The sequence below is a fragment of the Methanolobus sediminis genome (assembly GCF_031312595.1).
In the GTDB taxonomy this organism is placed as follows: Archaea; Halobacteriota; Methanosarcinia; order Methanosarcinales; family Methanosarcinaceae; genus Methanolobus; species Methanolobus sediminis.
This window is the reverse complement of record NZ_CP133592.1, coordinates 2,422,203-2,652,888: the sequence shown is the minus strand read 5'-3', so window position 1 is coordinate 2,652,888 and position 230,686 is coordinate 2,422,203. Positions and strand designations below refer to the sequence as shown.

Below are 230,686 nucleotides of genomic sequence, written 5' to 3'. Positions count from 1 at the left end.
TTTCTACTCTCTTCTAACTATTCTGTGATTTGCAATTATTCTTGTAATCATATACAATTGCAGCTACCTGGTCTTTAAATGTTTTTCAAATATAACATTGGTTATTTGAAAAACTCCTGGAAAATGATTGAAAAATCATCAAGAAAAGAATGTGAGATAATAAGTTCAAGATAGTAGTTAGTAAAATATTAAGAAACTAAAATCAGATGACTTAAAATTAAAACCAATTAAAAGATGAATAATAAATTCATCTATTTAAGGTATCCTTTTTTCTCCAGCCATGTAATCTGTGGCCTGGTATACTTCCAGATAACATCAGCTTTTTCATCCTGGATCTCCCAGGGAGTAGCAATAACAATGTCGCCTTCACGAACCCACATTCTCTTCTTCTTTGAACCAGGGATCCTTCCCATACGGACAACACCGTCCATACACTGCAACCTTACCCTGTTCGCTCCAAGTAAACTTGAAACTGTTGCAAGAACCTCACCATTTTCTTTACGTGGAGTCCTGACTCTGACAACCTCACCGTCAGTGTTTCCCCCACTTGCGTTACTTTTCCTTTTATTACTTCTATAATTAGCCAGATTAATACCTCAGTGTGAACTGTTTTTGTTCCTGCTTTATTCAAATACAAGACATTAATGACAAATGATGTCAAGATCACACAACATCAGAAATATCCCAGTCAAATAAAACAAACATGCATTACCTGTTACTGAAAAATAATACGATATTAACAGTTTTTAACAGGTACTTAATTATCAGTATTCAATAAACAGGGTCATAGTATATAATATGAACCGTATGATATAAATGGAATATGGGAAATGTTCCCAATAATTTAATCAGTATATATAGCCCATATTATCCAATGACCCAAATATCAGAATGACTACCGAATAATTACCTGTTCTCAGCAAGCATGATCTTAACGAGACCTGCCGCAATATCCATGGTAGTACAATCTTCATCAAGCATTTTTTCCACCCAGTGGACATATTTGCCAAGATGTCCTTCATCAATGGTTTCCTTGACCCTGGTTGCAAGCATACCTGCCTTGATCTCTTCGGCATCACTTCTGGTAGGAACCTTCTTGCACTGTATCTTGGTTTTGGTGTATTTCTGGATGCTCTTGATCTTGTAGATCTCCCTTGCAGTGACAAAAGTAAATGCAATTCCCTGTCTTCCTGCACGACCAGTCCTTCCGATCCTGTGAACATATGATTCTTCATCCTGTGGCATATCAAAATTGAATACAACCTCAATATTCTCCACATCGATACCACGTGCAGCCACATCAGTAGCAACAAGTGTCTCTATCTCACCTTTCCTGAAGCTGGCCATTACTTTTTCTCTCTGGGTCTGCTTCATATCGCCGTGAAGACCATCTGCAAGATATCCTCTGGTCTTTAGAGTAGTAACAAGGTCATCAACCATCTTTTTTGTATTACAGAATACAAGACATGATTTCACATCATAGATATCTATCATTCTGCAAAGAACATCAGGCTTCATGTGATGCTTGACCTCAAAATAGGACTGTTCCATGTTTGGCGCAGTAACTACCTTGTGTATTGTCTTCACATGCATTGGGTTCTGCTGATACTGCTTTGTCAGCCTCATAATTGGCTTTGGCATTGTAGCAGAGAAAAAAATCGTCTGCCTTGTCTCAGGAACACTACTGAGTATTGTTTCAATATCTTCCCTGAAACCCATATCCAGCATTTCATCTGCTTCATCGAGCACAATCATGTCTACGCCGTTAAGCTTCAGTGTATTTCTCTCAATGTGATCCATAACCCTTCCAGGGGTACCGATAACTATCTGGACACCTTTTCTGAGAGCCTTGATCTGTCTGTCAATATTCTGTCCGCCGTAAACCGGGAGTATATGTACATTAAGATACTTGGCAAGTTTGCCCATCTCTTCTGCAACCTGATTCGCAAGTTCCCTTGTAGGACAGAGGACAAGTACCTGTGTCTTCTTGCTGTTAGGGTTTACCATTTCAAGGGCAGGAATTCCAAATGCTGCAGTTTTTCCTGTACCTGTCTGGGCCTGTCCGATGACATCCCTACCTTCAATAATAAAAGGTATTGACTGAGCCTGAATAGGCGTTGGCTCCTCAAAACCCAGTTCTTCAATTGCTTTTTCGAGATTTCGTGATAAATGAAGGTCTTTAAAACTTGATGATTCCATATTAATAATTCCTGTGATGATAGGCCTTATGCAAACACAGGATGAGATAAATCATCACGACGGTTTCCAATTTGGCCAGATTTAAAATCGAGTCTATAAACGTTCCAAATTGTTTTGGTAAAGCAAAACAAAAAAGATCAGTCCTTTGTTAATGGCAACAATGGAATTAAGCCTGTCGGTAAATTTGACTTACAATTCATTAAACTCAGGAAATTTATATATAAAGGAAAGTCAGAGATAATTACGGGAAAAGGGAGAAAGTCTGCAGTACAAGTTCTTACTTACAGACGAGTCCATTCTTTAGACTAAAAACCAGATGTGGGGTAATATCATGCCTGAGTGGGTAGCTGCTATTAAGGAAGAAGATCTGATCGAAGGAAAAATAAAAATTGTGAACACAGGTAATAAGCAAATAGCTCTTATTAAAATGAAAAATGAAATATATGCACTTGACAACGAATGCCCTCATCAGGGGTGCCCTCTTAAAAGCGGAACGCTTGAAGAATATACACTCAAGTGTGCATGTCATAATTGGGGTTTTGATATAAGGACCGGGGAAAATGTCGATACGGGAGAATATATCGACATAGATGACCCTAAAATAGAAACTTATGATGTAAAGATTGAGAACGGAATTGTCTCAGTGCTTGCCTGAACCTGAAACATTTACGCATTCAAATATCTTGATCATTTTTTGACCCTTAATAGTTCTGAAACACCTTTTACCATTGCATTTTCCATTAATGAATCAAGAAATGGTTGATAAACATCAACTGCAGTTATGTGACATGGATCACATATCTCTGCAAGGTGAATCGATTTCAGGATCGTAACTACGAATGGGTTTGAAGTTTTAGTAATTATTTAATAAGTTCAATGCGTTTTCCAGTTTTAATCGTAAGATATTACGAACAACAAGAACAATATTACAGGAAAAACGAACCTTTATATTAACGGGAGGGTTATTATTGAATAAACTATTTATATTTTTTATGATGGCACTTTTCCTTACAAGTGCCGGCTGCACTGAAGTGCAGAACAACACTAACGAAAATGCTGTTTCTGACACTGCAATCGTTGTGTATCTTTCATATGGTGCCTTCACACTACCTGAAATGGCAGTACAGGAACTTGTTGTGAACTTAACGGCAGTCAATCTTAGTTATTACAATTATCAGAATGAATTGACGGCTAGATATGTTAAATCCATTGACCAGGAAACCAGGGATAATCTCATTTCCCTTTTAAATAACAACAGTTTCATGGAAATGAATGATCAGTATGAACCACAGGAAGGACAAACTGTAGTTGCTGACACCGGAACTGTGGAAATACAGGTAATACAAAGTGATGCCAGTAAAATCATTAAGATCGATCCCTATTCTCCTGAATATATGCCGGAAAAACTAAGAGAGATAAATGCAGCACTTATCGAACTTAAACAGTATGCTATGACGCCTTCCGAGAACGAGGTCAAAGAAACTGCCAGTCAATGGATAATGAGCGCACCAACTTACAGCTTTGATGGCTCTGATCTTGCATTGGAAGACTATCAGGTAAGCACAGAAAATCCCGGCGAATATACATTAAACTATACATTCACAAGCAGTCACGGAGGCTATGGTAACAGATCTGACCAGATGGTTACTCAGGTAATCACAGAACACTCTATTGAAGTTGTGCTTTATAACAGAAATGTTATTTTTGCAACCATTGATGACGTATGGGATGAAGTTAACCAGGTAATGCTGGAAAAGACTGTTACAATGAAGTCACAAGAAATGAATTGCAGCCAGACACCATGGCAGACCTGGTATGCTGACGGTAATATCAATTTCTTCAAAGAACCAACAGAAGAAGAACTTGTAATTGCATACTTTGGCACTGTATACAACATAGAAGTTTCAGACCTGAGTCAAACAAGTCTCGATGATGGAAACTGTCAGTACACAATAAAAGTAAAAGAAAGTGCTGTGGAAACACTTACAGAAATGGGATGGCAGGAGGCTTAAAGCCTTCTGTCATAACATTAGTCATCTTTTATTTAAGGCTCATCCAAGGTAATACTTAAAGAAGCTCTCGGCTGTTAATGTTGTCACATCCGTACCGGTATTTCCGGCATTGTCCATTACAGTCAATTTTACTGTGTACACTCCGGTTTTTGTATATGTATGGAAAGCAGTTGCGCCAACTGCTGTGCTACCATCTCCGAAATCCCAGGTGTATGACATGATAGTTCCGTCAGGGTCATAGGAATCCGTACCTGTTAATTTGATCTTTTTGCCAACCCTTGTTGTATATGGACCACTTGCATCTGCTACAGGTGCTAAGTCTGAGGGAAGAACTTCAATTGTCAGAATCATCGTGTCATTCAGATAACCATCTGTTACTGCAACTTCAACTGAATGTTCACCTACCTGACTGGCATCAGGAATCCATAACAGATTACCAGTGGAACTGTTAAACGAGGCACCGTCTGTAAGTGAAGTAGCTGAAAATGTCAGTACATCATTGTCTGAATCTGCTGCCTGTAATGTTAGATCCAGCTGATCGTTCTCTTTAACCTGTACCAATCCGGGATTGGTTAATACTGGTTTTGAGTCTACAAGGATAGTTGCTGAATTAGAGACAAATCCCATTGAATGTGAGGATGAATCACTCATTATCACATTTGTAAGACCAATATCAAAGAAACCAGTTTTATCTCCTGCAACAACAGTCATTTCTGCAACTGTACCGGTTTCAGTGGCTGATAGGTTGCCAAGAACTGCTGAATATATTGTTCCTGAAGAAGTCGATGAAGGAGCATTTTTCAATTCAAATGCCACAGTAGCTCCGGATTGGGAGAACAAATCTCCTTCATTCACACTAATTACTGAAAAATCCGAAGAAGGAAGTGACAGATCAAACTGTACGCCGGATACAGGAGTTACCGGATCAATGTTGATGTCGATAGTGAACGTAGTTCCCGGTTCGACCTGATAACTGGAAGGTATGACACTTATTTCACTGGCAGAAAGCTCGGCTGAACTACTATTATCAGTCAATGCTGGCAGAATGAGGACAGCCATTAATGCAAATATAGTAAGTAAATGAAATCGTTTTGAAGAATCCATAAAGGCACCTATATGAAGGAACCTTTGTTTGTGTTTATTAGTTTAATGAACATGAAATACAGGTTCATGTACACAAAAATATTCAGGCAGAATACAAAAAAACGCTAACAAGAAAGGAAAACAGAATCATGAAGATATCAAAGGCTTTACAGAGGGAAGTATTATTAGGTACTTGCCATAAAATGAAGGTTGTGGAGTTGGAGGTAGAATTGATGGCGTTGTAACCCTTTTTCTGTAAAGCCTATGATTTTTAATTGTGGAGTTAAGTTTGAATTGATAAGTGTGATATTTTTTCGTTTTTGAAATGTAAAGATATAAAGGAAAGAAGTTTTCCTAAGAAAACTTCCAGTCCTTGTTTTAAATTTAGAGAGCGTAGTTCTCTGGCTTGAAGACTGGTACTTCTGCCTTGAAGCGCTCCATGCATTCGCTCATGAATGTCTCGGATTCTGAGGTGATTGCGTCGAGTTCTGCGGTTGCCTTTGCGAGTGCACCGAGTTCGAACTTTGTCATCTCAAGACCCTCTGAGTTGTTCAGTGTGTCACAGCATGCTATTGCAGCGTTCTTTGCACGGAGGAAGATATCTTCTCCGTCCTTTACGATTGCTTCTCCGACTGCGTATGCGTTGTCGTATGCAAGGACGTATGACTGTGGGTCTCTGAATCTGTCGGAAGCCATGAGGAGGTCTCTGAGGATCTTCTCGTTTCCTGACTTAAGAGCTGTGTTCATAAGAGCACAGTCGTAGTTGAGGGACTCGGACCAGCACTGTACTGTTGTACCACCGAATTCACCGTGGTATTCAACGGACTCGTTTGACCAGAGGTCACAGCACTGCATGATAAGGTTACCCATGACATCTGAGTGTGCACAGGTTGAAGTCTTACCTTCAAAGGACATTGGCATACCGGAGATTGCCTTTACGATGATGTTCTCGTATCCACAGTCCTTTCCTGGACCTACTGCGCCAGCCTCGTATGCTGCGAGTGATCTTGGAGCGGAGATTGCTCTTGCGAGGATTGCAAGGGTGTGTGCAAGGTTCTTGTCAAGGAGACCACCTGCAATGAACATTGCAGTGTTTGCCTGTGCACAGTCTGTGTCACCAGCGGAGACAACGCCCTTCTTCTGTGCTACGCTTGAGATTTCCTGCCAGAGGTAGTCCATGTCCATGGTACCAAGGCATCCGATTGCGTAGAGCATACCTGGAACGTCGTTCCTGAGTACTGCGTAGTCGAAGATTTCCTTTCCACCCATTGATTCGATGGAGAGAAGGTCTGCGCCGCTCTCTGCGATCTGTTCGAAGGACTCCATGACAACGCCCATTTTGTCGCCTCTGAGATCCATGAACTCTTTGTGCTCTCTGATGTCACCAGGGGTGTGTCTCAGTGCACATTTGATTCCATATTCTTCATGGTACTCTTCCATGATGGTCTTCTGTGCGTGTGCTACAGCTGCTCCCCATGATGGGTTGTTGGTCATCTGCTGAACGTGTTCTGTCTCAAGTACTACGGATGGGAAACCAACCTGAACCATTCTTGCCATGATGTCTTTTGTGATCCTCTGGTACTCGTTTACGAGTTTCTCCATGGACTCACCAGCTTCTGGCCTTGGTGCGTAGTTTACTTCTGCGGTTGTGTATCCTGCTCCGATCTCAAGGTCGAGACCTGCTTTTACAGGTTTCTTTGCGTGTCCGAAGACCATTTCGTCAGCTTCGGAATATGCCATTGTTGTGAATCTGTTAATTGCCATTTTTAATCACCTTAGTGGTTGTGGAATTTTGCTCTGAGTGCTGCTACATCTGCGCCTGCAAGGATTGCGTCTGCCATCTTTGGTGCATCTGCTGCTTCTTCACCGTATACACCGAGTGAGTAGGTGGATACGAAGTCCTGGTTGACTGCTCCGCCACCACATGCGAATGGCATTGTGATTCCGCTCTCGACGAGAAGGTCGTTGACTTCCTTGAATGCATACATGGTTGTTGTCATGAGTGCAGTTCCGGTCATCATGAGTGGCTTGTGTTCCTTTACAGCTGCAAGTGCTTCTGCGGATGGTACATCTCTTCCGAGGTCGATGACTTCATAGCCGTTTGCTCTGAGGAGTGCTGCTACGATTGACTTTCCGATGTCGTGTACGTCACCTTCTGCGACCATACAGATGACCTTACCCTTCTGGACTGGGGTCTCTGTGGACTGGCTCTTACAGAACTCGATACCTTCGAGCATTGCATCTGCGGACATCATTACGTTTGGAAGGAAAATTACACCCTGGTCGTAAAGGTCTGTTACTACCTTCATACCTACCATAAGTGCATCGTCGATGAGTGCGATTGGGTCCTTGCCTGCTGCGATAGCTGCCTCGAGACCTTCGATAACATCATCTTCTTCACCCTCAAAGATCGCTTCTGCGATTGGCTTGTATAACTCCTCTTTTGGATAGAGTTCTGCTGCCGCCTCTTCAGGGGTCATTGATTTTTCCATTTTAACGTTGTATCTGATAAGGATACCTTCTTTGTCTACTATTAACATTCTATACCTCCTTCAATTTGGATAGTCTATTTTCTTGAGCTTGGGTCAAGCTCAATCCAATCTACACAAAAAGGTTCTTCTGAACCTCAAATCATCCACTTTTTTCATGTAATATAAAGGTTTCTTTGCAAAGATACTACTATATAAACATATGTTTTTTTGATAAATAGGACAACACATATAATAATCAAATATAGAGGCTATTGATAGTGATTTTTGTGTGCCGATGTTTTTGTGTACATCCTCAGCTACAAAATATAGGAGATACTTTAAGTATAATGAGCTTAGAATCGGGTAAAGAAAACACATATAAGAAGTAATGTATACTATATCATATATGTTAGTTAAGAGTCTGAAAAATGGAGAAAAAAGAGCGTATATTGATATTGTTTTTTGTATCATATCATAATTACTTGATTTAGGATACGGTAACGAAGCAAATAGCTTATATACATGATATATTCGAACTTTATAGCTAAAAGAAATGAATTTAGCACTGTAACTGATAAAATCTCGATTTGAAAAATCAATATGAATAAAAATGAATGTTGATATTTAAATGAAGTACAAATTATATATCTATTGTTATTTATTAGTAAAAAATAGCACAAAAAAAGCGAAAACGACCAAAAGGATTATATCATACCTTTTTCACGGGAGACGCATATCGTTATTGGATCATCACCCAGTTGCCCAGTTGAACAGTGCATCTCAACAGTTACAAGTTCCCCGGAAACAGACTCAAAAGGAATTGTGCAGACCTTTGCCCTGCCTTCTAATAGAGATTTGATTTCAGTTGCAACTTCAAGGAGCACTTTCTGAGGATAGAGGTTAATAAGATTCATTCCAATTAGCTCATTTTTAGAGTATCCAAGCCGTGTAAATGTGTAAGGATTTGCATAAAGAATGCAACCATCAGCATCAAGCATGAAAACCATGTCCTCCATGACATCAAAAATAACCTGCAGATTCCTGATATTCTTCTGGACATCTGCCTGTTCCCGCATGCGCCCTATCACAGGACCAATCTGAGATGCCACAGTCTCAAGGGAATCCCTTACTTCAAAAGGAACAGAATAAACACTATGAGATGACAGCATGAGTATTGCTACAAGCTCCATACCATATCTAATTGGAATCAGGGCGGTTGCTTCCAGTCCCTCATAGCTCAGTTTCTCCCCGGGAATCATGGAAGTGAGCTCATAATATCTTGTATAAAGAGGATATTCTGTTTTCAGCAGGCGCGCATGGATAGATTTGCCGCCATAATGCCTTGCGCTTTTAACGAACTCAGCCGAAAGACCGGAGTGAGCAACTATATTCATGTCACCCGTTTCCCCGTCAACAAGATAGAGAGCACCGCAGTCCAGATTATCCATCTGAGTGGTGAATTCCACCAGTTGTGAAAACATATCACCCACATCACCAAGCGGACTGAAAAGCATTCCAACATCATTGCCAATCTGCATGAAGTTCTTCACATTCTTGCGCTCAGTAATATCGACAATAATACCCTGTATGTATTGGAGGTTACCTTCAGCATCACGTTTCAGAACTGACCTCTCATCAACCCAGCGCACCTCACCTGCTTTTGTAAGTATGCGATACTCGAATGAAAGGTTCTCCTCACCGGAAAAGATATCGTATTCCATGGTGAGCCTTTCCACATCAGAAGGATGAATGATATCGCCATAAAGGATCTTGCCTGACATCATATCCTCTGCCTGGTAACCGAACTGGGATATATTCTCGGAAACGAATTCCACTTTCCAGTCCTCATCAGGTTTCCAGAAAAATACAACAGCAGGACTGCTCTTAATTACGGTTTCAAGGACCTTCTGCACCTCGATCAGTTCAAGGAGTTCCCTTTCTTTTTCCTTCTGATCGGTTATGTCCCTGATAATTGCCATTATGGCCGGTGCACCTTCGTGATCAATGATCGAAGAGTTAATCTCAGCAGGAGTATTGTGTCCTTCCTTTGACACAAGTTCTATCTCATATTTCAGTGAAGACTTCTTTTTCTCAAGGCTTTTCCTGAATTTGGTCATAACAAGACGCTTGTATTCAATAGAAAGGAAATCTTCAAACGGCCTGCGAAGTATTTCAGTCTTGGAAAAACCAGTAATCTCGCAGAACTTCATATTGGCAAAAACAAGTACCCCATTCTGAACAATAATAATACCGTCATTACCTTCTTCTACAAGGGAAGAATATTTCTTTTCAGAGGCCTTAAGTTCAGCCTCAGCCTGTTTCCTCTCAGAGATGTCCCTGACAGTCATCATTACAGAGGGCATTTCCTCATGTAAGATATATGACAGACTGATTTCAGCCGGGAAGGTCACATCTCCTTTTGCCAGAAACTCAAGTTCATCATTTCTACGAATGCTATGTTTATCTTTCAGGACCTTTTTGATACGCTTTCCTATCATGCGCCTGTAATCTACCGGCACAAGATCTGTGAAAGTCTTATCAAGCAATTCCTCTCGTGAATAACCTGTCAGTTCAGAGAACTTGGAATTTGCGAACTTGAAGGAAAGATCATGAAGAATTATTATACCATCATTGCCTTTTTCAACAAGTGTAGAGTATTTTTCCTCAGAAGCTTTTAGCTCTGCTTCGGCATGTTTTCTCTCAGAGATATCCCTCAAAGCCACCATGACAGACGGCTGGTGCTCATGTAAGATATAGGAAAGACTTATCTCAGCAGAAAAACTTCCGCCCTCGGTTTTGATAAACTCAACCTCATCATTGCGCTTTATGCTGCGCATGTCTTTGAGGACTTTCTTGAGTCGAATACCTATCATTCGATGATATTCCTGAGGAACGAAATCCAGAAGATTCTTACCTGAAAGTTTGTTTTGTTCAAGTCCGATCATCTGGGAGAATTTGGAGTTTGCAAAACTAAGTGTTCCTTTTTGATTTACGATAAGAATACCATCGTTTCCCTTTTCAACAAGAGTGGAATACTTTTCTTCTGACGCACGGATTTTTGCTTCAGCCATTTTCTGAGGAGTTATATCTTCTATTGAAACCAGAATCAGCTTCTTTCTGTCCATACCCGTATCAAGAGGACGGGCAGTAAGCTTCATTGTACGGTTTCCAAGGCCATCTATACTACAGTCAACTTCAATAGAATCAAAGAAATACTCTTCCTGAAGGACTTTATCAAAAAAAGAACTTAGCTCATGTCTGTTTGAATTATTCAAACTTAAAAAATGCTTTCCTTCAGTATTTTCAGGTTTCAACTTGAAGAGATCATAGAAATACCGGTTAGCAGAAAAAACATGGAACGTACTGTCAAGAATTAAAAGCGGGTTCTGTATACCGTCAACTATACTTTTGCAATAGATCTTTTCTTTATCCGTATCGAACTCAAAACTCTTTTTTATAGAGATGATTCCATGGTAAAGGCATTCATCATCCAGAGATAATTCAACTGTTCTTTCACTGACCTCACAGATTTTGCCGTCAGCGGATCTTAATCTATAATCTGCAACGAAAAAAGGACTTTTATTATTAGTATACTGAACATACTTATGCCTTACAGTTTCAATGTCAGAGGGATGAATAATATCCATGAAACTAAGTTTTCCGGAAACAAAATCATCGGGAAGATAGCCTAAAAGGGATATATTTTCAGAAACTGAAATAACACGCTTTTTATCAGTCCCTTTCCAGAGAAAAGAGAGGATTGCATCAGACAACAGGCAATCAGTATTTCCATTCAGTAAAGAATACTTGTTTTCCCGTATTTTTTCAGAGCTGATAATGTTGACCCCCGCGCTGTATGATATATTCCCTTACGACATTAGATACAATAACATTTCATTTACACGTATGAACATAATATACACACATGTTATTATATTATGCAAAGGCCCCTATCCTACATTTCATTTAAATATTGAAAAAAAGGAGATATTAAATACATGAAGATGAAAAGCATAAATTGGCTCTCATCTGAATGCTATACTTCCTTCAATCCAATCTACACAAGAGGGATCTGTCTTTGGATGTGAGCCACCTCTTTCATTGCATAATTATGCCTTAATAGTTTCAATGTACATGAAACTGTTCCCTTAGCTCGTCTATACTTTTGTTCTTGAGAATAGAATCTGCAATTTTAGGTACCAATGCAGCATCTTCACAATATATGCCAAGTTCATAGTTCATCACAAAGTCCTGGGTTACAGCGCCCCCACCACATACAAGAGGGATTTTTATGTCATTTTCGAGAAGCCTGTTATTAAGTTCCATGAAAGAATACATGGTAGTTGTCATCAGGGAAGTTCCTGTGACCATTATAGGCCTGTAATTTAGCACAGCTCTGATAACTTCATCAGTAGGCACATCACTTCCAAGGTCTATTACCTCATACCCATTGGATTTCAAAAGTACTGTCAGTATCTTCTTACCGATATCATGTATGTCACCTTCCACGACATAGGAAACAACAGTACCCTTACATTCATGAGTCTTGCCAGATATCTGCTTACAGTATTCAATACCATCAGTCATTGCATGGGATGCTATCATCACATCCGGAAGAAACAGGTGCCCATCATCATATAGCTGGGATACTATGCCCATCCCCACCATAAGTGCATCATCTATGAGGGATATTGGGTCTTTGCCTTTTTTTACGGCATCTTTGAGGGTAACTATAACCTCATCCTCATCACCTTCAAAAACCGCTTCAACTATGTTCCTTAATAGAATATCTCTGGGGAATAGTTCTCTTGCTATCTCATCAGGAGTTAATTCATTTTCTAATTTAGCATTATACCTGACAAGGATACCCGTAGGGTCTATATCTAGCATTGAACCTCCTTTATGCTTTTTCGTTTTTGAGCAATACATGTCATTTACAGCCTATGGACCACTGTAATGACAGATAATGTATATACATTATTCTAATGGCTACTTTAAGTGCAAGTCTGCTATGTAAAGCTTACGTCTAAAAAATGAGAACTAAAATATCAACCTTTATTTTTCAAAAATAAAAATCACTATCCTCTGTCATTATTTGGTAAATTAACATATTATTATAGTAAGGTTGCCTGTGCACACCTGCACTTTTAAGTGTACACGAAGGGAAATTAATTTATAGGTGCCTGAAAAATCATCCCTTTTATTAAGGATGTTGTATGTAGAATCGCCTTTTCTCAACGATCTACTTATTCTCTTCAGTTGCATCCTCCCATAGTCCGAAGAGATTTCCTTCAGTGTCAAGACAGATAGCAAGAGTACCCCAACCCGGAACCGGCATTTTGTTCAGAACCTTACCACCGGTTTTTTGGATCTGAGATGCATATTTCTCGATAGAATCGACCCCGATATATGCAGCTATCTTCTGATCCGGCTCACCACGAAGCCCCATTCCTCCACGAATACCTTCCTTCCCATCAAGGTCTTTGGTACTAAATAAATAGTAATCCATTTCAGGTGATGGTTTTTCAAATGTCCATTCAAAAATATCAGAATAAAACTTTTTAGCTCTCTCTACATTATCCGTTGGTATATCTATATGTATAAATGTAGGCATTTTTTAACCCCTTTAATACCTTGTGTCCAGAATTATTAATATCTTTGCTCCGGCATCAAAATGATGCCCACCAAATGCTTTATAGCCTATCTGACTATTTCCAGTCTATGAGCCAGAGTTCTAAAAAAGCGTATTTTGAACTAATAACAGGCTCAGTTCTATTCGGACTTCTGGGAGTTTTCGTGGATTACCTGAAAGCAGTCCCCACAGGACCCATGATATTTTACAAGCAGCTATTTGGTTTGCTATCACTGCTTATCTTCATTGTCTTAACAGGAAAGCTATCCCAGATCGTACCCCGCAGGAAAAAAAAGTACCTTCTGCTTCTGGGATTTATCAATACATGCACGATATTTTCTTACTTCACATGCATCAAATATACCAGCTTTTCAGTTGCAATACTAATGCTTTATACCGCACCCATGTATGTAACCATACTTTCACCGCTGGTTTTAAAAGAAAAAATAACAAGGAAAGGTGTAGTTGCATTAATACTGTCATTAATCGGTCTTCTCTTCATTGTTGACATGGAAAATGTTGCAACCGGACTGAGCCTGGGAATCAACGGAGGTAGCGGTTACCTTTTAGGAATTGCCGCAGGAATTCTTTCCGGACTATCCTTTGGCAGTGAAATAGTTACTATAAGATACATCAAGGATGATTACTCAAGTGTTGCCCTGCTTTTCTGGTACACTTTTGTTGGAGTGATCTTGCTGATTCCTTTATCAGGGGGTACCCCGGAACATGTCATTATAGACAACATGCCAATGCTGATCTTCTTTGGTATTATCAACACAGCCCTGGCGGCAGTTCTTTATGTTAGCGGTATTTCCCAGATCGAAGCACAGAAGGGAAGCATCCTTGCATTACTTGAACCGGTGAGCGGTATATTTTTTGATTTCACAATCGTTCATACACCATTACTTATAGACACGGTTATTGGATGCGTGTTCATTCTCTTTGGAGCCTATATCGCAGTGATGGAAAAAAGCCCGAAGATATTTGGGAAATACTTTAAGATACAGGTTTAAAAGGAGAGAAACTGTTTTCTTTTTTGTACCATTCGCCAGTGATCAATAATTAAGCTTAAATATCTATTTCAACATAATTTGAAGTATCCGCCACTGAGACTAAAAGATCGATGGCGCATTAACAGTGTTAACTTCAAAAATATTGGAGATTATACCATGAGGATGCTAGAAGAGTTCTTCCCGGAATTTACCGAAAAACTTGATGAGATAGACAAGTTGTATGCCGATACCAGAACAATCGATGAAAAGACATATCAATTTATCTGCTTCGCACTTTCAATCAAAGCAAGATCAAAGCCATGCGTGCTTAAACATTTTAAGGGTGCATTGGATGCAGGTGCTACGGTCAAAGAGTTGTCTTACATATTTGCCTTGACAATGAGAGAAGCTGCAGGTGCAGATGACTGCTGGACCCATGATGTGATTGGTGACTGGAAAGAAATATTGAAGGGAAATGTCTGCTGCAGTTGTTCAGGTGACGAAGAGAAATAAACATATATAATCTCTTTCCATTTCTTTTTTGTCTGTTTTACTTTCCTGTCATTACATTTTAATGATACTGATACAGAACTGCTGAAAAACGGCGATATTTTCATTTAGACACAAACTTTTAAAAGCACTCCGGTTTTATTTGTTATATTGATTTTACAAGAGAGTGATTAAAATGCCATCACAGGTAACTGTTAATTCTGCTATATGTGGTTTCAAACACAAAATAAACGGAACGCTTGACGGAAAAACTGTAATTACAGATATAGAAACTGATTGTTCCAAGGTTGCCAAAATAGCGCATATGGAAATTCCAAAAAAGCAGACCCTGAACATTAAAGAGAACTACGTCATGGACCAGGCGGAAAATGTCTGCTGCACAACATGCATAGTGCCTGCAGGAGTACTCCATGTCTGTAAAATGGAGCTTGGTATGCTTTCAAAGACCCTTGCAAAACAATCAGAGAGAGTAAGCATAGAATTCGATGATGAATAAGGAGTATGTGCACTGTTGTTTATTGAGAAAGTAAAAAAATAAAATAGGGAAGTATGGAGGAGATGGGTGCTTTCTGCACCCATATAGACTTCATTTTTTAATGAAACCGGCAGTTCCTATTGGAGAGATGGCAAGTCGTTTTTCGCGATGATTGAACTTATACTGAGTAAGACGTTAAACTCACCGGTTTCATGTCGAAAGCAGGGATATCGGCATCTTTTTTCCAGTATGATGAAAGCTGGTAGGTCATTCTGCTCATCATACATCTTCTGAAATGGTTCATGTTTATCAAACCATACCTCAGTGTAGTTGCTATATCCATGTTTTCACCTTTTCCTTTGCCTTAATCGGCAGTCCATATCTGACTTTATTATATATAAAGATTACTTAGTACTGCAGAAAAATAACTAATCGGAAGAAAAATCAGAAAATCTAAACTCCCATATCAAGCATCCATTTTACGATAATTCCAACAAAAACAGCTATCGTGAAACTCAACAGGGTGCCAATGAGAATATATTCACTTACCTTACGGTCAGTGGTGAACCTGAAGATCGATTTTGCAGTTACAAGTAATCCAATTGCCTGATATTGTTCAAGTAACACAAATGTCAGGAGCAGGAATCTCTCAAGGCGCCCTATCCACAGACCTGCATTAAAAAGACCTTCGCCTTCTTCCCCGTCCTTATCATGATGCCAGGGTTCTGTAAATTTACCGATCAGTATCCCGCTTGGCCATATCACGATAACATAAGAAAGGAGTAAAAGCCAGATGCCTGTATTGTTCAATTGGACAAATGAAATACCTGAAACTATATTTCCGGGTCCGGATATCATTGCCCAGACAACTACTATGATAAGCAGATGTGCCAGCTGGTCGAGAATGAACCATGTAAGATTGTCCTTACGTGTGGACTTAAAACCATCTATGACAATATGGGAGATAGTGTAGGCCAGAAACAGCCAGATAAAAACATAAGCTTCTGAAAGGACGTATGCAAGTATTCCCGCAAGAATGCCGTGTATGTAAAGCCATTTTGAATGCCACTTATTCTCAAAGCGATTGCTGACCATTGTCTGATTCTGAAACACAAAGTCTGCAAGCACATGAGATAAAAGAAGTCTTGCAAGCAGTGATACATTTAGAACTGCGACATCCATCATTCATTCCCCATAAGGAATATCCCTGGATATTCAAATAAGCTTGCATAGTTGTCTAGGAATTTCTTCAGGGCATCATAACCTGCGGCTTTAAGGCTCTGGGAGATTGTGGACTGGGACTTTCCGAGTTTTAGCGCAATTTCATCCTGTGTCAGGCCACTGAGCTTCTCAAGAAGTATCTCTTTCTGGACACCTGTCCACCTGCCAGCCATGTTATCAAAAAAAGCACATTGGGATTCCAGCATCAGATTCAATGCAGGATTTGCTGTCGTTACAAGAAGTTGCTTTTCCTGCTCCTTCATGGTGTCAAGTGTCTTACCTGAAAACCTGAATGCCTGTCCGTCGGCCTCGCCCACACTACCGGAATCCGGGAAATATTCCACACTTCCAATACCTATGGACATTCTGGCTGCCAGTCTTCGCTCATTTTTACCTGTACCTAATTTCAGAAGGAGGAGGACTGATACCATCAACGCATCTTTTGGATTTCTGACTATATTCTGGAAACTGTCGCCCCTGGATATCTCAAAGGACAAGATTTCTCCACCGTCCGGATATAGACAATTTTTTACAAAAGAGAATGAATCATGCATTATCAGGAGGAGGGCTTCCCTGTCACTATAATCCATATCAGAAGAACTTATAAGGTCACCTGTGATAACTGCATACAGTTTTCTTTTATCCTGCAAATGAACCCACTTCCTGCTTTTTGTCTTCTTTAATGTAAACAAAAATATAACTTTTAAAAATTATAACCTAATTATATCGTATATATAACTTATTATTTAATTATATCGTTTTTTTAACTTATATTTGCACTACATAAGTTTTGAAACCTATAATTTATACAGAATTACAATTCTTTAAAACCGAAAATCCTGCCGTAATCTATGACTACAAGCATATTTGCAGTTAAATAAACCTGTATATAGCTGGAAAACAATCCTGTAACTAAGAATACAGGAGATGAATATAAAATGAACATCAAATTACTTATGGTTGCAGCAGTTGTCTTGCTTGTATGTATGGCTTCAGGCTGTGTATCAAACAGCAAAGATGCCGGCAGTGATACCGGTAGTAACACCAGCATTGATGACAATAGCAATGCAACACAAAACATAGAAGATCAGACAGGAACCATCGATAATTCTGGCGTTTCCATAGGAACAATGACAGCAGTTAGTCATAGTTTTTCAGAGAACGACAGCCAGAGTACAGTCTATGCCATTATTGGAGATCTAATTATAGTTGAACTTGAAGAGAATCCCACAACCGGTTACTCATGGAATATGACATACAGTGAAGGACTTGAGGTTCAAGAGGATGTATATACCCAGGCAAGTGCTAATGTAACTCTTGTTGGTGCAGGCGGTTCTCACATGTGGATTTTTGAAGTCATTGAAACAGGTGAACAAAGCATATCCGCAATTTACGTGCGCCCATGGGAAGAAATTACAGGAACCGAAGACGGCTATGAACTGACAATCCAGGTAATTCCAGAAAGCGGGCTTATAACTGATACCGGAACTGTGACATACAACAACCTTGAAGGTGGCTTTTTTGGAATTGTGGGTGCTGACGATACAAAATATGACCCCACAAACCTGCCAGAAGAATTCAGAACTGATGGAACAGAAATCAGATTCACAGCTTATCCACGTGATGATATGATGAGTTTCCACATGTGGGGACAGATAATAGAACTAAGGACAATCAGTCCGATGCTGTAATTAACTTAAAATATGGATCAATAATAAAAAACAGAGATCTGTTATACCTGTAACAGACCTTACTTATTTTTAAACTTATTTTTATTTTCAACCTTTCAGCTTATTCCAGATTGTGCATCAATGGAAGCATTGAGATATTGATCGGCTCACCGAATGCCCTGTCACCTGCATCACCCAGACCAGGAAGGATATAACCTTTGTCGTTAAGCTCCCTGTCAATCTTCGTAACATAGATCTCAACATCCGGAAGTTCCTCTTTCAGGGCAGTTATACCCTCTGGTGCTGCAAGCACACCTATGATGACAATTCTTTTCGGGATTCCGCACTTCTTTATTTCTGAAACTGTCTTCAGAAGAGTAGAACCAGTAGCTATCATCGGGTCGCAGACAATCACAGTATCATCTTCCCTCATGTGAGGGACTTTGATATAGCTCATCTCAATATTAAAATCAGGAGCTTTGCCCCTGGAAGCAGAAACAATACCCACCCTTGAATGCTCCAGTGTCTTGATGAGACCTTCCATAAGTGGAATTGCCACCCTGAGCACAGTAATAATGTACACATGGTCCCTGTCACCGGAAGCAATGCCTTCTGTGCTCTCAAGAGGAGTCTCTATCTTCACTTTTTTGAACTCCATTGTTTTGGTGAACTCATAACCCATGTACCTGCCAAGTTTCACAAGATCTTTCCTGAAACGAACATTTTCCGTTTCTTTAGAACGAAGTTCGGTTAATATCTCCATAAGGTAAGGAGAATCTTCAAAGGAATACACACCTTCCCATCGATTATCTTCTATCATATTAACACCTTGATTAGTATCTTAATATCCAATATATGTTGTATCCGTTTTTTGCCCTATTTGAGTAACTGATCCATTATTATTGCTGAAATTGCACCGACTGCCATTCCGGATTCGAGTATGCTTGCAATAATCTGTGGGAAATTTGCAAGGAATTCTGCAGGAAGCTGAGGAGCACCAAGTCCAAGAACCAGTGAACTTGCAAGGATCAGCGTGTTCCTGTCGTTAAGCTCTACTCTATCCTTAATGAGTTTCAGACCTGTAACACCTATCATTCCGTACAGCGCCGTTGTAAGTCCGCCGAGAACCGGTGCAGGAATGGATGCCAGCAGACCTGAGAATTTTGGGATAAGTGAGAACAGGATGAGAATTCCGGCACCTATCTGAACGACCTGCACACTTGAAACCCTTGTCAGAGCCACAAGACCGATGTTCTCAGAATAACTGGTTGTACCACAAGCACCGAAAATACCTGCAATGGAACAGGAAAGACCTTCTGAACCTATACCGCGGTTTATTTTCTTATTATCAATTGGCAGGTCAGCAATAGTTGATATTGCATGATAATCGCCTACACTCTCTATTATACTTACCATGAATGCGAAAAGCAGGATTATGATTGCACTGACATCAAACACCGGAGTTCCCCATGGAAACAGTTTTGGCAGGCTTACAATAGGCATGCTCTTAACGAGGCTGAAATCAACAATTCCGAATGCCATACTCAAAATATATCCTACAATTACACCTGCAATAACAGGCATTGTCTTGTAAGTTCCTTTTGCCTTGAGTGCTACGAGAATAGTCGTACTGAACGTCACTATAGCAATAATAGAAGAAGGCAGAATAGTTGTTCCGGCGGCATCGGCATAATAATTAAACGTGTACATGACAGCCACATTGGCAAGTGAGAAACCCACAAGCATTATGGTTATTCCCGTAACAAGTGGTGAGAAAAGCTTTTTGAGTCTGCCTATGAGACCTAAAGCACCGGTGAGTCCTTCAACAATACCACCGACAATAAGAGCTCCCTCAGCAGCTGCAAGGCCAAGGCCAGAACCTATTGCAATAAGACCCGGAATGAAAGCAAAACTTGATCCCTGGACAATTGGGAATTTAGAACCGATAAATGTCTGCAGCAGGGTTGCAATTCCCATTGCAAAAAGAACAGCCTGCATCATCACTGCAATTTCCGAAAGCGAAAGCCCAATGGCAGAACCAACAACCAGAGGGACTGTCACCGTGGCACCGAACATGGCCAGCACGTGCTGGAATCCTAAAACGATCCGCTTCATAACAATCTCCATTAAATGATTTATACCAAACCGGTATTCAACTTTAGCAGCCAGACTCTATTCCCATAGAGATAACTACCCTATTTTTCACCGGAACTAATAATTATCTTGTAGAAATATTCATTTTTTTATCTTAATATAATTTGGCATTGCTTTATTCACGGTAAAAACATTTTTTAAGCTTCAGTACTGATAGAATTTCAGGAAAACAAAACAGATGCTTTGAAGAAATAGCATAATTAAAACCAAAAGAGAGGGTTGAAATGGATAAAAAGGATATGAAAAAGAAAGAAATGAAAGATATAGAGATACCAAGCCTTGATGAACAGATCGATACATGGTGCACAGTGCCAGACTCAAATGACTCTATGAAAAGTGCAGCGGATCTTGAAGTTGATGCATGGTGTGATAATACTACCGTTGAGGAAGAAGAAAAGAAGAAAAAAGAGAAAATGGATTAGTTATTTTAACTTATTTTAACTTATTTTAAGATATTAAGCTGAATTCCAGAGCAAACTTTATAGATTATTAGCTGGAATTTATATTAAGGGTAATAAGTAATAGGGGAAGGTTCTGAATCTGGCCGGGCAGGGGTGCTCTAGGAAAGGTCTGCAATCTTTTTCATTTGCCCTGACTAACGTGCTATCAGGATAGTGGGAACTGTCCAGGGGGAGATAGGTAATGTATGAACCTGTCAGAAAACAAAAGGATATACTCGATAAGCTGAAAAATGTCGATGAGAACGTAGATGTCAAATGGGATGAACGTACCGGTATTCCACTTAGACTCAAAGGCTTGCTTGCAAAAACTGAACAGAAAGATCCGGGAAAAGCTGCCATAGAATTTATGGAAGTTAACAAAGACCTCTTTTTATTAAATTCTGTCAGCAAGGAAATGCTTGTTAAAAGGATCGATACTGACCGTATCGGTGCCAGACATGTGCGCATGCAGCAGGTCTACAAGGAACTGCCTGTTTTTGGCAGCGAGATAATAGTCCATATCGATGCTAACGATAATATTAAAGGAACAACCGGAAAGCTAACTCCTGAACTTGACCTGCCGGACAAGGCAAAGGTCACAGGAGAAGAAGCATTGAAAGCAGCTCTTGGAGATGACAAGAATAATTCCAGAGGAAAACTGCATGCTGAACCCACATTGATGATCCTGTCGCAGTTTGTAAAGGAACCACATCTTGTATGGCATGTTTCAGTTGAGGGAATAGACAAGGATCTTGCCGGGGAAGAAACACTTGCCAAATGGGAATATTTTGTTGATGCACTGACCGGAAAAGTAGTCTGGAAATACAATAATGAGCAGACTCACACAAGGACCACGGGTTCGGGGATCGGAACATATGCAGGTTCTGTAACCATCAACACACTACACGATCACGGCACAGCCAAATACCTGCTTGAGGACCAATGGGTACCAAGTTCTGCAAGAGTAATTACCCATGATGCAAATGGCGGCTATCCTCCAGCCCCTGTTTCTGAAGACAGCAATAATAATTGGTCTGCATCCGGACAGGGACCTGAAGTTGACTGTCACCTGTATACAAGAATGGTCTACGACTATTTCTTCGCAGTACACGGACGTGACAGCTATGATGATGCAGGAGCTGATATGCATATTTATGCCAACTGTGGAACCAACTGGAATAATGCTTCATGGAACGGCAGTTATGTTAAAATTGGAAACGGTGATGGTATCAGCAATGGTCCTCTATGTTCACTTGATGTGGTGGCACATGAATGGACACATGCTGTGACCGAGTACACCGCAGGCCTGGTGTACAGTGGGGAATCGGGCGCATTGAACGAGTCCATGTCCGATGTATTTTCCTGTCTGATAGCCGGTAACTGGATCTATGGAGAGGATCCATGGTTACTGGCATCGGCACCAGGAGCACGTAATCTGGAAGATCCTACCAATGGAGGACTCTATGATCCTACTGATCCGATCACCAGTGTCCTTGCAGGCCACCAGCCGGATCATATGACCGATAAGTACACAGGAGCACTGGACTATGGCGGAGTCCACATCAACAGTGGAATCATGAACAAGGCCGCTTACCTGATAGCTACCGGTGGAACGCACAGGGGAATCAGGATATGCGAGGGACTTGGCCGTGATGTGCTTGGACTTCTCTATTATCAGGCACTGACAACACATCTTGTTTCAAGTTCAGATTTCAGCGACATGAGGGATGCGGTACTGGATTCACTTGATGATCTCTACTCGACCAATCCGCATTATTCACGCTGGAGAGCAAGCATAATCAATGCATTTGCTGCTGTGGGAATTGGTACGGCTGTGACATGTCCGGTCATATGCTGGATAGCACCGATGATCTGTCCACCATCACCACATATACTATGTCCACCTGCACCAGGCTTTGTATGCCCACCAGCACCTTACATCTGCCCGCCTGCACCGGACTTTGTATGCCCGCCATCACCAATGATAGTTTGTCCACCGTCACCTTACATAGCCTGTCCGCCATCTCCGGGACTTTCATGTCTTCCCGGACCGGACCCGTTGCCATATGATCCGTACATACGTGTCAAAAACCCGGTTATTACACTGAAAACAGACATCATAGATATCGTAGGTATCGGACCGGAAACTGCAATCCTGTTCAAAGGAAGATCGATTTCAACACTGGGAGACTTCCTGAAGGCAACAGAGAACGCAAAGAAGGTAACTGAGCTGTCAAAGACACTGGGAATTTCAGAAAACAAGATACATGACTGGAGAAAGAAGACACTTGTGATGCTCGGGGAAATCAAGTGATAGAAGAACAGCCTGGCATATTGACAGCAGATGATTATAAAGTAGATACCGGGATGACATGTGGAAGTGTTTTTCCGGACAGATCTGCTGTCCCTTATTTTCCTTTCAGGATAAGTAAGGAAAATGGCACCTGGATCACAAAAGACCCGCTCAGTTCGGAAGTTCAGGAGCTGAATGAAGCTGCATACTGGCTCCTCAAAATGTGTGACGGGTACCGGACACTTGACGAGATTATTACTCAATTAAGTACATCTTTCCATTCTGACAGGGAAACTGTGATTGATAAAAGCATACCGGTACTTGATGGACTCACAGATCGAGGACTTTTGTGGTGGCGTAATGAAAGGATGAACTACTGGAAAGTCCCTGCTCCTGCTGGTGTGCTCTGGGATCTTACATCGAAATGTAACCTCAGATGCAGGCATTGCGTTGTGAGTGCCGGTGAGCAGTGCAGCGATGAGCTGAGCTTTGACGACTGTTGCATGCTTATCGATGAGTTTGCTGATTTTGAAGTCGGCCAGTTGATACTCAGTGGTGGCGAACCAATGATAAGAAAGGATTTTTTTGATATAGCTGAATATGCCGCTTCCAAAAATATAATGATACAGGTGGCCACCAATGGAACACTGATAGACGAAGCTGCTGCTGAAAAACTTGCAAGTATGAGAGCAAGGGCACAGGTGAGTCTTGATTCAAGTATACCTGCCATACATGATGATTTCCGCCAGTTATCTGGTTCATGGCAAAAGACAGTAGAAGGAATAAAATTGCTGGTAAAAGCAGGTGTTCCTGTCACACTTGCAGCCGCAGTAACCACAATGAATATCGATAATATCCCTGACATCTATGAACTTGGAAAAGAGCTTGGAGTACAGACATTCAGAATATTGCCTTTTGTTCCTTCCGGACGTGGAACAGGTGCTTATGATCTGGAAGTTAAACCTGCAAGAATGCGGGAACTGACAGAATTCCTGCTCAGTAAAAGAGAATCTGATGGTCCTGAAATTGCACCTATGGAATTTGAGTGTACGTTCCGACCAATTCCGGAACAGGAAATTGAAACTAATACTGATACAAGAATTGGATGTGATGGTGCTATAGGATATTGCACGGTCACTTCAAAGGGCGATGTTCTCCCATGTAACTATTTTGAGGGAGCAGATGTTGAGAATGTGAAAGACAAATCCTTCCGGTGGATATGGGATAATTCACGATTCCTCAACTATTTTAGGAGCCTGAAAGCTTCGGACATGAAAGGTGAATGCAGCAGGTGCCAGTGGCTTTCTGTTTGCAGGGGAAGCTGCATTGCGGCTAATTTTACAAGAAAGGATATTTTCCAGGCTAACTGCCACTGCTGGCTGGTTAATCCTACTTAGTGACATCAACATACAGACCAGACAGATAAGCACAATGCCTACTTTTCAGATTCAAGGGAGTTGAAATATTCTCTTGTTTCTGAGATCACTATTTTCCTGAGTGCAGCCAGTGCTATGAGATTTGGAATAGCCATGAGCCCATTGAAGATATCTGCCAGTATCCAGATAGCATCCAGTGTAAGGAAAGCGCCGATGAAAACCAGCACTACATAGATCATTCTGAATGGAAGTATCGCCTTTACTCCAAAAAGGAATTCTGTGCATTTTTCAGCATAATAGTTCCAGCCCAGAATTGTCGTGAATGCAAAGAACATCAAACCAATACCAACCACATAGCTGCCGATACTCAGCACGCTGGAAAAAGCCTGGCTGGTCATGTATGCACCGGCAAGTTCACCTTTCCATGAGTCTGTTATTATCAGGACAATTCCGGTCATTGTGCATATGATTATTGTATCAAAGAACGTACCTGTCATGGAGATTAAACCCTGTTTTGCAGGGCTTTTCACCTTTGCTGATGCCGCCGCTATTGGTGCACTGCCAAGGCCTGCTTCATTTGAAAATACTCCCCTGGCAACGCCAAATTGCATTGCCATCATTATAGAAGCTCCGAGAAATCCCCCGGTTGCTGCCGTTCTACTGAATGCTGACTGAATTACAAGAGAGAGCACAGAGGGCAGAGATCCGATGTTAAGTGCTATTATAACAACTGAACTGAGTACATAGGAGATCGCCATAAAGGGAACGATAAATTGTGCGACTCTAACGATGCTTTTTATCCCTCCTATGGTCACAAGGAATACCAGTGTCGAAATCACAATGGCGGTTTGCATGGAAGGAATTCCGAATGTGATCTTAACCGAGTCCACTATGGCGTTGACCTGTGTGAAGGTTCCGATACCCATACATCCTACGAATATTCCAAAGCATGCAAAGGCTTTTGAGAGGATACCGCTGTATGACCGGTCTGCAAGGCCGTTCTTGATATAGTACATGGGACCACCGGCAGCTTCTCCGTTCTCATCGAATATCCTGTATTTAACAGCCAGAGTACACTCTGCATATTTTGTTGCCATTCCGAAAAAGGCTGCCATCCACATCCAGAATAGTGCTCCGGGTCCACCCACTTTTATAGCTGTGGCAACACCCACTATGTTTCCAGTACCTATGGTTGCAGCCAGTGCAAGGGTGAGGGCTCCGAAACTGGATACATCACCCTTTACCCCATTTTCCAGTCTCTGCGAACCAAATACATATCGTAAAGCAAGAGGAAGGTGTTTTATTTGTATGAAACCAAGGCTGAATGTGAAAAAAACACCCGTACCTACGAGCAATATCAACAAAGGTGGGCCCCATATGAAGTTATCAACTGCTTTGAGATAGAATAAGAGTTTAGAAGAATTCACTATTGATAAAAAAATATCCACAAAGCTCATTCAATCAGTCCTGCGATGAGTCCTGTTTTCTCCAGGCAAAGCGGAATTTGTGACAGATAGTAAATGTTGTTGTTCTCAAAACAGAATTGCAATGGGAAGACCATAACACCTTTTTCTACCGCTTTTATCATCGTTTCTGTAAAATCAATGTCGATCTTCCGGTTAGGAGTAAAACACTTTGCATCAGATCTGAATACCAGTATGATGATAGCTGCATCATTTCCTTCATCCACAGCACGCATGAGTTCCTCAAGATGACGTTTTCCACGGGTTGTAGGAGCATCCGGAAAGACCGCGACATTATCCTCTGCCAGTGTGCAACCTTTAACCTCAACCCATGTCTTCTTCCTACCTTCTTCTAAAAGATAATCCAGCCTGCTGTCACCAAATCTCTGCTCAGGAATGATATTATCAATATTCCTTAACTTATCAATAATCCGGTTTTCCAGTATCCACTGAGATATCTGCCTGTGGAAAGCGGAATTGATAAGTATCCATTCCTCCCCGATCCTTCCGGCTATCATATCCCAGCCTGTTTTTCTTTTCGGATTGCTGGCTTTTCGAAGCAGCACCCTGTTTCCCGGATATAATATGTCAATGAGTCTGCCGGGGTCATGAACGTGTACCTTCTCCTGACTTTTGGTTCCGTTATCATCAATTTCTACAATGGCCAGAAAACGATTTGGTCTTTCAATTAGGATGCCTTCGGTATCTGTCGGAATTTCAAGGACTTTTTTGGGGTAATCGGTTGAAGAAGGAGGTTTTTGAGACATGGTTAATTATTCTAAGTTTTATTCAGATATAATTTAGTTAGTAATGTACCATATAAAAATGACTCTAATTGGCTCTTCGATATTTGAAGAAAAGAGAGTTAGTATAAATATTTAGGGAAATGGATAGATATTAAATCTATTCATCCCAATGCTTTTAATGTTGATAATGCTGCTTTCTTAATAAAGCCCTTGCACTCGATATTTATCAAGCCCTGATTTAGTGATGTTATGAAATATCCCAATGGATCATCACTCTTAATTATTGTACGAATGGTGTTTTCATTGCTGGTGAGAGTTACTGTAGGGTCTATTTTTTCACCTGATGAAAGCTTACTGAATTCTGTAATCAGACCGTCCTCTGTACAAACTTTGATTCTCAGTTCACTGTTATCATTCATGGCTATCTCAAGAAGAATGAGATCATTGCCCGCTATATTTTTGACAATTCCAGGAACTTCGTCAATACCACTATTGTAGTATTCAGTATATTTTTTCAGCAGAGTGAAAAGGTCTGTGTTAACTGTTCCTTTAGTGACCTGTGATGAACTTGTGTCAGAAGATGAAGCGGTGTATGTAGCATGTGACCCTGTGCTATGACCTGAATTGCTTCCTGAATTATACGTATTTGAGGATTTTATGGATGTATCCTTTTCAGAAATTGTGCTATCGAATGGACCAAGAATATCATGTTCATTGATCTCAACTTTGAGCTGATCAACGACCTCTGCCATGGACTGACTGGAAAACAGGATTAGAACGACAAAAATAGCTATAATTGGGATTAGTTTTTTTGACTTCTGTCCCTTAGTGTCCACTCTCATAATAATGTACAATATGTGTCGGGTTTAAAAGGTATATGTACATGAAATTGGCGATATATCGTCTTGGATGTACATAACTATAATAATAAATATAAAATGAATCTACTCTATACACCACAAATCAGACCACATGCCTGTTGTGGCAGAGTTTGAAAATGTACTGTAATTCAAGCAATTATTAGGTATTTATGCAATGTGCAACAACAATAATTAAATATCCAGAACCTCAAAGAAGGAGGGTGATACATATGGATTGTCTATTCTGTAAGATCGTTGCCGGTGAGATTCCCTCACATAAGGTCTATGAAGATGATTTTGTTTATGCATTTCTGGATATCTATCCCTGTGCAGAGGGACACACAATTGTGCTTCCGAAAAAGCATTTTGAAAAATTCACTGACATGAGTGATGATGAAGCTGCCAGCCTGTTTGCTTCAGTTAATAAGGTCGCAAAGACAGTTGGAAAAACGCTGGAACTTGAAGGCATGAATATCGGCATCAACAACGGAGAGCTTGCCGGGCAGACTGTGCCACATGTGCACGTTCACATAATCCCAAGGCGTGCAGGTGATGGGGAAGGTAACATGCACACCATTGTAGAGCTACACCCATCCACAGAGAACATTGCTGAACTTGCTGAAAAGCTCAGGAACTCATTTTAAGCAAACAGCTGACAACGATTCGAGATACGATAGATTATATATTGATAAAATAACGAAATCAATTGCATCAACTATTTATTTCACGATTCCCTTAATAGTAAAATAATTGTAGGAGAATAAAATATGGCAGATGATGAACAGAAAGTACTCGACGCACTTAAAGACGCAGGAAAGCCAATGAGACCAGGAGAGATTGCTGAAGCTACCGGTCTTGAAAGCAAAGAGGTCAGTAAGATTCTCAAAGCACTCAAGAGCGCAGATGCAGTCTGTACTCCAAAAAGATGCTTCTATGCACACGCTGACTACGAAAAGTCAGAATAATTAGAAATAAAAACCAATTACTTTTTTTACTTTTTAATTCAACAATATACTGGATAATCAAGTTCATGCGGCCTATTGACTACTTATCACAGTAACCGTGACCTCTCTTGTCCTTGGACCATCCATTTCTGCAAGGAAAATACTCTGCCAGGTTCCAAGCTGTAAACTGCCACCTATGACCGGAATGGTTTCACTGCTGCCAAGCAATACTGCCTTTAAATGGGCATCAGCATTGTTGTCAATTCGGTCATGGGCATAACCGGCATGTGCAGGGACGAGTTTCTCCAGCAAATCAAGTATGTCAGATACAAGGCCGGATTCATTCTCATTAACGATGATGGATGTTGTTGTGTGCTTTGTACTTATTAGACAGATGCCATTTTGTATTCCACTGGAAGCTACATATTTTCTTACATCATCCGTGATATCGATCAGTTCTATCCTTTTTCCAGTTTTTATTTGCATGCATATCCCTCTGATAAAGATGATATGGAACGATATTAATCATACCGGGCCATGAATCATATTCATAATATAAAGAATTGAAAAGTAGTATGTTCACATTATACTGATAATGGTTTTTGAAAAAATGATGCAACAATCAATACAACCTTCAATGAACATCAAAAGAGAAAAACATGAAAATAAGAAAAATGTCCCGGATATTATCCGGGAACCTGACTTTTTGTATGGAATATCACTACTTCAAGGAAACTGTAAAAGCAGCACTTGCAGTCAAATCACAGTCCTGACTGGAATCATACACATAACCATTAAGTGTGACACCACTCAATGTGAAAATGAAATTACCCAGGGGATTCTTCAACTGGGAGGACTGGAATGTAGCCTCGCCGTTTGAATTAGTCACAGCAGATACACTTCCTGATACAAGACCGCTCCAGTCACCTGAAACCGTTGCGCCGGATACAGGATTACCATCTGCGTCAACTACTGTAGCTGTTGCAGTTGCGTATGCAAATACATGTTTGTTTGCCTTTACAGTGTAAGTTGTGTCTACCGCAAGTTCACTGAAATGCATGGAAACTACATCACTAGCAGGTGTCTCGGTAGCAGGGTCTGTTACAGGTGTCTCGGTAGCAGGGTCTGTTGCAGGCTCCTCTGTTGCAGGTGCCTGGCCAAGGTTTGAAACTGCAGCATATGCATTCACAAGTCCGTATCCATAATAGTCATCCTTGCCTGTTGCACCAAGATCTGTAGCTGTGCTCTGGAGTCTTGCACGAACCTCTGCAGGGTCCCATTTTCCGTCTTTGTCAAGATCAAGGTTTGTTCCTGAAACATCTGTGTTAAGAAGGAGTGCTACTACACCGGTCACATGAGGTGTGGCCATGCTGGTACCACTCTTATAGCCATATGAGGAACCGGGCATTGTTGAGTATATTGATACACCAGGAGCTGACAGTTCTACCTGTGGACCATATGATGACCATGAAGCTCTGTTGTTGCTAGAATCTGTTGCAGCTACAGCGATAACCGAATCAAATCCTGCAGGATATATCACAGAACCACCGGTATTACCTGCTGCTGCAACTACTACAACACCACTTGCATATGCATTATCACATGCTGCTTTGAGTGTTGAGGAATATGAACCACCAAGACTCATTGTAATTACATCTGCATTGTTGTTCACTGCCCAGTTGATGGATGCGATTATGTCACTGTATGAGCAGTATCCGGTTGAATCTGCTGCCTTAAGAGCATAGAAACCTGTATTAGGAGCAACTCCAAGCACTCCTATCTCGTTGTCAATCCCAAGGATAGTACCAGCAACATGCGTTCCGTGGCTGTTATCATCCATTGGATTGTTGTCGCCGTTAACGTAGTCATATCCGCCAAGGTAATTTGCTGCAAGGTCTGGATGGGTGTAGTCTACACCTGTATCAATGATAGCAACTTTAATTCCATTGCCATCAAAACCAAGAGCCTGGGTATCAGGTGCATTTACTCTGTCAATTCCCCACGGAATCGTTTCTCCTGTGATCTGAGCGATTCCATCCTGCTCGATAAGTTCTACATTCGGGTTCTTTGAAAGGGCATCGATGGCCTTCTGAGGAAGTTCAGCAGCAATAGCAGGAACGATATCATATTCGTATTTTATGCTGCCACCGTTTGCCTTTACAAGCTGAGCATCGGGTTTGTTTTTGAATTGAATAAGGACAGGAATTTTTTCATTATCGGACGATACAGCACTTGCCGGTGCCACCAAAAAGGAAAGCGAAATAGACAAGATTAAAAATAACGTAATTGGTACTTTATTCATTAGATCACCAGTTTTTCGCCAAATGGTTCTAAATTATATAATGAAGTTGCACTTTTGCACTTGTACCTCCTAAACTCAATGGACATATATAAGTATGTTGTGATATTGTCATGAACATTCGTGTAAAAATAAGATAGTAGCGCGCTAATTCAAAAATAATTAATTATAAACCAATATTCAAAATTAAGTAGAAAAATGAATATTAAAAACAATATTCATTCAAAATCAGACAGTTTTTCAAAATCAAGGGTAGCAAAATAATCATCTATTGTTTCAGCTCTCCTTATCTGCACGAAACTACCATCAGGTCTTAGAAGGAATTCTGCGGACCTGAGCTTACCGTTGTAGTTAAAGCCCATAGCATGTCCGTGTGCTCCTGCATCGTGGATAACAAGGATGTCACCTCTCTCTATTTCAGGCAGCAGCCTGTCGATGGCGAACTTGTCATTGTTCTCACAAAGGGAACCTGTAACATCATAGAGCATCTCATGATTCTCATGTTCTTTTCCAAGAACGGTAATGTGGTGGTAAGCTCCGTAGAGTGCAGGACGCATGAGGTTTGCCATACATGCATCAAGACCAACATAATCCTTGTAAATGTGCTTCAGGTGGCGTACAGTTGTCACAAGGTAACCGTATGGTCCTGTGATGACCCTACCACATTCCAGGAAGATCTTCAATGGATGCAGACCGTTTGCCCTGATCGTCTCATCGTATGCTTCTGCAACACCCTTTGCAATAACATCGTATGGAACCTGTTCCTGTTCCGGCCTGTAAGGGATGCCAATTCCACCACCAAGGTTCACAAACTCGAACTTGATGTCAAGCTCCTTTGAAAGCTCTGCAATAAGCTCAAAGAGTATCTTTGCAGTCTCAATGAAATAAGCAGGATCAAGCTCATTGGATGCAACCATTGTATGCAGACCGAACCTTTTCACACCCTTCTCCTTCATCATGCGGTATCCGGTGAAAAGCTGCTCTCTTGTAAATCCGTACTTTGCTTCCTCAGGATTACCAATGATAGTATTTCCTTCCTTCAATGGTCCCGGATTGTAGCGGCAGCAGACTATTTCCGGTAATCCGGCTGATTCTTCCAGAAACTCAATATGGCTCAGGTCATCCAGATTAATGATAGCTCCAAGTTCCCTGGCCTTAATGAACTCCTCTGCAGGCGTGTCATTGGAACTGAACATGATGTCCTCACCTACAATTCCTGCCTTTTCGGAAAGCAGGAGTTCCGGAAGGGAACTGCAGTCAGAACCAAAACCCTCGCTCTTAAGCAACTTCATGATATATGGATTTGGAAGTGCTTTCACAGCAAAATATTCCTTGAAACCGTTGACAACGCTGAATGCCTTCTTGAGTTTCCTGGCATTTTCTATGATAGCCTTCTCATCATATACATGAAAAGGTGTCGGATACTTTTCGATTAACTCTGTAATCTCTTCCTTTGTGAATGGAACTTGTTTTGACACCATATAATTCCTCTTTAATCTCTGGTTCCTTACATCTCGGTACAAAGATAAATAGTTGATTGGAGAAATACTATGGATTTAATCTGAGAAAGAAGATTCAAAAATAGATGCAGTCTTCATATTTTTATTTTTGACCGTGAACTTAATTAGTAAATGAACACAAATAATAAGTATATAGAAAAAAGGGAGAATTAGTTTCACTTACTCTCTTTTTTCAGGCAGCCTCATTCAGAACGTAGAATATATATACAACTTGTTCGCATATTATAGAACAATCAAGGTTGCATCAAGCAGTAAAAACAGTAAATTGTTACCTTTGAATAGTCCGTAATGAACCCCGTTTCAGAAAAAGAGGATATAGGAATGTATGACAAAGATCATTACTCCGGTGATGACGAAGCGCCTGACAGAATAACAAGCATCGATGAACTGATTGAGCACATTATGAAAATGTTCTCCGGCAGCATCACAGAAGAAGACGGAAAAACTGTGATACGTGGTTTCACCATCATCGGGCAGCCAGGTAAAAAGCCTACTGTATTCGGATTCAATGGACAGCATGAATATGAGGATGATCTTGATTATGAAGATGATGATCGGGAAGACGACTTCTACATCTTCAAGCAGGAACCATTCATAGACATCTTTGAAACCGATGACAGGCTTGTCCTGCTTGCAGACCTTGGCGTTGAGGAAAAATATGTAGAATATTTCCCATATTGTTCCCATGTTGAGATAAATGTCATAACCAACGACACAGGTTATTCAAGGGTCGTCGACCTTCCATGTGGCGTAGACCCGCAAACCATGGTTGCAAGTTACAGGAACGGTGTACTTGAACTCACATTTGAACGTGCCGCTGATGAAGAATAAGCGGCTTTTTGACTATTTTTTGATAAAACATCATGAGTAAAATGGATGTTATTTAAATACCTATTAATTCTCAGTTATTTCTCTTCTTTAAAAGTAGTATCTTAAATATTGCCAAAATCAAAGGGTATAGAGCAATAAAGGAAGTTAGAAATATATTAAGAAATATCTTAGTATTATATTATTACCAATGTCGCAAACATAACTGCGGTAGTTATTAACTGTATAAGTGATGAAATCAAATCAGATGTGAAACGTATTTATAATACAATTAAATCAAAAACAAATATAGGAGGTGGTAATATGATGAAAATGAATTATCTAATAGGGAAATTTATTAAATATAGCCTTATTTGCATTGTAATCTTAACAGCCTCAACCACTTATTCTGATATTGATAGAACTTATGCAGCAAACGCTGCAGATTTACAAAAGTGATAGAGGGTTTAACTCCCTCTTTTGCGGCTTTTTTAAAAATTATGATTCTACGATAAATTACAGATCATAATTTCATTTCTCCAAAGTCTACATATCTTACTTCTACATTATAAGTTCCAAAACTGGTGATAATAATATGATAAAGGTAGTTAGAGCAGATGAAAGGCATTCCGTCGAAAACGATGCAATAAATGGTTACTGGATCTTCTCATATTCAGACTATCTGGATATGAAAAACACACACTTCGGAGACCTGAAGGTATTCAATGATGAGGTTTTAAAAGCTGGCAAGTTCTACAAACCGGAATCAGTTAACGATAAGGAAATCGTTACCATTGTCCTTGAAGGAGAGTTAAACCATGAAGACAGCACCGGAGCTAAGGAATTACTCAAAGCAGGTGACGTGCAGGTACTTTCAAGCGGAAGCGGGGTTACTTTCACAGATATGAACATGTCCGGTAAGGAGACACACCTTTTACGCATGTGGGTCGATCCTCTTATGCAGAACATGAAGCCTGCATGCAGGATGGAAAATTTTGACATTGAAAGCCGTAAGAATGAGCTTGTACCTGTGGCAGGTCAGGGATATCCCGGTGCAGTTAAACTCAGGGCAAACACAACAGTCCATATGTCAAAACTTGATTCCGGAAAAGTTATTGACCTGCTTACCGATGTTTCCAGATATGTTTTCATCTATGTACTGGATGGAGAGATCACAGCCTGTGGCGAAAAACTCGCAAAGAACGATCAGATTCGCATAAATCAGAATGATACCATAGTCATTGAAGCAGGCACAGATGCCTTTTTCATTCTGGTTGATGCAACCGGAAATTACTGATGTGAAAAATAAAAAGGGATAACAAAAGGAAAATCACAATGGGAGAACTTTCACAGCTCCCCAACATTGGCAAAAAACTTGAGGAACTCCTTGAACAGGCCGGGATAACAAACCCGGCTGAACTTCAGGAACTTGGAAGCAAAGAAGCCTTTGATAGACTTTTGCTCATCGATGAAACTGCGTGCATGAACAAACTCTATGCTCTGGAAGGTGCCATACAGGGTATTCGGTGGCATCAACTGTCAGAAAATGACAAAAAGTCCCTGAAGGAATACTATCATTCATTGAAATAAGATGACAGGTGATTGAAAAAGTCACCTAGCTCATCATATTTCAGGTATGCATATTCGTCCAGCGGTGTTGCCATATTATTAATGATAACGAGCTTTCCACCTCTTTTCAGTGAATAAAGCGGGAGGCTTGCTGCCGGCTGGACTACAAGTGATGAGCCTATTACAACGAAGAGATCTGCTTTTGAACTTGCTGCTATTGCATTTGTGATTGCAGTCTCATCCAGCATTTCGCCAAAGAATGTTATATCCGGTTTAATGAGGCCACTGCACTTAGTGCAACGGGGAACCGTCTCTTTTTCCAGAAGCTCACGAACATCATTATAGGAATAATTCTCTCCACAGGAAAGGCATTTATGAGTTGCAGGTGAGCCGTGTATCTCTATCACATTCAAAGAACCTGCTTTCTGGTGAAGCAGGTCGATATTCTGTGTAATAACAGATTTTAAGTAGCCTTTTTTCTCCATCATTGCCAGAGTCCTGTGTATAAGATTTGGCTCCCTGGTATCCAGATCATAAATGAATTCCCTGGCATGAGTATAGAAATATGCAGGATCTTTGTAGAAATATGCCAGATCAAAGATCTTATTGGCATCATATTTTGCATAGAGACCGTTGCTGCCCCTGAAATCAGGAATTCCTGAAAATGTGGAAATGCCAGCCCCACTTAAAAAGACACAATTATCAGATTCTTCCAGTAGATCAAGAAATCTCTGCATAAATGTAGTTTATCCCTTGGAAATATAACAGTTTTCTTCAATTGGTAAATATTGATCTTCTTATCGATCTTATCCATCGACAATACCAAATAAATATACAAGTGCAAATATGATGATATAAAAGCATAACGCCTGTGATAACGAATTATCTACATACCAAACAAGAATGGAAGAGAATTAATGTGAATTTCATAAAATTAAATATTTTTATCATTATAATTGAATGAATTTATATACTAAAAGGATTAAGCAGTGTTATAAAATCATTAGAATGTTGTAGCAGCAATCATATTTATGTGACAAAATAGTTGATATGGATGAAAAACAGAGCCAGAAATAAATTAGTATTGATGATCCTGTCCTTTTTAGTGCTTTTGGCAACTGCCCTGTTTCATGTTTATACCCTGGAGGGTGAACAAAAACTTATTTGGATGATATTTCTGGCAATACTCATCTGTTTTGTAATAGCTCACAATCTTAAAGTTACGACATTGAAAAAAGACCTGGAATCTGAAGTTCAAAAAAACAAAGATGCTCATGACAGGCTTATGGTAAAGTACAAAATCGAAAGTACATTATCTAAAATATCCTCTATGCTTTCCTTTGCCGATAACCTGGATGAGAAAATAGAAGAATCACTTGGAATGCTTGGCGAACTCTGCAATGCTGACCGTTCATACGTCTTCAGAGTTGTAGATGATGAAGACACTGTTAGCAATACACATGAATGGTGTGCAAAAGGTGTAAAGCCTCAAAAAGAGATGCTTCAGAACTTATCAGGTTCTGATTATCAGTGGTGGCTAAAGAAACTTACAGAAGAAGGAAACATTCACATAAAAGACATCGAAAAACTTCCTCCTGAAGCTAAAGCTGAAAAAGAACTACTCACAGGTCAGGATATAAAATCACTTATTGCACTTCCATTCTTTATAGAAAACGAGATTGCAGGTTTCATAGGATTTGACAACGTAAGAGAAACCAATGAATGGACAAAACAGGATATTGAAGTACTCACCACATATTCAAATTTGCTTGCCATGGCGTTCAGGAAAAACTCCATTGCAGAGGAACTTAATCTGGAAAGGCGGCAATTGTTATCAATATTTGACATCATTGATGAACCTGTATATGTATCAGATCCTTATACTTATGAAATATTGTATGTTAATAGATTCCTGAAGCAGATAATAGTTGAGAATCCTATTGGTAAAAAATGTTATCAAGTACTTCAGGGCTTGAATGAAACCTGTGATTTTTGTACTAATTCAATAATACTTAAAAATAGAAATCAGGCTCATAAGTGGGAATATCATAACCCGATTGCTGAAAGGGATTATCTTGTACTGGACAGGATACTAAAATGGACAGATGGCAGAGATGTACGTCTGGAAATGGCTCATGATATCACTGAAATAAAACAGGCTGAAAGGACTATTAAAGAAAACCAAGATAATTTCACGAAAATAATTGACAGTTCTCCGCTTCCCATAGCCATCATGAATTCTTTAGGAGAGTTTGAATATGCAAATCATAAATTCACTGAGATGATCGGTTACACAATTGATGACATACCAACTATCAGTAAATGGTGGGAAACTCTTTACCCTGATCCTGAATATCGCAAGAAAGTGCAGGAAAACTGGAATGAGATATCAAAAAGAAATGATAATGGAGCAAGTGCGGAAAGGGTCTTAAAATGCCTTGATGGAAGCGAAAGAGAGGTCGTTATCTATTTTGCAAGAACAAATAACAACACTGTATTCATAATTAATGACCTTACAGAGCTCAAGAAAACAGAAAAAGCTCTGATGGTTGATGAATCATGTCTTGAAACACTTCATGAATTAAGCCATATGAACGGATTTTCTATAGATAATATTCGTAATTTTGCACTGGTGGAAGGTATTAAACTTACAGGAAGCGAGGTAGGTGTTCTTGGATTCTTTGATGAAACCAAGAATCTGTCATCTGTGATCACTCAACCTGGTAACATATTGAAAATGCATGGTTTCGCTGAGAATGACCTTATTTCCGGACTTGAAAGTTGCCATCGCTGGGCAGAATTGCTGGAGAGCAAAAAGCCGCTTATAATGAATGAGCCAACTGAGATCGAACGTGCAAGATGCCCGGAAATATTCAAAAATATGAATATCATGTCATATCTGGCAGCACCAATAATCTATGAGAACAAAGTTGTAGGTCTTCTGGCAGTTGCGAACAAGAAAGATGATTACACAAAAAACGATGCAAGACAGATCTCGCTAATAACCCAGATGATGGGAGACATGATTCTGCTCAAGCATTCCGAGGATGAGCTGAAAAATTATAACCGTAAACTGGAAACCATTAACGATGAACTCAGGAAAGCTAACGATGAACTTCATTCCCTTGATGAAATGAAGAGCAATTTCCTGGCAACAATGAGTCATGAACTAAAAACTCCTCTTATCTCTATAATGGGATTTGGTGAGCTGGTTGGAGATGAGACACTTGGTCCGCTGAACAAGGAACAGAAAAGAGCCATGAAGGTTATGAACAGTAATTCCGGACAATTGAAACGTCTTATAGAATCTTTGCTTTTCATGAGTTCCCTGCAAGCCAGGAATTATGAATATGAATACTTAGAACTAAGACTTCCACAGATCATAGACAAAGCCCTTTCTGTAATTTCCATGGAAAACACAGATAAGCAACTTACAGTTGAGAACGCGATTCCTGATTCACTTCCATTTGTGAGCGGTGATTCAAATTATCTCAGTGAAGTTTTCATTCATCTGATCGACAATGCATTCAAATTCACACCATCCGGTGGCAGAATTATAATTACAGGAAAAAATGAGGAAACTGGAATACATATAATCATAGAAGATACAGGAATCGGTATACCTGAAACAAAGATTATGAAAACATTTGATAGTTTCTACCAGCTTGACGGATCATTGACACGCAGATATGGTGGTGCAGGTATTGGCCTGAACATCTGTAAAAGGATTACAGAAGACCATGGTGGTAAACTCTGGCTGGAGAGTGCGGAAGGTATCGGAACAAAGGTCCACGTAATCCTTCCTGCAATGAACAATGACGTCAATCCTTCAATATCATCATCGGATTTCCAATTCCTACAACAATGACCCTGGTCTCCAGTGGTGGATGTGACCAGTTGTCCGGTGAGATTGTTTTCTTTGAGACAGTTATTTTAGTGTCCTGTTTTAAGATACCACAACGCAGTTCATAATCAAGTACCAGGTCTTTGCCAGTATCTGTTGCAAATTCCACGGCATCCCCATAATTCTTGAAGCGTCCTCTGCCAACAGGAGAGAACACAAGGAAGTCCTCATCTGGATTCTCTAATGATGCAGGCGTAATCATGATCTCAACTCTTTTGACACCTTTGCCTGCAAGTGCTCCAACTGCATTTCCTACATCTGAAAATTCAGGAACGATAACTTCAGCATCAATCATAGAACTAAGTTCACTTTCATAAGCTCTGGAAGGACCGCCAAGCAACACAACCGGAATCTCAACCTTGAATTTTGCGGGGTATTTATCGTTAAGCAGATCAGCGATCATACCGACTGGATGATGCGGAAGAATATAGGACATAAGATCCGCTGCCATGTTCTTTGCCACAAGTTCTCTCACAAGTGTACAAAAATCATATTTTCCTTTTGTAGTATAACGTGCAAGATTAGCAGCACCAATCTCTGAAGCCTGCACATCCCATTTTGTATATATACCAAGAACATGCAATGCATCCGTAGGTGTAAAACCAATTCCCTGCACAAGCCTTTTTCGTGTTAAGGAATCCAGTACTCCGCCAGGAATATTCTTTCGAAGATCTGAAGTAATATCAGTGACAGAAACCGGCTCACTACCTATCATTGAGAGAACTTCGGTTTCATCCGCATTGAGATCTGAAGCCTCGTAGGCGGTCCTGACAAAGAATTTTGTTGGCTGGAGATTCTCATCCATACGATTTCTTGGCACAACCCTGCTCCTTTTGAGCTTGTTCAGGAAATCAGGATACATTGTTGAAGCAACACATAAAGGCAAGACTCTCCTGGGTCCCGCATGAACCTGAGTATCCTGAACCCATATGTGACTATCTCCACCTGTGGCTGAAGTTTCCATTTTCATAGCTCTTACACGGGTTTTCCAGCCGCCTACAATAGCACCGGAGCTGCTTATCTCAGGAACTCCATCACGAAGCATTGAAACATCAGTACTGGTTCCCCCTATATCGATAACAGCACATGTATCCATTTTTGACAGATATGATGCACCCAGAAGACTTGCAGCTGGGCCCGAGAATATAGTCTCAATGGGTTTTTCCAGCGCATCCTCTATATTATAGACCGAGCCATCACATTTGAGCATCAGAAGACGTGCATCAATCCCGCGTCCCCGGACATCTTTCACAACTGAATTTACAAACTGATAGGTGATGGGCATGAGTTGCGCATTAAGGACAGCAGTAACAGCCCTTTCATAGGCCCCAAGTTCCTGTGACAGTTCATGACCGCAAACTACCGGCATACCGGTCATCTTCATAATTAGCTCTTTGACCTGAACCTCATGTTCCGGGTTACGTGCACCGAAATAACCTGAAACTGCATAGGCAGATACTTTCATCCTTGTACTCTGGACAAAACTCTCAACCGCAGCCATATCTAATTCACAGGCCTCATCACCTCTTGTATCGTGTCCGCCTTTTACACAGATTATAAACTCAGCCGGAAACTCGGTCTGAGCTGGCTTTTCACCTATAATGATAAGAGCAACCGATGTACCGGTTCCTTCAAGCAATGAATTTGTGGAAAGAGTTGTGGAAACAGATACAAGATTGACGTTTTTAAGGAGCTCCTGATCCAGTGAATCAAGCACATTCTTTATACCTGCCTGAAGGTCAGGATAAGTTGTAAAAGCCTTTTTAGAATCAACTATCGCACCATCTGAGCCTCTTATGAGTACTGCATCCGTATATGTTCCACCTGCATCTATCCCAAGACCAAAATGCATCTCTTATCACCTTTTTTAAAAATAAGATTAAGTTCCAATTTATAGATTGTTGTGTGAATATTTAAGAGTATATGCTTCAAAAGATTTTTAAATACATCATCTCTTTTATAGTAGGGGATTAAAAATAAGAGTAAAAAGTATAGAGAAAGTTCTTCCATGCATTGCAGACCCATGGAAACTGAGGATCATTGCACATCTTGATGAAACACCTGATTTACCCCTGATATCCAAATATCTCGATGGGAAGTATTCGGAAGAACTTGGAATGGTAGCACTGAGAATTGGAGATAAAGAACTTAACTTTTTCAGGAATGCTCAGGTAACCATAAGAATGGTTGATTCTGAAGAAGAAGCTACTGAGCTTGTTAATAATATGCTGACTTCTGCTTACCACAAAGCAATGATATCCGGTGACTTATGAAATTGATGCTCAATGTTCTTTAGCTGGATATCTGAATTCTATAATAATCTGCGTCTGCCACTACATATTATTCAAAGATCATCTTAAATGTTCATGAAAAATCAATACTTTTTTAACTGAGCATACCGTAAGCCTAAGAACACGTTTTCGCGATAAAACCAAGAGGACAATACGATGGCTGATAAGAACATACTAGGTGGTAAAATCCGTCAGATACGTGAAATGCAGAACATGTCTGTGGAAGATCTGGCAAATAACAGTAATACAAGCGCAGAACTTATCAATAAACTTGAAGACGGGGCACTTGTTCCTTCACTTACTCCGCTCATGCAGATTGCAAGAGCACTTGGAGTTCGTCTTGGAACCTTCCTTGATGATGCACCAAATAATGAACCGGTAGTTGTCAAAAACGGTGAATCTGACAATGTTGTAAGATTTTCCGGCAACTGCGATACATGCGAGAACAGCACACTGGACTTCTTCTCACTGGCTAAAGACAAAGCTGACCGGCACATGGAACCTTTCATCATCGATGTTCACCCAGGGTCAGGTGAAGCAAATCCATCATCCCACGAAGGCGAAGAGTTCATTTACGTCCTCAGCGGCCAGATAGAGATCCTTTACGGCAAGGACCGTTTCACACTCGCAACCGGTGACAGCATTTACTATGATTCCGTTGTACCTCATCATGTGCATGCAGTCGGAACCGAAGATGCAAAGATACTGGCAGTCGTATATGCACCTTATTAATCAATACCAGAAGTAGATAAAAATGTTCAAAACAACTGTTACTCCACGATTCGGCGATATAGACGGACTTAAACACGCCAACAACATTGCCATTGCCATATGGTTCGAACAGGCCAGAAACCCGGTTTTCAGGCTGTTCACACCTGACCTTGACCTGAGCTATGAGAACTGGAAACTCATCATGGCAAGGACAGAATATGATTATGTAGGCGAGATGTTCTACGGACACGATGTTGAGATCATCAGCTACATATCAAGGATAGGGAACTCTTCATTTGTAGTTACACAGGAAGCATGGCAAAACGGGACAAAAGGAGCAATCGGCAGGTCAACAATCGTGCACTATGACTTTTTAAACAAAAAGTCTGAGCCAATCCCTGATGACATCAGGAAGAAACTTGAAGAGCACCTGCAGAATGAAGACAACAGTTGTAAATAGATCATGGAGATTTAATCATGCCTTTTACAAGTGATACGGTAGGTGACTTTTTCGAGAAACAGGTTATGAAAGACCCTGACAGGGAATTCCTCGTCTATCCCGACAGGGACCTGAGATTTACCTATAAGGAATTTGACGAACGTATCAATATGCTGGCCAAAGGCCTGCTTGAGATTGGAATCGGTAAAGGGGACCATGTAGGTATATGGGCAACAAATGTTCCTGAATGGCTGACCTTCCTGTTCGCAACAGCAAAAATTGGCGCAGTTTTCGTAACTGTGAATACGGCATACAAGATACATGAAGTAGAATACCTGATGAAACAGGCGGACCTGAAAGCCATAGCGATCATAGATGGTTTCAGGGATGTCAGTTATATCGAAACCATTTATGAGCTTGTTCCTGAACTAAAGACACAGAGCCGTAGAAATCTCAAAAGTGAGAACTTCCCTTGTCTGAAAAATGTTATTTTCATTGGTCAGGAGAAACATCGCGGAATGTACAGTACCCGTGAACTCCTGCTTCTTGGGCAGCACGGCAGTGATGAAGCCATCAGAAGCATAATGAAAACACTTGACAAGGATGAAGTCATCAACATGCAGTACACTTCAGGAACCACTGGTTTCCCTAAAGGTGTTATGCTCACTCATTATAATATCGTTAACAATGGATACTATATTGGAGAAAGGCAGAAGTTCACTGAAATAGACAGGCTTTGTCTCCCTGTCCCGCTCTTCCATTGTTTTGGAATAGTTCTTGGTGTTATGGCTATACTTACCCATGGTGGCACTCTTGTGATGCTGGAAATATTTGACCCTCTGATGGCACTTGCTGCTGTCCAGAAAGAAAAATGTACAGCCCTCTATGGTGTGCCAACTATGTTCATTGCAGAGTTCAGCCACCCGATGTTCAAGATGTTTGACCTTACATCCCTCAGAACCGGTATCATGGCAGGTTCACCATGTCCTATAGAGGCCATGAAACGTGTTATCAACGAGATGCACTGTAAGGACATCACAATAGCCTATGGACTTACTGAAGCATCGCCTGTGTTCACGCAGACAAGTACAGATGATCCAATAGAGCGTCGTGTAAGTACAGTGGGAACATCTATGCCTGAAATAGAGGTTAAGATAGTTGACCCGGAAACCGGTGAGACTGTCGGAACGAATGAGCAGGGAGAAATATGCTGTCGTGGTTACAATGTCATGAAAGGATACTACAAGATGCCTGAAATGACTGAACTTGCAATTGACAAGGACGGATGGCTCCACAGTGGTGACCTTGCAACCGTTGACGAGGATGGTTACTACAAGATCACCGGCCGTATCAAGGACATGATCATCCGTGGCGGCGAGAATATATATCCCAGAGAGATAGAAGAATTCCTTTTCACCATGCCAGGTGTCAAGAATGCCCAGGTCGTCGGTATACCGGATCAGAAATATGGTGAGATAGTCGGTGCATTCATAGTAAAGGAAGAAGGCTCTGACATTACAGAAGAGGATGTCAGGGACTTTGGTCTTGCAAGAATTGCACGCTACAAAGTTCCGAAACATGTATTCTTCGTTGAAGACTATCCACTCACTGCAAGCGGAAAAATACAGAAGTTCAAACTCAGGGATCTGGCTGTTGAGCTTCTGAAAGAGAAAAACGACCAGTGAGGAAATAATCTGAGATTTTTAAATTAAACCAGATTAAATTAAAAATTTAAAAGGAAAATGATGTGTAATTACATCATTCTTCTTTTGACCTTCTTTTTTGAATTAAGGAAATTGCTATTACTCCGACAATCCCTGCTATTGCCGACAATCCGGTGAATCCGGGAATACCACTGCTTCCACTGTCATCTTCTACAGGTGCTGCAACACTTGCATAAGCCTCGTAGTCCTCATAGACTGCTATGGATGTTCCCATGAATGCACTGTCGTCTGCATAATAGTCTTCGATGTCAGAAAGAAGACTCTGCACATCAGCATCAGTCTGGAAGTCCTTATTTACTGAAATACCTATGAGAGCTTTTCCTTCTGATACTCTTATCTCACCCATTCTGGAAGCCACGGAATCAATGATCTCTGACTTCGTATCCGGGTTTGAGTCTCCCTGTTCGTATGTCTGAAGGATTATCAGATCAGCGTTCTCAGAAACTCCTGAAAGGTCAGACAGTGTATAAAACGCAGGAATATCGACAGCAATTGCAAGTCCATTACCCGCCATTTTCCTGACATCTTCAAGCAGAAGCAGGTTCAAAGCACATGCACTATCAAGATCATCTGTACATGGATCAAGAGCTATATCCACACCATCAAATGCTGAAAGGGATTTGCTGTTGTAGTCAATCACCTCTTCAAGGACAGACTTCACATAAACGGAGTTATCCTCATTGGTATCACTGTTCGGGTCATTGAAGATCATTGCATAGACCTGCATATCATTGTCGTGTGCAGTCTTAACAAATCTCTCAAGATTCCAGATATCGTCTTCATTGGTTAGGACCATGATAGTGTTCAGTCCGCTGTCTTTCAGGTCAACAATAGCATTCTCGTCATAATCAGTTGTATTAAAAATGCGTATTGCAGTCATTATACCACTTGCAGGGGTTATGTTGATCCTGACAGGAGTCTCGACTACAGCTTCCTCATCAACGTCCTGAATTGAATTTCTCAGGGTTACAGTTGGTTCATCAGGAACATAATTTCGTACATAGGCATAATCAATAGATACATAACCCGTGTTATCTGATGTATCAGAGTACGAATTTGCAGATATGTAGACTTTCATATCAGTAATCGGAATATAGTTGTTCTCCTCTGTGGATACAATATCCATATTACTATCTTTGATACCATCCTTATACCAAGAAATTCTTCCAAGTTCATCATCCAGATACCAGGCAACACCAATAGTATACCAGTCACCTTCTGTTTCATCGATGTCTGTCAGGTCTGAAGGGTAATAGCGGACATCTGCTTTATCATTCTTAAGAGTCCAGCTAACCTTAGTCTCATTCTGAAGTTCGGATACGGACAGTATCTGGTTCTTGGTCTCTTTCTGAGGGTCAACAAATCCCTGTGTGATCACAGGACCTCTGCTGTCTTCTCCGGTAGTTGTTTTTGATCTTTTTACTACAAACATGGAGTTTATTGAAAATTCGTCTTCGGATTTTATGCTGGAAACGTCCTCCGGATGGAATTTAGGAACTATGAGTTTACAAACTCCATTAGAAACTTCCTGTTCTCCTCCACCCGTTGTGAATGAGTCCCAGTTTGCAAAAGCACTGGTTCCACTGAATGAATCAAAAAACTCAAATGTTCCGGAACCACTGGCAATATCACTTGCCTCAGGGTTACCATAATACATTGTGATAGTGGTACTGCTTCCGGCAGGAATAGAAGGTACTTTCACCCAAATTGTTGCAGTTTCCTTTTTAGCATTCCATTCTTCAATCCAATGTTTAAGCTGTGAATCACCGGATGTAAAACGTATATCCTGTCCTTCTAACTGGGCAAGAGAAAAATCAAAATTGGAGCTATTCAGAATTATTGGAACCTGATAATTTGTCAGGCTGCTATCTGAATTCTCTTTAATAATAATTTCTTCAGAATAGTTCCATTCACCGCCACCCGAATAAGTTAATGCTGCGCATGTTTGCACAAGTGCCAAACTGGTAATTAGTAACAAAATGATACAAATAAATCTCCTAAACATCATCATAACGCCTTCCTCATATGTTTTTGCTCTTTTTGACAAATGTATTCATGCTAATAATTTGTTATGAGATGCTATAAAGCTTGTGCACTAATATGAAAAAAACAATTAAAAAAGGTTTAAATTTATTCTCAGGAATGCCGATCAATAAAATATCTGATCAACTGTCCTGATATACTAGTCGTTCCGGGAGCATGAGGGATCTCATCTATCCTGTACCAGCCTGCATCTTCGATCTCAATGCCATCTATCTTAATGTCACCTTCTGCATGCTCAGCGGTAAACCCTATCATGAGTGAATCCGGGAAAGGCCATGGCTGGCTTCCAAAGTATCTGATGTTTTTAATTTGGACACCTACTTCCTCCTTTACTTCCCTGACAACAGCCTGCTCAATTGACTCTCCAGGTTCAACAAATCCTGCAATGATACTGTATCGGCCAGGTGGGAAATGAGGAGAACGTGCCAGCAGGACTTTGTCCTCTTTTTCGATCATGACGATTATTGCAGGTGATATTTTTGGGAAAGATGTGAAACCACATTCAGGACATTGTTTTGCTCTTTCTTCTTCTTTTATTGAGGTTTCACTGCCACACCTGCCACAATAAAGAGTATTTTTATCCCACTCCATAATATGGACAGCTTTTCCTGCAAGTGCGGTTAGTGTTTCTTCAAGAATGCCACTTAGTTCCCTGAGTCCGACAAAACAGGTTTTTTCACTGAGGTCACAGACATCTGCCAGAGATAGATTCTCGAAAGGGTTTCCAGATACCAATTCTCCTGTATCTTTTGAACCGTCAAGTTCCATGGAATAACATGATATATCTCTGAGTTCTCCGAGATACTGGGTTCTTATCCCTGAAAAACCAAGTTTCCCCATCTCTTTCATCAAAGGTAATCTGTAGTTTCCTTCCTCACCTATAAGTAATAACTCACGGTTCCTGAATGCAAAACAAAAGCTGTCACTCTTATCATCTTTCTGGGGTGGCCGGACCAGTGGCAGGAAATCCGCAGCCTGAATTGTGTCTTCTGAGCTCATAACTGGATGAATAGATGGCGGGCATATTTATCAACATTACCTTAAAACCTTAAACTTTTAATATGCAACCTGCAAAATACTATTAGGTAAATGGGAATAAATGGGATGATACGATGAATTATCTGATACTGGTAAGACACGGACAATCCAGATGGAACCTTGAGAACAGGTTCACCGGGTGGGTTGATGTACCACTTAGTGAAAAAGGGATCAAGGAAGCAATGGACTGTGCTGTTGAACTTGAGAACGTGGAGATAGATGTTGCATTCACCTCCAAGCTCATAAGGGCGCAGGAGACACTATTCCTTATACTGGCAAAGCAGAAGAAAAGTGGCATTTTCCTGCATGAAAGTACTAAAAGGAAGGAATGGTCACTGCATCCTGTCAGATTCGAGGATAACGAGATTCCTGTCTTTTCAAGCGATGCCCTGAATGAAAGATTCTATGGAGATCTGCAGGGACAGAACAAACAGGAAGCAAGGGAAACGTTTGGGGAGGAACAGGTTTTCATCTGGCGGAGAAGTTATGACATTAGACCTCCTGGCGGTGAAAGTCTTAAGGATACATATGAGCGCACAATTCCTTACTTCATAGAAGCAATCATCCCCCAACTTGAAAATGGAAAAAATGTAATCGTTTCAGCACATGGTAACAGCCTGCGCTCTGTGATTAAATATATTGAGAATATCAGTGACGAAGACATACCTAAACTTGAACTGGAAACAGGAAAGCCAGTATTTTACAGTTTCAACAACGGCAAATTCGTTAAAGATAAATAAATGAAAGAATAATGGTTTTGTAGAAATCTTTGCGTTTATATTAGTTCACCAAATCAGTTGACAATTAAAAAACAATGCAATCATCCGCCGAAGGCGGCACATTCCAATGCCGTAATATAAAAAAAATCAAATGAATTAGTGCAGTTATACTATCAATTCTACAGAAGTCCTGGAAGAAGTATAAGGTATTAGGAAAATTATTTTGCTTCATCTTGTCGGAAAACACCGGCTTCGCCGGACCCTTCGGGATCATTTCAGTTATTCACAATCTAAGATTTATCTATGATTTATCATAATAGCAGGATTTCTACAGAGCCAGAAGCTATTTCACTCATATGGAGACACTTCATCAGGCATCGGGGATGTATGCAGCACGCATTCATCACCATGTTTAATGAGTTCTTCGATGGATTGGCGGAGTATTGAAGGATAAACAAGACCCACCTGTTCTTTAATAGCACGTCCTTTACAGAAGAACTTAAAAGTTGGAGTTCCGCGAACACCATATTTTCTTGCAGTCAGAGGACTGTCAAGTCCGTTCATCATTACAAAGGTACATGATTTGTGAAACTCAATTGAATAATCCCTGAAATATGGCTCTATCTCCTTGCAGTGAACGCAGGTTGGCAGATAGAACATGACAACCATTGGTTTTTCCTGGTTTTTAATGAGCTCATCCCAATTAGAATCATTAGCTTCTAAAATATTATTTTCAGCCATTTTATCGCTCCCATAATAAGAGGCTACTTAAAGATATTAAAATGTTATCTTAAAATAAATTATCTTGGCATCATTTAGATAAATAAAATTTGTAAAATCGTATTGAGTTTCTCTGACAAGATATCATCTATATCATCACAAAATAGTATAGTTTAATTAAAAATTTATAATATGATTTATGATTTTTGAAGATAACTCAATATTGTATTTTGCAAATAATTTGATATGAAATTATCCAATGAGCTAAAATAATCAATTAAATCATAAAATTATAGCACTTGATTCGTAAATACTAATTATATTCGGTAATGTGGATATTATTATATACTTTTACATCCTAAATCAAAATGGGTTAATAAAATATACGCAGTATATTTAATTTAAGGAGCGAGCGGTGGGGCAATGACAACTCCTTTTGATTAGCGTGAGCTTTATTTTATGATTTGGGGGGCGATTACATGATTTTATGTGAATGTGGGGAGTTTGTAAAAAATTCAGTATTTAAAGAGTATATACCTTCTTCAGCAAGTCCTTCTACAAGAACAATAGGCCATGAAAAATGTGGTATTATATTCAATTTTATTGATGATACTACCTCTAAGAATTTTTCATCCAGAAAAGACTTGAAAGTTCTGGCTGGGCGCTTTGCAAAGAAAAACAATATGACTCTGGAAATGACTGGAAGATTTTTGCTGGAAGTTGACAGGCTAAAGTCTTGTGGGAACATGTATGATTATCTAATAATTTTAACTTCATTTAATAAAATGCAGGACAAGTGAATTATTGTGGAGTGAAAAGTAAGCTATCAAGATTCTTGTTAATGCAATGAGCTACAGTATCTTAATTGAACTGAATCCCGAAAATAAGGAAAGCACTATTCAAGTACACGGATCAGACAGTTTTGTACACAAAATGTTGTGTTCATTATTCTTTAAAAGGGTGGAGCAAGTATGGGAACTAAGCAAGGTCTAATACTATTATTAGTTACATTCTTTATTTTTTTAACCATAACAATAGGAACTACATCGGCAGTTACAATAACTGTTGATGATGACGGTGGCGCAGACTACACTTCGATACAGGATGCAGTAAACAATGCGACTAAAGGGGATACAATTCTCGTGTACCCAGGCATGTATTATGAGAATGTGGTTGTCGATAAACAATTGAATATCACCTCAACCGATGGGGCTTCGGTCACGCACGTAATTGCTGCATCGGCATTCGATCATGTTTTCTATATAACTGCCGACGGAGTGACAATCAATGGTTTTAATGTGAGTGGAGCTACAGGATCTCATGAAGCAGGTATCCAAGTGTTTGGTTCCAGTTACAACAAACTGACAAACAACAATATTTCGAACAACAGGAATGGCATCTATTTGTCGAATTCCTGCAGCAATATTCTGACAAATAACACAGCAGCAAGAAATTACAATTATGGCATCGTTTTGTCTTATGACTGCAACGACAACTTGATTTACAACAACTTGTTTAACAACGATGTCAATGCTGGCTTTAATGGTATCAATATCCATAATGAATGGAACATCGAAAAGACTGCAGGTCCTAATATCATGGGTGGCCCTTACCTGGGAGGCAACTGTTGGGAAAAACCTGATGGAACAGGATTCAGCCAGACATATTATGATGCGGACTTTGACGGCATCTGTGATGGGAGCTATGTTGTTGGTGTAGACAATATGGATTATGGTCCACTCACACCATATGGTGGTGTTGTTACTGTAGATGACAGTGGTGGTGCGGACTATACATCAATAAAAGCAGCAATCGATGCCTCCAATACAAATGCTACCATTCTTGTATATCCGGGCACGTATATTGAGAACGTGAATGTCGGTAAACAACTGAAGATTATGTCAACCGACGGGGCTTCGGTCACGCACGTAATTGCTGCATCGGCATATGATCATGTTTTCGAGATTGTTTCTGATAATGTAACAATCAGCGGTTTCAATATCAGTGGAGCTAGTGAAGATAGCGGCATCTATGGTTCTTCTCTTCATAACGTCATCTTGGCGAACAACAACGTAGCATACAATACCTACGGCATTCATCTGTATGGTTCCGCCAAAAACAAACTGTTAAACAACAATGTAGTAGAAAACAGTTACATTGGCATCGAACTGGCGGATTCCGGTAGCAATACACTGATAAACAACACAGTAGCAAAAAACAGCTGGTACGGTATCCGTCTGTGGTATTCCAACAACCACGTGCTGACAAACAACAACGCAGTAAACAATAACTTTTCCGGCATCTACCTACGTCATTCTGACAACAACAAGCTGACAAATAATATTATAGCAGAAAATATCAATGAAGGCATCTATTTGAGTTATTATTCCAACGACAACCTTATTTACAACAACTTCTTCAACAACTCTGTCAATGCCAAATTTTACGGTTACAACACCGGCAATGTCTGGAACACCACAAAGACCGAAGGCACCAATATAGCAGGTGGTCCTTACCTAGGAGGCAACTACTGGGCAACTCCCAACGGAACTGGATTCAGCCAGACCCACAATGACACGGACAGTGACGGAATATGTAATTCGTACTATACCATAGTCACAGATCCTAATTCTATTGACAAGCTTCCACTTAGAAATTCTATCTATACTGTAGATGACGGTGGTGGTGCGGACTATACTACAATACAGGCAGCGGTTAATGCTGCCATTCCCGGTGCTACCGTCCTTGTGTATCCGGGTACGTATGTTGAAAACGTGAATGTAGATAAACGACTGAATATCACGTCAACCGATGGGGCTGCGGTCACGAATGTCATTGCCGCATCGACTAATGATCATGTTTTCGAGGTCACTGCTGATGGAGTGAAGATCAATGGTTTTAATGTAAGTGGAGCTACATATTATTACAAAGCAGGCATCTGTCTGCATTACTCTGACTACAACACGTTGACAAACAACAGTGCAACCAACAATTACAACGGCATCTTTCTATGGGGTACCAGCAACAGTATGCTGGCAAACAACAACGTTTCGAAGAACAGGGATGGTATCTATCTGCATTCTTCCACAGACAACACGTTGATAAACAACAACGCATTAAACAATAGCTTTTCTGGCATCTATTTGCGTTTTTCCAGTAACAACTTCCTTACAAATAATAAAGTATCGCTCAATGCTGATGATGGTATCCTTCTGTCTGGTTCCAATAACAACATTTTGACAAACAACAGTGCAGCAGGCAATGATGTTTTTGGCATCGTTCTGGAATATTCCAATAACAACATGATATACAACAACATCTTCAATAATTCAGTTAATACTGACTTTATAGGAGACAATACCGGTAACATGTGGATAGGTGGAACTATGAAATTGCTTCTTAATGATGATGAGAAACACACTATTAGGACAGGTTCATCATTTAAGCTACCAGAAGGCTATGCTCTTAACATAAAGCAGATCACTGTCGAAGGCGACAAGGTCTGGATGGAATTCTCCAAGGACGGAGTCTCCTTGGGCGATGAAGTTATTGATGTGGGAAGCGGCGAAGCTACATGGAATTATGAAGCAGTTGTTGGTGACCATGAAGCTATAATCCTATTCAGAGTACTTGTTACAGATGTATTCCAGAATCAGGTTGACAGCCTTGTAGTAGTAGAGGGTCTGTGGCTTATTGAGAACACTCTTGAGATGGAATATAATATTGTAGGTGGACCATATCTAGGCGGTAATTACTGGGCAACGCCTGATAATAATGGGTTCAGCCAGACCAATGCAGATACAGATGAGGATGGATTTTGTGATTCACCATTGAATAAGTATGAGTTGGCAGTGAGTAATATCGATTATCTGCCACTTTCAACTACACTAACAATTACCGGCAGTTGCCCAATAGATATAGAGGTTGTGGATCCAGAAGGATTTTTAATCACAAAACAAACAAATCAGATTCTGGGGGCAACGTATAGAGAAATAGATATAAATGGGGATGGAGATCTAAATGACATTGTATCAATTCCAAATCTAAAACAAGGAAATTACCAAATAGAAATAATTCCAGAACAAGATGCTGAACCCTCTGAAACCTATACACTCGAAGTTTCATTAGGAGGTACTACTTTAATTTTGGATAAAAATGTACCTGCCAGTAATATTCCGAATCAACCATATAATGTAAAAATAACAGCCGAACGAGAAATATCTTCTTATGCGTATAATCCATCCATCAACATTGAAAAATCTACAAATGGAATGAATGCTGATAATTCAACTGGCCCTCAAATAATTGTAGGGGATACAGTTACATGGACTTACAATGTAACAAATACCGGTAACGTGAATCTGATAGATATCAATGTTACCGACAGCAAAGGGATTGAAGTAAATTGTCCCAAGACAACGCTGGAACCAGGTGAATCAATGACCTGTACAGCTATAGGAATAGCGGAACTCGGACAGTATAGTAATTATGGGAATGTCACTGCCATGCATGGAGATGTTGAGGTTCAAGACAGTGACTTAAGCCATTATTTTGGATACGGTAAGAAGAGTCCTGGATTTGGAATATTGGCAGGTCTCATTGTCATCGTCTCAATAACTCTTCTTCGCAGGCGTGGGGATTGATCATTAAATCCTCTTTTATTTCTGCTGCATTTTCCGAGAATGGCAGTTTAAGTGTCTTGTCGGGTTGCAGACCATTTTCTATAAGATTTACGACTTTCACAGTGCTTGTGAACGTCTTTCCTGAATCTGGACCTGTCAATATGAGTTAAGATTTGCTGTATAGAATATAGCTCTTAACTGACCGGGTTTAGTTTTGTTTCAACCCATCTCATCTCTCCTTTTTTAAAAAATAAATGTAGCAGGCATGGATGCATGCCTGAAATATTGATTAATTTATAATACCAATTCAGATATTCTCTTTTGCCCACACAGCTGCTGCTTCCAGAACTGCGTGGTTTAGTGGAATAAGTTTTGGTTTCTTGGCAAAGGTCTCAGCAAGAGCTGCCTTGAAATGTTTTTCATCAAGTCCTGTGATTCCAAGAGCCATGATAACTCCCAGCATTACGGTATTTGCGGCCTTCTCAGAACCTGCATCACCTGCAATCTTTACAGCCGGAACAGCTACGCCTTTAATACCTTCAGGAATGTCACATTCTCCGATAGCTGAATCATAAAGAATGTATCCACCTTCCTTTACCTCAAAAGCAAACTTTTCCAGTGAAGGACGATTCATTGCCACAAGCACATCAGGTGTGTAGACTACCGGAGAACCGATCGATTCGCCTGAAACAACAACAGAACAGTTGGAGGTTCCACCACGCTGTTCAGGACCGTATGATGGATACCATGAAACAAAGCGCTGTGCATCACACCCTGCGTGTGCCAGTGTCAGACCCATGCTCAGTACACCCTGTCCACCAAAGCCTGCTGCTTTTATCTGGACTTCAGGGAATGAAGGATCAAGTTTAGCATCAGGTGATGATTCGGTCTCAAGATTGAAGAGGTCATCAATTGAATTCTTGTCAAATACACTGTCTCCTCTGCAAAGTGGCTCAGTTTCTTCAGAAAGATCCCTGAAATTGCCAAGCGGGAATTCCTTCTCCATTTCCTCATTTACAAACGCAGTACTCTGCTCGGAATTCTGCCTGAGGTTTGTAGGACATGTGGAAAGGATCTCCACAAATGAATATCCTTTTCCATCACGCTGGATTTCAAGTGCTTTGCGGATAGCTTTGCGTGCCTTTCTGATGTGTGAAATATCGGAAACTGAAACTCTTTCAATAAAAACAGGAGCTTTCAGGTTGTTTAGAAGCTCGCACATATGCATTGGATAGCCTGCAAATCCGGGGTCTCTTCCGTCAGGACAGGTTACGGTCTTCTCCCCGATGAGAGTTGTTGGAGCCATCTGGCCGCCGGTCATACCATAAACGGTGTTGTTGACAAAGAATACTGCCATCTTCTCACCACGGTTGGCTGCCTGAATGGTTTCGTTCAGACCGATTGATGCAAGGTCACCGTCTCCCTGATAAGAAATAACCACCGAATCATCCTGTGCCCTTGAAACACCTGTTCCAACAGCAGGAGCACGTCCGTGTGCTACCTGGATGTTTCCGCAGTCAAAGTAGTAATAAGCAAACACAGCACAACCTACAGGACTTATCATAACACTGCGGTCCTGTATTTCAAGGTCATGCATTGCCTCGCCGATAAGCTTATGGATCACACCATGTCCGCATCCCGGACAGTAGTGGGTTGCAGTTGGAGCTGCACCGCCCTTTCTGGTATATTCAGAGTACAGGCCAGCGCTCTTAATCACTTTTTCTGCCATATTTACTCCTCCACAGCTGCGATATTTCTTATGCTTTCAAGAACCTGGTCCATTGTAATAAGGTTACCACCCATACGATATACAAGTGCGGTAGGCCTGCTGCATTCAATTGCCAGCTTAATGTCCTCGAGCATCTGTCCGTTGCTCATCTCTACTGAGACAAATGTGCATTCTCTTGAATCTGCAATTGCTTTCAGTTCTTCTTTTGGGAACGGGAAAAGTGTCTTTGGCCTGAAAAGACCTACCTTAATACCTTCCTTTCTTGCCTGGTCAACAGCAGATTTGCATATACGACTGCTGATTCCGTATGCTACAAGAATAATGGATGCATCCTTTGTCATATAGTCCTCGTACTCGACTTCCTGCTCCTCGATGGTTGCGTATTTTTCCTGAATTTCATAGTTGAATTCTTCAAGCTGGTTGAAGTCAAGGAAAATAGATGTCACAAGGTTCTCCCTGGTTTCTGCTGTACCGCTTACAGCCCATTCAGTGTCAATTTCGGGTTTTACTGAAACTTCCGGGAACTGAAGGGACTCAACCATCTGCCCAAGTACACCGTCAGCCAGTACAACTACCGGATTGCGGTATTTGAAAGCAAGTTCAAATCCCTTGATGACGAAATCACACATTTCCTGCACGGAGTTTGGAGCCAGTACTATATTCTTGTAGTTACCGTGTCCTCCACCCTTTACTACCTGACTGTAATCTCCCTGCTCAGGACCGATATTTCCAAGACCCGGACCTGCTCTCATGATATCTACTATGACACATGGAAGTTCAGCTCCTGCAATATAAGAAACTCCTTCCTGTTTCAGGCTGATTCCCGGACCGGATGATGCGGTCATGACCCGGTGACCTGTGGATGCTGCACCGTAGACCATATTAATTGCAGCTTCTTCAGATTCTGCCTGTACGAATTTCCTTCCAAGTTTTGGGAAATACTTAGAAGCTTCCTGCAAAATCTCACTTGCAGGAGTGATAGGATAACCGAAATAACAGTCACATCCAGCGTATAGTGCACCTATGACAGCTGCTGTGTTACCTTTTACTAATTGTGTTGCCATTTTCTCACCTTAAGTTCAATCGTCCTTAAGCGGAATGTGTATCTCTATGGCAAGTGGCTCAGGACAGGTATAATAACAGTTGGCACAACCTGTGCAGCCCTCACCTGCATATTCTATGTAATGGTATCCTCTTTCGTTGATATCGTCACTCATTTTCAGGACACCTTTGGGACATGCTACAATACAACGTCCGCAGGCTTTACACTCTATGATATTAATAACCGGGGATGGTTCTTTTTTGCCTGACATAATTCAAAGCCTCATTTTAAGTTTAAACGTTTAAAAATAATATCCCGGATGGAATACTCCATAAAGAAACTGAATATCTATCTACTTTATGGTCCGGGAAGTAAATTAAAAGCAAACAAAAGAAAGGTTACTGTGAACCTTCCTGATCGTGGTCACGAATCTCAACACGCCTTATCTTCCCACTGATAGTCTTTGGAAGTTCAGGAACAAATTCCACAACACGTGGATACTTGTAAGGTGCTGTGACTCTCTTTACATGGTCCTGGAGTTCTTTCTTAAGCTCATCGCTGGCTGTGTAGTCCTTTGTAAGAACTATGGTTGCCTTGATAACCTGTCCTCTTACTGGATCAGGAACACCTGTGATTGCACATTCAAGAACTGCAGGGTGCTCAATAAGTGCACTCTCTACTTCGAAAGGACCAACACGGTAACCGGATGTCTTTATGATATCGTCAGCCCTGCCAACGAACCAGTAGTAACCGTCCTCATCTTTCCATGCCATGTCACCTGTGTGGTAGTAACCGTCATGCCAGACCCTTGCAGTAAGTGCCTCATCTGAACGGTATCCGGTAAAGATTCCCGGCGGGTTTCCAAAACTTGTGTCAATGCAGATCTCTCCTTCTTCACCTGCTTCACATGGTTTGCCCTCACCGTTAATGAGCATGATATCATACTCAGGAGAGGGTTTTCCCATTGAACCTGGTTTTGGTTCAAGCCAGGGATAAGTTGCAACAGAGACAACTGTTTCTGTCTGTCCGAAACCCTCCATGAGTTTCATACCTGTTATCTTGTAGAACTGATCGTAAACTTCAGGGTTCAGAGGTTCTCCTGCTGTTACACAGTACTTAAGGCAGCTGAAGTCATAATTACTCAGGTCTTCCCTGATAAGGAATCTGTATATTGTTGGTGGAGCACAGTATGTTGTTACACCGTACTTGATAGCGTTCTCAAGCATCCTGTCAGCACTGAATCTCTCGTAGTCATATACAAAAACAGCACTGCCTGCTATCCACTGACCGTATATCTTACCCCATACACATTTTGCCCAGCCGGAATCAGCAACAGTATAATGGAGACCTTCATCTGTTACATTCTGCCAGTACTTTGCTGTTATAATGTGTGCAAGAGGATAGGTAAAGCTGTGCTGCACCATCTTTGGGAAACCGGTGGTTCCTGATGAGAAGTAGTTCAACAGGATATCATCGTTGCATGTTGCTTCTTCACCTGTCGGACGTTCAAAATCCTCGGATGCTTTTTCCATTTCCCCGGTAAAACCAAGCCATCCTTCTCTTTCAAGACCAATTACAAGGCGGTTCTTAAGAATACTGCTTACCTCATCATAAGCCTCGTCAACATAATCAAGAATACCTTCGTCAGGTGCACATATTACAGTATTGATAATTGCGCGCTCTACCCTGTAGACAACATCCTTCTTTGTGAGCATGTGGGTTGCAGGAACTGCAATGGCACCAATTCTATGAAGTGCAAGGATACAGAACCAGAATTCATAGCGGCTCTTGAGCATGAGCATTACGTTGTCGCCTTTTCTTACACCAAGGCTCTTGAGCATATTTGCAGTTTTATTACTATAATACTGGAGATCCTTGAAAGTGAATATTTTTTCTTCACCGTTATCATCACACCAGACAAGAGCCTTCTTATCAGGCTGTTCTGCCGCATAGACATCTACAACATCGTATGCGAAGTTGAAGTTATCAGGAATATTGATCTTGAAGTTTGCTTTGAAGTCCTCATAGGACGTAAATTCCACACGCGAAACATATTTTTCAAGTAATGAAGTCATAATACCTCCGAATAAGTATAAGTTTGAACATAAGTTTAAGCAGAAATTTAAGTCAAAATTACAATTATAAGTTTACAATATCACAGCCAGGAACTTTGCTGGTTTGCCACCAAGTGCCTGCATTCCATGTTCATAGCCAGAATCAAAGAATATGGAATCGCCTTCTTCAAGGACAATTTCGTTGTTGTGGATGACCACTTTAAGTGTTCCCTCAAGGACATAATCGAATTCCTGACCAGGATGACTGTTGGTTGAAATTGATGTGCCTTCCGGTTTAGGGTCAACCCTTACAACAAAAGGCTCAGCCTTCTTGTGAGCAAAGTTTGCAGCAATGTTCTGGTACTTGTAATCCTTGCGACGTTCTGCACTTACACCCTTATCCTTACGGGTGACTGAGAAAACACGCATCCTTGGGGCTTCTCCGGTGAGAAGTACTGACATATCTACATTCAGATTCTGGGCGATCTCAAGAAGAACGCTTGCAGGTATATCCTCCTCTCCACCCTCATACTTAGAATAAGTGTCAACGGACAATGCCAGCTTTCCGGCCATTTCCTCAATGGAAATATCGGAAATATCACGTAATTCCCTTACACGGGCTGCAATTTCTTTGATCTTTTCCTGCATAGAAACACCTTCCTAAATGGCCATATGAATACAAAAGAAAAACTTCGCAGATTGCCAGTGCAAAAAGCGGCATTTAATCTCAAAAAGGGAGTCTGCTCCCCGGTATTCTCCAGATAGGTCTGTGAGTTTAAGAGTTACTATTATTTTAATATATTTGTTTATAATGTGCCATGTAATAACATGACATGATTCTGCTGTAGTTGTTTTTCGGAAAATAACGACGACAAAAACCGAGACGAACAGGAAAATATATTAATATTATAATAATGGAATAATCATTATCAATATATAGCTTTAATATTATCTGAAATACAAAACAAATCATAAATCATTATGCAAAATACCAGCGATTAATATGGCAGGCATACCAAAGATATTTGAGAACATGGAACATGAATACAGAAGGCAGTTACTTCATGCTGCTTTCGGTTTCCTCATACTTCTGTTTCCATTTATCGGCTCTGAGATTCTGCTAATCCTCAGTTTTCTAATGATATTCGCACTGACATTCCTGCCTGAAGACTGGCCTCTTAACCGTTATCTGTATAAAAAACCACTTCCGGGCTCAAGGGAAATGCTCACGGATAAAATTAATGAGGGACTTAAAAGCGCAAAGAACCTTGCAATATCCGTATTCATCCTGATGCTGATAAGTGCATTACTGGAATTTACTCAGTATAGACTTCCATTATATGTCATAGCTGGTGCAATTGCAATATCAACTTTTGGAACAAGTTCTGCAAACTTCATACGACATCGCAAGCAACTGCAGATCCTGCATTGCAAATCCAATGCTGAGGAAAAAGAGTGCTGTCTGCTCCCTTCCAGCATTGTGCTGCTTGGTGTGGGAATACTGACAACATATTTAGCCGGACTCTGGCTCATACACTGGCAGAATATTGACATTGATCTTAATATGCTCTTTTTCCTTGCGGTAATAGGCTCCATAACAGGAGCACTCTTTGAATCTATCCCATCAAACATAGATAATAATCTCTCCGTTCCACTTGGTTCGGGCATGTCAATGTGGCTTTTCAGCTCTTTCGGATACTCCGTACCTCCACAACAGATGTTCTTCGCATTGATGTTCTCACTTGTATTGGGTTATCTTGCATACAAAACAAGAATAGCTGATCTTTCGGCCCTTTTCAGTGCTGCTCTCCTGGGAGTTTTGATAATTGTATTCAGCGAACTATTCTGGTTCGTTCTTCTGTTGACATTCTTCATACTTGGAGGAGCCTTTACTAAGTACAAGTACAGATACAAAGAATCCATAGGACTCGCACAGTCCAAAGGCGGTGTCAGAAGCTATGAGAATGTGTTCAGCAACAGCATGGCAGCTCTGATTCTGGCGATATGCTATGGAATATATCCGCAATATGCAGACCTGATAATATTTGCATACCTCGGTACCGTGGCTACTGCAACCGGTGATACTCTTGCAAGTGAAATCGGAACAACCGCGCATTCACAACCAATAATGATAACCACACTGAAACCAACGCGTGCAGGTGTTGACGGAGCGGTCACCATACTTGGTGAAGTAGCCGCACTTCTCGGTTCCATGGTAATTGGCCTGCTTCCCGTTCTTTTTGGACGGGTTGAAAATGCAACTATGGCAATAGCCATTACAACCGCTGGTGGTTTCCTTGGAACAAATATTGACAGCCTCCTAGGTGCAACACTTCAGAAGCGTGGTATGCTTTCAAACAGTGGTGTCAATTTTGTTGCGACATTTGCAGGAGCTATTGTTTCAGGAATAATCTATCTCCTGCTTAACTAAGTAAAAATCTAATATCTTTTTCTAACTTAGTGCAGAAATGGTTTTGGACTCCATATTGCTAAAAAAGTGGTCGATGCTCATAATCCCATCACAAAAATAGTGTTCTCAAAAAATTTATATGTTCTCCATGTATAGATTTAAAGATGAGTGAAGCAATAAAGGGAATTGCCAGAGATACTCTGGATTTTATTATGGAGGTCAGCAAGTCGACTTACCCTAATGAATTTGCCGGCCTTTTGGAAACAAAAGATGGAATTATTACGGATGTACTTATACTCCCCGGAACCGAATCCAGTGAAATCAATGCAGTTCTTAAACTCTTCATGATGCCAAATATCTCTGCAGTTGGTTCTGTACACAGCCATCCAAGTTCCATCATAAGACCTTCAAAGGCTGATCTCAGGCTGTTCAGTAAAACAGGGAACCATCATATAATAGTTGGCCACCCTTTTGGGCCTGATAACTGGAAATGTTTTAACGGCAGCGGGGAAGAGATCAGACTGGAAGTGCTTGATGTAGAGATAGAAGATGACGAGATTCTCTGAAAGCAGACCCAACTTACTCTGTATATCTCGTGCTGCTGTATACATCTCCAAGTACACCAAAGGTTTCTGAAGAAGGCAGTGGTAATATAACTTCAAATGTGCTTCCTTCACCAGGTTTACTCTCAAGAGAGATGGTTCCGCCATGAACTTCGACAAATTTCTTCACAATACTCAAACCAAGTCCTGAACCCTCAAATTTACGATTAAGAGACCAGTCAAGCTGTACGAAAGCATTGTACAGTATCTTTTGGTCTTCTTCCGATATACCTATGCCATCATCTTTTACAATCAGGTGAAGTTCATTATTCCTATTCTGCCTGACAATGACAAGAACAGTTCCCCCGGAAGGAGTGAATTTTATTCCATTACTGATAAGATGATGTAAAATTGTTTTTATCTTGGACTTATCAGCATATATAACTGTTACAGAAGGATCAACATCAAACTCAAGATTTACACCTTTTTTGAGTGCCTGAGAAACCAGCATCCTCTTTATATCAGACATGAGATTAGGCAATGAGAACAGATCGACATCGATCTCCATCTTCCCTTCTTCAATCTCCGCAATATATATCAACGAGTCAACCAGGTCAAGGAATCTGGAGCCTGCAAACTTGATAATCTCAGTAAAATGCCTTTGATCTTCACTCAGCGTTCCAGTCTCTTCAGCCAGAAGAAGATCTGCGTATCCAAGTATCAGATTCAGGGGTGTTCGGAGTTCGTGATTCATATTACAGAGGAACTCGCTTTTTGTGCGTGATGTATTCTCTGCCAGCATTTTGGCTTCCAGCATTGCCTGCTCTGCCTGTTTGGAGAGACTTACATCCTGGAGCGTCTCAATTGCTCCCATGATATTATTGTTATGATCCCTTAAAGGAGCAGCAGTTATAAGTAGCCATTTGCCTATTGCTTCAAAATAGTCTTCTGCCTGATAACCACCTTCTACAAAAGAAGGTTGCAACTTTTTATTGCCATATGCTTTTTCTATATCACTAAGGCAATTGTCAACTATCAGATCTGCAAGTATCGGCCTCTTATTATGATAGAAAGCCATCCACGAGTTTCTGGTTCCTATTATATCTTTGGCCTTAATACCTGTTGTATTCTCACAGGCTTTGTTCCAGTATATGATATCGTGCTCTTTGTTGATCACAAAAGCCGGTATAGGACTACCATTCACTATCTGGAATAGTTCATTCTTCTTTTCCTGTAACTCGACCTCTGTGCGTTTGCGTTCTGTTATATCACGACCGACGCCCACCACACCAATGAGTTCATGTTCCTCTGTGAATAGAGGAGCTTTAAATGTTTCAAGAAGAATTCTCATTCCATCTGCACGATCTATCCATTCCACACTTTTATATGAGTGACCGGACTCCAATACTCTCCTGTCATTGGAACGGAAAAAATCAGCTCTGTTTCTGTCAAATATATCATGGCTGGTTTTCCCTATAATCTCACCGGCAGATTTGCCCACATATCTGGAAAACATTTCATTACACGAAAGAAAAACACCATCAGCATCTTTAAAAAAAACAAGGTCAGGAACTGATCGAAGCAAGCCGGAAAGAAGAGCTGTTTTTTGAAATAATTCCCTTTTTACCGAGTCAGGTATGTCCATTGAGTCATAATTCGTAGCATCATCTAAGTTATCATTACCTAGCACACCTATTACCCCTACTCTAATTGCCACTTTAAACAAACGGATACAGACAACTCAATGCTCCACCTTTTGATATGTCTAAAAGTTACAATCTTTTTTGTTCTGTTAAATAGCAGCAATTACCCCGTGTAATATAAATATTTTGCAAAATAGATTAAAATTTGAGAAAGTTCTATTTTTACAATATTATATATATGAAATTAGACACCATTGTTTAAAAAATACGATGACGAGTGTGCAAAATAATCAAAAATACCTCAAAACTTATATAGAAGATATATTCCAACCTTTGATTGAAAGAAAAAACAAGAATAAGTTAAAGATGACAGGAAGAAATCACACGCATACGAAGGGAAAAGAGTAAATGGACCGCAGCATCCATTTACACTCTTTTCTACACTAACCCCACATAGACCCAATCCTTTGTGGTACAAATCAGACTACACCGTGGTAGCTGAGGAATGAGTAGTAGGTTATAAGAGCGATCATCATTGAAAGGAACAATGTTCCAAAACTGTATGTATTGCGATTAACGTAATATTCTGTCATGTTTTATCATGATAAACTAGTATGTATTCGTATATATAACTTACTCATATTTGTCATGATTAATCGTTCTACTTGCATAATACGAACAATTCCATGAGTAATTAACAACTAGTATAAGTATCAGGAAAACAAACTGGGTGAACACATCACTCAAACGAGGGTTTATATGGAAAACATGGATGATATCCAAAGTTATTTTTCTCAGGAATGTTTCGCATCAAATTCCGGAATGAAATTAACTGAAGTCTCAAAAGGCTATGCTAAAGCAGAGATGAAAATAGAAAAAAGACATCACAATATCCTGGGTACTGTGCACGGTGGAGCAATTTTCACACTTGCAGATATGGCGTTTGCTGCAGCATCAAATTCATATGGAACAGTTGCCGTTGCCATCAACGCCGATATATCCTTTGTTAAAGCTGCTGTAGAAGGTACTCTTTATGCAGAAGCAAAAGAAACATCTATCAACCCTAAGATATCAACCTACGTCGTTAACATAACTGATGATAAGGGAGACATCGTTGCAATATTTAACGGAATGACATACAGGAAGAAAAATAAACTTGACATTCCGGAAAAATGAAATGTCAGGTAACTAAAAAGTAATAGTATTAAAAAAGAAAGCTGGTTAATCAGACCAGTTCTTTTGGCTGTTTTGCTTCAGGCAATGAGGGAAGCTTTGCAGAACTGACAAACAGAGGTGAATCCACTTCCTTTGCCCTTTCCAGAAGCAATTCCTTTCCACGCTGTGTAAGTCCAAAAAGAGGAACTGCACTGCCAACCTGAACCAGTGGTTTTACAAGTTCACGTATATTTTTTGAAGCACAACTTGTCACAATATCAGTATTGTCAATCAGATCCTGTGCTGCCTGTCTGTTAATACCTGTAACGTGTGCACCTATGATCACAAGCTCAAGGTCAAGTTCCTTTTCAACCTCACGCAGCTCTTTTGCAGTTTCCGGGAAAACAACGGTAACAGCTATTTTTCTGTAACCAAGCTGTGCAGCTTTCCTGACTCCTGCCACCGGGTCGACCCTGGCAGTTGAAGGGTCAAGGACAATTCCACCACGTTCACTAATTCCGTTTATGGTCTCATCTATAGGTTCTGTTTCAACAAGACCCGATATACGTGCACCCATTCCCTGAACAAGATTTGGATTATTGGAAATTACAGTCCCTGCACCATCACATGCAGTGACAGTTGTATCCAGCAGACCACTGGTAAGTCCTGTCATCATTGTCTCGGATGCACCAAAACCTACGAAAATATCCATATCTAGCTGACGTTTGTTTGTGAAGAGACCGAAATCCTTTATTCGGAACTCCATATTCTTTCTGATCTCTTCCTTTGTGATCTCAGTTATGCCACGAGCCTTTTCAAATATGGGACACCAGCCGATCAAAGGTTCTCCAACTTCAGTGATCTCTCCATTTTCTACAACAACTCTGGCCTTTCCAAGAATTTCCATGATATGTGGCATATTTTCACCTTGATTTATGATATGAATAATAAAAAGTACTTAGATTGCATTTCTTCTGTCAACAACCTTCTGTGACTTTCCTGCTGTTCTTGGGATAGAACCTTTTTCTACAAGATCAACATTTGTCCTGATGTTGAGCACACTCTTGAGTTCATTCTCGACATGCCTGCGAACAGCTGCAAGGTCTTTGAGCTCGCCTGTGAAAGCATTCTCTTCGAGCTCTACCCTGACAGTGATTTCATCCAGCATCTTTGCATTTCTGTCAAGAAGCACCTGGAAATGCTCTGTGACTTCCGGAATGTCCACAATGACATCCTCTATCTGTGATGGGAACACATTGATACCCCTCACAATGAGCATATCGTCTGCTCTTCCAAGAAGCCTTGAAATACGTGGTGTAGTACGACCACATGAACATTCGCTCTCAAGAAGACGTGTAATATCACCGGTTCTGTATCTTATAATAGGAAGTGCTTCCTTTGTCAGGGATGTGAGTACAAGTTCTCCTTTCTCGCCTTCTGCAACCTGCTCACCATTCTCATCAAGAACCTCAACATAGAAGTGATCACTCCATATGTGAAGGCCGTCCTGTTCCTCACACTCAAAAGCAACACCCGGTCCCATGAGTTCTGAAAGACCGTAGGAATCGTATGCTTTAATGTTCAAAGAGTTCTCAAGCTGTTTTCTTGTATTTGCAGACCATGGTTCAGCACCAAAACATCCTACTCTAAGAGAAAGCTTGTCTACAATATCCAATTCCTTTGCGGTTTCTGCAAGATAAAGTGCATAAGAAGGAGTACAGTGAACTGCAGTTACACCGAAATCGATCATCATTTCAAGCTGCCTGGCTGTATTTCCCGTACCACTTGGCACAGTCATGGCACCCATTCTTTCAGCACCATAATGGAAACCAAGACCACCTGTAAAAAGTCCGTAGTTAACTGCATTCTGGAATACATCACTGCTGTCAAGACCAGCCATTGTGAGGTTTCTTGCCATGAGATCTGACCAGTTCTCGATATCATTCCTTGTATAGCCAACTACTGTTGGCTTTCCACTTGTACCAGAAGATGCATGGATCCTTACTATTTCCTCTCTTGGTACTGCAAAAAGACCGAATGGATAGTTATCCCTGAGATCAGTCTTCCTTGTGGTTGGTAATTTGCTGATATCATCAAGTGATTTAATATTATCAGGAGTTATGCCAAGTTGCTTGAACTTCTCCCTGTAGAAAGGAACGTTATTATAGACTGCCGCAGCCGTCTTTTTCAAGCGTTTTAGTTGCAGTTCAGAACGTTCTTCTTTTTTCATTGTCTCGTATTTTGGCTGCCAATATCTCATGGAAACATCTCCGCAAAATATCCTCTCATAGGAGTACATCTTTAAATGGTTTGCTATTATGGCACACGCTAACAGGAACCTAGCCAATAATTACCTCCAGATGCGTGCACATCTACATACATGTTACATCAAAATCTGCACATAAATTTATAATTTTGACTGAATTATTATCATACAATGTACAAATCTTCTTTTTTTATGAACATGATTTGAATTATGATGTCATAAGGGTTTAAACCGTGTCCATCCAGTCTTGCAATTAGATGGTGATGAGATCTTCTAAAAAGTGTCAGATATTTACAGGAACTATACTTATACTGGTGCTTCTGTGTACTATTAACATAAGTTCAGCAACAAGTAGTGATATTTTCACCGGCATACATTCAAGTTATGAACTTGTACCTGATGAGGGAATAGTAAAAGTATCAAAGGAGATTACATTCTACAACAACAATTCTGACACAAAATACTGGAGAGGATACTACTCCAGCTATAACTCATACCTTCCTGACGGAGCCCTCAACATCAAGGTTTTTGATGAAGAGAACAACATGGCATTCAGAGAATCAGAGGACGGATATTATATATTTTACTTCAACAACAAAGTATGGTACGAAGAAAGTTATACATTCCATGTTGACTATGAAATTGAAGTCAATCAGAACACAGCTGTATTCGCGTTAAGCGAATACGGTGACAATGTTGAAGTAACTCTGGAAGTACCGGATGATTTTGAAACACACCTGAGTAGAGATGATTACAAAGTCGAAGAGAAATTGTATTCCAGCATCTACATTTTCGAAAAGGGACAAAGCTGGGATGAGGCATGTACGGTAAACTCTGTAAGAACTTCACCACGTCTTACATTAAAAGGTACGGCTCATCTTGAAGAACGTGATGTGGACATCGAAGTCAGGTACTGGGAAGGCGAAGAGCAGTGGGCACAGGATATCATAAAGACTACCATTGAAAGCCTTGAATTGCTTGAAGAAAACTGGGGAGTTGCATATCCTCCTGAGTATAATATTACGATAACCGAGGCTAACCTGACAGAAACCGGTGGTTATGGTGGTTACAATCAGGGCAGGAGCGGAATCTGGTTGCTTTACACATCCAATCATGGAATCCTTGTACATGAGCTTTCACATTACTGGACACGTGCCTGTAACTTTGACCAGTTATGGATGGACGAAGGTTATGCGGACCTTTACACATATATTGTTCTCAGTGAAACGGAACCAAAAGATGCTGAGTCAAGACGTGACCGCTTCCTTAAGAAGTACGAAGACCTCAATGATGAATATGACTTTCCACTTTCTGACTGGGACACACCGGAAACCCTCAACAGTGACACAGAAGAGCGTGTGGACTATGGATACAAGAAAGCATTCTCCCTTACATATACATTATATGAGAAAATTGGTGTAGAGGCACTTCAGCAGGCAAATAGAGAATTTGTGGAAAGCTCTGGCGGAATTGACAATACTGATTTCCTTGAGATCATGGATTCTGTTTCATCCTCAGATACAGAATTTATAGAAGACTATCTGTATAACTAAAAATTGAGATCATTAAACTACAAGTTTTATTGTAGATCCATAATTACTAATTTTTTGTGTTTATCCTATTTTTATTATAAATTATAATAAAGTTTAAATAAAGTAGGATGTGTTTATAAAAATACATATAGTAGATATATTTATAAATAAAAGAAGCATAGAATGAATAGGATAGTGTGGAGATTGGCTGCTTTATTATGCATTAGCGAATGCACCAGCCATTTATTTGCTCATGGGGAAATGGGAAATGAATGGATACTCAAAAAAGAATGAAAATGTTATAAATAACGTTACGGATGTCTTTGGCATATTGCTAAACGAGTCATCAATAGAAAAATCCCTGAACTTACTTGCAGATAGAGCAAAACATTTTTTCGAAAGATCTGAACTTGCTTCTATAAGGATCTGCTTACTCGGAAAGGAAAGCCAATATTCAGACTGCACCAATTATGACATGACCCTTATTAACGAAATAGTCATTAATGGAAAGAAGGAAGGTTTTATAGAGCTTAACCTTAAGGGACTTCGTCCTGATGTCAAAGAGAACAAGAGCAGGATCGAAGAATATGAAAAACAACTTGATATGTTCACAAGGATCGTGACACTTGCTTTTGAAAAAAGAAACGAGATTACGAAACTGAAGACCTTTGAAAAAAAAATGAGGGAATGTTACAACAAACTTGATGATTACATATTCATTATTGATTCAAAAACTAATATAATCGATTTTAACACGAATTTCCAAGAATTTACAGGTTATCCGGCAGAAGAACTTCGTCAGATGAATATGGCCGGGCTTATGCCCCAATGTACTATAAGTAAAGAGGTTCCGCTTATAATAAAAAAGGCAATCGAGTATGGACGTTTTACCTTTGAATGTGTTCACCCGTGCAAGAACGGGGAACAAATACCCATGAGTATAACCTGCAAGCCCATGGATAACGATAAAGAAGATCTATTCATTTGTGTGGGCAAAGACATATCTGAAACAAAAAACGCTGAGCAGGAACTCCATGAATCCGAGAAGAAGTACTCTACTATTGTGGAAAAAGGGAATGATGGAATTCTTATCATACAGAATGGGATCATCAAATTTGCAAATTCAAGGATTTCCGAACTCACAGGTTATGAACATGATGAGATAATCAATGAAAACTACATGAAGTTCAGTCCTGCAAATGATGAGCGTGGAGCATCAGAATGGCTCGAATTGTGCAGCAGTAAGGTTGCTGACAGAGAGATATTCGACATTAATATTGCAACCAGGAACGATAGTAATATCCCTGTGGAGATAAATGGTTCGCTTATTGATTATGAAGGTGAGACGGCAGAACTTCTAATCATAAGGGATATCAGTGAAAGAAAAAGAACAGAAGATCTTCTTAAAATAGAAAGGGACAAACTGTACAACTATCTTGATGTTGCAGGTTCGATCATAGGAATTGTGAACACAGATCTTAATGTAATCTTTGTTAATAACAAAGGAGCTGAAGTTCTTGGATATGATAAAAAGGATATAATCGGAAAGAACTGGTTTGATTGTTTCCTGCCTGAAAGTGTCAGGGAGCTAACCAGAAATAATTTCATCAAAGTAATTAACCACGAACTTGACCCTCCTGAGTATTTTGAAAATTACATTATAACAAAGGAAGGCGAAGAAAGGCTGATATTCTGGCATGATGTGCCGGTAGAAGACGAAAATGGCAGGCGGATAGGAGTTATTAGTTCGGGTGAGGACATAACCGAGAATAGAAGAATGGAAGCTATGCTGGTTGAGTCCGAAAAGAATCTTAAGACTATATTCAACCACGTTGATGATCTCATTTATATTTACAGGCCATATGGGAATTTCATTGATGTTAACATGGCCATGATATCTTCAACCGGTTATACTAGAGAGCAGATGCTTGGAATATCTCCGGCAGATATTGTAAAACCTGAAATGAAACAATTGATGAACAGCTATACTGAGCGCATTATAGAGGAAAAAAGTGTTATTTTTGAAATTGCTTTTGTGCTTAAAGATGGAGCCCTGCTCCCAGTTGAACTCAATTCCAGGCTGATAGAGTATAAAGGTGAACAAGCGATCCTTTCTGTTGCCAGAAATATAACTGAGAGGAAAAAGGCAGAGGAGAGGCTTAAAAGATACGCAGGTGAACTAAAAAAGTCAAATGAGCTTAAAGACTTGTTCACAGACATCATACGCCATGACCTTCTTACACCTGCAAGCGTTATCAAAGGTTATACAGAGGAACTTCTTGATACAATAAATGATGAACAGGCAAGGATACTTGCGCAGAAGGTAAAAAACAATAATGACAGACTAATCGAAATGCTTGAAACTGCCACCACTCTTGCAAAACTCCAGAAGCAGGATGATATTGACTTTGAGGTCATTGACGCTGTACCTGTGTTTAAAATGGTCATCGAAAGTTTCATGGAACAGATTGAAACAAGTCAGCAAATTGTGAATATATCCGGAGAGACCTGCTGTCCTGCAATTGCAAACCCTATTATAGAAGATGTTTTTGCTAATCTTTTGTCAAATGCCATCAAATACAGCCCTGAAAACAGTTCCATTGATATAGATTTCAGTGATGAAGGTAATACATGGAAAGTATCTGTTATCGACCGTGGTGAAGGAATTCCGGATTCTGATAAAACATTGTTGTTCAATAGATTCCAGCGTGCAGATAAAAGAGGAATTAAAGGTACAGGACTTGGTCTTGCCATAGTTAAACGTATAATAGAACTGCATGGCGGAGCATATGGTGTAGAAAATAATCCCCAAGGAAAGGGAAGTGTATTCTGGATTACATTGAAAAAAGCTTTTTAATATTTTAACTCAACATCTTTTCTGCGATTTCACCATGAGTGATGCAAAACTTGCAAATCAAACCATTCATCTATAAATAATAGTGATTAAATAGGAATATTTGGGTTGGTTTGCCAATAAAAGATAAAAATTATTTTTGAAAATGTAGAAGTTTTCAAATTTATTCTGTCCTCTGGCATTTTGCCTGATCTAATATGCCGGATATCTTTGCAGATGATCCTAACTTTTGGATGGGGTAGATGATTCAATGGAAGAAAAAGTGCATCATTGGAAACAGGCAGGAGATGATCTGTCCCTCCTATGCAATGAGGAGACATTGATCGACTATTTTCTAAAAAATGGAGAAATTTACCGCGACCTTTTTCAAAATGAAAAAGCTGTCGTACTTTTAATTGATCAGAGTAACTGTAAGATACTTGATGCTAACTATGCTGCTTCTGATTTTTATGGATGGTCACTGGAAGAACTAAAAACCATTGATATTAGTAATATAGATGTATGCATTATGGAATCAAGGAAAGGAAAAGCAAATGATCTTTCCATTGACTGCAAAATCGCCGGAGATAAGAATTACTTTTTTTCAAAACACATGCTTGCAAACGGCGAAATTCGTGATGTGAAGATCTATAGAAGTGCTCCGCTTGCTGAAGAAAAATATCTGCACTATATAGTGGTCCGGGATGTAACTGAACAGAAAAAAGCTGAAAAAGGATTAAAAATAGCCTGTTTCTCACTGGAAAATTTCAGCGATACCGTTTTATGGACAAGAACAAACGGAGAATTCTTTTTTGTCAACAAATCTGCCTGTAATCTGCTTGGATATTCTAAAGAGGAACTCCTGACGATGTCAGTACCGGATATTGACCCCTCCATGACAATTGAAACATGGAATGAGCACTGGAAACAGGTTAAAGATAAAAAGAGTTTTACATTTCATTCCATGTATCTGACAAAAGAAAAAAGACTACGACATGTTGAGATAACTGTCAACTACACGCTCTACGGAGGAAAAGAATATAATTGTGCTATTGTCAAAGATGTTTCTGAACGTCTCAAATCTGAAAATGCGCTTGCTGAAGAGGTACACTGGCGTCGTCTTCTCATGGAGCAGTCAAGGGACGGAATGGTTATACTGGAGATAGATGGAAGTGTCTTTGAAACAAATCCTGCTTTTGCTGAAATGCTTGGATATTCCGTAGAGGAAATTCAGAAGATGCATGTATGGGACTGGGATACCAATTTCAATAGGGATCAACTGATCGATCTGATAAACTGTGCGGATTTCAGAGGAAGGCTGTTTGAAACAAAACAGAAATGTAAAGATGGAACTATCCTCAACGTTGAAATAAATTCGAATCTCATGGCATATAGCGGAAAAAAACTCGTTTTTTGTGTCTGCAGGGATATAACGGAGAAGAAAAGATATGCAGATGAACTACTAAAGGCAAAGATCACTGCTGAGGAAGCAAGTCAGACCAAGAATGAATTCCTGGCAACGATGAGCCATGAGCTAAGAACACCTCTCAATTCGATTATTGGCTTTTCTGAAATTCTGATGGGAGAGGACTTCGGAGAAGTAAACATGGCACAAGCCGAGTATATTGATTACATCTCAAAGAGCGGAAAGCACCTCTTGAATGTGATAAATGATATTCTGGACCTTTCAAAGACAGAAGCTGGAAAAATGGAACTTAACTACGAACAATTCTACCTTCTTGAAAGTATCAATGAAGTAAAGATGGCAGTGACACCGCTGGCCATGAAAAAGGGAGTGGGACTTGAACTTAAATTTGATTCTTTACCAGAAATGATAGTTGCTGACAGGACTAAATTCCAGGAAATAATCTATAATCTCACAAATAATGCAATAAAGTTTACTCCGGAAAATGGAAAAGTTACAATTGAAGCCAGTACATCGGACAATTCAATCTTCATAAGTATACAGGATACTGGAATTGGTATCTCTATGAATGACATGGACAAGCTTTTCCAGCCATTCAGACAAATAAAACCTTATATGAATCATGAACTTGAGGGAACCGGTCTCGGACTGGCCATTACGAAAAAATTCATAGAAATGCATGGAGGCAGGATCAGTGTTCAAAGCAAGCCTGGTGAAGGAAGCAATTTTGTTTTTACGATTCCAACTGAACCGGAATATGACAACATAAATGCTGATATATGAAATGCAAACTAAAATATATCACAGAATAATCTTACAGATGCTATTTTGATGAACTTTTCAACAAAAAATATAAATAGATAGTTCTATAAAAAAGAGTTGAATAAATGGTGCCTGTATAATGCCTGCAAAAAATAATATTATTCAAAATTTTACCTTTGATATAAAATCAATAGACATCTGGGAAGATGGGGTTATCATACTGTCACCAGATGGCAATGTATTATTTACCAACAAAGCCTGGAAACATTTTTCCGAGAAATATGAACCTGGCAGTCAATGTACAGAAGGTTCCGATTTTTTTGCATTTTGTGATGAACATGCTAATATTAACAGCAGGGAAAAAATTAAACTCATAGAAAATGGGATTAAAGAGGTTATCTCTGGTAAGAGCAGTTCGTTCAATACAGAATATTCCTACAAATACAATGGCAATCACGGATGGTTCCTGCTGAAAGTCCATCCACTTTCCAGTGAAGTACCCACAGGTGTCCTTTTGCAACATATTGACATTACAGAAACAAAGAACAAGATACAAGATAGTGAAGAACTCCTGACTGATATATGTCAAATTGCCAGGATAGGTGGATGGGAATTCGAAGTAGAGTCCGGCAAAGGCAATTGGACACCTCAAGTTGCCAGAATACATGAACTTGATCTGGATATTTCAACAAACCCTGATTTTGGAATGACATTTTACGCACCGGGCTCAAGGGAAATCATTGAAGAAGCAATTCAGAATGTAATCGAAAAAGGACGACCCTATGACCTTGAGCTTGAATTCATAACTGCAAAAGGCACTCAGAAATGGGTTCGAACTACTGGTCATCCTAAAATGAGTGAAGGTAAAGTTGTGAAAGTAACCGGCTCTCTTCAGGACATCACTGACCGCAAAAATGCTGAAAAAGCTCTTGAAATGGAATCTATGAAAAGACGGATTCTTATTGAGCAGTCTGCAGACGGAATAGTAATTATTGATCAGAACGGAAAAGTGTTTGAAGCGAACAAAAAGTTTGCAGATATGCTGGGATACACAGAAAAAGAAATGAGCTCACTACACATGTGGGACTGGGATACCCAATATACCCGTGAGCAGTTATTAGAAATGGTACGTCTTGCTGATGAGGTAGGCGTGACACATGAAACAAAGCAAAGGTGTAAGGATGGAACTCTTCTTGATGTGGAAATTAGTGGAAACGGAGCAATTTTCGGAAATGAGAAATTAATTTTCTGTGTGTGCAGAGACATCACAGACAGGAAGAATACGGAAGAAGCTCTTATCCATGCAAAACAAATGGCAGAAGAGGCCAGCGACAGCAAAAGTGAGTTTCTGGCAACCATGAGCCATGAACTAAGAACACCTCTTAATTCAATCATCGGGTTCTCTGATATCATGTCGCATCAAATAGTAGGTGAGTTAAATGATAAACAATCTGAGTACATTGACCATATTGCAAATAGTGGCAAACACCTGCTGGGACTTATCAATTCAATTCTTGATTTCTCAAAGATAGAAGCCGGCAAAATGGAGATTTGCTGCTGTCCTTTCTGTGTAGGTGACGTAGTTGAAGAAGTAAGAGCTACAACAATACCTATTGCAGAAGTTAAGAACATCAATATCAATGTAAGTGTTGAACCTGATCTTATAATGAATGCAGACAAGACAAAGTTCAAACAGATACTTTACAATCTGGTAAGCAATGCTATCAAGTTCACTGAAAAAGGAGGAACAATAAGCATTAATATCAAACGGGTTGATGACATGATCCATACAAGTGTTAAGGACAACGGAATTGGAATTTCCGGTGAGAATACAGCCCGACTTTTTGAGCCATTCAAGCAACTTAGTAAGTACAGTACCAGAGAACAGGGTGGAACGGGACTTGGACTTACAATTGTTAAGAAATATGTTGAAATGCACAAGGGAAAAATCTGGGTCCAGAGTAAACCGGGACAAGGCAGTACATTTGCGTTCGTGATACCTGCTGAGTCGAAAATGGAAGTTTTAAACCTCTAAAAGTCCCATATCAGAAGAAATGAATCTTCTTTATTTCCCTACCGGTATACTTTCTATAAACATATTCAACTACAAATGCAAGAAATACCATGACTATTAGTACATAGATATCTGCAGGAGAGTTTGTCAGTACGTACCAGACAAGTGTCAGTAAAGCTATAGCACATGCAACAATTCCTGTTATTGATATCCATTTTTTGCTTTTGGTCCTCTTATGAAGACGAACATTTGCAGCATTCACTGCTCCGAATATCAGGAGAAAACCAGCACTTCCCATAATTGATATGCTGGACAGGTCAAAGAGATTTGCCACAAACAGAGTCATAAAAGAAGTCAGCAACAAACCTTCAACAGGTCGGTTCCATATTTTCTTCTCCAGTATTTGCGGCAGTTCACCGTCTTTTGCAATAATGTAGCTCACACGTGAAGCACCATATAATGTAGCATTGATAGCAGAAGTGGTGGATAAGAGAGCAGCAACTGCAATCAGGTTGAAGCCAAAACTTCCAAGGAAAGGTTTGGCAGCAACTGCAAGAGCATAATCCTGTGCCTGAACAATGGTATCTGTTGAAACACTTGAAACAGTTACGTATGCTATCAGGAAATAAAGCAGGAACACAAAAAGGACTGCAGTGTAATAAGCACGTGGCAGAATCTTTTCAGGATCTTTTATGTCATTTGCAGTATTGGCTATGAGTTCAAATCCCTCGTACGCCAGGAAAATGATCATTCCACCTGCAACCAGTTGAAGCGGATTTGAACCTAAAGTAACCTGAACAGGTTGTGACCTTAGACTCCATATTCCACCAGCTATGAATATAGTAAGAATTGCAATTTTAAATGCTACGATCCATTCTTCCGATTTGCCCACAACTTTGGAACCAATTACATTGATCGCGGTCATCAGTACTATAATTCCACTAATGAGAATATGAAGTGAAACAGACTGCATGGAAGCAGGGAAAAATGTTGAACCATAGCTGCCAAAAGCATAGGCATAGAGTGAAAGCATGACAACATAACTCAGCCATAGAAGTACATTAAGTCCACCGGTAATCATACCGGAACCAAATGCCTGGTTAAGGAATTCAACAGTTCCACCTTCTGATGGATAGCGAACAGAGAGTTTTGCATAGGAATAAGAGGTTATCAATGCCACCAGACCTGCAAGTGCAAAAGCAACAGGCGTTCCGCCTCCGCCAAGTTTAACGGCAAGTCCGAGAACCGCAAATATTCCTCCGCCAACCATTCCACCAACTCCAATTGAAACTGCAGAAAGGTATCCTATACTTTTTGTTGACGAAACATCACTCATAATTTGTTACCGCCATTGGTTCTTGTTTTTAGTATTCTGCTCGAATAGTTTCTGTAAGCCCATTCAACTATAAAGCATAATGCAAGGATAAAAGCAAAGACTACCAGTGTTGTTATTGAATTCAATATTTCATAATACACCAGTATACCAAAAAACACTATGCTACTAATAAGAGATGACCATATAATATAGTGCTTTGCACCTGTTTCATTTACCAATCTCAGATGAGAGGCATTAACTGCAACATATATTACCAACAGAGAAGCGCTTGCAATCATACTGATACCTTCCAGATTAAGAAGATTGATGCATAGAATTACAAGACCTGACGTAATGAAAAGTCCTTCTGTACTCCTATTCCATACTTTCCTTTCAAAAAATGCAGGTAACTCACCTTCTTTTGCAATAAGATAACTAATGTTTGCACCACCATACAATGATGCATTGATAGCTGATGATGTTGAAAAGAGAGCTGCTATTGCCATAATTGTAAATCCTGAATTTCCCAGGAAAGGTTGTGCAGCAGCAGCCAAAGCATAGTCTTTAGCTGTTGATATTGTGGAAATTGACAGATTCCCGATAACAGTGATACTTACAAGAACATAGATGCAGATTACAATTATCACACTCAGATACAATGCTCGGGGAAGTGTCTTTTGAGGATCAATCATATCTTCTGCTGCATTGGTTATGAGCCCGAACCCCTGATATGCAAGAAATACTATGCCAGCTCCAAAGAGGATATTTGATGTTGATGGAAATTCTGTGACTGAAAGATTTGAAGAATCTATGAAGAAAAGACCGGAGACTGCAAAAAGCAGAAGGATACCTACTTTAATTGACACTATGAACAGTTCTGATTTTCCTACAGCCTTTGCACCGATGAAATTAATGGCTGTAAAAATGACTATTATCAATGTGGCAAAAACATTTGTCCAGAGGCTGGTCGAAGCAACTGGCACTAATGTCAGTGCATAGAGAGCAAATCCTTTTGCATATAATGCCAGTGCAAAGATGTAACCTGTCCACAACAATAGATTCAAAGCCCCGGTTAGTATTCTGTCACCAAAGCCATGAATGAGAAATTCAACCGGACCGCCTGCCGATGGATACCTAACTCCGAGCTTTGCATAAGAATAAGTGCTTAACAAAGCAATTGCTCCGGCAATTATGAAAGATATGTAGACTGCGTTACCGGATATCTGTGTTGCTGTTCCGAATATGGAGAATATTCCTGCACCTACCATGGCACCGACACCAATCGACGTGGCTGACCACAATCCCATTGATTTGCTTTCGGTCATTAGAATCCCATTGTTTTCTTGTTGGCTTGTTATAAAAGTTAGTCCCTTTATTGTCATTTAAACTAATAATACAAAGTGTAAATAAAAACAATAATATATAATAATTGCAAATATAAAATGCAGCTATCAGTTTCTACCTGAAAAAAGGAGGAAGGATTAGCTAATTTGGACAAGGATAAGGGATTGATATGGGTACACAGCACAAAAGTACAGATCATAGTACTAAAGTTACAAACAAAGGATACAGGACACTATTTGACAATGCCCATGTCATTATGTTACTTATAGATCCCCATAGTCTTGATATCGTTGATGCAAACCATGCAGCATGTAATTTTTATGGATGGAAATTAGAGGATTTTACAGACAAGAAAATTTCCCACCTTAATTCACTACCCGAAAACGAAGTTTCATCATTTGTTCAGAAAGCGATTAATGAAGTTCAGAATCACTTTTTCTTTAAACACCGGATCGCCAGCGGTGAAATACGAGATGTTGAAGTAAACACATTTCCAACAAAGAGTGGAGACAAAAATCTGCTATGTTCCATTATTCGTGATGTTACAGAAAGAAATAAAATTGAAGAAAAATATGAAAAGAAGCTTCAAAATAGTGAAGAACAGTACTGGAGCCTTTTTACAGAGATACCAATCTCTACAATGATACATGACAAAGATAGTGGAGAAATAATTGATGCTAATCCTGCAGCTTATACTTCTTTAGGATATTCTTCATTCGAGGAATTAAATGCGAATGGTGTCTGGTATGAACCACCATACTCATTAGCTGATGCACAGAAATTGATACACAAAGCTCTCTCAGAAGGTCCGCAGGAATTTGAGTGGCTTCACAAAAAGAAGGATGGAGATTTTGTTTGGCTATATATCCGATTGAGTCCTGTTATAATCAATGGTGTTCAGAGAGTAATGTCAGCAGCCATCAACATAACTGAACATAAGAACGCAGAAATAGCGCTCAAAAATAGTGACAGACAACTGCACGCGTTTATAGATACCATTCCTTATATTATATGGCTTAAAGACCTTAATGGTGTATTTATCACATGTAATACTAAAATGGAACTATTGTTTAATGCACGTATACAAGACATCATTGGAAAAACCGATTATGATTTCCATGCTAAAGAGCTTGCAGATTTTTTCAGACAAAAGGATATAGAAGCATTGGAAGCTGACAGACCATTGGTTAATGAAGAAATTGTCACCTTTGCTGCAGATGGACATACAGAATATCTGGAAACAATCAAAACCCCGATGTATGATTCGAGTGGAACCCTTGTAGGTGTATTAGGTGTTGGCAGGGATATTTCCGAAAGGAAACTGGCAGAAAAAGAACTGTCAGAAGAGCGTGAACGCCTTGAAAACATCATTGTAGGTACAAATGTTGGAACATGGGAGTGGAATGTTCAGACAGATAAAACTTCATTCAATGAACGTTGGGCAGAGATAGTAGGATATACACTGGATGAACTGGAACCTCTTGATTTTCAGACATGGAAAGAACTTGTCCATCCGGAAGATATAGAAAAGGCGGAGTTAATTCTTAAAAAGCACTTTGAAGGGGAATTGGACCACTATGAATGTGAAATACGTATGCTGCACAAAAATAGAGAATGGGTGTGGGTACATGCTCGTGGTAAAGTAATAAAATGGAATGATGATGGAAACCCACTTCTCATGTATGGAACTCATACCGATATAACCGAGAAGAAAAGGGCAGAAACCAAGTTTGCAGAAGAAGCTACCAGAAGACGTATTCTTGTGGAACAGTCAAATGATGGTATAGTCGTTATTAATGACAAAGGCAAGGTCATCGAAGCTAACCACAAATATGCAGATATGTTAGGTTACTCCATGGATGAGCTTCTCAAGTTACACGTATGGGATTGGGATGATCAATCGAAACCTGAAGAACTAAGAAAAAGAGCGAAGAATGCTAAGGGAACTGGAATTACATTCGTGACGAAACATCGTCGAAAAGATGGAAATTTACTTGATATGGAAGTCAGCTCAAACGCCGCAATCATTGGTGGTGAAAAACTCATCTTTTGTGTATGCAGAGACATTACCGAAAGAAAAAAAGCTGAAGAAAAACTGAAACAAACCGAGCAGAAATATAAACGTGCATACAAACTCATGCAGGAAGTAATAGAAAGTCCAAAAGATATCGTTATATTTGCTCTTGATAAAGAGTATCGGTATATTGCATTCAATAAGAACCATCAAATGACGATGAAAAACATATGGGGAGCTGACATTGAGATTGATGCCTGTATGCTTGATTACATTAAAGATTCTGCTGACGTTGAAAAAGCAAAACACAATTTTGACAGGGTTCTTGCAGGCGAAGCTTTCACACTTGTTGAAGAATACGGTGACTCATTACTTGAAAGAAAATGGTATGAGAATACCTATAGTCCCCTTGAGGATGACGAAGGTGCTGTCATTGGACTTACTCTCTTACTGACAGATATCACTGAGCGAAAAATGTCAGAGATGGAATTACTCAGAAAAGACATACAACTACGCACTGCACAAAATGTGGGGAATGTTGGAAGCTGGGAAATCGACTTAACTTCCCATTTGCTCGATGCATCCGAAGAAGCAAGAAAGATCTATGGAATAGAAGGTAATAAAGAATATACTAATGAATATATACGAAATTTAGCGTTACCCGAATACCATCAAATGCTATCAGATTCAATGAGCAATCTGATTACAAAGGGCATCCGTTACGATGTTGAATTTAAGATTCGGCGAGTCAATGATGGTGAAATTCGTTATATCCACTCTGCTGCTGAATATTTTGCTGAAAGAAATGTTATCATTGGAGTGATACAGGATATTACTGAAAGAAAAGAGGCCGAGAGGAGAATTGTAGAAGAAGTTATGCGAAGACGTCTCCTTATTGAAAATTCCAGTGATGGAATCGTTATTATCAATCAGAATGGAAAAATACTGGAGGCTAATAAGAAGTATGCTGAAATGACTGGATACTCCCCAGATGAAGTTTCGGCGATGTATGTATGGGAACTGGATGCCAAGTGGACACAAGAAGAAATGAGTTTGCATTTTAAGAATTTCAAAGAAAGACCACGATACATAGAGACAACTATTCGCCGAAAAGATGGGACTTTTATCGATGTGGAAATCAGTTCCAGCATGGCAACCTTAAATGGAGAAACACAAATTTTCTCCGTGTGCAGGGATATTACTGAACGTAAAGAGACAGAAGTGGCTTTACTTAGAGCTAAAGCCCTGGCTGAAGAATCAAACCAGATAAAATCCGATTTCATTGCCAATATGAGTCATGAGCTTCGTACACCACTTAATTCAGTCATTGGCTTTTCTCAGGTACTGAATGACAAGATCTTTGGGGACCTGAATGAAAAACAAAGCCACTATGTTTCCAACATATTGAAAAGTGGCAATCATCTGCTGAAACTTATCAATGACATACTCGATGTTTCAAAAATAGAGTCAGGTAACATGAAATATGAACCTGAGATAATGAATATGTCTGAAGTTCTGGAGGAGAGTATAACTTTGATGGAACCTCTGATCAAAGATAAATACATTGATTTTAAAACCGATATTAAATTAGATGATCTTAAAGTAAATGCTGACAAGACAAAAATTAAACAAATATTGTACAACCTCCTGAGTAATGCAATCAAGTTTACACCTAAATATGGTAAATTGAGGGTTGAATCTAAAGTAGTAAATGGCAAAATCCAGACTTTGGTTTCTGACAATGGTATTGGTATTGCTATGGAAGAACAAAAGACTATTTTTAGTCCATTCAAGCAAGTCAGTTCATCAGCTAACCGCACCCATGGTGGAACTGGGCTCGGACTTGCAATTGTAAAATATTATGTAGAAATGCATTCAGGGGATATTAGTGTTGAAAGTGATGTTGGCAAAGGGAGCACGTTTACGTTCACTATTCCTATTGATTCAGAAAATAACTGATTACAATTATCACATCGATATAAGAACAATAGCAGTCATCGAAGCTATTACTCCTAACCATTGACGTGGAGCAAGCTGTTCTTTTAATATAATGCAAGCCAGCAGTACGGTAACTGCAGGACTTAGTGATGACAGGATCGTGGCAACATCCAGCCTTCCTGCTACAGAAGCCAGAGCAAAGAGGACAACACCTCCTGTATTAAATATTGCTGCAAGGATGACTAAAAGAGTTCCATCGGATATGGGTTTATTGACTTTTTTTGTTGTTATCATGAATACTGCCAGCATGATAAGTGCCGTAATTCTTGAAAATGTCAGTGGCCAGTAAATTCCGGTAGAACTGAATTTATCAATAGAAATAAAGAACAGGCCAAATAATAGACCTGCAACTGCTATGTATTCTATATCTTTTACCTTTAACTGCATTCCTGTATTCATTCTGACAGTGAACCAGATACCAATAAGGGCAAAAATAAAACCCGCAATTTTAAAACTGCCTGGGAGACCTTCATTTATAGCTGAATATATTACAGGTATGATTATCGCTATTACTGCAGCCAGTGTGGCTACGATGCTCATTTTTCCCCTGGCCATGCTCATATAAAGTAGAATAAGTCCTGCTGCTCCGAAAAATCCTGCAAGGCCACCCCATATGAGATTATAAAGTGAAGGAAGGCTTTCTGAAAAGACCAATGCAAGAACAGGGAACATAATTATACCTGTGATCTGTGTAGCCATTACAGCATAATAGGCGTTTGTCCGCCTGGTGGCACAGCCACCTACAAAATCTCCTGCACCCCATGATAGTGCAGCTAAAATCCCAAAGATGTTTGCAAGATTTTCAACAGACAGCATTTTATTTCTCCGCTTTTTTCAGGTCAGCATTATTTAAAACATGCTTGTATTTTATTGCCTTTCAGAAGATATTTTGAAGTGGTGTTCATGTAAAACTATTTTGTAATTATTAGCCTGTATGTCACATAACATTATAGTTATAATTATAGTGCAGTTCTTTCCTGCTCTGCAAAGATATTCATTGCCCTTGTCCAAAGTGTGTAAAATTATTTAGAAGATATATCCAGTTAATACAGATTCCTACAGTACGTAATCTATGAAAGAACAAGTATCATAAGACATATTTAATTGTGCTGAACCCGGGAAAATACAAACTTTAACAACACTGAGAAAAAGCTAATCAAAGTGCATCGTTGTGTTCAGCATCGCAATACAAATGAGAGATAATATTATCTAGTAATAGTCAGGAATTTAATTAATACACCGCGAATTTGACGGAGAGAAAATGTGGTATATTCCCTACCCATTACTTTCATTTTTAAGTGGCGAGATCCCGGTGGCCATTATTGCATGGAAACTGGAGGAGATTTAAAATATGCCAGCTGACCCCATATGCAAAAAAACAGTAGGGCCTGATAGTCAATACAGCACAGAATATGATGGCAAAACCTATTATTTCTGTTGTCCTCTTTGTAAATCTAAGTTCGATGAAATGAAAAAGGGAACTATAAGGCTAAAAAGAAGTTTAAAGGATCATGAACGAATATCTTTTGGAAAATTAAGGAAAGAGATAATTAAACCGGGAATATGCACCCTTTGCGGAGCGTGTGCAGCAACCTGTGACTCCATATCCATTGAGGGAAATCAACCAAAACTAGTGGATAAATGTACAGCCTGCGGTGTATGTTACAATCAATGCCCAAGGACGATCACAACAGAAGAAGGACTCATAGGAAAAATAAGACACGCTTACAGTTCCAGGACACTCATAAAAGACCTGAAAGGTCAGGATGGTGCTGTGGTTACTTCCATGCTTGCCTATGCCCTGGAGGAGGGACTTATAGACTGTGCTGTAGTGACGACAAAATCAGAGGAGGAGCCATGGAAACCTGTTCCTACAGTGGCAACTACTTATGATGAACTGATACAGTCTGCAGGGAGCATCTACAGTCACAGCATGACCATGGAAGGCATGATGGATGCTATCAAACAGGGCATGAGAAGTATTGCCTTTGTTGGAACAGCGTGCAATATCGATGCTGTTACAAAAATGCAAAAAAGTCCATATGGTTTTCTGCATCTTTTCATGCGGGCCAATATATTGAAAATGGGCCTTTTCTGCATGGATACTTTCTACTACGAAGGTATCAAAGAGTTTGTTGAAAGTAAAAATATGGAGCTTAATGATATTGAAGCCATGAAGATCCGCAAGGGACAGTTTGAGTTCCAGACTCATGAAGAAGTTAAAGTATTCTCACTGGAAGAATTTGACCAGTATAGAAGCAGCTCATGCAAATTCTGTACTGATCTGACTGCCGAAAATGCCGATATTTCTTTTGGAGGAGTTGGTACACCTAATGGCTGGACTACAGTTTTAGCGCGTTCGGGAATGGGGTATGAGATCTTTAATGAGGCTGTGGATAGTGGATACATTGAATCCCGGGTGCTGGAAAAACAAGAAATGGAAAAAGTTCTTAATCTGTCAATGATGAAAAAGGTGCAGATGTACGGACTCAACAAAAGGAAATAACCTTTAATCTTTTTTTTGTTTAAGTAAATGCAAACATCAACATAACTTTGAACCATTTACTTCTTTTGAGATTATTCTTTATTTTATTTTTCATTTAACTATTGTCTACCTATGTGTAGGTAGGTATTTAATGTATGAGTTTTAATTTACCTATTATAAGAATAAGATAAAATGTGGATTTATATGACAGATCTTAACCCTACTAATCAACAGATAGTCCATTATGCAAGGCACTTTTTGCAATGTGGGGGCTATAATGGATTTAGTTACAAGGACATTTCACAGAAGCTTGGCATAAAAAACGCTTCAATACACCATTATTATCCTAAAAAAGAAGACTTAGTTGCTGCCTTACTTGAAGAAAGGAGGAACAACTTAGCTATGTCTATTGCACAAATGGTTGAATCCAAAAAGTCTGCTCGTGAGCAGCTTCAATATTATTTTGATTATGCATTGCAGGAGTTTGATGAAGGAAAATGTATCTGTCCTCCCGGCTCAGTGGTAATCGATTTTAAAGAGCTCCCGGAGAAAGTTCAAAAACAGGATCTGTTGCTATTTGACGATATACTTGGCTGGCTTACCGATATTCTCAGAACCGGCCTGGAACAAGGGGAATTTGTTTTTTCAGATTCCGTCGAATCACGTGCAGAAATGGTAGTTGAAACTTTAATGGGTGCCAGACTGTTATCCAGCATTAAAGGCAGAAAGACACTTATCAGAGCGATTTCTACAATCAAATCCTGTCTTGGATGGAGGGATTGATCTTTTATTCATCTCGAACCTACTTATATGTAGGTAGAGATGCATTGTTCATATTATATTTGCTCAAAAGAAATGACACAAAAATACGTAAAATTGGAGGAGATCGGCAATGCCCGTTATGAGCATAATTTCATGTAAGATAATGCAGGATGAAATTGTCTGGCTTTTTAGCAATGATTCTGAACTTGACAAAATCATAATCGTAGAAAACAATAACATTTCTGAATTTACAGAAAAACTCAATGAGCAGCAGGTCTTTCACGAGATTGTTCCTTTTGAAAATATACAGGATATTCTCAGGAAAACGGATGAATATGAATCAATTGTGGTAGTTAACATATTGGAACTTGGACTTCATGCAGTGCCAAAAACGCTGAAATCCGAGGTTTACCAGAGAATTGAGGAAATGATTCCTTTCTCCGATGGTATACTTCTTTTCTATGGTCTTTGTGGTAATGTCCTGGGTAAAGTAGAGGAGGATTTCTGCTTTGAAAAAGATGGTTGCATTGTCCGAATACTCCGGGATGATGAAAGAATTGTGGATGACTGTATCGGAGCTACAGTCGGCGGTGGAGCAAATTATCTGAAACTGCTTAAAACCCACAGTAAGGAACCTGCTTTTTTCTTCACACCCATGTATGCCAGTTCATGGAGAGAACTTCTAAGCATCGATAAATATAACCCTGATCCTGAAAAAGCTCTCAAGATGGCAAAAATGGTCAACGACATGGCAGGATATTCCAGGGTTGCAAAGGTCAATACCGGCCTGACATATGTAAAAGATATTGATGCAAAGATTGAGGATTATGCCAATTTATTTGGATACAGTACTTTTGAGGTTAGTGGTAGTCAGGAAATATTCGAGAAATGCTACTTCTCAATAAAGGATGAGATAAAAAGCAAAATCATGTAGAAATAATCATGCCTGTTTTAAGTATAGTTGCCTGCGAAATGCTTGAAGATGAATTAGTTTATGTTCTCTCAAGAGACAGTGAAATTAAACATTTGTTTGTAGTGGAGAACAGAAACAGTTTCAGATTTGTACAAAAACTCAAATCTGAGAGTCTCAGGCCTTTTACGTTTTCTTCTGACAGGTTATATTCTATCGTTTCAGAAAGCAATAGAAGATCACCTGATAATTTCATGAAGATATTTTCAAAGATTCCAGTCTTCAGGCAAATTTGCTATACGTTTAATCGAAAGAAACAACAGGATTTAACGGTTGTTGTAAATCTTCTGAGAAAGGATCTACATTCTGATATTGATAATTTGCAGTCAGAAGTATATCAGAATGCCAAAGAAATGTCGAAAATCTCAGATGGAATCCTTCTTTTCTATGGAAAATGTGGCTATAATTCTGAAAAAGTACAGAACGATTTGCAGAGGCTTGATTGCCCGGTTTATTTTCTGAAAGATAATGAAAGAAATATTGTTGATGACTGTGTTAGCGTAGCACTTGGAGGGAATGAAGTTTACACGAAAACGATGCTACTTGGCAACGGCAGAGGAGCCATCTATGCAACTCCGATGTGGTTATCCAGCATGAATGAAACTGATTACATATCAACTGTATCTTATCAAAACGTCAGTAAATATCTCAGCAGTCCGATGTACAGCCTTCTTTTTAAGATCAACAATCAAAACCACAAAGATAACAATTTTCATCGAAATGCTTCCGAATTTGCAAAGATCTTTGACATGGAGATAATCAACATTGATGGAACGATGGACATAGCCATCAATTCATATATGGAAGCTAAAACAAGTATTTACGAGGTATGATATACTAAAGTCAAAGCACTTGTTATCTATTTCTGAGAAATATGTATCCTATAGACATCACTTCTTTCAGGCGAATTTACTTATTGTCTAAACTAGATGATGCAGGAAAATTCCATCAACAGTTATAGGATTTTTGTCCGTTAATCCTTTGTTCAATAGAGAAGATATACAACAATTCATACGGTCAAAAATAATGGACCTTGTTAGTACCAGGATGATTCCATGACAATTAAAGTAGTTGCAAAACATTATGTTAAACCTGAAAAGGTAGAAGACTATATCGATTTGAGCAAAGAATTGGTCAAAGAGACATTGAAAGAAGAAGGCTGCATTGAATATGGTCTTTATCAGGATTCAGAGAATCCACTAATCCTGACAATGATCGAGGAATGGGAAGATAATAAATGTCTGGAAAAGCACTTTAATTCTGAACATTTCAAGAAGATAGTTCCTTTGATGGCAGATCTCTGTGAAAATGAAACCGAGATCAATGTTTACAATAAAATTGAGTGAAACTGTTGCTATTACAGGTTCGTTATCTCTGAACCTGCAGAAGCACAGATAACATACTATTTTGATTAAAAATAAAGCTTACATCAGACCAATTTGTTTCATTACGCTTATAAGGTCATAAAAGAGTTTCTCTTCGACAATTTGCCCGTCTTTCCAATGGGCAACTGTACAAAAGTCCACTTTGAAGCTCTTGTTTGTAGGTGGAATCTCAGTTCCGTCCGGGGCTTTCATGGGACCTTTCATAGTACCGGAAAATATGGCAACCGAACATGTCCAGTCTCCTTGCCCAAAGAGTGTTTTATACGGTCTGTTCTCAACATGATTATCCGGAAAGGTCTTGTAGAACTCTATGGCTTCTTCGTTATGTGCTTTCCTTCCCCTTGTTGGCTCAGGTTGTCCTGGCCAGTAAACAGCTGTGTCTTCAGCATGGCGTTTGTTGAATGTTTCCCAGTCCTGTGCATTCCAAGCATCGTCCAGTGTTATCATCAATTCCAGATTATCTTCAACTGTCATTTTACTCCCTCTTAGTTAATCTTTACAGTTCAGTAGCTCTCTGTTAAAACAAAAATCCTGCATCGGCAGAATAAATAATTAAGCTCCCCACTAATAATTAGGTATTTTTACTATATATTCCATTTGGAACAATTGAAATATTATTTTAGTCCTATCACTTTTATATCATTGTTCTAATACTTTCATTGGGACTATTGAGAATTTATCTTTAACGAACCCTGTGGGAGTAATAATAATGAGCAATGCAAATCAAGAAGAGCAGTTTCCCGCTCTCCCTATTGAAGAATGGGAAGATACAATGAACACATTTCACCTGTTCTCCCAAATAATCGGGAAGATCAGGCTTGGACTGTACCCTAAAAGGAATCACTGGTGGCATATTACATTATACGTGTCAACAAGAGGAATTACCACAGGCCCTATTCCCTATGAGGATATGATATTCGAAATAGAATTCGATCTTATTGACCATGTGCTGATCATCAATACAAGCAAAGATTCTGAGAGGATAATACCTTTAATGGGGCTTTCTGTCTCTCAATTCTATAATAAAGTATTTTCAGCTCTTTCAGAACTTGGTATAACTGTTAAGATCCGGGCAGTTCCCTATGATACGCCTTTCAGCACAGAACCATTCGAAACGGATGACCAACATTCTTCATATGATGAGAAATATATGAACACATATTGGCGTATTCTTGTACAGATAAGCTCGATCTTCCAGACCTATAGAGGAACATTTCGGGGAAAATGTTCGCCGGTCCAATATTTCTGGCATCATAAGGATCTGTCATTGATATTTTATTCAGGGAGAACTGCCCCTTTGTGGGAAGGAGCTAATATGGTGAATCGTGAAGCCTATTCACATGAATTAATCGCCTTTGGTTTCTGGGCAGGAGATGAGAATGTCAGAGAACCGGCATTCTATGCTTCCGTGTACCCTGAACCAGAAGGGCTTACCGATGAACCGCTTAGCCCGGAAAAAGCATTCTGGTCTCCAGAAGGAGGTGGCATGGCCCTTTTGATGTATAATGATGTAAGAAGATCATCCGACCCAAAACAGGCAATATTGGATTTCATGGATAGTGTCTATCAGGCCGGTGCCAAAAGAGGAAATTGGGATGTAAATTCATTGGAATTTAAAATATAACAGCTCTCACTCTTACAAGAATCAATATCATTAGAAAAGAAGAATTGTGGTGGGCCTGCTGCCATTCGCAACCCAGATGACGCTTCTGGAGTGCGGATCGAGGTGCTAAGCTCTGCTCAGCACCGCAATGATAAGAAGAAAAGCGTATTAACTCTACGAAAAGAAGATTTAAGAGAAATAGATAAGTGTGGTGGGCCCGATGAGATTCGAACTCATGACCCCCGCCGTGTAAAGGCGATGTCATAACCGGCTAGACCACGGGCCCATTGTTTTGCGAATAAAGTTGTTCGGTGGCGCTTTCGCCCTCGAGCAACCCCTAAATGTAACTAGTTGTATATAACCTTTTTTGATGGATGAGACGAAAATCCGGGCAAAACTGTGTATATCACCGAAAAATCCGACAAAATTATGAAAATCTTCCAGGATTGTGAAGTGTCCTTTAAAAGCAAAAGGACAAACTCAGTCATTTTCACTGCCGCAAGTGGATGGTTTGGGATAACCTGAGAACTTGCCCGTCATCTCAGTAATCTCAACCTTGATTATAGCAACCTTATTGAGAACTTGATCGGGATATGACTCATTAGTCTCTCCTGCATACTTATCCATAAGCAGGTTCAGAGCCTTTATTTTATCTTCAGGGTCTGTGACCATGGAAGCATTTCCCCATCCGATTATGCTGTAATACTTCATACTCCAGCCGCAGCTTGTAGGAGCAGGTGAGACTTCGGTCTTATACTCCATCTCAAAACAGACAAAGGGATTCTCAGCCATCATATCAAGCTTCTTACCTTCCCTAGCTGCATGCAGATAAAGAGCATTGTCGTGGTATGCAAAATTCATTGGCACAACGTACGGGACATTATCCTGACACATGCCAATCCTGCAGACAATAGATTCACTGAGGATCGTCTGGAACATATCCTCATCCATTATCTGTTTCTCAGGTCTTTTCATTTCAATCAAACCATATGGTTTCAGATTTATCAAAATCTTAAATTTATTAAAATCAAATCACGATTATTCCGGAATTATATTGAATAGAATTACACCAGATAATCAACAACAACCCTGTTATCGTTGATCTTACCGACAAACTCAGCAACCTTCACATGTTCAGGGTGTGCCTGATATGTCTTAAGAGCAGCCTCATCCTTAAACTCAGAGTACAGGGTTACATCATAAGCAGCAGGTGATGGTACAGCATTTATTCCAACTTCAATAAAGCCGATCTCAGGTACAACACCTTTAAGAGCCTCAAGCTTCTGCTTCATGAGTTTTGCATTCTCTTCCTTGCTGTTGCCTTCTGCGTTTTCCTTCAATTTCCACATAACTATATGTTTTAACATGGGGTTTCCTCGATTCAGGAAAGGAGAACATCGGTTTTATTCTTATCCATAGAAGAAGAAGAAACTATGAGAATAAGCTCATAGATGCCTGATACGTATAAATAATAACAAAGTAAAATAGGCCACTATAATGGCTTACGACACAAGTGATGAAGACGAAGAATACGAAATAGAGGTCGTCGAGGAATACATAGGAGATTACGGAAGTGTCCGCTCCATAGTGCGTGAGGCGTTGCCATTCGAACTCATGGCGACAATAGGCGGAGTGATCTCAGGACTCATTCTTTCAGGAATGAGCAACGAACTTTCACTAATCCCAGGACTGATAGTAATAACACCGGCAGTACTTGGAATGAGAGGTAATATCTCATGTACTCTTGGATCACGTCTTGGAAGTGCCATACACATGGGTCTTATTACTAAAATAGACCGCAATCCTGAACTCATCAACAACGTAGCAGGATCTCTTCTCCTAAGTACTATCATGTCGGCGATCCTCGGAATTGCCGGCCATTTCATAACTATTGCACTTGGAATGCAAAGTGCAGGTGCAATTACCCTTACACTTATCGCAGTCCTGGCAGGAGTTTCTTCAGGACTTCTTCTTTCAGTAGTCGCAGTGTTGCTTGCTCTGGGAATGTTCCGTTTCGGATTTGACCCTGACAATGTAGTAACACCTGCAATCGCCACCATCGGGGATATAGTATCCATGATAATGATCTTCTTGGCGGCAAAGGTGGTGCTTATGATATGACCTACTACACAGTCAAAGGCATAGTTGGAAGAGGATTCCCAATACTTCTGGTAACATCCATCATAGGCATATTCTCAGGCCAGGTACTTAACATCGAAATCGACAAACTCGTATCAATGCCGATCATTCTGGTGCTCATTCCGGCACTTATCAAAATCGGAGGAGACACCGGCAGTATGCTTGGAGCAAGACTTTCCTCATCCTTCCACATGGGTCTTGGAAGTCACCTGCACAGGAACCCTGTTGTCAGGAACAGTGTTTACGCTGCTCTAATAGTAGGTCTGACAGCATGCGTTTTTGTCAGTATCACAGTATGGATAACTGGAATGTTATTTGATATGAGAATCGCATTCCTGACACTTCTGACACTCTGCCTTTTAGCCGGCACATTTGAACTGCTGGTTGTTTTCTCGGCCACAATAGCCATCGCATTCGCATCTCATAGGTTCGGAGTTGACCCTGATGATACCGTGATACCACTTATCGCCACACTTGGTGATCTGATAGGAGTCAGCGGTATTTTCATGGCTATGCACATCCTGAACCTGATATAAATACAAAAAAGATAAAAACCAATAAAAAGTAAGAATATAATGAACGGTAGAAACTTATGAGTCCCAAGGAAATTAGGTATATTCCACGTAATCTCAAGGACCTCCTGATAGAGATGAAGGATACATCCGAACTCATGGTGGATCTGGCATACTCAGCCATGGTCTATGATGATGAGGATATTGCGGAGGAGGTTATGCGCCTCGAAGAAAAGATGGATACACTTGACTATCATATGAAGATAGCTGCCATGCTCAGCACAAGAAGAGTTGAGGAAGCAGAGGAGATGTCAGGTGTGCTTCAGGTTGCACGTGCATCTGAAAACATTGCCAATTCAGCAGGCGACATTGCCCAGATAGTTCTAAGAGATATTGGCATTCCAATGGAGCTTAAACTGGCAATGAGGGAAGCTGAGGAAACCATCACAAGAGCAACAGTGAGCGAAGATTCAAAACTTGCAGGTATGAATCTGGAAGATATTGAACTTGATACCGAGGCCGGAATGTGGATCATCGCAATTCGCCGCAATGATGAGTGGATATACGATCCAAACCATGCGACCCGTATAAGACCGGATGATGTTCTTTTTGCAAGAGGACATGATGAGGGCGTACCGCTTTTTATTGAACTTGTGACAAACCGCAAATACGTACCAAGGACTATGGAACACGAGAGGTTCCTGATTGACCTTGAAAGAGCGGTTGATATCATTGTTGAAATGAAGAACATGGGAGAGCTTTCAGTAGGTCTGGCCTATTCTGCCCTGCTTTTCAACAATGAGGACATTGCCCACGAAGTAAAAGCCCTTGAGTCTGAAATGGACAGCATGAAGCATGAACTCCAGCACTGGGTACTTGAAACTGCAAAACATGTACCTGATGTAAATATTCTCCGTGGCCTGCTTCAGCTTGCAAACTCCGCAGAAGCAATTTCCGATGCAGCATACACAATTGCAGATACGGTTCTCAGGGATATAGACCTGCACCCGATCATTACAATTGCTGTAAGGGAATCTGATGAGGTCATTACAAAACTTGTAGTTCAGGAATGCTCACCCATAATTGAGAAGACATTCGGCCAGCTGAAACTGGAAACCGAAACCGGCGTACATGTAATGGCCATCAAGAGAGAGGAGAGATGGGTCTACAGACCTAACAAGAGAACTGTCGTAAAAGCCGGAGACATCCTTATAGCAAGAGGATCACACACTGGAGAAGAAGCATTGTTCGAGATGTGTGCCTGTCCGCTTGATGACAGAAAGTGAACAAAATATTAACTAAAATAATTAAATTGAACCTGATCGAAAAGATCAGGCCATTATTTCTACGGAACCGTCTTTCTTACCGATGTAGACTTCATCCACATTGGTGAAGATACCATGTTCCACAACTCCGGCAAGCTGTGAGAGAATAGCTGCTATTACCACAGGATTCTCAATTACACCTAAACTCGCATCGATAACGAAGTTACCATTGTCTGTAATTACAGGACCGTCTTTTCTGGCTGCAAGACGCAGTTCTGGTTTTCCACCAATCCTGCATACCTGCTGTGAAACGTATTCCTTTGCATACGGAAGTACTTCCAGAGGCACGTAGTGATTGAGCTGCTCGCTGTATTTTGATTCATCTGCTACAACAACAAAACGCTCTGCAGAACGTGAAACAACTTTCTCACGTGTGTGTGCTGCACCACCGCCCTTGATGACGTTCAGACCTTTATCTATCTGGTCTGCACCATCAATAGCAAGGTCAAGGTTTGGATGTTCTGCAAGTGAGGTTAGTGTAATTCCTGCCTGAATAGCAAGCATCTCTGACTGGTATGATGTTACAACTGCAAGGATATCAAGACCTTCGTCAACACGCCTTCCAAGCTCGGCTATTGTGTAGGCTGTTGTGGAGCCGGTACCAAGACCGACAACCATGCCATCCTGCACAAGGTCTGCTGCTGCGATTCCTGCAGCTTTTTTCTCAGGACTTTCTCCTGTTGGATTTCTTTCTTTCATGAGTATCAACCCTGAAAAAGAATTATGGGGAAAGTCTGCGCCTGTCCCTTGGGAAGAGTACGACATCACGGATGTTCTCAACACCCAGCATTGTCATGACAAGCCTTTCACAACCAATACCCCAGCCTGCATGTGGTGGCATACCGTATCTGAAAGCCTTGAGATAGAACTCGAATCCTTCAGGGTCAAGACCCTGTGACTCTATTCTCTCGATGAGAAGTTCAGGGATGTGTATACGCTGTGCACCGGATGATAGTTCCATTGTCCTGTGCATCATATCGAATCCCTTTGACAGAATCGGGTTATCCTCATATGGCATCGCATAGAATGGCTTGATCTCTGTTGGCCAGTCGATGATAAAGTAATGCGATTCCCCTGTTTCCTTGAATACATACTCACCGATAGCATGTTCGGCAGCTGTACCAAGGTCATCTCCCCAGTTAAGCATCTCGTCTGTGGTTGAATTGACGATCTCGATTGCCTCGTCATAGGTTACTCTCTTGAATGGTACCTGTGGAACCTGGAGTTCAACACCGAGCACTGCAAGTGAATCAGATGCATTTGCAATTACCTGCTCGTAGATGTAGGCAACCATGTTCTCAAGAACTTCCATTACATCGAAGTGGTCACAGAAACTTGCTTCGATATCAATGGATGTTGCTTCGTTGAGGTGTCTGCGGGTGTCGTGTTCCTCTGCCCTGAAAATAGGACCAATCTCAAATACCCTGTCAAGTCCACCTGACATGAGGATCTGCTTGAAGAGCTGTGGACTCTGGTTAAGGAAAGCCTCCCTGTCAAAGTATGTGATCGGGAAGAGTGATGTTCCACCTTCTGTTGCTGTTGCTACGACTTTTGGACTGGAGGTCTCAATGAAACCGTTGTCAGTAAGGTAGCCTCTGACAGCCTTGAGGACTTCGTGTCTTATCTTGAAAATGGATGTTGTTCTTTCACGTCTGAGGTCAATAAATCTTGAATCAAGACGGGTGTCAAGTTCTGCTTCTACCTTTCCGGTTGTGTCCATTGGAAGAGGTGAGTCTGCCTCATTGAGAAGTGTAATTTCGTCAGGAATAAGCTCGTAACCGTTTGGTGCCTTTCCTTCCGGCTTTACGCTTCCTGTAATTGAAACTACGGATTCCCTTACAAGCTTCCTTGCCTGCTCCAGAAGTTCTGGGTCGGTCTTCTTTTTAACCAGTGTGATCTGGGATCTGCCTGTACGGTCCCTGAGCACAACAAAACAAATTCCACCAAGGTCACGGACCTCATGAACCCATCCTGCTACGGTAACCTTCTGGTCACCAAGTTCCTCGGGTTTGATCTGTGACGCATAGTGTGTCCTGAGATTTGCTAATGTCATAATATTCACCTTATCTGACTGATAATATTATAATACTAATTTGCTTCAATACCTAATTTATTCATTATAAAGCTAATTACCAAATTACTAAACTAAGGTTATAATGCCTGATTTAACTTACAGAAAAACATTGAGTGCTACTCACTCAAGGCTCCTCTCATTAATCTCGCACCTGATATCCTGTTTAAGGATATCAACTGCATCATCATAATCCTGTATCTGACCAAGAGTCCACATCATCTTAACAAGTGCAACCTCAGGAAGCATATCCTCGCCTTCAATTGCTCCGGCTTTTAAGATGTCCCTGCCTGTGTCATATACCCTGTCACAAATCCTGCCATTAAGACACTGGGAAGTGACTATCACAGGGATTTTCTGTGATGTTGCTCTCTCTATCTGTGGAATCCAGTCTGTAGATACATGACCAAGACCTGTTCCCTCGATGACGATGCCTTTGTAGCCTGCATCGATGAAGTAACCAAGAATATCAGGACTTGAACCTGGTGTGAATTTCACAAGGGCGCATTTTGGTTCGATTGAATCCATAAGTGTCAGTTCCCTTTCATTCCTCTTTATGTAGGAAAGACCGGTTGTTATATCCCCGGTGGAATACTCAACATATCCTATTGGTTCAGAGTTAATTGACCTGAAAGCATCTCTTCTGGATGTGTGCATCTTGCGTACCTTGGTTGCACGGTGGATCGAACACTTATCGTCTGATGACTCGCTGTGCATAACAACGGTAACTTCAGCAATATCACTTACAGCAACCTTTGCAGCACAAATCGCGTTCATGGCATTGTCACTGCTTGGCCTGTCAGCACTTCTCTGGGAACCTACAAACACGATAGGTACAGGAGTGTCAACCATAAATGACAATGCAGAAGCAGTGTACATCATAGTGTCTGTTCCGTGGGCAATGATAATACCATCAGCACCGTTCTTGATCTCTTCAACAACAGCCCTTGAAAGCTCCTGCCAGTAGTCTGCTTTCATGTTCTCGGAAAGGATGTTGTAGATAGCCTTTCCACTGAAATTTGCGATCTCAGTAAGTTCAGGAATTGCCTGCAGGATATCATCTGCAGAGAACTGGGAAGTTACAGCACCTGTTCTGTAGTCTATTTTACTGGCAATTGTTCCTCCGGTTGAAAGGATGGAAACCTTTGGAAGACCTTTTTTTGGCTTTATTTCAGCTTTTACTGCTTTCTTTGCTGAAGCTTCCATATCTGATTTTTTCTGTACTATAGTAACAGTGGCACCCTCAGGTTCAATACCTGCATTGTATCCGCTGACCATCTTTATAATAATATGACCGGTTGTACTTGGCATCACAATGCCTTCATATTCCACACCGGACTTCTCGACCTTTACTCTGTCGCCCTCTTCATAATCCATAATCATCACTTGATTACCTGTAAGTCTAAGTCTAAGTATTCATTGCTATTCAATGTGATAAGTTAATCGTAAATAAATGTCTAAGCCTTGTTTCCTGTATACTTTTCAACAATTCCGTAAAGAACCTTCAATGATTCCTCAATACCGACATTCAGCTCTGAGATGCTTGCCCTTGTGCCTTCAAGTTCTTCAAGACGGCTCTTTATTGCCTTTTCCATTTCTGAAGGTGCTGGACCACCTGTGATTGAACGCCTGTTGATGTTAAGAACAGGATCGAGGGCTTCCTTTACCATTTTCTCTGTAAGACCCCGACTGCTCAAAGTTTCCCCGATTACATCTTTTGCTACTGCATCAACATCAGCGAGTGTAGGATTTCCATCTCCCCTCGCCAGTACACCGACTATCTGATGGGCTGTCCTGAATGGAATTCCACCAGCTCTTACCATTGTGTCTGCAAGTTCTGTTGCTGTTGTAAATCCAAGAACTGACTTTTCAGCCATGCTTTCAGTGTTGATTTTCATGGTAGCTATCATACCTTTTGTGATACGGACAGCACTTCTTGTGGTTTCAACAGAACGCCACATATTAGGTGTTGCCTCCTGAAGGTCACGGTTGTAACTTAAAGGAAGAGCTTTGCAGAGAGAAAGCAGAGCCATGAGTGAGCCGATTACAGTACCCGCCTTGCCCCTTACAAGTTCAGCAGAATCCGGGTTCTTCTTCTGTGGCATAATCGATGATGTGGATGCATACATATCATCAAGTTCAACAAAGGAGAATTCGGAAGTTGACCAGATGATGATTTCCTCTGCCATCTTACTGAGGTTCACCATGATATTAGACATCACGGATGCTGATTCAATCAAAAAGTCACGGGTGCTTACAGCATCCATTGAATTTCCAAGAAGAGCATCAAATCCAAGCAGTGAACATGTCCTTTCACGGTTGAGATCAAATCCTGTTGATGCAAAAGCTGCTGATCCAAGAGGAGACTTGTTCACCCTTGAGAATGCACTGATTACACGCTCAATATCCCTGCCGATAGCATCTGAATGTGCAACAAGGTGGTGTGCAAAAGTGGTTGGCTGTGCATGTTGCAGGTGTGTGAATCCTGGCATGAGGGTTTCGGTATTCTCTGATGCACGCTCGAGTAGTGTGTTTCTAAGACCTGAAAGCTCTTCCATTAAAGAAAGAAGTTCATCCCTGAGCCTTATGCGTATACAGGTTGCAACTTCATCATTACGGGAGCGACCGGAGTGCATTCTGCCTCCTGTGTCCTCGCCTACCATATCTATAAGCCTTGACTCCAGTGAGATATGGATATCCTCATAACTGTGGTCAAGCTTTTCAATACCTTCTTCCCTGATCTTCAGTAGGCCTGCAAGGATGCTGCTGCAATCGTTCTCTTTAATTATTCCCTGTTCATGCAACATGACCGTGTGGGCCATATCCACAAGGACATCTGCCTCAAATATCCATTTGTCAGCAGACATTGATGATGTAAAATTGAGCATATCCTCATCAGGTGTTGAAGATAAACGTCCTCTCCTTAAAATATCGCTCATGTGAACCCTCGTGATTGTGAAATATAACTAAAAACTAAAAGTAATCCTGATTTTTAGCGTGGTATTGGTCTAAATACTTAAATAAGAATCGGTTTTTTGAAAGTTGCTGACCGGGATATGCTATGAAATAATATACAAGAGATTAAGAGAAGTTATTTATACTAACTGCAATATAATATTTGCCATAATAATTATCTACGAGATGTATTTGTGCTAATACAATTTCGTTTTCATTGAGGTAAGACTATGGCTAATGTGAGTGAAAGTTACGCTAACAATATTGACGATGAACTTCATCAGCTTGTTATTTTCAACTTAGGTGTTGAAGAGTTCGGTGTCAATATCATGCAGGTTCAGGAAATTATCCGCATGCCGGACATTACAAGAATACCACGATCCCCTGATTACATTAAAGGCGTTATCAACCTTCGTGGAAAGATCATTGTAGTAATGGATCTTGACAGGCGTTTTGGAATGAAAGAGACAGAAATGACAGACGAATCAAGGATCGTAGTTGTTGACATTGAAGGAACAATAATCGGACTTGTTGTTGACTCTGTAAGCGAGGTCATTCGCCTGAAAGGTTCTAACATAGAACACACACCTGAAATAATCACACAAAAGATCAATGCCGATTACCTGAAAGGTGTCGGTAAGATGGAAGACAGGTTACTTATTCTCCTTAACCTTGAGAACATCATAACAGAGACTGCAGCAGCATAATTGCCTGCAGGATCTTCCTTTTTTCACATACACTTTTTCAGGCAACTACTATGAAGCCTGCTACTTTATTCAACTATAGATTACCGGTTGGGAGGAATCAAAATGAAAAAAATAAACTTTTACATTCTTTTATTTGTAGCTTTACTATCCATTCTTGGAACAGGATGCATCACTGAACAAACAGAAGATACAACTGCCAATGAAGCAAGCGGAGAAAATCATATTGTCAGCACAGAAACGCAGATTGATACTATCTACCAGTTCTCAGTTATCAATGCACTTCTTGAGGGAGTATATGATGGTGAAATAACTTGCGGAGAACTAAAAGAGAAAGGTGATTTTGGTCTTGGCACATTTGACGACCTTAACGGAGAAATGCTGGAACTTGATGGTGTTATCTATCAGGTGAAAGCCGATGGTAATGCATACGAAGTTGAGGATACGGAAACTTCACCATTCGCAGCAGTCACATTCTTTGAAGCGGATATTGAGAACAACACAAACACAGAGATGAGCAACCAGGAAATGGCATCATATATTGAAGACATGCTTCCAAGCCAGAACCTGATGTATGCTATTAAGGTTACAGGAAATTTCTCATACATGAAAACACGCAGTGTAGCTGCCCAGGAAAAACCATATCCAAGACTTGTTGATGTGACCAGGGACCAGTCTGTATTTGAGTTCAATAATACTTCAGGAACTATTGTAGGATACTGGATGCCTGAATTTGTTTACGGCATAAATGTCCCTGGATACCACCTGCATTTCATTACAGCAGACAGGACAGCCGGAGGACACATACTGGATTATACAATAACTTCCGGTACAATTGAAATTGACAGTTGTGATGGTTTCAACCTGGAACTGCCGGAAAATGAGAATTATCTGAGCACAGGTCTTTCAGCAGATAATGAAGGCGACCTTGAAGTAGCAGAGAACTGATATTTCTGCTTTAGTGGAAGGGATATGTGAACATCGGTTCCTGTCCCTTCCTCACTTTCTATCCATATTTTCCCGTTATGACTCTCTACTATTACTTTACTAATATAGAGACCAAGGCCATTTCCACCATAATTGCGGGTTGAAGAACTATCTATCTGATAGAACTTTGTGAAAAGATCAGGTATATCCTCTTCTGAAATACCAATACCTGTGTCACCTATGACAATGTTCACTGTATTATCTTCTACTGATGCATATATAGTTATATTGCCGCCTTTGGGAGTGAACTTAACAGCATTGTCAATCAAGTTATGGAAAACCTGTGGCAGGTAAGTCCTGTCACCATCAATAAAACAGGAATCAAAGGCTAAATCGGTCATAATTGACAGGTTTTTCTCTTTGATAGAGTCAGTTGAAATATTCAAAACCATATTTAATGTTGAAACAAGATCTATCTGCTCGAAGTTATATTTCACATCACCATTCTGATTGGTGCTCACAAACAGTAATGAATTAATAAGATCTTGTAATTTACGCGTTTTTACAACCACACGTTCAATGGCCCTCATCTGATCCTCATTCAATTCACCAAGAGTACCATCATAAAGGAGCTCACTGAATCCTTTAATAGATGTGAGTGGAGTGTTTAGCTCATGCCTCAGGTTGGAAAGGAACTCATCCTTGACCTTGTCAAGCGATTTCAATTCCTCATAAGCATGTTCCAACTCGGCAGTTGATCTCTTTAGAGCCTCTTCCGTTTCTTTACGTTCGGTGATGTCACGAATGTGGCTTACAGTCATCATCACGTCACCTTTGGTATCATATACCGGAAATATCCTGAAATCCCTTACCCTGTTATCAGTGAGATCTGTGTGTTCAAATTCATTCATTGAGCCGGTAGAGAACACTTCTTTAATAGGACAGGGGTCACATGGCATTAAAGTAGGACCTAAGGATTCACGTACCTGCGGATGTAGATTATCCGGATGCTGAGGTTCAATTATATCTCCTTTCCAGTTACTGGTGACAATCCTCATATCACGGTCTACCACAATTATAAGATCCTGAAGGGCATTGAAAGTGCTTGTAAGAAGCTCTTTCTGGTTTTCCAGTTCTTCTTCAAAATTCTTGTTGGCGGTAATATCCGCTATAAGGCAGATACCGCCTTCTATAATGTTCTCTCTTCCTCTAAGAGGCACATAATAAGACCTTAAATGTTTCTCATTACCAGAGATCCTTGCAGAATACTCGTTCTCATAGAATGAACGCTGATCTGACAAAGAGCCTGCCAGTAATCTGTTCAGTGAATCATCATTAACAAAATCAAAGATTTCCGAGCCTATTACATCTGCTTTCTGAATATGGAAAATATTCATAAAACTCCTGTTGCAGTGAGTTATGGTTCCTTTGCAGTCAACAAAGATACCAAGTGGAGATGCATCAAATATTAGTCTGTACCTCTTTTCAGAATCGAGTAAGGCTGCTTCAACTTGTTTCCTTTCTATTACCTTGCAAAGACGTGCGGTTATCATGTTCAGTAACTTTTGCTCACTATGCAGAAAAGGACCTATATCTTGAAAAGGAAGCTCTTTTTTATAGGAAACACGTAACATGCCAGCTTTAGCTCCATGGACTAGTATCTCGCTTGATAGTGAATTTCTGTGCTTTTCATAACCTTCGGTATGATACTCATTACCGTCCAGAATTGCGCAGGCTTCTGCAAATTCAGGATATAAAAAAGCATCCGGTAATCTTTGAAGAATTCCTTTTAACAGAGATTCAATAGGCACATGCAAATCAAAGAGGTCAGAGATACGGTAAATGCATTCGAGCTCCCGTTCTCTTTTTTCCAGTGTGCACAGTTTTTCATCATCGCTAATTGTCCGCACCACATGACTGTTGAGTAATATATAATTATATAGTATATTTTTGGTATTAATAGATTTTGTTGTGTTGGAACTCTCACTAAAATGAGAAAGGGCTTTACCTAATACCATCATATTAAATAGATGTGGATCATAAATGGGGTGCCTAAGATGCCATTAGGCTAAAACATGCTTGAACTTACAGGTGAACAAATGTATTCTGACAGGATTAACTCATTGCCTCCATACTTATTTGCGACAATAGATGCGTCCAAGGCAGCGATCAGAGCTAAGGGAGTAGATGTTATAGATCTCGGAGTTGGTGACCCTGACCAGCCAACACCCGCACATATAGTAGAATCTATGTGTGAAGCTGTGCGCAATCCGGAAACACACACATATCCATCCTACACAGGAATGATGAGCTTTAGGAAAGCAGCTGCAGACTGGTGCAAAGAAAGTAGAGGACTTGAACTTGACCCTGCTTCTCAGGTACTCACCATGATCGGCTCAAAGGAAGGAATCGCACACATACCACTGGCATTTATCAATCCTGGAGATGTTGCGCTCTGTCCTGATCCGGCATATCCTGTATACAAAATAGGAACAGAGTTTGCAGGTGGAGAGCCTTGCATCATGCCTTTACTGGAAGAAAATAACTTCCTTCCTGACCTTGATGCAATACCAAAGGACAAGCTTGAAAAAGCAAAGTTGATGTTCCTTAACTATCCGAACAACCCTACATCAGCAATCGCTGATAAGAAGTTCTTTGAAGAAGTTGTTCAGTTTGCAAAGGATAATGACATTGTTGTTATCCATGACAATGCATATTCTGAAATGACCTACGACGGCTACAAATCACCAAGTTTCCTGAGCGTTGACGGTGCAATGGATGTAGGAATTGAACTTTACTCACTTTCAAAGACATATAACATGACAGGATGGAGACTTGCATTCGCTGTGGGTAACAAGGATATAATCTCAGGCGTAGGCAAAGTAAAGTCTAACGTTGATTCTGGAGCTTTCGATGCTATCCAGATGGCAGGCATTACTGCTCTTTCCAGTTCACAGCAGTGTGTTGCTGACATGAACACCATATATGAAGAAAGAAGAGATGCACTCCTTAAGGGACTCCATGAACTTGGACTTGACGTAAAGCCTCCAAAGGCAACATTCTACGTATGGGCTCCTGTTCCTGACGGCTATGACTCAATGGGATTTGCAAAACTGCTTCTTGAGGAAGCAGGAATAGTAGCAACACCTGGTGTCGGTTTTGGAACTTACGGTGAAGGTTATATCAGATTTGCACTTACACGCTCCGTTGACAGGATCAATGAAGCTGTGGAAAGGATGAGCAAACTGAATATCTGATATTCAACCTTTTTCTTCCCTTTTTTCTTTAATTTCTTATCTCTCTTTCAGTTACAGGTTTATTCTGGTTTTTTGTATTTTGAATGACAAACATGCATCTGAAGATATATAGAAACAAATGATTTTGAGAGATAATATATATTCTAATTATATTTATTTTTATTTAAGAAATATATGAACATAACTTTCCAAAATAACTACATTCCACCAATATAAATGAGCAAGCTTCTAAGAAAGTATGCTTCCTGATAATATCAATACACACAGCAAAGGATTGTTCAACACAGAAGCGATATACGACTTCCTGCATGAGGCCAGATTCATTATACTGCTTTATATAATTGGAGATTTTCTCACAACATTCCATGCCCTGAGCAACGGATACGGATTTGAGGAAAATGGCATTCTTTCCGGCTTAATGGAAACCCATGGAATCTGGTCGCTGCTAATTGTAAAAATTATGATACTGGCAGTTATCTACTGGAACTATTGCTCTACAAAAGCATCAGTTCATTCATATGCCAGAAAACTATGGAACCTTTCAAGGACAGGAGTAAGTATTTTCGGACTTGTGCTTGTCATCAACAATCTTATGGTAATTACTGTAAGATCAAGCCTGTTCGAGTGCCTGGGCTTCTTCTGATAAAGTTTGCTTGATGTGGGTAGCTTTCATATTGATGACCATTTCAGCTATATCAGCACTGTATTCTGAGATACGCTGGAAGCTCTCGATTATTTTTCTCTGGCGCTCACCTGAAAGGCAATAAGTTTTTTCACTGTGCTCAGACTTCTGGATTATCTTATTTCCAAGAGCAATTGATATCTTGGAAGTCCGCATCACATGATTTGCAAGGTCAGTGTCAATGCTCATTATCGAATTAAAAGAATCCTGGAAAAGTTTCTGGGAAAGAAGACCCATTTCAATAATGTCATCGTTGTCACCTTTTTCACCGTCCATCTGGATCACACTTTGGGAGATACCCTGGACATGATCACCAATACGTTCCATGAGCTTTACGATTAAGCGATAACCAAGACAGTCTTTTGTGTCTTTTATACCTATCTTGCCGGCAAGTGTAGAATCATCCAGAGCTGCTTTTATTTGCCTGACACTTAAAAGATAGAACTTATCAACATCATTATCCCTGTGAATGATATCCTTTGCAAGTTCCACATCAGCTTCCCTTAATGCCACAATAGAATCCTCCATCATGGAAAAAATGATACGGTACATACTCTGGAGAGACTTTTCAAAGGAAATATCCTGGAAATTCAGCAGGTTCTGGAGTATTATCTCTGTCCTTGTTTCCTCTACAATTTCAATACCTATAAGGCGTCTGCGGGCAGATTCTTTCAGATACTTACGCTCTGCAGCCGAAAATCCCCGGGGAGAAAGGATCCTGATTATATCATAACCTACAAGATAATTAGCAACAAGCAACCTGAAATTCTCTTCCTGATCCTCAGATGCGATCATATCGACTTTTAACCGGACATTCTTTTTCACATTACTCTGGTCAGAGCTAATAAGCAGTGATCTGTCCGGCCTTACTGTGAGAAGCACAGTGTCACCGGCTGTGAGTCCGCCTTCTCTTACCCACTCAATAGGAAGAGAAACAATATAAGTAGAGCCACCTGTTAACTGGATCTTTCTTTTGTCTGCTATGTAAATCCTTCCTTTTAATATATAGATGTAAACAAAATATTAAAGAATTGTCAGATTACCCGAAACCTGGCTTAGTCTGGAGGTCATGCCATCGTCATCGGTTAGCATGAGATCGATGGTCACATTATGATCGTTATACGGATCAATGCCATTTGGCCTTACAACCATTCCCTGGAGGTTATAGTCATAGAGAGTTGCTGTTCCGTTACCTGAATCCTTCCAGATGGCCCATTTATAGCTGGTAATGAAACCATCAATATCTATGGAGTCAGAAGCATCTAATATAAGGTAGCTATTCGGACTCTGGGTACCATTTCCGTCTTGCAGATATTCAACTTTGAACTGTACTGCTGCCACCGGCGTTGGAGGTGTAAATACTTCCCTGAAAACATTGATGTATGAGGTAATAAGTTCGACCCTGACAGGATCTCTTTCAGAAGGTGATATACCAGGATATGACTTGAAATTTAATGAATATGTGAGATTGTAATCTGATGTATTGGTAAGATTTCCACCTGAAACATTACCAAGGAATGTGATTTGTCGGTTTTCATCATCCATTGTAATATTGCCAGTTTCAATGCAGTTTGTTCCATTTACATAGGTGAGATTTAAATTGTATGCATATTCACCATAAGCATCCCATGGATGTTTTTTGAGGGAATATGTAAAATCAAGACTATTATTCGTCCATGCAGAAGTGTCTATGGTTTCAGTTCCCTGAACATAAATATCTGAAAAATTGAGGTGGACAGTTTTGCTCTTTGTAGCAGGGATCTTCAGCCTGTGGTTTGCATTGTAAACAGCCGGGTATCCTTTGTAAGTATCAAAAGTTTCAGATGAGTCGTCTTCATAAGACCGGTAATATAGGAAATATCCGTCATTTATTCGTATTGCTGAGATGTAGGAATCTTCAATATTCAGATTAAGTATTTTCAGGTCAATGGATTCCCAGTTAGAACCATCCCCATGTGGATCAATGGAAACTATTTTCAGGTTCTCATTCTCAACTGAATTCTGATGGCTTTCCAGATCCATAGCCTGTTTCTGGGTTGTGGATATCATGTAAGCAACGCTGGAAGCAGCAATTATTGTGATCAGTATCAGCAATAAAGTGCCAAATATAACAGTGACACCACGGTTGTCGTTCAAAAATGCTTTCATATCGTTGCCAGCCATCTTTGATGAGAAGTGTATTACCGATTATATACTTTGTTTCTGTAATATATATAGAACCCAATAGTCTATTGATTTTGATAATTTATTCCAAAACCATTTAAGCAATGATTACTTTTAGGGTTTTGATGGTGCTGACTAGCTTTGGTTTAAAAAACGTACCTTCCAATGTGGTACTATTGGTAGAAGAAGACATAGGAGATGTAAAAAGTGTCTTTTTCCACAAGATCACTTCTGATGCTCTTAAATCTGGAAAAAAAGTTTTCTATATATCTACCAGAAATTCAGAAAACGATCTGAAAGATGAAATGAACAAATTCGATTCTCTGACAAAACCTGAGCTTTTTACAGCCATTGGCAATTTTTCAGATCATATTGCCTTACTGGACATGTGTTACAAACGCCACAGGCTTTACAGCAGGCTTCACGGAGAGAATAACGGATCACTGCTGCACAATATCAGTGAAGCTGATGTCTGCATCATTGACATGTTTGCCGCACTATTCGTTCATGAAGACACAGAAGTTATATCCGAGACCATAGAAGCACTTATCAGTATCAGCAGGAAAGAGAACATCACATTCCTGCTTTCAGCAGATATGGGTATACTCCCTGAAAGAGCCGAGAAGATAATCCGCTCCATGGTTGATGGTGTTATCCAGTTCAGGACCGAGTACATGGCTGGCAAAATTAACAGATACATCAATATTCCAAAAATGAAAGGCAGCATTCCCCTGAATAAGATGATCGCTTACAATGTGACCAGTCAGGGAATTACAATGGATATGAGAGAAAGAGTCGGTTAATTCGAGCTTATTACATTTTTTTTATATTTTAAAATAAAATAGGAGGGGTTTAATCTCCTCCTCCATTCACAATTATTGTTGCTGTACCCTTCGATTCACCTGCTGTCGCTGTTACGACATAAGTACCTGCATTTGAACCAGGGACTGGAGACACAGTGACTGTCCCATCATCCTTTGTCATAGAACTTGTAATCACTCCAGTAGGTGTGATCGTCATTTTGACAAACGTACCGGCAGCAGGATTACCATCTGCATCGGTTACATTGAATATAATAGGCTGCTGCAGTGGAATACCACCCATAACCTCCTGTGCATCACCGGAGGCTACCGTTACCATGTATGTGCTGCCTACACCTGCCGGAAGCAGCAATGTTACACATGCAACATAACTTAATGCAATCAATATAGCAGAATGCTTGAATCCGTGTTTGATCTCACCCTCTGTGATCTGTCCGACTATAAGTCCGCCAAATAGAGCATTGAGTATGATCATATGGAAAAAACCACGCTCAAAGTCTATATCCGAAAGACCTGCACCTCCTAGCATTTCCATTCCCACACCCTGAATAAGAGGCAACAGGGATGTTGAAAGTATGTAGGTCAGCATTATAATGATACCTTGTGCAAGGTAGAAAATGACAATATATTGCTTCAGGTTTGCCTCTTTTTCCCTCTGGATGGCAATCACAGACCTCATGTCCTCGGAAGTCCGGAACAACAGGTCAGCCACATTACCTCCAGTATATGCAGCCTGCACGACTACATCTATATACCTGGAAACAAGACGACTTTTCATTGAATCTGACATCCTGTGCATAGATTCATCAAAGGATTTACCAAGCACCATTGATGACGCTGCATCCTGAGCATGACTGCTGATAGCCCCAAGATTGGTCTTGGAGAGATTGATAAAACCTTTTACGGGATCAATACCACCTCTCATTAATTCTGAAAGTTTGTACAGGAATTCACTGAAAGCAACTTCCCTTTTTTGCAGATTTCGCTTTTCTATGAACGAATCAATAGAATACGGAATAATGGCCACAAGTACAGCAAAAACCATAATGTGATCAAGATCATCTTTTGGTTTATCTTTTTCAGTTTCAGGTTCTGCAACTGGTTCTTCAGTTGCTATCACCTCGCCTCTATCTGCAGCTTCTGCCGCTTCCATTTCAGCTACAAGTTGCTCGTAAGCTGCCTGCTTTGCAGCAGCCTCATCACTGACTGCAGCACCTCCGACTGCAGCTTCATCTGTGACAAATGAATGACCGGTAAATATTGCCAGAGCCACGATCATTAACGCAATGAAGACAGGTATCCCTAATGTGAGATATTCACGTTTGATATCATAACGTATAGTCAGCATCTGAACATAACGCTGCGCTGTCAGACGATATTTTTCAATATTCATAGAGTACTCCTTGAATATTTCATCCATAACAAGATCAGGAAAACAATGTTTATGAAAGGCAACATGAAGTAAACAAAGAACTGGAACATCTGTTTGGCCGTAAAAGGTCCCAGATCAATTCCAAGAGCACTTGTGACCACGATCATCAGGACTACAAGTACAACACTCATGACAACACCACTCAGGTATCCTTCACCATACACACCAAGAGAATCAACGAACTCCTGCTGCATTTTACGCCTCATATCCATTAGTTCCCTGGATTTCATTTCCAGATAAGTTCGTAGTCCTCCACCGGACTGCATTGCATTAGCAAGATCAATGCAAATGGCTCTTAGAGATTCAGAAGACGTGTTGCGTATAAGGTGGTTCATGGCACTGACACCATCCTCACCAAGCACATCCACACGGTACATTACTTTGCCAAATTCAACCGAAACGTCACCATAGTCCTCGATTGCAACTTTCCTTATGACATCCATGGGAGAAGAACCTGAACTTGCAAGAATAGTCATATAACCAAGGGTGAAAGGCAGTTCCTGCTCTATGTTCATGTTCTTATTGGATACCTTGTTGTAAAGCATGAACGGGAACCCACTCACTGTAAGGCCGAACGTGAGAAATGTCAGTACGGATATGTAGACAAGAGGAGATGATGAACTTCTAAAAAGCAGGACAGATAAAATAAAAATAATTCCTGCAGACAGACCGGCAGTAACCAATGCCAGAGACATAAACATACCAGGAGTAAGTACCATGTCTGCCTGGTAAAGTGATTTGGCAATATCATCCTGTGGTTTTTTATCTATGTGCTTACCAAAGACATAACAGAACATCTTATATTTTTCAATATACTTGTTAGTACTTCCATCATTGAAAACCTGATGGACATCTACATCCTGGGTTTTGACCATTTAATGAGTCATCTCCAGCATTTCGTCTTTTTGCCGTGAGTATCTTCTTATGGCCCTTGCAACTTCTTCATATTCTGTGATGCCATCGCGTGCAAGTCCTTCCAGATATCTCGCCCTGAGGTCCATTTCACTTACAAGTTCACTCTGATCGATGCCGAACTCTTCATTGATATCATCGAACATGGCACTGCTGCCACTGAACTCATATTCGTCCGTAATAGGGTTCCATTTGAATACAGGATTGGTAACGAGGTCACCACGTTCAGGATCAAGCTCCACTATCTCAACAATCCTGAGCGCACGCCTGAGAAAGTGTTCACCCACCTTGATCATGGAATTGAATATAACCATATCAACGCTGGCAAAAAGGTTCCTTGGCACGTTCATAGGTTCGGATTCAACCCTGGAGAGCAATTCCTGTATAGAACCTGCGTGGATTGTTCCCATGCATGGGTGACCTACTGAGATAGCCTGGAAAAGCGTACCTGCTTCAGCACCACGAACCTCACCAACCACGATGTATTCAGGTCTCTGTCTCAAAGCGGCTTTAAGGAGATCGAAAAGTTCGATATCACCTGCGGATTTACCACCTTCACCACCACCAAAACCGGCTCTTGTGATAGATTGTGTCCAGTTAGGATGCATGAGGTTCATTTCGGCAGTATCCTCAATGGATACTATCTTGTATTCCGGCGGAATGAATGCTCCTAAAGCATTCAAAGTAGTCGTCTTTCCTGAAGCTGTTCCTCCGGCTGCAAGTACTGAACGTTTGTATTCCACCATGAGCCAGAAATATGCAAGGACAGTTGAATCATAGGTCTTATAGTTCATCAGGTCGATGCAGGAGACCGGATTGGATCTGAAACGCCTGATGGTGAATGTGGAACCTCTTTTTGTGACCTCTTTTCCAAGTGTGAGGTTTGCACGACTTCCATCCACAAGTGTTGCATCCCTGATAGGCTCAAGTACGGAAATATGTCTTCCAGCCGCCTGCGCCATCCTCATGACGAAGTTGTTGAGCTCAATCTCTTCATAGACAACATCCGTTGCAACTGAACCGTATACCCTGTGATTGACATAAAGAGGTGTATATGGACCGTTACAGGTGATATCTTCTATATATGGATCCTTCATCAGAAGGTCCATCCTGTCAAAACCCATGTATTTTTTATGAAGATAATAGAAGAACTTGTCTTTCTGGGTTTCAGTGAGCTTCAGGCGATAGATATCTATAATTAGATCGAACCTGTCCCTGAGAGCTTCGGCACGGTCTTCCTCTTCTACTAGAAGAATCTCAGAGTGTGCCATTTTGTCAAAAGCATTCTGTATGATGAACAGGGCCTCTCTTTCAGTTTCACTTAGCGGAGGCTCAAGACAACTATATAGAAGCGACTCACCGGTAAATTCAATATGGACATACTGGAACCTGGGAGTAACTTCATAGGTGATGCTTACTTCTTTTTGTGGAACTCCGGGGGCAGGAACAGAGATGTCGCCAACGATGAATTCCATCTCATCGATATTTTCAGGTTTTGGGGTTATTATCTGTTCTATCTTTTTGAGAAGCAAAGAAACAGGTGATTCTTCGGTTGGTTCTTGTTCCTGTTTGTCTTCGGACGTGATATCATCGTTATTTTCGTTTTCTTGGGTGATTTTCTTTTTCTTTCCAAAATTCAGGTTAAAATCAAGATTGAATTTGGATTTCTTTTTTGCAGGTTTTGATTTTTGTTCGTCACCCTCTTCTCCGGTAGTTGTCAGACTATCTTTATTGGAGGATTTTTTTGGCTTCTTTTCCTTTTTGCCAATTTTGAAACTTAATTTATTCTTTTTCTTGACTTTGTCATCTGAAACAGATACTTCAGGTTCCTCGACAATAATAACAAGCTCTGGCTGTAAAGAGAGATCACTAATGTCTTCTTCAGGATTAAGGAAGGCATCTCCGGGTATTTCCTGATTATCTATGATTTCAAGCTCATCCAGTTCATCTGAAAGAGAAAGAATCTCCTCTTCACTGATATGTCCCTTATCGGAAAAATCCTCATCATCTGCCGATCCGATAATTTCAACTGTCTGATCTGAAACATATTCTGCATCAGCTTCAACTTCAATATCATCTGCTGTTTCAACTGATACAGATGATGGTCTTTTTTTACTGAATCTTGAACGCAGTTGAAGTTTAGCCAATTCTGCGCCTCCAGAGAAGCAATTTTGTTGTCAGATTTATAAGCATAACAATCATTATTAAAACAAAGGCGGCTCCAAAACCTTCGGATATGGGTATCAGATGAGGAGACTGATAGGATTTATAAATTAGAAGAGGAAGAGAACCAACAGGAAACTGAAGAGGATATACCTGAACACCAAAAATAAATCTCGCATCTGGAACTACTTTGTACATTGGCATAAATTGTGAATTCCCGGCGGTGAGAATCACAACTGCAGACTCTTCTGCAGCTCTTCCCAAACCTAAAACCACACCTGTGATTATTCCGGTCATGGAATATGGAATCGTTATCAGCCTAATAGTATCCCATTTGTTGGCTCCCAGAGCATAACTTGCTTCTTCCAGTTCATGGGGAACGGTCTCAATAGCCTCTTCAGCAGACCTTTCAATAACCGGCAATATGAGTATTGCCAGACCTATACTACCTGCGATCAAGGAAAAGCCTCCAGTAAGATATCGCATATAGATAACAAGGACCATTAATCCAAATATAGCAAGTACTATGGAGGGGGTCCCTGAAAGCACATCTATCATGAACCTGAGAGTTCTTACCATCCTTCCTTCTTTTGCATACTTTTTAAGATAGATTGACGTTCCAACTGCGATTGGAGTTGCAAGAATTGTGGAGAAAAACGATAGCAATATCGTACCGGCAATACCATTAGCAATACCACCACCGAGACCTTTTGCTTCGGATTCGGGTGTTACTATAAATTGAAAATTCAAACTTGGCAAACCCGCCATAAATATCTGGCCCAGGATAACTATCAGAATAAGAACTGTAGTGGCACCGGCCAGATAACTGATAAATTTGAAGAACTGTTCCTTGAGAATTCGGGGTTTCAAAATCTTGCCTCCAATTTCCTTGCAGCAAAGACAAATAATATCTCGATTAAAAAGAGCACCGCAGCTATTGCAAACAGGGCACTCATGTGTTCCGCGTTCGCCATCCTTTCACCGGCATCATTCAGAATTTTTGAGGTCATGGCATAACCTGAACTGAAAATAGAAGTAGGAATGCCTGCGCTGTTCCCAAGCAGCATTACAACAGCCATGGTCTCACCCATAGCACGCATTGTGCCAAGCACCAATGATGCCATTATACCCCCCGATGCCGAAGGGATAACGACCTTCCGGACCGTTTCCCAGTGGGTAGCCCCAACAGCATACGATGCTTCCCTGTATGCAGCGGGTACTGACCTTATGGCGTTCTCAGATAATGCCACAATCGTAGGCAAGATCATCACTGCAAGCACCATGGAAGCCAGCAGCACGCCATCCCCTGAACTCGGCTGGGTGTCATAGAATATTGGAATGAAACCCAGAGTTCCGCTTATTAACGGTTTTACATGATTCATCATAAATTTGCTTAGTACTACAAAACCGAAGATACCATATACAACAGAAGGGATGCCCACAAGCAATTCTACCAGAGAGCGAAGTACATATGCGAGTTTCTCAGGAGCAAATTCCGCAAGGAAAATGGAAGTAAAAATCCCCAGAGGAAATGCCAGAATAATAGTTACAAAGGTTACCGCCAGAGTCCCGATAATGAATATCTTTGCACCATAGATACCATTCGTGTAATTCCAGACGTCACCCACGATAAAATATGTTCCCTGACTTTTTAAGACCGGGAAAGCCATATAGAAAATAAATCCAATCAAGTACAAAACAGTAATTGCAGTTATAATGCCACATGCAGTAAAAACAATCTGTGCAATGGCAGATCTTATATCCGTTTTCATGCTATTTCCAGAAAAGTTAAAAAGATTTGTGTCAGAGACACAAATCAGAATTGTATTTAGTAGTCGATCTGGGTCCTTGCGTAGTATCCAACTTCTGTGAAGCGGTCCATGTTTCCAGGGTTCATTGCGAAGTCAATGAATGACTGTTCGAGTGAGCTTGGAGTACCGTGTGTAAGGAAGTTGAGTGGTCTGGTAAGGCCGTATGGGCTGCTCTGACTGTTTGGATATGCTGTGTCATCGCCTTTGAGTGCATCCTTGATGTTGGATTCTGTTACTGCATCGTAGCCGTATGGTGTAAGGATTGTAATTCCTGATACATCCTTTGCAAATCCATAGTCAACAAAACCAATACCCTTTGGGTCAGCCTTTACAGCAGCGAGTACACCAGCATTACCGGTTGCGCCCTTTGCTTTTGAGTGGTCAACATCTTTGTCACTTGCAAAGTCGTATGTGGAGTCACCGAGGAATTTTGCGAAGGTTTCTTCAGTTCCACTGCCCTCTGCTCTCTGGTATACTACTGCAGCTGTACCACCTGATGATGCATTTGTGAGGTTACCGGTGGTGGTGATGGAAACTGCACCGTCGGTACCTGCACTGGCGTAAAGGGAGTTAAGGCTATCTGCGGTGAAGTTCATTGGGGTTGCTATGAGGTTGCTGTTTGCAATAACTACTACTGCACTGTATCCGATTGTGTAGGTCTCGATTTCTGGGTAGTCAACTGTGCTGACTGGTTTGGAAGCCATACCGATGTCAACAAGGTCGTTCTTTGCAGCGGAGATACCTGCATCGGAACCGCCTTCCTGAACATCTACTCTAACACCTGGATTTGCGGCCATGTAGTCCTCTGCGAGGAGTTCTGCTACTGGAGTTACAGTTGTACTTCCTGCAATACGGAGCACTGTTGAGGCGGCATCGCTTGCCTGACCTGCGCTTGCCTGATCAGATACGTCACTTGAGAATGAACCCATGATGGTTCCTACAGCTGCTGCGCCTGCGATTGCTACTACTACTAATACAAGGGTAGCAACGATAGGTGAGACACCAGCTTCATCGTTGAAAAGTTTCTTAAACATATTTATCGTACACCAATTTATTTTTTTATGTTCCTATTCAGAGCGGGTTTTAATCGCTCTGGCACCTAATTGGAGTGAGGATATATAATGCTTCTACAAGTAATGTATATAGTACAATTATCAATATAGAATTCCAATATCTCTATATACCGGTGCATATACATCAAATAATTCTATTTAAATAAAAGGTCGAGAACTATATTTTATTATTCAAAAAGAATGAATTAATAAAGAGTTCCATGCACCAGTGTACTTGTGTTTTAGGAAGAAAATAGAAACCTATACAAAAACAAGTAATCGTATATTGAATAAATAAAATATTTGGAATATGTAAAGAAAAGAAATCATTTGGATATCAAAGTGTATACTACAAGGAATACGACAAGTGCTATTCCTATAACAACTGCATATAGATAATTTTCCACAGCATCTACAGCAGCACTTTCAGCAATACCTAAAATAGAAGCAATACCACTAAGGACACCACCAAAAGTATTGCCTACAAATTGCTGCACCTTATCAAAGATACTGCTGACCGGAGAGAGAATCTTTGATAAGAATGAAGTTGATGATTCGGTTTCTACTTCCAGAACAACATCAGAAGTATCAGGTAGTTCATCATCTGTGGAATAAAAGTCATCATCTGAGGTTTCTTCTGAAACGTCGATAAGTTCAGGTTCAGACTCAACAACAACAGGCACCACTACATTCTCAGTGATATTAGACTCTGTAACCCACCCACCATTCATAGGCTTCCAGTACTGTTTTACCTCAGCACCATCTACATAATAGGAAGATTGAGCTTCACCCCCATAATCCCATATAGACTTGAACTCACAAACAGCAGCCGGAAGATCAGGCAACTGCTCTGAAGAGAAATCATATGACATGGAAAGTGTTGAGCCGGGAGGAAGCAACACACCTTTGACAGAAACCATTTGCGTACCATTCACCACCATTGTAATGAGATCCCATTCACTTAGAGGCAGATCGCTTCCTTCCAGACTTTTTTCCAGACTCCCACTCACATAATTTACATCATCAGGAATAGTATCGGTCAGATTAATCCAGGCTGCGCGGTCACCGTCGTTTGAAAGGTCAAGAGAGACAGTATAGTCAGAATCAGTTTTTGTCAGCTTCTTATTAACTACAATATGAGGACCGTGAACCTTAAGAGTATGTGAAGCTGACTCCCATGAATAATTTTCTCCAAAGAAACTGGCTGTCACCACTGCTTTGTCAAAAGTGTATGTTCCCGGAGCTATAGGTACCAGTTTCTGACCTAAATAATACTGGCCATCCGTATCCATGGAAGAATAATCACCAGACTCATATATATCAGATATAGCAATATCCTCAGGAATCACAGAAAACTGAACATCCATATTATCAATTGCATAAAGACCCATATTGTAAACATGAGTCCTCAAGAAAGAATATTCGTCTGCACCCCATATCTCATAATCAATTGATCCGGTAGTACTGGTACTTTTATCAAGCTGTTTTACGTACCAGGTGCTCATGTTTATTTCTTCGTTCACAAGCTCAGTTACTACTTTTAGTTCAGGGTCAGTGCAGTTCAGATTCAAAGAGCCATTGAATTCATGACTTTCTTCTTTAATATCATAACCGGTTACTATTGCATAGATATTATAATAAATATCATAAGGAGAAGTCTTACCATCCCACTCAGGAGCCACCACTGTAAAATTCATCTCAATGCTATCATCTACTGCAAGGCAACCCAGATTTTCCTTTAGGATTCCATCCCTGTATTCAAATTCCCCTCTTGAACGTACCCTCATTTCACCAGTATCGATCTCAAGAATAACATTCTCGATCCAGGCATCACCTGTGTTTTTTATAGTAACATCAATCTGCTTTTCCTCTCCAGGAGCATACTGTTCAGAAGAAACATCAACACCCTGAACTGTTTCTTCACTTGCCTCAAATTCAATTTCAAGTGAAGGACGGCCACGAGAATACAATTCCAGTTTTACAGATGGAGTCTTATAGCCATCAAGAGTTATATCAGCAATAACAACTGCTACTTCATTATCCCACTCAAGCCATCTTCTGTCAGATGATCCAGTTAGGAAAAGGAACTCTTTGCGCACAATTCCATCACGTTCGATGGAAATTAGAGCAGCATTCAAATCCTCATCAAAATCATCAGCTCTGAATGTATAAACCTCACCATTGATAGCAACGGTTTCAACCTGACCCCACTGAACACTGATACTACCTTCATCTACCCATTCAATAAAATCATCAAGGTCATCACAAGGACACTCTGTATTTGCAGATGCCAGAGGTAGATATGAAGAGAACAGCAGCAATACTGCCAGGCATAACAGACAGAGTATGCTTATTTTCGTTTTTCTCACAAACTCCACTCCGTTATTATGATTTTTTGGATACTTTTCTGGACAGAACGTAGATCAGCAGGGCATATCCCGACAAAGTCACGAAAACAAAGGGTACGGCCATATTAAAAAAAGAGGAGGCTGTGTACCAGCATGTTGAATAGAAGGTATATAGGGAAAGTACCACCGCTGCCAGCAAACTGACTATTCTCTTCATGAATTCCAGAATGCACACTTAATCATATATCCCTTGCACAAAGGAATTACATATCATTCTTTTTGCTATTGGGTACTAAATAGACTATATAATTGTAAAAAAACAAAGCAGTGCATAACTCCATTTTATCTGAGCGAAAAAATCATTGCTAATCCTCATTTCCATAAAGAAAAAACTGCAAGCTAAAAACAAAGCAACCTCCCGCCGCAGGCGGCACATTCCTATGATCCTGAACAGAAAATAGTTACAGCGACTATAAATTTGAGAGAGAAATCTGCAGAATCCTGTGGAAAATATTCCAGAATATCATGCAAAACATTTTGTTTCTCCTGATTGGAAAGCGCCGGCTTCACCGAACCCTTCGGGATAAATCAAGTTATTCATGACTCACTGAAAATTGGGTTACAAACTTCCTTAATGTTTTAAAGCTAAGAGATCTACAAAGCCAAAATTACCCTGAAATGCTTGATTTTCCCCAAATCATCCCTTTCTGAATATCTCATATCCGAATACCGATATGGCAATAATTATGGATGTCATGGAAAGCATGAATACCATATTTGAATATGCCTCACTGAGCACGAACCATGACAGACCACCAAGGACATGTGTGAGGCTCATAAGAATAATTATGAAAACACCGATAGGGTATATCTCCTCACCTTCCAGGAACTTCAGTATGGTATATCCCATAAAATAGTAGAAAATAACCGTTAAAGCAAGATACGGAAGAACTAAATTATGTTTTACCGCAAATACCAGTGTCGGGCTGAACTCATAGTCCAGTATCCTTTCAATGCTGCCTGCAAAATAGAATGTCAGGGAGTAATCAATGATCACCCCAACACAAAGGAAAAGAGGTATGAGCCTATAATTGCGATAGATCGATAGCAGACTCTGCAATATTTGACGCATAATCCTTTATCCTGCTGAAACTGTCAATTATAAGTTCAATGGACTCCTCGGCCTGTAGCTGGGCAGCACTTATGAGCATTTTATTGAAGATATCCTCTCTTCCCAGCACATTATTTGCAATATTACTGTTAGATTCACGCAAAGCTTCGGTACTGTCCATGAAAAGTGACTGGCACTCCCTGCATAGGTCAACAAGTATTGAAAGCACTTCCTGAGACAGTGTGATATAAGAGAAATGTAATGATATTTTAGAGATATGGTCCCCGATTCTTTCTATATCGTTGGCTGCAAGCCGGTAATAGAATGACTCCACAAGGCTTAATGTATCATGTTTTGAAGGTTTTTTGAGGTTCAGGCGATCTACATGTTGCTTTGATACCAGCAGGAACATTCGGTCAAGGTCGTCATCACGGGATATTATATGACTGCACAATTCCTTGCTATTTTCTTCAAAGGTGGATGCCAGTTCATCAAGCATGAGGTATACAAGTGAGGACATCCGTTTAAGCCCTTTTTCAATTGTAAAATCTTCTGTGTCCAGAAAATTCTTGATGATAATTTTCTTCTCGTCACCTTCAACCATTTCAAGACCCACAAGACGATGACACAGGTCTTTTATCTCCCTGCGTGCTGCTACCGGAATATCATCCCCGACAATCTCTATTGTCTGATGATCACTTATTATATACAGACCTACAAGATCTCTTTTTATATGCTCCAGTTCTTTGTTGAACTTAATCTTTTTCGTTTTCCTGGAAGTTTTTATCCCTGGAGGTTTAAGAAGCAAAGAACCGTCTTCCTGATAGAAAATCGAAATATGAGAGCCTGCTTCCAATTTTGATCGAAGTGCCCATTTCTTGGGAAGAGTAACCACATATGTGGATTTTCCCGTGATCTGTACTTTTCTTGTATCCATCTTTTTCACAATCCGAAAGGAAGATATGACTAATGGACAGGAATTTACCTATAAAGCTTACCTTAATAGATAGGTATAATCTATGTAATCTATATAGAGAATTAACAACTAATTAGTTTAAAAAACAAGCATTTGGATCGGAAAAAAGAGAATAGAGTTATTTGAAATATCTTAAAATTAATTAAATAAGGGAATCAGGACCAATACGTCCGCTCCTTATCATATGGTCTACAAGCACAAGTGCCATCATTGACTCTGCAACCGGAACCATTCTTGGTGGGATTGTCGGGTCATGGCGGCCATGTATTTCCACATCGATCTCTTTCATTTCAGCCATATCAACACTTTTCTGGGACTTTGATATGGAAGGTGTGGGTTTTACCGCGATCCTGCATACCACAGGCATTCCGGTGGATATGCCACCTGTTATTCCTCCGGCATTATTGTTTGCAGGAGTTACCTTTCCGCTATTCAGAATAATCGGATCATTCATCTGGCTGCCTTTCATTCCGGCACATTCAAAACCAGAGCCTATCTCAACGCCTTTTACAGCGCCTATTCCCATCATTGCACAGGCAATATCAGCATCCAGTTTGCTAAATACAGGCTCTCCAAGTCCTGCAGGAACGCCAGTGGCAATAATTTCCACGATACCGCCTATACTGTCACCTTCAAACCGGGCTTTGTTTACCTGTTCCAGCATTTTTTCGGCTGCTTCCGGGTCGGCACAGCGTACAACATTACTATCAACATTGCTGCGTATCTCTTCAAATGAAAGTGGTTTTGCTTTTACTCCTCCAAGCTCAGTTACATGAGCAAAGACTTCAATGCCTTTCTGTAACAGGAGTTTCTTGGCAACAGCACCTCCGGCAACCCTGCCGATGGTTTCCCTGCCTGACGACCTTCCACCGCCACGGTGGTCACGGATGCCATACTTTTCAGTGTAGGCAAGGTCCGCATGTCCTGGTCGCGGAATGTTCTTTATGTAATCATATGCACTGGATTTTGCATTCTTGTTCCACACCATCATGGAAACCGGCATTCCGGTGGTTATGCCATCAATTACACCGGACAGGATCTCTACTGAATCTGATTCTGAACGAGGTGTTGATACTTCGCTCTGTCCCGGTCTTCGCCTGTCAAGATCTTTCTGAATATCTTCTTCTGAAAGCTCAAGTCCTGCAGGTATGCCGTCAACAACGACCCCGAGGGCTTTTCCGTGTGATTCGCCCCATGTTGTGATCCTGAAAGAATGTCCGAATGAATTTCCTGGCATAATTGTATACACCTCTTGATAGTATTTATATCGACCGTGTGTGAGCTGGCTCAATATGAACGAGCACGTCCTCTATACCATCAAAATTTTCCTTGATACGGTACTGCACAATATGAGATATGGTATGTGACTTGTAAGTTGTCATACCAGGATCAACCTCCACATGCAAATCGACATAGACATTTCCAGGAGGACCGCGGGTCCTTATTTTATGACAATCGATAACACCTTCTATAGTTCGGACAATTTCTGCTATTTCCTCGGTATCTATCCGGGATTCATCTGCCAGGATTGACACACTATGAAAGATGATCTCTGCTCCTGCATATAATATGACCAGTGCGATCAAAACAGAAACAATAGGATCGATAAGCGGATATCCAAAATGAATGGCTATAAGGCCAATGATAACTGAAAGTGAAACATATATGTCGCTTTTTGTATGGGCTGAGTCTGCAAGAAGAACTTCGCTGTTCAGCTCAGTACCTTTCCTGCTTTCGTATGTTGTCACAGCATAGTTGACACACATTGTCCCAAGCATAATTACAAAACTAATTGCAGTTACTTCCGGTGCACTCCCGGTTCCAAATCTGTCAAAAGCAGAATGCACGATCTCAAACGCCACAACTGCCAGTATGACTGCTATTACAATAGATGCCAATGTCTCAAATTTACGATGACCGTATGGGTGTTCTTTGTCAGGAGGCTTGGCTGCTATCTGAATTCCTATAAGACCCACGATATTTGAAACACCATCAAAAAGAGAATGATAACCGTCAGATTGCATACTCAAAACATTGGTATACATTCCGTATGCAATTTTGGCAAAAGAGACTGCAAGGTTCAGGAACAGAATATAGATCATTACATTTCTTATCTGCCTGAAACGAGATTCGATATCATACATCTGTTATCTATATGGTTATTAACAATCAACAATATAAAGTATTTGTTTAGTGTTTTACTAAACATATATACGCTTCAAGAGGATGAAAAAGAAAAAAATTAGTAATCTTCAGGTAGCATAATTGTATACTTCTGATATTCGTTCATTGAGATAAAGACTTTCTGTTGTCTGCCACTTGGCATTTCTATATTTCCTGAATAGAATGTATCAGGCTTATCCTTGAAGCCATTTGATGCATCCCGAATAATAATAGTTGATTGTATGAGCAAGTCCATTAGATTAGGAATATTGACTTCATCATCGGTTAGGTATCCATGCTCCATCAGGTTCATTGTCACATATCTAAACAAACCTTTAGCCCATTCAGGATTTACTTGAATGATATCAAAAAGGATGCCATCATCTGCTGCCTGTTCAGAAGTGTAGGTATAGATAGGCTCACCAAATATATCTTCCATCTACCATACCTTCCTTTGAATAGTGACTGTAAAGGTTGACCTGTCAGGAGCAATAACGACCAGACCCTTATCTATAGTTAGCATACCTGCATCTTCAAATGTTAGAACTTGGAAGGATTGTATTTCTGCATCCTCGTCCTCTTCATCTTCCCAAGTTCTATCCCATATTGCTTTTTCAAGAAACTTCTGAAACTCAACTTCGGTTGTCATTGATTATCACCGAACAGGTTTATTCAAGACATTCCTCATGTAAACTATGTCAGAATAATTGCTTTGTAGGGTTGAGAGGAATAAGGTAATGATATTGATTAAAGGAGGGCGATGCTATTATTAGTAAAACCACAATCAATCGCTGAAATTTGGTAGAAACAATCGCTATTCTTGGTAATATGTAGAAGTTTTATTGATTTGCATGATCGCTTGAATTTAGAAGGTTTCTACAGAGTCTTGGTAAGTTCTATTTATTAAGTGACCCCGTAAATATGGCTTAGGATTTATGGCTAGTTATCATATTTTTGTTCAAACATTCTGTAAATGAATTCTACAAAAATACATAATATATTTCTATTCTGTTAGAAAAAATAACAATCTTTATATGTGTCTCTTATTCGTATATTACTATCTCAAATATTCATATATTATAATATAAAATTTATATATTGTTTGTTAGTTGGGTGGTACTGTAAATGTCTAGGTTTAGAATATCATATATATGTGTAGCTGTGGCATTGATTTTATTTTCAATCTGTGGCATCGGTATGGCAAGTGAAAGCACAGTTGGTAAGATTACCAGAGGGATTTGGTATAATGAAACTGAAATGGGAATGGATGAAATTTTTGCAAATTATCCCTATCCTAATACATACTACTTCTATGTAAATGAAGTGAATGATTTTGATATCACAATCCACACTCCATGGTATATCCCAGAAAATTCAGAATGGGATACAAGATGGAAATGGTATGAAAATGCAATCAAGGTACAGGTCTATAGTCCGGAAGGAGATTCTGTTCTTGATACCTCAGTAACTCTGTTTGAACAGGAAGACTGGGTTAGATCAATTTCAACAAACGGAAAATATGGTGAATGGAAAATCGTAATATCAAAACCAGAAACAATCGTAACACCACCGGGAACAATGGTTTATTTAGCATTCTATAATTTACAAATTGAAAATGCAGATTATCTGAGTGCTGAACCTGAAAATCATGGTTTTGCAGCAAATCCTAATGGGGATGTAATTCCTCAGATAGCTACATGGTGGACAAATATCATAGTTCCAGAAGGAACCGATGAGTTCAATTTTGATTTTTATATTGATCCTAACAATGAAGGAATCAACGGTTATATAAAAATCTATGATCCAGACGGAAATGAAGTATGGTCTGCACCACAGCATACTGATATTCATGGACATGTTTCTGTTCACGGTAGTTTCAACCCAACCATACAGACAAATGGTAAATCCGGTTTATGGAAATTTGAAGCCTATGAAACCGTTGAATGGGGAGGGGTCTATCCGTGTCTGATCAACAATGTATATGCAGATGGAGACACTTCTAATAAGCTGAGGTTGACATGGTCTGATAGAATAGAACCTATTTCTGTAATCCAAGTGGATGATGGTGTTATTGTAACTACGGACAGGGTCAAATATTATCTTGCAAATGGTGGTTTTGCCCGTGAACTCTGGGTGGACCATGATGGCGATGGAATTTATGATGAGGATATTGGGTTTGAGGATACAACTCTTGAATATTCTTATTTTGGTTTTGGAAGCTGGTATGCAATCACAAATGAGAATCCAGATGGTTCTGCAGGGACTAATGCTGTTTATCAAGGAAGTGTATCTGGTGGAGAATATTCATATCATATTGTTGAACAAACTGATGAAAAGGTAGTAATTGACTTTGATAGCCTTTTTGAAGGTCTTAATGCCACTACAAGATGGGAAATTTATCCTGACGGTGATGCAAAAGTAATTCCTTGGACAGAAACCTCATTAGAAGACACATACTGTCTTGCTTTTACATGGTGGATAAGTCCAGAGCTTGATGATATTGTAGGCATGTACCTGAATCCAGGAGTTGAACTGACAAGTACAGTAACTTTTTCAGGCATTACAGAAATTGCAAATCCTGCATACTTAAGTTATGTACAGAGGACATATGCAGATTTTTCAGATATCAATTACACTCATCCTTATCAATTCTATAAAGACACGGCAGATGAATACTCACTTCTTGTAATAGAGCCAAGGGTCAATGACGAAGATGAATGGGAATGGACAGAATGTACTGAGGCAAACGACGGTATTTTTGGTGGGCGATTAATAGGACGTTCACCTCTTACTAATGCGGCTGGGCTTCTTGATTGGGTATGGTATGGTGATAAAATTCCAGAATCCGGCGGTTATTCTGATTCCGATGATTACCCTACAGTCCAGTCCATTAATCAAGATAATAAGTTCGCTTTCTATGTTCACTGGATGTGGGGAGACACTACCGAAACTCAGAGGTATGAGGCAGCCGGAGAGATTGCTGAGGAGCTTGCACAGGACAAGGTTGTGCAGGATATCACTTTCCTGACGGATGCAGCTGAACAGGAAGGTTGCCCGATATGGACTGCAGATGGAAGCAGGATACTTTTCACGTTTGCAGGATCGTCCTGGGATAACTGTTACTCATATGCTATTAATGCAGACGGGACAGGAAAAGAAAACACTGGTATTGGTGAAGGAAAGCTGGTGGGATTCAGTGATCTGAGTCCGGATGGTACAGAATTGCTGGTTACTAAAAACATAAATCAGTACGATGTTTATAAGGTCAATATAATTGATGGTTCACAAACTCCTCTCTTAAATGAAGGTTCAGTAAATGAGTGTTGGGGCAGCTGGAGTCCGGATGGTACAAGAATTGCATATAGCAGGGGTTCCTGGGGTGGAGAAGACAGCCAATTATGGGTGATGAATGTTGATGGAAGTTCTAATAATCGTGTAGGAACTTCCTATGGTATAGGATCGATAGACTGGACACCTGAAGGGAATATTATTTACACTGCTGCAAATTCCAAAGAGAAACGTGACATGTGGATGATCGATCCCGATACTGAAGAAATAACTCAACTTACGGATACTGCTTGGAATGAATGGTACTTACGAGTCAGTACCGACGGAAAATACATAGTCTATTCTTCAGATGAAGCAGGTACATATGACCTGTGGCTGAGGAACATGGATGGAAGCTATAAGGTCAGGCTTACGTACGATATTGACCTACATGATGCTTCTCCTTACTGGAGCCCTGACAGCACGAAAATAGCTTTCGAGGGGAATAATCCTACTAATGGGGTTGGGGATATTGGGGTTATTACATTAAATTTGAATTCTGCTCAAACTAATCGGGAAAAGATACTGTCTCAACTTAACACTTTAAAAGAAACGTCAAAGACAAAAGTAGAATATGATGTTGACAGATTAGCTTCTATACAGGCAGACATTGGGACCGAAATTTATGACAAAGAAGAAAATGTGTTATTAATAGAGGCCTTGAAGTTCACACAGGATTTAATGAATCCTGATTTACTAGATTCTAAAAAAATAAAATCTGCAGCATTTGAGTATTTTGTAAAAACATCATTTTCAACATTAGTGGAAGGTACTTTTGAATATCTTGATGATGAGGTTAAAAATGAACTGATAGCTACTCAAACACAAGTAGATATAGGGTCTAGGAAACTTGAGTGTAGGGACAATGAATATGGTGCTTCATTGGAGATCCAAGATTTTACTATGTATAGAGATGGGAAAAACAATATTTTAGTTTTAACTAAACCAACATATGTTTCCAAAATTCTTGACTCTGACTCTGGTATACAAAGTGAAATAATTCCTTCTAATCTGTACCTATACTCATATAATCTTTCTACAGGTGAATTTCAAACTTCTCCTATTTGGAACAATGTCTTCGATAACGTTGAATATAGTGATTCTTTAGAAATCAAAACTGGTGACATTAATAATGATGGAAAAGAAGATTTAGTTATCTATGATGATGGTTATATTTTTGTTTATGCTGGACTGGATTCCAGTATTCCACCATATATGCTTTTTTCAACACAATACTCAAAGAAATTAGAAAATCTAGGGATTATAGAAGATGTGGTTGTTGGTGATTTAGATAGTGATGGGTTGAACGAACTCGTAATTGTTCGAAATGACAATTCAAATCACCCTGAAATTCAGACCGTTATAACGATGTATTCATTTGATTACAATGGAATGGAAATCAATGACATGAAAGATTTTCCTTTGGAGTTGTATCTTGAACCTTGCTTAGCAATAGGTGATGTTGATAATATCAAAGAGAACGGAAATGAACTTTTAATCACGTATAATGATTATGTTCACTTGTACCGCTATGAAAATGAAAAAGTTACTAAAATAATGGAAAGCAGTTACTTAGGTGCAATTACTATTGGATTAATTGAGGAAATAAGAATAAGCGATATAGATGGAAAAAACGGTGGCTTAGGCAATGATAATGAGTTAATTATTAGCATAAATCCGACTTTTAGTGAGTTACCTCTAATTGAAGATGAACACATCAAATATTATAGGTTTGATTCTAGTTTAAATGATTTTGTTAAATTAGATTCACTAGAAAAGCTGGAAGGAAAATTCATAGGTTTAGAGGTGTTTGATTCAACGAATACCGGTTATAATAATGTAGTTATTGGTTCTGGCAACATTATTGACTCCTATCATTATGCAGAAGATTTGTCCAAGCTACATTCATACTTATATGAATCATACAAAGATGCTCATTTGAATAAGGAATTAGGTCCACAATATAGCACTATTCCTGACGAAATGGAATTAGAATTAGAAAAGTTTGAAGAAGAGTTTTCGGATGAAGAGTTGCAAGACTATCCAACCCAAGAAGTCTTAGATTATCTTGTGGAACTTGATTCTGACATTAAAGAAAGCATGGATAATGAACAGACTATTTTAAGAGTAAATCCGCAGGAAGGAACTGCAGATACTAAAATATTGGGCACACTGAATGCTGTTGAACAATATGTTAATTATCTAACGCAAGAAAATGAAGATGAAAAGAAATCTATAAGGGTCGTGGGTTATGTAGGTGCATTGGGATCTGCTGCTAAAGTATTTTTTGTTCCTGAAAGTTTCCCTGTTGAATGCTTGTTATATGATGCTGCTATGTCTATAACGGACTATAGTGTTAAAACAGTTGATTTGTCATATCATGAGGAGTTGCAACATCAAAATTTAATTGCAATAACGACTCTGTATGAAGAAAATCAGGCATTACAAAGCATTTACAAGAATACTTTAGATTTCTGTTTAGATCCCGAGTTCAATTCAATAACTATTACAAAATTGTATATGCCACCCGCTTCCTTGGTCTCTAATTCAGATGGAATGTTTTACTCAGGAGAAGGATCTGTATTTTTGAAAAATGAAGGAAGTAAAACAACAAAGGTAAACGTATTTGTGTCTGTCAGCAGGGCTTTCATTAATCCAGAATCGGTGGAAAATTTGCAAGATTTTGATTTCGATGCAAGTTCTATTATATCTGTATCTTCTGCCGGAGAATACAAAGAGATTGTTCCGAGCTCTGAACCTGTTGAAGTTAAGTTTCAATATCAATATCCTGCAAAGGAAAATTGGGAAACAGATTCTATTTACCTTGCTACTGTTCAAGTCACATCAATGTACTATAAAACAATTGAATATAAATGTATTTATGAAGAGGATGGCACAATAATCAAGGAAATACTTACTTACGACGGTAAATTGATAGAAGGTGAAAGTGTTGAAATTCAGCTTCTGAGAGAATTTGATACAAATCCAATTGCTCCTAGTTCTTCATCAGTACTTTCTTCGAATGAGGTGACAGCAGAAAGTCAATATGATAATGATGTAATGAATATTTTGCTTACTCATCTTGAAGGTGACTTCGATTTACATCTTTATGACTCTGAAAACAGGCATGTTGGTTTCAATTACACTACTGGTAGTATCGATCTTGAAATTTCAGATGCTATCTATTCAGGTCCAAACACTGTTCCTGAACAAATTACTTTTGAAAGTCCTGATGGACTGAATTATACTATAAAAGTGGTTGCTATTGAAACTAATGGTAATGATAGCTATTCAGTAATGGTATTTGAATCTGAAAAGTCGGCTTCTGTGCTAAACATTCTTCCAAAAAATATAACTATAGACGGTATTTCTGGTAAAAATGCTAATAGTAGTATTATTATTAGTGAATTTGGTGGTTTCTATGATGCAGAAGGCATTAATGCTACTTTTTCAGATTTAATAGACGACTATGGTAACAAGATATCAAGATCTAATATTTATTTGGATATTTCTAACAACACTATATTAGCAGGTTCAGAAGTCCAAGCAAATATTTTGATTGAAGTTCCAAACAACGTTGTATCTGGAAGTACTTATCGTGGTTCTGCAAGTATTTATACAGACGACGGTTCGATGGATAATTTAACCATATATCTAAGAGTATTGAGTTCAGAAGTTACAAACCCTAAAATTATTGTGGTAGATACGGATTATCAAGATTCTCCTGTTAAAAGTGAATGGGATTCAATTAGCGAAGCAATAAATGATGCAGAGGATGGAGATATCCTAGTTGTGCATAGCGGTGTTTACTCTGGAAATGTATCGATTGATAAATTAGTAAAAATTGTTGGTGAAGACAAAAATACAACTATCATAGATGGTTTTGAAGATTTTGCTGGATTTAAAGTATATTCAAACCAAGTCAACATTACTGGTTTTACTTTTACTAACTGTACACAAGGAATAATAGTAGATTCAGTCTCAACATGCTATATTCTTGATAATTCATTTGTAAGTAATAATGTTGGATTGGAACTTCGAGATTCAAGTAACAATTCGGTAATACACAACAATTTTGTGAACAATACTATACAAGTAACTGATTTTGGAAATAATATCTGGGATATGGGGTACCCCATAGGTGGAAATTACTGGAATGATTATTTGGGTGTAGACACCTTTAGTGATGTTTCTCAAAATGTATTGGGTAGCGATGGTATTGGTGATACCCCCTACAATATAACAGATGATTCTACAGACGCATATCCATTCATGAATGAAAATGGATGGGATATTATTGTAGATGCTGACGAAGGAACTCAAAACACAGGAAGCACGACTCCATCCTCCGGTGGTGGAGGCGGTGGTGGAGGCGGCGGCACCACCGGTGAGACATATGAGAACATTGCATTCAAGGATGTCCTCTCTGTGTTCGTATCAGCTGATTCAGTAAGCTCTTACGACTTTGATGATGAGGGCAATGCCATCGAATATATCAGGTTCAAAGCTCTCAGAAATTGGGGTAAGATATCCTCTACAATTGAGATGCTGCATGGAACATCTGCTCTGGTGGATGAAGATGCACCAGACACAGTTTACCGCAATGTCAATCTATGGGTTGGAAAATCTGGTTTCTCCGAAAATATAGAGGAAGCAGTTGTAGGATTTAAGATTGAGAAAGACTGGATTGAACAGAATGGCATTGATGTGGATACAATTAGACTGTGCAGGCATGCAGATGGTCAATGGAATGAACTCGATACTCAGAAGATAAGTGAAGATGATAAATATCTACACTTTGAAGCAAGTACTCCTGGCTTCTCTCCATTTGCAATTGTTGGACATGCAGTTGAAGATTCTGTTGTGGAAAATGAAGTACTTATGTCTACTGAATCTATAAATAAGGAATATTCAACTGTAGGTCAGACTGATGAAACAGAACCAAAGACTACATTCAGTAGCTTAATGGTAATCGGTTCATTGTCTATATTGTTGATAGGAGGAGTTGTAGGATATACAATGTATAGGAAACGAAGTTAATTCTTCGTTTTCTTGATTTATCTTAAATATCATTTCCCTATATGCCTTTTTTGACCGCTTTAGCTTTCCCACTAATACAAATATATCAGTCATCCATAGAACGATAAGCACATTAGAAGGATGAGAAGATGTCGGAGATGATAGTCATAGAAAATTATCAAATTTCACGTACAAGAAGAGGCAAGGGTAAATACTCCCACAAAATTTGTAGCTTCCTCAGGTTAAGTTCAACGCCAAGCTCATGAAGATTATTAAGTTTAAACCAAGTATTACCACCTAATTTTGTAGCTCTATATTTCCACATTGTTTTGTGCATAATAGGACATTTACCTCTTCTTCTGCCAACGAAGGGAAGCCAATATTAGTTAAGATGAAGTGGTTTAATATATAAATAACTACATACAGATGATCGGTGATAGTTTTGCTTCTGGATAAAAAAAGATTCCTTACACTGATTGCAATATTAGCTACTACTTTATTCATCTGCGGATGTCTTGAGACCGCACAGACCGTACCTGCAACAATTAATGACGCTGCTCTTGAAGCCTATGGCTGGTCGCAGGTATCACTTGAAGAAAATTCTCATGAGCAAAACATTACAGATACATCATCAATAGTTTTCAATTCTGCAACTGTCAAGTATCACAACGACAGGCTAACCTCAGATATCAATGAACAGGCACTTAAGTTCAAAGAAGAGAACAACCTTCCGGTTTCCATAGAAATACCTGAAAGCCTCAGTGCCCAGATCATCACATATCGCCTTACTTTGCCTTCAGGAACAAAACTTCCTACAGAACTTGTTTCAAAGATCATAGATAGCAGAATGAGTGAGATCCAGGAAAACAACGATATTGAAAATACACAGGAAACTTCCACACGTACAATAACACTGGCAGATGGTTCAGATACTGTTGTAAATATATTCACCAGTTCAACTAACACCACTGATTCCGGAATGAAGATGATGGGATTTTTCACTACATTCTCAAATGAGGAGTCCAATACCGTTGTAATGGGATTTGTACCTGATGGAGCATATACAATGGATGCAGGAATAATAAACGGAACTGTTTTCTCAATTGATGGTGAAAGTGAGATCGATGAAATGCTTGACCTTGTTAGTACTATAGAGTAACAATTTAGAACAACTATATAGTTCAATAGAAAAGTGAAGACTATATTCCATAAATAGTAGCTAAATAAATAATAGACAGGAATACAAATTCAATAGAATACCTATAAATACGATTTTCATAATCGGATGGTTAGGTGTTCTGTTTGATATTCCTGAGAAGAAAAAATGTTGTGAAACTTTTATCTGTTTTTGTCTTATCAATTTCTGTAATATTACTATCCGGTTGTGTTGCAGATAATAATACAGATTCTGAATCTGAGCAGGAAATCAGCAATTCTATAGGAATGGATTTTATCCTGATTCCTTCAGGCCAGTTTTACATGGGTTCAGATTCAACCCCCATAGTTGCTTTTGATGATCCGTTACATGAAGTTAGTATTGACAATGCTTTCTACATGGGTAAATATGAAGTCACACAAGCCCAGTGGGAAGCAGTCATGGGAACTAATCCATCGTACTTTAAAGGAGATAACCTGCCTGTGGAACAGGTTTCATGGAATGATGTACAGGAATTCATCCAGAAATTGAATGAGATTGAAAATACCGATAAATACCGCCTTCCAACAGAAGCAGAATGGGAATATGCATGCAAAGCCGGAAATGACACTGGATTTTCATTTACAAATGAAGCTACTGATTTGGATGAATATGGCTGGTCCGATTCTTACGGATGGTGTGCTATAAACTCCAATGGAACAACCCATTCAGTCGGAGGAAAGAAAGCAAATTCCTGGGGACTTTACGATATGCATGGTAATGTCTGGGAATGGGTCCAAGATAACTGGCATGACAACTATGAGAATGCTCCTGCTGATGGAACTGCGTGGGAAGATGAGAACAACAGCAACCATGTTGGAAAAGGTGGAAGCTGGATGGATGGACCGAATTATTGCAAAAGTGCTTTCCGTGGCAGTTTAGATGCTAACAGTACATCCTATGTACTTGGATTCAGGATCGTGAAGGAGATATAATGTTCTCTTTTTACTTTCTGTAAGGGATACAGATAACGCTAAAAAAGCGAACTTTTACTAGTAAATAAATTGTAGGATATGAACTCAAAATTACTTGAAAATAGGATATCAGCCAATATTATTAGAATACCTATTTTGATCCAATTCTGTAAGCCTGTATGGAATCCACGAATCATCTCTATTTCCTTCTATCAGATTATTCACTCATGTACTTTGTCCCCAGTTTTATTAATTAATACTACTTGCTTCTAGGACATGCAAGTATTTCAACCAAATTTGAAATGATAACTTATAAATAGCATTTCAACATTATTTGAAACTCTTCAGTGGATTTACCGAAAAACATGGCAATCTGTGATTCAAATATGGTGCTTTAAGATGGATGAAAAAAATAGAATCATTTTAATTTTGGGGATAATGGCGTTTCTTGCAAATGGAGATAATTATGCAGCCGCACCATTATTGATAAACATATCAAAAGATCTGAACTTAACAATAAGTACTGCTGCTTTATCTGTTACAGCTTATATGCTTTCATTTGGGTTATTCACACTGTTGTTTGGTCCTCTCTCTGACAGGTTTGGAAAAGCAAAGATAATTAACATAGCTGCAATTGGAACTGCGATATTCAGCATACTTGGAGGATTTGCTTTTAATCTTCAATCTTTAATTTTTTTCCGGGCAGTTAACGGAGCTTTTGGGGCAGGTATTCTGCCTGTAACGCTGGCACTAGTTGGACAGTCATTTGATAGTGAAAATCGGCATAAAGCTCTTGGAAAAGTAATGGGCCTCATGTTTCTTGGTGGTGCTACTGCAACAGCGATAGGTGGAGCATTAGCGTATCTTGGCTCATGGAGATTAGTATATATCACATATGGAGTCGCAGAACTAATAATGGCATTAATTATGCTAAGAGTTCTTGAAAAAGATCAAGGCATCGTAGACAAATTCAATCTTATCAGTGCTTACAAAACACCTCTAACGAACTTTAGGTTTATGAGGTTGGTACTGTTAATGTTTTTCGTCGGATTCTCAGTTTTTGGAAGTTTTACATATTCAGGAGAACTGCTCCAGTCAGTAACAGGATATAACATATTACAAGTGGGACTGATATTATCACTATTTGGTGTTGGAACTGTGATCGGGGGCAGAATTGCGCCAAAGGTTAAATCAATACTAAATCATGCTTATCTTGTAAGCGCAGGCATCATTGGATTCATATCCTTATTTGCGATATCAGCATATACTAACCTTTGGATCTTAGGTATCGGACTAATTGGTTTTGGAATGGCCTTCATTTTCATGCAGTCAACACTTGTAGCCACAGCTCAGGAAAAATTACACATGATGCGAGGCACTGCTATGTCATTAGCTTCATTTAACATGTTTGTGGGTGGTGCATCAGGAACAATATTTAATGGATACATAATGAGCCATTACAGCATTTCACAAATATTTTACTATGCAGGCTATGTTATATTAATTGCCGGACTAATTTCTTCAGTGTTTATTGCAAGATTTGAAATGAGAAAAAAACAAGGTTACTATGACAATACTTAAAGGTGACTAAATGGAAAGCATAGGAAAAGTTCATAATCATACTTCGGAAGAGAACTTGAAGATGCTGCCTCTATGGAGACAGGCAATAAGTGGTATTGAGATTACAGGATCAGAAGACGGATTTTTCACAGATAAACACTCGCATTATATAGTAATACATGACCCGCTGAAAATAAAGTTTCCTCAAAGCAAAGAAGAACTAAACAAAAGGTTCTGTGCAGGCATGGGAGCTTCTGTTGTAAGTTACATCCGAAAAGAAGGAAACATGCATTATATAAGGGGTCTGATGGCTGAAAATGGTGCTAGCATCTATAGCATTTTACCATACACATATTTTGACAAAATCGAAGAAGCACAGTTCCCGCAAGGTTATATGGAACCAAGGAAAATGAAGTCCTTCAGTGATGTCCTTCCACTACTAAATGGAAATAACATACTTGACGTTGGCTGTGGCCTGGGAACCCTTGCAATAATGATGGCCGAAGCAAAGCCAGATGCCATAATATATGGAATAGACGTGCTTGATAGTGCCATAGAACAATGCAAATTCGATGCAAAATTTGAAGGTGTAACCAATACAAAATTTGTTGTAGGCAGCACGTATGAGTTACCTTTTGAAGAAGGATACTTTGATACAGTAGCTTGCTTCTTTATGCTGCATCATCTTGATGACATACCAAGAGCATTGATAGATATCAAAAGGGTTCTAAAGCCATCGGGCGAAGTAATTGCAGTGGAACCCATTGATCACTACCATGATGTACAAAGATACCCTGATGACTGGAAAGCACTCTTTTTGGATGCAGGTTACAAAGTAGATGTCTGGGAGAAAGACAATATATCATACATCCGTGCAGGTCTGAAGTAATTTAAAGATTTATTTGAATTACCGTTTTTTGGGCAAAACTATATTCTCTTAGTTACCATACCGGAAAATATAATTCACATAAATTCTCAGTTCAAAGCATGGTAAAAATTGCAGTCACGGGAAAAGGCGGAGTTGGCAAGACTACACTATCCGGCACTCTGGCAAGAATGCTGGCAAGAGATGGTTATGATGTGCTTGCCATTGATGCAGATGCTGATATGAATTTGGCTTCATCTCTGGGAATAGAAAAGGCTCCCCAGCCGCTTACCGATTACAAGGACCTCATTGAAGAAAGGGCCGGTGAAAAAGGCGGCATGTTCAATTACAACCCGAAAGTTGATGATGTTGTTAATAAATTTGGTGTTGTCGGACCAGATAATGTCAAAATGCTTGTAATGGGAACTGTGGAAAGAGGAGGAAGCGGCTGTATGTGTCCTGCTTCAGCATTCCTGAAAGCTTTCCTGAGACATGTGGTGCTCAAGGACAGCAGCGCAGTGATACTTGATATGGAAGCAGGTATCGAGCATCTAGGAAGAGGAACCACACGCGGAATCGATCTTATGATCGTTGTTGTTGAACCGGGTATGCGTTCCATTGAGACCGCACAGAGGATCAAGGAACTTTCCGAAGGTATTGAGATAAAACACCTTGCTGCAGTTATCAATAAGGGAACATCAGCTAACATCAAACCTAAACTGGAAGAGCTGGGAATACCGGTACTCGGTCAGATACCATACGACCCGGACCTTGTGGAAGCTGATTTCAACGGGCTTTCACCAATAGATGTTGGTGGTAAATGGGTGGATTCTGTCACTGAGATAAAGGACAGGATGCTTGAAATGATAGCCGGGTTCGAGAAAGATAATTAGATCTTATTGAATTTAACCAACCGATAGCATGAAGATAAAGACTTCCTGCAGGGATGTTGAAGCCTACATAACCAAAGATGGATCGTCCATTAAAGAACTGATGCATCCTCTGGTTCATGGCAACTCTGCACAGAGTATTGCTGAAGCTACTGTTCCTGCAGGAGCTTCTACTCTTTTACACCGGCACAACGTTACTGAGGAAATATATCACATTTTATCAGGCTGTGGTCTGATGACACTTGGGGATGAATCGATTTTTGTTGAAGAGGGAGATTCTGTTTGCATTCATCCGGGAACCTTCCATAATATTAAAAATATCGGAGAAAAAGAACTTAGATTACTATGTTGTTGTTCTCCTGCTTATTCACATGAAGATACTGAGATACTTGGGAATAAGCTAATTAATAGCTTATAGTTACCAATACGATCTATGAAAGGTATGAGACCTAAACACTCTCCCACTGCAGGTATTATGCCCCCATCTTTTATTTTAGGCTCGAAGCAAAACTGCCAGAAATGGAAGAATTAACCAATGCTATCAAATTCACTCCTATGGAAGGGAAGATAACGATCTCGGCACATCCGGCTGGAAGTATGGCATAATTTGCTGTAACAGATACAGGCATAGGGATCTCTGAAGAAAACAAAACAAAGTTATTTCTGCCTTCACACAACTGGATTCCGGCATAAACCGATCATATGGAGGAACGGGGCTTGGTTTGGCACTTGTTAAGAGATTCGTGGAAATGCATAGCGGGAAAACATGGGCCGAGAGTGAATTGGGAAAAGGTTCTGCTTTCATATTTGAGATCCCTTTAAAGACCAATTCGAATTGCTCCTACCAACAATAATTAGCAAAAGCAAGAGATAATGTCTCATTAAGGGGAATAGTTATGATGATATTCACACCTCGATTTTTAATTTGTTCATATGGAATGAGGCAGACCAGAACATCCAGAATACTGATCTGCGGACTTGTTCAAATGAAATAAATGATCACAGGCAACAATATCACACCCATGCAATGGCTCTTTTTAACCCCAAGGAAAGGTGCAAGCATTCCTATTGGAATTGATATGATAAAGATGAGTATACCGAACATCCCTGTAGATAACAATACCATGACTGCAAGGAAGAAGATGATACTGTAGCAAAGCCTGGAATAGTTAATACGTTCCAGCACGTGGTGAATGTTATCGCCAAGATATATTGTGGAGAGATATGAGAGCAATGATGTCAATAGTATGACACACAAAAATAAAATGACAATTGGAGTCTCAAGAGAGATAGCACCCATCAGCTCATCTATGGCTACCATTGCACCGCTCCTTGTCTTTCCTATGAATGCAAGCGCCATCAATCCGAATATCGCGTTACTTGTGTTGACACCTGAGATCGAGACGATGAACTCTTTTGAGGAACTCAGTAAAGCCCTGTCATCCCGGAATACATTCTTTGAACTTGACCCCTCTTTTACAAAAAGTCTTGCAAAAACAGTTGCTATGGAAGAGGAAACTCCCGGTAACCATGCTACAATGGACCCGAATATACTTCCGGTTACAATTCCCCGGAGAATTCTGTTCCTTTCCAGGTCCGGTCTTGAATCATACTGCATGGGAATTACCGGGTCAGAGAACAGGCTTATGATGAGCTGGGATGCACCAAAGAGACCACTTAAAAGTGGAAGTAGTATTGAACCCTCTGCCCAGCTTATTATTGGAGATGAGAAAGATTCCATCCTGAATGCAAAAATACCTAACAAGCCACTCATTCCAAAGAGCAGGAACGCAAAGGCCCTGTTTCTCCATACGTTTATCCTTCCTTCACCGCGGAGGTACTCACCTTTCTCTGTCATGACCATTACAAGGACAACAAAGATGAGAATATATGCCATGTTATTCTGAATTACCTGATAACCTTTCACGAAGAGGAATGAAAGAGGGATTACCGTGAGAAGGGAAAGCACTACGGAACCGGCACTTCCAAGGGCTGAGAGACGGATGGCCTGTGCACCCTGACCTTCAAGCAGCAGGGTGTGACCGGGAAGTACTGCCAGAGCGGTATCCTCGCCGGGTGCCCCGAGAAAAATTGATGGGATTATGTCGTGAAATGTATGTGAGATGGAATTTGCCAGTATCATTGATGCAATGCAGACTACTGGCAGACCGTTCTCTGAAAGGCAGGGAGAGAATGCAAGAAGTATGAGTGCAAAGTTGTTGGTGTGAATTCCCGGGACCAGACCGGAGATAACCCCCAGTAGATAACCGGCGACCACAGATATCAGAAATATCCATATGGGAACATCTGTCAGAACACTCATTATCGTTTTCCTTTACGTTTTGCATGAAAATATTTGATTAGTACTTAATTCTTGCTTTTTAGTTTTAAAATAAATATCGTGCAATAAAGGTCCATCTGACACTCTCAAATTCTGGTCAATAATAAGTTTATATAATAAGATTCCATGTCCATAACTAATGGATTCAAAAACGATAAAATGTGACAAATGCAACAATAATGCAATCATTTTTCAGAAATATTCAGGCATGCACCTTTGCAGGAAGCATTTCATAGAGGATGTTGAACGCAAGATTAAGCTGACAATCCGGAAGCATTACAGCATCAGAAAAAATGAAGTGATAGCTGTTGGTCTGAGTGGTGGCAAGGACAGCAGCACAACTCTATATATACTCCATAAATTGTTCGGTCAGAGGCCTGATATTGAAATCGTAGGGATTTCCATTGATGAAGGAATTGAAGGCTATCGTATGGATACTATTGAATCCGCGCGTGAACTTACCTCAAAACTTGGAATCAGGCATATTGTCCGCTCATTCAAAGACGAATATGACACCACCATGGATGAGATAGCACCCCAGCAGAGAGAAAAAGGTGCTTGCAGCTATTGTGGTGTCCTCAGGAAATCACTTCTCAACAAAATTGCCCTGGATATAGGAGCTACAAAACTTGCTATCGGACACAACCTTGACGATGAGGCACAGACCATCCTGCTGAATCATCTGAAAGGCGACGTTTCCCGTATGGTAAGACTGGCTCCTCCAAAAGAGCTTGAAGGACTTGTGCTCAGGATGAAACCTCTGAGACATATTCCTGAGAAAGAGGTCGCACTTTACGCGTATCTCCAAGATCTACCCCTTGGTTTTGGTGGATGTCCTTATGCTCATGAAGCCATGAGAAGAGAAATAAGAGCAATGCTGAATGAATTTGAAGTGAGACATCCCGGTACAAAATACGCTCTGTTAAGCGGTTTTGATAAAGTATCAGGGATTCTTGGAAGAGAATACCCTCAGGAAGGACTTCAGAGTTGCAATATATGCGGCCAGGCATGTACCGAGAAGATATGCCAGGCTTGTAAACTGCTCAAACGTGATCAATCCAGCAAGTAATCCTCAAAGGAATACAATTTCCTTTCTGTTCTGTCAAGGTAGAAACGTGTGAGCCATACAGCTACCAGAGGTTGTATTACTATGGTGCTCAATAGAAGATCGATAAGTGACCATAGCTGAGCTATTATATCAACGTAAGATGTAATTTGTCCTATGAATTCCAGTACAAAGAGGATTCCCATGATGAATAACCAAATCCCTATGGATGCCAGTTTATTGGACAGGACAAGTGATACTCCGGTTTCAATTGCAGTTATAGGGTCGAGTTCGTCTACCACAAGCACATAATTTACAAGGAAGAGAAGAAAACTGATAAAAAGTATGTAAAATCCCCACACAATGACACCTAAGACCAGCAGTGATGCGCTGGCAACAGCCATATCTGGATTTGACAGAAGAATATTGATATCATCTATGGAAAGAATACCGGGAACCAAGAATATCATGCCGGCTAATATCAATAAGAGAATCAGCACATTGACAAAGAACAGGTTCAGATAATTTCTTTTTCCGGTTGTGAACATGGTACCTATCTTAGTATGACCTTTTTCCAGAGCCTCTTTGGCCATGCCTATAGCTCCGGCCGTAATGAAAGAATCAATGACCATGTAAATCAAAAACATGAAAACGGAGAAAACTGCTATATATAACATATTTTCATAGAATACAGAATGCAGCAGATCAAGCAGCTCATTCTGTGCCATGTTCGCAGGATCTATTGTGTCTGACATTTCCGGAGCAATGAACATAATAGTGAACAAAAATACTGCAAACATAAAAAACATAATAGATGCAACTATCTTCAATATAAAAGGCAGGCATAGGTTAAGGTTGCCGGTCCATGTTCCAAATCCCTTACGAACAAGTGTTCCAATGTCCTCTACCATATCAATATTACTCCGAAGATACTGACACTACGTTACTCTATTATTTATTTGCATCCCATATTTATCAAGAAAAACAGAAGAGATATATTGATGTCAAATTTACAAGAAAATTACTCATGAGCAAAAGTGCAAAGTCAGAACAAAAGATATAAATATCATCATGTCTTTTCTAGATTGTTCTTGCGCGGGTGGCTCTTTTCATACACTAAACCCACTCCCACACTTAAACCCCACTCCCCAAATATATTAAACCCAACCACCCGTGCAAACACAAATTTCTATTTTGTATGACTGTTTCTGTATATACTCTCAATAACAAATTGAGATTGAACTCTGTATTTTTGGTAAAATTGGCTTGATTTCAGTATTATTTTAAGACTTACATAAAGAAAGCCTGTAACATAGCGAAAACTGGCAGAATAGAATGCAACAGAAACAGATTAAGTAAAAAGAAAAGAGTTTCCGGCAAAAGCCGGAATGATTTTTGTTTATTTTGTTTAGAAGAGACCCTTTCCGATGAACAGTGCTGAGAACAGGATTGCTACCATGTTCACTACCTTGATCAGAGCGTTAAGAGCAGGTCCGGATGTGTCCTTGAATGGGTCACCGACAGTGTCACCGACTACAGCTGCCTTGTGAGCCTCTGAGCCTTTTCCACCGTACTTTCCGTCTTCAATGAGCTTCTTAGCATTGTCCCATGCTCCACCACCATTGTCCATTGTGAGGGCGAGTAACAGACCACAGACAATGATACCGATAAGAAGACCACCAAGAGCTGCAGGACCAAGTACAAGACCAACAATCACTGGTGTGAAGATAGCGAGTGCACCAGGTATGGCCATTTCCTTAATTGCTGCTGCTGTGACGATATCGACACATTTACCATATTCAGGCTTTGCAGTTCCTTCCATGATTCCTGGGATTTCACGGAACTGGCGACGAACCTCGTTTACGATCTTGAATGCTGCCTTTCCTACAGCCTGCATTGTTACAGCACTGAAAACGAATGGAAGCAGTCCACCAATGAAAAGACCTACAAGAACAACTGGCTTGGTAAGACTGAGGTCAGCACCTGTAAGATTGACCTTACCTGTGTAATCTGCGAAAAGTGCCAGTGCACCAAGTGCAGCTGATCCAATTGCATATCCCTTTGTGACTGCCTTTGTGGTGTTACCTACTGCATCAAGTGCATCGGTGATCTTACGTACATTGGATGGCATGCCAGCCATTTCTGCGATACCACCAGCGTTGTCAGTGATAGGACCATATGAGTCAAGAGCTACGATCATACCGGTTGTGGAGAGCATTGCTGCTGCTGCGACTGCAATACCATAAAGACCGATTGCAGGGCTTGCTGCTCCACCTACGATGAAGAATGAAGACAGGATACCTACAATGATGATGATTACAGGAAGTGCTGTACTTTCAAAACCAATTGCAAGACCGGAAATTACGTTTGTACCAGCACCGGTTTCGGATGCTGCTGCAATTGTCTTTACCGGACGGAATGAAGTTGAAGTGTAATATTCTGTGAAAACCACCATGAGAACCATGATAATTACACCCACGATGGATGCATAATAGAATTTCATGTCTCCCATGAGGGAAGTTGTAACGAAATAGAAAGCGACAAGACAGAGAACTGCAGAAACTGCTACTCCTTTATAGAGTGCTTTCATGATCTTTCCATCGCTGCCGACCTTCACGAAGAAAACGGAAATGATAGAAGCGAAGATTGCCACTGCACCAAGGATGAGTGGGAAAAGAATTGCGTTTGCGTATGAATCAAGGATAAGTGATCCAAGAAGCATTGATGCAAGAACTGTTACTACGTATGTCTCAAAGAGGTCAGCACCCATACCGGCACAGTCACCTACATTGTCACCTACGTTGTCAGCAATTACACCTGCGTTACGTGGGTCATCTTCAGGAATTCCTGCTTCAACCTTACCTACAAGATCTGCTCCTACATCGGCTGCCTTTGTGAAAATTCCACCGCCAACCCTTGCGAAGAGACTGATAAGACTTGCACCGAATCCGAAACCGACTACAAGGTCAACATCACCGTAAAGGATGTAGAAACCACTTGTACCGAGAAGTGCGAGACCGACCACAGCAAGACCTGTGACAGCTCCACCACGGAATGCAACGGACATTGCCTTCTGAAGGCCCTTTGATGCTGCACTTGCGGTTCTGACGTTTGCCCTTACGGACACGTTCATACCTACATAACCTGCTGCTGCAGAGCTTATTGCACCAACAAGGAATCCGGCAGCGATCTTAGCTCCTTCATCAAGGAGAGCAAAGATGAGTACTGCAAGAATGATAGCAACAACTGCTATTGTTTTATATTGACGATTCAAATATGCCATCGCACCCTCCTGGACGGCACCTGCTATTTCCTGCATTTTCTCTGAACCTGCATCCTCACTAAGGACACTTTTTGCAAAGAAACCAGCAAATAACAAACTAACGAGACCAGCAAGAGGGGCAAGATAAATTAATGATTCCATATTAAAACTCCTCTCAAAGTTTAATTTTATTCTGATTTTAAATGTAAGTTAACTTATGATTTTTATTATCAATACAATTATAATAATTATAAAGCAACAGGTCACTTACACTATGACTTGCTACATAAATGTAACCACGAAGCGTATAATACTGATGTATCATATATAAAGGTAGGCCGAAATTGTGCACACATAATATGAATATGTCGATAAGAAATGCGAAGTTACATCCCTCCGCCTATCTGCATCAGCTCAAAATCAATATCTTCGGGAACATCTACCCTGAAAACAAAAACATTATACCTTGATCTTCTTGCAGCAGAGATAGCTGTTTTCTCTTCATGGCTCAAATTGCCATCAGTACTGGCAATGCACAGGGATTTCTTTGAATCCTTCACCAGAAAATCAAAATGATGCCCATAGGCATTCAGAAACTCCACAAGCTCGCTCAATTCTTCCCAGTTTTCGCACATATGAATGCTTTTTGTAGCGGAATTGCTGACATACCAGTCCCTGCTCATATAAGGATATGCAGCATACTGATCCCGAAGGTCATCATATGCCTTGTGTATCTTTAAAACATCAATGTTCAGATCAATCCATTTCCAACCCTGTTCAGAAAAATAGCGTGACGCTACAATTGATACTATCCTATCCTTATCTTTTTGATCAAGTTTCATTTTAACACCTGTTGCCTATAATGAGGCTAATGGCATTTAATCTTATATCACTAACGTATCCTTGTGTTTCCATTTTTCTGCATTAGCTCATTCAGGTGGATAATTAAAACAATGGATAGTTTCTGTGGATGTCATCTTTATGCATCGGATAGTTTGCTCAATATCTATAAGATCTTCCTTTGAAGAATTTTCGGAGTTGATAATAATGCTGCCTTCTATTGATACAACTGAACCTGCAGGAACATACCTGTTTATATCACTGACCAATGACTGTTGAGTTGAAAGTATTCTCGGATCAGGGGAAAGCACAGGTTCGATGGTGTTAACATAAATGTCTTCACCTCCACTATTGTAAAACGTCAGGTTGTAGTTGTACACTTCAGTAAAACTATCGTTACCTGAGTGCCCGGACATAAGACCATCTACAAAGATCAGACCTTCCACAGGAACAGGACCACAGGAAAGAGAACTTACACTAAGTCCTATCAGGACTCCCAGAAAAAGAAGTAATGAACCATGCAGAAACCTTTTATCTATCATCTTTCACCCTGGAATTTACTCACCAAAGAGTTTATTTGCTTTTAGTAATATGAATTTTTCAATCCTAAAAAGGAACTCATCGGTTATAATGCTAATTTAAGTAGCAATGGGAGCATGTGTTCTCAAAATGTGAAAAACTGGTTGGTATGGTACAATTATGAGAGGATGGTGGTAATTTTCACTCCCTTTGCCACTTTACCTATATAGCACACATACTATGTAAAATATGATAGATTTGGCATAAAAAATATACGATTGACAATACTAATGTATGGCGATGAGATATATGGGATGAAAACACAAGAGATATAAACGTGGACATAAATATTATGAATTGTAAATATATTAATTTATTTGCTGCAAGAAAGTTATATAATGCATAATCAGGAGGAAAAAAATGGACTGTAGAACATGTAGCTATAAAAAAAATATTCCCCTATTTTCTAAGTGTGCAGGTGTCCAAGGAAGAACCAGGGTTGGAACTGCATATTACTGTAGTCATCCGGATATGCAAAACCCGGTACCTCTAATAGCTTCTGGAAATGTTCTTGAAGGCTGTCCGGTAGACAACAATCGCCTTGAAGTTAAAAAAGAACTGGAAGAATCAGGGATTATAGAATCCTGATTTTCAATAACCACAGAAACATAATTACATTACTCACTTTTTTACATCACATGAAGTAATTGATATTTTGAAAATTACTTGCAATAGTTGTAATCTGGTCTACCCGAACCTTCTAAAGATTCAGATTATCACAAATTCAAATGTTTTATATTCAGCTGCTCTTAAAAAATAAGTATTAGCCATACTTTGAAAAATTACAACCATAAATCAATAGCAATCGAGCAAATAATACTCAAAAAGAGTATCATACGATGCATAAATCATATATTATACTACAACCTTGTAGAAATAAATATAACTACTGATGAAAACGAAAGTGAAAATGAGAACTTCATTGAAGAAGAGCAGTTTGCCTCCGTTGAAGGCATCCCGGTGTATGCGGAGTTTTTGCAATAAATGATATGGATTAAAAACTGCAAAACAGATTTAGTCTGTGAACTTTATCAGAAAAGAAGGGACATGCAAAATGCATGTCTCATAATCAAAAAAACAATTAAGCAAAGAGATTGGTGCCGGCTGTCCTGGCCTGTTCCATAAGCTCTGTGTTCTCTTTTGCCTCTCCGGGTGCATGGTGACCAACATCTACAAAGGTACCTTTGACTTCCATCCCAAACATCTGAAGTACCTGTGTAAATTCATCAAAGACTCCCTTAAATGCATCAGGTTCGGGGTTGCCCTGTGCACCAACTATGATAGCTTTCTTTCCACCAGCAATGCGTGGTGTGAAATCTGGATTGACAAGTGCCCAGCAACGGTCGATTACCTGACGCATCTGACTTGTGAACTGGAAGAAATAGATAGGGGATCCGAACACGAAACCATCTGCACTTTTAAGAGCATCGTAAACTTTAGACATGTCATCTTTTAATTTGCATCCATCGACTTCCCTGCAGTATGTGCATCCCTGACAGCCTTTTATGTTCATATCATTTATGTAGAATTTCTCTACATCTGCCCCTGCTTCTGCAGCTCCGTCAAGGACCTGCTGGACGAGTACATCAGTGTTACCGTTCTTTCTTGGACTTCCTACAAAACCTACTACTTTCATTCTGACCATTTCCTTTAAGCTTAAATTGTAAAGTAATGTAAAATATTCAAAACATAAATGGTCTTGCACTATATTTATACAATATACACTCTTTTTTGATAGCAGCTAACAAAAAGTATAGTAACAATAATATTCAGAATAAATAGGAGGAGGAGGCATATGAAAAACATAGAAACTACTGAATACAGCTGCCCTGTAGAAGCAACCCTGGGTGTTATCGGAGGAAAGTGGAAACCGCTTATACTCTGGCATCTAAAAGAAGATGTGCTTCGTTACAACACACTTCAGCAGATGTTGCCTGGCATATCTCCCCGTATGTTGACAAAACAACTCAGGGAACTGGAAGATGATGGGATCGTTAACAGGAAAATGTATCCTGAAATACCGCCAAGAGTTGAATATTCACTCACTGATTTTGGAAAAACCATCATTCCTGTACTGGAAGCACTGGCACAATGGGGACTAACATATATGGACATAAGACAGGACAGAAAATGTGAAATGAAGAGATAGATCAAATATATACCACAAATTATTAAATACATTAAATATAATAATATAATGGTATAGTGAATTTTAGTTCTGAGGTGTGGCTTCTTTCTCTGAGTCCTCCTAGCTGTCTTCACCCGTCTAAAGCGGTACCACACCTCAGGAGAATTCAAATTAAATTTTACTGGAAAATATTTTATTACTTAAAGCATTCTTCTTTTGGGTTATCAATATGAAGATAAAAATGCTATTTACATGTATTTTTCTTACAATATCACTTGCTCTGATATCGGGATGTGTGGAGGATACAGGCAAGAATGAAACAACTGAAACAACTGTTGTAGTTGTAAATGAAACTGAGTTCTCACAGATCATGGAGGAAGCAAATACGGCCTACGTAAAGGCACTTGTATCAACCAGCCAGAAGAACGTTAATGCTTCAGAATCCTCAATTGCTGAACTGGTAAACAAATTAAGCTACGTATCAGATACATACGGGGAAAATCCTCCTGAGATGTATGCCAATGATGTGAACTGGCAAACAGAGATCAAAAGAGCAGTATTGATTGCAGAGCATTCACAGGAAATGCTTGAAGAAGGGGATATAGAAGCTGCACATACGGGGCTTGAGCCAATGAGGGACCTTTTCTTCAGTCTCCATGAAAGAAACAACATTTTGCACATGGGAGATTATCTGACCATATTCCATATGACCATGGAAGAAGCAATTGATGCAGCAAATATCAATGATACAGAAACAGTTACCTCATACATTCCAACACTTAAAACTGAATGGCAGAATGTGAAAGATGCTAAAAAACCATCACTTGCAGATAGCAATTATAACCAGTCACTGGCAACAGTAGATGCTGCAATAGGGGTACTTGAGCAGTCTGCAGCAAACGGGAATAATACGCAGATTCAGGAAGACGCTGAAAGTCTCAGACTCGCATTCTCAAAGGTATTTGCAAAATATGGTGTCGTAATATCCTGAAAAAAGTAAAATGATTAAATGAACAAAAAGTGCAGACTTTTCTGCACTTTGCTTTTTCAGTAAAGATAGAATACAAAAACACGCACACCGACCTATCCAAATTATAGGTCAAACTCATAAAAACTATCACTGCCATTGCAGAGATCATCTCAGTGAGATCATTCACATTTCAGACAAATTGATCAAATGAATCTGACAAATTTGAAAAACTTCTTTTTTCAATCTGTGTTTTAGAAAATAAAGGAAAAATATATAGCAATAAAAATCAATTAACAATTGTGAAGTTTTGCATCATTTGCCATACCACATAAAATATAAAGGAACCATCCATGACCTATATTGAAAAAACGTCACTTGATACTAAAGCACTTAAAGAAAAGATACTGCAGCTCAAAAAAGAACGTAATGCAGTAATACTTGCCCATAACTACCAGATAGGTGATGTGCAGGACATAGCCGACTTTACCGGAGATTCCCTGGAACTCGCCAGAAAGGCTGCCAACCTTGATGCAGACGTGATAGTCTTTTGCGGAGTGGATTTCATGGCAGAAACCGCAGCCATACTTTCACCTGAAAAAATAGTCCTCCTGCCTGCTGCAGATGCAAACTGCCCTATGGCTGAAATGATAACTGCAGGCGAACTCAGAGTCCTTAAGGAAAGATTCCCTGATGCAGGGGTAGTTTGTTATGTTAACACATCGGCAGAGGTCAAAGCTGAAAGTGATATATGCTGTACATCATCAAATGCCGTAAAAGTAGTTGAGTCCCTGGATGCACAGCAGGTCATATTCGTACCGGACCGCAACCTCGGAAGTTATGTTGCCCGCTTTACCGACAAGCAGATAATGCCCTGGGAAGGATTCTGTTTTGTGCATGACAGAATCACTCCGGATGATGTCATTACTGCAAGGGAACGTCACCCTGAGGCAGAAGTCCTTGTTCATCCGGAATGCAGGGCAGAGGTCGTTGATCTGGCAGACTATGTTTATTCAACATCCGGAATGATAAATCATGTTTGCAGACGCGAGAAAAAGGAGTTCATAATCGGTACAGAAGTAGGAATAATTCACAGGATGGAAAAGGACTGTCCCGACAAGCAATGTTATCCACTGTCCGAGAACGCTATCTGTATTACCATGAAAAAAACAGACCTTCAGAAAGTGTATAACTCACTTGAAAGTCTCACCCCAATAGTAACTGTGCCTGAAGATGTTGCAGACAAAGCAAGACTCGCAATCCAGAGGATGCTGGACATTAAGTAAACTCAAAAAATAATACAAAAGAAATCAGGAATTGTAGGCTTCCCCTGGAATCCAGCGTTCTCCTGATTCACCTATTTCTTTTTTCCATATAGGAACACTTTCCTTTATGCGCTCAAGGATGTATTCACATGCATCAAAAGCAGCCTTGCGGTGTCCTGCACCTACGATTATCAGGAGTATGTTCTCTCCCACAAGCAGGTCACCAACACGGTGAATGACATCAACACTCTCAATTTCAAACTTCCCGAATGCCTCAGCTTCTATAGCTTCAAGCTCAGTGATGGCTACTTCTTCGTAGACCTCAAACTGAAGCATGTCCATGCCATCGTCCCTGACAGTCCCAATAAAAGTGACCAATGCACCCATTTTAGGTGTTCTGGCCTTTGATATCATAGCGTTTACATCGAAATCATCATGTGTTATCTTAATCATGAATATCAATCCTTTAATCCGGAACCTGTGCCGCATATCTTACAATCACTTCTTCTGGAAACTTTCATGTATTCCATCTCGGAAGAAAGTCCGTCCCATATCAGGAGTCTGTCAGTTAGAAGTTCCCCTTTTCTAAGCAGGCATTTGATAGCTTCGTTGACCTGTATCATTGCTATGATACCAGGAGTCACACCGACTACAGGAAAGACCTCAGCTGGCGGAGGAGAAGGAAAAACACAATTAAAACATGCACTGACACCCGGAATGATTGTCATTGCCTGACCGTCAAAACCACGAATTGCACCATGTATCAACGGAATTCCTGTTTCATTGGCAACCTTGTTGAGAAGATATCTTACCTGATAATTGTCCATTGCATCAATAATAAGGTCTGCATCGCCTACAAGTTCCCTTATGTTCGATTCATCGATCGTAACGTGAAACGCCTCCACCTCAATATGAGGATTTATCTCACGAAGTTTGTCTTCAACAGACAGCACTTTTTCCCTGCCGATATCATTTTCCCAATGAAGCACCTGACGGTTGAGGTTGGTCTGCTCCACAGTATCCTTGTCTGCAATACGCAAGTGTCCTACACCGGCTGCTGCGAGATAGAGTGCCACAGGACAACCAAGTCCGCCTGCACCTGCAATGAACACACTGGCATCTTTAAGACGCTCCTGACCATCTTCACCAAAGAGCATTATCTGCCTGCTGTAACGTTCTAGTTCATCCTTGCTTAACATAAGAAATATCCTTTTAAAACGTGAATATTTAGTATATAGCTATCCAGGTAAATAATATTAGGTCAAAGGTTATCCCTGTTGACCTTAAGTTCATACTTTTCTGCAATTTCCTGCAGGGAATCCGCAAGATAATTGACCTTTTCCCATGAAAGACCATAGGTACTTAGCTTCCATGCACGAGTTGCTCCTGCAAATTCTCCAACTATGCCTCTTTTTGAGAGTTCATCTGAGAAGAAGAATCCTCTTCTCTTATGCGCCTTGGCTACCACATCGAAACTGCCTGTGGTATCTACTTTTGATAGAGCATGTTTGCGTGGATACTCCGAAACTACGGCACTCCCTTCAATTTCCAGCATTCTGTCAATAAGTAAATTGGATTTTCTGAGCTCCTCATCCCAGTTAAGGGTACGCTCCTTTACAGTTGGGAAAGATGCTATCATTGCCATGAGTGTGCAACCCATGAGTGTACATCCCAGCATCTCGACTTCCTTTACACCGAATTTACGGTTTGTGAGGTCACCCTTCATCTGTGTTGTCCTGAAGATTGTTTCAGCCCATTCATCAGTTGTTGCCAGAACGCCTGATGGTGCAGGTGATGCCATACTCTTGTGACCGGAACCTACTATGAAGTCTGCACCTATCTTTTTCCCGTCAACGGGCATTACACCTACAGTGTACGCACCATTGTAAAGGAAAGGTATGTCATACTGCTTGGCAACCTTACCGATCCCTGCAACATCATGTTCATTTGCGAGCTGATAGTCAAAATGATCAATCATGATGAGAGCAGGTGTTTTACCAGTTTCAGCTATAACTGCCTCTATCTTATCTGCCGTGGCATCGGCTGTTACTATGTTCTTTTCATTTAGAGGAACTTCCCGCACAACACCACCTGCAGCTTCAACTGCCAAAAACTCGGTGTAATGCGCAAGAGAGGATACTATAACAGGATCCTCGGGCTTCACAAGACTTGAAGCTACTGCCTGGAAACCTCTGCGGGCTCCAGGAACCACACGGGCGGCATCCATATTAAGAAATGCTGCAAGCTCCTGGTGGAAATCAGCAATAGGTGGCTTGGATATCTTGTCAAGTCTGAAGGGCTTGCGACAGCTGTCACAGGTAGAGTATCCGTCCCCGTATGCAATGAGTGCCTTGCGGGCTTCCGGGGTTAGTCGTCCTGCTGCCTGTATGGGCTGGATGTTAACGTATTCTTCCTCGCGGCTTCGAATACCAAGTGTTCCACCTATCTTTTCGATTTTGGGAACACCTGTTCCAGCCTCCAGGTCATCTAATACTGACCTGATATGCTGTATCTGCCCGTTGAATCCTTCCGTGTCTGCCAGACCGGTACCTGGTAGTGACTGGCGCAGCATCTCACGGATGTCTTCTAAGGCAAATAGCGCTTCAAATGTTTTCTGTACTCTGATATCCATAGGAATACCTCTTGCCTCATTACAATCAGTCTGCACAGCAGGCATTATTCGTAATGATACGGCATTAATAACGTGAATATCAATGAAATTCACGATTGTGAATCTATGTTAACAATTGTGAATATATAAAAGTAATGCATAAAGGAGTGACAATGTACAGAAACAGAAAACATTTTTTAGATTCAAATCCTATTCACAATTGTGAGTCATATTAAATTTCAGGAAGGAAACAAATGTTAAACCTGAAGCAAGCAAGGATTGACTTTCCAATTCTTACAGATATTGCCTATATGGACAGTGCTGCGACAAGTCTTTCGCCAGAACAGGTACTGAATGCCACAAACGAATTTGAAAGGCATTACCGTGCAAATGTAGGAAGAGGTGTGCATCGGCTTACTAACATTGCCAGTCAGAAATACTGGCATGCCCATGAGAAGATAGCACAGTTCATTGGCGGGGAAAATGGCACAACAGTTCTCACAAAGAACACAACTGAAGCAATTAATATGGTTGCCAGCGGAACAAAGTGGAAAAAAGATGACAATGTTATTACAACCATCCTGGAACATCATTCCAATTTTCTTCCCTGGATAAACCTGCGTGAAAAAGATGTTGAAGTCTCAGTTATCAAAACAGATGCCCAAGGTTCACTGAACATCAGTGATCTTGAGGATATTATCAGTGAGAACACTAAGATAGTTGCTGTAACACATGCTTCCAATGTACTTGGAAATATTATGCCTGTTAAGGAAATAGCTGCTATATGTCATGATTATGGAGCAAAGCTACTTGTGGACGGTGCCCAGTCAGTACCACATATTCCGATCAATGTAACGGAACTGGGATGTGATTACTTCTGTTTTTCAGGACACAAAATGCTCGGACCAACCGGTACAGGAATTTTGTGGATGAAAGATGCAGACATTAAACCCCTCCTGTTTGGTGGCGGAATGATAGGTGAAGTTTCCATGGATGGATTCACCTTCGCAGAAGGATATGAAAAATATGAAGGTGGAACACCAAATATATCAGGAATGATTGGTCTTACCAGAGCTGTGGAATACCTGGAAAACATTGGCATGGAGAACATAGAAAAACATGAGGAAAAGCTTACAAAGATATTGATTGAAGGACTTAGTGACATAAATGGTGTAGCGGTCTATGGTCCACAGGATAGCTCAGACAGAATAGGAGTGGTGTCCTTCAATGTAAACGGTGTGCATCCACATGAAGTTGCACATGTACTTGACGAAGGTGCAGGTATCATGGTTCGCTCAGGAGAACATTGCTGTCAGCCGCTGATGAAACATCTGGGACTGAAGAACGGCACTGTCAGGGCAAGTCTCTACATCTACAACACAGAAGAAGAAATCGAGTTGCTTATAGATACGATAAAGGAACTTGTGAGGAGATTGTAATGTACAGGGAAATCGAATGCATCAAAGGAGATTCAGGCTCTTTTGAACTGGAAGGACACTCGGTCATTGAAGAGATGCCGCTTGCAGTCACAGTTAATGGAAGGCATGCACTCACTGCGATGATCAGTCCTGATATGCTAAGGGAATTTGTTATTGGTTTTCTGTTCACGGAGGGTATAATCAAGGATGCAGATGAAATTGAGTCTATCAGGATAGAAGACACAAACGCAGGCGTGCTGACAAAAAGTCCATTCAAGATACTTGTATCAAAGAAAACGGTTCTCAGTGGTTGTGGCGGTTCAATGTCCTATCTCGATATAGGCAAACTACCGGAAATAAACTCAGACCTGACACTTGATTCCGAAACCATACGCAACTCTGTAAAAGAAGCCCTTGATTCACAACTTCATGTCCTTACAGGCGGAATACATGTGGTCGGGTTGTACGATCCAAATGGAAAGGTATGTGTTGTAGAAGATATTGGCAGACACAACGCACTTGATAAGATAGTTGGCTATGCTCTTGAAAATAAAATAGACCTTTCCAGAACATACATTATCTGCTCGGGCAGGATATCATCGGAAATGGTCAGGAAATGTCTTACTGCAAATATCCCTGTTGTTGTATCAAGGGGTGCAACTACTACCCTTGCTATTGATATTGCCAGGTCCCGCGGACTTACAATAGTTGGTTTTGTACGCAGCAAAAAAATGAATATATATTCATGGGGAAAACGAATAACTGATATCCCCGATACAGTTACAGATGCTTTACAGGAAAGTGAGTATGATTAATTAAAAAGAAGATGATCAATTTGCGATCATTGAACCGGTTGGCATCATATCGTCTGATGGTGCAACACCGTTTTCTTTTCTATAAGCTTTTCTTTTGCAGTCATCCATTTTTGATCCTTTGCAATACATAGCAATGAAACCACTGCATGCAGCCTGTTTGGAATCCTGATATTTACTGAAAAATCCACATTTTGAAAGTAATTCACAATCTACCATAATAGCAACCTCATCAAATTTTAAATTATAATATAGATTATATATTGTTACATAAATATGTTTTTAATAACAGTGTTAACTTATCCCCAAAATGTCAGATATATAAATTAGTTTTCAATAAAGATGGAAATATTTGATATTTGAGACAGGATATTTTGAATAAGCTGACACAAACATATACGCTACGCCACATAGTCAGCTTTAAAATAACTTTTGCTTCCGAGTATTGGCCTGTTACGGCACCTACGCTCTTGACGATGGTGGTGAACTGAGAGCGATGAGTTCAGAGAAAAATGAAAAAAATAAAATTGTTTTTGGAGAGATTCCCTCCGATATTTTCTTTTTTAATTTCAACCATTATTGCAACAATTGTTTCTTTAATTCAGCAACTCCAATCCTTGCTTCAGGAAATAGAACGCAAAGACCACATAAACAAGTCCCAATGATCTGATTGTGTATAGATAATAATTGCTTTTCAAAAAGCCTCTTGATCTTCCCACCAGCATTGCAATGGTGATTTTAGAACCGACCAGCAAAGCATAAAAACCTATAACAAAAAGTATTGCTGAAAAGATGCTGGTGTCCTGAGCTTTGAAAAGAATTGGTCCGCCTATTGCAATCCAGAACAGATATGGATGAGGGCTGAGGAAATTCACAATAATTCCTTTTTTTAAAGAATCACTCTTCTTTGTTTCAAGATCGAGATCACTACTCTTTGTTCTTAAGGATGAGATTCCAAGATAAATAAGATAAAAAGAGCCTCCCAGACTTATCATGGCAATTGCAGGGTCGTAATTCTCGAATTTCAGAAGAAAAAGCAGGATCATCGAAACTATAAGAATGTCTGTTATAAATGGAGATACTGCAACCTTGATCCCTGCACGTGAACCGTGTTTAAGTGATTCTGAGATGGTCATGGTCAGTAGCGGACCTGGTGATATGCCAGAAGCAAATCCCAGAAGTATCCCGGATATCAGAAATTCATTGATCAGAGACATACCCGAACTGCGTATTGAGTCTAAATGTTTAAACTTGTTGATTCAAATATATTGTAATCATAATTCTTTTGAGATATTGTTCAGAATCAAGAAATAAAATCGTATCCAAAAAAAATGTTGCACATTAACAGCAAAAGGCACGTGCACCCCTCAGTAAATTTTGGTTGGTATGCGAGTTCCCGCCAAAGGCATGCATACACATGCCACCGTGCCTTATGATTGAAATTAATCAAATGTTATTTAAGTTTTTATAAATCGCCCTGTTGACAAAAATGATGTACGCAGATACATCAGTAAAAAAGAGTATGAATTTAAAAAAATAAATTGATATTCAGTTTGCAAGAAGCTCCTGATTTTGCTCGAATATGTTTGAAAAAAGCTTCATATTAATCAATTTTTCATTTGCTTTTTCAAGTTTGCTTTTGAGTTCATAGAGATCATCTTCAAGGATCTTGATGTATGCCATCTGCTGTTCGATCCTGGCATCCTTTTTGATGATATCAAGCTGTTGTCTATGAATAGTTACCTGCTTACTAATCTCATCCTCGGTCTTTTGTTTTAACTGAATGAGTTCTTTTTCACGAGATGAGAATTCCTCTTCCTGAGTAGAGAGAAGCTCTCGCATATACCTGACATACTCACGCTTGCGTTCTATCTTCTCAGTTTCGACCTCAATATCCATCTCACCGGAAGTTATCTCTTTTTTAATGTCAGCAATTTCCTTTGCCTTTGATTCAAGCTTTTTCCTTGTCCTGTCAAGGCTTTTTTGCCTTTTCCTAACAGCCAGCTCTTCTTCATATTGAGTACGCAGAACCCTATATTGCTCACAATTTCTTTTCTGCAGAGAGTTATTATCAATATCGTATTTATCCATACGAGTAGCAAGCTCAGCTTCCAGCTTTAAGAATGAAACATGCTTTCTTTCGTATTCCTTTTTTGCCTGTTTGAGAATCTCGCTTTTACTGGCAAGGTTTTCAAATTCTTTTGTGATCAGCTTTTTTGCATCACGTATCCTGTGATATTCTTCCATGATATGAGCTTCATCAGCTTTTATTTGCTCCTTCTTCAAAGCTATTTCAGCACGCTTTTTCTCAACTTCATCGAGTTGGCTGAAGTATGAAGCTTTGATATCTTCAAGGTTCTGGAGTTGGTTCTGATAGAAAAGTTCCTCGCTCATATTGTAATCCCATTTTTGGCATGCTGATCTATTCGAAATACAGCTGTTGCATATACAGGGTTGTTATGTCTATATATAAAAGAATCATGTTCATGATTTTGAAATATGCCCGTAAATGTGAACATTCTGAACATCTGACAGTACTATCAAAATTTTAATGACCCATACCAAATAGTAATTACTACTGTGATTTTCAGGATTTTCCATTACAAAACAACTGAATAGGCACTACAGAATAGACTAATTTTATCTGATGCAAAAAAGAAAATATAGCATATATATAGATAACATAATCCACCTGAGTAATAAATAGTATTATAAGTACTAGCTATAAGTAGTATGATAACTAATAGACACTACTTATTAAAAATAAGAAAGGGGATTTAAAAAATGATGGGAAAAATGAACAAATTAGAAAACTGTCCGGAATGTAATTCCAAGCTGAATGAAAACGAAACTATCCAGTATTGTGAAAACTGTGGTTACTGGACAAATAAAGGAACTGTAAGGTTTGATTCCATTGCTATTTTTGCCTGATCATAAAAGATGAGCTGTTTTCGAACAGTAAGCCAGACATAATTAAAAACGAAGGACTTGTTCCTTCTTCTTTTGTTTTTATAGGTTGATGCTTTTCTTAGAAGCACTTAAAGTAGCATTCTATTTTCTAGTGAAGCAGAAATTCACTCTAAGGTATGCCTACAATAGTCTTTAGAACAATAGCAAGAGACAAGATAACTCGGGAATTACTATATAGAGAACTAACAGAACAATACATTATATAGTGCTATATAAAAACCGGTGTGAAACTATTAGTAGAAAAGTGCTATCAATTACCACTGTGGATGAATTTCCCAATCGTCTTCTGACCTGTTGGACTACAATACATAATAACCCCCAATAAAATGTCCAACAAGTCTTATTTTATGCATTATTCATTATCAAGAGCAAGAATACATTTCTTGAATTGAGAAATGTTACCTTAAGTTGTTTGTAGGTCAAAATAGCAATATATATATTATAAACATAAAACATCAATTTAGATTATACATATTAAATTTTGCTATATATTTCCATTAGCTTACAAATAAGTAAGATGTTATCAAAGTTAAATTGAAGTTTGGGGTTAAAACAACAATTGGAATTTAGTGTACGATATGGAGCATCAATTCGGGACTTTGATGCTCCATACCTTCCTTAGTTAGATTCTGTTTTTGAAGATTAAAGTATCATACTTAATCAACAGCAGAAGCAAATATTATTTCATATGAGTTTATAATAGTTTGACCTAATGAATGAGATTTGTTACCTGGGATGCATAGGTATAGTAAATGTGAATGTACTTCCTTTTCCAACTTCACTTTCCAGATGGATTTCCCCTGAATGCATCTCTACGTAATGTTTGACGATTGCAAGTCCCAGTCCAGTTCCTCCATAGACACGATTATTAGTAGAACTAGCTTGCTCAAAGGAATCAAATATAGTCTTTTGTTCATTCATAGCAATACCAATACCTGAATCAGATACTGAAATCTGAATATTTCCGTTAACAATTTCGGAGTTAACTTTTACATTACCGTTTTCAGGTGTAAATTTTATCGCATTGCTAAGAAGATTGTACATGATTTGGTTGATTTTTACTCTATCTGCGAAAATATAATCATTTGAGGATGCATTCACAATCCCAATATTGATGTTTTTTCGTGATGCCATTGGAGTCATCTGTGTAAGGATCTCGTTGAGCACTTCAATTAGAGAAAAATTCTCGCATTCAAGCTCCATTTTGTCTGCTTCTATTTTTGACAGGTCCAGGATATTATTAATAAGCCCTAGAAGATGCTTACCACTAACGTTGATATGCCTGGCATGTCTGAGCTGCTTCTCAGTTAATTCACCAAATATCTCACTAGTCAACGTTTCTGAAAAACCAATTATTGCATTAAGAGGAGTTCTTAATTCATGGCTCATGTTTGCAAGAAATTGCGACTTTGCCTTGTTGGCAGATTCTGCTTCCAGCTTGGCATTCAGCAATTCTTTTTCTTCCTGTTTACGTTTGGTTATATCCCTACATACACAAAAGATCATTTTCTGTTCATCAAAATAAGCTGCATTAGTTCGAATCTCAACATCAAAAAGAGTGCCATCTTTACGACGATGGATGGTCTCAAACTGATCTCCTTCTTCGTCAGTAATATTGTGCATATACTCTAACTCTTCGCGAGTAAAACGTGCATCCCAATCCCATACATACGAAGAAAGAAATTCTTCATGTGAATAACCTAGCATCTGTGCATACTTCTTATTGGCTTCACAAACTTTTCCCTTTTCATCAAGGACAACAATACCATCATTTGATTGTTCTATGAGAATTCGTTTTCTTTGATCATCTTCAGCACATTTAATCTCGAACTTTTTACGATCGGTTATATTTCTGACAACAACCAAAACTGCTGGAGCTCCTTTGAATTCTATTGGTCGAAGATTAAGTTCAATAAACTCTAATGAACCATCTTTACATATGCATTGTGTTTCAAAAACTCCTCCACCACAAGGCATTTTTTCAGCTATTTGTTTACCCAATGCTTCTTTGAATTCTAAAGGAATTATATCCTGCACACTCATCTGTAGCAATTCTTCTTTAGAATAACCTAAATCGTCACAAGTAATCTGATTTAACTCTAAAAAATGACCAGCTAAATTAGTTATGACAATTCCATCATTTACAGAATTGAATATAACTTCAAAAATATCTTCCAAGTATTTCCTCCAATATGTAATAACAAATTTACCAATAAGATACTCCCACTGTATATATACTATATTAATAAATGCAAAATAATTTAAAAATAAAAAACAGTTAATTGAATATGTATTATGTCAATGTATTTGTAGTTATAATATGAAGAAAATTATAGAATATGAGAGTCGCTGACGATATTATCAACATAAAAAAGTATTTCGACGCTGAGGGGGAGATTCGAACTCCCGCAGCGCGTTAGCACTACCGGTTTTCAAGACCGGCGCCGTAGTCCACTTGGCTACCTCAGCATGTCGGATGGTATCTTAATAGCGACCTAGAATATAAGGGTTTTGATACAAAATCGATATTGACAGTAATTGTCAGCGATACTGGAGAGAAAATTCTCGTTCAGTATAAAAGTGAAGTAAAGAAGAGGAAGATTATTCCTCTGCTGCTTCAGCTTCTTCTTCCTCTGCAGGAGCTTCGGTTGCCTCAAGTGCTTCCTCTGCCATTGCAGGGACGTATGGGTGCTTCTCGACGTATTCCAGGCTTGCAACGCCCAGCTTGTCGATAAGCTCGCTTGCGATGGTCATCTTGGATACGATCCATCTCTGGTTAAATCCGAGCTCGATTGGGGTGTAGATCCTGATAAGGTCATCTGTAACCTCAACCTCGATCTCTGGCATGCCAGTATAGAGTGAGAGCAGACCCTGTGCCTTAGCAACCTTGTCCTCGATCTTCTCGACAATTGTGTACTCGTACTCGACTTCCTTACCTGCAAGAGCATGGTTCATGTCTACACGTACTCTGCGGCCGATTATCTGTGAGATTACACCACGTCTGCCGTTGAGCTCAACAGGCATTCCCGGGTATGGTCTCTGGTCACCGAACTGATCCTTGAGTTTTGTAACTGAAACAGTCTCAACAAGAGCAGGGTTGTGTGGGCCGAATGCCATCTCAGGTGCAATGGTAACAGTACCTGTGTATCCTACTTCCTTGCCAATGAAGTCCTCATCAAGACCTTTTATAGTGTGGCCGGAGCCAACGATCACAACATCTCCGCCGTAAACACCGCGTGGATTGTAGATACCATTGTCTTTTGCAAGCTGTTCATCGGTAGTGTCAAAGATCTGTCCTTCATTGAACTTACCGGTGTAGTTAATCTTTATAAAATCGCCTTTCTCAATTGCCAAATCTATCAACTCAATATAAGTTATTTGATTAATAGTCTAATTTGATAAAATCCATGAATTGAATTACCTGCACGCTATACTCATATGTCTTTAAGAATCTTTTGCCAGCAAAACAAGAGATGCGGGTAAAAAGAATATAAAAAGGAGATCAATGGATAATCAAAATGTATCATCCACCACAATACCAAGGACAAATTCCCTGTCAGATCCATCAAGAAGAGTAATAGAAGAGGGTAATTCCAGTATATCCTCAAAGCCATGGAACATATTCTCAAACGGAACTCTGGTATCGTGCCAGTCAACCTTCCTGCTATGGCTAAGTACACCCTTCCCTTCGCGGTACTTGTAATTGTCCCGTACCCTTCCGATTGCCACCTGTCTCTCGCACATCAGCGGGATAACTATCAGGTCAAATATCCTGATATCATTAACAAAATGCAGCACATCCCTTGCCCATAATTCAAGCAGATCAACCGGAGGAGTGCTTAACCTTTCAATCAGAGCCTTCTTCATCTGCTCCATCCGCTCAAACTCATCGAACTCATGCATAGTAGCATCGAATTGTTTTACCTCGTCATCGAACTTCTGGAGCTTACTATTAAGACGCTTCATCTTTTTGACCATTTCAGGCCTTTCTGTGGAATAATCAATGTTCTTGACAGCATCCTCAAACTCCTGCCTGAACTTCTGGTCAAATTCCCGGTACTTATCCCCGAAATGCATATATTTCTTGTAATTAGGTGACTGGTGCTTTATATCCATCAGCTCGTTACCGAAAAGGTCCATGATATGCAGGTTCAGGTCAAAAGAAATAAAATCCCTTTCTATGCAGGACTTTTCCTGCAGACCGCAATAACCCGTACGTACTACCCATACATTGTTCCTGTGTTCGCGTACCATATCTTTCACCATTCAAAAAGTCTAATAGAACTCATCCTAAAAGACAATTATTAGTTATATTGCTAGTTATAGCTTATACTTTCAGTAATAGTTAGATATATCTAATAGAATGTGTTTTTGATAAGCATATTGAGTCAAGGATAAAAGAAGTTACGGACGAAATACACATTTTAGTCCGGCAACTTGTGTAAACTGCAAAAAACAATTCACAAATCCTTAAAACAACCATGACACCTGAAGATTCTTATGATATTATCGTGGTCGGAGCTGGTCCGGCCGGTTCCACCGCAGCAATGTACGCTGCTGAGAATGACACGTCCGTACTCCTTATTGAAAAGAAAAAGGATATAGGAGTACCTCTCCAGTGTGGAGGTTTCCTTCCACACTATCCGGTTCTACAGGAACTGGTCCCAAATGCAGAACTTCCGGTAACCCTTGAGGAAATACCATCAAACTGCATACATGCCACAGCATCATACCAGCGTTTCATAGCACCCAACGGCCTGTCAAAAGGTTTTGATGTTGATGCAGATGCAATTGACAGGAGACGTTTTGACAAACATCTGGCAAAACGAGCTGCAAAAGCAGGAGCAGACTTACTTGTAGGAACAAATGTCACCGAAGTGGACGGAACAAAACTTTTCATGGATGGTGCCTTCGGTGAATTCGAAGTTGAAGGCAAGGTCATAATCGGTGCAGACGGACCTAATTCAATAGTTGGCAAAGCCTCCAACATGATCCGCGACCCAGACCCAATGGGAACCGGAACTGCTTTTGAGTACGAACTCAGCGGTGTTGATATTGACAGAGAAGCCGTTGAGATGTATTTCGGCAAGGATTTCGTCCCCGGTGGATATGCATGGATAATCTCGCAGGGCGGTGACACCGCAAACATAGGCGTGGGCATCAGAGAAGCGCTTTTTGAAGAACACCTTTGTGCCAGGGATTATCTCGAACGTTTCATGTACAAGCACCCAATTGCAAGCAAAAAGCTTGAAGGTGCATCCATAACATCAGTGGTAGCAGGACTTGTACCAGTTGGAGGAGCACCAAAAGTAACCGCATCACACAACACACTGATAGCAGGCGATGCAGCAGGTCATATCATCGCAACCAACGGAGGAGGAATATCCACCGCAATGGTCGGAGGAAAGCTTGCAGGCGAGACCGCCGCAGAATTCCTCAAAGGCAAATGCAGGCTACAGGAATATGAGACCAGATGGAGACAGCAGATGGGACTTGAAATCAAGACCGCTGTCTATGTCCGCAAACTCATGGATAAGCTTATGCGGTCTGACAGGCTCATGACCACAGCCATAAAAATGATAACACCGGAACAGATGAAAGCCATACAGTGCGGCCAGCTGCCTGATCCGGTCAAAAAGACATTAATGAAACTGAATGTGGGACTCAGTTAATGCATATCTTCGTTTACGGCACTCTCAAAAAAGGTGACCCGAATAATATACGGCTTGAAGGTTCACGCTTTGTGTGTACAACACAGACCATTGAAAATTATGTGATGCTTGACCTTGGAGCATTTCCAGGAGTTCTCAAACCCGAAGATATATCTCAAATGCCAGTATCAACTATTATGGGGGAAATTTACCAGATAAGCGAGCAGACCCTGAAAGAGCTGGATCACTATGAAGGTGAGTGGTACTACAGGGAAGAAGTCCACCTTGAATGTGGATTTTCAGCGCTTATGTATTTTCTGAAGAAAATACCGCCTGTCAATTACAAGGTCATCACAGATGGAAACTGGGCAAAATAAGATAATGGAGGTCAATAGTTGAAAGATGACAACAAAAAGAATACAATTCCTATGTTTGAGGGCACCATCAGCTATGAAGCATTTGGAAACCTCTATCTTAACATAACTAACCAGTGCAGTGCAAAATGTATATTCTGCATCCGGGATGAATGCGACGGAGTCTATGGTTACAATCTTCGCCTGTCCAGGGAACCCACTGAACAGGAAATAATATCCGACCTCGAAAAACACGACCTCAGCAATTACAAAGAAGTTGTCTTCACAGGTTTTGGCGAACCAACCTGTCGTTTTGATACAGTTCTTCATATAACTAAATGGTTAAACAAAAAAGGAATTCATGTCAGGCTTGACACAAACGGTCATACCGCACTTATGAATCCCGGAAGAAATGTTATAGCAGAGCTCAAAGCAGCTGGCCTTGATGCTGTTTCTGTGAGCCTTAATGCAGAATCAGAAGAGATATACAATAAGATCTGCAAACCCAAGTATGAAGAGTCATATCAGGCAGTTCTTGATTTTGCAAAAGAAGCAGTAAAAGCAGGAATAAAAACCCGTATGACCGTTGTCGGCCAGGATGGAATTGACATCGATAAATGTGAAAAGATAGCAACCGATATCGGTGCCACTTTCAGGGTCAGATAACTATAGATTTTAGAATATTAAGATAATAAGCGAACTGTTCAGAAATACTTGAACAGGTCGTCCCTCTTTTCATTATGCAATCTCTGCCTTACAAGTGATTTCAGAGCTTTAAGATCACCTTTCTTTGCACTTATCGGAGCAACAGTATCAAGCCACTGTCTCCACGGAGGCAACATGTTGAGTTTATCACATATCTGGTCCAGAGTCGCATCAAGTTCATCACTTTTGATCTTATCGGCTTTATTTACGGCCAGAATAATATCAAAACCCAACTCCTGGAAAAGTTCGAACATCTCAATATCAATGGGAATCTCATTACGCTCTTCCCAGCGTTGCACTATTTCAAGGAAAGAAGCTCCATCAATGACAAGCACGGCAACATTGATCCGGTCTGCATTTTTCTCTATATAACGCACGATCTGATCCTTAACAATATCCTGCTTGCGGTCTTTCACACCGCTCATAAAACCGAATCCAGGCAGGTCGGTAAGAAGCAGATCAGAATATCTTATATGAGTTGGTTTTAGTGTCACGCCGGGACGCTTTCCAATTTTTATGTTCTTTCCCGTAAGCTCTTTCATGATAGAAGACTTGCCTACATTCGATCTTCCGGAAAAAATAATCTCAAAATTAATACCTTCAAGTTCATCAGTCTTCTTTGCCATTTGTACCGCCAATTACACAGCCGTTTTTCTTTTATAACCCTGTAGCCTTGCTTTTTTGCACTCCTATGGCTTTATCGAACTCACGGAGGAAAGCATCAAATGATTCTTTAGGAATCCGTGCACCTGCAGCAGAAGCATGTCCACCGCCATTGCCGCCAAATGTAGGTGCTATCCTGCGCAGCAAACGGTTCAGGTCTATAGACTCTGAATTCCTTGAACGCAGACTCATATCATAAACATTCCTCTTGTGGCGGAATTCGGCAGATATGCCTACATCCCTCTGTCCATAGGAAGCAGCATATATAGCGGATTTTGACATATAACCATTGGGGTCAACCACATAAGCCAGATTCTGCAGGGATCTTACTTCGTGTTTAACATGAATACGAAGCTGTTCCTCAAGATCAGCACCTTCTTTTGCATACTTTAATAGATTTGGTATAGCCGTAGGTATTTTATCATGAGATAGTGGTAAAAGGAGCTGCCTCTTGAAATCATAGTTCCTCCCGGAATAGATGAGTGCCTGAATAAGTGTGCCAGCCTGAAAGAACAGGCTTCTCTTATCCCAGTCCCGCAGCCACTCTTTTACAGAAGGACTGTTGTCATAATAATCCCCGATAGCACCATAGATTGCCACCCTGCGCATATCCCTGCTCAATCTATTTTGAAGAACTTTATATGTGAGTTCCGAAGCACAAACGGTAAGATCATGGTGCAGCCAGTCTGCAGTTATACATTTTTCCGGTAAAGGATGATGGTCTATGTATGTGAGATTGGAAACTGATGCAACATCGGCAAGTCTTTTGAACAGGTCTGTACAGTACCTTTCATCAATTGCAATATCACAAATGATCACATTTTCATAACCATCTGCAAGATTCAAGTCGTCAAGAACACCTACAGGAGATGTAAAATACACATCACCCTCAGGATAAGCACTTTTTGCAATGGCACCAGAACATACCCCATCCGAATCCCCGTGGGTCAGGATAAGGGTGGATTTGTTCTCATGTTGTCTGGATTTTGTCATGGAAAGCTCCCATTTTTAAGTATCTAAAAAATTCATAGAACTATTCTTTTTCAGAAAGAATGCAATCATAGTATTTTGCCTTTAGTGTTTCTTAAAAAACCCTGTGACCATGTCCAGAATATCATAAAGGAACTGCAATTTTCCATGATCTTCTTCTGGTTCTTCGAAAGTCTGGGACTCCTGAGAAAACTCATCATTTTCAACTGTTTCTTCAATATATGCATAATCATCATCAATGTCTTCACTACCGGTACTTGTTTCCATAACTACATCAGGATCTAGAACCGGAAGAATGAACTTTTTGGAATAAGATGTACCGGAATATTCACTTGAGTCTACAAATTTGACAACTGCAGAAGGAATAACGATTTCACCTTCTTTATTCATTTGCAACGCATACTCTACAGAAAATGTATCATCAGGGTGCAAAACAAGACTTCCACCCATACCACCGGATAGTATTTTACCCCCTGGAGGAAGCTGGTCTGAAAGACTAATATATGCTGCCCTGTCACCTTCGTTAACCACATCAACACTTACATTTACATTTTCATTCAAATTGATACTATCCATATTAAGAGTCTTACTAACAATTATGTCAGGACCATGAACTACAAGAGTGGAAGAGTTCATTTCTTTAGAATATGATTTTCCATCCATGTATGCAGTAATTAAAGTGCCGTTTATCTCATACGTACCCGGCCTTAATGCTTTAACCGAATATTGAAGTGTTTTTGTACCATAGGAACTAAAAGAATGATTCCAAATTCCATCTGAATCCGGATCAAATATTAAACCATCAGGTAATTCTACCCTTATAGTCACGGAATCAATAGGTCCTGGTTGCATATGCCTTATATCAAGGTCATAATAGGCTCTTTCACCCATATACACTTCATCACTGAATTCCTCATCAAACTCCAGAGTTGCATCAATTTTTTTCACAACTATAGGAACAGATTCGGTTGAATTAGAAATAGCCACACTTAAAACAGTATAAGGTGCCGGTATATCATTACCTGTAACTATTTCAATTGCAGTGATATTTAACCTGTCATCAAAAATAGTATTATTTGAAAGGCCACCGGTATTGTTACTTAATATCGCTCCCCATGAATCTCCATAAATACTGTCGATAGAAAGCAACACATAATCAGTATCAACATCAAAGGCTTTTGCAGGAGAGAAGTCTTCGGCTGTTATCAAATAGCCACTATGATTGACCTCATCCCCCCAATAAAGAGTGTACTCTTCTGCATCCAGCCATTCGACATCATCCGACTGTGCACTGGCAACAATACAGAAGTGTGATAACAGCACAGTCAGTCCTATAAACAGGAAGATTTGCTGTTTCATAAAGTCATTACCTGTCTCTGCGCTTTGATACAAAGTAAACTGCAAACAGTGCAAGTATCATGAAACTTGCTTCGAATCCCGGTTCAACCCTGTCATCTGTTTCATCATAAGTGTAATCATTGGTATTATCATTTGAACTGCCCTGTGCAGTGCCTGATGAACTTGATGAAGACGATGAGGAAGAGGAACTTTCAGTTGTTACTTCTGAAGGATCAATAACTGTAATAACAGGCATATTAGACACTTTTTCACCCTTATAGTCTGCAAAATCGATGAATGTTGCAGCCGTCTCCGGAACTTTGAGATCCTCTGTTCCTTCAACTTTAATTATGTAAGAATAAGTGTAACTTTGTCCATGTGCTACGACATCATGGAAACTCAGATCCCCGCTTACATAAGTTGCATTCTCAGGCATTGTTTCAGTTGTGGTTACACTGGCATCCTTTGTACCCTGATTCTTAACAGTTACCGTAACAGTAACTTCATCACCCGGATTCACAGATTCAGGACTTACTATTTTAGTAAGTACAATATCAGGTCCATCTATTTTAATAGTAGAAGTATCGGATGTGAATGTATGGCTCTTTCCGTTAGGATCGGTAAAAGTAGCCGTTGCGGCAGGAGTAGTAAATGTTCCAGTCTTGGTTGGTTTTAAAGTATATTCCAGTATTTTTCCTACAGTTTCTTTGGAACTTATAGATAGTTTAACTTCTGGTTCAACATTGTCCTGAACTTCAAGATCGCTTGTTTGTGGATTATTAAGAGTCACAGAACTCAGACTGTAGATTCCATTATTCCAGATGCTTACAGAAACATGTGCAGTTTCATCCATATATATTTCTTCGGTTACAGATTTTGTAACAATAAGTTCTACAACAGGCAATATAGTAATGGCCTTAATTTCTGAATCTTCATGAATCTCGCCATTGATGTCTTCTGATTTTGTAGTTACTGTGATATCAACATCAGTTTCTTCCCAGTATTCAGGAATTTCAAGTTCAATTTCTATGGGATCAAGTACTTCGTCTTCTTCTAGTGAGGTATAGTGATATGACTTCTTCCCATCAATAAACACCATCCCATCTGTATCGATCTCCACAGTTAAATCTTCAGCTTCAGCATCACCTTCATTGTTTATATCTATAGTTGCAATAATTGAACGGTATGTTACAGTACGAGGATCATATTCGTCAGATTCAGTCGTGATCACAATATCCATTTCAGGAATACCCCTATCATAAACTTCGATGGCAGCACTAGGATCATCCATATCACCTGTCCATTCATCGATATTAAGAGTGACTGTTTTTACTAGAATACGGAGATCATCACCATTTTCCGTATCTCTGAACTCAATACCTTCACCGGCACGTGCAGGTGATTTCTTTTCAAGAATACCATCGCGATAGATACCTAAACTAACGTAACCGCCCTCATTAAAGTCTTCAGCTTTTATAGTGTAATCGTCCAGAGTTAGAGTGCCGCCCCATTTCAGTGTTCCACTTTTTGCAGCGCTGTCGCTCCATTCAATATCATCAAGTGTATATGCCATTACAGGCAAACTCAATATAGCAATAACCAATAAACAAAAAAACACTTTACGTATCATAGAATCCCCGGACATTACATTATTCAGTACTATATTTTTGGGTATAAGGGCTTAAATCCCCTGAGCTGTGTAGGTCTGTCAATGACCTTGGTCCTGGAAGTAGACTCTGGCATATTCATAAGCGAGGGCTGCAATATCATTCCTGCAATAGATTTATCCGTCACAAGAGAACTCCCATATCCAGAATCCATACATCCATTTGCACTATACAATACACTTGTATCATGTACTACTTTCGATTCTTGGCGCTCTTTTTCAGCCTCTTTTTTAGAGAGGCCTACATGCATATCTCTTTCCTTGGCTTTCAGACCTTCTATTTTGCCCTTGGTATATCGTTCCTTTACAAGTGTGTCAAACCCAGCTGTTTTGGCAAGATCCTCTAGCATGGAATAACGTTCACTAACCCATCCCAATTCTGAATGCTTATGGTAACCTACTTCAAAGCCCAGATCATAGGCACTTTTTATCAGTTCAGCAACCTCAGCATCAGTAAGCTGGGTTTTTTCTTCCTTTTTGGAGAAAAATCTTACCATTTGGATACACCGTCATTCGAGAAGGCCACTTACAACAAGACCCTTATCACCAAAACCTACTGCACGCATGTTACAATCATGTTTTGTACCACGCATTTTGATTATCTGCATTGCACGGGTCATGGTTTTGTCGTAAAGGAAGTTGTGCATGAAAACAACTCCATGTGCAGCGAACTGCTCAGTTGAATAAGCGCTTGGATCAGTCATCTCGGATATAAGTACAGTCGTACAGCCAAGTTTCTTAAGGTTCCTTATGAAACGACTCATTTCCTTTTCCTGCAATGACATATCCCTTGTAGTGAACCTTATAGCAGAAACGGAATCAATGACAAGTCTTTTTACATCATACTCTGAAACATAAGCTGCAATTTCCCTGAAAACCATTGCAGGTGAAGGAGCTTCATGTTCACCGGCTGACGTGGAGACTTCATAGTCAGGAGTAATATACTCGCTCATCTCATCCATGAAACCGTATTCCATCCTCGGACCAAGATCTGCGAAAAGCAGTTTTTTCATCTTGATAAGAGTGAGCACATTCATGGAGTAATTGGACATATCATCGATAATATTCTGCGGACTTTCCAGTAAGGTCACATAAAGTCCGGTTTCCCCGAGGGCTGCACCGTACGCCAGATACTGCACGCAAAAAGTTGTTTTACCACTGCCTGGTGGGCCACTCACCAGATATACACGATCAGAGAGCAGGCCACCCTGTACCAGCTCGTCAAAACCTTCTATTCCTGTCTTTATCCTCATGAACTATCCTCGAATAACCACTAATTATTCAATATATATTATGTATTTATAATTATACTGTGCATCTATTTGAATGCTTCGATTGTATTCACATACATAAAATAATAGTGAACTTATAAAAGTGTGTGCAAAAATATACAAAGCTTTTTCCGACAGCTTAAAATCAGTTAGAACTTATCCTTTTTTTATGCAACTAAAAGATGTTATCAGCATACTGGAAGATATTGCCCCTCCCGAGCTTGCGGAAGATTTTGATATTGGGAGAATAGGTCTGAACCTTGACCTGCAGAATGACATTAAAAAAATAGCTGTGGCACTTGACCCCACGGAATATGTCCTTAACAGAGCTGCTATGATAGGAGCAGATTTGCTTGTCACACATCACACCCTGATATTCCACGCTGTGAATTGTATCAATAAAGAACTGGCAGATAGTCTGAAAATCGCACTGGATAATGGAATCTCATTATATTCCATGCACACGAATTTCGATAAGGCTAAAGGAGGAATCAATGATGCACTGGCAAACAGGCTGGGCCTTTCAGACATACAGGAAACTCCCATTGGCCGTATAGGTAGCATAGCTCCATGTTCTGTGGAGACTTTTGTTAATCATGTTTCTAAAAGTCTTGGTACTCATATTCAATTTGCAGGCAGCAAAGAGGAAATTAAGAAGGTAATGGTCTTTGGAGGAAGTGGTTTCAGGTCAGAGTATATAGATACTGCCAGAAACTATGGCGCTGATGCCTATGTATCATCCGAACTGAAACATGACATAATCCGCTCCTACAGTGACATGTTGCTTGTAGATGCGACACACTATGCTACCGAAAATCCCGGAATGCAGGATTTATGTCCGGTGCTTGCGGAAAGACTTGGAATCGATGTGGAATTCATTGAGCATGACCCGCTAATAAAGACACTCTAATAAGCGCAGCTGACGAAATTCACTGTTTTGTAACTTGAAAACTTAATATCTGTGATAACATGCCGGAAGAAGAAAAAAACGAAGAGATAGATGAAGATGAACTGGATGAACTCTTCGAGCAACATATAAAAAGAAAAGAAGATCCGAAACACAGAGGATACGGAGATTATGAAAGGAGAAGGATTTACAAAGGTCCTTCTGTAAAAAGAGATTGAAGAGAAAACTTTATTCTCTCCTGTCTATTACTTTTTTCCCGCATCTCTCAGGGACTATTGTCAATTCTCCGCCTTCGAATTCTTTTCTCAGAGGATCGATTTCTGATATGCGGTCCATGGTAACTGCAACTGCAGCAACTTCCGAATGCGGCTGATTTCCAACTGCAACATTCCAGTCAGCCATCTCATATATCTCGAAAGGTACCTTTTCAGCACCTACAACTATCATGAGCTTTTCACAGTCCCTGATTTCAGGAACAGCATCCGGCAGATTAATTCCATACATTGACAGGTGACATACTTTGCCGCCATCATCTTTCCATTTCCTGATCTCAGCTTTCCAGCTGACATCATTTTTGACGTAAAAGTCACCGCCAAAACGGTTAGAAACATCAGCAATGTTATCCGCAAGCTTCTGGTCATCTGATGCCAAGAGCATACCCTCGGCACCGAAAGCACGTGCTGTCAGACCGACATGGGTAGTAATCCTCTTGTCACGCTGCGGGCGGTGGCCAAGTCTTAATATTACTATTTTTTCAGGCATATTAATCGTTTTCAGAGTTCTTTTACGTCAGCAACTTTCTCAAGGAGCATACCTTCTACAACGATTGGAAGGTCTTCCCTTGCATTCTTGATTGCTTCTGCAAGTTTTTCTTCTTTCTCAGCATATATTGTAAGAACAGGCTGGCCAGCTTCAACTGCTTCTCCACGTTTCTTGTGTATCCTTACACCTGCACCCTTGTCATTCGGAGCACCTGCAAGCCTTGCTATCTGAACAATGCGCTTGTTGTGGAACTCAAGTACATAACCATTTGTAGGAGCTTTCAGTTCCGCTGTATACTGGCCTACTTTGATGTCCCTGTAAGTCACATCAGGGTTTCCACCCTGTATCTCAATGATCTCTTTCAATTTTGCAAATGCTTTACCGTTCTTCAAGGTTTCTATTGCAAGATCATGGCCTTGTCCCTTTGCAGCAACTCCGCCCATCTCCAAGAGCATACCGGCAAGTACCGCACTCTTCTCAATAAGACTGTTAGGACCTTCCATTGTTTCAAGGACCTGCAAAGCCTCTATAACTTCCAGAGCAGGACCTACTGTTCTTCCCACGGGAGAAGCACCGTATGTCAGTGCACAATCAACATCCATTCCAAGACGATCTCCAAGGTTGATGAGATCCCTTGCAAGTTTTCTTCCAGTCTTCACATCAGGAATCTTTGTACCTGCGCCAGTAGGAATATCTATAACAACTTTCTGTGCGCCTACTGCACCTTTCTTAGCCATGATCGAAGCAAGAAGCTGGCAGTGTGGGTCAATTGAAAGTGGATACTCGATCCTTATTAGTTTGTCATCGGCAGGTGCAATATTGGTTGCACCGCCCCATACAATTACTCCGCCTACTTTCTCGGTCATTTCCTTGATCTGCTGGGAGGTAAATTCCACAGGAGCCAGGATCTCCATAAGATCTGCAGTTCCACCTGCACCGGTAATTGCGCGGGAACTTGTTTTAGGTATAAGTAAACCATTGGCTGCAACAATAGGAACTATCAAGAGAGAGATCTTGTTTCCAGGAACTCCACCAATAGAGTGTTTGTCCATAATAGGCGTGGTGGCAAACTCTATACGTTCACCGGTATCAATCATTGCCTTAGTAAGCCACTCGGTCTCATCCTCACTAAGGTCTTTAATATAAGTAGCAGTAAGGAATGCAGCCAGTTCAATATCATTCAGGTTCTCTTCGACAATATCCTTTACAAGTTCATATATCTCTTCTCTTTCCAGCCTTTTGCCATCCATAACCTTTCTTATTATGCGTGTGGATTTTGGTTTATCTGCAGGTTCGACTTCAACTGTTTCTGTCCATTCTTTTTTGAGTTGTTCCTGCACTTCATGATACAGCCCAATCATTCCAGGAGCTATCATATCTTCTGTAAAGTCTACGATGGCTGTAAGAACCCTGTGGTCTTTGATCCTTACTCTGTCGCCTTCATTAACTCCTATTTCTTTGGCATCGATGGTATTTAATACTACTTTGTATTTGCCGACTTTGATATCAATAGGCTGAACTTTTAGCTGCATTATTTCACCTTTATAATATACAGGAAAATACGCGAAGGAATAAATAGCTTTATGGTTAGCTGAAAAAATAGGGCAAGAATATCCGGAATCAGAGTACGCAGAAAATACCAGATATCTTTTAGCTAATGAATTTATTCTTCAACTGGCTGTGCTGTTTCACATATGACAGGTGATCTGCTATTACTGCTGAAGAAATTTCTTGTTGTGCAGGCCATCCACTTCCAGTGCAATACCAGATGTATAACTGAAAATGCTACCATTAAGAGTCCTATCTGTTCATGCATCTGAAGCAGTTCCCGGCTGTCATATCCAAGGAAACTGGCACCATGACCGGCAAATATCAGTACAACTCCGGTTACGCTTACTATGACTGACTGTGCTAACAATGGTATGTCCACAATGTAATTCAGTGTATTTTTCTTCATATTACATCAATCCTCTTTATATGTTTAAGATCTCAATTTTCTTACTCTCTTTTTGTGTCATTTTCGTATCATTGTTTTTTCTGTTTATTTGCCTGTTAGACTACGATATGAATTTATGATTGTGATTTTTTATGTGATTATTAGTTAGAAAGATCGCATGTGGCGGTGTACGACATGTATGGTGGTACATTGTTGGTGGTTGGTGATGATGGTGGTTGGTAGTACGCTAACATGCGATCTTACAATTCGAGAATTCTCAAATGCAAATATAAACATACTTACTATCAAAAAGAGAGAATAAAGCTTTAATTTCGATTTAAAAGAAGCTAAAGTTTATAAATGAGTATTAAGCTGTAAAAAATATTAGTTTATAAAATAAATGTACTATAAAGCTTTATTTCGAATAATATTCTTAAAGCATCAGATATACCAGTTCATTTAAAACCAATAATTAATTATACTGTGCCATGGACAAATTCATGCAGGCTGCTATAGACGAAGCACGTGAAGGAATGGAACACAACCACGGAGGACCTTTCGGAGCAATTATTGTCAGAGATGGAAAAATAGTATCCAGATCTCACAATGAAGTATTACTTACCAATGACCCGACAGCTCATGCTGAAGTCCTGGCAATTCGCAAGGCATCTGAGATACTGGAGAACTTTGACCTTTCTGACTGTGAAATTTATACCAGCTCCCAGCCCTGTCCCATGTGTCTTGCAGCAATCTACTGGTCACGGATAAAAAAGGTGTATTTTGGAACGAACAAGGAAGATGTCGCTGTAATAGGTTTTGATGACAGCCGTTTCTACAAATTGATCAGGGGAGAGGAAGATAAGAATCCTCTGGAGATAGTGAATATTGACAGAAAGGAATGTCTCGGACTTCTCAGAGAATGGGAGGAAAAGAGCGATAAAAAAATGTATTAACCGGAAATAGTGTTGAAATCAACCTTTATACAATCTACATTATATATAGGATGAATTGATGATAATTAAGTCAATTATCAAATCGGCAAATTGATTTTGCTAATTAATATAACGGTAATATAGCAGAGGGGAAAAATGGACATTAATCAATTAATTCCGGCAATAGTATCATTACTGGTAACCCTCTCTTTAATACTTATTTTTGATTATCTGTTTCATAAAAAGAACCTTTTTTCCAGGGAAAGGGTAATTCAACAAATAATCTACATCCTGATAATAGTAATCGGACTTTTACTTACAATATTTACATTGCCAATCAACGTTGAAGACAAGAACCTTGTCCTGACCTTTGTAAGTATTGTTATCGGTGCTATAATCACTTTCTCTTCCACGACCTTTGTAGCAAACGCAATGGCCGGGATCATGCTCCGTATGATAAATCCTTTCAGGGTAGGAGACTTTATCAAAACCGATGGGACTTTTGGCAGGGTTACAGAGATCTATTTCCTGCACACCCAGGTTCAGTCTATAGACCGTGATCTAATCACAATTCCAAATCTTACCCTTGTTTCAAAGCCCCTGAAGACCATAAGATCATCGGGTACTATTATTACTACAAGTGTTTCTCTGGGATACAACATACCCAGAAAGGAAATAGAAAAAAGTCTTCTTCAGGCTGCTGAGACAACGGGACTTGAAAATCCTTTTGTTCATGTCGAAAAACTTGGTGACTTTTCAATAAGCTATAAAGTCGGAGGGCTTCTGAAGGACGTGGAGAGGATTATTACCACAAGATCCGATTTTAAGAAGAACGTTATTGACGGTCTTCATAATTCTGACATAGAGATAGTTTCACCCACATACATGAACCAGAGAGTTTTCAGCGAGGACTATGTGTGCATGCCACCAAAGGAAGATACAAGGAAAGCTCCAAAAGAAAAAGAACCTGAAGTCCGGACTGAAGATATCATCTTTGACAAGGCTATAATGGCCCAGATGCTTGACAGGATCTATACAATAGCTGAAAAACTCCCTGATCGTAGAAAGGACATGGAAGATAAGATCAAAGATATCTCTAATGAAAATAAAATGGATGAACTAAAAGAGCAGATCAATATACTTGCTAAAAAGGAAGAGGACATAAATCCAGAAGTCCAGGCACTCAGAGATCTTCCGGATATAACATCCATGCCTGATGATAAAGATGATGAATATATAGAAAAACTTGTTACTGCTGAAAAAGATATAACTCTTCTGGATAACAGGCATGAAGACCTTGAGAAGAAAATATTTAAAGCTCTTGAACAAGAATGATGGAAAGATATTCTTAGATTACAATCATTGAGGAACAGAATGAGAATTGGAGTACTTGGGCTTAAAGGCTCATATTCGGAAAAAGCTGCAAAGCAGTGGATTACAAAAAATGTACTGGAAAATGACAATATTCTGGAGCATTGCTCTGATATTCAGGATGTTTTTACCCTTCTTGAAAACAAACAATGTGACATAGGGGTTGTACCTCTTGAAAATTCAATTGAAGGATCAGTGGGTATTACCCTGGACCTGCTTCTGGAAAAAGATGTAAACATCATCGGCGAGACTATTGTTACAATAGAACACTGCCTTCTTTCAAGAGGAAAGAAAGAAGACATAAAAGTGGTACTTTCACACCCGCAAGGCCTGGGACAATGCCGTAACTTCCTGAAAAAGACATTCCCGCTTGCAGAGCTGAGAACCACAGGGAGCACATCCCATGCTGCAAAACTTGCAACTGAGTTTGAGGAAATGGCTGCCATTGCTTCACCGGAAACAGCTGATGTTTACAAACTGGATATTCTTATGCCAAATATCCAGGACAGGAAACACAACCACACACGTTTTGTTATTATTACAAGATCTGAAACAACAGAAGACATTATCAGATCCCTGAGACCCACAGATTCATGTGATCCCTACAAAACATCAATAATAGTGTATCTTGACCGTGATCGTCCTGGTGCGCTTTATTCCATACTGGGAGAATTTGCAAAGAACAATATCAACCTTACAAGGATTGAGTCAAGACCATCAAAGAAAGTGCTTGGAGACTACGTTTTCTACATTGATTTTGAAGGAAACATAAGCGATGATATTATAAAAGATGCAATATATAACATAGAGTCGAGCGTAGGGATGTTGAAAATGCTTGGTTCGTATCCGGAACTAAACTCCAGTTGCGAATCCAATTAAATAGATGCAGGTAATTGGAAATTGCCTTACAGAAAAAAGCGGTGAATTATAGGTATGGACGTCAGGAGTTTTGTTAAAAAACAGGAAGCTGCACTGAAGAAATATCGCAGGTTATACAAAGTCCTGGATTTCCTTGGAACTGCTATCATTCTGTATTTATTGTTATTCTATTTCCGCATCGATCAGGTTTTCCCATATATCAGCAGTTTTGAAGTCCGCGCAGGGACCTCCTACGATATCCTGGGAGCCAGCATCGCATTTGAAACTGTTGCATTATCACTTATTGCAGCTTTCTTTTCGCTTATTATAACAGTTATTCGTCATCTTAGAGATGACAAGACTAAAGCGATCCCTCTTATTGAAGAACAAAACCCGGAACTGCATGAAAAACTGAGAACGGCATATGACAACTCCGATGAGAACAACCTCATCGTTGCAGACCTTCTAAGTTCGGTGTCTTCAAAGATAGCAGTGATCGCTTCATCAGCACTTCTTACAAAGAGAAAACTGGTGATAGGAGTTGTACTTATTCTATTATCCGGTATAACAACAGTCTACATTATAGACAATGACATTCGTACCAATCTTTTTGACCAGGGTCAACTTGGAGACTTGGTAAATAACATTCCCGGACTAGGTAATGGCGATTCATCATCTGGAAATGATGTTTATGTATTTGATGACTCGGGAAACGAAGATAGCAGCAGTTCAGGCACAGAGAACTTAACAGGAGATACTGCGATAATCGTTCAAGACGGGAAAGAAGTTGACCTGACAATCCCTGCAGGCTCAGGTGTCGGGTTTGAAGAAGGGGATACATCTGAGGAATCAGACACTGACTTTGACCAGTCCTCTCCTTATGAAAGGAGCATAATTTCAGCCCAGACCTATGACGAAGAATTACCTGAAGGCTACGAAAGTATCATCAAAGAGTACTTTGAAGCATTAGCTGAGGCTGATTAAACATTAAAATTCTACAAAATTCACACGAATTCTATTAATACATCTAATTCACAGGACAAAGATTAAGGAGATAACAGATGGCTAGTGAGATGAACTCAAGGGATCTGTCGCAAACATACAAAATGGCTGGCGATATGTTCGTAACCCTTTTCAATGAAATCGGAAAGGTAGTTGTAGGCCAGGCAGAAACAGTAGAACAGATAGTGATCGCAATACTTTGTAATGGGCATGCACTTGTTGAAAGTAATCCGGGTCTTGGAAAAACCCTTACCATTTCCACTATTTCAAAGGCAATGGATCTGAACTTCAGCAGGATACAGTGTACACCGGACCTTATGCCTGCAGATATCACAGGAACCCAGATAATAGAGGAAAGTGACGGGCACAAGGAATTCAAGTTCGAATACGGACCTATTTTTGCAAACATCGTGCTTGCTGATGAAATTAACCGTGCATCACCAAAGACACAGTCATCACTGCTGGAAGCTATGCAGGAAAAGCAGATCACTGTGGGAAATGACACTTACATTCTTGAGCAGCCATTTTTCATACTTGCAACCCAGAACCCGATAGAAATGGAAGGAACATTCCCGCTTCCTGAAGCTCAGCTTGACAGGTTCCTGCTCAAGGTACTGGTTGATTATCCAAGCTATGAGGATGAGATCGAGATCGTTAACCGCTATACAAAATCAATTTCTCCAAGCGTCAACAAGGTTGTGAATAAGAATACATTACTTGACCTTCAGAGACTCACAAGGGACGTACCTGTTGCAGATGACATCAGGAACAGGGCAATCAAGATTGTCATGTCAACACGTATCAGTAGTGAGTTTATCGAATACGGTGCATCTCCAAGGGCATCCATTGGTATTATCCTGGCAGCAAAGGCAAGAGCACTTATCAAGGGACGCAATTATGTCAGTGCCGAGGATATCGATGCCATGGCATATCCTGTACTCAGACACAGGATCGTTCTCACCTTCGAAGCTGAAAGGAGAGGCGTGACCACTGACCAGGTTATCAAGAGCATACTTGAGAAGATAAAGTAAGGCAGTTTGCCGTCAACTTACAAGGGCACTTGCAATGAGCGACAAGAGACATAATATAGATGTTGAGTTCTTCAGGCAGCTTGACCGCTTTACCTTCATGGTAAGGAAAAGAATATCAACCGCATATGCAGGTAGCAGGCGTTCCATCCATAGCGGAAGAGGTCTGGATACCATAGGCTACCGTGAGTATAACCAGGGAGATGAGATCAAGTCCATTGACTGGAAAGCATATGCAAGGTCTGAGAAACTCTATATCAGGCAATTCGAGGAAGATAAATCCCTGACAACCCATATTTTACTTGATTCCAGTAAGAGTATGGATTATTCAGGCGGAGCTGACCTCAGTAAATTCGAATATGCCACCATGCTTGCCGCAGGTTTTGCCTATCTTGTAACTAAAGACAATGATAAGTTTGCCATATCGACCTTTGCAGAGAATGTTGAATTCTCTAAACCCAGAAGAGGAAGAAAATACCTGCTCAAAACTATCGAAAGACTTGAGACGGTCCCTATCGGCGGCAAAACAGACATCAACGAATGTACTATCCAGTACGGAAAAGCCATACACTCACGATCACTTGTTATCCTTATCTCCGATTTCATGCAGGACCCTAAAGATATAGAGTCTGCAATCTACCGCTTTTCCGATCATGATCTTATACTTGTGCAGGTGCTTGACAGAACTGAAAGTTCCCTTGAGATCCACGGACATAGCAGGCTTATTGACCTGGAATCCGGCGTTAAGCTTGACACATATATCAGTGAGGATCTGAAGAGCGAATACCAGAAAAAGCTCACTGATCACATCAACCACATTGGTGACACATGCAGCAGGGTCGGTGCGGAATTCTACACCTTCACTACTGATATTCCGATATTTGATGCGTTCTTCCATACCATCAGCCGGAGGAAATGGTAATGCCTTTTGATAACCCGCTGGCACTGGCTGCCCTTGCAAGTGTAATTCCACTCATAATATTATACCTGCTCAGGCCAAAACCTCTTCAGGTGCAGATCCCATCCCTGATGTTCCTCATGGACATCAAGGAAGAGAAAAAACGGTTCTACACATCCATTTCTAAACTTGTAAAGGACCCTTTGTTCTTTATCCAGCTATTTGTACTCATACTCCTTGCGCTTGCTGCCGCATCCCCTTATTTCGAGAGTCAAGAGGCACTCAGCGGAGACCATACTGTGATTATCATTGACGGGTCTGCAAGTATGCAAACTGACAGCAGGTTCAGTGATGCGATATCAAAGGCAGAAGATTACGTCAGTAAGACAAACACCATTATCCTTGCAGAAAGCACACCGGTAACTATTATTGAAGAAGCGAATGCACAGGCAACCTATAATGCACTTGAATCAATGGAGGCAAAAGCAACTGTAGCAGACATGTCAAGTGCTATCTCAGCCGCCATGAGAATACTTAGTGACCAGGGAGGAAATATTGTTGTAGTTTCTGATTTTGCAAGCTGGAACGGTGATGACCCGGTAAATTCCATGAAACTTGCTGAATCCTACGGCCTTAATGTACAGTTCCTCCTTGTTGGCAGAGAAGCCGACAATACAGGAATAATACAGGGAAGTATTGAAGTTGAAGATGGAAATTACAATTATAACGGAGTTATCAAGAACTATCGAAACAGCAGGCAAATCGTGGATGTTGAGATAGAGAACCTTGACAATGGAAAGACAAGTTCCGCCTCACTTACAATACCTGCAAGATCAACAAAGCAGCTTCGCCTTACAACCCTTGGGTCAGGAATAACAGAGGTCAGGATTCTTGATGATGACAGCCTGGAAGCAGACAACACTGCCTATATTTCAATTCCAAAGATATCTGACAGGCAACTGCTCTTTGTGACAGATGTTGATGACCTGCCTTCCAAAATAGCAATTTCACTTATACCCACTATTAGCATTAAACAACTGGAAGGCGTGCCTGATGACCTTACAGATTACAGCATCGTGGTGATTGCCAACAAGGAGAGAGCACTTGCAAGCAATGAAATATCATCTCTTAGCAGTTACCTCAACGGCGGAGGAAAAGCCGTATTCATTGCAAGTGAAGCTCTGTCATCTGAAAATGCAAAGACTGAACTTGTTGAACTTCTTCCTGTGATGCCAGAATCTGTGGAAGACACAGATAACGGAGTGACGCTTGAAGTTGTTCAGGATACCAGACTCAGTGAAGATATAAAATACGATGAAGTGGCAATGTACAAATTCCTCAATGTTACATCCAGAATAGAATCTACAACTCTTGTTGCCACTGAAGATGACGTACCAATGCTTGTCTACGGACCTGTTGGTGATGGAACTTCCGTGTATTTCGGAATAAACGATATTACAGGTGATGACGCATGGAACAACTTCCATAACCTGCCTGAATATCCTGTTTTCTGGTCAAAGCTTGCCGGATGGCTCGGTGGTACCGGAAGCGTGCAGGATTATAACCTCAAAACAGGAACTGTTTCTGCACTGGCTAAGGAGCAGGAGATACAGACACCGAGCACAACGGATACTGTGAGCCGTGTGCTTTACGATGAGGTCGGTGTTTACCAGGTAGCCGGAAAAGAGATTGCTGTGAACTTATACAATGACAAGGAATCTGATACAACGCTTGAGGGTGATGATGTTATTGAACGCTCACAGGCTGACGATGAACCTGGCATAGTACGTGAAAGTTCGTATACCGCAAAGAATTACCTTGACACTTATATGATAATCATTGTTTTTGCATTAGTTATACTGGAGCTGCTTATAATAAGAAAGAGAGGTGAGCTCTGATGGTCAGTTTTGAGAATCCTGAAATGTTCTGGCTGATAATTCCGGCCCTTATTGCAGGACTTTATCTTCTGAAAAAGGGAACTAAAAAAGGACTTATTATATCACGTATCATTGTTGCTATTTTGCTGATTACGGCTTTAGCATCACCTTTCATACTGGTTGCAAGCGTAACATCAGATGATAATCCGAACATCGTGATAATCTCCGATGAAACTGAAAGCATGGAGATATTCTCAAACGGCTCAGCAACTGACCTTTATGAAGCCCTTACAGCAAAAACACCAACATCAATTGTTAGGCTCACCGGAGACAGCACTGCACTTGGGGATGCTATTATCCAGTATTCCACAGGAGATAATCAGATCGTGCTGGTCTCAGATGGTAACAGCAATACCGGCGAGGATGTGGAAACTGCCCTGCAGTTTGCAAAGGAGATGGGAACCACTGTATATTATGTGCAGCCGGAAGTGCAGTACAACGACATTAGTGTTGAGATCGAAGGCGATAAGACCGTTGTACGCAACAATGAGAACCAGTTCAACATCATTGTAACGCAGGCAATGGATCAGGAAATTAAGTATACTTATTCATTGTACAGCGATGACACACTCATCAGCAGCCGTACCATTACCCAGACGGAACGTACAAAAACAATACCAATAACACAGGTCAAATTCAGTACTCTGGGAGCACATACACTGAGAGCAGAGATCAATCCTTTAAGTTATGATTATGATCCTATTAATAATGAATTCTACAAAGCCATATATGCAATCCCTAAACCAAAAATAAGGACCATAGGACTTGACGTGAATTCACCGCTTGCGGACATATTACTCAACCTATACGATGTTTCAAGAACAGGAGAACTTGCAAACATTGATAGCCGCAAAGCAATAATCATTGATAATACCCATGCAAACACTTTCAGCGAGAGTGAAGTAGAGGAAATGAAAAGCTTCCTCAACGATGGGAAAGGTATTGTCGTTGTTGGGGGTGACAGTTCCTACAACTTCGGAGACTATCTTAATTCATCTATTGAAGAGATACTTCCTGTACGCTCCGAGCCAACAGACTGGACAGGTGGAAGAAGCATTGTTCTTATTCTGGACCTTTCAGGTAGTTTGGGAGGCGGAGATGTAGCTGTAAATGAATCAAAAAGTGACATGGAAACTCACACAATAAGTGAAGTATTATCAATGGCAAATAGCATCATTGATAACGAAGACCTTCGTGATTCAGATATGGCAGTTGTTTCGTTTACAGATTACGTGAATGATACATCTAATGGCTTCGTTACACTATCTAATGAAAACGATAGAGAGAAATTGATGGATACTGTTTCAAGGTTAACAGCACAACTTACTGATAAATCACATCTGGATGATGCACTTTCACTTGCTGAGGAAGAACTGAACCAAAAAGGTGGACAATCCTTGGTGCTTATTATTTCAGATGGAGGTATTGGGTCTGATATCTATGAGGACAGTGTGGATATCGCATCTCGAATGCATGATAATGGAGTTAATTTCATTTTTGTTCACGTATATTCAACTCAAAATTATCAAAAAGATGATGATGGGAACTATTATGCTGAATTGTTTATATCCTCAATAGGACAAGATACTGGTTATTATCATACAGAAAAAGACACATTCACTGTAAATATTGACTTTGGAACCGCTGATGAGGAACAACCTGACTTTGAGGAAGACACTGACCTTGGTGAGTTCCCTCTGATAGAACTTAACTCAAAGCACTTCATCACAAAGAACATTGATATTGAAGGCAGTGTAACAGGCTATAACGATGTTACACCAAAAGCCGGAGCTGACAGGCTTATCATAACAAGTACAGGCAAACCAATACTTACCACATGGAGATACGGACTTGGAAGAGTAGCCGCCGTTACTACCGATAACGGTCTTGGTGGTGACAACATGTGGGCAACTGAGCTTTACTCCGGAAACAATTCAAAACTCATATCTTCAACAGTGAATTGGGCAATCGGCAATCCGGTAGAGGAAAGTGGAGCTGTTGTTGAAGCAGCTGATACATGGTATGGTACTCCCACCACAATTGAACTTACCATGTATGATGAAGGAATACCAACTCTGAAGCTTGATGGTGAAACACTTGATCTTTCACTGACAGGAACAAATGTCTATGAAGCTGTGATCGAACCGGAACCAATAGGAATGCACGACCTTTCCGGCTATCCGGTAGCAGTTAACTATGCCCTTGAGTACAGGAATATGGGACTCAATGAAGATATGGCTGCCCTTATCACCGCAAACGGTGGCAGTATATATACATCTGTAACTGAAGCAAGATCAAGCATATTTGAAGAAGCACAGGATAATTCTGAAAAACTTGTCAAGGAAAGTGTCAGCCAGAAGATCTACTTCCTGCTCGCAGCTCTTATCATATTCCTTGGTGAAGTGACCATTAGAAGAATTAAAGAAATAAAGGAAATGAAACAACAGGAAAAAGAAATCAAGCCTGAAATTTGAATTCCTGTAACTTTTTTCTTTCTATTTTGTCTTTTACTATTTTTCTCAAGAAACTCCAATTAAGAATGAGAAGAGGGATTTGCAAACCAAAACCCTGGCATCACTCTCAAACACCTAAACCGTAAGATTCAAGGACGTTTCTTATCAATATCTTTGTGGAGTGTATCTTATGAAAGTTAGCATAATAGGCGGAGCTACAGGCAGCGGCAAGACCACACTTATTCTGAAACTTGCAAAATATCTCAATTCCAAAGGAGAGAAGATCGGAGTCATAGTTCAGGAAACAGGCGAAGTAGATTATGATGAGAAAACGCTCACTGAACTTGGAATTAAGACAAGGGAAGTCAACAGTGTGTGTATTCCATGTTCTCTTGATACCGATATAAGAAGTAATCTCCTGACAATACAGGAAGAATTCAACCCGGATACAGTATTCATTGAAGCCGAAGAGACAGTGCTACCTCACAAGCTAAAAGCTGACCTTGAAAGAATGGAGCTTGCTGATGTAGAACTTTTGCCTTCTGTTGTACTTGTGGATTCACTTGATTTTGAAACGGAAGAAGACCAGCTTACAGAGTATGTCAGGAAACAAACATCAGGTGCAGAGATTGTTTGTATCGGCAAGATATGGTTAGATACTAACGAACATTCCGATGCTGTTTCAAAGCTTGTCAGGAACCTTAATCCTGAAGCTAAAATAGCCTTTTATCCTGAAAATGATTATGAGAGTTTCCCGGCTGAATTACTGGAATGAAATAATTTTTTTGAAGAATTAGTTATTAGAGTAGAAATGATAAGGGATTTATCATATCTGCTGTTTTTCTGGAAGTGACTTCTGCATTCACTTTTTATTCAGACTTTTTACTTCTGTATTTTATCTGCCACCAATTAAATATAAATTAGAGAGCATACAAAATAACTATGCAACTGAGTAACACAAAATAAAGATAACCACAACATTAAAATAACTCATAGTAATATTCACAAAGTGAATTATGCGAAATTATATATAGCATTGCATCTATCATGAAATAGTGCAAAACTGAAGCACATTAGAAAATCCAGAGGAAATAAAATGACCAAAAGAAACTATGGACCAAATACCCTGGCGTTACATGCAGGGCAGGAACCTGATCCTACAACAGGGTCACGTGCGGTTCCTATCTACCAGACAGCATCATACACATTCAAAGACGCAGAACATGCAGCCAATCTTTTCGGACTGAAGGAATTCGGTAACATCTACACAAGGCTCATGAACCCAACCACCGATGTGCTTGAAAAGAGAGTTGCTGCCATTGAAGGTGGTACAGGTGCACTTGCAGTTTCCTCTGGGATGTCCGCCATCACTCTTGCAACACTAGGTGTGACAGGGCCGGGCGATGAGATCGTTGCAGCCGATAACCTCTACGGTGGAACTTACCAATTATTCAATAACACATTCAAGAACCTTGCAAGAAAAGTGGTCTTTGTGGATTCTACAAAACCTGAAGAATTCAAAAAAGCTATTACAGAGAAAACAAAGGCAATCTACACCGAGATAATCGGAAATCCGAAACTAGATGTACCAAACCTTGAGGAAATTTCAAAGATAGCACATGAAGCAGGAATACCACTTATAGTTGACAACACTGTGGGAATCGGTATTGTAAAACCTATTGACCTTGGAGCAGACATTGTGGTACTTTCCGCAACCAAATTCCTTGGAGGACACGGAACAACTATCGGCGGAGTCATTGTTGATTCCGGTAAATTCAACTGGGACAACGGAAAGTTCCCCGGGCTTACAGAACCTGACCCTGGTTATCACGGCCTCAAATACTGGGAAACATTCGGTGATTTTCCGGAACTTGGTAACATCGCATTCATAATCAAGATGAGAGTGCACTTGCTGCGTGATCTTGGACCTGCACTGAGTCCTTTCAATTCATTCCTGCTGCTGCAGGGACTTGAGACACTTCCACTAAGGATTGAAAGACATAGCAGTAATGCACTCAAGGTTGCAGAGTTCCTGAACGATCATCCTGCCGTTGAATGGGTGAATTATCCGGGACTTAAAGGACATCCAAGCCATGAACTTGCAACAAAATACCTGAAAGGAAAGTATGGTGCAATCCTTGGGTTTGGGATCAAAGGCGGTCTTGAAGCAGGAAAGAAATTTATTGATAGTGTTGAACTACTTTCACACCTTGCAAACATCGGTGACGCAAAGACACTTGTCATCCACCCTGCATCAACAACTCACCAGCAGCTGACCGCTGATGAGAGGCTGTCAACCGGAGTCACTGATGACTTCATCCGCATGTCCGTGGGACTTGAAGATGTGGAAGACCTGATAGCTGACATTGACCAGGCGCTTAAAAGATCCCAGGAACTATGAAGAAAGAATGTGTTGGGATCGTAGAGACTAAGTTCTTCAATCTTCCAGGAGAACTGGTGCTTGACAGTGGAAAAAAGCTGAAGGAAGTCCAAATAGCTTACGAGACCTACGGAAAGCTGAATCCCGATAAAAGCAATGCGATTCTCATCTGCCATGCACTCACCGGCGATGCTCACGCAGCCGGTCTGCATAGCGGTGAAAGCAAAGCCGGATGGTGGGATACACTGATAGGGCCTGGAAAGATCATTGATACTGACAAGTATTTTGTAATTTGTTCCAATGTACTGGGAGGATGCAAAGGCTCGACCGGACCATCCTCCATAAATCCTGAAACCGGTAAAGAATACGGAACCGCTTTCCCCTTCATAACCATAAAGGATATGGTAAAAGCCCAGAAGGAACTTGTCGACCACTTTGGTATTAAGAAACTCTTTGCTATTATCGGAGGTTCTATGGGAGGAACTCAGGTTCTTCAGTGGTCTGTGACATATCCTGATAGCGTAGGCAAGGCAATTGTTATTGCAAGTACGGCACGTTCCTCACCTCAGCAAATAGCATTCAGTGAGGTGGGAAGAATGGCTATACTCTCTGATCCTGACTGGAACAACGGTGATTATTATTCAGGTAACGCACCCATTCATGGTCTTGCGCTGGCAAGAATGATCGGACATATAACCTATCTGAGTGATGACTCCATGCACCAGAAGTTTGGAAGAAAACTCCAGGACAAGCAGGATCTGGATTATAACCTTGGTTTTGATTTCCAGGTTGAGAGCTACCTGCATTATCAGGGACAGTCCTTTACAAAGAGATTTGATGCGAATTCCTATCTTTATATTACAAAGGCACTGGACTACTTTGACCTTACATTGAATGGTTCCCTGATAGAAGGAATGAAAAATGCGAGGGCAAAGTTCCTGATCGTAGCGGTGAGCTCTGACTGGCTTTATCCACCATACCAGTCGAAAGAAGTTGTTTCCGCATTAACTGCTAATGACATTGATGTGACCTACAGGGAGATCGAGTCCAATTACGGACATGATGCTTTCCTGCTGGAATCCGGGCAGCTTGGTTACATTATCGGTAACTTCCTTTCACATACACTTGTTTCCGATATAATGAAAAAAGAGATTAAAACTATCAGAAATGGGTTGAGTATTGAGGAAACTGCACAGGTCATGTTTGAGAATGGAATTACTCATCTGCCGGTTGTAGATGATGAGAATGTAATCACAGGAATTGTGACATCATGGGATATTTCAAAAGCAGTTGCCATGAAATGTAACTCACTTGACATGATAATGGTTAGAGATGTGATAACGGCAAACGGAAATGAAGATATTGAAAGTGCTGCAAAGAAAATGGAGCAGCATAATATTTCTGCTCTCCCCGTAGTTGATGAATCAAACAAAATTATTGGAATCATCGGCAGCGAGGAGATCAACCGGCTTATTGGAAGTTCCTGATCATTTCTTTTTTACTCAAATAGTACTGTTGTTTTTCCGCAGTATTTGACAGTTCTTGAAACGCTTTATATACAGCTGCTGCTTTAATACAGTACTGTTGATTATCGGAGGTATCAAATGGTTGACTTTGCCTGTAAAGAGTTTGAGATCGAAGCTGTAATTAAATGCGGATTGAACCTGACAAAAGCCGAACTTCAGATATTGAAGTATTTCCTGCAATACGGACAGAACTGGCTTACTACAGAAAAAATAGCTGAAGAGCTCGAACTTAACCTTTCAACTGTCCAGAGAAGTGTAAAGAAACTCTATGAAAGAAAAATACTCATCCGCTCCCAGAACAACATGGATGGCGGAGGATACTTCTTTGTATACAAGATCCGCAGCAAGAAGGATATTCATGAACTTATCATGGAGATCGTCAATAGCTGGGTCAAGAGAGTGGACAGTGAATTGCAGTCATGGGCTGACGAGAACCAGTAGAACCAGCAATACCTCTGAAAATTGTGCTACATAAATACTTCAAAAAAAAAACATAAGAATTATAAGAGAAAAGAGAGGGTGAAATTGTGCTGAAAATTACTCCATATCTTGGAATCCTTGTCGTTATCGTATCCATTGCAGGACTCTGGTTCCCGCTTCTGGGATATTTCCTGCTGCTTGTCTTTGCAACACTGCTTATAACAAGTGTCTTCCGTGGAAGATGGTTCTGCGGAAACCTCTGCCCGAGAGGAAGTTTCAATGACTTCTGGGTTGGGAAAATAACAAGAGGAAAGAAAATACCAAAAATACTGAGAAGCTACCGGGTCAGGATTCCCCTGTTCCTGCTCATGATGGGATTTATGGGCTACAGGCTCCTCAACACACACGGACTTATCAACCAGATCGGTATGGTCTTTGTTATCATGTGCCTGGTTACAACTACAATTGCACTGATCGCAGGAACTACAGTCAGTCCACGTACATGGTGTACATTCTGTCCAATGGGAACCATACAGAACCTCATAGGTGGCCAGAAATACCAGCTCCATACAGATGAATCAAAGTGTATCAACTGTAACAAGTGTGAGAAGGTCTGCCCGATGCAGCTTGATGTCCACACCAACAGCACCAAGCCTGACTGTATCAAGTGTGGAAGATGCATTACAGCATGTCCGACAAAAGCACTGTCATTCAAGGCCTGAATATCTTTCCTAATTCAGGCCCTACCTCCTATTTTTTATTTTGTTTTGTTTTTTAGTGACGAAAAAGCAAGCTTAAATCTAAAAACAAAGCAACCAGCCGCCGAAGGCGGCAACTTCCGATGATTCCATACAGAAGGTATACGAAAAAGTATAGAATTCGCAGATATTTTGTTTAGTCTTTTGGGAAAAGCGCCGGCTTCGCCGTGCCCTTCGGGATCATTCAAGTTATTCAATTTGTCATTTCTATTCTTTACTGTTCTTCACTGTTCTTACAGATACAGAACTCACAAAATGAGATGCCGGTTTCAGTTTGCTTATCCTTGACTGGACAATAATAAAAAATTCCATCTTCTGTTATCTTTAGTCCTCCGGGGAAAATCATTCCCACAGGATGCAGTGGTTTTTTGACTATGAAAGTAAGGTAGATATGAACGATACTGATAAACCGGTTCATAGCATCTCTTTTCCTGTCGCCCGGGTCGTTTTTCTCGTTTATACTGGAAAGAGCCGCTTCATAGTCTGCCGGATCAATTTCCCGTATCACAATTTCATCCGGCCTGCACTTCCGGATTTCCAGGAAACTTTCATAGAGGAATATAAAATAATCAGATGAATAGATGGTTTTGTAAGGCTCAGGGACATGTTCCACAGCTTCCATAGCATAAGCTCGTGCAAGGCTGATGTCTGCATTGCTGATACTTCTGCTGTCTTTTTGCAGCCTGGAAAGAAGTTCTGAAGTATTCATTCTTCTATTAATCAGTACTACACATGTGTTAACCTTTTTTACTAATAGGTTCTAAAATAACTCTTATCTTGAACCTTAACATAGATGTGGAAAAACAATCAACGGAAAAAGAGTAAAAATGAATCCCGGCAAAAAAAGGCGTGACTATAACGATATTGAATCTATCCTGAACTACAGGAAAGATATCATCTTCAGGGAACATGCCGCTAAGCTTGATATCTTTCAGGATTCAATAGAATTGTTATTCTATCTTACAACAGTTCTGAATGCCGGATTCATTGATGAGTTAAAAACAACAGGCCAACGTCCTGATGGTCCTAAATCCATTATACCTGTACTATTTGAGCGAAACAACCACAATTTGATCGCAGCCTACAAATTAGCATGTATTGGCCTGAACAATCCTGCTTACCTGAATTTAAGAACTGTTTTTGAAGGGATTACCCAGATGTACCTGCTTCATCTGACTGACAGAGAAGCATACATTTTCTATAAGCAACAGTTAGGTACACTTACGGAAGATGAAGAAAAAGAGTTGAAAAATAAGCATCACTGGCTCAGGCCATCAAGAATACGCGAAGTGTTATACACTGGAGAGAAGAAAAAACTTGTAGATGATTTTTATATACTCATTTCTAATGCAGCCCATCCCGGTATAAAAAGAGCAATGGGCGATTTCGAATACCGTGAAGAAGTAACTTTTGACGTGCTATCCATTTTACTGGCACTGGCATCTGCAAGTCTTGCAAGTATCAAAGACATCTATTCATCCATGATCGACGAGGAAGAATCCAAAGATATCGATAATATACTGAACAGGGTGACACAGGAATTGAATGGACAGGTGATGGACATCAGTCCGAATCATCCGGGTTTGAAAAGGGATAAGGAATATAGTTAATAAGAAAAAACAGAACTCCTATTAGAAATTAAAAATTATAGTTTTAATTAGAACGAAAAAACATAAGTCTAAAAAATAGATTTAAAATCCCATTTTTTCCATTCTGAATAAGATATAATGAGTGTATTTTGCCTTATATCCTCCAAATCCTGTCTTTCAAAAGCATGAGCAACTGAATTGTAAATAGAAACAATAGGCGTTAAATTTATCTTAAATTAGGATTATTAATCGACCATTATTATAAGAAGATGTCAATTTTTTTGATACATATAGACACAACCTTGTGTTAAACTTTCTTATTAATAAAAATTCACACACAAGGTGATAATTTGTTAACAAGCAGAAAAGAGAATCTAATTCATACATTCATGTATGTTTGTTTTATGACATTTGCTACAAAAAAGGTGATAGAGAATGGAAGGAATTCCTACTGAAAGACTAGTAACAAGTGTTCAAAAAAGTAAATCTAAGAATAAACATGAGACTTTAAAACTCATTGTTATCCTTGGTGCATCAATGTTAACTATCATGGGTGCAGCTGCAATTGCACCGGCACTCCCGGAGATGCTGAAATTCTTTGCTGATGTGCCAAATGCGGGTCTTTTTGTTTCCATGGTTGTCACTCTTCCTGCTCTTGGAATTATTATCAGTTCGCCTTTCATTGGTGTGCTTGCTGATAAATATAGCAGGAAAAAAATGCTTATAGTCGCACTTGCAATCTTTGGATTTGTAGGTGCAAGCGGTGCAGTTCTTAATTCACTATACATGATACTTGCTTGCAGGGTGCTACTTGGAATTGGCATATCTGGTATGACTATATGTGCAACTGCTTTACTGGCAGACAATTACTCTGGCGTGGAACTGAGGAAAAAAATGGGACTACAATCAGCTTGTATGGGTTTTGGTGCTGTAATACTTGAGATTACAGGTGGTGCACTTGCAGATATCAGCTGGCATGCACCTTTCTATATTTACCTTATATCACTGGTGCTAATCCCTGGAGCACTGATATCTATCAGCAGCTCGAAGAATAATCCTGTTCTGGAAAAAAACGAACTGAAAAACAATAAACCACACGGACATGCACATCGTCTGGAGAAATGGAATCTTGACCTGAAAAGCATAGCTTTGATCTATATAGCAACAATAGTGATGATGGTACTTTTCTTCTCAGTTCCAACAAAACTTCCATTCGTTCTGGATGAAAAAGGAATCGATTCTGCACTCCTTATAGGTGCCCTGATATCCATACCCGGACTTTTCGCAACATTTGGAGCACTGAGTCATATAAGAATTTCTGGCTTCATTTCTGAGATAAAGACTAATGTCTTTTTTTTCATGATACTTGGTGCAGGTGTTTTCACCCTATCGATTGTATCTAATATGACTATACTAATAGCAGGTTTGATTGTTACAGGAATTGCTTTCGGCATCATTAATGCAACAAACCTGAGCTGGCTTGGAAGAATTGCACCAGAGCAAATGAGAGGAAAGATATTTTCCGGATATGCAACTGTTCTTTTCTTTGGACAATTTATATGCCCGATAGTCATCCAGCCTATACTTAAGACTGGTACACTCTACGATGCATATGCATTCCTTGGAATAGCAGCAATCGCACTTGGAATAGTATTTGGAATTGTTAATGTCATGGGAATCATTGAGCAAACACCAGTAATCACTGAGCACCATGTAGCAATTGGAATCGAAGAGTAAATAAAAAATGAAGGTTTTGGGGAGTGAGGATTTTTCATATTCTTTATCCTTCCCCTTAAACTGATATGGTACAAGAATTATTCCTCACCCATATTTCCAACCGTTCCCTTACATGAGATTCTAAAGTAAATGGTTTATCCGCATCAGCATTCTTTTTCATGTAATGTAGAGTAACTTTTGAGAATCCCATCTTCTACTCAGAATAAGATGTACTCAATATGTTCTGCCTGATTTCGTCTGAATCCTGCCTTTCAACTGAGTAAGCAGACTTACTATAATCAAGAGTCTTCCTTTTCTCAACAAAATACTGAGCAAGCTTCAAAAGAGGTTTCAAGTTCATGATTCTAAGGATTTAATTTGTTGAAATTCCGAGTTGTACATACTTACTCAAAAGAAATTAGATGCCGAGCCAGTGCAATCGAATAAGCATTTAATCAATGAAAAACAAAGAATAGAATAATCACTAAAATTTAATTGTAGAGGGGGAGTCTACAAAATGAAACCTGGCTTACAAGCTTTATGCAGGATTATGCTGCTGGTTGTTACTTTTATGTTATTCATCCATACGGCTGCAGCATATACCACAATTGAAAGTGGTGACACAGTTGTCATTGATGATGTGATAGATGATGATGTGATTGTTGCCGGCGGAAATGTTATAATTGAGGGGACCGTCAATGGTGATGTGGTCGTTGCCGGTGGCACGGTTAACGTGAAAGGAACCATTGAAGAAGATCTTATCGTTGCTGCAGGAGATGTTACTATCAGCGGTACGGTAGGCGATGATGTAAGGGTCGCATCGGGAACGCTAACGATTGACGGAAGTGTGCAGGATGATGTAATTTCCTTTACCGGTGAGACGATTCTTGCTGATACGGGAAACATTGGAGGAGACCTTTCAGCCGGTTCAGGGAAGATCACTATTCTGGGAGACGTTGTTGGTAACGTAGAAGCTTCTGCAAAAGAGATCGATATTGAAGGTAATATTGGCGGAAATGCAGAACTAAACGCGGAGAAAATAACAATATCACCTGATGCTTCCATAGCTGGTAATCTTGAATACAGGAGCAGATCCGAAACAAAAATTGAGGAAGGAGTTGTTGGGAATAATATTCAATACTACGAAATGGAATATCATGACAATGGTAGAATTGTATCATCCCTGATAAGCGGACTTATTTCATATCTTGCATTGGTCCTTATAGGTCTTATCGGACTGGCGATATGGCCGGAATACATGGAAAATATCGCTGCTAAAACTTCTGAATCTCCAGGAATGGCTTTTCTTACAGGACTGCTTGTTCTGATAGTAGCAAGTATACTGGCAATACTGCTCTTTGTCACTATCATAGGAATTCCACTGGGACTTATCATGATGGTAACTCTCTTTGTAATGCTTTACGTTGCAAGGATAATAGCATCCATATGGATCGGACGTCATCTGCTAAGTAAAATGGGTAAAAGTACAAGGACAATGAACGAAATGGCATTCGGACTTCTGGTACTGCTCATTGTAAGTGCAATCCCGATCATAGGCGGACTTATTTATCTGGCTGCAACACTCATACCAATTGGTAACATCTATATGGCAGCAAGAAACTGATTTTTAAGTTTCTTTTTTTACTTTTTTAATCAATTTTATATAAACATTTAATAAGCATGAATGCATATTAGAAGCCAGATGTTTTAAGTTAAAATAAGAAACGAGAGATTGAACGTTAATATTTCTTTGACTGTATTTTAAAGAACGAACTAGTGTACGTTTTAGACACGAATCAATCAAGCATTGTTAATCGCGATTATAAACTTTTTCACGGAGCTGTTATTTAAATGAGTGAAAAACAGACTTATGATGCAAGCAATATTCAGGTACTTGAAGGGCTGGAAGCTGTTCGCAAACGCCCGAGCATGTACATCGGAAGTATCGATGGCAGGGGACTTCACCACCTGGTCTACGAAGTAGTGGACAACAGTATCGATGAAGCACTGGCCGGATATTGTACACAGATAGATGTATCGATAAATCATGACGGGACCATCACAGTCCAGGATAACGGACGAGGTATTCCGGTAGGAACACACTCGAAATACAACAAATCCGCACTTGAAGTGGTAATGACCATTCTCCATGCAGGAGGTAAATTCGATAAGAACACCTACAAGGTATCCGGTGGTCTGCACGGTGTTGGTGTTTCAGTTGTGAATGCACTTTCCGAGTGGCTGGAAGCCGAGGTCCAGCGTGACGGGAAAATATACTACCAGCGCTATGAACGTGGAACTCCTACGGATGACCTGCTGGAGATAGGAGAAACTTCCAGTACAGGTACAAAAATAACTTTCATGCCGGATTCCAAAATATTTGAGACCACTAAATTCGCGTATGAAACACTTGCAACAAGGCTTCGTGAACTTGCATTCCTCAACAAAGGAATTAAAATCAGCATAGCGGATGACCGTGGGGAAGAAAAGGTCGAAGAGAAATTCGAGTATGAAGGCGGTATCGTTTCTTTTGTGGAACACCTCAACCACAACAAGAACCCACTTCACGAATCACCTATCTATTTTGAAAGAACAAAAGACGATACTGTTGTTGAGATCTCAATGCAGTACACGGACAGTTATGCTGAATCTGTATTCTCATTCGTGAATAACATCAACACCCACGAAGGTGGTACTCACCTCGTTGGGTTTAAGGCGGCACTCACAAGGGTTGCTAACGATTACATAAAAAAGAACAATCTTGCAAAAGGTGATGCAAAGCTTTCAGGTGAAGATATCCGTGAAGGTCTCACAGCCATCATCAGCGTCAAGATCACAGAACCCCAATTTGAGGGACAGACCAAAACCAAGCTCGGTAACAGTGAAGTAAAGGGTATTGTCGAGTCCATGGTATCTGAAGGACTTGCAGAATACATGGAAGAAACTCCAAAAGTTGCCACTGCCATCCTTCAGAAAGCTCTTGATGCACAGCGTGCAAGAGAAGCAGCAAAGAAAGCAAGGGAACTCACACGCAGAAAGAGTGCTCTTGATGTCAGTACACTTCCTGGAAAGCTGGCAGATTGTTCCGAGAAGGATCCATCCGTAAGCGAACTGTATCTTGTGGAAGGAGACTCTGCAGGTGGTTCTGCAAAGCAGGGAAGAGACCGTAAGAACCAGGCAATCCTTCCGCTCAGAGGTAAAATCCTCAACGTTGAGAAAGCACGTTTAGCAAAGATCCTCAAGAACAATGAGATCCTTGCATTCATTACAGCTATGGGTACCGGAATCGGTGATGATTACGACATCGAAAAAGCACGTTACCATAAAGTAATCATCATGACTGATGCTGATGTTGACGGAGCTCACATCAGGACACTCATACTTACACTATTCTACAGGTACATGAAACCCATGATAGATGCCGGTTATGTGTACATTGCACAGCCTCCTCTTTACAAGATTAAGAAGGGGAAAGCAGAGTATTACGTCTATTCTGACCGTGAGCTTGCAGCAAAACTGGAAGAGATCGGTGACAAGGGTGTAGGTATACAGCGTTACAAGGGTCTTGGAGAAATGAACCCTGAGCAGCTCTGGGAAACAACCATGAACCCTGAGACAAGAACACTTCTCCAGGTCACCATGGAAGATGCGGTTGCTGCTGATGAGATATTCACCATCCTTATGGGTGATGACGTAGCGCCACGTAAACAATTCATTACAACGCACGCAAAGGACGTTGCGAACCTGGATGTCTGAGGTGAGGAAAAATGGCAGATAATATTGATGATAATAGTATTCAGGACGAAGAGCAGAACAATCCTGAAGAGGAACTTCCTTTTGATATCCAGCCAACAGATACCGGTGAGAAAATAGTTCCCGTCCTTATTGAAGATGAGATGAAGAACTCATTCATGGATTATGCCATGAGTGTAATTGTAAGCCGTGCTCTGCCGGATGCAAAGGATGGTCTCAAGCCAGTTCACCGAAGAATTCTCTATGCCATGAAAGAGGCAGGAATCACCTATGACAAGGCTTACAAGAAGTCTGCCCGTGTAGTGGGAGACGTTCTTGGTAAGTACCACCCGCACGGCGATTCTGCTGTTTATGATTCCCTTGTCAGGATGGTGCAGGATTTCTCCCTGAGATATCCGTTCATAGACGGACAGGGTAACTTCGGTTCAATTGACGGTGACTCCGCTGCTGCTATGCGTTACACTGAGGTTCGCATGGATAAGATATGCGATGAGATGCTTCTTGATATCGATAAGGAGACCATTGCAACACGTCCCAATTATGATGGATCTCTTCAGGAACCGGTTGTGCTTCCTGCAAAACTGCCAAACCTGCTTATTAACGGGTCAACAGGTATTGCTGTGGGAATGGCAACCAACATGGCACCTCACAATCTTACCGAGGTTATCAATGCAACTATGATGATGATCGATAACCCTGATGTGACAATCCAGGAACTTATGACAGCAGTAAAGGGACCTGATTTCCCAACCGGTGGTGTCATACTTGGTAAACAGGGAATCAGGGAAGCTTATGAGACTGGTCGTGGAAGAGTCCGGGTCAGAGCTGTTGCTGAGATAGAGGAGATGAAGAAGGACAAGTACCGCATAGTTGTCTCAGAACTTCCATATCAGGTCAATAAGGCAAAACTTATAGAGGATATCGCAAGCCTTGTCAGGGACAAGAAAGTAACAGGTGTTTCCGACCTTCGTGATGAATCTGACCGTGAGGGTATCAGGGTTGTTATAGAACTTACACGCGGAACAAACGCAAATGTGGTGCTCAACCAGTTGTTCAAGCACACCCAGATGCAGACTACTTTCGGTATCATTAACCTCGCACTTGTGGACGATGTTCCAAGGGAACTGAACCTGAAGCAAATACTCAGGATCTATCTTGATCACCGTATTGACGTTATCCTCAAGCGTACACAGTTCATGCTGAAAAAAGCTGAGGACAGGGCACACATACTCAGGGGTCTCAAGATCGCCCTTGATCACCTCGATGAAGTTATTTCACTTATCCGCTCTTCTGCAAATGTTGATGATGCAAGGGAAGGACTCATTTCAAAATTCGGTCTCGATGAGTTACAGGCAAAGGCTATCCTTGATATGCGCCTGCAGAAACTCACCGGTCTTGAAAGACAGAAGATCGATGATGAATATGACGAACTCCTCAGGCAGATTGCTGAATATAAAGCTATCATCGAAAGTGATGAGAGGAAATATGGAATTATCAGGGAAGAAATCACTGACCTGAAAGAGCGTTTCGGTGACGAGCGCAGAACAGCCATTAAATCCTCTGTTGAGGAACTTGAAACTGAAGACCTCATTCCCGAAGCTGAGATGGTTGTAACCATCACAAACAGTGGATACATCAAGAGACTTCCTGTTGACACATATTCACAGCAGCACAGAGGCGGAAAAGGTGTCATCGGAATGGATACCAAGGATGAGGATTTTGTTGTTGATATCTTTGTAGCTTCAACGCACGATTATCTTATGTTCTTCACAAACCAGGGCCGTGTGCACTGGCGTAAGGTGTACGAGATTCCGGAAGGCAGCAGACAGTCCCGTGGAAAAGCCATTGTGAACCTGCTTGAACTTGGTGAAGGTGAACTGGTTACAGCAATGATACCTGTCAGCGAGTTCAAGGAAGATGAATTCCTGTTCATGGCAACCCGCACAGGTACTGTGAAGAAGAGCCAGCTTTCTGATTTCAGCAACCCACGCAAGAAGGGCATTATTGCCATCAGCCTTGAGGATGAGGATGAACTTGTGAATGTTGCACTTACAGATGGTTCCAAAGACATGGTCATGGTCTCAAGACATGGAAAAGCTATCAGGTTCCCTGAGAGTGAAGTTCGTGTTATGGGTCGCAGTGCCAAGGGTGTCCGGGGAATGAATCTGGAAGAAGGTGACATGGTTGTGAGCCTTGATCTTGTGGATGAAACTGCATCACTTCTGACTGTAACTGAAAATGGTTTTGGTAAGAGAACTGAGTTTGATGAGTACAGGGCCATGCACAGAGGCGGACGTGGCGTGATAACCATAGTCACAAGCCTGCGTAACGGACCTGTGATAAATGTGAAAGCGGTACATGATGAAGATGACATCATGCTTACAAGCTCTGAAGGCATCATAATCCGTATTCCTGTGAAGGACGTACGTGTCCAGGGCAGGAACACACAGGGTGTTAAGATAATGGATGTACGTGCCAGCGATAAAGTAGTAGGAGTAGCAAGGATCAGACCTGACGATGAGTAGATGTAAATGGTATTAAGCATTAACTATATCTAGTAGGCTGAGTAGGTAGGCATTAAATCAGGAATTAAACAATAACCAAACGATAACTATATTTATAAATTAATTCAGGATGATATTATGGAACTTGAGAAATTAAGACACGGTACCGAGCTTATTAAGCGCGGCTTTGCAAAGATGCAGAAAGGCGGTGTGATCATGGACGTTGTAAACGCTGAGCAGGCAAAGATCGCAGAAGAAGCTGGTGCTGTTGCAGTTATGGCACTTCAGGCTGTTCCTGCAGATATCAGGAAAGAGGGCGGAGTTGCCAGGATGGCAGACCCACAGATTGTTTCAGAGATCATTGATGCTGTTACAATTCCTGTTATGGGAAAGGCACGTATCGGTCACTTTGTGGAAGCTGAGATCCTTGAAGCTCTTGGTGTTGACATGGTTGATGAGTCCGAAGTACTCACACCTGCTGACAACAAATACCACATTGATAAGACAGAGTTCACAGTTCCTTTCGTATGTGGTGCAAGAAACCTTGGTGAAGCACTCCGCAGGATAAACGAAGGTGCTGCAATGATCCGTACAAAGGGCGAAGCAGGAACCGGAGATGTCAGCGAGGCTGTCAAGCACATGAAGCAGATCATGGGTGAAGTCCGTGCACTCAAAGGCAAGACAAAGGAAGAACTCATTGCAGTTGCCCGTCATATCGAAGCACCTATCGAGCTTGTACTCGAGACCGCAGAGATGCAGCGTATTCCTGTTGTTAACTTTGCAGCAGGCGGTGTTGCAACACCGGCAGATGCAGCTCTTATGATGCGCATGGGTGCTGACGGTGTTTTCGTCGGTTCAGGAATCTTTAAGTCAGAGAATCCTGAGAAGATGGCAAAGGCAATCGTTGAAGCTGTAAACAACTACGATAACCCAAAGGTACTTGCAGAAGTATCAAAGGGCATTGGCTCAGGAATGAAAGGAATCAGTGTAGATTCAATTCCTGAATCTGACATTCTTCAGACCCGCGGATGGTAAACCCATCCACAATTCTTTTTTATTTTTGATTTGTTTTACTTACATATACTAACTTTACATACTAACTAAAACGTGATCATATGAAATTAGGTGTTATTGCTATTCAGGGAGACGTTTCCGAACACGTAGAGGCTCTTGAAAATGCCCTCAAGCAGCGTGGCGAGAATGGAGAAGTTGTTACTATCAAACACAAGGGAATTGTCCCTGAATGTGATGCACTTGTACTTCCAGGCGGTGAAAGCACAACCCTTGGAAAACTCCTCATGCGTGAAGGCATCGCCGATGAGATAAGAGACATGAACGCAGCAGGCAAACCAATAATGGGAACCTGTGCCGGTCTTATTCTTCTGGCAACTGCCGGAGACGAGCAAGTAGCCAAAACCCACCAGCACCTTTTAGGACTCATGGACACCAAAGTCAACCGAAATGCATTCGGAAGACAGCGCGATTCCTTTGAGATCGGACTTGAACTTCCATTCCTCGATACACCATATAATGCAGTCTTCATCAGAGCACCCGGAATCGTTGAAACCGGAAAAGACGTAACAGTCCTTGCTAAAATCGATGATATGATCGTAGCTGCTGAACAGGGAAATGTTCTTGCGCTGGCATTCCATCCTGAACTTACCGAGGACCTGAGGGTTCACCAGTATTTTTTGGATAAGCTGTTCCAATAACTTCGATTTACTTTTCTTTTTTACTTCTGTTTATTTTTGGCGTTATTGCTGTTTGAGTTCGAATCTAAATGCCAGCACAGAATTTATGGGTAATAGTAATAACCAAAAAACGCAACGCTATTTTAAGTCAATGGTACTATAATCTTCAAAAAATCTATACACATAATTTCTGAAAGTATTTTGAATTATCTTTTTTACTTTCTTTGAATCTAAGCTATTTTTTATATATGATATTATTTTTGAAATAAAATCAAAAAGATTATAATACCTTGAAAACCGAATTTAAAATACAGTCATATTCTATAAACATATGACTTTGGGGGTACGAAAATGAAAATGAAACAAAATATTGTAATTTGTATAGGCATAGCCTTAATGTTTCTGATAATGTCAGCGGGAAATGTTGCCGCTAACGGGGAGATAATAAATGAAGCCGCGCTCCTCCAATTATATAAGACCGATGATATAACTACAGTGGCTCAAGGTGGTACACTCACCTACAACATTACCTATAGCAATCGTGGATATATTGGTAGTGAGTACAACGTGTACAACACAATGCTCATTGATACTCTTCCTCCAGAAGTAAATTACGTATCATCTTCCGATGGTGGTGTGTATGATTCCACTAATCATACAGTTATCTGGGATATTGGAACGGTAGAATATGACTCGCTATTTATGCGCGTTTCGGTCAATGTGACTGTCGATCCATCTACAACAATAGGAACGTATCTGGTAAACTTCGCCGTAATTGACGGAGATGGATCAATGCCAGCAGTGGCTTTTGATGCAGATACAGTGGTTGGTGCTGAGGGTGACGAGGAAGTCCCGCTCCTCCAATTATATAAGACCGATGATGTAACTACAGTGGCTCAAGGTGGTACACTCACCTACAACATTACCTATAGCAATCGTGGATATATTGGTAGTGAGTACAATGTGTACAACACAATGCTCATTGATACTCTTCCTCCAGAAGTAAATTACGTATCATCTTCCGATGGTGGTGTGTATGATTCCACTAATCATACAGTTATCTGGGATATTGGAACGGTAGAATATGACTCGCTATTTATGCACGTTTCGGTCAATGTGACTGTCAATCCATCTACAACGGTAGGGACATATCTGGTAAACTTCGCCGTAATTGACGGAGATGGATCAATGCCAGTAGTGGTCTTTGATGCAGATACGGTGGTTGTCGGCGGAGAAGTTCCAAATCCACAAAACCCAATTCCAGAGTTCCCAACAATTGCTCTTCCAGTAATTGCAGTTCTTGGTCTGGCATTGTTCTTCCAGCGTAGAAAAGATTAATAAATAATTGATTGGAGGTTTAAACCCTCCATCTATTTTTATTTAAAATCTAAGTGCTAAAAAGCACTCACCAATTTCCTCGCTTCCTTTGTCCAGAAATTGAATTTCTAACTACTCAAAATCCTGTCCTTCATTCTCTTGAGTGTGCTCCTCTCCATAACTCCATATCCTCTTGCTTTTTACATCCCTTTTTTATCCAACGTTCCGTTGAATCACTAATGAAAAAGCTTAAGCTTGATTAAAGAGTACAATTACTGTACTTTTTATTTTGAAATGCAGAGGTATTAGCAATGGTGAAATTAACAGATGCAATGAAAACAGAGTTTGAAAAGATGAAGATCTTCCCACTGGCAACCGCATCAAAAGATGGTGTTCCAAATGTGATTCCTATTGGAATGTGCTTCCTTCAGGAAGATTTAGAGACTATCTGGATCGTGGACAACTTCTTCCTCAAGACAATGGAGAACCTCAGAGCAAATCCAAAATGTGCAATATATGTATGGGGACCAGAGATCAACGGTTGCTTCCAGATCAAAGGCGATGTAAAGATCATTGACCGTGGAGAGGAATATGACGAAATGCGCAAGATGGTTAAAGCAAAGAGCGACCGTTTCCCTGCAAAACTCCTTGTCAAGATGAAGATCACCGATGTCTTTGAATGTAAGAGCGGTCCTGATGCAGGAAAGAAGTTGCTTTAAGTAACTTCAACTTTTTTATTTTCATTTTCATTTTTTTTAAAATCAATAAAAATCAGTAAATAAGATGAACAGTGGATGCTTTGAAAGTCAGATATACCTCTGAACCAGTTGAAAGTTTCATATCATCATAGGCTCTCTTTGTTAGTACGACCCTGAAAGGTATGCCTGTATCGATTACCAGCTTAACAGTCGACTTCATCCTAATAACATCGGAAACAACACCTGTAAATGAGTTTCTGGCACTGGAATCTATCGGGTCCTTTGATATGAGTATGTCCTCCGGCCTTATGGAAATAACCACATCCCCATCTCTTTGAGTGCTGGAAATAATGGTGTGTCCGTTTACTCCTATTTCAGACAGGTTGTTGAAAATAACTGACTTTCCATGGAACAGATTCTCAACACCTACAAAGTCAGCAACGAATTTTGAATTTGGCTTCCTGAAAACCTCATCCGGCGTTCCAACCTGATGGATCTTACCTCCATGCATGATGGCTATACGATCTGCAAGGGTGAAAGCCTCTTCAAAACTATGAGTCACATGTATCGTAGTGGTTTTCTTTAACTGGTGTATCCTCAGGAGCTCCTGTCTGAGGCGGTCCTTTGTTCCGGAATCAAGAGCAGAAAGTGGTTCGTCAAGCAAGAGCAATGCCGGTTCGGTTATTATTGCTCTTGCAATTGCGGTTCTTTGTTTTTCTCCACCGCTCAGTGTTGAAGGATGCCGGTCAAGCAGGTGAGCTATTCCAAGCATCTCTGCGGTTTCTTCGATCTTTGAATGGATTGAAGCTTTATCGAGTTTCGAATCAGTATACTTCAACCCGAATCCGATATTCTCCCTGACATTCATATTCGGGAAAAGCATGAAGTCCTGGTAGACCATGCTTATATGCCGGTCTTTTGGAAGCAGAGAGCTTACATCAAAATTATCAATTAATATGGAACCAATATCTGGATTATAGATACCTGCTATAGTTTCCAGAAGTATTGTTTTGCCTGAGCCGGTCGGTCCAAGTATACAGAAATATTCCCCTTCTTTTACACAAAGGTTTATACTTTCCAGTTCAAAGTCACCAAGTGTCTTTGAAACATCACTTACTTCAATCATATTTTTTGCAAAACTCTGAATTCACATCATTACAGGGAAATCTAATAGAGCTTTGCAACCCCTCCCTTGCGTTCAAATAAGTATAATGTAATGCCAGAAATCAGTATCAATATCGTTGCAGCTGCAATTGCAAGGTCAAGTTCGCCGGAAGACATGTTCAGGTAAAGAGCTATCGGTAATGTCTCGGTCTTCATCCTTGTGGCTCCTGCAAGCATTAACACTGCACCGAACTCCCCCATTCCCCTTGACCATGTTATAACGGAACCTGCAAGCATACCGTTCTTTGAAAGAGGTAATGTTGTCCTGATAAAAGCCTGAAAAGGCGTGCATCCAAGCGTCTGTGCTACATGTTCATACCTTGGATTTATGCCTTCAAAAGTTGAACGCATAATCCTTAGCATCAGGGAGATGTTCACTGCAAACTGAGCCATGATTATACCAGGAACTGTGAAAACGAACTTAAGTCCTGCATCTGCCAGGAAACTTCCAACACTGGTTGTACCGAATATAAGCAGCAGACCAAGTCCTGCAACTATTGGCGGTAATGCCATTGGCAGGTCAAGAACCGTGTTGATAATAGCTTTTCCATGAAAATCATATCGTGCAAGCGAATACGAAACCGGAACTGCTATCAGTATGCACATGAAAGTTGATATTACAGACGTCAGCAGGCTGAGACGTATTGCAAATTGAATTTCCGGGGAAACTATGTTTGTTATCAGACTTACCGGGTCAGTATGAGTGATAATTTCAAATATCAGAGTGAAAATAAAAAAAGTGAGCAGGAGCATCAGAAAAAGATTTACATGCTTGAATCCGTTCCTTTGCATTGGATACACCTGCTTCGTTTTGCGGTTTGACAAGTTATTTCATCTGAAATCAGTTAGCTTCTAAATAGGCATACTTTTCATCAGGATAAAGTGTGAAGCCATAGTCCTCAAAGATGCTGCGACCTTCATCGGAAACAACAAAATCTACAAATTCAGATGCAAGTTCCGGATTTTCAGATGTTGTAAGAGTTGCTATTGGAACTATCTTTATGATATTGTCATCCTCTGCAATCTCTATCATATTCACTTCACTGTTGTTTAGTACAAGATCCTCCCATACTATGGAAGCATCCGCCTGACCTAGTGAGACATATGTGATAAGTTCATTTACTGTAGCACTTTTTGCAACAACGTTCTCTTCAGTCTGATTATATATACCCTTCATAGTCAGCATTTTATCACATAGTACACCGATAGCTGCTGCCTGTGGATCTCCCAGTACGACACTTACATCATCATTTGCAAGATCATCCAGACTATTGATATTTGCCGGATTATCCAATGGAGTGATAATCACTGGAACATGATACACAACCTTGCTGGAATTATCGACAAATCCCTTTTCTGCTGCTACTTCAAAGTAGTAGGTTGCACCAGGCATGTAAACGTCGCCTTCACCTGTAAGTTCTATCTGTGTCAGGAGTGTGTTGGAACCTGCATAATTATACTGTACAGGAACACCATATTCCTCTTCGAACATAATTCCAATTTCATCCATCGGCTTTCGCATTCCAGCACCACAGTAAACTAGCAATGGTTCTTCGCTGGTCTGTTTATCTAAATTAACTGAGTCTGAAACCGCTGAATCCTGATCAGCTATAGAATTACTGGTGGAATCAATACAACCCAGAAACAGAACACAGGAAATCAATAATGAGAATACTATAACATGTTTTTTATTAACCATCCAATCCTCTCCTAAAAATCAAGCCCGAATGAATGTTATGCTTTTTCAAGCACAACATCATTCAAAGTAGCAATGTTCAGAGTGTTATGTTCACTATGACATAACGATACTTCCTTGGCATGTTTACTATAAATAGCTTACTATTAAGTGATTCTTTTAAGCTTTAAAGTAAAAAACAGTTGAGAATAAACAAGAAATGCATGCAGTCTGAAAAAACTACATACATCTGGATAAAACCACAAATATTATTATTCCATCGATTCAGCTATCTGAATAATTTCATCCATTTCAAGAGGAGCACTGAGAGTCAACAAAGCATTGTCGATTTCCCACTGCAACATCCCGGAACCACCATACATGGAATAGAAATCACCTTCCACACCATTAACAGAAACTGTTTCGCTTTCCATCAGGATTGACTTCTGATCTATTTCCCCATTATAGAAACTTTCAGATATTATAATACCATTGTCATCATAAGAATACATCAGGGTAACTGATTCATCAATATTTGCTACAATAGAAGTATTGCTGAACATTACATTATTTAATTCATATCCATCAGGTAAATAGGAAGGAGTGAGAATTTCATTATCAGATAGATTCTGTGCCTCTTCAAGTGTCATCGAGACAGGAAGTATGTCATCGAAATCATCCACTTCTATAACCTCTGCACCATCAGGAACCTCAAATTCAAATTCATCATCGGATATTCCAGTGTTTACTTCAAAATTCCTGTATTCTACAGTAATTTGATAGGTATTTTCTGTGCCCATTTCTATCTTCAATGGAGTCCATGTCTCATCATCAACCCAGACTTTCATACCTGATCCATACAAGTTATCTTCTTCTTTGGGAACAAGCATCAATACTAAAGTATCTCTGCCATCGAGATCTTCAGTACCTACAAGAGAAACATCAGTTTCATTTAAAAGATCTCCAATGATAGATGCATAATCCATCTCAAATTCATCTGAAACTTCCGGCATTTCCATAATTGTAACAGTGTTAGCAGCTGGATCATATATCCACATTTTCTCACCGTTTGAAACTGTTGTCTGGCCTGCCATTTCCTCTGGCATTAGTACAATGTTTTTCATTTTACCGGGATTTTTTTGATATAGCTGATATTCCGTTTCCTGCGTTCCACCTTCAATTGAAATTGTCATATGAACCGTTGCTGAAATATCTTCTATGTTTGCCTGTTTTTCCTGCATTTTCTCAGCAATCTGATCAGCAGTTAACCCCTCTCCAATACAACCTGAATTTAATAGTGCTATGCTTATTAAAACTAATACAAATACTATTTTAGATTTTATTTTCATTCATCCACCCATTTATTAGAATTACCGACGATTCATAATAGAGAAAACATATAAACTCATTAGAAATATCCTATGTAATAACATAATTTAATACATGTAGTAGTAAAATAATTATATATAGTAATTATGGCCCAAGTTTCCAACTATAATTCATAGTTAAAACATCAATAGAAATAAAAATAAGAATGCTGGTGTAGAACCAGAAAAAAATATGTGAATATAATTTAAACAGGATTAATCAGAGTCTTCAATCAAAGATTCCTTAAAAGAACGAATCTTCTCCTGATCAAAAAGTTCCTCAACCTCTTCACACATTGCCAGAATACGCTCCATGTCTGAAACCGTTGGTTCTCCATGGAAGTAATCATCAATGCTACAGATACCGAATATCTCATCCAGTGATCTTATTTCTTTATTGAGCTCTTCTGGTGGTTCCATGAACATCTCGACAGTATCCATCAAACATGTGTAATTGTGGTTATAAGGTTCCATATCATGAAGATAACAAAGTGCCACAAGATAACGTTCAAGAGCCAGTGAAGCAACGTTGAAGACTACACTGTGATCCTGTCCCTGCTCCATAAACATTTTTGCCCTGCGAAGGTATGCTTTGGAGTCACGATACTCCTTTTCAAAATCATCAAATCTTGATCTCTTCTCCATAAGTTCCAGTCTCATCGTTTGCCTCCTTATCAGGACTTTTATATTTTTTCTAGATTTAATATCAGCAGGCACAAATACCTGCTAATTAGGAATTCTATTTCCTTATCATGTAATTTAGATATAACGCTTGAAAGAGGATTTATCATTTATGAGATTTTAATAAGGGAATGCAAAACGTATAATAACTATAGACTCACTAATATATTTATAAGCAATACTTCATAAAATACTTGCTGTTAAGGAAAAAAGGTGGTTCAACTGAAACTGGAACCTCTGAACGACATTGTAAGATCTCTCACCTATACACTTCAAAATGAAGCAGGCGGAAGAACTGGAATATTTTTTCAGTTCTATGTATTCCTCTGGGTCATGCTTACTACATTCTTTACTGTGACCCGTATACTTTCAGTTACCAGCAGACCTGACCCGGTCTATCTTGCTAGTGCACCAATGTATGTGATCCTCCTATACGTGCCGTTATATGTTTTCTGGATCTATGAAAAAAAAATAGGTCTAGAACAACGAAGAGTCAGAGAAATGCAGATAGTGGATTCTGTCAATGTTGACTACAGATTTGCAGATTCTGTTGAACTGGGATTTAAAAATCCGCTTTATCTCAGAGTAAACAACCCTACTGGAAAACACATCGAAAACATATGGCTTAGAGCAGTTTTTCCTGCAACTGTACTCTGCGGCAAACCGGTCCTTAGCCTCGGTTCGCTTGAACCCGGGTCATCTATCTCTGCAAATATTTCATTTGTACCACTGGTAGCAGGGAATCTTTCCATGGGTTATTATGATCTTTACTTTGAAGTTGACAGACATAAACACCAGAAACCACCGTTCTTTTTTGAGAACATAAAAGTTAATCATACTTATCTTCCACTAAATGTGGATATTGATGATCATTTCAAATTCGGACATGAAGGTAAGATCTCATTTAAGATGATAAACAAATCAAACATTGAGCTTGGGGAACTGCATGTCAAATGTTCCTTCCCGAACGATCTGAACTATGATACTGCTTTTTCCAAAACAAAAGATCTGGCACCTGAATCGGTATTCAATACTGAGTACTTAATAACACCAGGTAAAGGAGGAGACATTGATCTTGGAAGTTTTGAGATATTTTTCAAACTGGGAGGTAATAATTGTAAAATCGGATCTGTAACATTCGGGAAACATTATGTTCAGACTCCCGAAGTCAATGTCATGATCAAAATACCAGAGTCACTATATAGCGAAATTGGAAATTCTATTGGTATATATGTAGATAATAAATCTGATGATACTCTGCATAATGTATGCTTCAATAGCTGTTTCTCATCTTTTATAGAGTGCCATGATCCAAATGCATGCATTGCAGAAATACAGCCACATTCATCCGGTTATACTTCCCTTGTTGTAAAACCAGTAAACTCCGGAAAAATCGATTTTGGAAACCTGAACTTTTCCTTTGAAGCAAATGGAATAATCTGCCAGCAGGAAGCTTTTGACCTTGGAATACACAAAGTAGTGTGAAATAAGAAATATAAAATCAGTTTAGAAAAAAGATATCAGAGAGTGAGATACTCACTCTTCTGCTACTGCTTCAACTTCCTCTGCCGGTTCTTCGTCGCCGCCGAGGATCTTCTCAATGGTTTTTTCACCGTATTCTGCAACAACGGTGTTTATCTGGACGATATCTGGTGCGACTTCTCTTCCACGCATCATCTTCCTGCGGCGTACACCCTTTGATACAGGAGAGTATCCTGTTCCGTTTGCAACAAGGACTCTCTGTCTTCTTGGTCCTGGAAGGTCTGGTCTCATGACCATTCCGCTCTTGTCGCTTCCGCCTGTGATCTTCAGTGAGTATCCTGGAAGACCTACAAGTGTTCCGTCAACTGTTTCTCCGATTGATTTACCAATGAATTTGTTGGCTTCAGCGCCTGTGACATCAAACTGGTATGACTTTGTCTTAGGGTCTGCAACCACTACTTTAAAATCTGCCATATTTTTTCCTCCTTATGGTTTATTTTCCTGTATTTGTTATGATCTTTCTAAATGAATTGTGCATCTTTTTCCTTACTTTGCCCAGAAAGGATTATCCTTTCTTTTTATTGCAAGGAATGCATCAAGTGTTTCTAATTCATCTGCCGTCATTGAGTCGTAAATTTCATGTTCCATTTTCTTTGCGTGTCTTTCAGGGACATTCACAAAGAGCGTATCCTCTTCCTTGATCTGCCTGCCAACCGTAGGTCCTTCAATAGCCATTGCGACTTCCATGCCGATCTTTGCTGCGGAAATATTTTCCCCGCGCATTTGAAGGCCTTTTACTTTACCAACAACTTCACCTTCAGTGTTGGTAATATCTACGCCGGTCTTTACCATACCACCAATGATCTTCACACCTACAACAGCAGGCTTGCTCTGGCGGAATGTACAGTCAGGCATGATATAGAATCTTCCGGGTTTTGTGATAGTATCGGATATCTCTTTCTCAGCCAGTTCCTTCTGCTTCTTTACCCAGTCCTTGTAATCATCTATTAAACGATATATTACATCGTTCAAGAAAAGTTTTACTTCTGTGGACTGGAGCTTTTCCTTTGCATCAGGAAGAACCTTTACGTTGAACCCTACGATAACTGAGAAGAACGGATCTTCAATTGCAGTTACTTCCACGATGTCCCTGTTACTGACATCGCCTACGTCTGCCTTTCTTATTGGAATCTCCTCTTTCTTCAGCTCGTTAACAAGTGCTTCAAGAGAACCAATGGTATCTGCTTTGATAGTGACACCTATAGTATCAGTGTCTATCTGGACATCTTCGATCTCACTCTTGATCTCTTCGGTGATCGCATCGATAGTATCAGGACTTGCAACCCTCACAGGGGAACCTGCAAGAGCACCTTCAAGATTAGGTGCGGATATTTTTACACCAACTGCTGCTGTGACTTCAGAAACCTGCTGGAACTTTTCCTCGGCCTTTATCTCTGAAAGCGGGCGTGGTTTAAGTAATGCCCTTATCTTTGTCTGAATAGGATTTCCAAGGCTTCCTACAACAATGGTGTCACCTTTCTTGATGGTACCATCATAAAGAATTATGTCAAGAGTAGTTCCAAGACCTTTTTCTTCCTTTACTTCAAGAACAGTACCAATTCCAGGGGCTTTTGCATCATAATGCAGGTTACCCTCAAGGAACCTCTGAGCAAGTCCGAGAAGTATCATAAGTACATCAGGAATACCTTCACCAGTAGCAGCACTTATTGGAATGATACCTATGTTGCGCTGGAAATCATTCACCCTGTCATATCTTTCAGAGTTAAAACCGATGTTGTAAAGCTCACCTACAACCTCATAGAGCTTGTTATCAAGATCAGACTTTACACGTTCACTCTGCTTGTTATAGGTCGCAAGGAAAGGAAGGTTCTTGTTAGCTTCCCAGCCATGTATCCTGTCAATCTTGTTTGCAACAACCACAAAAGGAGTCTTGAATCTTTTAAGGATATGGAGACTCTCTATTGTTTGTGGCATGAAACCTTCATTGACATCAACAATAACAATAGCAAGATCCGCAAGAGCACCACCTCTGCTTCGAAGAGATGTGAATGCATGATGTCCGGGAGTGTCAATAAAAAGAAGACCCGGTACTATGAACTTGTCTTTTAGTGAAGGATCCCCACATTTGTTTACAATATTCTCTATGGGAACCTCAGTTGCACCTATATGCTGGGTAATAGCACCTGCTTCACCATCGGCAACAGCACTTCCCCTGATCCTGTCAAGTAAGGTTGTCTTGCCGTGGTCGACATGTCCCATTACAGAAACGATTGGTGTACGTAGATTTTCATTTACAGCCATGTGCAAACACCTTCAAAGATTATCCGGATAGTTGGAAATGAATTCTAAGGAAAGAATTTTCAGGATATTTGCAACCGGCAAACATCCTAACTCTAACCTTTTTACTCGTAGAGACAGACCTCATCGATCTTGGTATAATTAACTATCTCTGAATCCTTGAAGTGGATAGCTATCTCACGCTTTGCGGATTCTGTTGAATCTGATGCATGGACGACATTCCTGCCGGTCTCTACTGCGAAGTCTCCCCTGATAGTACCAGGAAGTGCTTCAACAGGGTTTGTTGCACCGTTTACTGCACGCATGATTGCAATAGCATTCTTACCTTCAACAACCAATGAGACAGATGGTCCTGATGTTACATACTCTATAAGTGAAGCAAAGAACGGTCTTTCAACATGTTCCTTGTAGTGCTCCTTTGCACTTTCCTCACTCATGACACCAAGTCTCATGGCTGCGATCTTAAGACCACGTTTCTCAATTCTTGAAATGATCTCGCCCATAAGTCCGCGCTGTACTGCGTCCGGTTTGACCATAATATATGTCTGTTCCATTTAGGACACCCAATTATGCTTTCTTCAAGTATATTCTGCCCTGTTCGGTCCAGATGGTACGTCTTGGTAATCTTCCAAGCTCAAAATTGCTTTCACATTTGGATGTGCAGAAATAATATGTTGAGCCATCTTTCTTTACGAAAAGTTTACCTGTACCTGGTTCAAGAAGTTCACCACAAAATGAACATTTTCTCTGTTCCATATCAGTCACCTCATCTGGTAGTCAGTTTCTTGGCTTCTCTGGAAGTCTCGATCAACATGAAAATGTCACCGATCCTTACAGGACCAACGCAATTACGGGTGATTATACGGCCCTTGTCGCGTCCTTCGAGCACGCGGCACTGAATCTGGCTGGCTTCACCATGCATACCGGTGTTTCCGATAACATCAATGACTTCAGCCGCATAGCCTGAATCTTCATCTGCCATAACGATACCTCACGTATCAGAATTATTTAAGTGCACTTACTTTCTGTGCAATGTCTTCAACAAGTTCGCTACCCTTGCCAGCGTCGACGATTGCGACTGCGGAGCAAGCGACACCGATTCCACAGGCTGCACCGAGCTCTTTCTGCTCTTTTACATATATGTATGCTGTGTTCTTCTCTTCACAGAGAGGTGCAATGTGTGCAATGACTTCTGCAGGGTCGACATCATCTGCAATTACTGCGAGCTTTGTGATGCCTCTCTCGATAGCTTTTGTCACTTCATTGATACCTTTCTTCAATTTGCCTGTGTCTCTTGCAAGTTCTACACTCTCGAGTGCTTTGTTAGCGAGTTCTTCTGGAACGTCAAATTTTGCTGCCATATTATTTTCTCCTTCGAAACCATGCTGTATACTCATGGTTTTTCATTATTCATTGTGTGCCGCAACTGCGACTAATTTGGCCAATTACGATTGTAACAATGTTAATCAATAAGTTAACTGACACATATGCCAAAGTAATGGCTGTGAATTACTGCATTCATACTTATAACTTAATTATAGTTTTTGCAGAATGCGCAATTGGAATTGTTGAACGACCTGTTCAGGTATAAAGCTTGTGGCAGATAAAAAAGAAATAGAGATGAGAACTTATCTCATCTAAGTTAATAATATTGTTCTGTTACAAGATTGATGAAATTTGTTGTATTAGCAGTAACAACAACTTTCAATATATTTCCATTATCATAACTGCTGGTATTATAAACAAGTCCTCTTTCAGTACTATTTGCTTCAAGCTTTGAGACAGTGTCTACAGTGCTATCAAGTGGATTAAGGAATATTTCTGTCTTTGAATAATTTCCATCATCCATATTTCTGTACTCCAGATAGTGCTGATCAGCCAGACTGTCTGTTGATGTTACTATCTGATATTCTGCACCAGGAGTAACATAGCCCATAATTTCATTGAATTCATCAGAAGCAGGACTTGTACCTGATGCCACATCAATGATATTTTCAAGAACACCAATATTTCCAAGTAGGGTAGGAGTTCCAATTATGTTATAAATACCATTACTTCTGAAAAGTAGCGAATAACCATTATAAGAATCAGTGACAGTATAGTTAAAGTTTATAACCTCAGGATTCAGTTCATCTGCTTCAAATCCATAACCGCCTGTAATATTATATGCTGAGTATCTTGTGATTATCATAGTATTATAATACATGTACAAATCGCTCACATTAAAATCCTGTAGCGGAGTACCATATGTGCGGGAATAGTCAACATAAATCGCATTCGTCATACCTTCCGGAGTAAATTTAAGTCCATCTGAAAGTGAATTCAGTTCTGCATTAAAATGAGCGCCACTGACAACTTCAAATCCGGGGGCATTTGCTATATCAGTTGATGCATCCGTTGCTGTATCATCAACATCGTTGGAATTACCTATAAAGCTTGCAACGAAGTATGAAAAAATTGACATGACCATTATAGCGGCCAGAAAAATAGCTCCATATTTTTGATTCATTCATTCTCCTCAAACAATCTATAACGTGAATAAAATAAACGTAAGTTAAAGTATAAATAAAAAAGGATAAGATCAGATCGCATTCTCTCCGATCTTTGCAATAGTAGCGTCGATGTCAGCCTTAAGTTCATCTGGAATACCCTGGATGCCAACATCAAGGAAACCCCTGACGATCATACCTACTGCATCCTCTTCCGTAAGGCCTCTTGCCATTAGATATTCGATCTGCTCCCGTGCAATCCTTCCCACAGCAGCCTCATGTGACAGTTCGATATCTTCAACATTTGCTTCAAGTATAGGAATTGCTCTCTGCATTCCGCCACCAAGAACAAGTCCGTGACATTCCAGATGGCCTTTTGCATTGTTTGCATTACCGATCATCTCTCCACGGGCAATAGCTTTACCACCTGTGGTAATTGTCCTTGAGATAAGCTCGGCCTTTGTGTCCTCTGCATTGAATACCACTTTGCTTCCAAGGTCAAGTTCTGATCCAGGATGTGCAACAGCAATTGTATTCAGTCTTGTAAACGCACCCTTGCCATCAAGAATTACTGTAGGATATGCCTGAACAGATTTTACAGGTTTCAGGGTTACATAATTGCTGATGTATGTTCCGCCTTCTTCAACATGAACAACGGTCCTTGGCCTGACACCTATCTCTTCAGCCCAGTTGTGGATCATAGTAAAATTAAGGGTAGCTCCCTTTTTCACATACATTTCTGATATTCCAAGATGAAGACCTTTCTCAATGCCGTGTTTTGTAGAGCATCCTGTAATAACATCAAGCTCTGCTCCCTCTTCCACAATGATTATGTTATGAACGGTCTGAGATACCTGCTTGGAACCGATAAGCAGACATGTCTGCACAGGCATTTTTGACTTTTTACCTGCAGGTGCCCTGATGAAATACCCATTTGAGTCCTGGAGATAACTCATTGCAGTGTACTTGTCCTTGTCTGGCTCTACAAGCTTCCATGAATAGTCTTTAACCCAGTCATGGACCTTCATAGCATCCCTAAGTGACATAAGTTCCACAACGTCATCGTCACGCAGGGATGAATGTGTCACAGCATTGTTAAGCATCAGGAAACTACCTGACCTGTTATCCTCAGAAGGTGTAAATCCAACATTTAAGAGTGTCCTCTGATCCTCTTCACTTAGTTCTTCGAGGTCATCAGTATGTTCCTCTTCCTCAGATGCAAGCCCATATTCATTAAGATCAAAATCCTCACCGTATGCAGCATTCTTTTTGAGGGCTGCTTCTGCCTTTTTTCTCATATCTCCATCAGCTTGCATTTGATACACTCCTCATATCCACGTTCCTTTATTTCAGCGAGCATTTCATGTGGATTTCCTGTGCACATGACTGTTCCATTACACAGGATATTACCCCTGTCAGCTTCTATATAGTCAAGAACCTGTCCAGTGTGTGTGATCACAAGTGCGGATTTTCCATGCTTACACCTGTCACCTGCACACTTGCAGTCTTTCTGAAGTAGTTTATTTATGGTGCGTCCAAGCTGTTCAATACTTACGAGGTCAACACCTGATTCCGGTTCATCAAGAAGGATAAAATCCGGATTCTGTGCTGAAAGCTGCAACAATTCTGACCTCTTGATCTCGCCACCAGAGAAACCTACATTAACATCCCTGTCAAAAAACCTCACCATATCAATATTTGCTGCAAGCTCTTCTGTCTCCTTGATATCCTTAGAAATAACCTTTAAAAGATCGTGAAGTTTGACACCACTCATATTAGGAGGTCGTTGCGTCATGATGCCCATACCCATCTGCGCCCTTTCATAGACCGACATGTTTGTGATATCTTCTCCTTTGAAGATGATTTCTCCTTCGACAACATCGTAGCCGCTGAATCCCATCAGGGTCATTAGAAGTGCGGATTTTCCTGCTCCGTTTGGTCCGAAAAGAACGTTAGTATAACCGGCTTCAACATTAAGGTCAACACCTTTCAATATCCTTCGGCCGCCGATTTCAACTGTTAGATTATTGATCTCCAGCATAATATGGCCTCCTTTTTATGACAATATATCCATGAAAGCTGCTTTCATGGGAATTCTGCTTTACTATACGGTTTATCGGTTAAAAACTTATTGAAATTAGGGATAATCCGATGCTCTGCCAAAGATATATTTTTGATAGTTACCTGCAAAAAAACTGTAGATTATATTTATTCATAAACCTAAGTTCAAAATAAATGAGAATTACTTCTATATTAAGGAATCATCTTTGGGACTTTAATTGTTGACTGGCAACCATTCCAGTGAACATAGTGTACGCAAATATAATAATACCAAGCCAGATAAGAGGGTCCCCTATATCCCCTTTACCAAAATAACTTAAAGATAGGCCTGCACCAAGGATTAAGATGTTTGCTTTGAGCAAGCTCTTGTTCCTTTTAAGAATAGCAATGTTTTTTTGTTTATCTTGAATTTGACTTTTCCTTTCTTTATCCATATGATCACCGGACCTTGATTATCATATCTGCTGCCTTGCGAACTCTGTTAAATACGGCTGCACCGATTCCCCTGGGGTCAAATGAACCGTCTACTATAATAATATCCACATTCTTAAGATCAAGAAAACGAAGACCATAAAAGAGAGATTTTGCAGCCTGTTCAGGTTTATCTTTGCAACCAATTGAGAATGATTCTACTCCTGAGAAATGTTTCTTCGACTCTTCTGTGAGCATCAGTCCAGCCTTCGCATTCCGCATGTGGAGATCTTCAAGAAGTTCTTTTATTCTACAGACAACTGCTTCATTATCACCCTCTACCAGAATTACTCCGGCTTTGGGAGAATAATGTGTATATTTCATTCCGGGAGAACGAACAGTCTCGCTTTCAGGATGGACTTTATCATCATAAGCGACTTTCACTTCTCCAATGCATTCTTCAAGTTCTTCTTTGCTGATCTTCCCCGGCCTGAGAATCGCAGGTATCTCTGAAGTCACATCAACAACGGTTGATTCCAGACCTATGATAACGTCACCTCCATCAACAACAGCATCTATCCTCCCGGAAAGATCTGCAATAACATGTTCTGCTGATGTCGGACTTGGTTTTCCGGAGAGATTTGCACTGGGAGCAGCCAAAGGTTTTCCTGACCTTTTAATAAGCTCTATTGCAATTTTATTTTCAGGAACCCTTATTGCAACCGTATCAAGTCCACCGGTTGTGACGTCGGGGACAATTTCTTTTCTTTCCATTATAATAGTAAGAGGTCCGGGCCAGAACTTATCCATAAGCAACGATGCTTTTTCCGGTATTGCACGAACAAGAGATTCGCAGTCATCTCTGGAAGTAACATGAACTATAAGCGGATTATCGGCAGGTCTGCCTTTAGCTTCAAATATCTGCATCACAGCTTTTTCGTCCAGAGCATTAGCTCCAAGCCCGTATACAGTCTCCGTTGGAAAAGCAACGGTTCCACCTTGTGACAGTATTTTTGCTGCCTCATCCAGAGGTGCAGATTCAAGTTTTTCACTTACATAGAAGACTTTTGTATCTTTTGTCATGTCTCAGTAAACAATGTAGAGTTATTTTAAGAAGCATTTATTAGCATGTAATGGAATGAAACCTATTGAACAATAATGCTCATAAGGTTTTTGTTCGCCTGTAGAAAATTGTCCATAAAACGAGAAAGACATTTATGCCATTACTAAGTGAATATTATCCTTTTTAGGCATAAATCTATTTTGTATATAGTTTGTAGATAACACTTATATATGATGATTTCATCTAAGCATTCAGTGAGCGGGTCTGTTTTTAACCCCACTCCCACACTAACCCCCACTCCCCAACCCGCTCACAGATAATAAGGGAGTTAATTTCACACTGTTACATATTAATTTCGATGAAGAAATTCGTATATACAGATAGGATTTAATGTTAAGGCTTTGAAATCAAAAAAAGCATTTAGTATAGATGATTTCAAAAATGCTATACAAAAATAAATGCAGATATCCCGAAAATACAAAATAGAAATAAAGAAAGAGGCTTCAGTGCAGAACTGACGCACCTGCTCTTTCATTCTGTAATTGTAATATTAGTCTTCCTCTGGTACAGGACAGCCTGCATTACATGCCTTTCCATACTCATCGATCACTGATTCCTTGCACAGGCCAACACCGTGCCTGTGGGCCGCACGGCTTATCATATGAGCTGCAACCGGGGATGTGACCAGAATGAAAAGTGCTACAGTCAATGCCTTAACACCCATCGGTGAAAAACCTACCTTAAGCAGTATGCTGAGCATTACACCAAAAGCACCTAAAGTACCGATCTTTGTGGTTGCGTGCAACCTGTTATATACATCAGGAAGCCTTGCAAGTCCGAGCATTGCCAGGAAGACAAAGAACAGACCAATCACAAGGACGATATTGCTCAGGATATCCAGAATCATTGAAGCTGTACTCAAAATACCACCCCTTCATCAAGATACTTGGCAACCGTTACGGTTCCTACAAAGGAAATAATAGCAAGTACAAGTGCCACATCCATGAAGAACACGGATTCATGGACATATGAATAGATACCCAGCATTACAACTATGATCGTTGTCATAGCATCCAGAGCTACAACCCTGTCAGGTATTGTAGGGCCTTTGATAACCCTGTAAAGACAGGGGATAAAAGATATCACCATAAAAATAAGTGAATAGTTAAGCAGGTTCATTCGAATGCCTCCATTGTGTATTTTTCCAGATCATTCTTTATGGACTGGGCTATTCCTTCCGGATCTGTTGCATCGATTGCATGCACATACAGGATAGACTTGTCATCAGATACATCGATGGTCAATGTACCAGGTGTAAGGGTAATTGTGTTTGCAATGGCAGTGATACCAATGTCTGTTTTGGAATCAATTGGTACAGCAATAATGCCCGGCTTTATATCGATAGTTGGCTGCAACACAATCTTTGCAACCATGATGTTCGCCTTTATGATCTCCACTATAAGTACATACAGATACTTGATTTGTGCCGGTATCTTTTTCAGCGCATTGCTGAAAGAGAACTCAAGGTCAAAGGGGAACAGAGTCTTGAATGGCCTGATAATAAATGGTGCAATAATCAGTCCCAGTATGAAGTTGTTAATGCTTACAGTACCATGGACAAAACACCATACCAGAGCCAGTATTGTTGAGTAGGCAATATATCTTTTCATCTTACCACCCTCATCAATACAGCATCAATATACGGTTGCGGGTCAACGATCTGATGGGCTGTTGCATTTGCAAGTGCTATCAATGGTTCTGCATAAATTCCGAATGCAACGACTGTCAGTGCAAGCACGACTATTGGCAGTGTCATCAGAAGTGAGAGCTTGTGACTGGAATACTCTCCGTATTTTTCAACGTCCCTTTTCTCTCCCCAGAACATGAGTAACATTGCCCTGAACATGTAGAAAAGAGTGAATATTGCAAAGAAAAGTGCAATTCCTATTGCAAAGTAATACTGTTCACCGATACCGGCATCAAAAAGATTGAGCTTGGCAATAAAACCACCCAGTGGTGGCATTCCTGCAATTGACATGGCACCGACAAGGAACATAAGTGACATCAGTGGTGCACTATCAACCATGCCGCCCATTTTTCTCATGTCCCTGGTTCCTGCGTGGTGAATGATTCCGCCTGAGGTAAGGAAAAGCATTGACTTTGCTACTGCGTGATTTACAAGATATACAAGTGCTGCTGTTATTCCGTAGATGCTTCCAAAACTGATACCAAGGAAAACATAACCAATCTGGCTTACACTGGAATACGCAAGCAGGCGTTTTACATCAGTTTGCGCTACTGCTGAAATTGCTCCGACAACAATGGTTGCCAGTGCAAGATACATTATTACAGGCTTGAAAATATCAAGAGTATCAATGAATATCAGGAAGAATACCCTGAGCATTCCGTATGCTCCCACCTTGATAAGTACACCACTAAGCATTGCACTTATGGGTGATGGTGCTGTGGGGTGTACATCCGGAAGCCAGTAATGAAGCGGGAATATTGCAGCCTTGTTACCAAAGACCACAACGAACATCAGAGCAATGGCAAAAATATACCAGGGAAGTGTTCCTGCTGCACTCATTGCACTGAGTTTGACTGATATATCAGCCATGTTCAGTGTTCCTGTTGTTGCATAAAGTGAAGATACTGCAATGAGCATTACAATTGAACTTAACATGTTGAGTACAAGGTACTTGAAAGTGGCCTCCATCTTGTCGGAACTCTTTGTGACACCACCCTGCTCATTTGCGATTACAAGTCCGCATGATGAGAGCAGAAGTAACTCAAAGAATACGAAAAGATTGAAGATATCTCCTGTGAGGAAGGAACCGTTAAGTCCTGCAACCAGCAGACTGAAGAGCGGATAGTAAGATGCACTCAATGATTTTCTCTCGATGTAATCAAGTGAGTATATTAGTGAAAGGAATGAAACGAATGATGTAAGCACAACCATTCCTGAACTCAGAAGGTCTGCCACCAATATGATTCCGTATTTTCCCCATTCTCCTACTTCATAGGCCTGAATGCCACCTGACCATACCTGCATAAGCAAAATTATACTCAGGATTAACATTACAAATGAGACAGCAACGCTCAATACTTTCTGTATCCCAGGCTGTTTTCGAAGAAGTATCATGAGAGCAGCCACAAGTATTGGAGTGGCTATCAGTATGATAGGGATATGAGTTGACAGGTTCATCCCCAGAGCCTCCTGAGTTCCCTTATGTCAGTAGTTCCATATTCCTCGTAAATGCGGTATGCAAGGATCAATATGAATGCTGTTGTAGCCAGACTGATTACAATGGCTGTCAGTACAAGAGCCTGAACAAGAGGGTCAACATAATCCACCTGATGACCTGCTTCTATAATAGGTGCAAGTATTCCCTGTGAGAGAGAATCTGTAAAGATACTTCCTGTTGCTTCTGCAGCTCCGTGTCCGCCATCATCTGTGATTATTGGCACTTTTGTTCCGGAGAAAACTCCTGCGGATACTATCAGAAGGTTCACTGCATGTGAAAGGACACCAAGTCCGATAATAACTCTGACAATATCACGGCGCAGTATAAGGAAAGTACCGATACCGAACAGAATTGCTATTGTAAGAGAGAGCAATGTATTGTTCATTTGTCATCACCTACGTTTTTGAAAATGGAAAGCAATCCTCCGATTACCACGAAATAAACTCCTATATCAAAAAGACCGGCTGATACCAATTCGATTTCTCCGAAGAATGGAAGATGGACAAATTCCACAGCACTCCTGAAGAAGTTGTGTGAAAAGGCAATTGCTGAGAAAGCTGTAAGTGCAGCCAGCAATAAGCCAAATCCAAACCAGTTACCCCAGTCCGGGTTAAAGAATGATTTTATGTATTTAAGACCGAATGCCACGTAAGTCAGTGCAATAACTGAAGCAAACATGACACCGCCAATAAATCCTCCTCCGGGATTATTATGTCCCGCAAGTAAGAGGGATATCGAGAAGAGGATGACCAAAGGTAAACATATCTTTGTTACTGTTTTTGTGATCAAGGTTGTCATTCGTCCTCACCCCTGCTGTGTATAAGATTATAAACGCCAAGTGCTGCAAGACAGAGCACAGAAATCTCACCAAGTGTATCATATCCTCTGAAATCCACGATAATGACGTTCACAATGTTATGACCGCCTGCAAGTGAAAGACTCTTCTCTATGAAATAATAGGAGAGAGTTTCAAATGGTGGAACTATTCCCTGTGTTGCATTTATCAGCAGTAAGAAAATCATTGCTGATACAGCCACAGATATTATAAGATCCCTGGTAAGTGTTGTGGCAGGGATATGTTCCTTGAATTTCTGCGGGATCTTTACAAGTGCCAGCAGGAAAATAATAGTCGAAAGTGTCTCTACCAGAACCTGTGTGAGTGCCAGATCAGGTGCCTGCAGATATATGAACAGCAGAGCAACCAGATATCCAAGACCTGAAAGAGCTATGATGGCAGGCAAGTATCTTGGCAGTAATGCTGCACCAAGAGCTGCAACTATCATGAACAGGAATATCAGACCTTCATAAAGTGGAACATCGAAATTAAGGTTCTGCGGTATAAGGTTTGCACCAAGCATCGTTGCAGGAATTGCAAACATTGCAAGTGTCAAGAGCAGAACAGCGATCACATAGTTCTTTACCGGACCAGGCTGCATCCTGCTTGAGAATTTGAATGTAACATCCTTTGCATTATTCACTGCACCATCATAATAGTAATTGACACTGAACCATGGGAACCTTGCATTGAACCTGTTCTGCCACTCTGCGATCCTGTCGTACTGAGTGTAAATAAGGAGACCCAGGATAAATGTTACTATGGTCATCATCAGTGAGATTGTGAATCCATGCCAGAGCTGTACGTGCAGGTTAGCTTCCTCAAGAAGAATTCCTGAAACTGTTGGCTCAATGAAGTTGTGTACCGGAATTGAAGGTACAAGTCCGAACAGTATAATAAGACCTGCAAGGAAAATTGCCGGTGCAAGCATTATCATTGAAGGATCATGTATGTGCTCAGGCAGTCCCTTTGTTGGTCTTTTACCAAGGAAAATACCGTCTATAAATTTGATTGAATAAGCAAATGTAAAAACACCACCCAGCACCGCAAGTGCAGGGATGAGTATTGTGTATGGTCCGCCAAGAAGATGACCCATCTCAACAGATGACTCGTAGAACATCTCCTTACTAAGGAATCCGTTAAGAGGCGGGATTCCTGCCATGGATAATGCTCCAATGGTAGCCACTATGAACGTTATTGGCATTTCTTTACGCAAACCACCCATTTTCGTAATATCCCTAGTCGCAGCTTCATGTGCTACTATACCTGCCACAAGGAAGAGACATGCCTTGAATGTTGCGTGATTAAGAAGATGGAATGTTGCAGCTGCCACACCAATTCCAGGTTCATTATGGGTGGTGTAACCGTACATTGTCATGAGATAAGCAAGCTGACTGATGGTGGAATATGCCAGAATTCCTTTGATATCGGTCTGCCTGAAAGCAAGGAAACCTGCAAGGAGCATAGTGAATATTCCTACTCCGCTTACCAGAATGAACCAAGCATCAGTACCTGAGAACATTGGGTGTATCCTTGCTACGAGATAGATACCGGCCTTTACCATTGTGGCTGAGTGCAGAAACGCACTGACCGGGGTTGGTGCTTCCATTGCATTTGGAAGCCATATGTAAAATGGACCCTGTGCTGACTTTGAGGCAGCACCGATGAATATGAGAATAAGTGCATAGATGAAAAGGTTGTGATTTTGCAGGGCTTCCCTTATGGATTCATTATGTAATATAGTGGGAATGTCGAAAGTTCCGGTGATAGCGTGTAACACCAAAAATCCTGCAAGCATGAATAAACCGCCTGAAGCGGTAATAAGCATTGATTTGGTTGCTCCGTAAACTGACATTGGTCTGTTACGCCAGTAACCGATAAGCATGAAAGAAGTGATACTGGTAAGTTCCCAGAATATGAAAAGTTGAATAGTGTTAGCAGAGAACACCATACCGAGCATTGACCCCATGAAGAAAAGAAGCTGCTGGTAATATCTTGGAAGATCCTCTTTCTTTGACATGTATCCGTTGGAATATGACATGATAATAACACCAATGCCGGATACGATGAAACCGAACATTATACTCAAACCATCGGCATAGAAAGAAAGGTTAATCCCCATTGAAGGAAGCCATTCTATAGTTCCCTGAATAGTCCCCCCGTGTATGATCTCCGGTGCAACCTGAGCAACCAACAGTAAACTCAGCAATGCAGTGGCGGAAGCGTACCATCCTACTTTATCCTTTAGAAGTTTTTCAACGGCAGGCAATATACCGGCCAAAATAAATGGCAAAAAAACCGCTATAGTAATTGCTGTAAACGAATCCATGACACCTTACATTCAATTCCCTATATATAATGTTTTTTAATGTGAATTATTATTTATGAAGAATTATTAGTAATATCCATATCACCATAATTATAAAAAAAAACAGACAGAACCGATACCACATAACATTTATATATAAGAAATTTTGCCAGGGACGTTAACATAAAGACATCCGGTAAAAATTACAGGACAATAATGAAATATAATGCTTTCAATTATTCCCCATTCAATTGTTCCTGTGATAATATGAAGAAAATATCATTTTCTAATTTCCCTTATTTCCCCTATAACAGTTCATCTGTAAGCAGATTCAAAAAGGCATTTCTTGTTTGCCTTGCATTGACACTCTGCACCATGATAATGCTAACACCGGCCCTGGCCCTTTCTTCTGACAATGAGACATTGCCCGCCGAATCCATTATATCCGAACAGGGAAACGTTTCCGAATACAACCACCTGATAGAAGTAAGTCTTCTGAATACGGGATACGTTGTTGTCAGCGAATCTATGGTGTATCTTATAGAATCTTCCGGGAACCTGGACTCTAAGCAAACTGAAATAAAACTCTGGATACCCGAAAATGCTGAAATCATGCAATTCCAGACCACAGATATGGCAGGTAGTAACTCTGTCATGCCGGTAAACTTTACAAGAGATGGAAATTACCTGTATTTCTATTCAGAAAAGAATGAAAGTTCCAGTGCTATGCCACTCCTTTACGGTATAAGATATGTGCTTCCCGACACAGGAGATCAAGTTCTTCGAAAGGTCATTTACAAAAATGGAGAACTTGAACAACCAATATCCAGACTTATTCTCACAGTGTACCATGATGATAACACAGGCATTAGCCTCAGTTCTGAAAATGGAGCATTGCTTACAGCGGATGATACCTTAATGGAAGCAAATTACAGTTCATACGTCTGGAACACACCTGAATTCAATGAATTTACAATTACCCGTGAAGAAAAGGACCTTGTACAGGATACTGCAACATCTGGCAATAACCTTGTAATCCCGGTATTAATTGTTATTTTGATTGTAGTAGCAGCCGGATATTATTACATGAGAAAAAATAGTCCTGCAAATTCAAAAGACATCAATGAACTGGAAGATCTCTATGAAGCAGAGATGGCAGTGCTTGATCGAATAAAAAAGGACAGGAAAAACAATAAACTCAGCCAGGAAGAGTTTGATAAACTTGAGAAAAAGCACAGCGAAAGTGCATCAAAGATTAAAAAAGAAATGGAGAAGCTGAAAAAGACCTAATGGTCCTCATATACTTTTTCTTTTTTCGGCTCAAACTCTGCGATATCGGCTGTAAGCCATCCGATATCGTAACTCTGACCACAACTTGGGCATATCAGTCCAAGTCTTGCTTTCCCATCTTTTATTTCCTTAACACATACATGGAAACCACGCTTATAGCCACAGTTTATACATTCCCGAAAATAGCTGTCTTCTGAACCCATAATTAAAATTCGGAACGCTGGAATAAATCATTATCGATATCAAAAAATGATATATTTGACTCTGAAAAAAAACTACTTTCATTTTTATCTGCATATTACAGTCCACATGAAATTATCCAAATACATCATAATTATTTATGACTTTTAAAAACTATTATCGTTGATTTTTAGGTTATTATCCAAAATGAAGCTTTATAATACATTTGAACAATTAAATATCAACTATTATAGCTTTATTTATGTTTCAAACCTTTATTCTCTTTCAATCTGAAATTAAAGTTTTATTTCACCTTTTTTATTGCAAGTATCTTTATATTTGCATTTGACAATCCCCGAATTGTAAGATCGCATGTTAGCGTAACATCAACCACCATCATCACCAACCACCAACAATGTACCACCATACATATCGTACACCAAATAACATGTGATCTTTCTTACATTCACAAATTCATGTCGTCTACCACCAAAAAATCATCTTGTAAAAATCAAGAGATTATTGTAGATGATTAAAATTACAAGGAGAAAAGGAATGGAACCTATTCGAAAGTTCAATCGTTTTGAATTAAAGTATCTGCTATCAATGGAGCAGACACGCGAATTTAAACAGCAGATAGAGGCTTACATGCTTCCTGATCAATATGCATGGAATTCAGGGGACTACGTAATCTCAAGTCTGTACTATGATAGTCCGGATCTTCAATGTTATTGGGAAAAGGTTGATGGACTAAAATTCCGGAAAAAGCTTAGAGTTCGTATATACGAAACTGAAGAGAAAATGACAGAAGATTCCATGGTATTCGTCGAGGTCAAACAACGTTACGATAAAACAATACAGAAGCGCAGGATTGCAATAACTTACAAGGATGCTATGACACTCTGCGACGAGCATCGTCTCCCCGATGAGTATGATGAAAGAGACAGACCCGTCATGGAAGAGGTTCTGGGAATGATCGAGGAAAGAAACCTCCAGCCAACACTCATCACAAGTTATTTCAGACACGCGTATACTGGAACGGATTATGACAACGGCCTGAGGATAACCTTTGACTCTAACATAAGATACAGAGTCAATGATCTGGATCTGGCCTCCAAGAATCCTGGAAGATATATAGTATCGCCTGATCGAGTGATCCTTGAGATCAAAGTCAATGAGAGAGTTCCTTACTGGCTTACAGAACTCATCGCCCAGAACAACTACAGACTCGTCAGAATAAGCAAGTACTGTACAGGACTGGATGTGGCGAACGAGTTCCCGCAAAGAATTGAGGTTTACTAAAATGGCAGTAGATATTGAAAGTCTATTGGATTTCGAAGACTTAAGCGGAACCTTCACAGCCACCGACGTTTTTGTGGGTCTTGTATTAGGTTTTATATTATTAGCAGCCATCGGATGGCTGTACAAACGCACGCACAAAGGAACATCCTACACCCAGAGTTACGTCCACACTCTCATCATGATGGGACTGATCGTAGATGTCATCATGCTCATTGTGGGCTCGAACATTGCACGTGCATTCTCACTTGTAGGTGCATTGTCCATCATACGTTTCAGGAATGCAGTGAAAGAGATCCGTGATATCGGTTTCATATTCTTCGCTATGGCGATCGGTATGGCAACGGGTACAAAATTCTACATGCTGGCGATAATAGCAACCTGTGTGATTGGTGCCCTTATCTTCATAATGTTTGAATTTGACTGGTTTGCAAGACCTGCCATGAGCCAGATACTGAAAATCCAGCTTGATAAGGATGTTGATTTTGAAGAACTATTTGACAGGACATTCGTCAAATACACACAATCAGCAGAACTCATAGGAATAGATTCAGTCCGCTCAGGAACAGTGACAGAACTTGTCTACAGCATAATACTCAAGAAAAACGCCAACAAGCATGAGTTCATTCAATCTATCAAAAGTCAGAATGGAAATCAGAAAGTGTTCCTGATAACCGGTTACAACACCACAGACCTATGAAATCATAAGAGGGAAAAAATGAAAAAGTATATTTTGATAGGGGGAGCTTTACTAGCCTTGCTACTTATTTTTTTAAGTAGTGGAGGAAGTATTGTCTCCACAATTACAGAAGAAAGTAATAATGATCTAAGTGGTGAAGGAAGTATTGTCTCTACTATTACAGGAGAAAGTAATGATGATATTTCGATATATTCAGCAAGCTCAGAATTTACCGACAGGGATCTGGAACAAGAAGCAGATCTGGAAGATGCAACATATATAGAAGTGGATTCAGACACTGATATTACAATTTCTGAAGAAGGGGTTTATGTAATAAGTGGCGAGGCTACTGAAGTTACTATTTATGTAGATGCACCAGATGAAAGCAAAGTCCAGATCGTTCTGGATGGTCTGAATATCGTTAATGAGGACATGCCAGTTATCTACGTTAAGTCAGCGGACAAGGTTTTCATTACTACCACAGATAGTGAGAATTATATGGAAACAGCAGGGTCTTTTGTTAGCGATGGAGATACAAATCTCGATGCAGTCATATTTTCAAAAGATGATTTAGTTTTCAATGGTGTCGGCTCTTTAGAAATCGTTTCGTCGGAAAACGGAATTAGTAGCAAAGATGATCTTAAAATTACTGGAGGAACTTATTATGTTACTTCAGAACTGGATTCTTTTGAGGCTAATGATAGAATTCTGATCTACGATGGAACATTTGATGTCAATTCTTCAAAAGATGCTTTCCATTGTGAAAATGATGAAGACGATAGTTTAGGGAACATTTACATTTACAGTGGAACGTTTGAGATCTATGCAGCTGATGACGGGATAACCGCTGCCGGATTCATACAGATCGATGGTGGAAATATCACAATTACAAAAGCTTCTGAAGGAATTGAAGCGACCTATATCGTGATCAATGATTGTAACATTGATATTTATGCGACCGATGATGGGATCAATGCTGCCAGGAAAAGTACTGCTTATGATGTTGAAATTGTCATTAATGGCGGTACCATTAACATAGAGATGGCTAGCGGAGATACAGATGGAATTGATGCAAATGGCACGGTAACCATTAATGATGGTTACATAACGATCACATGTAATTCCGGAATCGATGTAGATGAAGAATCTTACATAAATGGAGGAACCGTAATCGTAAATGGCGTGCAGATATATGAGATACAAGCAGAGATGATGGACGGCGGTGGAATGCATGGAGGAGGAAATATGCCGCCAGGAGGAGGAATGCCAAGATAATGTAAGTATAAAGTGTGACTTTATACTGTTTTTTTTAGAAACATTGGGTCTATCCACAATGTTTATCAGAAAACATCTTCAAGAAAGACCCATGTTAAAAGGAATTGTTTTTGACTCTGACGGAGTTCTGGTTAACTCAATGCCATTTCATGCAAAAGCATGGGTTGAAGTTTTTGCAGATTACGATATGGAAGTCACCGAAGAAGAAATCTATGAGATCGAAGGGTCGAATCACGTAGGAGTTATCAACATCTTTTTTAGCAGGGCTGGAAGGACACCGAACCCTGAGATATATGCTGAAATACTCGAAAAGAAAAGAGCACATTTCCTTGAAAACAATCGTGCTGAAGCTTTTGAAGGCATGTATGAATGCCTCAGTTCCCTGAAAAACAAGTTTAAACTGGCAGTAGCATCAGGTGCCGACAGGACAATTGTTACATCACTTATGGATAAGTTCTATCCCGGAATATTCGATGTCATTATTTCCGGAGAAGATGTTAAAAATGGAAAACCTGACCCGGAACCATATGAAAAAGCAATTGCAAAATTAGGTCTCAGTAAAGATGAGTGTCTTATTGTAGAGAATGCACCCCTGGGTGTTGAATCTGCTAAGAATGCAGGTGTTTTTTGTGTAGGAATTCCGACCTATCTTGATGAATCTAAGCTTAAGGAAGCTGATTTTGTAGTTAGGAATCATTCTGAACTTATTGAGTACCTGAATAGTCTTGCTAAAGAGCAATAAATGTAATCTGAAAAACGAAAAACAAGAAAAATAAAACAAAAAAAGATTGTACGGTTATACCAACCGTACTGTTTCAAGATTTGTAAGTGCTTTTGTCTCCATCTTGTTCTTTTTATGGATGGAGCTTGCAAGGTCTATGCATGAACGCTCATCACCGTGTTCGGTATAGACTCTTTCCGGGCGTGGCTTCATCTTCTGGATATAAGACATAAGCTGCCTTCTATCAGAGTGACCTGAGAAACCGTCAACAACCTCTACATTCATATTCATTTTTACAACATGAGTACCTTCTCTTGTAGAGATTGGTATTTCCTTCCATCCTTTCTGGATCCTTCTACCAAGAGTTCCATCTGCCTGATAACCTACGAAAACAAGCGTATTATTCTCATTCTCAGCAAAAGCCTTGAAGTATTCAATAACAGGACCTGCATTCATCATACCTGATGTGGAAAGAATCACACATGGATGTGGTTCCTCAATGATCTTCTGGCGAAGTTCATTAGAATCAACAGGCTTGAAGCACTCTGAAAGGAATGGGTTCTGTCCTTTCTGGAAAATGAGTTTACGCAAATCATTGTTAAGATACTCTGGATATGTTGCATGGATCGCAGTTGCTTCCCATATCATACCGTCCAGATAAACAGGAACATTTGGTATGATTCCCTTGCGGATTGCATCTTCAAGAACGATCATTACTTCCTGGCTTCTTCCTACTGCAAAGGCAGGGATCAGAACAATTCCATCGTTCTTCAATGTAGAATTAACAATGTTCTGCAGGTTTTGTTCAGCTTCCTGAAGTGAAGGCTGTGTTGCATTGGAATTTCCATAAGTAGATTCCATGATAACACTCTCAACACGTGGGAATTTATTAACTGCAGCATCAAAGAGTCTTGTCTTCTCATACTTGAAGTCACCAGTGACAACAACATTGTGAAGACCATCCCCAATATGGAAATGAGATACAGCAGAACCAAGAATATGTCCTGCGTTGTGGAATGTAAGTTTGATATCAGGAGCAATGTCAGTTACTTCCTCATAATCAAGAACAATTGTATGTTTCAGTCCTTCCCTGACATCAGCTGAAGCGTAAGGTGGCCTCTTGCCTTCCTTTGCAGCTACATCGATGTAGTCAAGCTGAAGGAGTGCCATAAGATCCCTTGTTGGAGGGGTACAGTAAATTGGTCCTTCAAAACCATACTTGTAAAGAAGTGGCACAAGACCCTGGTGGTCAAGGTGAGCATGTGTCAGTACCACCGCATCAATCTGGTTGATCGGGAATGCTTCAGGCACATAGAGATAAGGAGTCATGTTGTCATCTGAACCAACATTAACACCACAATCGATCATTATACGGGATTCTGGAGTGGAAATGATAAAACAGCTTCTTCCTACTTCCTTTGCACCACCAAGAGAAGTTACCCTTACCCATTCATCTTTTGAAGTGCATCCCCTGTGGATCTTCCTTCCAACTGATTTGAGGATGTCCTTTCTTTCTTTATGATTAGTACGCATGAACTCACGTATGTTCTGCACAGTACGTGATTTAATAGGTGGAGTCCTCACGACTTTCGGGGTCCATCCTATCTTTTTAGTTATCTCTCTTAAAGTCTCGCCGTGTTTTCCAATTACAAGACCGGGTTTTTCAGCTTCTATTATAACCTCGCCTACATCAGGATCGAAGTGATAATTAGAAACACCGGACTCTTCCGGAACGGTCTGCAATATTTTATCAATTGATTCCTCAGGAGGAATCAGCACCTTTGGATCAGGACGTACAACAATACGAGTCCTCAGTGCCTTTGCCAGATTCCTGACAATATTACCGTTATCTGCAAACTTTTTAGGCTCTTCTGTATAAACAACTAGCTGGGGGCCTTCAAACTCAACACTAGAAATAGTAGTACCGCTAGGTAGTTTTTCTTCTATTTTCTTCTTCAAATCAGATAGTACTTCTTCTACCGCCATTAAAACAGCCTTCCTTATAAAAAAGTGAAAAATGATATAGTTAAAAAAACTATATTGAAAATATTAGTTAAATGAGAAATTAAATGATCGTTGAACTTATTTAGAATTCTTCTCTCATTTTCTTAACTTCATCCATATCAAGTCTTGTGTATTTGTCCTTTGTAATTACAACCACGTCAATGTTCTCACCTGATGCAGAGTCTCTCTTCATTGCATTGTGAAGCGCTCTTACAGCCAGTTCAACACCTTCTTCTGTGGACATATTCTCTCTGTACCTGTCCTCAAGTACACCATATGCAAATGGAGAACCTGATCCTGTAGATACAGCTTTTGTTTCTTCTATACTTCCACCAAGGGCATCAAGTGAATAGATCGAAGGTCCGGTCTTGTCATATCCTCCGACAAGAAGCTGTACCATCAAAGGATAGTACCTCTGTCCACTGAGCATGTTGGATAAGAGTGTTGTGAGACCCTTAATGGTCATGGACTCCTTACGCCTCATTTTGTACAACTTGGACTCCACACTCATGACCCTTACAATCTGCTGTGCGTCTCCCACGGAGCCTGCAATGGTCATTGCAACTTTTTCATCGATCTGGTATACCTTCTTTGCAGTTTTACTTGCAATGAAATTCCCCATTGTTGCACGCTGTTCGGTTGCAAGAACAACACCGTCTTTGCAAACTATCCCTACAGTGGTTGTACCCGTGTAATGTTTATCATTAACCATTAATATACCTCATACAAAAATGAGAAAATAAATTTGAAAAATGCGCTATGCATTATATGCATCAGTTACCCATTAGCAATTTTTATATAAATATTTATCCCTTGCCAAGCATAATATCGATTTCCTCAGCAAGTACCTTCACACGATCGATGCTTTCCCTGCTGAGTTCTTTCTTCTCCATTTTACGAATACGCCTGTCAATGGATATTCTCTCAGTACCAACTAAAAGGTTATCAGCATGGGCCACTATTTTCTGTTCCAAGGTCACGGGAATGTAATCGTCATCAGGAAGATGCATATTCTTTGCTTCATCCCGTGAAATTCCTGCACCTATATGTCTTTTGATGATCTCCTGAATTTCAGGTTCAAGACCATAAGACCTTGCCAGTTCAGCACCAAGAATAGCATGATCAATACCATGGCTTTGAGATCTGCCAAGATCGTGAAGAAGAGCGCCTATTTCAACTAAAGATAGGTCAACATCTTTTCCCCGGGATTTTATCCCGGCTGCTATCTCCAGAGCAAGATCAGAAACTGCAATGCAATGAGCTATAACTTTTTCACTGCAACCTGATTCTGCAAGGATAGTAAGAGCAGCCTCACGGGAGATCATTTTTCTCTGTCAAGGAATGCAAGACGTTTTTCTATCTTTTCAATAAATCCGGAATTGTCCTCATACATCATATCCTCACCACAGTCAGGACAGAGGAACTCACATTCAGTAGCTTCATTGAAATTCATACGCATGCAACCTTCCGGACAGCCATAGAAAACATTTTCCTCTTCGAACTTTACCCTGGTCCTGAGGTTCTTTACAAGTCTTTTCTTCTCTTTAAGAAGTTGAGGCCCTATGTCAGTCATATCAAGTGTCCAGAGGTAAGTAAGCCACCCACTACTGGAGTCTCGCTCACGCCTGCATATTGCAAGCTTGTTCTCATTAAGGATAAAAAGGGTTCTTCTGACAATGTTAAGCAAAATCCCTGTCGCCTCAGCTATTTGTTCATCTGTAACTTCGCCTTCAGGCATATTCTCGATCATCTGCAGCCCGTCTTCACCCACCAGCCGAACGAGATAACCTCTGACAACCGGATCATTCAAATCTATCAAAAAATTTCACCTCATGATGTGCATGTCTAATGCAATTTAATTAAATATTAATCTTTGCCTGGAAATTCTGCCCGATACAAAACATCAATACCTGTTTGAAGTTCTTATTCAGGATTCAGTAAATTCAATGATTCACGTATAAACGTGACGCTATCTTTCATCCCACGAATAACTTCATCGCGATCATTTCCTGAATTCAGTACAGATATAACAGGTTCATTTGGCCCGATAAACTGACCTGCAACCGGAACATCACATACATTCCTTTCAAGTAACATATCCCTAACAGCTTCTGTCATTACCATTTTCCTGTCCGAATACAGAATACATCGTCCAGCATACTTATTCGCATTGCCATTTCCTTTTACACCCGGGATTTCGGCAGATATATCAATAATTCCTTCAAATGCTTTCAGGTGAGATTCCAGAAGGTTGAGACCAGTTGCCATTTCAACTGAGTCAAGACTTCCCTGGAAACGTGCATTCACTTCTATGACAATAGGCCCTTTCTCAGTAATTATAAAATCAACACCATTTGAACCCACAAGCCCCAGTTCAAGTATCAGGTTTTCAGCAATCTGCTTCATTTCCGATGCATACGGAGTCTCAAAAGGAGTTATGTTACCACAATATGCAAACGGCATTTCAGTAAGCCAGGATGTGCCTATAAGCTGTTCATTTACAACGATTGCAACAGCCCTGTCCCTTGTAGACAAGACCGAAACACTTGCCGGAATACCATCTACAAACTCCTGTGCTATTATTTTACTCTTGCCTGGTGGTAGTCCCGCCTCCTTCAACCTGCTATACAGGACTATGAGATCATGAGAATTATTGACCTTCATGTTGAATATCCCGCCTCCTGAACATGCAGGCTTTACCATTAAAGGAAACTCTAATGCTCCAATCTCATCAAGAAGCACAGTTTCTGGATGAGCTATTCCCCTTTTTTTCAGAAAAATAGAAAATAAGTGTTTGTCAGAGACCTCTGCCATTATCCGGGGATCATTTCCGAGAATCCAAAATGGAAGTCTTTCAAGACCTATCATCTCAAAGCCGGAACCAGGAATAATAGCATCAAATTTCACGTCAAAACTTTCTATCAGATCTGAAACATCAGCCAGACTAATTCTGCTCGCATCAAAACTTTCACCAATATCCAGTTTAGCAAAACCTTTTGCACATTGTTGCAGGTCATAGTCACAAAAAGCATCGATGGAATACATGTTGTATCCGGCCCTTGAGCCGGAACAAACGATATTACGGGTGCTGAAACCAATCACAAGTATGTTTTTCATAATCCCACAAACCAGATCATGACAGATCGGCAATAGCAAGAAGACCTTTTTCAGTCTTAACAACTGGTATCTCGCTTCCTGGCTCTGCAGAGAACATTACGGGTTTCTTAACTGTTACCGTCTCATACGTATCAGGATCAAGTAACATCAAATCGTCATTCTCTATTGCAACAAGCATTGTTTTT

General features: G+C 40.2%; 207 protein-coding genes and 2 tRNA genes (1 of these 209 running past the window's edge). 93 read left to right on the top strand and 116 right to left on the bottom strand.

The window, feature by feature from the left end:
• Positions 1-251 precede the first annotated feature (251 nt).
• Complete coding sequence (gene eif1A, locus RE474_RS13115) at positions 252-587, bottom strand: translation initiation factor eIF-1A (protein WP_309312260.1); 336 nt, start codon at positions 585-587, stop codon at positions 252-254.
• Between the two features lie 319 nt (positions 588-906).
• On the bottom strand, positions 907-2,199 hold the full coding sequence (locus RE474_RS13110) for a DEAD/DEAH box helicase (protein WP_309310809.1): 1,293 nt from the start codon (positions 2,197-2,199) through the stop codon (positions 907-909).
• Positions 2,200-2,530: 331 nt separating this feature from the next.
• On the opposite strand from RE474_RS13110, the gene RE474_RS13105 reads away from it, so the two are divergent.
• Positions 2,531-2,854 carry a Rieske (2Fe-2S) protein gene (locus RE474_RS13105; protein WP_309310808.1) on the top strand — a complete coding sequence of 108 codons (324 nt, stop codon included), beginning with the start codon at positions 2,531-2,533 and terminating at the stop codon, positions 2,852-2,854.
• Between the two features lie 313 nt (positions 2,855-3,167).
• Complete coding sequence (locus RE474_RS13100) at positions 3,168-4,211, top strand: hypothetical protein (protein ID WP_309310807.1); 1,044 nt, start codon at positions 3,168-3,170, stop codon at positions 4,209-4,211.
• A gap of 39 nt (positions 4,212-4,250) precedes the next feature.
• Here RE474_RS13100 and RE474_RS13095 read toward each other — a convergent pair whose 3' ends face one another.
• From RE474_RS13095 to RE474_RS13070, 6 genes are all read right to left on the bottom strand, one after another.
• On the bottom strand, positions 4,251-5,270 hold the full coding sequence (locus RE474_RS13095; RefSeq protein WP_309310806.1) for a PKD domain-containing protein: 1,020 nt from the start codon (positions 5,268-5,270) through the stop codon (positions 4,251-4,253).
• A 408-nt stretch (positions 5,271-5,678) separates the two neighbouring features.
• A complete protein-coding gene (gene mtaB / locus RE474_RS13090) occupies positions 5,679-7,058 on the bottom strand; it encodes a methanol--corrinoid protein co-methyltransferase MtaB (protein WP_309310805.1) in 1,380 nt (459 codons plus the stop codon).
• An 11-nt stretch (positions 7,059-7,069) separates the two neighbouring features.
• The gene (gene mtaC, locus RE474_RS13085; protein ID WP_309310804.1) at positions 7,070-7,834 is read right to left on the bottom strand and encodes a methanol--corrinoid protein MtaC; all 765 of its coding nucleotides are present in this window, start codon (positions 7,832-7,834) and stop codon (positions 7,070-7,072) included.
• A gap of 635 nt (positions 7,835-8,469) precedes the next feature.
• Positions 8,470-11,538 carry a PAS domain S-box protein gene (locus tag RE474_RS13080; RefSeq protein WP_309310803.1) on the bottom strand — a complete coding sequence of 1,023 codons (3,069 nt, stop codon included), beginning with the start codon at positions 11,536-11,538 and terminating at the stop codon, positions 8,470-8,472.
• Positions 11,539-11,890: 352 nt separating this feature from the next.
• Positions 11,891-12,655, bottom strand: a complete 765-nt coding sequence (gene mtaC, locus RE474_RS13075) for a methanol--corrinoid protein MtaC (RefSeq protein WP_309310802.1) — start codon at positions 12,653-12,655, stop codon at positions 11,891-11,893.
• Positions 12,656-13,007: 352 nt separating this feature from the next.
• Positions 13,008-13,379, bottom strand: a complete 372-nt coding sequence (locus RE474_RS13070) for a VOC family protein (RefSeq protein ID WP_309310801.1) — start codon at positions 13,377-13,379, stop codon at positions 13,008-13,010.
• A gap of 107 nt (positions 13,380-13,486) precedes the next feature.
• Between RE474_RS13070 and RE474_RS13065 the strand changes: the two genes are divergently transcribed.
• The 3 genes from RE474_RS13065 (at position 13,487) to RE474_RS13055 (ending at position 15,395) form a co-directional block, all read left to right on the top strand.
• On the top strand, positions 13,487-14,410 hold the full coding sequence (locus RE474_RS13065; RefSeq protein WP_309310800.1) for a DMT family transporter: 924 nt from the start codon (positions 13,487-13,489) through the stop codon (positions 14,408-14,410).
• A gap of 156 nt (positions 14,411-14,566) precedes the next feature.
• A complete protein-coding gene (locus RE474_RS13060; RefSeq protein ID WP_309310799.1) occupies positions 14,567-14,902 on the top strand; it encodes a carboxymuconolactone decarboxylase family protein in 336 nt (111 codons plus the stop codon).
• 172 nt (positions 14,903-15,074) lie between these two features.
• The gene (locus tag RE474_RS13055; protein ID WP_309310798.1) at positions 15,075-15,395 is read left to right on the top strand and encodes a DUF6951 family protein; all 321 of its coding nucleotides are present in this window, start codon (positions 15,075-15,077) and stop codon (positions 15,393-15,395) included.
• Positions 15,396-15,552: 157 nt separating this feature from the next.
• Here the strand turns inward: RE474_RS13055 and RE474_RS13050 are convergent, their stop codons facing one another.
• The 3 genes from RE474_RS13050 to RE474_RS13040 form a co-directional block, all read right to left on the bottom strand.
• Positions 15,553-15,717: a hypothetical protein gene (locus RE474_RS13050; protein ID WP_309310797.1), complete on the bottom strand. Its 165-nt coding sequence runs from the start codon at positions 15,715-15,717 to the stop codon at positions 15,553-15,555.
• A gap of 110 nt (positions 15,718-15,827) precedes the next feature.
• Positions 15,828-16,559, bottom strand: coding sequence for a DUF3307 domain-containing protein (locus tag RE474_RS13045; RefSeq protein WP_309310796.1), 732 nt, complete (start codon positions 16,557-16,559; stop codon positions 15,828-15,830).
• On the bottom strand, positions 16,556-17,245 hold the full coding sequence (locus RE474_RS13040; protein WP_309310795.1) for an ECF-type sigma factor: 690 nt from the start codon (positions 17,243-17,245) through the stop codon (positions 16,556-16,558). The genes RE474_RS13045 and RE474_RS13040 overlap by 4 nt, the downstream gene beginning before the upstream one ends.
• A gap of 288 nt (positions 17,246-17,533) precedes the next feature.
• Here RE474_RS13040 and RE474_RS13035 point away from each other — a divergent pair, with 288 nt between their 5' ends.
• Positions 17,534-18,286: a protease inhibitor I42 family protein gene (locus RE474_RS13035; protein WP_309310794.1), complete on the top strand. Its 753-nt coding sequence runs from the start codon at positions 17,534-17,536 to the stop codon at positions 18,284-18,286.
• 100 nt (positions 18,287-18,386) lie between these two features.
• Here RE474_RS13035 and upp read toward each other — a convergent pair whose 3' ends face one another.
• Positions 18,387-19,085 carry a uracil phosphoribosyltransferase gene (upp, locus tag RE474_RS13030; protein ID WP_309310793.1) on the bottom strand — a complete coding sequence of 233 codons (699 nt, stop codon included), beginning with the start codon at positions 19,083-19,085 and terminating at the stop codon, positions 18,387-18,389.
• 56 nt (positions 19,086-19,141) lie between these two features.
• Positions 19,142-20,380 carry a uracil-xanthine permease family protein gene (locus RE474_RS13025; RefSeq protein WP_309310792.1) on the bottom strand — a complete coding sequence of 413 codons (1,239 nt, stop codon included), beginning with the start codon at positions 20,378-20,380 and terminating at the stop codon, positions 19,142-19,144.
• A gap of 263 nt (positions 20,381-20,643) precedes the next feature.
• Between RE474_RS13025 and RE474_RS13020 the strand changes: the two genes are divergently transcribed.
• The 3 genes from RE474_RS13020 to RE474_RS13010 all read left to right on the top strand — a co-directional run bounded on the left by RE474_RS13020 (position 20,644) and on the right by RE474_RS13010 (position 24,549).
• Positions 20,644-20,841: a hypothetical protein gene (locus RE474_RS13020; RefSeq protein WP_309310791.1), complete on the top strand. Its 198-nt coding sequence runs from the start codon at positions 20,644-20,646 to the stop codon at positions 20,839-20,841.
• 220 nt (positions 20,842-21,061) lie between these two features.
• A complete protein-coding gene (locus RE474_RS13015) occupies positions 21,062-23,173 on the top strand; it encodes a M4 family metallopeptidase (protein WP_309310790.1) in 2,112 nt (703 codons plus the stop codon).
• Positions 23,170-24,549, top strand: a complete 1,380-nt coding sequence (locus tag RE474_RS13010) for a PqqD family peptide modification chaperone (RefSeq protein WP_309310789.1) — start codon at positions 23,170-23,172, stop codon at positions 24,547-24,549. Before RE474_RS13015 ends, RE474_RS13010 begins: the two co-directional genes overlap by 4 nt.
• 38 nt (positions 24,550-24,587) lie before the next feature.
• Here RE474_RS13010 and RE474_RS13005 read toward each other — a convergent pair whose 3' ends face one another.
• From RE474_RS13005 to RE474_RS12995, 3 genes are all read right to left on the bottom strand, one after another.
• Positions 24,588-25,985: an alanine/glycine:cation symporter family protein gene (locus RE474_RS13005; protein WP_369076079.1), complete on the bottom strand. Its 1,398-nt coding sequence runs from the start codon at positions 25,983-25,985 to the stop codon at positions 24,588-24,590.
• Positions 25,982-26,758 (bottom strand): DNA/RNA nuclease SfsA, encoded by a 777-nt coding sequence (sfsA, locus tag RE474_RS13000; RefSeq protein WP_309310787.1) that lies wholly within the window; start codon positions 26,756-26,758, stop codon positions 25,982-25,984. Before sfsA ends, RE474_RS13005 begins: the two co-directional genes overlap by 4 nt.
• Before the next feature lie 140 nt (positions 26,759-26,898).
• Entirely contained in the window at positions 26,899-27,579 is a 681-nt protein-coding gene (locus tag RE474_RS12995) for a hypothetical protein (RefSeq protein WP_309310786.1), read from the bottom strand.
• A gap of 248 nt (positions 27,580-27,827) precedes the next feature.
• On the opposite strand from RE474_RS12995, the gene RE474_RS12990 reads away from it, so the two are divergent.
• Both RE474_RS12990 and RE474_RS12985 read left to right on the top strand, forming a co-directional pair.
• Positions 27,828-28,241 (top strand): HIT family protein, encoded by a 414-nt coding sequence (locus RE474_RS12990; protein ID WP_309310785.1) that lies wholly within the window; start codon positions 27,828-27,830, stop codon positions 28,239-28,241.
• Between the two features lie 123 nt (positions 28,242-28,364).
• Positions 28,365-28,562 carry a helix-turn-helix domain-containing protein gene (locus RE474_RS12985; protein WP_309310784.1) on the top strand — a complete coding sequence of 66 codons (198 nt, stop codon included), beginning with the start codon at positions 28,365-28,367 and terminating at the stop codon, positions 28,560-28,562.
• 72 nt (positions 28,563-28,634) lie between these two features.
• Here the strand turns inward: RE474_RS12985 and RE474_RS12980 are convergent, their stop codons facing one another.
• The 3 genes from RE474_RS12980 to RE474_RS12970 form a co-directional block, all read right to left on the bottom strand.
• Positions 28,635-29,027 carry a secondary thiamine-phosphate synthase enzyme YjbQ gene (locus RE474_RS12980; protein ID WP_309310783.1) on the bottom strand — a complete coding sequence of 131 codons (393 nt, stop codon included), beginning with the start codon at positions 29,025-29,027 and terminating at the stop codon, positions 28,635-28,637.
• Positions 29,028-29,262: 235 nt separating this feature from the next.
• Positions 29,263-30,786 (bottom strand): S8 family serine peptidase, encoded by a 1,524-nt coding sequence (locus RE474_RS12975; RefSeq protein ID WP_309310782.1) that lies wholly within the window; start codon positions 30,784-30,786, stop codon positions 29,263-29,265.
• 272 nt (positions 30,787-31,058) lie between these two features.
• Entirely contained in the window at positions 31,059-32,321 is a 1,263-nt protein-coding gene (locus tag RE474_RS12970; RefSeq protein ID WP_309310781.1) for a diaminopimelate decarboxylase family protein, read from the bottom strand.
• 327 nt (positions 32,322-32,648) lie between these two features.
• On the opposite strand from RE474_RS12970, the gene RE474_RS12965 reads away from it, so the two are divergent.
• The 3 genes from RE474_RS12965 to RE474_RS12955 all read left to right on the top strand — a co-directional run bounded on the left by RE474_RS12965 (position 32,649) and on the right by RE474_RS12955 (position 34,757).
• Entirely contained in the window at positions 32,649-33,191 is a 543-nt protein-coding gene (locus RE474_RS12965; protein WP_309310780.1) for an Hsp20/alpha crystallin family protein, read from the top strand.
• Positions 33,192-33,762: 571 nt separating this feature from the next.
• Complete coding sequence (locus tag RE474_RS12960; RefSeq protein WP_309310779.1) at positions 33,763-34,464, top strand: pirin family protein; 702 nt, start codon at positions 33,763-33,765, stop codon at positions 34,462-34,464.
• Positions 34,465-34,502: 38 nt separating this feature from the next.
• Positions 34,503-34,757 carry a TfoX/Sxy family protein gene (locus tag RE474_RS12955; RefSeq protein ID WP_309310778.1) on the top strand — a complete coding sequence of 85 codons (255 nt, stop codon included), beginning with the start codon at positions 34,503-34,505 and terminating at the stop codon, positions 34,755-34,757.
• On the opposite strand, the gene RE474_RS12950 is transcribed toward RE474_RS12955, so the two are convergent.
• Positions 34,742-35,473, bottom strand: a complete 732-nt coding sequence (locus RE474_RS12950) for an NAD-dependent protein deacylase (RefSeq protein ID WP_309310777.1) — start codon at positions 35,471-35,473, stop codon at positions 34,742-34,744. The genes RE474_RS12955 and RE474_RS12950 overlap by 16 nt on opposite strands.
• A 317-nt stretch (positions 35,474-35,790) precedes the next feature.
• Between RE474_RS12950 and RE474_RS12945 the strand changes: the two genes are divergently transcribed.
• On the top strand, positions 35,791-38,604 hold the full coding sequence (locus RE474_RS12945) for a sensor histidine kinase (protein WP_309310776.1): 2,814 nt from the start codon (positions 35,791-35,793) through the stop codon (positions 38,602-38,604).
• Here RE474_RS12945 and RE474_RS12940 read toward each other — a convergent pair.
• Positions 38,558-40,492 carry a hydantoinase/oxoprolinase family protein gene (locus tag RE474_RS12940; protein ID WP_309310775.1) on the bottom strand — a complete coding sequence of 645 codons (1,935 nt, stop codon included), beginning with the start codon at positions 40,490-40,492 and terminating at the stop codon, positions 38,558-38,560. The two genes, RE474_RS12945 and RE474_RS12940, sit on opposite strands and share 47 nt — an antisense overlap.
• Before the next feature lie 265 nt (positions 40,493-40,757).
• Between RE474_RS12940 and RE474_RS12935 the strand changes: the two genes are divergently transcribed.
• The 4 genes from RE474_RS12935 (at position 40,758) to RE474_RS12920 (ending at position 43,766) form a co-directional block, all read left to right on the top strand.
• Entirely contained in the window at positions 40,758-40,913 is a 156-nt protein-coding gene (locus RE474_RS12935) for a hypothetical protein (RefSeq protein ID WP_309310774.1), read from the top strand.
• 174 nt (positions 40,914-41,087) lie between these two features.
• Positions 41,088-41,663 (top strand): helix-turn-helix domain-containing protein, encoded by a 576-nt coding sequence (locus RE474_RS12930; RefSeq protein WP_309310773.1) that lies wholly within the window; start codon positions 41,088-41,090, stop codon positions 41,661-41,663.
• Positions 41,664-41,685: 22 nt separating this feature from the next.
• Entirely contained in the window at positions 41,686-42,102 is a 417-nt protein-coding gene (locus RE474_RS12925) for an acyl-CoA thioesterase (RefSeq protein ID WP_309310772.1), read from the top strand.
• A gap of 17 nt (positions 42,103-42,119) precedes the next feature.
• Positions 42,120-43,766: an AMP-binding protein gene (locus RE474_RS12920; protein WP_309310771.1), complete on the top strand. Its 1,647-nt coding sequence runs from the start codon at positions 42,120-42,122 to the stop codon at positions 43,764-43,766.
• A gap of 73 nt (positions 43,767-43,839) precedes the next feature.
• Here the strand turns inward: RE474_RS12920 and RE474_RS12915 are convergent, their stop codons facing one another.
• Positions 43,840-45,756 (bottom strand): DUF2341 domain-containing protein, encoded by a 1,917-nt coding sequence (locus RE474_RS12915; protein ID WP_309312259.1) that lies wholly within the window; start codon positions 45,754-45,756, stop codon positions 43,840-43,842.
• 185 nt (positions 45,757-45,941) lie between these two features.
• The gene (gene nudC / locus RE474_RS12910; RefSeq protein WP_309310770.1) at positions 45,942-46,847 is read right to left on the bottom strand and encodes an NAD(+) diphosphatase; all 906 of its coding nucleotides are present in this window, start codon (positions 46,845-46,847) and stop codon (positions 45,942-45,944) included.
• 113 nt (positions 46,848-46,960) lie between these two features.
• Here nudC and RE474_RS12905 point away from each other — a divergent pair, with 113 nt between their 5' ends.
• Positions 46,961-47,626 (top strand): 2,3-bisphosphoglycerate-dependent phosphoglycerate mutase, encoded by a 666-nt coding sequence (locus RE474_RS12905; RefSeq protein ID WP_309310769.1) that lies wholly within the window; start codon positions 46,961-46,963, stop codon positions 47,624-47,626.
• A 327-nt stretch (positions 47,627-47,953) separates the two neighbouring features.
• Here the strand turns inward: RE474_RS12905 and RE474_RS12900 are convergent, their stop codons facing one another.
• Positions 47,954-48,346, bottom strand: coding sequence for a thioredoxin family protein (locus RE474_RS12900; protein WP_309310768.1), 393 nt, complete (start codon positions 48,344-48,346; stop codon positions 47,954-47,956).
• Between the two features lie 458 nt (positions 48,347-48,804).
• Between RE474_RS12900 and RE474_RS12895 the strand changes: the two genes are divergently transcribed.
• Both RE474_RS12895 and RE474_RS12890 read left to right on the top strand, forming a co-directional pair.
• Positions 48,805-49,125, top strand: coding sequence for a hypothetical protein (locus tag RE474_RS12895; protein ID WP_309310767.1), 321 nt, complete (start codon positions 48,805-48,807; stop codon positions 49,123-49,125).
• 171 nt (positions 49,126-49,296) lie between these two features.
• The gene (locus RE474_RS12890) at positions 49,297-52,968 is read left to right on the top strand and encodes a NosD domain-containing protein (RefSeq protein WP_309310766.1); all 3,672 of its coding nucleotides are present in this window, start codon (positions 49,297-49,299) and stop codon (positions 52,966-52,968) included.
• A gap of 286 nt (positions 52,969-53,254) precedes the next feature.
• Here RE474_RS12890 and RE474_RS12885 read toward each other — a convergent pair whose 3' ends face one another.
• The 5 genes from RE474_RS12885 to RE474_RS12865 form a co-directional block, all read right to left on the bottom strand.
• Positions 53,255-54,676 (bottom strand): 2-oxoacid:acceptor oxidoreductase family protein, encoded by a 1,422-nt coding sequence (locus RE474_RS12885; RefSeq protein WP_309310765.1) that lies wholly within the window; start codon positions 54,674-54,676, stop codon positions 53,255-53,257.
• Positions 54,677-54,678: 2 nt separating this feature from the next.
• Entirely contained in the window at positions 54,679-55,740 is a 1,062-nt protein-coding gene (locus RE474_RS12880; RefSeq protein ID WP_309310764.1) for a 3-methyl-2-oxobutanoate dehydrogenase subunit VorB, read from the bottom strand.
• Positions 55,741-55,755: 15 nt separating this feature from the next.
• Positions 55,756-55,989 (bottom strand): 4Fe-4S dicluster domain-containing protein, encoded by a 234-nt coding sequence (locus RE474_RS12875; RefSeq protein ID WP_309310763.1) that lies wholly within the window; start codon positions 55,987-55,989, stop codon positions 55,756-55,758.
• Positions 55,990-56,116: 127 nt separating this feature from the next.
• On the bottom strand, positions 56,117-57,793 hold the full coding sequence (locus RE474_RS12870) for an AMP-binding protein (protein WP_309310762.1): 1,677 nt from the start codon (positions 57,791-57,793) through the stop codon (positions 56,117-56,119).
• A 72-nt stretch (positions 57,794-57,865) separates the two neighbouring features.
• Positions 57,866-58,420, bottom strand: a complete 555-nt coding sequence (locus tag RE474_RS12865; protein ID WP_309310761.1) for a helix-turn-helix domain-containing protein — start codon at positions 58,418-58,420, stop codon at positions 57,866-57,868.
• Positions 58,421-58,775: 355 nt separating this feature from the next.
• On the opposite strand from RE474_RS12865, the gene RE474_RS12860 reads away from it, so the two are divergent.
• Positions 58,776-60,203 carry a DUF92 domain-containing protein gene (locus RE474_RS12860; RefSeq protein WP_309310760.1) on the top strand — a complete coding sequence of 476 codons (1,428 nt, stop codon included), beginning with the start codon at positions 58,776-58,778 and terminating at the stop codon, positions 60,201-60,203.
• A 143-nt stretch (positions 60,204-60,346) separates the two neighbouring features.
• On the top strand, positions 60,347-60,748 hold the full coding sequence (locus RE474_RS12855) for a Mov34/MPN/PAD-1 family protein (RefSeq protein WP_154808222.1): 402 nt from the start codon (positions 60,347-60,349) through the stop codon (positions 60,746-60,748).
• Between the two features lie 13 nt (positions 60,749-60,761).
• Here RE474_RS12855 and RE474_RS12850 read toward each other — a convergent pair whose 3' ends face one another.
• On the bottom strand, positions 60,762-62,414 hold the full coding sequence (locus RE474_RS12850; protein ID WP_309310759.1) for a PAS domain-containing sensor histidine kinase: 1,653 nt from the start codon (positions 62,412-62,414) through the stop codon (positions 60,762-60,764).
• Positions 62,415-63,135: 721 nt separating this feature from the next.
• On the opposite strand from RE474_RS12850, the gene RE474_RS12845 reads away from it, so the two are divergent.
• Positions 63,136-63,543, top strand: coding sequence for a PaaI family thioesterase (locus RE474_RS12845; protein WP_309312258.1), 408 nt, complete (start codon positions 63,136-63,138; stop codon positions 63,541-63,543).
• A gap of 49 nt (positions 63,544-63,592) precedes the next feature.
• Here the strand turns inward: RE474_RS12845 and RE474_RS12840 are convergent, their stop codons facing one another.
• Both RE474_RS12840 and RE474_RS12835 read right to left on the bottom strand, forming a co-directional pair.
• Positions 63,593-64,441 (bottom strand): methanogenesis marker 8 protein, encoded by an 849-nt coding sequence (locus RE474_RS12840; protein ID WP_309310758.1) that lies wholly within the window; start codon positions 64,439-64,441, stop codon positions 63,593-63,595.
• Positions 64,442-64,480: 39 nt separating this feature from the next.
• On the bottom strand, positions 64,481-65,782 hold the full coding sequence (locus tag RE474_RS12835; protein ID WP_309310757.1) for a phenylacetate--CoA ligase family protein: 1,302 nt from the start codon (positions 65,780-65,782) through the stop codon (positions 64,481-64,483).
• Between the two features lie 269 nt (positions 65,783-66,051).
• On the opposite strand from RE474_RS12835, the gene RE474_RS12830 reads away from it, so the two are divergent.
• From RE474_RS12830 to RE474_RS12815, 4 genes are all read left to right on the top strand, one after another.
• The gene (locus tag RE474_RS12830; RefSeq protein WP_309310756.1) at positions 66,052-67,341 is read left to right on the top strand and encodes a M1 aminopeptidase family protein; all 1,290 of its coding nucleotides are present in this window, start codon (positions 66,052-66,054) and stop codon (positions 67,339-67,341) included.
• Positions 67,342-67,588: 247 nt separating this feature from the next.
• Positions 67,589-70,177 carry a PAS domain-containing sensor histidine kinase gene (locus RE474_RS12825; RefSeq protein WP_309310755.1) on the top strand — a complete coding sequence of 863 codons (2,589 nt, stop codon included), beginning with the start codon at positions 67,589-67,591 and terminating at the stop codon, positions 70,175-70,177.
• Between the two features lie 247 nt (positions 70,178-70,424).
• On the top strand, positions 70,425-72,362 hold the full coding sequence (locus RE474_RS12820; protein ID WP_309310754.1) for a PAS domain-containing sensor histidine kinase: 1,938 nt from the start codon (positions 70,425-70,427) through the stop codon (positions 72,360-72,362).
• Between the two features lie 118 nt (positions 72,363-72,480).
• Positions 72,481-74,376, top strand: a complete 1,896-nt coding sequence (locus tag RE474_RS12815) for a PAS domain-containing sensor histidine kinase (protein ID WP_309310753.1) — start codon at positions 72,481-72,483, stop codon at positions 74,374-74,376.
• Positions 74,377-74,386: 10 nt separating this feature from the next.
• On the opposite strand, the gene RE474_RS12810 is transcribed toward RE474_RS12815, so the two are convergent.
• Positions 74,387-75,691 (bottom strand): APC family permease, encoded by a 1,305-nt coding sequence (locus RE474_RS12810; RefSeq protein WP_309310752.1) that lies wholly within the window; start codon positions 75,689-75,691, stop codon positions 74,387-74,389.
• The gene (locus RE474_RS12805; protein WP_309310751.1) at positions 75,688-76,995 is read right to left on the bottom strand and encodes an APC family permease; all 1,308 of its coding nucleotides are present in this window, start codon (positions 76,993-76,995) and stop codon (positions 75,688-75,690) included. The genes RE474_RS12810 and RE474_RS12805 overlap by 4 nt, the downstream gene beginning before the upstream one ends.
• Positions 76,996-77,183: 188 nt before the next feature.
• Between RE474_RS12805 and RE474_RS12800 the strand changes: the two genes are divergently transcribed.
• Positions 77,184-80,987, top strand: coding sequence for a PAS domain-containing sensor histidine kinase (locus RE474_RS12800; protein WP_309310750.1), 3,804 nt, complete (start codon positions 77,184-77,186; stop codon positions 80,985-80,987).
• Between the two features lie 9 nt (positions 80,988-80,996).
• On the opposite strand, the gene RE474_RS12795 is transcribed toward RE474_RS12800, so the two are convergent.
• Positions 80,997-81,842 carry an EamA family transporter gene (locus tag RE474_RS12795; protein WP_309310749.1) on the bottom strand — a complete coding sequence of 282 codons (846 nt, stop codon included), beginning with the start codon at positions 81,840-81,842 and terminating at the stop codon, positions 80,997-80,999.
• Between the two features lie 535 nt (positions 81,843-82,377).
• On the opposite strand from RE474_RS12795, the gene RE474_RS12790 reads away from it, so the two are divergent.
• The 5 genes from RE474_RS12790 (at position 82,378) to RE474_RS12770 (ending at position 86,589) form a co-directional block, all read left to right on the top strand.
• Positions 82,378-83,532 (top strand): Coenzyme F420 hydrogenase/dehydrogenase, beta subunit C-terminal domain, encoded by a 1,155-nt coding sequence (locus RE474_RS12790; protein WP_309310748.1) that lies wholly within the window; start codon positions 82,378-82,380, stop codon positions 83,530-83,532.
• A gap of 183 nt (positions 83,533-83,715) precedes the next feature.
• Positions 83,716-84,294, top strand: coding sequence for a TetR/AcrR family transcriptional regulator (locus RE474_RS12785; protein WP_309310747.1), 579 nt, complete (start codon positions 83,716-83,718; stop codon positions 84,292-84,294).
• A 109-nt stretch (positions 84,295-84,403) separates the two neighbouring features.
• Positions 84,404-85,207: a DUF1638 domain-containing protein gene (locus tag RE474_RS12780; RefSeq protein ID WP_309310746.1), complete on the top strand. Its 804-nt coding sequence runs from the start codon at positions 84,404-84,406 to the stop codon at positions 85,205-85,207.
• 8 nt (positions 85,208-85,215) lie between these two features.
• Positions 85,216-86,076, top strand: coding sequence for a DUF1638 domain-containing protein (locus tag RE474_RS12775; protein WP_309310745.1), 861 nt, complete (start codon positions 85,216-85,218; stop codon positions 86,074-86,076).
• A gap of 222 nt (positions 86,077-86,298) precedes the next feature.
• A complete protein-coding gene (locus RE474_RS12770) occupies positions 86,299-86,589 on the top strand; it encodes a putative quinol monooxygenase (RefSeq protein WP_309310744.1) in 291 nt (96 codons plus the stop codon).
• Positions 86,590-86,667: 78 nt separating this feature from the next.
• On the opposite strand, the gene RE474_RS12765 is transcribed toward RE474_RS12770, so the two are convergent.
• Positions 86,668-87,102, bottom strand: coding sequence for an ester cyclase (locus tag RE474_RS12765; RefSeq protein WP_309310743.1), 435 nt, complete (start codon positions 87,100-87,102; stop codon positions 86,668-86,670).
• Between the two features lie 235 nt (positions 87,103-87,337).
• On the opposite strand from RE474_RS12765, the gene RE474_RS12760 reads away from it, so the two are divergent.
• Positions 87,338-88,252 carry a DUF5996 family protein gene (locus tag RE474_RS12760; protein WP_309310742.1) on the top strand — a complete coding sequence of 305 codons (915 nt, stop codon included), beginning with the start codon at positions 87,338-87,340 and terminating at the stop codon, positions 88,250-88,252.
• Positions 88,253-88,440: 188 nt separating this feature from the next.
• Here the strand turns inward: RE474_RS12760 and RE474_RS12755 are convergent.
• From RE474_RS12755 to RE474_RS12745, 3 genes are all read right to left on the bottom strand, one after another.
• Positions 88,441-88,517 (bottom strand) — tRNA-Val (locus tag RE474_RS12755).
• Positions 88,518-88,711: 194 nt separating this feature from the next.
• A complete protein-coding gene (locus tag RE474_RS12750) occupies positions 88,712-89,206 on the bottom strand; it encodes a pyridoxamine 5'-phosphate oxidase family protein (protein ID WP_309312257.1) in 495 nt (164 codons plus the stop codon).
• Positions 89,207-89,295: 89 nt separating this feature from the next.
• Positions 89,296-89,598, bottom strand: a complete 303-nt coding sequence (locus RE474_RS12745) for a Dabb family protein (RefSeq protein ID WP_309310741.1) — start codon at positions 89,596-89,598, stop codon at positions 89,296-89,298.
• Positions 89,599-89,728: 130 nt separating this feature from the next.
• Here RE474_RS12745 and RE474_RS12740 point away from each other — a divergent pair, with 130 nt between their 5' ends.
• From RE474_RS12740 to RE474_RS12730, 3 genes are read left to right on the top strand one after another with little or no spacing between them, the layout of a single operon-like run.
• Positions 89,729-90,352 (top strand): magnesium transporter, encoded by a 624-nt coding sequence (locus tag RE474_RS12740; RefSeq protein ID WP_309310740.1) that lies wholly within the window; start codon positions 89,729-89,731, stop codon positions 90,350-90,352.
• Positions 90,349-90,906 (top strand): magnesium transporter, encoded by a 558-nt coding sequence (locus RE474_RS12735; protein ID WP_309310739.1) that lies wholly within the window; start codon positions 90,349-90,351, stop codon positions 90,904-90,906. Before RE474_RS12740 ends, RE474_RS12735 begins: the two co-directional genes overlap by 4 nt.
• A 56-nt stretch (positions 90,907-90,962) precedes the next feature.
• A complete protein-coding gene (locus RE474_RS12730) occupies positions 90,963-92,168 on the top strand; it encodes a potassium channel family protein (RefSeq protein ID WP_309310738.1) in 1,206 nt (401 codons plus the stop codon).
• A gap of 45 nt (positions 92,169-92,213) precedes the next feature.
• Here RE474_RS12730 and rpiA read toward each other — a convergent pair whose 3' ends face one another.
• From rpiA to argH, 4 genes are all read right to left on the bottom strand, one after another.
• A complete protein-coding gene (gene rpiA / locus RE474_RS12725) occupies positions 92,214-92,906 on the bottom strand; it encodes a ribose-5-phosphate isomerase RpiA (RefSeq protein WP_309310737.1) in 693 nt (230 codons plus the stop codon).
• 22 nt (positions 92,907-92,928) lie between these two features.
• On the bottom strand, positions 92,929-94,260 hold the full coding sequence (gene aspS, locus RE474_RS12720; protein ID WP_309310736.1) for an aspartate--tRNA(Asn) ligase: 1,332 nt from the start codon (positions 94,258-94,260) through the stop codon (positions 92,929-92,931).
• A 141-nt stretch (positions 94,261-94,401) separates the two neighbouring features.
• Positions 94,402-95,655 carry a Glu-tRNA(Gln) amidotransferase subunit GatD gene (gatD, locus tag RE474_RS12715; protein WP_309310735.1) on the bottom strand — a complete coding sequence of 418 codons (1,254 nt, stop codon included), beginning with the start codon at positions 95,653-95,655 and terminating at the stop codon, positions 94,402-94,404.
• A gap of 80 nt (positions 95,656-95,735) precedes the next feature.
• Positions 95,736-97,217 carry an argininosuccinate lyase gene (gene argH, locus RE474_RS12710; RefSeq protein ID WP_309310734.1) on the bottom strand — a complete coding sequence of 494 codons (1,482 nt, stop codon included), beginning with the start codon at positions 97,215-97,217 and terminating at the stop codon, positions 95,736-95,738.
• A gap of 246 nt (positions 97,218-97,463) precedes the next feature.
• Here argH and RE474_RS12705 point away from each other — a divergent pair, with 246 nt between their 5' ends.
• Positions 97,464-97,940 (top strand): chemotaxis protein CheW, encoded by a 477-nt coding sequence (locus RE474_RS12705; RefSeq protein WP_309310733.1) that lies wholly within the window; start codon positions 97,464-97,466, stop codon positions 97,938-97,940.
• 102 nt (positions 97,941-98,042) lie between these two features.
• Complete coding sequence (gene budA / locus RE474_RS12700) at positions 98,043-98,885, top strand: acetolactate decarboxylase (protein ID WP_309310732.1); 843 nt, start codon at positions 98,043-98,045, stop codon at positions 98,883-98,885.
• Here budA and RE474_RS12695 read toward each other — a convergent pair.
• Entirely contained in the window at positions 98,825-100,777 is a 1,953-nt protein-coding gene (locus RE474_RS12695) for an ATP-binding protein (protein WP_309310731.1), read from the bottom strand. The two genes, budA and RE474_RS12695, sit on opposite strands and share 61 nt — an antisense overlap.
• A gap of 186 nt (positions 100,778-100,963) precedes the next feature.
• Here RE474_RS12695 and RE474_RS12690 point away from each other — a divergent pair, with 186 nt between their 5' ends.
• Both RE474_RS12690 and RE474_RS12685 read left to right on the top strand, forming a co-directional pair.
• Positions 100,964-102,121, top strand: a complete 1,158-nt coding sequence (locus RE474_RS12690) for an LL-diaminopimelate aminotransferase (RefSeq protein WP_309310730.1) — start codon at positions 100,964-100,966, stop codon at positions 102,119-102,121.
• Positions 102,122-102,359: 238 nt separating this feature from the next.
• Positions 102,360-102,764: a DUF5658 family protein gene (locus tag RE474_RS12685; RefSeq protein ID WP_309310729.1), complete on the top strand. Its 405-nt coding sequence runs from the start codon at positions 102,360-102,362 to the stop codon at positions 102,762-102,764.
• Here the strand turns inward: RE474_RS12685 and RE474_RS12680 are convergent.
• Positions 102,732-103,727, bottom strand: coding sequence for a PhoU domain-containing protein (locus RE474_RS12680; RefSeq protein ID WP_309312256.1), 996 nt, complete (start codon positions 103,725-103,727; stop codon positions 102,732-102,734). The genes RE474_RS12685 and RE474_RS12680 overlap by 33 nt on opposite strands.
• A 99-nt stretch (positions 103,728-103,826) precedes the next feature.
• On the bottom strand, positions 103,827-104,966 hold the full coding sequence (locus RE474_RS12675; protein WP_309310728.1) for an archaellin/type IV pilin N-terminal domain-containing protein: 1,140 nt from the start codon (positions 104,964-104,966) through the stop codon (positions 103,827-103,829).
• 125 nt (positions 104,967-105,091) lie between these two features.
• Here RE474_RS12675 and RE474_RS12670 point away from each other — a divergent pair, with 125 nt between their 5' ends.
• Positions 105,092-105,769: an RAD55 family ATPase gene (locus tag RE474_RS12670; protein ID WP_309310727.1), complete on the top strand. Its 678-nt coding sequence runs from the start codon at positions 105,092-105,094 to the stop codon at positions 105,767-105,769.
• A gap of 49 nt (positions 105,770-105,818) precedes the next feature.
• Here RE474_RS12670 and RE474_RS12665 read toward each other — a convergent pair whose 3' ends face one another.
• From RE474_RS12665 to RE474_RS12605, 13 genes are all read right to left on the bottom strand, one after another.
• The gene (locus RE474_RS12665) at positions 105,819-107,180 is read right to left on the bottom strand and encodes a type II secretion system F family protein (RefSeq protein ID WP_309310726.1); all 1,362 of its coding nucleotides are present in this window, start codon (positions 107,178-107,180) and stop codon (positions 105,819-105,821) included.
• The gene (locus tag RE474_RS12660) at positions 107,177-108,094 is read right to left on the bottom strand and encodes a type II secretion system F family protein (RefSeq protein WP_309310725.1); all 918 of its coding nucleotides are present in this window, start codon (positions 108,092-108,094) and stop codon (positions 107,177-107,179) included. Before RE474_RS12660 ends, RE474_RS12665 begins: the two co-directional genes overlap by 4 nt.
• Positions 108,095-110,278: a type II/IV secretion system ATPase subunit gene (locus RE474_RS12655; protein WP_309310724.1), complete on the bottom strand. Its 2,184-nt coding sequence runs from the start codon at positions 110,276-110,278 to the stop codon at positions 108,095-108,097.
• Positions 110,271-111,164 (bottom strand): phosphate ABC transporter permease PstA, encoded by an 894-nt coding sequence (pstA, locus tag RE474_RS12650; RefSeq protein WP_309310723.1) that lies wholly within the window; start codon positions 111,162-111,164, stop codon positions 110,271-110,273. The genes RE474_RS12655 and pstA overlap by 8 nt, the downstream gene beginning before the upstream one ends.
• Positions 111,161-112,066, bottom strand: coding sequence for a phosphate ABC transporter permease subunit PstC (pstC, locus tag RE474_RS12645; RefSeq protein ID WP_309310721.1), 906 nt, complete (start codon positions 112,064-112,066; stop codon positions 111,161-111,163). Before pstC ends, pstA begins: the two co-directional genes overlap by 4 nt.
• Positions 112,067-112,122: 56 nt before the next feature.
• Positions 112,123-113,139, bottom strand: coding sequence for a substrate-binding domain-containing protein (locus RE474_RS12640; protein WP_309310720.1), 1,017 nt, complete (start codon positions 113,137-113,139; stop codon positions 112,123-112,125).
• Positions 113,140-113,483: 344 nt separating this feature from the next.
• Entirely contained in the window at positions 113,484-115,526 is a 2,043-nt protein-coding gene (locus RE474_RS12635; RefSeq protein ID WP_309310719.1) for a hypothetical protein, read from the bottom strand.
• A 676-nt stretch (positions 115,527-116,202) separates the two neighbouring features.
• Entirely contained in the window at positions 116,203-116,637 is a 435-nt protein-coding gene (locus RE474_RS12630) for a hypothetical protein (RefSeq protein WP_309310718.1), read from the bottom strand.
• The gene (locus tag RE474_RS12625; protein ID WP_309310717.1) at positions 116,591-117,553 is read right to left on the bottom strand and encodes a PhoU domain-containing protein; all 963 of its coding nucleotides are present in this window, start codon (positions 117,551-117,553) and stop codon (positions 116,591-116,593) included. Before RE474_RS12625 ends, RE474_RS12630 begins: the two co-directional genes overlap by 47 nt.
• Before the next feature lie 181 nt (positions 117,554-117,734).
• Entirely contained in the window at positions 117,735-118,829 is a 1,095-nt protein-coding gene (gene aroC / locus RE474_RS12620; protein WP_309310716.1) for a chorismate synthase, read from the bottom strand.
• Between the two features lie 25 nt (positions 118,830-118,854).
• The gene (locus tag RE474_RS12615) at positions 118,855-119,736 is read right to left on the bottom strand and encodes a cation diffusion facilitator family transporter (RefSeq protein WP_309310715.1); all 882 of its coding nucleotides are present in this window, start codon (positions 119,734-119,736) and stop codon (positions 118,855-118,857) included.
• Positions 119,737-119,834: 98 nt separating this feature from the next.
• Complete coding sequence (locus tag RE474_RS12610; protein ID WP_309310714.1) at positions 119,835-120,194, bottom strand: hypothetical protein; 360 nt, start codon at positions 120,192-120,194, stop codon at positions 119,835-119,837.
• Positions 120,195-120,404, bottom strand: a complete 210-nt coding sequence (locus tag RE474_RS12605) for a hypothetical protein (RefSeq protein ID WP_309310713.1) — start codon at positions 120,402-120,404, stop codon at positions 120,195-120,197.
• A 548-nt stretch (positions 120,405-120,952) separates the two neighbouring features.
• On the opposite strand from RE474_RS12605, the gene RE474_RS12600 reads away from it, so the two are divergent.
• The 8 genes from RE474_RS12600 to RE474_RS12565 all read left to right on the top strand — a co-directional run bounded on the left by RE474_RS12600 (position 120,953) and on the right by RE474_RS12565 (position 134,379).
• Positions 120,953-128,122, top strand: coding sequence for a PGF-pre-PGF domain-containing protein (locus RE474_RS12600; protein ID WP_309310712.1), 7,170 nt, complete (start codon positions 120,953-120,955; stop codon positions 128,120-128,122).
• Between the two features lie 421 nt (positions 128,123-128,543).
• Positions 128,544-129,260: a DUF6517 family protein gene (locus RE474_RS12595; RefSeq protein ID WP_309310711.1), complete on the top strand. Its 717-nt coding sequence runs from the start codon at positions 128,544-128,546 to the stop codon at positions 129,258-129,260.
• Positions 129,261-129,394: 134 nt separating this feature from the next.
• The gene (locus tag RE474_RS12590; RefSeq protein WP_309310710.1) at positions 129,395-130,231 is read left to right on the top strand and encodes a formylglycine-generating enzyme family protein; all 837 of its coding nucleotides are present in this window, start codon (positions 129,395-129,397) and stop codon (positions 130,229-130,231) included.
• A gap of 378 nt (positions 130,232-130,609) precedes the next feature.
• Positions 130,610-131,791, top strand: coding sequence for an MFS transporter (locus RE474_RS12585; RefSeq protein ID WP_309310708.1), 1,182 nt, complete (start codon positions 130,610-130,612; stop codon positions 131,789-131,791).
• A 10-nt stretch (positions 131,792-131,801) separates the two neighbouring features.
• On the top strand, positions 131,802-132,659 hold the full coding sequence (locus tag RE474_RS12580) for a class I SAM-dependent methyltransferase (protein WP_309310707.1): 858 nt from the start codon (positions 131,802-131,804) through the stop codon (positions 132,657-132,659).
• A 98-nt stretch (positions 132,660-132,757) separates the two neighbouring features.
• Entirely contained in the window at positions 132,758-133,528 is a 771-nt protein-coding gene (locus RE474_RS12575; RefSeq protein ID WP_309310706.1) for an ATP-binding protein, read from the top strand.
• A 28-nt stretch (positions 133,529-133,556) separates the two neighbouring features.
• On the top strand, positions 133,557-133,943 hold the full coding sequence (locus RE474_RS12570; protein WP_309310705.1) for a cupin domain-containing protein: 387 nt from the start codon (positions 133,557-133,559) through the stop codon (positions 133,941-133,943).
• A 241-nt stretch (positions 133,944-134,184) separates the two neighbouring features.
• Entirely contained in the window at positions 134,185-134,379 is a 195-nt protein-coding gene (locus RE474_RS12565; RefSeq protein ID WP_309312255.1) for an ATP-binding protein, read from the top strand.
• Positions 134,380-134,507: 128 nt separating this feature from the next.
• Here RE474_RS12565 and RE474_RS12560 read toward each other — a convergent pair whose 3' ends face one another.
• A complete protein-coding gene (locus RE474_RS12560; RefSeq protein WP_309310704.1) occupies positions 134,508-135,848 on the bottom strand; it encodes a tripartite tricarboxylate transporter permease in 1,341 nt (446 codons plus the stop codon).
• A gap of 157 nt (positions 135,849-136,005) precedes the next feature.
• Between RE474_RS12560 and RE474_RS12555 the strand changes: the two genes are divergently transcribed.
• Positions 136,006-136,935, top strand: coding sequence for a TIGR00269 family protein (locus tag RE474_RS12555; protein WP_309310703.1), 930 nt, complete (start codon positions 136,006-136,008; stop codon positions 136,933-136,935).
• On the opposite strand, the gene RE474_RS12550 is transcribed toward RE474_RS12555, so the two are convergent.
• From RE474_RS12550 to RE474_RS12535, 4 genes are all read right to left on the bottom strand, one after another.
• Positions 136,920-137,822 (bottom strand): DUF7847 domain-containing protein, encoded by a 903-nt coding sequence (locus RE474_RS12550; RefSeq protein WP_309310702.1) that lies wholly within the window; start codon positions 137,820-137,822, stop codon positions 136,920-136,922. The genes RE474_RS12555 and RE474_RS12550 overlap by 16 nt on opposite strands.
• Positions 137,823-138,319: 497 nt before the next feature.
• Positions 138,320-140,335, bottom strand: coding sequence for a sodium-translocating pyrophosphatase (locus tag RE474_RS12545; RefSeq protein WP_309310701.1), 2,016 nt, complete (start codon positions 140,333-140,335; stop codon positions 138,320-138,322).
• Between the two features lie 224 nt (positions 140,336-140,559).
• Positions 140,560-141,015 carry a hypothetical protein gene (locus tag RE474_RS12540; RefSeq protein WP_309310700.1) on the bottom strand — a complete coding sequence of 152 codons (456 nt, stop codon included), beginning with the start codon at positions 141,013-141,015 and terminating at the stop codon, positions 140,560-140,562.
• 87 nt (positions 141,016-141,102) lie between these two features.
• On the bottom strand, positions 141,103-141,555 hold the full coding sequence (locus RE474_RS12535) for a hypothetical protein (protein WP_309310699.1): 453 nt from the start codon (positions 141,553-141,555) through the stop codon (positions 141,103-141,105).
• Between the two features lie 397 nt (positions 141,556-141,952).
• Between RE474_RS12535 and RE474_RS12530 the strand changes: the two genes are divergently transcribed.
• Positions 141,953-142,180 carry a hypothetical protein gene (locus RE474_RS12530; protein ID WP_309310698.1) on the top strand — a complete coding sequence of 76 codons (228 nt, stop codon included), beginning with the start codon at positions 141,953-141,955 and terminating at the stop codon, positions 142,178-142,180.
• Between the two features lie 493 nt (positions 142,181-142,673).
• Here RE474_RS12530 and RE474_RS12525 read toward each other — a convergent pair whose 3' ends face one another.
• Positions 142,674-143,237 (bottom strand): flavodoxin family protein, encoded by a 564-nt coding sequence (locus RE474_RS12525; RefSeq protein ID WP_309310697.1) that lies wholly within the window; start codon positions 143,235-143,237, stop codon positions 142,674-142,676.
• A 150-nt stretch (positions 143,238-143,387) separates the two neighbouring features.
• Between RE474_RS12525 and RE474_RS12520 the strand changes: the two genes are divergently transcribed.
• The 3 genes from RE474_RS12520 (at position 143,388) to nadA (ending at position 145,973) form a co-directional block, all read left to right on the top strand.
• Positions 143,388-143,741: a winged helix-turn-helix transcriptional regulator gene (locus RE474_RS12520; protein ID WP_309310696.1), complete on the top strand. Its 354-nt coding sequence runs from the start codon at positions 143,388-143,390 to the stop codon at positions 143,739-143,741.
• A gap of 208 nt (positions 143,742-143,949) precedes the next feature.
• Positions 143,950-144,711, top strand: a complete 762-nt coding sequence (locus RE474_RS12515; RefSeq protein WP_309310695.1) for a hypothetical protein — start codon at positions 143,950-143,952, stop codon at positions 144,709-144,711.
• A gap of 329 nt (positions 144,712-145,040) precedes the next feature.
• A complete protein-coding gene (nadA, locus tag RE474_RS12510) occupies positions 145,041-145,973 on the top strand; it encodes a quinolinate synthase NadA (RefSeq protein WP_309310694.1) in 933 nt (310 codons plus the stop codon).
• Positions 145,974-145,997: 24 nt separating this feature from the next.
• Here the strand turns inward: nadA and RE474_RS12505 are convergent, their stop codons facing one another.
• The 3 genes from RE474_RS12505 to pscS all read right to left on the bottom strand — a co-directional run bounded on the left by RE474_RS12505 (position 145,998) and on the right by pscS (position 148,584).
• A complete protein-coding gene (locus RE474_RS12505; RefSeq protein WP_309310693.1) occupies positions 145,998-146,405 on the bottom strand; it encodes a molybdenum cofactor biosynthesis protein MoaE in 408 nt (135 codons plus the stop codon).
• Positions 146,406-146,410: 5 nt separating this feature from the next.
• Entirely contained in the window at positions 146,411-147,151 is a 741-nt protein-coding gene (locus RE474_RS12500; RefSeq protein WP_309310692.1) for a HesA/MoeB/ThiF family protein, read from the bottom strand.
• Positions 147,152-147,213: 62 nt separating this feature from the next.
• Positions 147,214-148,584, bottom strand: coding sequence for an O-phospho-L-seryl-tRNA:Cys-tRNA synthase (gene pscS / locus RE474_RS12495; RefSeq protein ID WP_309310691.1), 1,371 nt, complete (start codon positions 148,582-148,584; stop codon positions 147,214-147,216).
• A 233-nt stretch (positions 148,585-148,817) separates the two neighbouring features.
• On the opposite strand from pscS, the gene RE474_RS12490 reads away from it, so the two are divergent.
• Entirely contained in the window at positions 148,818-150,002 is a 1,185-nt protein-coding gene (locus RE474_RS12490; protein ID WP_309310690.1) for an aminotransferase class V-fold PLP-dependent enzyme, read from the top strand.
• Positions 150,002-150,796, top strand: coding sequence for a formate dehydrogenase accessory sulfurtransferase FdhD (gene fdhD, locus RE474_RS12485; protein WP_309310689.1), 795 nt, complete (start codon positions 150,002-150,004; stop codon positions 150,794-150,796). Before RE474_RS12490 ends, fdhD begins: the two co-directional genes overlap by 1 nt.
• A gap of 15 nt (positions 150,797-150,811) precedes the next feature.
• Here the strand turns inward: fdhD and RE474_RS12480 are convergent, their stop codons facing one another.
• The 3 genes from RE474_RS12480 to RE474_RS12470 all read right to left on the bottom strand — a co-directional run bounded on the left by RE474_RS12480 (position 150,812) and on the right by RE474_RS12470 (position 153,187).
• The gene (locus RE474_RS12480; protein WP_309310688.1) at positions 150,812-151,012 is read right to left on the bottom strand and encodes a hypothetical protein; all 201 of its coding nucleotides are present in this window, start codon (positions 151,010-151,012) and stop codon (positions 150,812-150,814) included.
• Positions 151,013-151,389: 377 nt separating this feature from the next.
• The gene (locus tag RE474_RS12475; protein ID WP_309310687.1) at positions 151,390-152,010 is read right to left on the bottom strand and encodes a LysE family translocator; all 621 of its coding nucleotides are present in this window, start codon (positions 152,008-152,010) and stop codon (positions 151,390-151,392) included.
• Between the two features lie 331 nt (positions 152,011-152,341).
• Positions 152,342-153,187, bottom strand: coding sequence for a coiled-coil domain-containing protein (locus RE474_RS12470; protein ID WP_309310686.1), 846 nt, complete (start codon positions 153,185-153,187; stop codon positions 152,342-152,344).
• Between the two features lie 390 nt (positions 153,188-153,577).
• Between RE474_RS12470 and RE474_RS12465 the strand changes: the two genes are divergently transcribed.
• A complete protein-coding gene (locus RE474_RS12465; RefSeq protein WP_309310685.1) occupies positions 153,578-153,724 on the top strand; it encodes a hypothetical protein in 147 nt (48 codons plus the stop codon).
• Between the two features lie 765 nt (positions 153,725-154,489).
• On the opposite strand, the gene RE474_RS12460 is transcribed toward RE474_RS12465, so the two are convergent.
• The 4 genes from RE474_RS12460 to RE474_RS12445 form a co-directional block, all read right to left on the bottom strand.
• Complete coding sequence (locus tag RE474_RS12460) at positions 154,490-155,941, bottom strand: PAS domain-containing sensor histidine kinase (RefSeq protein WP_309310684.1); 1,452 nt, start codon at positions 155,939-155,941, stop codon at positions 154,490-154,492.
• A gap of 205 nt (positions 155,942-156,146) precedes the next feature.
• Positions 156,147-156,232, bottom strand: a tRNA-Ser gene (locus tag RE474_RS12455).
• A gap of 132 nt (positions 156,233-156,364) precedes the next feature.
• A complete protein-coding gene (locus RE474_RS12450; protein WP_309310683.1) occupies positions 156,365-157,117 on the bottom strand; it encodes an FKBP-type peptidyl-prolyl cis-trans isomerase in 753 nt (250 codons plus the stop codon).
• A 159-nt stretch (positions 157,118-157,276) separates the two neighbouring features.
• The gene (locus RE474_RS12445; RefSeq protein ID WP_309310682.1) at positions 157,277-158,017 is read right to left on the bottom strand and encodes a DUF8426 domain-containing protein; all 741 of its coding nucleotides are present in this window, start codon (positions 158,015-158,017) and stop codon (positions 157,277-157,279) included.
• Between the two features lie 227 nt (positions 158,018-158,244).
• Here RE474_RS12445 and RE474_RS12440 point away from each other — a divergent pair, with 227 nt between their 5' ends.
• From RE474_RS12440 to RE474_RS12430, 3 genes are read left to right on the top strand one after another with little or no spacing between them, the layout of a single operon-like run.
• Positions 158,245-159,435 (top strand): geranylgeranyl reductase family protein, encoded by a 1,191-nt coding sequence (locus tag RE474_RS12440; protein ID WP_309310681.1) that lies wholly within the window; start codon positions 158,245-158,247, stop codon positions 159,433-159,435.
• Positions 159,435-159,791: a gamma-glutamylcyclotransferase family protein gene (locus RE474_RS12435; protein WP_309310680.1), complete on the top strand. Its 357-nt coding sequence runs from the start codon at positions 159,435-159,437 to the stop codon at positions 159,789-159,791. The genes RE474_RS12440 and RE474_RS12435 overlap by 1 nt, the downstream gene beginning before the upstream one ends.
• A gap of 18 nt (positions 159,792-159,809) precedes the next feature.
• Positions 159,810-160,433, top strand: coding sequence for a TatD family nuclease-associated radical SAM protein (locus RE474_RS12430; protein ID WP_309310679.1), 624 nt, complete (start codon positions 159,810-159,812; stop codon positions 160,431-160,433).
• Positions 160,434-160,471: 38 nt separating this feature from the next.
• On the opposite strand, the gene engB is transcribed toward RE474_RS12430, so the two are convergent.
• From engB to RE474_RS12400, 6 genes are all read right to left on the bottom strand, one after another.
• Complete coding sequence (gene engB, locus RE474_RS12425) at positions 160,472-161,098, bottom strand: GTP-binding protein EngB (RefSeq protein ID WP_309310678.1); 627 nt, start codon at positions 161,096-161,098, stop codon at positions 160,472-160,474.
• Between the two features lie 31 nt (positions 161,099-161,129).
• Positions 161,130-162,128, bottom strand: a complete 999-nt coding sequence (locus RE474_RS12420) for a DHHA1 domain-containing protein (protein WP_309310677.1) — start codon at positions 162,126-162,128, stop codon at positions 161,130-161,132.
• Between the two features lie 81 nt (positions 162,129-162,209).
• Complete coding sequence (locus RE474_RS12415; protein ID WP_309310676.1) at positions 162,210-163,484, bottom strand: hypothetical protein; 1,275 nt, start codon at positions 163,482-163,484, stop codon at positions 162,210-162,212.
• Positions 163,485-163,491: 7 nt separating this feature from the next.
• The gene (locus tag RE474_RS12410) at positions 163,492-165,036 is read right to left on the bottom strand and encodes a CARDB domain-containing protein (protein ID WP_309310675.1); all 1,545 of its coding nucleotides are present in this window, start codon (positions 165,034-165,036) and stop codon (positions 163,492-163,494) included.
• An 86-nt stretch (positions 165,037-165,122) separates the two neighbouring features.
• Positions 165,123-165,626, bottom strand: coding sequence for a hypothetical protein (locus RE474_RS12405; protein ID WP_309310674.1), 504 nt, complete (start codon positions 165,624-165,626; stop codon positions 165,123-165,125).
• 12 nt (positions 165,627-165,638) lie between these two features.
• Complete coding sequence (locus RE474_RS12400; protein ID WP_309310673.1) at positions 165,639-166,382, bottom strand: RAD55 family ATPase; 744 nt, start codon at positions 166,380-166,382, stop codon at positions 165,639-165,641.
• 187 nt (positions 166,383-166,569) lie between these two features.
• On the opposite strand from RE474_RS12400, the gene RE474_RS12395 reads away from it, so the two are divergent.
• Together RE474_RS12395 and RE474_RS12390 are read left to right on the top strand one after the other, a co-directional pair.
• Positions 166,570-167,310: a Nif3-like dinuclear metal center hexameric protein gene (locus RE474_RS12395; RefSeq protein WP_309310672.1), complete on the top strand. Its 741-nt coding sequence runs from the start codon at positions 166,570-166,572 to the stop codon at positions 167,308-167,310.
• A 59-nt stretch (positions 167,311-167,369) separates the two neighbouring features.
• Complete coding sequence (locus tag RE474_RS12390; RefSeq protein WP_309310671.1) at positions 167,370-167,525, top strand: hypothetical protein; 156 nt, start codon at positions 167,370-167,372, stop codon at positions 167,523-167,525.
• A gap of 10 nt (positions 167,526-167,535) precedes the next feature.
• On the opposite strand, the gene RE474_RS12385 is transcribed toward RE474_RS12390, so the two are convergent.
• The 3 genes from RE474_RS12385 to RE474_RS12375 all read right to left on the bottom strand — a co-directional run bounded on the left by RE474_RS12385 (position 167,536) and on the right by RE474_RS12375 (position 170,026).
• Positions 167,536-168,069 carry a tRNA (cytidine(56)-2'-O)-methyltransferase gene (locus RE474_RS12385; protein WP_309310670.1) on the bottom strand — a complete coding sequence of 178 codons (534 nt, stop codon included), beginning with the start codon at positions 168,067-168,069 and terminating at the stop codon, positions 167,536-167,538.
• Between the two features lie 11 nt (positions 168,070-168,080).
• Complete coding sequence (locus tag RE474_RS12380; protein WP_309310669.1) at positions 168,081-169,601, bottom strand: AMP phosphorylase; 1,521 nt, start codon at positions 169,599-169,601, stop codon at positions 168,081-168,083.
• 131 nt (positions 169,602-169,732) lie between these two features.
• Entirely contained in the window at positions 169,733-170,026 is a 294-nt protein-coding gene (locus RE474_RS12375; RefSeq protein ID WP_309310668.1) for a DUF4405 domain-containing protein, read from the bottom strand.
• A gap of 467 nt (positions 170,027-170,493) precedes the next feature.
• On the opposite strand from RE474_RS12375, the gene RE474_RS12370 reads away from it, so the two are divergent.
• From RE474_RS12370 to RE474_RS12310, 13 genes are all read left to right on the top strand, one after another.
• Positions 170,494-170,958 carry a nucleoside deaminase gene (locus tag RE474_RS12370; RefSeq protein WP_309310667.1) on the top strand — a complete coding sequence of 155 codons (465 nt, stop codon included), beginning with the start codon at positions 170,494-170,496 and terminating at the stop codon, positions 170,956-170,958.
• Positions 170,959-171,093: 135 nt separating this feature from the next.
• Positions 171,094-172,272, top strand: a complete 1,179-nt coding sequence (locus RE474_RS12365) for a mechanosensitive ion channel family protein (RefSeq protein WP_309310666.1) — start codon at positions 171,094-171,096, stop codon at positions 172,270-172,272.
• Positions 172,273-172,311: 39 nt separating this feature from the next.
• On the top strand, positions 172,312-173,187 hold the full coding sequence (gene pheA / locus RE474_RS12360) for a prephenate dehydratase (RefSeq protein ID WP_309310665.1): 876 nt from the start codon (positions 172,312-172,314) through the stop codon (positions 173,185-173,187).
• 54 nt (positions 173,188-173,241) lie between these two features.
• Complete coding sequence (locus tag RE474_RS12355; RefSeq protein ID WP_309310664.1) at positions 173,242-174,150, top strand: DUF7502 family protein; 909 nt, start codon at positions 173,242-173,244, stop codon at positions 174,148-174,150.
• Between the two features lie 77 nt (positions 174,151-174,227).
• Positions 174,228-175,199, top strand: a complete 972-nt coding sequence (locus RE474_RS12350) for an AAA family ATPase (protein ID WP_309310663.1) — start codon at positions 174,228-174,230, stop codon at positions 175,197-175,199.
• A gap of 34 nt (positions 175,200-175,233) precedes the next feature.
• Positions 175,234-176,118: a DUF58 domain-containing protein gene (locus RE474_RS12345; protein ID WP_309310662.1), complete on the top strand. Its 885-nt coding sequence runs from the start codon at positions 175,234-175,236 to the stop codon at positions 176,116-176,118.
• A complete protein-coding gene (locus tag RE474_RS12340; RefSeq protein WP_309310661.1) occupies positions 176,118-177,992 on the top strand; it encodes a DUF7408 domain-containing protein in 1,875 nt (624 codons plus the stop codon). The genes RE474_RS12345 and RE474_RS12340 overlap by 1 nt, the downstream gene beginning before the upstream one ends.
• On the top strand, positions 177,992-180,505 hold the full coding sequence (locus tag RE474_RS12335) for a VWA domain-containing protein (protein WP_309310660.1): 2,514 nt from the start codon (positions 177,992-177,994) through the stop codon (positions 180,503-180,505). Before RE474_RS12340 ends, RE474_RS12335 begins: the two co-directional genes overlap by 1 nt.
• 169 nt (positions 180,506-180,674) lie before the next feature.
• The gene (locus tag RE474_RS12330) at positions 180,675-181,259 is read left to right on the top strand and encodes a GTP-binding protein (RefSeq protein ID WP_309310659.1); all 585 of its coding nucleotides are present in this window, start codon (positions 180,675-180,677) and stop codon (positions 181,257-181,259) included.
• Positions 181,260-181,580: 321 nt separating this feature from the next.
• A complete protein-coding gene (locus RE474_RS12325) occupies positions 181,581-182,885 on the top strand; it encodes an O-acetylhomoserine aminocarboxypropyltransferase/cysteine synthase family protein (protein WP_309310658.1) in 1,305 nt (434 codons plus the stop codon).
• Positions 182,882-184,351: a homoserine O-acetyltransferase MetX gene (gene metX / locus RE474_RS12320; RefSeq protein WP_309310657.1), complete on the top strand. Its 1,470-nt coding sequence runs from the start codon at positions 182,882-182,884 to the stop codon at positions 184,349-184,351. The genes RE474_RS12325 and metX overlap by 4 nt, the downstream gene beginning before the upstream one ends.
• 117 nt (positions 184,352-184,468) lie before the next feature.
• Positions 184,469-184,831: an HTH domain-containing protein gene (locus RE474_RS12315; RefSeq protein ID WP_309310656.1), complete on the top strand. Its 363-nt coding sequence runs from the start codon at positions 184,469-184,471 to the stop codon at positions 184,829-184,831.
• 86 nt (positions 184,832-184,917) lie between these two features.
• Positions 184,918-185,532 carry a 4Fe-4S binding protein gene (locus tag RE474_RS12310; RefSeq protein WP_309310655.1) on the top strand — a complete coding sequence of 205 codons (615 nt, stop codon included), beginning with the start codon at positions 184,918-184,920 and terminating at the stop codon, positions 185,530-185,532.
• Between the two features lie 250 nt (positions 185,533-185,782).
• Here the strand turns inward: RE474_RS12310 and RE474_RS12305 are convergent, their stop codons facing one another.
• Complete coding sequence (locus tag RE474_RS12305; RefSeq protein WP_309310654.1) at positions 185,783-186,277, bottom strand: DUF2115 domain-containing protein; 495 nt, start codon at positions 186,275-186,277, stop codon at positions 185,783-185,785.
• Between the two features lie 118 nt (positions 186,278-186,395).
• On the opposite strand from RE474_RS12305, the gene RE474_RS12300 reads away from it, so the two are divergent.
• Together RE474_RS12300 and RE474_RS12295 are read left to right on the top strand one after the other, a co-directional pair.
• A complete protein-coding gene (locus tag RE474_RS12300; RefSeq protein WP_309310653.1) occupies positions 186,396-187,178 on the top strand; it encodes a hypothetical protein in 783 nt (260 codons plus the stop codon).
• A 414-nt stretch (positions 187,179-187,592) separates the two neighbouring features.
• Positions 187,593-188,894 carry an MFS transporter gene (locus tag RE474_RS12295; protein ID WP_309310652.1) on the top strand — a complete coding sequence of 434 codons (1,302 nt, stop codon included), beginning with the start codon at positions 187,593-187,595 and terminating at the stop codon, positions 188,892-188,894.
• A 193-nt stretch (positions 188,895-189,087) separates the two neighbouring features.
• On the opposite strand, the gene RE474_RS12290 is transcribed toward RE474_RS12295, so the two are convergent.
• On the bottom strand, positions 189,088-189,234 hold the full coding sequence (locus RE474_RS12290; protein ID WP_309310651.1) for a hypothetical protein: 147 nt from the start codon (positions 189,232-189,234) through the stop codon (positions 189,088-189,090).
• Between the two features lie 156 nt (positions 189,235-189,390).
• Between RE474_RS12290 and RE474_RS12285 the strand changes: the two genes are divergently transcribed.
• The 7 genes from RE474_RS12285 (at position 189,391) to RE474_RS12255 (ending at position 198,857) form a co-directional block, all read left to right on the top strand.
• Complete coding sequence (locus RE474_RS12285; protein WP_309310650.1) at positions 189,391-190,497, top strand: bactofilin family protein; 1,107 nt, start codon at positions 189,391-189,393, stop codon at positions 190,495-190,497.
• Positions 190,498-190,724: 227 nt separating this feature from the next.
• Positions 190,725-192,629 carry a DNA topoisomerase (ATP-hydrolyzing) subunit B gene (gyrB, locus tag RE474_RS12280; protein ID WP_309310649.1) on the top strand — a complete coding sequence of 635 codons (1,905 nt, stop codon included), beginning with the start codon at positions 190,725-190,727 and terminating at the stop codon, positions 192,627-192,629.
• Between the two features lie 11 nt (positions 192,630-192,640).
• Positions 192,641-195,151 (top strand): DNA gyrase subunit A, encoded by a 2,511-nt coding sequence (gyrA, locus tag RE474_RS12275; RefSeq protein ID WP_309310648.1) that lies wholly within the window; start codon positions 192,641-192,643, stop codon positions 195,149-195,151.
• Between the two features lie 117 nt (positions 195,152-195,268).
• Complete coding sequence (gene pdxS / locus RE474_RS12270; RefSeq protein WP_309310647.1) at positions 195,269-196,165, top strand: pyridoxal 5'-phosphate synthase lyase subunit PdxS; 897 nt, start codon at positions 195,269-195,271, stop codon at positions 196,163-196,165.
• Positions 196,166-196,245: 80 nt separating this feature from the next.
• Entirely contained in the window at positions 196,246-196,842 is a 597-nt protein-coding gene (gene pdxT, locus RE474_RS12265) for a pyridoxal 5'-phosphate synthase glutaminase subunit PdxT (protein ID WP_309310646.1), read from the top strand.
• Between the two features lie 474 nt (positions 196,843-197,316).
• Positions 197,317-198,159: a PEF-CTERM sorting domain-containing protein gene (locus RE474_RS12260; RefSeq protein ID WP_309310645.1), complete on the top strand. Its 843-nt coding sequence runs from the start codon at positions 197,317-197,319 to the stop codon at positions 198,157-198,159.
• 290 nt (positions 198,160-198,449) lie between these two features.
• Positions 198,450-198,857, top strand: a complete 408-nt coding sequence (locus RE474_RS12255) for a pyridoxamine 5'-phosphate oxidase family protein (RefSeq protein WP_309310644.1) — start codon at positions 198,450-198,452, stop codon at positions 198,855-198,857.
• 52 nt (positions 198,858-198,909) lie between these two features.
• Here the strand turns inward: RE474_RS12255 and RE474_RS12250 are convergent, their stop codons facing one another.
• The 5 genes from RE474_RS12250 to RE474_RS12230 all read right to left on the bottom strand — a co-directional run bounded on the left by RE474_RS12250 (position 198,910) and on the right by RE474_RS12230 (position 203,702).
• Positions 198,910-199,962 (bottom strand): ATP-binding cassette domain-containing protein, encoded by a 1,053-nt coding sequence (locus RE474_RS12250; protein ID WP_309310643.1) that lies wholly within the window; start codon positions 199,960-199,962, stop codon positions 198,910-198,912.
• Between the two features lie 41 nt (positions 199,963-200,003).
• Complete coding sequence (locus RE474_RS12245) at positions 200,004-200,792, bottom strand: ABC transporter permease (RefSeq protein ID WP_309310642.1); 789 nt, start codon at positions 200,790-200,792, stop codon at positions 200,004-200,006.
• A gap of 49 nt (positions 200,793-200,841) precedes the next feature.
• Positions 200,842-201,699 (bottom strand): molybdate ABC transporter substrate-binding protein, encoded by an 858-nt coding sequence (modA, locus tag RE474_RS12240; protein ID WP_309310641.1) that lies wholly within the window; start codon positions 201,697-201,699, stop codon positions 200,842-200,844.
• A 248-nt stretch (positions 201,700-201,947) separates the two neighbouring features.
• Positions 201,948-203,024, bottom strand: coding sequence for an outer membrane lipoprotein-sorting protein (locus RE474_RS12235; protein ID WP_309310640.1), 1,077 nt, complete (start codon positions 203,022-203,024; stop codon positions 201,948-201,950).
• A gap of 234 nt (positions 203,025-203,258) precedes the next feature.
• Entirely contained in the window at positions 203,259-203,702 is a 444-nt protein-coding gene (locus tag RE474_RS12230) for a HEPN domain-containing protein (protein ID WP_309310639.1), read from the bottom strand.
• Positions 203,703-203,936: 234 nt separating this feature from the next.
• On the opposite strand from RE474_RS12230, the gene RE474_RS12225 reads away from it, so the two are divergent.
• Positions 203,937-205,208, top strand: a complete 1,272-nt coding sequence (locus RE474_RS12225) for a hypothetical protein (protein ID WP_309310638.1) — start codon at positions 203,937-203,939, stop codon at positions 205,206-205,208.
• A gap of 51 nt (positions 205,209-205,259) precedes the next feature.
• On the opposite strand, the gene RE474_RS12220 is transcribed toward RE474_RS12225, so the two are convergent.
• The 18 genes from RE474_RS12220 to mbhE form a co-directional block, all read right to left on the bottom strand.
• The gene (locus RE474_RS12220) at positions 205,260-205,679 is read right to left on the bottom strand and encodes a 30S ribosomal protein S6e (protein ID WP_309310637.1); all 420 of its coding nucleotides are present in this window, start codon (positions 205,677-205,679) and stop codon (positions 205,260-205,262) included.
• A gap of 72 nt (positions 205,680-205,751) precedes the next feature.
• The gene (gene infB, locus RE474_RS12215; RefSeq protein WP_309310636.1) at positions 205,752-207,527 is read right to left on the bottom strand and encodes a translation initiation factor IF-2; all 1,776 of its coding nucleotides are present in this window, start codon (positions 207,525-207,527) and stop codon (positions 205,752-205,754) included.
• Positions 207,528-207,628: 101 nt separating this feature from the next.
• Positions 207,629-208,078 carry a nucleoside-diphosphate kinase gene (ndk, locus tag RE474_RS12210; RefSeq protein WP_309310635.1) on the bottom strand — a complete coding sequence of 150 codons (450 nt, stop codon included), beginning with the start codon at positions 208,076-208,078 and terminating at the stop codon, positions 207,629-207,631.
• A 13-nt stretch (positions 208,079-208,091) separates the two neighbouring features.
• The gene (locus tag RE474_RS12205) at positions 208,092-208,280 is read right to left on the bottom strand and encodes a 50S ribosomal protein L24e (protein WP_309310634.1); all 189 of its coding nucleotides are present in this window, start codon (positions 208,278-208,280) and stop codon (positions 208,092-208,094) included.
• A gap of 10 nt (positions 208,281-208,290) precedes the next feature.
• A complete protein-coding gene (locus RE474_RS12200; RefSeq protein ID WP_154810801.1) occupies positions 208,291-208,506 on the bottom strand; it encodes a 30S ribosomal protein S28e in 216 nt (71 codons plus the stop codon).
• A gap of 22 nt (positions 208,507-208,528) precedes the next feature.
• Positions 208,529-208,885 (bottom strand): 50S ribosomal protein L7Ae, encoded by a 357-nt coding sequence (rpl7ae, locus tag RE474_RS12195; protein ID WP_309310633.1) that lies wholly within the window; start codon positions 208,883-208,885, stop codon positions 208,529-208,531.
• 281 nt (positions 208,886-209,166) lie between these two features.
• Positions 209,167-210,033 (bottom strand): hypothetical protein, encoded by an 867-nt coding sequence (locus RE474_RS12190; RefSeq protein WP_309310632.1) that lies wholly within the window; start codon positions 210,031-210,033, stop codon positions 209,167-209,169.
• Between the two features lie 72 nt (positions 210,034-210,105).
• Positions 210,106-211,329 (bottom strand): SufB/SufD family protein, encoded by a 1,224-nt coding sequence (locus RE474_RS12185; protein WP_309310631.1) that lies wholly within the window; start codon positions 211,327-211,329, stop codon positions 210,106-210,108.
• Entirely contained in the window at positions 211,308-212,054 is a 747-nt protein-coding gene (locus tag RE474_RS12180; protein WP_309310630.1) for an ABC transporter ATP-binding protein, read from the bottom strand. Before RE474_RS12180 ends, RE474_RS12185 begins: the two co-directional genes overlap by 22 nt.
• A gap of 220 nt (positions 212,055-212,274) precedes the next feature.
• A complete protein-coding gene (locus RE474_RS12175; RefSeq protein WP_309310629.1) occupies positions 212,275-212,508 on the bottom strand; it encodes a hypothetical protein in 234 nt (77 codons plus the stop codon).
• Positions 212,509-212,512: 4 nt separating this feature from the next.
• Positions 212,513-213,568 (bottom strand): L-threonylcarbamoyladenylate synthase, encoded by a 1,056-nt coding sequence (locus RE474_RS12170; RefSeq protein ID WP_309310628.1) that lies wholly within the window; start codon positions 213,566-213,568, stop codon positions 212,513-212,515.
• Positions 213,569-214,098: 530 nt separating this feature from the next.
• A complete protein-coding gene (mnhG, locus tag RE474_RS12165; RefSeq protein ID WP_309312254.1) occupies positions 214,099-214,455 on the bottom strand; it encodes a monovalent cation/H(+) antiporter subunit G in 357 nt (118 codons plus the stop codon).
• 11 nt (positions 214,456-214,466) lie between these two features.
• Positions 214,467-214,727 (bottom strand): cation:proton antiporter, encoded by a 261-nt coding sequence (locus RE474_RS12160; protein WP_309310627.1) that lies wholly within the window; start codon positions 214,725-214,727, stop codon positions 214,467-214,469.
• The gene (locus RE474_RS12155) at positions 214,724-215,218 is read right to left on the bottom strand and encodes a Na+/H+ antiporter subunit E (protein ID WP_309310626.1); all 495 of its coding nucleotides are present in this window, start codon (positions 215,216-215,218) and stop codon (positions 214,724-214,726) included. Before RE474_RS12155 ends, RE474_RS12160 begins: the two co-directional genes overlap by 4 nt.
• Positions 215,215-216,753, bottom strand: a complete 1,539-nt coding sequence (locus RE474_RS12150) for an NADH-quinone oxidoreductase subunit M (protein WP_309310625.1) — start codon at positions 216,751-216,753, stop codon at positions 215,215-215,217. The genes RE474_RS12155 and RE474_RS12150 overlap by 4 nt, the downstream gene beginning before the upstream one ends.
• Entirely contained in the window at positions 216,750-217,178 is a 429-nt protein-coding gene (locus RE474_RS12145; RefSeq protein WP_309310624.1) for an NADH-quinone oxidoreductase subunit K, read from the bottom strand. Before RE474_RS12145 ends, RE474_RS12150 begins: the two co-directional genes overlap by 4 nt.
• Entirely contained in the window at positions 217,175-217,591 is a 417-nt protein-coding gene (locus RE474_RS12140; RefSeq protein ID WP_309310623.1) for a monovalent cation/H+ antiporter subunit B, read from the bottom strand. The genes RE474_RS12145 and RE474_RS12140 overlap by 4 nt, the downstream gene beginning before the upstream one ends.
• Entirely contained in the window at positions 217,588-219,957 is a 2,370-nt protein-coding gene (mbhE, locus tag RE474_RS12135) for a hydrogen gas-evolving membrane-bound hydrogenase subunit E (RefSeq protein ID WP_309310622.1), read from the bottom strand. Before mbhE ends, RE474_RS12140 begins: the two co-directional genes overlap by 4 nt.
• 246 nt (positions 219,958-220,203) lie before the next feature.
• Here mbhE and RE474_RS12130 point away from each other — a divergent pair, with 246 nt between their 5' ends.
• On the top strand, positions 220,204-221,226 hold the full coding sequence (locus tag RE474_RS12130) for a hypothetical protein (protein WP_309310621.1): 1,023 nt from the start codon (positions 220,204-220,206) through the stop codon (positions 221,224-221,226).
• Here the strand turns inward: RE474_RS12130 and RE474_RS12125 are convergent.
• Positions 221,223-221,429 carry a hypothetical protein gene (locus RE474_RS12125; protein ID WP_309310620.1) on the bottom strand — a complete coding sequence of 69 codons (207 nt, stop codon included), beginning with the start codon at positions 221,427-221,429 and terminating at the stop codon, positions 221,223-221,225. The genes RE474_RS12130 and RE474_RS12125 overlap by 4 nt on opposite strands.
• A gap of 532 nt (positions 221,430-221,961) precedes the next feature.
• Between RE474_RS12125 and RE474_RS12120 the strand changes: the two genes are divergently transcribed.
• The 4 genes from RE474_RS12120 to RE474_RS12105 all read left to right on the top strand — a co-directional run bounded on the left by RE474_RS12120 (position 221,962) and on the right by RE474_RS12105 (position 225,401).
• Complete coding sequence (locus tag RE474_RS12120) at positions 221,962-222,708, top strand: polyphosphate polymerase domain-containing protein (RefSeq protein ID WP_309310619.1); 747 nt, start codon at positions 221,962-221,964, stop codon at positions 222,706-222,708.
• Position 222,709: 1 nt separating this feature from the next.
• Positions 222,710-223,405, top strand: a complete 696-nt coding sequence (locus RE474_RS12115; protein WP_309310618.1) for a DUF4956 domain-containing protein — start codon at positions 222,710-222,712, stop codon at positions 223,403-223,405.
• Positions 223,406-223,423: 18 nt separating this feature from the next.
• Positions 223,424-224,659 (top strand): carbohydrate-binding domain-containing protein, encoded by a 1,236-nt coding sequence (locus tag RE474_RS12110; protein ID WP_309310617.1) that lies wholly within the window; start codon positions 223,424-223,426, stop codon positions 224,657-224,659.
• 91 nt (positions 224,660-224,750) lie between these two features.
• Positions 224,751-225,401, top strand: a complete 651-nt coding sequence (locus tag RE474_RS12105) for an HAD family hydrolase (protein ID WP_309310616.1) — start codon at positions 224,751-224,753, stop codon at positions 225,399-225,401.
• Positions 225,402-225,455: 54 nt separating this feature from the next.
• Here the strand turns inward: RE474_RS12105 and RE474_RS12100 are convergent, their stop codons facing one another.
• The 6 genes from RE474_RS12100 to RE474_RS12075 form a co-directional block, all read right to left on the bottom strand.
• On the bottom strand, positions 225,456-227,366 hold the full coding sequence (locus RE474_RS12100) for a beta-CASP ribonuclease aCPSF1 (RefSeq protein WP_309310615.1): 1,911 nt from the start codon (positions 227,364-227,366) through the stop codon (positions 225,456-225,458).
• Positions 227,367-227,466: 100 nt separating this feature from the next.
• Positions 227,467-228,096: an archaeal proteasome endopeptidase complex subunit beta gene (gene psmB / locus RE474_RS12095; protein WP_309310614.1), complete on the bottom strand. Its 630-nt coding sequence runs from the start codon at positions 228,094-228,096 to the stop codon at positions 227,467-227,469.
• A gap of 94 nt (positions 228,097-228,190) precedes the next feature.
• The gene (locus RE474_RS12090; protein ID WP_309310613.1) at positions 228,191-228,709 is read right to left on the bottom strand and encodes a TIGR00295 family protein; all 519 of its coding nucleotides are present in this window, start codon (positions 228,707-228,709) and stop codon (positions 228,191-228,193) included.
• On the bottom strand, positions 228,706-229,203 hold the full coding sequence (locus tag RE474_RS12085; RefSeq protein ID WP_309310612.1) for a transcription factor: 498 nt from the start codon (positions 229,201-229,203) through the stop codon (positions 228,706-228,708). The genes RE474_RS12090 and RE474_RS12085 overlap by 4 nt, the downstream gene beginning before the upstream one ends.
• 104 nt (positions 229,204-229,307) lie before the next feature.
• Positions 229,308-230,501: an ATP-grasp domain-containing protein gene (locus RE474_RS12080; RefSeq protein WP_309310611.1), complete on the bottom strand. Its 1,194-nt coding sequence runs from the start codon at positions 230,499-230,501 to the stop codon at positions 229,308-229,310.
• 16 nt (positions 230,502-230,517) lie between these two features.
• A protein-coding gene (locus tag RE474_RS12075) for a 60S ribosomal export protein NMD3 (RefSeq protein WP_309310610.1) crosses the window boundary here: on the bottom strand, positions 230,518-230,686 show its end. It continues 881 nt past the right edge of the window; 169 of the gene's 1,050 nt are visible here — the last part of the coding sequence; its start codon lies beyond the right edge, outside the window; it ends in the stop codon at positions 230,518-230,520.

What these genes read in the sequence shown, in the direction of transcription:
- RE474_RS12435 (WP_309310680.1), top strand. Translation starts at nt 159,435, where the DNA reads ATGCATATCTTCGTTTACGGCACTCTCAAAAAAGGTGACCCGAATAAT.
- gyrA (WP_309310648.1), top strand. Translation starts at nt 192,641, where the DNA reads ATGGCAGATAATATTGATGATAATAGTATTCAGGACGAAGAGCAGAAC.
- RE474_RS12490 (WP_309310690.1), top strand. Translation starts at nt 148,818, where the DNA reads ATGTTAAACCTGAAGCAAGCAAGGATTGACTTTCCAATTCTTACAGAT.
- RE474_RS12550 (WP_309310702.1), bottom strand. Translation starts at nt 137,822, where the DNA reads ATGGTAGAGGACATTGGAACACTTGTTCGTAAGGGATTTGGAACATGG.
- RE474_RS12780 (WP_309310746.1), top strand. Translation starts at nt 84,404, where the DNA reads ATGCCCGTTATGAGCATAATTTCATGTAAGATAATGCAGGATGAAATT.
- RE474_RS12115 (WP_309310618.1), top strand. Translation starts at nt 222,710, where the DNA reads ATGGCAGTAGATATTGAAAGTCTATTGGATTTCGAAGACTTAAGCGGA.
- RE474_RS12815 (WP_309310753.1), top strand. Translation starts at nt 72,481, where the DNA reads ATGCCTGCAAAAAATAATATTATTCAAAATTTTACCTTTGATATAAAA.
- RE474_RS12555 (WP_309310703.1), top strand. Translation starts at nt 136,006, where the DNA reads ATGGATTCAAAAACGATAAAATGTGACAAATGCAACAATAATGCAATC.
- RE474_RS12940 (WP_309310775.1), bottom strand. Translation starts at nt 40,492, where the DNA reads ATGCATTTTGGTCTTGGGATAGATGCAGGTGGAACATATACGGATGCA.
- RE474_RS12480 (WP_309310688.1), bottom strand. Translation starts at nt 151,012, where the DNA reads ATGGTAGATTGTGAATTACTTTCAAAATGTGGATTTTTCAGTAAATAT.
- RE474_RS12540 (WP_309310700.1), bottom strand. Translation starts at nt 141,015, where the DNA reads ATGAAACTTGATCAAAAAGATAAGGATAGGATAGTATCAATTGTAGCG.
- RE474_RS12640 (WP_309310720.1), bottom strand. Translation starts at nt 113,139, where the DNA reads ATGTTTAAGAAACTTTTCAACGATGAAGCTGGTGTCTCACCTATCGTT.
- RE474_RS12925 (WP_309310772.1), top strand. Translation starts at nt 41,686, where the DNA reads ATGTTCAAAACAACTGTTACTCCACGATTCGGCGATATAGACGGACTT.
- RE474_RS12080 (WP_309310611.1), bottom strand. Translation starts at nt 230,501, where the DNA reads ATGAAAAACATACTTGTGATTGGTTTCAGCACCCGTAATATCGTTTGT.
- RE474_RS13110 (WP_309310809.1), bottom strand. Translation starts at nt 2,199, where the DNA reads ATGGAATCATCAAGTTTTAAAGACCTTCATTTATCACGAAATCTCGAA.
- RE474_RS12765 (WP_309310743.1), bottom strand. Translation starts at nt 87,102, where the DNA reads ATGACAGTTGAAGATAATCTGGAATTGATGATAACACTGGACGATGCT.
- RE474_RS12580 (WP_309310707.1), top strand. Translation starts at nt 131,802, where the DNA reads ATGGAAAGCATAGGAAAAGTTCATAATCATACTTCGGAAGAGAACTTG.
- rpiA (WP_309310737.1), bottom strand. Translation starts at nt 92,906, where the DNA reads ATGAAAGAAAGAAATCCAACAGGAGAAAGTCCTGAGAAAAAAGCTGCA.
- RE474_RS12385 (WP_309310670.1), bottom strand. Translation starts at nt 168,069, where the DNA reads ATGCCTGAAAAAATAGTAATATTAAGACTTGGCCACCGCCCGCAGCGT.
- RE474_RS12405 (WP_309310674.1), bottom strand. Translation starts at nt 165,626, where the DNA reads ATGGTAAGATTTTTCTCCAAAAAGGAAGAAAAAACCCAGCTTACTGAT.
- RE474_RS12340 (WP_309310661.1), top strand. Translation starts at nt 176,118, where the DNA reads ATGCCTTTTGATAACCCGCTGGCACTGGCTGCCCTTGCAAGTGTAATT.
- RE474_RS12335 (WP_309310660.1), top strand. Translation starts at nt 177,992, where the DNA reads ATGGTCAGTTTTGAGAATCCTGAAATGTTCTGGCTGATAATTCCGGCC.
- RE474_RS12615 (WP_309310715.1), bottom strand. Translation starts at nt 119,736, where the DNA reads ATGTATGATATCGAATCTCGTTTCAGGCAGATAAGAAATGTAATGATC.
- RE474_RS12100 (WP_309310615.1), bottom strand. Translation starts at nt 227,366, where the DNA reads ATGGCGGTAGAAGAAGTACTATCTGATTTGAAGAAGAAAATAGAAGAA.
- RE474_RS12090 (WP_309310613.1), bottom strand. Translation starts at nt 228,709, where the DNA reads ATGATCTCCCGTGAGGCTGCTCTTACTATCCTTGCAGAATCAGGTTGC.
- RE474_RS12660 (WP_309310725.1), bottom strand. Translation starts at nt 108,094, where the DNA reads ATGGTCAAAACCCAGGATGTAGATGTCCATCAGGTTTTCAATGATGGA.
- sfsA (WP_309310787.1), bottom strand. Translation starts at nt 26,758, where the DNA reads ATGTCTCAAAAACCTCCTTCTTCAACCGATTACCCCAAAAAAGTCCTT.
- gatD (WP_309310735.1), bottom strand. Translation starts at nt 95,655, where the DNA reads ATGGATTATGAAGAGGGCGACAGAGTAAAGGTCGAGAAGTCCGGTGTG.
- RE474_RS12665 (WP_309310726.1), bottom strand. Translation starts at nt 107,180, where the DNA reads ATGAATATTGAAAAATATCGTCTGACAGCGCAGCGTTATGTTCAGATG.
- RE474_RS12630 (WP_309310718.1), bottom strand. Translation starts at nt 116,637, where the DNA reads ATGCGTCAAATATTGCAGAGTCTGCTATCGATCTATCGCAATTATAGG.
- RE474_RS12960 (WP_309310779.1), top strand. Translation starts at nt 33,763, where the DNA reads ATGATAAAGGTAGTTAGAGCAGATGAAAGGCATTCCGTCGAAAACGAT.
- RE474_RS12230 (WP_309310639.1), bottom strand. Translation starts at nt 203,702, where the DNA reads ATGAGACTGGAACTTATGGAGAAGAGATCAAGATTTGATGATTTTGAA.
- RE474_RS12670 (WP_309310727.1), top strand. Translation starts at nt 105,092, where the DNA reads ATGGTGCTGACTAGCTTTGGTTTAAAAAACGTACCTTCCAATGTGGTA.
- budA (WP_309310732.1), top strand. Translation starts at nt 98,043, where the DNA reads ATGAAAAAAATAAACTTTTACATTCTTTTATTTGTAGCTTTACTATCC.
- RE474_RS12150 (WP_309310625.1), bottom strand. Translation starts at nt 216,753, where the DNA reads ATGAACCTGTCAACTCATATCCCTATCATACTGATAGCCACTCCAATA.
- RE474_RS12810 (WP_309310752.1), bottom strand. Translation starts at nt 75,691, where the DNA reads ATGAGTGATGTTTCGTCAACAAAAAGTATAGGATACCTTTCTGCAGTT.
- mtaB (WP_309310805.1), bottom strand. Translation starts at nt 7,058, where the DNA reads ATGGCAATTAACAGATTCACAACAATGGCATATTCCGAAGCTGACGAA.
- RE474_RS12475 (WP_309310687.1), bottom strand. Translation starts at nt 152,010, where the DNA reads ATGTCTCTGATCAATGAATTTCTGATATCCGGGATACTTCTGGGATTT.
- metX (WP_309310657.1), top strand. Translation starts at nt 182,882, where the DNA reads ATGAAGAAAGAATGTGTTGGGATCGTAGAGACTAAGTTCTTCAATCTT.
- rpl7ae (WP_309310633.1), bottom strand. Translation starts at nt 208,885, where the DNA reads ATGGCAGCAAAATTTGACGTTCCAGAAGAACTCGCTAACAAAGCACTC.
- RE474_RS12575 (WP_309310706.1), top strand. Translation starts at nt 132,758, where the DNA reads ATGGTAAAAATTGCAGTCACGGGAAAAGGCGGAGTTGGCAAGACTACA.
- RE474_RS12370 (WP_309310667.1), top strand. Translation starts at nt 170,494, where the DNA reads ATGGACAAATTCATGCAGGCTGCTATAGACGAAGCACGTGAAGGAATG.
- RE474_RS13105 (WP_309310808.1), top strand. Translation starts at nt 2,531, where the DNA reads ATGCCTGAGTGGGTAGCTGCTATTAAGGAAGAAGATCTGATCGAAGGA.
- RE474_RS13070 (WP_309310801.1), bottom strand. Translation starts at nt 13,379, where the DNA reads ATGCCTACATTTATACATATAGATATACCAACGGATAATGTAGAGAGA.
- upp (WP_309310793.1), bottom strand. Translation starts at nt 19,085, where the DNA reads ATGATAGAAGATAATCGATGGGAAGGTGTGTATTCCTTTGAAGATTCT.
- RE474_RS12375 (WP_309310668.1), bottom strand. Translation starts at nt 170,026, where the DNA reads ATGAAGAAAAATACACTGAATTACATTGTGGACATACCATTGTTAGCA.
- RE474_RS12535 (WP_309310699.1), bottom strand. Translation starts at nt 141,555, where the DNA reads ATGATAGATAAAAGGTTTCTGCATGGTTCATTACTTCTTTTTCTGGGA.
- RE474_RS13050 (WP_309310797.1), bottom strand. Translation starts at nt 15,717, where the DNA reads ATGGATATAGCAACTACACTGAGGTATGGTTTGATAAACATGAACCAT.
- RE474_RS12625 (WP_309310717.1), bottom strand. Translation starts at nt 117,553, where the DNA reads ATGGATACAAGAAAAGTACAGATCACGGGAAAATCCACATATGTGGTT.
- RE474_RS12380 (WP_309310669.1), bottom strand. Translation starts at nt 169,601, where the DNA reads ATGCAGCTAAAAGTTCAGCCTATTGATATCAAAGTCGGCAAATACAAA.
- RE474_RS13035 (WP_309310794.1), top strand. Translation starts at nt 17,534, where the DNA reads ATGAACATCAAATTACTTATGGTTGCAGCAGTTGTCTTGCTTGTATGT.
- aspS (WP_309310736.1), bottom strand. Translation starts at nt 94,260, where the DNA reads ATGACATTAGCAAATCTCAGGACACACTATGCGTCACAGATCAAACCC.
- RE474_RS12350 (WP_309310663.1), top strand. Translation starts at nt 174,228, where the DNA reads ATGGCTAGTGAGATGAACTCAAGGGATCTGTCGCAAACATACAAAATG.
- RE474_RS12295 (WP_309310652.1), top strand. Translation starts at nt 187,593, where the DNA reads ATGGAAGGAATTCCTACTGAAAGACTAGTAACAAGTGTTCAAAAAAGT.
- infB (WP_309310636.1), bottom strand. Translation starts at nt 207,527, where the DNA reads ATGGCTGTAAATGAAAATCTACGTACACCAATCGTTTCTGTAATGGGA.
- RE474_RS12875 (WP_309310763.1), bottom strand. Translation starts at nt 55,989, where the DNA reads ATGTCAGGCAAAAAAGAACCATCCCCGGTTATTAATATCATAGAGTGT.
- RE474_RS12145 (WP_309310624.1), bottom strand. Translation starts at nt 217,178, where the DNA reads ATGAACAATACATTGCTCTCTCTTACAATAGCAATTCTGTTCGGTATC.
- psmB (WP_309310614.1), bottom strand. Translation starts at nt 228,096, where the DNA reads ATGGTTAATGATAAACATTACACGGGTACAACCACTGTAGGGATAGTT.
- RE474_RS13055 (WP_309310798.1), top strand. Translation starts at nt 15,075, where the DNA reads ATGCCATCACAGGTAACTGTTAATTCTGCTATATGTGGTTTCAAACAC.
- RE474_RS12285 (WP_309310650.1), top strand. Translation starts at nt 189,391, where the DNA reads ATGAAACCTGGCTTACAAGCTTTATGCAGGATTATGCTGCTGGTTGTT.
- aroC (WP_309310716.1), bottom strand. Translation starts at nt 118,829, where the DNA reads ATGCCAGGAAATTCATTCGGACATTCTTTCAGGATCACAACATGGGGC.
- RE474_RS12130 (WP_309310621.1), top strand. Translation starts at nt 220,204, where the DNA reads ATGAAGAAAATATCATTTTCTAATTTCCCTTATTTCCCCTATAACAGT.
- RE474_RS12965 (WP_309310780.1), top strand. Translation starts at nt 32,649, where the DNA reads ATGAACCCCGTTTCAGAAAAAGAGGATATAGGAATGTATGACAAAGAT.
- RE474_RS12945 (WP_309310776.1), top strand. Translation starts at nt 35,791, where the DNA reads ATGAAAAACAGAGCCAGAAATAAATTAGTATTGATGATCCTGTCCTTT.
- RE474_RS13045 (WP_309310796.1), bottom strand. Translation starts at nt 16,559, where the DNA reads ATGATGGATGTCGCAGTTCTAAATGTATCACTGCTTGCAAGACTTCTT.
- RE474_RS12785 (WP_309310747.1), top strand. Translation starts at nt 83,716, where the DNA reads ATGACAGATCTTAACCCTACTAATCAACAGATAGTCCATTATGCAAGG.
- RE474_RS12155 (WP_309310626.1), bottom strand. Translation starts at nt 215,218, where the DNA reads ATGAAAAGATATATTGCCTACTCAACAATACTGGCTCTGGTATGGTGT.
- RE474_RS12290 (WP_309310651.1), bottom strand. Translation starts at nt 189,234, where the DNA reads ATGAACTTGAAACCTCTTTTGAAGCTTGCTCAGTATTTTGTTGAGAAA.
- RE474_RS12985 (WP_309310784.1), top strand. Translation starts at nt 28,365, where the DNA reads ATGGCAGATGATGAACAGAAAGTACTCGACGCACTTAAAGACGCAGGA.
- RE474_RS12790 (WP_309310748.1), top strand. Translation starts at nt 82,378, where the DNA reads ATGCCAGCTGACCCCATATGCAAAAAAACAGTAGGGCCTGATAGTCAA.
- ndk (WP_309310635.1), bottom strand. Translation starts at nt 208,078, where the DNA reads ATGGAACAGACATATATTATGGTCAAACCGGACGCAGTACAGCGCGGA.
- RE474_RS12105 (WP_309310616.1), top strand. Translation starts at nt 224,751, where the DNA reads ATGTTAAAAGGAATTGTTTTTGACTCTGACGGAGTTCTGGTTAACTCA.
- RE474_RS12530 (WP_309310698.1), top strand. Translation starts at nt 141,953, where the DNA reads ATGGACTGTAGAACATGTAGCTATAAAAAAAATATTCCCCTATTTTCT.
- RE474_RS12345 (WP_309310662.1), top strand. Translation starts at nt 175,234, where the DNA reads ATGAGCGACAAGAGACATAATATAGATGTTGAGTTCTTCAGGCAGCTT.
- RE474_RS12935 (WP_309310774.1), top strand. Translation starts at nt 40,758, where the DNA reads ATGGTAGCACTGAGAATTGGAGATAAAGAACTTAACTTTTTCAGGAAT.
- mtaC (WP_309310802.1), bottom strand. Translation starts at nt 12,655, where the DNA reads ATGCTAGATATAGACCCTACGGGTATCCTTGTCAGGTATAATGCTAAA.
- engB (WP_309310678.1), bottom strand. Translation starts at nt 161,098, where the DNA reads ATGGCAAAGAAGACTGATGAACTTGAAGGTATTAATTTTGAGATTATT.
- RE474_RS12585 (WP_309310708.1), top strand. Translation starts at nt 130,610, where the DNA reads ATGGATGAAAAAAATAGAATCATTTTAATTTTGGGGATAATGGCGTTT.
- RE474_RS12885 (WP_309310765.1), bottom strand. Translation starts at nt 54,676, where the DNA reads ATGGCAGAAAAAGTGATTAAGAGCGCTGGCCTGTACTCTGAATATACC.
- RE474_RS12365 (WP_309310666.1), top strand. Translation starts at nt 171,094, where the DNA reads ATGGACATTAATCAATTAATTCCGGCAATAGTATCATTACTGGTAACC.
- RE474_RS12470 (WP_309310686.1), bottom strand. Translation starts at nt 153,187, where the DNA reads ATGAGCGAGGAACTTTTCTATCAGAACCAACTCCAGAACCTTGAAGAT.
- RE474_RS12175 (WP_309310629.1), bottom strand. Translation starts at nt 212,508, where the DNA reads ATGGATAAAGAAAGGAAAAGTCAAATTCAAGATAAACAAAAAAACATT.
- pscS (WP_309310691.1), bottom strand. Translation starts at nt 148,584, where the DNA reads ATGGATATCAGAGTACAGAAAACATTTGAAGCGCTATTTGCCTTAGAA.
- RE474_RS12900 (WP_309310768.1), bottom strand. Translation starts at nt 48,346, where the DNA reads ATGGCTGAAAATAATATTTTAGAAGCTAATGATTCTAATTGGGATGAG.
- RE474_RS12955 (WP_309310778.1), top strand. Translation starts at nt 34,503, where the DNA reads ATGGGAGAACTTTCACAGCTCCCCAACATTGGCAAAAAACTTGAGGAA.
- RE474_RS12465 (WP_309310685.1), top strand. Translation starts at nt 153,578, where the DNA reads ATGATGGGAAAAATGAACAAATTAGAAAACTGTCCGGAATGTAATTCC.
- RE474_RS12880 (WP_309310764.1), bottom strand. Translation starts at nt 55,740, where the DNA reads ATGGCAACACAATTAGTAAAAGGTAACACAGCAGCTGTCATAGGTGCA.
- RE474_RS12255 (WP_309310644.1), top strand. Translation starts at nt 198,450, where the DNA reads ATGGTGAAATTAACAGATGCAATGAAAACAGAGTTTGAAAAGATGAAG.
- RE474_RS13060 (WP_309310799.1), top strand. Translation starts at nt 14,567, where the DNA reads ATGAGGATGCTAGAAGAGTTCTTCCCGGAATTTACCGAAAAACTTGAT.
- RE474_RS12190 (WP_309310632.1), bottom strand. Translation starts at nt 210,033, where the DNA reads ATGAATCAAAAATATGGAGCTATTTTTCTGGCCGCTATAATGGTCATG.
- RE474_RS12515 (WP_309310695.1), top strand. Translation starts at nt 143,950, where the DNA reads ATGAAGATAAAAATGCTATTTACATGTATTTTTCTTACAATATCACTT.
- RE474_RS12355 (WP_309310664.1), top strand. Translation starts at nt 173,242, where the DNA reads ATGGACGTCAGGAGTTTTGTTAAAAAACAGGAAGCTGCACTGAAGAAA.
- RE474_RS12990 (WP_309310785.1), top strand. Translation starts at nt 27,828, where the DNA reads ATGGATTGTCTATTCTGTAAGATCGTTGCCGGTGAGATTCCCTCACAT.
- RE474_RS12160 (WP_309310627.1), bottom strand. Translation starts at nt 214,727, where the DNA reads ATGAACCTGCTTAACTATTCACTTATTTTTATGGTGATATCTTTTATC.
- RE474_RS12770 (WP_309310744.1), top strand. Translation starts at nt 86,299, where the DNA reads ATGACAATTAAAGTAGTTGCAAAACATTATGTTAAACCTGAAAAGGTA.
- RE474_RS12675 (WP_309310728.1), bottom strand. Translation starts at nt 104,966, where the DNA reads ATGGCTGGCAACGATATGAAAGCATTTTTGAACGACAACCGTGGTGTC.
- RE474_RS13020 (WP_309310791.1), top strand. Translation starts at nt 20,644, where the DNA reads ATGGATAAAAAGGATATGAAAAAGAAAGAAATGAAAGATATAGAGATA.
- RE474_RS12805 (WP_309310751.1), bottom strand. Translation starts at nt 76,995, where the DNA reads ATGACCGAAAGCAAATCAATGGGATTGTGGTCAGCCACGTCGATTGGT.
- RE474_RS12890 (WP_309310766.1), top strand. Translation starts at nt 49,297, where the DNA reads ATGGGAACTAAGCAAGGTCTAATACTATTATTAGTTACATTCTTTATT.
- RE474_RS12775 (WP_309310745.1), top strand. Translation starts at nt 85,216, where the DNA reads ATGCCTGTTTTAAGTATAGTTGCCTGCGAAATGCTTGAAGATGAATTA.
- RE474_RS12140 (WP_309310623.1), bottom strand. Translation starts at nt 217,591, where the DNA reads ATGACAACCTTGATCACAAAAACAGTAACAAAGATATGTTTACCTTTG.
- RE474_RS12855 (WP_154808222.1), top strand. Translation starts at nt 60,347, where the DNA reads ATGAGTGAAGCAATAAAGGGAATTGCCAGAGATACTCTGGATTTTATT.
- RE474_RS12690 (WP_309310730.1), top strand. Translation starts at nt 100,964, where the DNA reads ATGTATTCTGACAGGATTAACTCATTGCCTCCATACTTATTTGCGACA.
- RE474_RS12410 (WP_309310675.1), bottom strand. Translation starts at nt 165,036, where the DNA reads ATGGCATATACACTTGATGATATTGAATGGAGCGACAGCGCTGCAAAA.
- RE474_RS12415 (WP_309310676.1), bottom strand. Translation starts at nt 163,484, where the DNA reads ATGAAACAGCAAATCTTCCTGTTTATAGGACTGACTGTGCTGTTATCA.
- RE474_RS12865 (WP_309310761.1), bottom strand. Translation starts at nt 58,420, where the DNA reads ATGCAGGAAAAGATCAAAGAAATTGCAGCCCGTGTAAGGGAATTACGT.
- gyrB (WP_309310649.1), top strand. Translation starts at nt 190,725, where the DNA reads ATGAGTGAAAAACAGACTTATGATGCAAGCAATATTCAGGTACTTGAA.
- RE474_RS12300 (WP_309310653.1), top strand. Translation starts at nt 186,396, where the DNA reads ATGAATCCCGGCAAAAAAAGGCGTGACTATAACGATATTGAATCTATC.
- RE474_RS12950 (WP_309310777.1), bottom strand. Translation starts at nt 35,473, where the DNA reads ATGCAGAGATTTCTTGATCTACTGGAAGAATCTGATAATTGTGTCTTT.
- pdxS (WP_309310647.1), top strand. Translation starts at nt 195,269, where the DNA reads ATGGAACTTGAGAAATTAAGACACGGTACCGAGCTTATTAAGCGCGGC.
- RE474_RS12305 (WP_309310654.1), bottom strand. Translation starts at nt 186,277, where the DNA reads ATGAATACTTCAGAACTTCTTTCCAGGCTGCAAAAAGACAGCAGAAGT.
- RE474_RS12795 (WP_309310749.1), bottom strand. Translation starts at nt 81,842, where the DNA reads ATGCTGTCTGTTGAAAATCTTGCAAACATCTTTGGGATTTTAGCTGCA.
- RE474_RS12420 (WP_309310677.1), bottom strand. Translation starts at nt 162,128, where the DNA reads ATGACAAAATCCAGACAACATGAGAACAAATCCACCCTTATCCTGACC.
- RE474_RS12445 (WP_309310682.1), bottom strand. Translation starts at nt 158,017, where the DNA reads ATGGTACGCGAACACAGGAACAATGTATGGGTAGTACGTACGGGTTAT.
- RE474_RS12835 (WP_309310757.1), bottom strand. Translation starts at nt 65,782, where the DNA reads ATGAGATATTGGCAGCCAAAATACGAGACAATGAAAAAAGAAGAACGT.
- RE474_RS13005 (WP_369076079.1), bottom strand. Translation starts at nt 25,985, where the DNA reads ATGAGCTTTGTGGATATTTTTTTATCAATAGTGAATTCTTCTAAACTC.
- RE474_RS13095 (WP_309310806.1), bottom strand. Translation starts at nt 5,270, where the DNA reads ATGGCTGTCCTCATTCTGCCAGCATTGACTGATAATAGTAGTTCAGCC.
- mbhE (WP_309310622.1), bottom strand. Translation starts at nt 219,957, where the DNA reads ATGGATTCGTTTACAGCAATTACTATAGCGGTTTTTTTGCCATTTATT.
- RE474_RS12750 (WP_309312257.1), bottom strand. Translation starts at nt 89,206, where the DNA reads ATGAAAAGACCTGAGAAACAGATAATGGATGAGGATATGTTCCAGACG.
- RE474_RS12245 (WP_309310642.1), bottom strand. Translation starts at nt 200,792, where the DNA reads ATGCAAAGGAACGGATTCAAGCATGTAAATCTTTTTCTGATGCTCCTG.
- RE474_RS13065 (WP_309310800.1), top strand. Translation starts at nt 13,487, where the DNA reads ATGAGCCAGAGTTCTAAAAAAGCGTATTTTGAACTAATAACAGGCTCA.
- RE474_RS12980 (WP_309310783.1), bottom strand. Translation starts at nt 29,027, where the DNA reads ATGCAAATAAAAACTGGAAAAAGGATAGAACTGATCGATATCACGGAT.
- RE474_RS12315 (WP_309310656.1), top strand. Translation starts at nt 184,469, where the DNA reads ATGGTTGACTTTGCCTGTAAAGAGTTTGAGATCGAAGCTGTAATTAAA.
- argH (WP_309310734.1), bottom strand. Translation starts at nt 97,217, where the DNA reads ATGAGCGATATTTTAAGGAGAGGACGTTTATCTTCAACACCTGATGAG.
- RE474_RS12895 (WP_309310767.1), top strand. Translation starts at nt 48,805, where the DNA reads ATGATTTTATGTGAATGTGGGGAGTTTGTAAAAAATTCAGTATTTAAA.
- nadA (WP_309310694.1), top strand. Translation starts at nt 145,041, where the DNA reads ATGACCTATATTGAAAAAACGTCACTTGATACTAAAGCACTTAAAGAA.
- RE474_RS12520 (WP_309310696.1), top strand. Translation starts at nt 143,388, where the DNA reads ATGAAAAACATAGAAACTACTGAATACAGCTGCCCTGTAGAAGCAACC.
- RE474_RS12125 (WP_309310620.1), bottom strand. Translation starts at nt 221,429, where the DNA reads ATGGGTTCAGAAGACAGCTATTTTCGGGAATGTATAAACTGTGGCTAT.
- RE474_RS12740 (WP_309310740.1), top strand. Translation starts at nt 89,729, where the DNA reads ATGGCTTACGACACAAGTGATGAAGACGAAGAATACGAAATAGAGGTC.
- RE474_RS12600 (WP_309310712.1), top strand. Translation starts at nt 120,953, where the DNA reads ATGGCAAGTGAAAGCACAGTTGGTAAGATTACCAGAGGGATTTGGTAT.
- RE474_RS12525 (WP_309310697.1), bottom strand. Translation starts at nt 143,237, where the DNA reads ATGGTCAGAATGAAAGTAGTAGGTTTTGTAGGAAGTCCAAGAAAGAAC.
- RE474_RS12920 (WP_309310771.1), top strand. Translation starts at nt 42,120, where the DNA reads ATGCCTTTTACAAGTGATACGGTAGGTGACTTTTTCGAGAAACAGGTT.
- RE474_RS13015 (WP_309310790.1), top strand. Translation starts at nt 21,062, where the DNA reads ATGTATGAACCTGTCAGAAAACAAAAGGATATACTCGATAAGCTGAAA.
- RE474_RS12180 (WP_309310630.1), bottom strand. Translation starts at nt 212,054, where the DNA reads ATGCTGGAGATCAATAATCTAACAGTTGAAATCGGCGGCCGAAGGATA.
- RE474_RS12440 (WP_309310681.1), top strand. Translation starts at nt 158,245, where the DNA reads ATGACACCTGAAGATTCTTATGATATTATCGTGGTCGGAGCTGGTCCG.
- RE474_RS12220 (WP_309310637.1), bottom strand. Translation starts at nt 205,679, where the DNA reads ATGGCAGATTTTAAAGTAGTGGTTGCAGACCCTAAGACAAAGTCATAC.
- RE474_RS12800 (WP_309310750.1), top strand. Translation starts at nt 77,184, where the DNA reads ATGGGTACACAGCACAAAAGTACAGATCATAGTACTAAAGTTACAAAC.
- RE474_RS12685 (WP_309310729.1), top strand. Translation starts at nt 102,360, where the DNA reads ATGCTTCCTGATAATATCAATACACACAGCAAAGGATTGTTCAACACA.
- RE474_RS12995 (WP_309310786.1), bottom strand. Translation starts at nt 27,579, where the DNA reads ATGAGAGTGGACACTAAGGGACAGAAGTCAAAAAAACTAATCCCAATT.
- RE474_RS12760 (WP_309310742.1), top strand. Translation starts at nt 87,338, where the DNA reads ATGAGCAATGCAAATCAAGAAGAGCAGTTTCCCGCTCTCCCTATTGAA.
- RE474_RS12560 (WP_309310704.1), bottom strand. Translation starts at nt 135,848, where the DNA reads ATGAGTGTTCTGACAGATGTTCCCATATGGATATTTCTGATATCTGTG.
- RE474_RS12970 (WP_309310781.1), bottom strand. Translation starts at nt 32,321, where the DNA reads ATGGTGTCAAAACAAGTTCCATTCACAAAGGAAGAGATTACAGAGTTA.
- nudC (WP_309310770.1), bottom strand. Translation starts at nt 46,847, where the DNA reads ATGAGCTCAGAAGACACAATTCAGGCTGCGGATTTCCTGCCACTGGTC.
- RE474_RS12505 (WP_309310693.1), bottom strand. Translation starts at nt 146,405, where the DNA reads ATGATTAAGATAACACATGATGATTTCGATGTAAACGCTATGATATCA.
- RE474_RS12570 (WP_309310705.1), top strand. Translation starts at nt 133,557, where the DNA reads ATGAAGATAAAGACTTCCTGCAGGGATGTTGAAGCCTACATAACCAAA.
- RE474_RS12545 (WP_309310701.1), bottom strand. Translation starts at nt 140,335, where the DNA reads ATGGAATCATTAATTTATCTTGCCCCTCTTGCTGGTCTCGTTAGTTTG.
- RE474_RS12860 (WP_309310760.1), top strand. Translation starts at nt 58,776, where the DNA reads ATGGCAGGCATACCAAAGATATTTGAGAACATGGAACATGAATACAGA.
- RE474_RS12840 (WP_309310758.1), bottom strand. Translation starts at nt 64,441, where the DNA reads ATGCCACATATCATGGAAATTCTTGGAAAGGCCAGAGTTGTTGTAGAA.
- RE474_RS12905 (WP_309310769.1), top strand. Translation starts at nt 46,961, where the DNA reads ATGAATTATCTGATACTGGTAAGACACGGACAATCCAGATGGAACCTT.
- RE474_RS12610 (WP_309310714.1), bottom strand. Translation starts at nt 120,194, where the DNA reads ATGGAAGATATATTTGGTGAGCCTATCTATACCTACACTTCTGAACAG.
- RE474_RS12235 (WP_309310640.1), bottom strand. Translation starts at nt 203,024, where the DNA reads ATGAAAATAAAATCTAAAATAGTATTTGTATTAGTTTTAATAAGCATA.
- RE474_RS12830 (WP_309310756.1), top strand. Translation starts at nt 66,052, where the DNA reads ATGAGATCTTCTAAAAAGTGTCAGATATTTACAGGAACTATACTTATA.
- pdxT (WP_309310646.1), top strand. Translation starts at nt 196,246, where the DNA reads ATGAAATTAGGTGTTATTGCTATTCAGGGAGACGTTTCCGAACACGTA.
- RE474_RS12730 (WP_309310738.1), top strand. Translation starts at nt 90,963, where the DNA reads ATGAGTCCCAAGGAAATTAGGTATATTCCACGTAATCTCAAGGACCTC.
- RE474_RS12605 (WP_309310713.1), bottom strand. Translation starts at nt 120,404, where the DNA reads ATGACAACCGAAGTTGAGTTTCAGAAGTTTCTTGAAAAAGCAATATGG.
- mnhG (WP_309312254.1), bottom strand. Translation starts at nt 214,455, where the DNA reads ATGATTCTGGATATCCTGAGCAATATCGTCCTTGTGATTGGTCTGTTC.
- RE474_RS12185 (WP_309310631.1), bottom strand. Translation starts at nt 211,329, where the DNA reads ATGCAAGCTGATGGAGATATGAGAAAAAAGGCAGAAGCAGCCCTCAAA.
- mtaC (WP_309310804.1), bottom strand. Translation starts at nt 7,834, where the DNA reads ATGTTAATAGTAGACAAAGAAGGTATCCTTATCAGATACAACGTTAAA.
- pstC (WP_309310721.1), bottom strand. Translation starts at nt 112,066, where the DNA reads ATGAAAACGGATATAAGATCTGCCATTGCACAGATTGTTTTTACTGCA.
- RE474_RS12170 (WP_309310628.1), bottom strand. Translation starts at nt 213,568, where the DNA reads ATGACAAAAGATACAAAAGTCTTCTATGTAAGTGAAAAACTTGAATCT.
- RE474_RS13025 (WP_309310792.1), bottom strand. Translation starts at nt 20,380, where the DNA reads ATGAAGCGGATCGTTTTAGGATTCCAGCACGTGCTGGCCATGTTCGGT.
- RE474_RS12325 (WP_309310658.1), top strand. Translation starts at nt 181,581, where the DNA reads ATGACCAAAAGAAACTATGGACCAAATACCCTGGCGTTACATGCAGGG.
- RE474_RS12735 (WP_309310739.1), top strand. Translation starts at nt 90,349, where the DNA reads ATGACCTACTACACAGTCAAAGGCATAGTTGGAAGAGGATTCCCAATA.
- RE474_RS12330 (WP_309310659.1), top strand. Translation starts at nt 180,675, where the DNA reads ATGAAAGTTAGCATAATAGGCGGAGCTACAGGCAGCGGCAAGACCACA.
- RE474_RS12845 (WP_309312258.1), top strand. Translation starts at nt 63,136, where the DNA reads ATGGATGATATCCAAAGTTATTTTTCTCAGGAATGTTTCGCATCAAAT.
- RE474_RS12825 (WP_309310755.1), top strand. Translation starts at nt 67,589, where the DNA reads ATGAATGGATACTCAAAAAAGAATGAAAATGTTATAAATAACGTTACG.
- RE474_RS12820 (WP_309310754.1), top strand. Translation starts at nt 70,425, where the DNA reads ATGGAAGAAAAAGTGCATCATTGGAAACAGGCAGGAGATGATCTGTCC.
- RE474_RS12205 (WP_309310634.1), bottom strand. Translation starts at nt 208,280, where the DNA reads ATGGAACAGAGAAAATGTTCATTTTGTGGTGAACTTCTTGAACCAGGT.
- RE474_RS12250 (WP_309310643.1), bottom strand. Translation starts at nt 199,962, where the DNA reads ATGATTGAAGTAAGTGATGTTTCAAAGACACTTGGTGACTTTGAACTG.
- RE474_RS12200 (WP_154810801.1), bottom strand. Translation starts at nt 208,506, where the DNA reads ATGGCAGATGAAGATTCAGGCTATGCGGCTGAAGTCATTGATGTTATC.
- RE474_RS12390 (WP_309310671.1), top strand. Translation starts at nt 167,370, where the DNA reads ATGCCGGAAGAAGAAAAAAACGAAGAGATAGATGAAGATGAACTGGAT.
- RE474_RS12500 (WP_309310692.1), bottom strand. Translation starts at nt 147,151, where the DNA reads ATGTTAAGCAAGGATGAACTAGAACGTTACAGCAGGCAGATAATGCTC.
- RE474_RS12870 (WP_309310762.1), bottom strand. Translation starts at nt 57,793, where the DNA reads ATGACTTCATTACTTGAAAAATATGTTTCGCGTGTGGAATTTACGTCC.
- RE474_RS12120 (WP_309310619.1), top strand. Translation starts at nt 221,962, where the DNA reads ATGGAACCTATTCGAAAGTTCAATCGTTTTGAATTAAAGTATCTGCTA.
- RE474_RS12110 (WP_309310617.1), top strand. Translation starts at nt 223,424, where the DNA reads ATGAAAAAGTATATTTTGATAGGGGGAGCTTTACTAGCCTTGCTACTT.
- RE474_RS12400 (WP_309310673.1), bottom strand. Translation starts at nt 166,382, where the DNA reads ATGAGGATAAAGACAGGAATAGAAGGTTTTGACGAGCTGGTACAGGGT.
- RE474_RS12930 (WP_309310773.1), top strand. Translation starts at nt 41,088, where the DNA reads ATGGCTGATAAGAACATACTAGGTGGTAAAATCCGTCAGATACGTGAA.
- RE474_RS12705 (WP_309310733.1), top strand. Translation starts at nt 97,464, where the DNA reads ATGGCTAATGTGAGTGAAAGTTACGCTAACAATATTGACGATGAACTT.
- modA (WP_309310641.1), bottom strand. Translation starts at nt 201,699, where the DNA reads ATGGTTAATAAAAAACATGTTATAGTATTCTCATTATTGATTTCCTGT.
- RE474_RS12395 (WP_309310672.1), top strand. Translation starts at nt 166,570, where the DNA reads ATGCAACTAAAAGATGTTATCAGCATACTGGAAGATATTGCCCCTCCC.
- RE474_RS12745 (WP_309310741.1), bottom strand. Translation starts at nt 89,598, where the DNA reads ATGTTAAAACATATAGTTATGTGGAAATTGAAGGAAAACGCAGAAGGC.
- pheA (WP_309310665.1), top strand. Translation starts at nt 172,312, where the DNA reads ATGAGAATTGGAGTACTTGGGCTTAAAGGCTCATATTCGGAAAAAGCT.
- fdhD (WP_309310689.1), top strand. Translation starts at nt 150,002, where the DNA reads ATGTACAGGGAAATCGAATGCATCAAAGGAGATTCAGGCTCTTTTGAA.